General features: G+C 73.6%; 188 protein-coding genes, 3 tRNA genes, 2 pseudogenes and 1 riboswitch (1 of these 194 cut by a window edge). Of the genes and pseudogenes, 109 read left to right on the forward strand and 84 right to left on the reverse strand.

The annotated features are described in order from the left end of the window. Nucleotides 1-165: 165 nt before the first annotated feature. Entirely contained in the window at nt 166-1,047 is an 882-nt protein-coding gene (locus tag ABZ249_RS09355; RefSeq protein WP_355259623.1) for a TIGR03621 family F420-dependent LLM class oxidoreductase, read from the forward strand. 53 nt (nt 1,048-1,100) lie between these two features. On the opposite strand, the gene ABZ249_RS09360 is transcribed toward ABZ249_RS09355, so the two are convergent. The 5 genes from ABZ249_RS09360 to ABZ249_RS09380 all read right to left on the reverse strand — a co-directional run bounded on the left by ABZ249_RS09360 (nt 1,101) and on the right by ABZ249_RS09380 (nt 7,359). Beyond that, nucleotides 1,101-1,514, reverse strand: coding sequence for a hypothetical protein (locus tag ABZ249_RS09360; RefSeq protein ID WP_355259626.1), 414 nt, complete (start codon nt 1,512-1,514; stop codon nt 1,101-1,103). 48 nt (nt 1,515-1,562) lie between these two features. Then, nucleotides 1,563-4,535, reverse strand: a complete 2,973-nt coding sequence (locus tag ABZ249_RS09365; RefSeq protein WP_355259628.1) for an SMC family ATPase — start codon at nt 4,533-4,535, stop codon at nt 1,563-1,565. Further along, a complete protein-coding gene (locus ABZ249_RS09370) occupies nt 4,535-5,680 on the reverse strand; it encodes an exonuclease SbcCD subunit D (protein ID WP_355259631.1) in 1,146 nt (381 codons plus the stop codon). Before ABZ249_RS09370 ends, ABZ249_RS09365 begins: the two co-directional genes overlap by 1 nt. Nucleotides 5,681-5,894: 214 nt before the next feature. Then, a complete protein-coding gene (locus tag ABZ249_RS09375) occupies nt 5,895-6,554 on the reverse strand; it encodes a class I SAM-dependent methyltransferase (RefSeq protein ID WP_355259634.1) in 660 nt (219 codons plus the stop codon). Between the two features lie 88 nt (nt 6,555-6,642). Continuing rightward, nucleotides 6,643-7,359 (reverse strand): metal-dependent hydrolase, encoded by a 717-nt coding sequence (locus ABZ249_RS09380; RefSeq protein WP_355259637.1) that lies wholly within the window; start codon nt 7,357-7,359, stop codon nt 6,643-6,645. A 232-nt stretch (nt 7,360-7,591) separates the two neighbouring features. On the opposite strand from ABZ249_RS09380, the gene ABZ249_RS09385 reads away from it, so the two are divergent. The 9 genes from ABZ249_RS09385 to egtD all read left to right on the forward strand — a co-directional run bounded on the left by ABZ249_RS09385 (nt 7,592) and on the right by egtD (nt 18,265). After that, nucleotides 7,592-9,445, forward strand: coding sequence for an ABC transporter substrate-binding protein (locus tag ABZ249_RS09385; RefSeq protein ID WP_355259640.1), 1,854 nt, complete (start codon nt 7,592-7,594; stop codon nt 9,443-9,445). Continuing rightward, entirely contained in the window at nt 9,442-10,509 is a 1,068-nt protein-coding gene (locus ABZ249_RS09390) for an ABC transporter permease (protein ID WP_355259642.1), read from the forward strand. The genes ABZ249_RS09385 and ABZ249_RS09390 overlap by 4 nt, the downstream gene beginning before the upstream one ends. Further along, entirely contained in the window at nt 10,506-11,453 is a 948-nt protein-coding gene (locus tag ABZ249_RS09395) for an ABC transporter permease (RefSeq protein ID WP_355259644.1), read from the forward strand. The genes ABZ249_RS09390 and ABZ249_RS09395 overlap by 4 nt, the downstream gene beginning before the upstream one ends. Next, a complete protein-coding gene (locus tag ABZ249_RS09400; RefSeq protein WP_355259647.1) occupies nt 11,450-12,448 on the forward strand; it encodes an ABC transporter ATP-binding protein in 999 nt (332 codons plus the stop codon). Before ABZ249_RS09395 ends, ABZ249_RS09400 begins: the two co-directional genes overlap by 4 nt. After that, nucleotides 12,445-13,509 carry an ABC transporter ATP-binding protein gene (locus ABZ249_RS09405; protein ID WP_355259650.1) on the forward strand — a complete coding sequence of 355 codons (1,065 nt, stop codon included), beginning with the start codon at nt 12,445-12,447 and terminating at the stop codon, nt 13,507-13,509. Before ABZ249_RS09400 ends, ABZ249_RS09405 begins: the two co-directional genes overlap by 4 nt. 410 nt (nt 13,510-13,919) lie before the next feature. Further along, nucleotides 13,920-15,203, forward strand: a complete 1,284-nt coding sequence (gene egtA, locus ABZ249_RS09410; RefSeq protein WP_355259653.1) for an ergothioneine biosynthesis glutamate--cysteine ligase EgtA — start codon at nt 13,920-13,922, stop codon at nt 15,201-15,203. Further along, nucleotides 15,200-16,543, forward strand: a complete 1,344-nt coding sequence (gene egtB, locus ABZ249_RS09415) for an ergothioneine biosynthesis protein EgtB (protein WP_355259655.1) — start codon at nt 15,200-15,202, stop codon at nt 16,541-16,543. Before egtA ends, egtB begins: the two co-directional genes overlap by 4 nt. Beyond that, nucleotides 16,543-17,274: an ergothioneine biosynthesis protein EgtC gene (gene egtC, locus ABZ249_RS09420; RefSeq protein WP_355259658.1), complete on the forward strand. Its 732-nt coding sequence runs from the start codon at nt 16,543-16,545 to the stop codon at nt 17,272-17,274. The genes egtB and egtC overlap by 1 nt, the downstream gene beginning before the upstream one ends. Before the next feature lie 13 nt (nt 17,275-17,287). Further along, the gene (egtD, locus tag ABZ249_RS09425) at nt 17,288-18,265 is read left to right on the forward strand and encodes an L-histidine N(alpha)-methyltransferase (protein WP_355259661.1); all 978 of its coding nucleotides are present in this window, start codon (nt 17,288-17,290) and stop codon (nt 18,263-18,265) included. A gap of 33 nt (nt 18,266-18,298) precedes the next feature. On the opposite strand, the gene ABZ249_RS09430 is transcribed toward egtD, so the two are convergent. Then, a complete protein-coding gene (locus ABZ249_RS09430) occupies nt 18,299-19,018 on the reverse strand; it encodes a VIT family protein (protein ID WP_355259664.1) in 720 nt (239 codons plus the stop codon). A gap of 77 nt (nt 19,019-19,095) precedes the next feature. Here ABZ249_RS09430 and dapB point away from each other — a divergent pair, with 77 nt between their 5' ends. Continuing rightward, a complete protein-coding gene (gene dapB, locus ABZ249_RS09435; protein WP_355259667.1) occupies nt 19,096-19,839 on the forward strand; it encodes a 4-hydroxy-tetrahydrodipicolinate reductase in 744 nt (247 codons plus the stop codon). A 57-nt stretch (nt 19,840-19,896) separates the two neighbouring features. On the opposite strand, the gene ABZ249_RS09440 is transcribed toward dapB, so the two are convergent. The 4 genes from ABZ249_RS09440 to ABZ249_RS09455 all read right to left on the reverse strand — a co-directional run bounded on the left by ABZ249_RS09440 (nt 19,897) and on the right by ABZ249_RS09455 (nt 22,358). Next, the gene (locus ABZ249_RS09440; RefSeq protein WP_355259669.1) at nt 19,897-20,178 is read right to left on the reverse strand and encodes a hypothetical protein; all 282 of its coding nucleotides are present in this window, start codon (nt 20,176-20,178) and stop codon (nt 19,897-19,899) included. Further along, the gene (locus tag ABZ249_RS09445) at nt 20,171-20,749 is read right to left on the reverse strand and encodes a hypothetical protein (protein ID WP_355259672.1); all 579 of its coding nucleotides are present in this window, start codon (nt 20,747-20,749) and stop codon (nt 20,171-20,173) included. The genes ABZ249_RS09440 and ABZ249_RS09445 overlap by 8 nt, the downstream gene beginning before the upstream one ends. Before the next feature lie 91 nt (nt 20,750-20,840). Next, nucleotides 20,841-21,713 carry a 1,4-dihydroxy-2-naphthoate polyprenyltransferase gene (locus ABZ249_RS09450; RefSeq protein WP_355259675.1) on the reverse strand — a complete coding sequence of 291 codons (873 nt, stop codon included), beginning with the start codon at nt 21,711-21,713 and terminating at the stop codon, nt 20,841-20,843. Nucleotides 21,714-21,806: 93 nt separating this feature from the next. Beyond that, nucleotides 21,807-22,358 (reverse strand): GNAT family N-acetyltransferase, encoded by a 552-nt coding sequence (locus ABZ249_RS09455; RefSeq protein ID WP_355260242.1) that lies wholly within the window; start codon nt 22,356-22,358, stop codon nt 21,807-21,809. 86 nt (nt 22,359-22,444) lie between these two features. Here ABZ249_RS09455 and ABZ249_RS09460 point away from each other — a divergent pair, with 86 nt between their 5' ends. The 4 genes from ABZ249_RS09460 (at nt 22,445) to ABZ249_RS09475 (ending at nt 28,539) form a co-directional block, all read left to right on the forward strand. Continuing rightward, nucleotides 22,445-22,825, forward strand: coding sequence for a phage holin family protein (locus tag ABZ249_RS09460; protein ID WP_220562693.1), 381 nt, complete (start codon nt 22,445-22,447; stop codon nt 22,823-22,825). Nucleotides 22,826-23,217: 392 nt separating this feature from the next. Then, nucleotides 23,218-24,189 carry a 4-hydroxy-tetrahydrodipicolinate synthase gene (gene dapA, locus ABZ249_RS09465; protein WP_220562692.1) on the forward strand — a complete coding sequence of 324 codons (972 nt, stop codon included), beginning with the start codon at nt 23,218-23,220 and terminating at the stop codon, nt 24,187-24,189. Continuing rightward, nucleotides 24,186-25,871: a ribonuclease J gene (locus tag ABZ249_RS09470; RefSeq protein WP_355259680.1), complete on the forward strand. Its 1,686-nt coding sequence runs from the start codon at nt 24,186-24,188 to the stop codon at nt 25,869-25,871. Before dapA ends, ABZ249_RS09470 begins: the two co-directional genes overlap by 4 nt. Nucleotides 25,872-26,043: 172 nt before the next feature. After that, a complete protein-coding gene (locus ABZ249_RS09475) occupies nt 26,044-28,539 on the forward strand; it encodes a DNA translocase FtsK (RefSeq protein ID WP_355259683.1) in 2,496 nt (831 codons plus the stop codon). Nucleotides 28,540-28,552: 13 nt separating this feature from the next. Here the strand turns inward: ABZ249_RS09475 and ABZ249_RS09480 are convergent, their stop codons facing one another. Beyond that, complete coding sequence (locus tag ABZ249_RS09480) at nt 28,553-30,700, reverse strand: hypothetical protein (RefSeq protein WP_355259686.1); 2,148 nt, start codon at nt 30,698-30,700, stop codon at nt 28,553-28,555. Between the two features lie 222 nt (nt 30,701-30,922). On the opposite strand from ABZ249_RS09480, the gene ABZ249_RS09485 reads away from it, so the two are divergent. From ABZ249_RS09485 to ABZ249_RS09505, 5 genes are all read left to right on the forward strand, one after another. After that, nucleotides 30,923-32,083, forward strand: a complete 1,161-nt coding sequence (locus ABZ249_RS09485; protein ID WP_355259689.1) for a helix-turn-helix domain-containing protein — start codon at nt 30,923-30,925, stop codon at nt 32,081-32,083. 184 nt (nt 32,084-32,267) lie between these two features. Then, on the forward strand, nt 32,268-33,710 hold the full coding sequence (gene rimO / locus ABZ249_RS09490) for a 30S ribosomal protein S12 methylthiotransferase RimO (protein ID WP_355260245.1): 1,443 nt from the start codon (nt 32,268-32,270) through the stop codon (nt 33,708-33,710). Continuing rightward, nucleotides 33,707-34,312, forward strand: coding sequence for a CDP-diacylglycerol--glycerol-3-phosphate 3-phosphatidyltransferase (gene pgsA / locus ABZ249_RS09495; RefSeq protein WP_355259692.1), 606 nt, complete (start codon nt 33,707-33,709; stop codon nt 34,310-34,312). The genes rimO and pgsA (ABZ249_RS09495) overlap by 4 nt, the downstream gene beginning before the upstream one ends. Continuing rightward, nucleotides 34,309-34,821, forward strand: coding sequence for a nicotinamide-nucleotide amidohydrolase family protein (locus ABZ249_RS09500; RefSeq protein WP_220562686.1), 513 nt, complete (start codon nt 34,309-34,311; stop codon nt 34,819-34,821). The genes pgsA (ABZ249_RS09495) and ABZ249_RS09500 overlap by 4 nt, the downstream gene beginning before the upstream one ends. Before the next feature lie 157 nt (nt 34,822-34,978). Further along, nucleotides 34,979-35,335: a helix-turn-helix transcriptional regulator gene (locus ABZ249_RS09505; protein ID WP_073375890.1), complete on the forward strand. Its 357-nt coding sequence runs from the start codon at nt 34,979-34,981 to the stop codon at nt 35,333-35,335. Nucleotides 35,336-35,476: 141 nt separating this feature from the next. On the opposite strand, the gene ABZ249_RS09510 is transcribed toward ABZ249_RS09505, so the two are convergent. From ABZ249_RS09510 to ABZ249_RS09530, 5 genes are all read right to left on the reverse strand, one after another. Further along, nucleotides 35,477-35,941, reverse strand: coding sequence for an Rrf2 family transcriptional regulator (locus tag ABZ249_RS09510; protein WP_220562685.1), 465 nt, complete (start codon nt 35,939-35,941; stop codon nt 35,477-35,479). Nucleotides 35,942-36,415: 474 nt separating this feature from the next. Then, nucleotides 36,416-37,882 (reverse strand): glycoside hydrolase family 3 N-terminal domain-containing protein, encoded by a 1,467-nt coding sequence (locus tag ABZ249_RS09515; RefSeq protein ID WP_355259697.1) that lies wholly within the window; start codon nt 37,880-37,882, stop codon nt 36,416-36,418. Nucleotides 37,883-38,019: 137 nt separating this feature from the next. After that, complete coding sequence (locus ABZ249_RS09520; RefSeq protein WP_355259700.1) at nt 38,020-38,934, reverse strand: carbohydrate ABC transporter permease; 915 nt, start codon at nt 38,932-38,934, stop codon at nt 38,020-38,022. Then, nucleotides 38,931-39,923 carry a sugar ABC transporter permease gene (locus ABZ249_RS09525; protein ID WP_355259703.1) on the reverse strand — a complete coding sequence of 331 codons (993 nt, stop codon included), beginning with the start codon at nt 39,921-39,923 and terminating at the stop codon, nt 38,931-38,933. The genes ABZ249_RS09520 and ABZ249_RS09525 overlap by 4 nt, the downstream gene beginning before the upstream one ends. 93 nt (nt 39,924-40,016) lie before the next feature. Continuing rightward, complete coding sequence (locus ABZ249_RS09530) at nt 40,017-41,300, reverse strand: extracellular solute-binding protein (RefSeq protein ID WP_355259706.1); 1,284 nt, start codon at nt 41,298-41,300, stop codon at nt 40,017-40,019. Nucleotides 41,301-41,554: 254 nt separating this feature from the next. On the opposite strand from ABZ249_RS09530, the gene ABZ249_RS09535 reads away from it, so the two are divergent. Next, nucleotides 41,555-42,769 (forward strand): ROK family transcriptional regulator, encoded by a 1,215-nt coding sequence (locus ABZ249_RS09535; protein WP_355259709.1) that lies wholly within the window; start codon nt 41,555-41,557, stop codon nt 42,767-42,769. 88 nt (nt 42,770-42,857) lie between these two features. Here the strand turns inward: ABZ249_RS09535 and ABZ249_RS09540 are convergent, their stop codons facing one another. Together ABZ249_RS09540 and ABZ249_RS09545 are read right to left on the reverse strand one after the other, a co-directional pair. Beyond that, entirely contained in the window at nt 42,858-43,325 is a 468-nt protein-coding gene (locus tag ABZ249_RS09540) for a GNAT family N-acetyltransferase (protein WP_355260248.1), read from the reverse strand. Between the two features lie 79 nt (nt 43,326-43,404). Beyond that, nucleotides 43,405-48,069 carry a DEAD/DEAH box helicase gene (locus tag ABZ249_RS09545; RefSeq protein ID WP_355259712.1) on the reverse strand — a complete coding sequence of 1,555 codons (4,665 nt, stop codon included), beginning with the start codon at nt 48,067-48,069 and terminating at the stop codon, nt 43,405-43,407. A gap of 94 nt (nt 48,070-48,163) precedes the next feature. On the opposite strand from ABZ249_RS09545, the gene ABZ249_RS09550 reads away from it, so the two are divergent. From ABZ249_RS09550 to ABZ249_RS09565, 4 genes are all read left to right on the forward strand, one after another. Then, nucleotides 48,164-48,358, forward strand: coding sequence for a DUF3046 domain-containing protein (locus ABZ249_RS09550; protein ID WP_220562678.1), 195 nt, complete (start codon nt 48,164-48,166; stop codon nt 48,356-48,358). A gap of 171 nt (nt 48,359-48,529) precedes the next feature. Next, nucleotides 48,530-49,690, forward strand: a complete 1,161-nt coding sequence (gene recA, locus ABZ249_RS09555; RefSeq protein WP_355259715.1) for a recombinase RecA — start codon at nt 48,530-48,532, stop codon at nt 49,688-49,690. After that, nucleotides 49,683-50,240 carry a regulatory protein RecX gene (locus ABZ249_RS09560; RefSeq protein WP_355259718.1) on the forward strand — a complete coding sequence of 186 codons (558 nt, stop codon included), beginning with the start codon at nt 49,683-49,685 and terminating at the stop codon, nt 50,238-50,240. Before recA ends, ABZ249_RS09560 begins: the two co-directional genes overlap by 8 nt. 70 nt (nt 50,241-50,310) lie before the next feature. After that, nucleotides 50,311-50,643 (forward strand): glyoxalase superfamily protein, encoded by a 333-nt coding sequence (locus ABZ249_RS09565; protein ID WP_355259721.1) that lies wholly within the window; start codon nt 50,311-50,313, stop codon nt 50,641-50,643. Between the two features lie 4 nt (nt 50,644-50,647). Here ABZ249_RS09565 and ABZ249_RS09570 read toward each other — a convergent pair whose 3' ends face one another. The 5 genes from ABZ249_RS09570 to ABZ249_RS09590 all read right to left on the reverse strand — a co-directional run bounded on the left by ABZ249_RS09570 (nt 50,648) and on the right by ABZ249_RS09590 (nt 56,390). Beyond that, nucleotides 50,648-52,759 carry a prolyl oligopeptidase family serine peptidase gene (locus ABZ249_RS09570; RefSeq protein WP_355259723.1) on the reverse strand — a complete coding sequence of 704 codons (2,112 nt, stop codon included), beginning with the start codon at nt 52,757-52,759 and terminating at the stop codon, nt 50,648-50,650. A gap of 184 nt (nt 52,760-52,943) precedes the next feature. Continuing rightward, nucleotides 52,944-53,969: an amino acid ABC transporter permease gene (locus tag ABZ249_RS09575; protein ID WP_355259726.1), complete on the reverse strand. Its 1,026-nt coding sequence runs from the start codon at nt 53,967-53,969 to the stop codon at nt 52,944-52,946. After that, on the reverse strand, nt 53,966-54,640 hold the full coding sequence (locus ABZ249_RS09580; RefSeq protein WP_220562672.1) for an amino acid ABC transporter permease: 675 nt from the start codon (nt 54,638-54,640) through the stop codon (nt 53,966-53,968). The genes ABZ249_RS09575 and ABZ249_RS09580 overlap by 4 nt, the downstream gene beginning before the upstream one ends. 79 nt (nt 54,641-54,719) lie before the next feature. Further along, nucleotides 54,720-55,586, reverse strand: a complete 867-nt coding sequence (locus ABZ249_RS09585) for a glutamate ABC transporter substrate-binding protein (RefSeq protein WP_355259729.1) — start codon at nt 55,584-55,586, stop codon at nt 54,720-54,722. Nucleotides 55,587-55,646: 60 nt separating this feature from the next. After that, the gene (locus tag ABZ249_RS09590) at nt 55,647-56,390 is read right to left on the reverse strand and encodes an amino acid ABC transporter ATP-binding protein (protein WP_220562670.1); all 744 of its coding nucleotides are present in this window, start codon (nt 56,388-56,390) and stop codon (nt 55,647-55,649) included. Nucleotides 56,391-56,741: 351 nt separating this feature from the next. Here ABZ249_RS09590 and miaB point away from each other — a divergent pair, with 351 nt between their 5' ends. Then, complete coding sequence (gene miaB / locus ABZ249_RS09595; protein WP_355260251.1) at nt 56,742-58,208, forward strand: tRNA (N6-isopentenyl adenosine(37)-C2)-methylthiotransferase MiaB; 1,467 nt, start codon at nt 56,742-56,744, stop codon at nt 58,206-58,208. 175 nt (nt 58,209-58,383) lie between these two features. Here miaB and ABZ249_RS09600 read toward each other — a convergent pair whose 3' ends face one another. From ABZ249_RS09600 to miaA, 3 genes are all read right to left on the reverse strand, one after another. Then, the gene (locus ABZ249_RS09600; protein WP_355259733.1) at nt 58,384-59,631 is read right to left on the reverse strand and encodes a cytochrome P450; all 1,248 of its coding nucleotides are present in this window, start codon (nt 59,629-59,631) and stop codon (nt 58,384-58,386) included. A gap of 16 nt (nt 59,632-59,647) precedes the next feature. Next, nucleotides 59,648-60,385 (reverse strand): helix-turn-helix domain-containing protein, encoded by a 738-nt coding sequence (locus ABZ249_RS09605; protein WP_277615490.1) that lies wholly within the window; start codon nt 60,383-60,385, stop codon nt 59,648-59,650. 264 nt (nt 60,386-60,649) lie between these two features. Next, nucleotides 60,650-61,639, reverse strand: a complete 990-nt coding sequence (gene miaA, locus ABZ249_RS09610) for a tRNA (adenosine(37)-N6)-dimethylallyltransferase MiaA (protein ID WP_355259736.1) — start codon at nt 61,637-61,639, stop codon at nt 60,650-60,652. 60 nt (nt 61,640-61,699) lie between these two features. On the opposite strand from miaA, the gene dapF reads away from it, so the two are divergent. Continuing rightward, nucleotides 61,700-62,515, forward strand: coding sequence for a diaminopimelate epimerase (gene dapF / locus ABZ249_RS09615; protein ID WP_355259739.1), 816 nt, complete (start codon nt 61,700-61,702; stop codon nt 62,513-62,515). 6 nt (nt 62,516-62,521) lie between these two features. Here dapF and ABZ249_RS09620 read toward each other — a convergent pair whose 3' ends face one another. The 4 genes from ABZ249_RS09620 to aceB form a co-directional block, all read right to left on the reverse strand. Then, on the reverse strand, nt 62,522-63,838 hold the full coding sequence (locus ABZ249_RS09620; protein WP_355259742.1) for a (Fe-S)-binding protein: 1,317 nt from the start codon (nt 63,836-63,838) through the stop codon (nt 62,522-62,524). Further along, a complete protein-coding gene (locus ABZ249_RS09625) occupies nt 63,835-65,085 on the reverse strand; it encodes an FAD-binding oxidoreductase (protein ID WP_355259745.1) in 1,251 nt (416 codons plus the stop codon). Before ABZ249_RS09625 ends, ABZ249_RS09620 begins: the two co-directional genes overlap by 4 nt. A 14-nt stretch (nt 65,086-65,099) precedes the next feature. After that, complete coding sequence (locus ABZ249_RS09630) at nt 65,100-66,584, reverse strand: FAD-linked oxidase C-terminal domain-containing protein (protein WP_355259748.1); 1,485 nt, start codon at nt 66,582-66,584, stop codon at nt 65,100-65,102. A gap of 262 nt (nt 66,585-66,846) precedes the next feature. Further along, nucleotides 66,847-68,451 carry a malate synthase A gene (aceB, locus tag ABZ249_RS09635; RefSeq protein ID WP_355259751.1) on the reverse strand — a complete coding sequence of 535 codons (1,605 nt, stop codon included), beginning with the start codon at nt 68,449-68,451 and terminating at the stop codon, nt 66,847-66,849. 335 nt (nt 68,452-68,786) lie between these two features. Between aceB and hflX the strand changes: the two genes are divergently transcribed. Together hflX and ABZ249_RS09645 are read left to right on the forward strand one after the other, a co-directional pair. After that, on the forward strand, nt 68,787-70,322 hold the full coding sequence (hflX, locus tag ABZ249_RS09640; RefSeq protein WP_355259754.1) for a GTPase HflX: 1,536 nt from the start codon (nt 68,787-68,789) through the stop codon (nt 70,320-70,322). A gap of 447 nt (nt 70,323-70,769) precedes the next feature. Next, nucleotides 70,770-71,978, forward strand: coding sequence for an amidohydrolase family protein (locus ABZ249_RS09645; protein WP_220562660.1), 1,209 nt, complete (start codon nt 70,770-70,772; stop codon nt 71,976-71,978). Nucleotides 71,979-72,260: 282 nt separating this feature from the next. Here the strand turns inward: ABZ249_RS09645 and holA are convergent, their stop codons facing one another. From holA to ABZ249_RS09670, 5 genes and pseudogenes are all read right to left on the reverse strand, one after another. Then, nucleotides 72,261-73,223, reverse strand: a complete 963-nt coding sequence (gene holA, locus ABZ249_RS09650) for a DNA polymerase III subunit delta (protein ID WP_220562659.1) — start codon at nt 73,221-73,223, stop codon at nt 72,261-72,263. Between the two features lie 49 nt (nt 73,224-73,272). Further along, a pseudogene (locus ABZ249_RS09655) lies at nt 73,273-75,576 on the reverse strand (ComEC/Rec2 family competence protein); the annotation flags it as partial. Between the two features lie 39 nt (nt 75,577-75,615). Further along, entirely contained in the window at nt 75,616-77,241 is a 1,626-nt protein-coding gene (locus tag ABZ249_RS09660) for a helix-hairpin-helix domain-containing protein (RefSeq protein ID WP_355259759.1), read from the reverse strand. Nucleotides 77,242-77,349: 108 nt separating this feature from the next. Next, complete coding sequence (gene rpsT / locus ABZ249_RS09665; protein WP_220562658.1) at nt 77,350-77,619, reverse strand: 30S ribosomal protein S20; 270 nt, start codon at nt 77,617-77,619, stop codon at nt 77,350-77,352. Between the two features lie 182 nt (nt 77,620-77,801). Beyond that, a complete protein-coding gene (locus tag ABZ249_RS09670; protein ID WP_355259763.1) occupies nt 77,802-78,710 on the reverse strand; it encodes a hypothetical protein in 909 nt (302 codons plus the stop codon). 197 nt (nt 78,711-78,907) lie between these two features. On the opposite strand from ABZ249_RS09670, the gene lepA reads away from it, so the two are divergent. After that, complete coding sequence (lepA, locus tag ABZ249_RS09675) at nt 78,908-80,746, forward strand: translation elongation factor 4 (RefSeq protein ID WP_220562656.1); 1,839 nt, start codon at nt 78,908-78,910, stop codon at nt 80,744-80,746. A gap of 149 nt (nt 80,747-80,895) precedes the next feature. Here the strand turns inward: lepA and ABZ249_RS09680 are convergent, their stop codons facing one another. The 4 genes from ABZ249_RS09680 to ABZ249_RS09695 all read right to left on the reverse strand — a co-directional run bounded on the left by ABZ249_RS09680 (nt 80,896) and on the right by ABZ249_RS09695 (nt 86,673). Beyond that, on the reverse strand, nt 80,896-81,786 hold the full coding sequence (locus ABZ249_RS09680) for a sugar ABC transporter permease (RefSeq protein WP_355259767.1): 891 nt from the start codon (nt 81,784-81,786) through the stop codon (nt 80,896-80,898). Then, on the reverse strand, nt 81,783-83,396 hold the full coding sequence (locus tag ABZ249_RS09685) for an ABC transporter permease subunit (RefSeq protein WP_355259770.1): 1,614 nt from the start codon (nt 83,394-83,396) through the stop codon (nt 81,783-81,785). The genes ABZ249_RS09680 and ABZ249_RS09685 overlap by 4 nt, the downstream gene beginning before the upstream one ends. Before the next feature lie 2 nt (nt 83,397-83,398). Further along, entirely contained in the window at nt 83,399-84,640 is a 1,242-nt protein-coding gene (locus tag ABZ249_RS09690; protein WP_220562653.1) for an extracellular solute-binding protein, read from the reverse strand. 431 nt (nt 84,641-85,071) lie between these two features. Next, complete coding sequence (locus ABZ249_RS09695; RefSeq protein WP_355259774.1) at nt 85,072-86,673, reverse strand: glycoside hydrolase family 13 protein; 1,602 nt, start codon at nt 86,671-86,673, stop codon at nt 85,072-85,074. 96 nt (nt 86,674-86,769) lie between these two features. Here ABZ249_RS09695 and ABZ249_RS09700 point away from each other — a divergent pair, with 96 nt between their 5' ends. Both ABZ249_RS09700 and hemW read left to right on the forward strand, forming a co-directional pair. After that, a complete protein-coding gene (locus ABZ249_RS09700; RefSeq protein ID WP_220562651.1) occupies nt 86,770-87,831 on the forward strand; it encodes a LacI family DNA-binding transcriptional regulator in 1,062 nt (353 codons plus the stop codon). Nucleotides 87,832-87,898: 67 nt separating this feature from the next. After that, nucleotides 87,899-89,131: a radical SAM family heme chaperone HemW gene (gene hemW, locus ABZ249_RS09705; protein ID WP_355259777.1), complete on the forward strand. Its 1,233-nt coding sequence runs from the start codon at nt 87,899-87,901 to the stop codon at nt 89,129-89,131. A 91-nt stretch (nt 89,132-89,222) separates the two neighbouring features. Here hemW and ABZ249_RS09710 read toward each other — a convergent pair whose 3' ends face one another. The 3 genes from ABZ249_RS09710 to ABZ249_RS09720 form a co-directional block, all read right to left on the reverse strand. Beyond that, nucleotides 89,223-89,936, reverse strand: coding sequence for a DUF4870 domain-containing protein (locus ABZ249_RS09710; RefSeq protein ID WP_355259780.1), 714 nt, complete (start codon nt 89,934-89,936; stop codon nt 89,223-89,225). A gap of 42 nt (nt 89,937-89,978) precedes the next feature. Then, the gene (locus ABZ249_RS09715) at nt 89,979-90,308 is read right to left on the reverse strand and encodes a DUF4870 domain-containing protein (protein ID WP_220565284.1); all 330 of its coding nucleotides are present in this window, start codon (nt 90,306-90,308) and stop codon (nt 89,979-89,981) included. Between the two features lie 666 nt (nt 90,309-90,974). Then, nucleotides 90,975-91,805 carry a DUF3097 domain-containing protein gene (locus ABZ249_RS09720; protein ID WP_355259783.1) on the reverse strand — a complete coding sequence of 277 codons (831 nt, stop codon included), beginning with the start codon at nt 91,803-91,805 and terminating at the stop codon, nt 90,975-90,977. 140 nt (nt 91,806-91,945) lie between these two features. Between ABZ249_RS09720 and hrcA the strand changes: the two genes are divergently transcribed. The 3 genes from hrcA to ABZ249_RS09735 are packed head-to-tail and all read left to right on the forward strand — an operon-like array spanning nt 91,946 to nt 94,840. Then, nucleotides 91,946-92,959 carry a heat-inducible transcriptional repressor HrcA gene (gene hrcA / locus ABZ249_RS09725; RefSeq protein ID WP_220562647.1) on the forward strand — a complete coding sequence of 338 codons (1,014 nt, stop codon included), beginning with the start codon at nt 91,946-91,948 and terminating at the stop codon, nt 92,957-92,959. 4 nt (nt 92,960-92,963) lie between these two features. Then, nucleotides 92,964-94,103 (forward strand): molecular chaperone DnaJ, encoded by a 1,140-nt coding sequence (dnaJ, locus tag ABZ249_RS09730; RefSeq protein WP_220562646.1) that lies wholly within the window; start codon nt 92,964-92,966, stop codon nt 94,101-94,103. Further along, nucleotides 94,100-94,840: a 16S rRNA (uracil(1498)-N(3))-methyltransferase gene (locus ABZ249_RS09735; RefSeq protein ID WP_355259786.1), complete on the forward strand. Its 741-nt coding sequence runs from the start codon at nt 94,100-94,102 to the stop codon at nt 94,838-94,840. The genes dnaJ and ABZ249_RS09735 overlap by 4 nt, the downstream gene beginning before the upstream one ends. A 103-nt stretch (nt 94,841-94,943) precedes the next feature. Here ABZ249_RS09735 and ABZ249_RS09740 read toward each other — a convergent pair whose 3' ends face one another. Further along, a complete protein-coding gene (locus ABZ249_RS09740) occupies nt 94,944-95,666 on the reverse strand; it encodes a hypothetical protein (protein ID WP_355259789.1) in 723 nt (240 codons plus the stop codon). Further along, nucleotides 95,663-96,193, reverse strand: coding sequence for a SigE family RNA polymerase sigma factor (locus tag ABZ249_RS09745; RefSeq protein WP_220565283.1), 531 nt, complete (start codon nt 96,191-96,193; stop codon nt 95,663-95,665). Before ABZ249_RS09745 ends, ABZ249_RS09740 begins: the two co-directional genes overlap by 4 nt. Nucleotides 96,194-96,473: 280 nt before the next feature. Here ABZ249_RS09745 and ABZ249_RS09750 point away from each other — a divergent pair, with 280 nt between their 5' ends. From ABZ249_RS09750 to era, 6 genes are all read left to right on the forward strand, one after another. After that, nucleotides 96,474-96,827: a histidine triad nucleotide-binding protein gene (locus tag ABZ249_RS09750; protein ID WP_355259792.1), complete on the forward strand. Its 354-nt coding sequence runs from the start codon at nt 96,474-96,476 to the stop codon at nt 96,825-96,827. 207 nt (nt 96,828-97,034) lie between these two features. Beyond that, the gene (locus ABZ249_RS09755; RefSeq protein ID WP_355259795.1) at nt 97,035-98,153 is read left to right on the forward strand and encodes a PhoH family protein; all 1,119 of its coding nucleotides are present in this window, start codon (nt 97,035-97,037) and stop codon (nt 98,151-98,153) included. 115 nt (nt 98,154-98,268) lie between these two features. Continuing rightward, nucleotides 98,269-98,757, forward strand: a complete 489-nt coding sequence (gene ybeY, locus ABZ249_RS09760; protein ID WP_355259798.1) for an rRNA maturation RNase YbeY — start codon at nt 98,269-98,271, stop codon at nt 98,755-98,757. Then, nucleotides 98,757-100,133 carry a hemolysin family protein gene (locus tag ABZ249_RS09765; RefSeq protein ID WP_355259801.1) on the forward strand — a complete coding sequence of 459 codons (1,377 nt, stop codon included), beginning with the start codon at nt 98,757-98,759 and terminating at the stop codon, nt 100,131-100,133. The genes ybeY and ABZ249_RS09765 overlap by 1 nt, the downstream gene beginning before the upstream one ends. Continuing rightward, nucleotides 100,130-100,471, forward strand: a complete 342-nt coding sequence (locus ABZ249_RS09770; RefSeq protein ID WP_220562639.1) for a cytidine deaminase — start codon at nt 100,130-100,132, stop codon at nt 100,469-100,471. The genes ABZ249_RS09765 and ABZ249_RS09770 overlap by 4 nt, the downstream gene beginning before the upstream one ends. 10 nt (nt 100,472-100,481) lie before the next feature. Further along, the gene (gene era / locus ABZ249_RS09775) at nt 100,482-101,450 is read left to right on the forward strand and encodes a GTPase Era (protein ID WP_355259804.1); all 969 of its coding nucleotides are present in this window, start codon (nt 100,482-100,484) and stop codon (nt 101,448-101,450) included. 87 nt (nt 101,451-101,537) lie between these two features. On the opposite strand, the gene ABZ249_RS09780 is transcribed toward era, so the two are convergent. Further along, a complete protein-coding gene (locus ABZ249_RS09780) occupies nt 101,538-102,320 on the reverse strand; it encodes an IclR family transcriptional regulator (RefSeq protein WP_260697241.1) in 783 nt (260 codons plus the stop codon). A gap of 246 nt (nt 102,321-102,566) precedes the next feature. On the opposite strand from ABZ249_RS09780, the gene ABZ249_RS09785 reads away from it, so the two are divergent. Both ABZ249_RS09785 and allB read left to right on the forward strand, forming a co-directional pair. Next, on the forward strand, nt 102,567-103,841 hold the full coding sequence (locus ABZ249_RS09785; RefSeq protein WP_220562637.1) for an aldolase: 1,275 nt from the start codon (nt 102,567-102,569) through the stop codon (nt 103,839-103,841). Between the two features lie 117 nt (nt 103,842-103,958). Further along, on the forward strand, nt 103,959-105,308 hold the full coding sequence (gene allB / locus ABZ249_RS09790; RefSeq protein ID WP_355259807.1) for an allantoinase AllB: 1,350 nt from the start codon (nt 103,959-103,961) through the stop codon (nt 105,306-105,308). Between the two features lie 116 nt (nt 105,309-105,424). On the opposite strand, the gene alc is transcribed toward allB, so the two are convergent. The 6 genes from alc to uraD form a co-directional block, all read right to left on the reverse strand. Continuing rightward, nucleotides 105,425-106,552 carry an allantoicase gene (gene alc / locus ABZ249_RS09795; RefSeq protein WP_355259810.1) on the reverse strand — a complete coding sequence of 376 codons (1,128 nt, stop codon included), beginning with the start codon at nt 106,550-106,552 and terminating at the stop codon, nt 105,425-105,427. Nucleotides 106,553-106,642: 90 nt separating this feature from the next. Beyond that, nucleotides 106,643-107,569, reverse strand: coding sequence for a LysR substrate-binding domain-containing protein (locus tag ABZ249_RS09800; protein WP_355259813.1), 927 nt, complete (start codon nt 107,567-107,569; stop codon nt 106,643-106,645). 97 nt (nt 107,570-107,666) lie between these two features. Next, entirely contained in the window at nt 107,667-109,157 is a 1,491-nt protein-coding gene (locus ABZ249_RS09805; RefSeq protein WP_355259816.1) for a nucleobase:cation symporter-2 family protein, read from the reverse strand. 208 nt (nt 109,158-109,365) lie between these two features. Next, entirely contained in the window at nt 109,366-110,262 is an 897-nt protein-coding gene (gene pucL, locus ABZ249_RS09810; protein ID WP_355259819.1) for a factor-independent urate hydroxylase, read from the reverse strand. 246 nt (nt 110,263-110,508) lie between these two features. Continuing rightward, on the reverse strand, nt 110,509-110,853 hold the full coding sequence (gene uraH, locus ABZ249_RS09815; RefSeq protein ID WP_220562631.1) for a hydroxyisourate hydrolase: 345 nt from the start codon (nt 110,851-110,853) through the stop codon (nt 110,509-110,511). Continuing rightward, a complete protein-coding gene (uraD, locus tag ABZ249_RS09820; protein WP_355259823.1) occupies nt 110,850-111,407 on the reverse strand; it encodes a 2-oxo-4-hydroxy-4-carboxy-5-ureidoimidazoline decarboxylase in 558 nt (185 codons plus the stop codon). The genes uraH and uraD overlap by 4 nt, the downstream gene beginning before the upstream one ends. Before the next feature lie 339 nt (nt 111,408-111,746). Here uraD and ABZ249_RS09825 point away from each other — a divergent pair, with 339 nt between their 5' ends. The 3 genes from ABZ249_RS09825 (at nt 111,747) to gcl (ending at nt 115,322) form a co-directional block, all read left to right on the forward strand. Further along, entirely contained in the window at nt 111,747-112,544 is a 798-nt protein-coding gene (locus ABZ249_RS09825; RefSeq protein WP_355259826.1) for a TIM barrel protein, read from the forward strand. 44 nt (nt 112,545-112,588) lie between these two features. Beyond that, entirely contained in the window at nt 112,589-113,476 is an 888-nt protein-coding gene (locus tag ABZ249_RS09830) for a 2-hydroxy-3-oxopropionate reductase (RefSeq protein ID WP_355259829.1), read from the forward strand. 130 nt (nt 113,477-113,606) lie between these two features. After that, nucleotides 113,607-115,322: a glyoxylate carboligase gene (gene gcl / locus ABZ249_RS09835; protein WP_355259832.1), complete on the forward strand. Its 1,716-nt coding sequence runs from the start codon at nt 113,607-113,609 to the stop codon at nt 115,320-115,322. Nucleotides 115,323-115,622: 300 nt separating this feature from the next. Here gcl and ABZ249_RS09840 read toward each other — a convergent pair whose 3' ends face one another. Together ABZ249_RS09840 and ABZ249_RS09845 are read right to left on the reverse strand one after the other, a co-directional pair. Further along, the gene (locus tag ABZ249_RS09840) at nt 115,623-116,831 is read right to left on the reverse strand and encodes a M14 family metallopeptidase (protein ID WP_355260256.1); all 1,209 of its coding nucleotides are present in this window, start codon (nt 116,829-116,831) and stop codon (nt 115,623-115,625) included. Between the two features lie 296 nt (nt 116,832-117,127). Further along, nucleotides 117,128-120,427: a BTAD domain-containing putative transcriptional regulator gene (locus ABZ249_RS09845; protein WP_355259835.1), complete on the reverse strand. Its 3,300-nt coding sequence runs from the start codon at nt 120,425-120,427 to the stop codon at nt 117,128-117,130. 164 nt (nt 120,428-120,591) lie between these two features. On the opposite strand from ABZ249_RS09845, the gene ABZ249_RS09850 reads away from it, so the two are divergent. Both ABZ249_RS09850 and leuA read left to right on the forward strand, forming a co-directional pair. Beyond that, a complete protein-coding gene (locus ABZ249_RS09850) occupies nt 120,592-121,659 on the forward strand; it encodes an alkene reductase (protein WP_355259838.1) in 1,068 nt (355 codons plus the stop codon). Between the two features lie 501 nt (nt 121,660-122,160). Then, nucleotides 122,161-123,861, forward strand: a complete 1,701-nt coding sequence (leuA, locus tag ABZ249_RS09855) for a 2-isopropylmalate synthase (RefSeq protein WP_355259841.1) — start codon at nt 122,161-122,163, stop codon at nt 123,859-123,861. A 48-nt stretch (nt 123,862-123,909) separates the two neighbouring features. Here the strand turns inward: leuA and ABZ249_RS09860 are convergent, their stop codons facing one another. Next, entirely contained in the window at nt 123,910-124,623 is a 714-nt protein-coding gene (locus tag ABZ249_RS09860) for a DUF2625 family protein (protein ID WP_355259844.1), read from the reverse strand. Between the two features lie 119 nt (nt 124,624-124,742). Between ABZ249_RS09860 and ABZ249_RS09865 the strand changes: the two genes are divergently transcribed. Further along, nucleotides 124,743-126,956 carry a hypothetical protein gene (locus ABZ249_RS09865; RefSeq protein ID WP_355259847.1) on the forward strand — a complete coding sequence of 738 codons (2,214 nt, stop codon included), beginning with the start codon at nt 124,743-124,745 and terminating at the stop codon, nt 126,954-126,956. A gap of 508 nt (nt 126,957-127,464) precedes the next feature. Here the strand turns inward: ABZ249_RS09865 and ABZ249_RS09870 are convergent. Further along, nucleotides 127,465-128,322 (reverse strand): CAP domain-containing protein, encoded by an 858-nt coding sequence (locus ABZ249_RS09870; protein WP_355259850.1) that lies wholly within the window; start codon nt 128,320-128,322, stop codon nt 127,465-127,467. 328 nt (nt 128,323-128,650) lie between these two features. On the opposite strand from ABZ249_RS09870, the gene recO reads away from it, so the two are divergent. The 4 genes from recO to ABZ249_RS09890 all read left to right on the forward strand — a co-directional run bounded on the left by recO (nt 128,651) and on the right by ABZ249_RS09890 (nt 131,941). After that, a complete protein-coding gene (recO, locus tag ABZ249_RS09875) occupies nt 128,651-129,382 on the forward strand; it encodes a DNA repair protein RecO (RefSeq protein WP_220562621.1) in 732 nt (243 codons plus the stop codon). Further along, nucleotides 129,379-130,209: an isoprenyl transferase gene (locus tag ABZ249_RS09880; protein WP_220562620.1), complete on the forward strand. Its 831-nt coding sequence runs from the start codon at nt 129,379-129,381 to the stop codon at nt 130,207-130,209. The genes recO and ABZ249_RS09880 overlap by 4 nt, the downstream gene beginning before the upstream one ends. Nucleotides 130,210-130,212: 3 nt before the next feature. Then, on the forward strand, nt 130,213-131,007 hold the full coding sequence (locus ABZ249_RS09885) for an SGNH/GDSL hydrolase family protein (protein ID WP_355259854.1): 795 nt from the start codon (nt 130,213-130,215) through the stop codon (nt 131,005-131,007). A 115-nt stretch (nt 131,008-131,122) separates the two neighbouring features. Next, nucleotides 131,123-131,941 carry an SGNH/GDSL hydrolase family protein gene (locus ABZ249_RS09890; protein ID WP_355259857.1) on the forward strand — a complete coding sequence of 273 codons (819 nt, stop codon included), beginning with the start codon at nt 131,123-131,125 and terminating at the stop codon, nt 131,939-131,941. Nucleotides 131,942-131,985: 44 nt separating this feature from the next. Here ABZ249_RS09890 and ABZ249_RS09895 read toward each other — a convergent pair whose 3' ends face one another. The 5 genes from ABZ249_RS09895 to ABZ249_RS09915 all read right to left on the reverse strand — a co-directional run bounded on the left by ABZ249_RS09895 (nt 131,986) and on the right by ABZ249_RS09915 (nt 135,404). Continuing rightward, the gene (locus tag ABZ249_RS09895; RefSeq protein WP_355259860.1) at nt 131,986-132,822 is read right to left on the reverse strand and encodes a maleylpyruvate isomerase family mycothiol-dependent enzyme; all 837 of its coding nucleotides are present in this window, start codon (nt 132,820-132,822) and stop codon (nt 131,986-131,988) included. A gap of 32 nt (nt 132,823-132,854) precedes the next feature. Further along, nucleotides 132,855-133,241 carry a transcriptional repressor gene (locus ABZ249_RS09900; RefSeq protein ID WP_220562617.1) on the reverse strand — a complete coding sequence of 129 codons (387 nt, stop codon included), beginning with the start codon at nt 133,239-133,241 and terminating at the stop codon, nt 132,855-132,857. After that, complete coding sequence (locus tag ABZ249_RS09905; RefSeq protein ID WP_355259863.1) at nt 133,238-134,140, reverse strand: metal ABC transporter permease; 903 nt, start codon at nt 134,138-134,140, stop codon at nt 133,238-133,240. The genes ABZ249_RS09900 and ABZ249_RS09905 overlap by 4 nt, the downstream gene beginning before the upstream one ends. Further along, nucleotides 134,133-134,969, reverse strand: coding sequence for an ABC transporter ATP-binding protein (locus tag ABZ249_RS09910; protein ID WP_355259866.1), 837 nt, complete (start codon nt 134,967-134,969; stop codon nt 134,133-134,135). The genes ABZ249_RS09905 and ABZ249_RS09910 overlap by 8 nt, the downstream gene beginning before the upstream one ends. A gap of 63 nt (nt 134,970-135,032) precedes the next feature. After that, nucleotides 135,033-135,404: a DUF6703 family protein gene (locus tag ABZ249_RS09915; RefSeq protein WP_355259869.1), complete on the reverse strand. Its 372-nt coding sequence runs from the start codon at nt 135,402-135,404 to the stop codon at nt 135,033-135,035. Between the two features lie 311 nt (nt 135,405-135,715). On the opposite strand from ABZ249_RS09915, the gene ABZ249_RS09920 reads away from it, so the two are divergent. From ABZ249_RS09920 to ABZ249_RS09940, 5 genes are all read left to right on the forward strand, one after another. After that, nucleotides 135,716-139,423 (forward strand): CDP-glycerol glycerophosphotransferase family protein, encoded by a 3,708-nt coding sequence (locus tag ABZ249_RS09920; protein ID WP_355259872.1) that lies wholly within the window; start codon nt 135,716-135,718, stop codon nt 139,421-139,423. Nucleotides 139,424-139,526: 103 nt separating this feature from the next. Continuing rightward, nucleotides 139,527-139,832, forward strand: a complete 306-nt coding sequence (locus ABZ249_RS09925; RefSeq protein ID WP_355259874.1) for an antibiotic biosynthesis monooxygenase family protein — start codon at nt 139,527-139,529, stop codon at nt 139,830-139,832. Between the two features lie 161 nt (nt 139,833-139,993). Continuing rightward, nucleotides 139,994-141,382: a glycine--tRNA ligase gene (locus ABZ249_RS09930; protein ID WP_220562612.1), complete on the forward strand. Its 1,389-nt coding sequence runs from the start codon at nt 139,994-139,996 to the stop codon at nt 141,380-141,382. Between the two features lie 412 nt (nt 141,383-141,794). Beyond that, nucleotides 141,795-142,172 carry a helix-turn-helix transcriptional regulator gene (locus tag ABZ249_RS09935; RefSeq protein WP_220562611.1) on the forward strand — a complete coding sequence of 126 codons (378 nt, stop codon included), beginning with the start codon at nt 141,795-141,797 and terminating at the stop codon, nt 142,170-142,172. Then, nucleotides 142,169-143,536 (forward strand): permease prefix domain 1-containing protein, encoded by a 1,368-nt coding sequence (locus tag ABZ249_RS09940; protein WP_355259878.1) that lies wholly within the window; start codon nt 142,169-142,171, stop codon nt 143,534-143,536. The genes ABZ249_RS09935 and ABZ249_RS09940 overlap by 4 nt, the downstream gene beginning before the upstream one ends. Nucleotides 143,537-143,570: 34 nt before the next feature. Here the strand turns inward: ABZ249_RS09940 and ABZ249_RS09945 are convergent, their stop codons facing one another. Next, nucleotides 143,571-144,308 carry a hemolysin III family protein gene (locus ABZ249_RS09945; RefSeq protein ID WP_355259881.1) on the reverse strand — a complete coding sequence of 246 codons (738 nt, stop codon included), beginning with the start codon at nt 144,306-144,308 and terminating at the stop codon, nt 143,571-143,573. A 443-nt stretch (nt 144,309-144,751) separates the two neighbouring features. Between ABZ249_RS09945 and ppdK the strand changes: the two genes are divergently transcribed. The 4 genes from ppdK (at nt 144,752) to ABZ249_RS09965 (ending at nt 151,428) form a co-directional block, all read left to right on the forward strand. Beyond that, a complete protein-coding gene (gene ppdK, locus ABZ249_RS09950; RefSeq protein WP_355259884.1) occupies nt 144,752-147,448 on the forward strand; it encodes a pyruvate, phosphate dikinase in 2,697 nt (898 codons plus the stop codon). A gap of 282 nt (nt 147,449-147,730) precedes the next feature. Continuing rightward, nucleotides 147,731-148,939 carry a YdcF family protein gene (locus tag ABZ249_RS09955; RefSeq protein ID WP_355259887.1) on the forward strand — a complete coding sequence of 403 codons (1,209 nt, stop codon included), beginning with the start codon at nt 147,731-147,733 and terminating at the stop codon, nt 148,937-148,939. A gap of 51 nt (nt 148,940-148,990) precedes the next feature. After that, on the forward strand, nt 148,991-150,247 hold the full coding sequence (locus tag ABZ249_RS09960; protein ID WP_355259890.1) for a deoxyguanosinetriphosphate triphosphohydrolase: 1,257 nt from the start codon (nt 148,991-148,993) through the stop codon (nt 150,245-150,247). A gap of 194 nt (nt 150,248-150,441) precedes the next feature. Then, entirely contained in the window at nt 150,442-151,428 is a 987-nt protein-coding gene (locus tag ABZ249_RS09965; protein WP_355259893.1) for a LacI family DNA-binding transcriptional regulator, read from the forward strand. On the opposite strand, the gene ABZ249_RS09970 is transcribed toward ABZ249_RS09965, so the two are convergent. Then, the gene (locus tag ABZ249_RS09970) at nt 151,419-152,993 is read right to left on the reverse strand and encodes a VWA domain-containing protein (RefSeq protein WP_355259896.1); all 1,575 of its coding nucleotides are present in this window, start codon (nt 152,991-152,993) and stop codon (nt 151,419-151,421) included. The genes ABZ249_RS09965 and ABZ249_RS09970 overlap by 10 nt on opposite strands. Then, nucleotides 152,990-154,168 carry a hypothetical protein gene (locus ABZ249_RS09975; protein ID WP_355259899.1) on the reverse strand — a complete coding sequence of 393 codons (1,179 nt, stop codon included), beginning with the start codon at nt 154,166-154,168 and terminating at the stop codon, nt 152,990-152,992. Before ABZ249_RS09975 ends, ABZ249_RS09970 begins: the two co-directional genes overlap by 4 nt. A gap of 162 nt (nt 154,169-154,330) precedes the next feature. Between ABZ249_RS09975 and dnaG the strand changes: the two genes are divergently transcribed. The 4 genes from dnaG (at nt 154,331) to ABZ249_RS09995 (ending at nt 161,864) form a co-directional block, all read left to right on the forward strand. Further along, on the forward strand, nt 154,331-156,220 hold the full coding sequence (gene dnaG, locus ABZ249_RS09980) for a DNA primase (RefSeq protein ID WP_355259902.1): 1,890 nt from the start codon (nt 154,331-154,333) through the stop codon (nt 156,218-156,220). Nucleotides 156,221-156,324: 104 nt separating this feature from the next. Continuing rightward, the gene (gene rpoD / locus ABZ249_RS09985) at nt 156,325-157,401 is read left to right on the forward strand and encodes an RNA polymerase sigma factor RpoD (protein WP_220565278.1); all 1,077 of its coding nucleotides are present in this window, start codon (nt 156,325-156,327) and stop codon (nt 157,399-157,401) included. A 166-nt stretch (nt 157,402-157,567) separates the two neighbouring features. Continuing rightward, the gene (locus ABZ249_RS09990; RefSeq protein WP_355259905.1) at nt 157,568-158,893 is read left to right on the forward strand and encodes a glycoside hydrolase family 18 protein; all 1,326 of its coding nucleotides are present in this window, start codon (nt 157,568-157,570) and stop codon (nt 158,891-158,893) included. Between the two features lie 49 nt (nt 158,894-158,942). Next, nucleotides 158,943-161,864, forward strand: coding sequence for an FAD-binding and (Fe-S)-binding domain-containing protein (locus ABZ249_RS09995; RefSeq protein WP_355259908.1), 2,922 nt, complete (start codon nt 158,943-158,945; stop codon nt 161,862-161,864). 126 nt (nt 161,865-161,990) lie between these two features. Here the strand turns inward: ABZ249_RS09995 and ABZ249_RS10000 are convergent, their stop codons facing one another. Both ABZ249_RS10000 and ABZ249_RS10005 read right to left on the reverse strand, forming a co-directional pair. After that, nucleotides 161,991-162,488, reverse strand: coding sequence for a hypothetical protein (locus ABZ249_RS10000; RefSeq protein ID WP_355259911.1), 498 nt, complete (start codon nt 162,486-162,488; stop codon nt 161,991-161,993). After that, a complete protein-coding gene (locus ABZ249_RS10005) occupies nt 162,489-162,827 on the reverse strand; it encodes a hypothetical protein (protein ID WP_220562597.1) in 339 nt (112 codons plus the stop codon). It lies immediately after the preceding gene. 161 nt (nt 162,828-162,988) lie between these two features. Between ABZ249_RS10005 and ABZ249_RS10010 the strand changes: the two genes are divergently transcribed. Together ABZ249_RS10010 and ABZ249_RS10015 are read left to right on the forward strand one after the other, a co-directional pair. Further along, a tRNA-Asn gene (locus tag ABZ249_RS10010) sits at nt 162,989-163,061 on the forward strand. Nucleotides 163,062-163,120: 59 nt separating this feature from the next. Continuing rightward, a tRNA-Asn gene (locus tag ABZ249_RS10015) sits at nt 163,121-163,196 on the forward strand. Between the two features lie 121 nt (nt 163,197-163,317). Here ABZ249_RS10015 and ABZ249_RS10020 read toward each other — a convergent pair. Continuing rightward, nucleotides 163,318-164,190 (reverse strand): SAM-dependent methyltransferase, encoded by an 873-nt coding sequence (locus ABZ249_RS10020; RefSeq protein WP_355259914.1) that lies wholly within the window; start codon nt 164,188-164,190, stop codon nt 163,318-163,320. Nucleotides 164,191-164,702: 512 nt separating this feature from the next. Here ABZ249_RS10020 and ABZ249_RS10025 point away from each other — a divergent pair. Both ABZ249_RS10025 and ABZ249_RS10030 read left to right on the forward strand, forming a co-directional pair. Next, nucleotides 164,703-165,407 carry a dihydrofolate reductase family protein gene (locus tag ABZ249_RS10025; protein ID WP_355259917.1) on the forward strand — a complete coding sequence of 235 codons (705 nt, stop codon included), beginning with the start codon at nt 164,703-164,705 and terminating at the stop codon, nt 165,405-165,407. Next, complete coding sequence (locus ABZ249_RS10030; RefSeq protein ID WP_355259920.1) at nt 165,404-165,874, forward strand: deaminase; 471 nt, start codon at nt 165,404-165,406, stop codon at nt 165,872-165,874. Before ABZ249_RS10025 ends, ABZ249_RS10030 begins: the two co-directional genes overlap by 4 nt. Before the next feature lie 42 nt (nt 165,875-165,916). On the opposite strand, the gene ABZ249_RS10035 is transcribed toward ABZ249_RS10030, so the two are convergent. Both ABZ249_RS10035 and ABZ249_RS10040 read right to left on the reverse strand, forming a co-directional pair. After that, nucleotides 165,917-168,421 carry a DUF3516 domain-containing protein gene (locus tag ABZ249_RS10035; protein ID WP_355259923.1) on the reverse strand — a complete coding sequence of 835 codons (2,505 nt, stop codon included), beginning with the start codon at nt 168,419-168,421 and terminating at the stop codon, nt 165,917-165,919. 148 nt (nt 168,422-168,569) lie between these two features. After that, a complete protein-coding gene (locus tag ABZ249_RS10040; RefSeq protein WP_355259926.1) occupies nt 168,570-169,559 on the reverse strand; it encodes a malate dehydrogenase in 990 nt (329 codons plus the stop codon). Nucleotides 169,560-169,818: 259 nt separating this feature from the next. On the opposite strand from ABZ249_RS10040, the gene ABZ249_RS10045 reads away from it, so the two are divergent. Both ABZ249_RS10045 and ABZ249_RS10050 read left to right on the forward strand, forming a co-directional pair. Beyond that, a tRNA-Ile gene (locus ABZ249_RS10045) sits at nt 169,819-169,892 on the forward strand. A gap of 243 nt (nt 169,893-170,135) precedes the next feature. Next, a complete protein-coding gene (locus ABZ249_RS10050) occupies nt 170,136-172,067 on the forward strand; it encodes an SGNH/GDSL hydrolase family protein (RefSeq protein WP_355260260.1) in 1,932 nt (643 codons plus the stop codon). On the opposite strand, the gene ABZ249_RS10055 is transcribed toward ABZ249_RS10050, so the two are convergent. Beyond that, on the reverse strand, nt 172,036-172,656 hold the full coding sequence (locus ABZ249_RS10055; RefSeq protein WP_355259929.1) for a TetR/AcrR family transcriptional regulator: 621 nt from the start codon (nt 172,654-172,656) through the stop codon (nt 172,036-172,038). The two genes, ABZ249_RS10050 and ABZ249_RS10055, sit on opposite strands and share 32 nt — an antisense overlap. 247 nt (nt 172,657-172,903) lie before the next feature. Further along, nucleotides 172,904-173,623 carry a glycerophosphodiester phosphodiesterase gene (locus tag ABZ249_RS10060; RefSeq protein ID WP_355259932.1) on the reverse strand — a complete coding sequence of 240 codons (720 nt, stop codon included), beginning with the start codon at nt 173,621-173,623 and terminating at the stop codon, nt 172,904-172,906. 239 nt (nt 173,624-173,862) lie between these two features. On the opposite strand from ABZ249_RS10060, the gene ABZ249_RS10065 reads away from it, so the two are divergent. After that, the gene (locus ABZ249_RS10065) at nt 173,863-174,636 is read left to right on the forward strand and encodes a DeoR/GlpR family DNA-binding transcription regulator (RefSeq protein ID WP_220562589.1); all 774 of its coding nucleotides are present in this window, start codon (nt 173,863-173,865) and stop codon (nt 174,634-174,636) included. A 13-nt stretch (nt 174,637-174,649) separates the two neighbouring features. Here ABZ249_RS10065 and ABZ249_RS10070 read toward each other — a convergent pair whose 3' ends face one another. Together ABZ249_RS10070 and ABZ249_RS10075 are read right to left on the reverse strand one after the other, a co-directional pair. After that, entirely contained in the window at nt 174,650-175,102 is a 453-nt protein-coding gene (locus ABZ249_RS10070; protein ID WP_220562588.1) for a VOC family protein, read from the reverse strand. A gap of 65 nt (nt 175,103-175,167) precedes the next feature. After that, nucleotides 175,168-176,457: an MFS transporter gene (locus ABZ249_RS10075; RefSeq protein WP_355259936.1), complete on the reverse strand. Its 1,290-nt coding sequence runs from the start codon at nt 176,455-176,457 to the stop codon at nt 175,168-175,170. A gap of 187 nt (nt 176,458-176,644) precedes the next feature. Between ABZ249_RS10075 and ABZ249_RS10080 the strand changes: the two genes are divergently transcribed. The 3 genes from ABZ249_RS10080 (at nt 176,645) to ABZ249_RS10090 (ending at nt 179,765) form a co-directional block, all read left to right on the forward strand. Beyond that, nucleotides 176,645-178,279, forward strand: a complete 1,635-nt coding sequence (locus ABZ249_RS10080) for a histidine kinase (RefSeq protein ID WP_355259938.1) — start codon at nt 176,645-176,647, stop codon at nt 178,277-178,279. A 44-nt stretch (nt 178,280-178,323) separates the two neighbouring features. After that, nucleotides 178,324-178,980: a response regulator transcription factor gene (locus ABZ249_RS10085; RefSeq protein ID WP_355259941.1), complete on the forward strand. Its 657-nt coding sequence runs from the start codon at nt 178,324-178,326 to the stop codon at nt 178,978-178,980. A gap of 116 nt (nt 178,981-179,096) precedes the next feature. Then, nucleotides 179,097-179,765, forward strand: a complete 669-nt coding sequence (locus ABZ249_RS10090) for a metal-dependent phosphohydrolase (RefSeq protein WP_355259944.1) — start codon at nt 179,097-179,099, stop codon at nt 179,763-179,765. A gap of 151 nt (nt 179,766-179,916) precedes the next feature. On the opposite strand, the gene ABZ249_RS10095 is transcribed toward ABZ249_RS10090, so the two are convergent. Together ABZ249_RS10095 and ABZ249_RS10100 are read right to left on the reverse strand one after the other, a co-directional pair. Continuing rightward, complete coding sequence (locus tag ABZ249_RS10095; protein WP_355259947.1) at nt 179,917-180,183, reverse strand: DUF4031 domain-containing protein; 267 nt, start codon at nt 180,181-180,183, stop codon at nt 179,917-179,919. After that, entirely contained in the window at nt 180,180-180,647 is a 468-nt protein-coding gene (locus ABZ249_RS10100) for an Lrp/AsnC family transcriptional regulator (protein ID WP_220562582.1), read from the reverse strand. The genes ABZ249_RS10095 and ABZ249_RS10100 overlap by 4 nt, the downstream gene beginning before the upstream one ends. A gap of 200 nt (nt 180,648-180,847) precedes the next feature. Here ABZ249_RS10100 and ABZ249_RS10105 point away from each other — a divergent pair, with 200 nt between their 5' ends. The 10 genes from ABZ249_RS10105 to ABZ249_RS10150 all read left to right on the forward strand — a co-directional run bounded on the left by ABZ249_RS10105 (nt 180,848) and on the right by ABZ249_RS10150 (nt 191,578). Next, the gene (locus ABZ249_RS10105; RefSeq protein WP_355259950.1) at nt 180,848-181,756 is read left to right on the forward strand and encodes a tryptophan 2,3-dioxygenase family protein; all 909 of its coding nucleotides are present in this window, start codon (nt 180,848-180,850) and stop codon (nt 181,754-181,756) included. A gap of 49 nt (nt 181,757-181,805) precedes the next feature. Next, the gene (kynU, locus tag ABZ249_RS10110) at nt 181,806-183,044 is read left to right on the forward strand and encodes a kynureninase (RefSeq protein WP_355259953.1); all 1,239 of its coding nucleotides are present in this window, start codon (nt 181,806-181,808) and stop codon (nt 183,042-183,044) included. Between the two features lie 698 nt (nt 183,045-183,742). Continuing rightward, on the forward strand, nt 183,743-184,621 hold the full coding sequence (locus tag ABZ249_RS10115) for a hypothetical protein (RefSeq protein WP_355259956.1): 879 nt from the start codon (nt 183,743-183,745) through the stop codon (nt 184,619-184,621). 408 nt (nt 184,622-185,029) lie between these two features. Beyond that, nucleotides 185,030-185,467 (forward strand): Lrp/AsnC family transcriptional regulator, encoded by a 438-nt coding sequence (locus ABZ249_RS10120; protein ID WP_220562578.1) that lies wholly within the window; start codon nt 185,030-185,032, stop codon nt 185,465-185,467. A 66-nt stretch (nt 185,468-185,533) separates the two neighbouring features. After that, a complete protein-coding gene (locus tag ABZ249_RS10125) occupies nt 185,534-186,322 on the forward strand; it encodes a PhzF family phenazine biosynthesis protein (RefSeq protein ID WP_355259959.1) in 789 nt (262 codons plus the stop codon). 83 nt (nt 186,323-186,405) lie between these two features. Beyond that, nucleotides 186,406-186,849 (forward strand): hypothetical protein, encoded by a 444-nt coding sequence (locus ABZ249_RS10130; protein WP_355259962.1) that lies wholly within the window; start codon nt 186,406-186,408, stop codon nt 186,847-186,849. A 19-nt stretch (nt 186,850-186,868) separates the two neighbouring features. After that, on the forward strand, nt 186,869-187,387 hold the full coding sequence (locus ABZ249_RS10135) for an isochorismatase family protein (protein ID WP_355259965.1): 519 nt from the start codon (nt 186,869-186,871) through the stop codon (nt 187,385-187,387). 253 nt (nt 187,388-187,640) lie between these two features. Continuing rightward, nucleotides 187,641-189,380 (forward strand): ABC-ATPase domain-containing protein, encoded by a 1,740-nt coding sequence (locus tag ABZ249_RS10140; protein WP_355259967.1) that lies wholly within the window; start codon nt 187,641-187,643, stop codon nt 189,378-189,380. A gap of 128 nt (nt 189,381-189,508) precedes the next feature. Beyond that, nucleotides 189,509-190,435, forward strand: a complete 927-nt coding sequence (locus tag ABZ249_RS10145) for a PAC2 family protein (RefSeq protein WP_220562573.1) — start codon at nt 189,509-189,511, stop codon at nt 190,433-190,435. A 9-nt stretch (nt 190,436-190,444) separates the two neighbouring features. Then, complete coding sequence (locus ABZ249_RS10150) at nt 190,445-191,578, forward strand: quinone-dependent dihydroorotate dehydrogenase (RefSeq protein WP_355259971.1); 1,134 nt, start codon at nt 190,445-190,447, stop codon at nt 191,576-191,578. A gap of 70 nt (nt 191,579-191,648) precedes the next feature. On the opposite strand, the gene ABZ249_RS10155 is transcribed toward ABZ249_RS10150, so the two are convergent. After that, the gene (locus ABZ249_RS10155; RefSeq protein ID WP_355259974.1) at nt 191,649-193,100 is read right to left on the reverse strand and encodes a polysaccharide deacetylase family protein; all 1,452 of its coding nucleotides are present in this window, start codon (nt 193,098-193,100) and stop codon (nt 191,649-191,651) included. Between the two features lie 266 nt (nt 193,101-193,366). Beyond that, nucleotides 193,367-194,911, reverse strand: coding sequence for a polysaccharide deacetylase family protein (locus ABZ249_RS10160; protein WP_355260263.1), 1,545 nt, complete (start codon nt 194,909-194,911; stop codon nt 193,367-193,369). A gap of 254 nt (nt 194,912-195,165) precedes the next feature. After that, a riboswitch (cobalamin riboswitch) is annotated at nt 195,166-195,345 on the forward strand. A 157-nt stretch (nt 195,346-195,502) separates the two neighbouring features. On the opposite strand from ABZ249_RS10160, the gene metE reads away from it, so the two are divergent. Continuing rightward, entirely contained in the window at nt 195,503-197,770 is a 2,268-nt protein-coding gene (gene metE, locus ABZ249_RS10165; RefSeq protein WP_355259977.1) for a 5-methyltetrahydropteroyltriglutamate--homocysteine S-methyltransferase, read from the forward strand. Nucleotides 197,771-197,875: 105 nt separating this feature from the next. Here the strand turns inward: metE and ABZ249_RS10170 are convergent, their stop codons facing one another. Both ABZ249_RS10170 and ABZ249_RS10175 read right to left on the reverse strand, forming a co-directional pair. Then, the gene (locus ABZ249_RS10170; RefSeq protein ID WP_355259980.1) at nt 197,876-198,859 is read right to left on the reverse strand and encodes a DUF3558 domain-containing protein; all 984 of its coding nucleotides are present in this window, start codon (nt 198,857-198,859) and stop codon (nt 197,876-197,878) included. 413 nt (nt 198,860-199,272) lie between these two features. Further along, nucleotides 199,273-200,322: a hypothetical protein gene (locus ABZ249_RS10175; RefSeq protein WP_355259982.1), complete on the reverse strand. Its 1,050-nt coding sequence runs from the start codon at nt 200,320-200,322 to the stop codon at nt 199,273-199,275. A 664-nt stretch (nt 200,323-200,986) separates the two neighbouring features. Here ABZ249_RS10175 and ABZ249_RS10180 point away from each other — a divergent pair. The 7 genes from ABZ249_RS10180 (at nt 200,987) to ABZ249_RS10210 (ending at nt 207,423) form a co-directional block, all read left to right on the forward strand. Continuing rightward, nucleotides 200,987-201,943, forward strand: coding sequence for an ATP-binding cassette domain-containing protein (locus ABZ249_RS10180; protein WP_220565275.1), 957 nt, complete (start codon nt 200,987-200,989; stop codon nt 201,941-201,943). Further along, a complete protein-coding gene (locus tag ABZ249_RS10185) occupies nt 201,940-202,680 on the forward strand; it encodes a methionine ABC transporter permease (RefSeq protein WP_220562567.1) in 741 nt (246 codons plus the stop codon). Before ABZ249_RS10180 ends, ABZ249_RS10185 begins: the two co-directional genes overlap by 4 nt. 76 nt (nt 202,681-202,756) lie before the next feature. Next, complete coding sequence (locus ABZ249_RS10190) at nt 202,757-203,656, forward strand: MetQ/NlpA family ABC transporter substrate-binding protein (RefSeq protein WP_355259985.1); 900 nt, start codon at nt 202,757-202,759, stop codon at nt 203,654-203,656. A 167-nt stretch (nt 203,657-203,823) separates the two neighbouring features. Then, nucleotides 203,824-205,221 carry a GH1 family beta-glucosidase gene (locus ABZ249_RS10195; RefSeq protein WP_355259988.1) on the forward strand — a complete coding sequence of 466 codons (1,398 nt, stop codon included), beginning with the start codon at nt 203,824-203,826 and terminating at the stop codon, nt 205,219-205,221. Nucleotides 205,222-205,321: 100 nt separating this feature from the next. Continuing rightward, nucleotides 205,322-206,359: a LacI family DNA-binding transcriptional regulator gene (locus ABZ249_RS10200; RefSeq protein WP_355259991.1), complete on the forward strand. Its 1,038-nt coding sequence runs from the start codon at nt 205,322-205,324 to the stop codon at nt 206,357-206,359. Between the two features lie 127 nt (nt 206,360-206,486). Next, nucleotides 206,487-206,711: a hypothetical protein gene (locus tag ABZ249_RS10205; RefSeq protein ID WP_255646766.1), complete on the forward strand. Its 225-nt coding sequence runs from the start codon at nt 206,487-206,489 to the stop codon at nt 206,709-206,711. A gap of 49 nt (nt 206,712-206,760) precedes the next feature. Next, nucleotides 206,761-207,423 (forward strand): hypothetical protein, encoded by a 663-nt coding sequence (locus ABZ249_RS10210; protein ID WP_355259994.1) that lies wholly within the window; start codon nt 206,761-206,763, stop codon nt 207,421-207,423. Nucleotides 207,424-207,449: 26 nt separating this feature from the next. Here ABZ249_RS10210 and ABZ249_RS10215 read toward each other — a convergent pair whose 3' ends face one another. Continuing rightward, the gene (locus tag ABZ249_RS10215) at nt 207,450-208,532 is read right to left on the reverse strand and encodes a M15 family metallopeptidase (RefSeq protein ID WP_355259997.1); all 1,083 of its coding nucleotides are present in this window, start codon (nt 208,530-208,532) and stop codon (nt 207,450-207,452) included. A 719-nt stretch (nt 208,533-209,251) separates the two neighbouring features. Between ABZ249_RS10215 and ABZ249_RS10220 the strand changes: the two genes are divergently transcribed. The 14 genes from ABZ249_RS10220 to ABZ249_RS10285 all read left to right on the forward strand — a co-directional run bounded on the left by ABZ249_RS10220 (nt 209,252) and on the right by ABZ249_RS10285 (nt 224,830). Further along, entirely contained in the window at nt 209,252-212,563 is a 3,312-nt protein-coding gene (locus ABZ249_RS10220; protein ID WP_355260000.1) for a nitrate- and nitrite sensing domain-containing protein, read from the forward strand. 232 nt (nt 212,564-212,795) lie between these two features. Continuing rightward, nucleotides 212,796-213,197 (forward strand): roadblock/LC7 domain-containing protein, encoded by a 402-nt coding sequence (locus ABZ249_RS10225; RefSeq protein ID WP_073376201.1) that lies wholly within the window; start codon nt 212,796-212,798, stop codon nt 213,195-213,197. A gap of 20 nt (nt 213,198-213,217) precedes the next feature. After that, on the forward strand, nt 213,218-213,712 hold the full coding sequence (locus tag ABZ249_RS10230; protein ID WP_255646764.1) for a DUF742 domain-containing protein: 495 nt from the start codon (nt 213,218-213,220) through the stop codon (nt 213,710-213,712). Between the two features lie 34 nt (nt 213,713-213,746). Beyond that, on the forward strand, nt 213,747-214,340 hold the full coding sequence (locus tag ABZ249_RS10235) for an ATP/GTP-binding protein (protein WP_017572034.1): 594 nt from the start codon (nt 213,747-213,749) through the stop codon (nt 214,338-214,340). A 94-nt stretch (nt 214,341-214,434) separates the two neighbouring features. Beyond that, a complete protein-coding gene (locus ABZ249_RS10240; RefSeq protein ID WP_355260006.1) occupies nt 214,435-216,123 on the forward strand; it encodes a DUF885 domain-containing protein in 1,689 nt (562 codons plus the stop codon). Nucleotides 216,124-216,212: 89 nt separating this feature from the next. Further along, the gene (locus tag ABZ249_RS10245) at nt 216,213-217,928 is read left to right on the forward strand and encodes a DUF885 family protein (protein WP_355260009.1); all 1,716 of its coding nucleotides are present in this window, start codon (nt 216,213-216,215) and stop codon (nt 217,926-217,928) included. 100 nt (nt 217,929-218,028) lie between these two features. Continuing rightward, nucleotides 218,029-218,598 carry an HIT domain-containing protein gene (locus ABZ249_RS10250; protein ID WP_355260012.1) on the forward strand — a complete coding sequence of 190 codons (570 nt, stop codon included), beginning with the start codon at nt 218,029-218,031 and terminating at the stop codon, nt 218,596-218,598. A gap of 305 nt (nt 218,599-218,903) precedes the next feature. Beyond that, a complete protein-coding gene (gene pgsA, locus ABZ249_RS10255) occupies nt 218,904-219,608 on the forward strand; it encodes a phosphatidylinositol phosphate synthase (protein WP_355260266.1) in 705 nt (234 codons plus the stop codon). A 19-nt stretch (nt 219,609-219,627) separates the two neighbouring features. Beyond that, nucleotides 219,628-220,593, forward strand: a complete 966-nt coding sequence (locus ABZ249_RS10260) for a phosphatidylinositol mannoside acyltransferase (protein ID WP_355260015.1) — start codon at nt 219,628-219,630, stop codon at nt 220,591-220,593. 3 nt (nt 220,594-220,596) lie between these two features. Beyond that, nucleotides 220,597-221,727, forward strand: coding sequence for a glycosyltransferase family 4 protein (locus tag ABZ249_RS10265; RefSeq protein WP_355260018.1), 1,131 nt, complete (start codon nt 220,597-220,599; stop codon nt 221,725-221,727). Nucleotides 221,728-221,796: 69 nt separating this feature from the next. Next, nucleotides 221,797-222,309, forward strand: coding sequence for a hypothetical protein (locus ABZ249_RS10270; protein WP_220565268.1), 513 nt, complete (start codon nt 221,797-221,799; stop codon nt 222,307-222,309). Between the two features lie 187 nt (nt 222,310-222,496). Next, nucleotides 222,497-223,408 carry a pyridoxal 5'-phosphate synthase lyase subunit PdxS gene (gene pdxS, locus ABZ249_RS10275; RefSeq protein WP_355260021.1) on the forward strand — a complete coding sequence of 304 codons (912 nt, stop codon included), beginning with the start codon at nt 222,497-222,499 and terminating at the stop codon, nt 223,406-223,408. A 67-nt stretch (nt 223,409-223,475) separates the two neighbouring features. Beyond that, complete coding sequence (pdxT, locus tag ABZ249_RS10280) at nt 223,476-224,084, forward strand: pyridoxal 5'-phosphate synthase glutaminase subunit PdxT (protein WP_355260024.1); 609 nt, start codon at nt 223,476-223,478, stop codon at nt 224,082-224,084. Further along, the gene (locus ABZ249_RS10285; protein WP_220562556.1) at nt 224,081-224,830 is read left to right on the forward strand and encodes a YebC/PmpR family DNA-binding transcriptional regulator; all 750 of its coding nucleotides are present in this window, start codon (nt 224,081-224,083) and stop codon (nt 224,828-224,830) included. The genes pdxT and ABZ249_RS10285 overlap by 4 nt, the downstream gene beginning before the upstream one ends. A 68-nt stretch (nt 224,831-224,898) precedes the next feature. Here the strand turns inward: ABZ249_RS10285 and ABZ249_RS10290 are convergent, their stop codons facing one another. Next, the gene (locus ABZ249_RS10290; protein ID WP_355260027.1) at nt 224,899-225,327 is read right to left on the reverse strand and encodes a PPOX class F420-dependent oxidoreductase; all 429 of its coding nucleotides are present in this window, start codon (nt 225,325-225,327) and stop codon (nt 224,899-224,901) included. Between the two features lie 178 nt (nt 225,328-225,505). Here ABZ249_RS10290 and ABZ249_RS10295 point away from each other — a divergent pair, with 178 nt between their 5' ends. After that, nucleotides 225,506-226,012 carry a hypothetical protein gene (locus ABZ249_RS10295; RefSeq protein ID WP_355260030.1) on the forward strand — a complete coding sequence of 169 codons (507 nt, stop codon included), beginning with the start codon at nt 225,506-225,508 and terminating at the stop codon, nt 226,010-226,012. A 13-nt stretch (nt 226,013-226,025) separates the two neighbouring features. On the opposite strand, the pseudogene ABZ249_RS10300 reads toward ABZ249_RS10295, so the two are convergent. From ABZ249_RS10300 to ABZ249_RS10315, 4 genes and pseudogenes are all read right to left on the reverse strand, one after another. After that, a pseudogene (locus ABZ249_RS10300) lies at nt 226,026-227,251 on the reverse strand (FAD-dependent oxidoreductase). A 114-nt stretch (nt 227,252-227,365) separates the two neighbouring features. Beyond that, nucleotides 227,366-228,721 (reverse strand): adenylosuccinate synthetase, encoded by a 1,356-nt coding sequence (locus tag ABZ249_RS10305; RefSeq protein WP_355260033.1) that lies wholly within the window; start codon nt 228,719-228,721, stop codon nt 227,366-227,368. Next, entirely contained in the window at nt 228,718-229,707 is a 990-nt protein-coding gene (locus ABZ249_RS10310) for a hypothetical protein (RefSeq protein WP_355260036.1), read from the reverse strand. Before ABZ249_RS10310 ends, ABZ249_RS10305 begins: the two co-directional genes overlap by 4 nt. Before the next feature lie 75 nt (nt 229,708-229,782). Continuing rightward, nucleotides 229,783-230,686 carry the 3' portion of a molecular chaperone DnaJ gene (locus tag ABZ249_RS10315; RefSeq protein WP_355260038.1) on the reverse strand. The gene runs 170 nt beyond the window's last position, so 904 of the gene's 1,074 nt are visible here — the last part of the coding sequence; the start codon falls outside the window, past its right edge — the gene reads right to left on this strand; its stop codon occupies nt 229,783-229,785.

Genomic DNA, 230,686 nt, shown 5'->3' on the forward strand with positions numbered 1-230,686 from the left:
ACCTCGGTGGCGCCGCGCAGGCGGGTGCCGGGCTCGACGAGGGTGTCGCGGCCGATGCGCACGTCGACGTCGACCCAGGTCGTGGCGGGCGCGGACCGTCCGGTCCGCGGGCCCCTCGCGTGCGGACCCCTGGCGCCGGGGGCGGTGATGATGTCTGATCGGGGCATGAGAAGGATGCGCTTCGGCGTCAACATCATCGACGCGGACACCGCCCGGACCTGGACCGACACCTGCCGCACCGTCGAGGAGCGCGGCTACGACCTGCTGCTGGCCCCCGACCACCTGGACACCGGCGGGCCGTTCACCCTGCTGGGCGCCGCCGCCGCGGCCACCGAACGGCTGCGCCTGGGGACCTACGTGCTCAACAACGAGTTCTGGAACACCGCCCTGCTGGCCCGGGAGGCCGTCACCCTGGACCGGCTCTCCGGCGGCCGCTTCGAGCTCGGCCTGGGCGCCGGCCACATGAAGTGGGAGTTCGAGGACGCCGGGATCCCCTGGCGCGCGCACGCGGAGCGGCTGGCGGACCTGGCCGCCGCCGTGGACGGGCTCGACGCCGGGCTGGGGGAGGACCGCCCGCCGCTGCTCATCGGCGGACACGGCACGGCCACCCTGGCCCTGGCCGCCGAACGCGCCGACATCGTCGGCGTCGCCGGCCTCACCCAGCGCAAGGGGGCCCGCATGGGCGTCTTCCGGGTCGGGGGCGCCGAGGAGACCGACGAGCGGGTCGCGCTGGTGCGCGAGCGCGCCGCGGGGCGCGACATCGAGCTCAGCGTCCTCCTCCAGCACGTCGAGGTCACCGACGACGTCGAGAAGAGCGCCGCCGCACTGGTGAAGCTGGTGGGGCCGGGCGTCGTCCCCGACCACGAACCGCTCTGGGAGAACCCCTACCTGCTCATGGGCACCCCGCAGGAGATGGCCGACGCCCTGGTGCGGCGCCGGGACCGCTACGGCTTCACGCACGTGGTGGCGCTGGGCGGGCGGGGCGACGACGCCCTCGCCGAGGTCATCCCGCTGGTCCGCGCCCGCGAGGCCGCCGAGGGCCGCTGAAACGGACGGGGCCCGCGGACCGGACGGTCCGCGGGCCCCGGGGTCTCAGGGGTTCAGACGAACAGGGCGGCCAGGCCGGCGGTGACCAGGCCCAGGGCCAGGCACAGCACCAGGCCGACGGCGAACACCGGCAGCGAGGGCCGCAGCACCGTCCCGGCGCCGCCCTGGCGCCTGGCGACCAGCGGCGACAGGCCGATGTTGACCGCGGCGGCGATCGCCGCCACACAGGCGGCCACCGCGAACGCCCGCCAGAAGCCCGCCCCCGACGCCAGCACGTTGATCGCGGCCAGCGTCGGCACCGCCACCAGCAGCGCCAGGGCGGCGGCCGCGAAGCCCCGTTGGACCCCGGGCGAGATCCCGCCCGCGCGGCCCGAGGCCACCAGGAGCAGACCGACCAGGGCCGCCATCATGATGGCGCCCACGATTCCGAACACAGCGATGTCCACCAGCGAATTCACGCTGGTCATTCTCCCACCGGTCCGCCGGACCCCGTCCCCGGGATGCTCCTACCGGCGTCAGCCGGCGTGCCGGATGTGGGACCCGGCGGCGGTCTTGACCACCTGGAGCCGCCCGGTGATGCGGTGGCGCAGGTCGGCGACGTGGCTGACCACGCCGACGGCGCGGCCGCCGTCGCGCAGCCGGTCCAGCACGTCCATGACCTCCTCCAGGGTGTCCTCGTCCAGGGTGCCGAACCCCTCGTCCACGAACAGGGTGTCGATGTCGGCCCCGCCGGCCTCCGCGCTCGCCACGTCGCCCAGCCCCAGGGCCAGCGCCAGCGAGCTGAAGAACGTCTCGCCGCCCGACAGGGTGGCCGGGTCGCGTTCGGCGCCGGTCCAGGCGTCCACCACCCGGATGCCCAGCCCACCGGCCTTCTGGGCCCGGCCGTCGCTGACCGTCTTGTCCACGGTGTAGCGCAGCTCGTAGCGCCCGTCGGACATGGTGTACAGCCGGTCGTTGGCGGCCGCCACCACCTGCTCCAGCCGGGCCGCCAGCACGTACGCGGACAGGCGCACCCCGTCGGTGTTGTCCTTGGCCGTCCCGGCGGTCAGCGCCCGCATCCCCTCGGCGATCCGGTACCGGCGCAGTACCGGGCCGCAGTCGTCCAGCCGCGAACGCAGCTCCGCGCGCAGGGCCGCCAGCCGGTCCGCGCGCTGGCGCCACAGCCCGCGCAGGGTCACCGCCCGCTCGGCGGCCAGGGCGGCCTCGTCGGCGGCGGCCTTGAGCGCGGACAGGTCCGGGGGCGGCAGGTCGGCGACGGCGGCCAGCTCGGGGTCCTCCAGAGTCGCCCGGACCGCCGCCAGGGCGTCGTCGTGCAGGCGGGCCTGGGACCGCAGCTCCCGGCGCTCGCGCTCGTCCAGGGCGGCCGAGCGGGCCGCGGCCCCGTCGGCGAACCCGGCCCCGGCCAGCGCCTCGGCCAGGGCCGCCTCGGCCGTGTCCAGCTCGCCCGCGGCCCGCCCGTGCTCCTCCACGGCCGCGGCGGCCTCCGCCAGCAGCTCGGCCTCGGCGTGCAGGTCCTGCACCCGGGCGTCGAGGTCGACGTCCTCCCCGCCCAGCGCCTCGTGCAGGGCGGCCGCCAGTCGGTCGCACTCCTCGACCGCGCCGTCGCGGTGGGCGGCGGTCTCCGACCGCTGCCGGGCCTGCTCGGCCTCGTGGGCCCGGGTCCGCTCCAGGCGGTCGGCGAGCCCCTCCAGCTCCTCCTCCGTGCGCCGCGCCTCGTCGACGGCGGCGCGGGCCTCGTCGCGCTGCCGGGTCAGCTCGGCCACCTCGGCGGCGGCCGTGCCGGGGTCGCGCCCCTCGGCGCGCTCCAGCGCGGCGGCGGCCCGCTCGCGCAGCGCGGCCACCCTCTCCTGGGCGGCGGACCGGCGCTGGGCGGCCTCGTCCGCCGCGGCCTGGGCGGCGCGCTCCTCCCCGGCGGTGACCAGGGAGCCGGTGGCGGCCAGGGCCGGGGCCGGGTGCTCGGCGGAACCGCACACGGCGCACGGCTCCCCCTCCGCCAGCCCCAGGGCCAGTTCGGCGGCCATGTGGGTGATCCGCCGTTCGCGCAGGGACAGCACGTGCTCGCGGGCGGCCTGGGCGGCGTCCACGGCCTCGCGGTGCGCGGCCTCGGCCCGCTCCAGCTCGGCGGACAGCCGGCCGTGCTCGGCGGCGGCGTCGCGGCGCTGCACGGCGGCGGCCAGCGCCGCCTCGGCCGCCTCCACCCGCCCCGCCCGGCCCTGCGCCTCGCCCAGGCGCCCGCCCAGGTCCGCGATGGCGGCGGGCAGGTCGGCCAGGTGCGTGCGCACCCGCTCCAGGGTCTCGTCGATCCTGGCCAGGTGCCGGTCGAACCGGGCGATCGCCTCGCGCCGCTCCCGCAGCCGCCGCGCGTCCGCGCGCAGGCGCTCGGCCCGGGCCAGGGAGTCCCGGCACCCGCGTTCGGCGGCGCGCAGCTCCGGCGCGCCCGCCGCGGACGCGATCGCCGCGGGCAGCAGGGACCGGGCCTGGTCCCGGACCAGCGCGGCCTTGGCCAGGGCGGTGCGCCGGGCGTCGCGTTCGTCGAGCAGCGGGAGCACGGCGGCGGCCCGCTCGGCGGCGGCCAGCCCGGCGTCGACCCGGGCGCGCCACTCCGCCTGCTCCAGCAGCTCGTCCAGCCCGGCCCGGGCACGGGCCAGCCGGGTGCGCCGCCGGTCCAGGGCCTGCGCCTCGGCCAGGGCGCGGGCGGCCTCCTCCCGGGCCTCGGCCACGGAGTCCACCACCGGGGCGACCTCGTCGGCCACGGCCGCGGTCAGCGCCGACAGCTCGCTCGCCCAGGCCCACAGCTCCTCGGTGTCCTCCGGGGCGGTGGAGCGGCCGGTCTCGGCGATGCGCCCTGCGCTCTCGCGGACTTTCAGGTCGGCGGCCTCCACCTCCCGGCGCAGCCGGGTCGCGTGCTCGGCGAACCAGTCCTCCAGCTCCCGGAACACGCCGGTGTTGAAGATCCGCTCCAGCGAGGCGCGCCGGTCCTTGGCGGAGGCGCGCAGGAAGCGGGAGAACTCCCCCTGGGGGAGCAGGACGATCTGGCAGAACTGGTCCAGGGTGAGCCCCACCAGGTCGCCGATGAACTGCCCGGCCTCGTCCGGGCGGGTGGTCACGCCCTCCCAGCGCTCGCCGACGAGCTCCTCGACGACGACCTTCTGGTTCTCCACCAGGGTGCCCGAGCCCCGCTTCTTGGGCCGCTCCCAGCGCGGGAACCGGGTGACGCGGACGCGGCGGCCGCGCACCGTGCACTCCAGGCGCACCTCGGGGCGGCGGTCCAGGGGCGCGTGGTGGCTCTTGTAGGAGTCGTCCTTGCCGCGGGCCCCGGGCAGGGAGCCGTACAGGGCGAAGCAGACGGCGTCCAGCACCGAGGTCTTGCCCGCCCCGGTGGGCCCGTGGATCAGGAACAGCCCGTTGGCGCCGAGCCGGTCGAAGTCCACGGTCTCGGTGCCCGCGAACGGCCCGAAGGCCCGGACGGTCAGGGTGTGCAGGCGCATCAGCGCAGTCCTTCCCGGAGTCGGACCTCTTCGACGGCGGCCTCGACCAGGGCCGTCTCCTCGGGGGTGGCGGGGACGCCGCGCGCCCACTCCACGAAGTCGCCGATCACCGCGCGCTCGGCCCGTCCCGCCACCGGCGCGGCCACCGGCCGGGTGGCGGGGGCGCCGCCCTCGGGGGCGAACTCCAGCACCAGCGTGTGCGGGAACCGCTCGCGCAGCCGGTCCATCGGCTGGGCGGGGCGGCGGGGGTCGGTGAGGGTGATCTGGAGCCAGTGGCCGGTGTACCGCTCCCATCGGGGGTCGCCGAGCAGGTCGTCGATGCGGCCGCGGATCCGCGCCAGCGGCCGGGGCACGGGGGCGTCGACGAACTCGACCCCGCCCAGGCCGTCGGCGTCCAGGTCCACCAGCCAGTACCCCTTGCGGTGGTGCTCCTCGGAGAAGGAGTAGGCCAGCGGGGTTCCGGAGTAGCGGACCGCGGGGGTGAGGGTCTGGCGCCCGTGCAGGTGGCCCAGGGCGGTGTAGTCGACGCCGGCGTACACGGAGGCGGGCACGTGCGAGGCGCCGCCCACGGAGATGTCGCGTTCGCTGTCGGAGGGCTCGCCGCCCGCGACGAAGGCGTGCGAGAGCACCACGGAGCGGGTGCCGGGCCGCCGGGCCAGGTCGGCGCGGACCAGGTCCATGGCGTGCCCCAGGACCGCCGGGTGCCCGCGCTCGTCCAGCCCCCAGTGGTGGCGGGCGATCTCCGGCTCCAGGTAGGGGATGCCGTAGAACGCGACGGGTCCGTGCCGGTCCTCGATGAGCACCGGTTCGCCGATGCCGTCCAGCGTGCCGCGCAGGTGGATCCCGGAGGCGTCGATGAGCCCGGAGGCGAACGACAGCCGGGCCGTGGAGTCGTGGTTGCCCGCGATGAGGACGGCCCGCGCGCCGGTGTCCCGGATGCGCCCCAGCGCCCGGTCGAAGAGGCGCACGGCGTCCACCGGCGGCAGGGCCCGGTCGTAGAGGTCGCCCGCCACGAGCACGACGTCGACCGCCCGCTCCCGGACGGTGTCGACGAGGTGGTCGAGGAAGGCGGCCTGGGCGTCGAGGAGGTTCTCCCGGTGGAAGGAGCGGCCCAGGTGCCAGTCGGAGGTGTGCAGCAACCGCATGGAACCGGACACTATCGAAGGGGCGACGGTTCCGGGTGGGGAAACCGTCGCCCGGGGAGGCGATACCGCGCACAGCCGTACGGGCCGTACGGACGGCGCCGCGCCGCCCGGTGCCCGCTGTTGAACGCTCTCCTGTGCCGCCGGGGGTCCGTGAGGTCCCCGCCCTCGAGGGGCGCAGGGCACGAACCGGAGCGGAGGTTCAGGAGAGCACAGCTCAGTTCTTGCGGGCCAGGGTCAGGCCGTCGCCGATGGGGAGCAGGACCTGGGTGACCCGGTCGTCGGCGACCAGGCGGGCGTTGAAGTCGCGGATGCCCTGGACGCGCGCCGTCGTGTCGGTGCCGTCGACCACACGGCCGTGGGAGAGCGTGTTGTCGGCCAGCAGGATCCCGCCGGCGCGCATGCGCGGGACGAGCTCCTCCCAGTAGTCGACGTAGCCCTCCTTGTCCGCGTCGATGAAGGCCAGGTCGAACCGGGGCTCGGCGGGCAGGGCGCGCAGGGACTCCAGCGCCGGGCCCAGCCGGAGGGTGATCCTGTCGGCGACCCCGGCCCGCTCCCAGTAGCGGCGGGCGACGGAGGTCCACTCGTCGCTGACGTCCAGGGCCAGCAGCGTGCCGTCCTCGGGCAGGCCACGGGCCAGGCAGATCGACGAGTAGCCGGTGAAGGTGCCGATCTCCACGGCGTCGCGGGCACCGGAGATCCGGGTGAGCAGGGTGGTGAACGTGCCCTGCTCGGGCCCGATCTGCATCCCCTTGCTCTCGGGGAACAGGCGGGCGGTCTCCTCGACCAGGTCGGCCAGCACGCCGTCGACCGGAGTGCCCTGTGCGACGAGGTATTCGTACAGTTCCGGGGTGAGGCTCTCTGTGGTTCGTGTCACGGCGCCCACCCTAGCCCGGGCCCGGGTCCGGACGGCGAAAGGCCCCGCCGACACGGGCGGGGCCGGGGAACGGGGGAGCCGGGCGGGGTCAGCGCCCTTCGGGGAGCAGGGCCGGCCAGTCGAAGAGGTAGATGGAGCCGACGATCACGCCGACCGTGAGCAGGGGGGTGACCACCTTCTGCTCTACCGGGCCGTCGGTCTTGAAGCCCAGGTTCTGGCCGATGCGCTTCTTCCAGAACGGCCAGAAGATCGGCACGCCCATCTTGGTGATCATGTCGCCGAGGAAGTGCAGGACCACACCGAAGGCGACCGCCAGCCCCAGCCAGGTGTAGTTGGTCCCGGCGGAGAACAGGGCCAGGGTGATCGCCGCCGTCGCCAGCGCGTTGATGACCCCCGACGCGGTCCGGTTCTTGTCCAGTCCGAAACCCAGGCCCTGGAGCGCGATGCCGATCAGCAGGAACACGAAGATCTGCACCGCCAGCTCCGACCACAGGGCCAGGAGCTGCACGATCACGCCCATGAGGACCGCGAAGAAGAAGGAGTGGGTGCCCATCCGGTGGCCGCCGAAGAGGAACGACAGCATGTCGCTCAGCACCTCGGTGACCTTGCCGTAGGTCTTGGTGACCGTCGCGCTCTTGTGGTCCACGTCCGGGAGCAGGGCCGCTCCCGCGCACACCAGGGAGCCGGCGATGATCTCGCTCGGGCCGAGGTTGAAGTCCAGACCCAGGAATTGCGTCCCCTGGACGAGCGGTACGACCGCCATCCAGCCGACCACGCCGCTCAGTGCGTGAGAGTGCCCCATCATGGCGGGAACCGTAGCGGAGTACGAACAACAGTGCCAAGGCGGGGTCATTACGGTCTGCCCATTTGGCACTTAACGCCCGGGAAACCCCTCTGTGACCGCGCTCGGCCGCGAATGTATTGCGATGTCACGGCGCACCTTGTAGGTCATTGACGCTTCTCTCGGTCCGTTGGTAGACAACCAACTACCCCCTGGTGGCCCAGGCCACCACCCCACGATCCTGACAGGGGCCCAGATGCACTCCCATCACCCTCCGACCGTGTCGCCGCTCTGTAGGGCGGCGGCCACGGGAACCGCTCTGCTGCTGGTCGTCGGGACCGCGGCCGCCCCCGCCTCCGCCGCCCCCGCCGACGGGAGCACGCTCACGGTGGCGATCGCCCAGCAGGTGGACTCCTTCAACCCGTTCACCGCGCAGCTCGCCGTCACCACCAACATCCTGTCCCACGTCTACGATTCGCTGGTCACCAACGACCAGGAGACGAGCAACCCCGCCCCGGCCCTGGCGGAGAGCTGGGAGACCAGCGAGGACGGCCTGACCTGGACCTTCCACCTGCGCGACGACGTCACCTTCTCCGACGGCGAACCGCTCACCTCCGACGACGTGGTGTGGACGCTCACCACGATCATGGAGAACGAGTCCGCGGCCATCGCCAACGGCAACTACGTCGCCGGGTTCGAGGAGGTCACCGCGCCCGACGAGCACACCGTGGTCGTGGAGCTCTCCGAGCCCCAGGCCACCATGGAGTCGCTGACGGTGCCCATCGTGCCCCGCCACGTGTGGGAGCCCATCGTCGAGAGCGAGGGCGACGCCTTCGCCGAGTACCCGGCCGACGGCGACGCCCTGCCCAGCGTGGGCAGCGGCCCCTTCATCCTCACCTCGCACGAGCGCGGCCAGAGCATCACGCTGGAGGCCAATCCCGACCACTGGAACGGCGCCCCCGGCTTCGACAACCTCGTCTTCCGGTACTACCCCGAGAAGGACGCCGCCGTCGAGGCCCTGCGCAGCGGTGAGGTCTCCTTCGTCTACGAGCTGACCGCCGCCCAGGCCGACGCCCTGGAGGAGACCTCCGACATCGCCGTCAACTTCGCCGACGGCAAGCGGTTCCAGGCGTTCACCATCAACCCCGGCGCCGTCACCCAGGACGGCGAGGAGTTCGGCGACGGCCACCCGGCGCTCGCGGACCGCACCCTGCGCCAGGCCATCGTGATGGCGATCGACAACCAGGAGATCGTGGACAAGGCCCACGGCGGCCGCGCCACGGCGGCCGGGGGCTACATCCCGGCCCGCTACACCGACTTCCACTGGTCGCCGGAGGGCGAGGAGGCGATCCTGGCCTTCGACCCGGACGCCGCCAACGCCATGCTCGACGAGGCGGGCTACGAGATGGGCGACGACGGCGTGCGCGTCTCGCCCGACGGCGACCGCCTCGAACTGCGCATGCACGTGCACCAGGACCGCCCCGACAACGTCAGCGCGGGCAGGGTCATCGTGGAGCGCCTGGCCGACATCGGCATCGAGGTCGAGAACCTCACCGTCGACCCCGGTGTGCTCAGCGACGCCCTGTACGCCGCCGAGTACGACCTCATCTTCACCGGGTGGACGGTCAACCCCGACCCCGACTACGTGTTCAGCATCCACACCTGCGACGCGCTGCCCACCGAACCGGGCACCATGCAGGGCGACGCGTACTTCTGCGACGAGGAGTACGACGAGCTGTACGCGGACCAGCTGCAGGAGTACGACCGGGCCGCGCGCGCCGAGATCATCCACGACCTCCAGCGCATCCTCTACGAGGAGGCCGTCGTCAACGTCCTGACCTACCCGGACATCCGGGAGGCCTACCGGACCGACCAGATCCAGGAGGGGACCCTGCTGCCCCAGCCCGCCGAGGGCGGCAACATCTGGGGCCAGGACGGCTACTGGGCGTTCTGGGCGGCCCAGCCGGCGGAGGGCGGCGCCGAGCAGGCGGGCGCGGGCGGCGTTTCCACCGGGGTGTGGATCGGCGTCGGCGCCGTCGCCCTGGTGCTCGTGGCCGGCGGCGCGTTCCTCCTGTTCCGCCGCCGGGCCACCGCGGAGGACCGCGAGTGACCGGCGCCCCTCTCACCGCCGGGGCGGAGGAGGTCCCCTCCGCCGCCCCGGCCGGGCCCGCGCGGCCCGTCGGCCGCGGCCGCGCCGGGCGCGTGCTCCGCTACGTCGGCGGCCGGCTGCTCACCGCCGTGCTCTCCCTGGCCGGGGTGGTCGTCGCAGGGTTCTTCCTGTTCCGCATCCTGCCCGGCGACCCGGTCCGCGCCATGACCGAGGGCCGCGAGGTCTCCGCCGAACAGCGCGCCGAGCTGCGCCGCCAGTTCGGCCTGGACCAGCCGCTGTGGCAGCAGTTCCTCGACTACGCCCTGGGCCTGTTCCGGCTGGACCTGGGCACCTCGTTCCAGTACCGCAGGCCGGTCGCCGAGCTCATCCTGGACGCGCTGGGGCCCACGGTCCTGCTCGCCGGGACCGGAACCGTCATCGCCGCCCTGCTGGGCCTGCTCCTGGGCGTGCGCTCGGGCTGGCGGCCCGGGAGCGCGGGCGACCGGGTCAACACCACGGTGGCCCTGTTCTTCTGGTCGGTGCCCACGTTCTGGCTGGGCCTGCTGCTCATCGTCCTGTTCGCGTCCGGCCGCGACCCGCTGCCCGGGCTGTTCCCGACCGGCGGCATGACCGCGCCCGGTGTCACCGGGTTCTGGAACGTCGCCCTGGACACGGCCTGGCACATGGTCCTGCCGGTCGCCACCATGGTCGCGGTCATCTACGCGCAGTACCTGATGATCATGCGCTCGTCCCTCATGGACGAGAAGGACGCCGACTACCTCACCACCGCGCGGGCCAAGGGCCTGACCGACGCGCTGGTGCGCCGCAGGCACGCCGTGCCCAACGCCCTGCTGCCCACCGTCACCCTCATCTTCCTCAACCTGGGCCAGGTGGTCTCCGGGGTCATCCTCGTCGAGACCGTGTTCTCCTGGCCGGGGCTGGGGCGCCTCTTCTACTCCGGCCTGAGCGTGCCCGACCTGGGCCTGGTCCAGGGCCTGTTCGTGGTGTTCGCGGCCTCGGTGATCGTCATGAACCTCGTCGCCGACCTGGTCTACCCGCTGCTCGACCCCAGGGTGCGCCCATGAACACAGCCGCGGCCCCGCCGTCCGCCGCGCCCCCGTCCCCGCGGGCCCTGGCCCGCCGCAGGCGCCGCGAGGCGCTGCGCTCGTTCGCCCGCGAGTACTCCCGCCGCCGCGCGGGGATGGTCGGCCTGGCCGGCCTGCTCCTCCTGGTCGTCCTCGCCCTGTGCGCGCCGCTGCTGGTGGACCCGGCCGACCTCACCGTCACCCGGGCGCCCGGCACCGCCTTCGAGCCGCCCAGCGCCCGCTTCCCGCTGGGCACCGACGACTACGGCCGGTCCATCCTCGACCTGATCATCTGGGGGTCCCGGGTCTCGCTGACGGTCGGATTCCTGGCCACCGCGGTCTCGGTGGCCCTGGGGACCCTGGTCGGCATGACCGCCGGGCACTTCGGGGCGTCCGGCGGCACCGCGGGACGGCTCCTGTCGTCGGTCCTGATGCGCCTCACCGACTGGTTCCTGGTGCTGCCCACCCTGGTGCTGGCCGTGGCGCTGGCCGCCGTCCTGCCCCGCGGCACCGGCACGATCATCCTCGCCATCGGCCTGACGGTCTGGCCCGCCACCGCGCGCCTGGTGCGCGCCCAGACCCTGGCGGTGGAGGCCCGGCCCTACGTGGAGCGGGCCCGCGCCCTGGGCGGCGGCCACCTGCACGTCATGGCCTGGCACGTGCTGCCCAACGTGATGCCGGTGGTGCTGGCCCAGACCACCCTGCTGGTGGCGACCTCCATCATCGCCGAGTCCACCCTGGCCTTCCTGGGCGTGGGCGACCCCACCACCATCTCCTGGGGCGGGATCCTGGAGAGCGCCCGCAACGCGGGCGCGATCAGCTCCGGGATCTGGTGGTACATGGTGCCTCCGGGACTGGCGATCGCCCTGGTCGCCCTGGCGTTCACCCTGTGCGGCCGCGCCCTGGAGGCCGTCCTCGACCCCCGACTCCGGGAGCAGCGATGACCTCCCTTCTCGACGTGCGGGACCTGCACGTGACCTACGGCTCCGGCGGCGGCGAGGTCCCCGCCGTGCGCGGCGTGGACATCTCCCTGGAGCCGGGCGGCACGCTGGGCCTGGCCGGGGAGTCCGGCAGCGGCAAGTCCACCGTGGCCATGGCCCTGCTGCGGCTGCTGCCCGGCACGGCCCGCGTCACCGGGGCCGTGGAGCTGGCCGGCGAGGACGTGCTCACCATGCGGTGGGGGCGGCTGCGCGCGGTCCGCTGGTCGGAGGCCGCCATCGTGTTCCAGGGCGCCATGCATTCGCTCAACCCGGTGCGGCGCGTCGGCGAGCAGATCGCCGAGCCCCTGCTGATCCACGGGACGGTGCCGAGGGAGAAGGTCGCCGACCGGGTGGCCGAGCTCCTGGGCCAGGTGGGGCTGCCCGCCTCCCGGGCCGCGGACCACCCCCACCAGCTGTCCGGCGGCCAGCGCCAGCGGGTCATGATCGCGATGGCCCTGGCCTGCGAGCCGCGGCTGATCGTGGCCGACGAGGCCACCACCGCCCTGGACGTGATGATCCAGGCGCAGATCCTGGCCCTGCTCAAGCGCCTGGTCGCCGACCACGGCATCGGGATGCTGATGATCAGCCACGACCTGTCGGTGCTCGCCGACACCTGCGACCGGGTCGCGGTGATGTACGCGGGGCGGATCGTGGAGCAGGGGCCGGCGCGCGAGGTGATGGGCGCCCCCGCCCACCCCTACGCCGCGGCGCTGGGGGCGGCCTTCCCCAGGATCGGGGACCCGGCCTCCCGGCGGGCCCCGCGCGGCCTGCCGGGCGACCCGCCCGATCCCGCCGACCCGCCCGCGGGGTGCGTGTTCCGGCCGCGGTGCCCGGTGTCGGAGGAGGTGTGCGCGACGGTCGACCCGCCGCTGTGGCCGGTCGCGCCCGACGCCCGTGGGGAGTCCGAGAGGCAGGCCGCCTGCGTGCACGTGGGACCGGTCGGGGAGGGGGTCCGTTGAGCACCACGGAGACCGACGCGTCGGCGTCCGCGTCCGAGGGCGGGGAGGGGGCCGGTACGCCGGTCCTGAGCGCCCGCGGCGTGCGGGTCGTCTTCACGTCCGGGTTCGGTGGCGGCCGTGCCGCCGCCCGGGCCGTGGACGGCGTCGACCTGGACGTGGCGGCAGGGGAGATCGTCGCCCTGGTGGGGGAGTCCGGCTGCGGCAAGACCACCCTGGGCCGGGTGCTGCTGGGACTGGAGCGCCCCACGGCGGGCACGGTGTCCTTCGAGGGGAGCCCGCTGCGGTACTCCTCCCGCGACCTGCGCGCCTACCGGCACCGGGTGCAGCTGGTCCAGCAGGACCCGACGGGTTCGCTCAACCCCCGGCGCACGGTCTACGAGTCGGTCGCCGAGGGCCTGCGCATCCACGGGGGGACCACGGCCGACGAGGCCGAGCGGGTGACCCGCGCGCTGTCCCGGGCGGGCCTGCGGCCGCCGGAGAGGTTCCTGTCCCGGTACCCGTACGAGCTGTCGGGCGGCCAGCGGCAGCGCGTGGTGATCGCCGGGGCGCTGGTGCTGGAGCCGGAGGTGCTGGTGGCCGACGAGCCGGTGGCGTCCCTGGACGCGTCGGTGCGCGGCGAGATCCTGCGCCTGCTGCTGGACCTGCGCGACGAGCTGGGGCTGTCCGCCCTCATCGCCACCCACGACCTGGGGCTGGCGTGGAACATCGCCGACCGGGTCGCCGTGATGTACCTGGGCCGGGTGGTGGAGCTGGGGACGGTGGAGGAGGTCCTCTCCGGGCCCCGGCACCCGTACACCCGGGCGCTGCTGTCGGTGCTGCCCGAGGCCGGCGGCGAGCCGGTGGTGCTGGCGGGGGAGCCGCCGGACCCCAAGAAGGTGCCGGGGGGCTGCCGGTTCCACCCGCGCTGCCCGGTGCTGGCCTCGGGGGAGGCGGAGCGGGCGGGGGTCGCCGACCGGTGCCGCACCGAGGACCCGGGGGTCCTGCCCGGTGACGGGGGTACGCACGCCACGGCCTGCCACTGGGCGCGCGCCCTGGAGGGGTCGCCTCCCGGCGCGCGGTGACGGGAGGCGGCGGCCTCCCGGGCCGCCCGCACACGGCGGGGCGCCACGGCACGCGCTGTGGCGCCCCGCCGTATGCGGAGCGGGGGCACGGCCGAATCGGACCGGGGCCGTTCGTGCGCGGAAGGTACCGGTCCGCATCCGCACGGTGAGAGCCGGCCGCCTTCCGGAGCGATCGGATTCTCTAAAATGTGATGTGAGTCACTTCGGTGGCGAGGGGGAGGGGCCCGGTCGCCCGGGAAGGGCGAAGTCACCGGGGATGTCGCGAACCGGAGACAGGTCGCACATGCGGCACCTGTCCGCATCCGCTCACGTTTCCGGACGGTCGGCACGTTCGCCGCGCGGGAGACCGGGGGAAGACAGGGGAGGCGCCGCCCCGCACGGGGCGGCGACGTCCTGAGGGAGAGCACCCCATGGCGCACATGACCACGGACGACGTTCACGAGTACATCAACGGGGTCTGCTTCAAGACAGGCCCTCCCGGCAAGGTCGGAGCCGAGACCGAGTGGCTCGTCACCGACACCGCGTCACCCGGCGCCACCGTCGCCATCGAACGCCTCGCGGCGCTGCTGGAGGGCTCCGGCCCCCCGCCCGCGGGAAGCCGCGTCACCTTCGAACCCGGCGGACAGATCGAGCTCAGCTCGCCCGCCCTGCCCGGCCCGGCCCGAGCGCACGAAGCGCTCGCCGAGGACCTGGAGCACCTCGGAAAGACCCTCGCCCAGGACGGCCTGGGCCTGGTCGAGTCCGCACTGGATCCCGTGCGCACCCCCCACCGGCAGCTCCGGCTGCCCCGGTACGAGGCCATGGACCGGTTCTTCGCCGGGCGCCGCACCTACGGCGGACACACCATGATGTGCGCGACCGCCTCGCTCCAGGTGTGCCTGGACTCCGGGGCCGACCCCGCCGACCTGGTCGAACGCTGGGGTTTCGCGCACCGGCTCGGCCCCGTCCTGGTCGCCGCCTTCGCCAACTCCGCGCTCTGGCGCGGCCGCCCCACCGGCTGGAAGTCCACCCGCTGGGCCATCTGGGCGGGCATGGACGCCGACCGCACCGCCCCCGTCCTGGAACCCGGGAGCCCCGCCGACCCGGCCGACGCCTGGACCGCCTACGCCCTGCGGGCCTCCGTCATGGCTGTCCCCGAGACCCCCGGGGGCGGCGGCGCCTGGCTGGCCGACCCCGGCATCACCCTCGCCGAGTGGATCGCCGGGCACGGCCCGCGCCCCGCCACCCCGGCCGACCTCGAACTGCACCTGAGCACCCTCTTCCCGCCCGTGCGCCCCCGCGGCTGGTGGGAGCTGCGCATGATCGACGCCCTCCCGCTGCGCTGGTGGCCGGTCCCCGTCGCGGTCGCCGCCGCCCTCTTCGACGACCCGGGCGCCCGCGCCGCCGCGGAGGAGGCCGTGGAACGGCTCTGCGGCGGGCCCGCCCCCGACAGGAGGCTGTGGCTGCGCGCGGCCCGAGACGGCATGGCCGACCCCGCCCTGGCCGCCTGCGCCCGCCGCTGCCTCGACGCCGCCGTCGACGCCCTGCCCCGCATGGGCGCCACGCGCCTGGCCCGCCTCGTCGACGACTACGCCGACCGCCACACCCGGCGCGGGCTCAGCCCCGCCGACACGCGGCCGAGCGTGCCCGAGCCGCGCCCCGCCCACGCGGGGCCGGCGGAACGCCACTCCCGACACGGTGGAGGAGTTCGGTGAACAACGGACAGGACATCTCCAAGGAGCGCATCGCCGCCGAGCTCGACCGCGGCAGGCGGCGCAGCCTCGGCCTCACCCTGGACGCCCTCGACGACGAGGAGCTGCTCACCCAGCACTCGCCGCTGATGTCGCCGCTGGTCTGGGACCTGGCGCACATCGGCAACTACGAGGAGCAGTGGCTGCTGCGGGCCGCCGCCGGGCGCGAGGCCCTGCGCCCCGACATCGACCACCTCTACGACGCCTTCGAGAACCCCCGCGCCGAGCGCGTCGACCTGCCCCTGCTGCGCCCGCAGGAGGCCCGCGACTACAACGAGCGGGTCCGCCGGGAGGTCCTGGACGCCCTGGACGGCGTCGACCTCACCGTGCCCGCCCCGCGCGGGCCCGACGACCCGCCCGGCCTGCTGGACGCCGGGTTCGTCTACCACATGGTCATCCAGCACGAGCACCAGCACGACGAGACCATGCTCGCCACCCACCAGCTGCGCCGGGGCGCCCCCGTGCTGCTGGAGGAGGCGCCCGCCGTCGCGCCCCTGCGCCCGCCCGCGGAGGCCGAGGCACTGGTCCCCGCCGGGCCCTTCACGATGGGCACCGACGACGACCCCTGGGCCTACGACAACGAGAAGCCCGCCTTCACCGTCGACCTGCCCGCCTACTTCATCGACACCGCGCCCGTCACCAACGCCGCCTACCGGGAGTTCATGGAGGACGGCGGCTACCAGACCCGCCGCTGGTGGAGCCGGGAGGGCTGGGAGTGGAAGGAGAAGCGCGGGGCCGCGGCCCCCGCCTTCTGGGAGCGCGAGGGCGAGGAGTGGGCCAGGCGCCGCTTCGGCCGCCGCGAGCTGGTGCCGCCCGACGAGCCGGTCCAGCACGTCAACTACCACGAGGCCCGGGCCTACGCGGAGTGGGCGGGCAAACGGCTGCCCACCGAGGCCGAGTGGGAGAAGGCCGCCCGCTTCGACCCGGCGACCGGGGAGTCCCGCCGCCACCCCTGGGGCGACGGGGAGCCCACCGCCCGCCACGCCAACCTGGGCCAGCGCAGGCTCGGTCCCGCGACCGTGGGCCGCCACCCCGACGGGGCGTCCCCGCTGGGCGTGCACCAGCTCATCGGCGACGTGTGGGAGTGGACCTCCACCACCTTCCACGGCTACCCGGGGTTCCGCGCCTTCCCGTACCGCGAGTACTCGGAGGTGTTCTTCGACTCCGGGTACAAGGTGCTGCGCGGCGGCTCGTGGGCCACCCACCCCACGGCGGTCCGCTCCACGTTCCGCAACTGGGACCTGCCGATCCGGCGGCAGATCTTCAGCGGGTTCCGCTGCGCCCGCGACGCGGAGCCCGCCTGATGTGCCGCCACCTGGCCTACCTGGGGCCGCCGCGTACGCTGTACGACCTGCTGTACGCGGCGCCCCACTCGCTCCACGTCCAGTCCTGGGCGCCCAGGCTCCAGAAGTACGGCACGGTCAACGCCGACGGGTTCGGCGTGGGCTGGTACCCCGACGACACCCCCGAACCGCTGCGCTACCGGCGCGCCCTGCCGATGTGGGGCGACACCTCCTTCGCCGAGGCGGCCCGCGGCCTGGCCTCCGGCTGCGTGCTGGCGGCGGTGCGCGACGCCACCGTCGGGTTCGGCACCGACGAGGCGAGCGCCCAGCCCTTCCGCGCCGGGCGGCTGCTGTTCAGCCACAACGGCGCGGTCAAGGACGACGACGCCCTGGTGGCGGCGCTGCCGCCCCCGGCCGGGGTGCTCGACGCCCGCGCCCCGGTGGACTCCGCGCCCCTGTTCGGGCACGCGGTGCGCCTGTGGCGGGCCTCCGGCGACCTGCCCGGAGCGCTGGCCGCCGTGGTCCGCCACGCCCGCGAGCACTCCGAGGGGCGCTACAACCTGCTGGCGACCGACGGCGAGACCCTCGTGGGCACCGCCGCCGGGGACACCCTGTTCACCCTGCGGGAACCGGGGGGAGGCGTCGTCCTGGCCTCGGAACCCTACGACGACGCCCCGGGCTGGCGGGAGGTGCCCGAAGGCTCCGTGGCCGTGGCCGCGGCGGAGCGGACCGAGATCCACCCCATCGTCTGACCGAGGAGTCGCCGTGTTCCGCATCGACCGCAACCTGACCGCCGACGACCTGGACAAGGCCCTGCGCAGGGACGTCGCCGAAGGGCTCTCGTCCGACCCCAAGCAGCTGCCGCCCAAATGGTTCTACGACGAACGCGGCAGCGCCCTGTTCGAGGACATCACCGAACTCCCCGAGTACTACCCCACCCGGGCCGAGCGGGCCATCCTGGAGGAGCGCTCCGACGAGATCGCCGGCGCCGCCGGCGCCGAGGCGCTCATCGAGCTCGGCTCGGGGTCGGGCGTCAAGACCCGGCTGCTGCTGGACGCCATGGGCCGCCACGGCGCACTGGCCCGGTTCGTCCCCGTCGACGTCAGCGGCGACTTCCTGGCCGCCTCCGCGCGCCGGGTCGCCGACGACTACCCGGACCTGGACGTGCACGCCGTGGTCGGCGACTTCGAGCACCACCTGGGCCTGCTGCCGGTGCGCGAGGACGGCGGGCGGCAGACCATCGCCGTGCTGGGCTCGACCATCGGCAACCAGGAGCCCGGGCCCCGGGCCGGGTTCCTCCGCGACATCCGGGCGGTGCTGCGCCCGGGGGACACCTTCCTGCTCGGCGCCGACCTGGTCAAGGACGCCGACCGCCTGGTCGCGGCCTACGACGACGCGCAGGGGGTGACCGCCGAGTTCGACCGCAACGTCCTCAACGTGATCAACCGCGAGCTGGGGGCCGACTTCGACCCGTCGGAGTTCGAGCACGTCGCCCGCTGGAACGAGAAGGAGGAGTGGATCGAGATGCGGCTGCGCTCGCGGGTGGACCAGCACGTGCGCGTCGCCGCCCTGGACCTGGACGTCGACTTCGCGGCGGGCGAGGAGATGCGCACCGAGATCTCCGCCAAGTTCCGCCGGGAGGGCCTGGAGGAGGAGCTGGAGGAGGCCGGGTTCGAGCCGACGCACTGGTGGACCGACCCGGCCGGGGACTTCGCGCTGAGCCTGTCCACCGCCCGCGCGTAGCCGCCCGCCGTCCTCGGGGCCCGGCCCCGCCCCTCAGAGGGAGGTGAACGCCCCCACCAGCGTGCCCACCAGGTAGGTGACCAGCATCGCGAAGGACCCGCCCACCACGCACCGCAGCGCCGCCCGCAGTGGCAGGGCCCCGCCCAGGCGGGCGCTCACCGCGCCCAGCGCGCCGGTGGCCGCCAGGACCGCCGCCACCGTCACCGGCAGCCGCCAGGCATCGGAGCTGAGCAGCATCGCGGTCAGCGGCACCAGGGCGCCCAGCACGAAGGAGAACAGGCTGGCGAACGCCGCCTGCCACGGGTCCACCCGGTAGCGGTCGAGCCCCAGCTCCACCTCGGCGTGGGCGCGCAGCGCGTCGTGCTCGGTCAGCTCCCGGGCCACCCGGTGCGAAAGCTCCTCGCTCAGCCCCCGGTCGCGGTACATCCCGGCGAGCTCCTCCAGCTCGCCGGCCGGGTCGGCGGCCAGCTCGCGCCGCTCCCGGGCCAGCGCGGCCCGCTCGGTGTCGCGCTGGGTGCTCACCGACACGTACTCGCCCGCCGCCATCGACAGCGCCCCGGCCAGGGTGCCCGCGATCCCCGCCACCAGCAGGGCGCCGCGGTGCGGGGTGGCGCCCGCCACGCCCACCACCAGGCCGGCGGTGGAGACGATGCCGTCGTTGGCGCCCAGCACCGTCGCGCGCAGCCCGTTCAGCAGGGAGCCCAGGCGGTGCCGGGCGTCCGGCGGGCCGTCCGCGCGGTCCTCGTCCGTCATGGGCCGATCGTCGCACGCGACCGGTCCCGCCCCAGGTCGCACCACGCGGGGCCGCGGCGATCCGATACGCTCGTGCCGTGTTCAAGGTAGGAGTTTTCGGCGCCGAAGGGCGCATGGGGTCAGAGGTCGTCAACGCGGTCCGGGCGGCCGACGACATGGAGTTCGTCGGCGGCGCCGACGCCGGCCAGGACCGGGAGCGGGTGCTGGGGGCCGACTACGTCGTCGACTTCACCCACCCCGACGTCGTCATGGACAACCTGGAGTGGCTGATCGGCCGCGGCGTCCACGCCGTCGTCGGCACCAGCGGCTTCGACGAGGAGAAGCTGAACCGGGTGCGCGGGATGCTGGCGGCCCGGCCCGGCGCCAAGGTGCTCATCGCGCCCAACTTCGGCATCGCCGCGGTGCTGATGATGCACTTCGCGGCCAAGGCCGCCCCCTACTTCGAGTCGACCGAGATCATCGAGCTGCACCACCCCAACAAGGCGGACGCCCCCAGCGGGACCGCGTACCACACCGCCGAGCTGGTCGCCGGGGCCCGCCGGGCGGCCGGGGTGGGCCCGATGCCCGACGCCACCACCGCCGAGATCCCCGGCGCCCGCGGCGCCGACGTGGACGGGGTGCGGGTGCACGCGCTGCGCATCCAGGGCCTGATCGCCCACCAGGAGGTCGTGTTCGGCACCGACGGGGAGACCCTGAAGATCCGCCACGACTCCATGAACCGGGCCTCGTTCATGCCCGGCGTGCTGCTGGGCGTGCGCAGGGTCGCCGACCTGCCCGACCCGCTGACCGTGGGCCTGGAGCCGCTGCTCGACCTGAACTGAGCCGCCGACCTCCCGCCCCGGGCCGCGCCGCGGCCCGGGGCGGCCGCGCGTCCGGGGTCAGGGGGCCTCCACGACGGGCGCCTCGATGCCGTCCACCGGCGCCTCGACCTCCTCGACCGGCGCCGTGACGTCCTCCACCGGCGCGGTGGCCACCGGGCTCCGGTTCACCTCGGGCACATAGGCCCGCGGCTCCCTGGCGGACTCTCCCCAGTCGAGCAGTACCAGGACGGCCAGGGTGAGAACGAGCGTCACAACGATGACGGGGCCGATCAGCAGCACCATGCAGCAGTTGAGGCGGACCGTGGAGTAGGTCCTCTCCCCGTCGGTTCCCTCAGGCAACGGGGACCCCGGTGAACGTCGGCATGCCGGGGACGCGCACGTCCATCTCGTGCACGTCCTTCGGCGGAGCGGCGAAGGTCGCGCTGAGGGTCAGGGAGTCCTCGGGCCACAGTTCCAGCGACGGTTCGAGCCGGGAGCACACGCACCGCCCCTCGGAATCGGTGGCGACCCGGTGCACCCGGCCGTTCTCCGCGTCGACGAGCTCGAACGCCGCCATGTCGGTGACCTCCTGCTCCGAGGTCTCCGGGGACGCGAGGTCGCGGGCGAGGAGGCCGCCTCCGATGACATGGATCGTCAGGGTCAGTTCGACGAGGTCCTCGCCGACCCGCTCCAGCGTGTGGACGTCCACCTCCACGTCCGCCTGCCGGATCCGTCCGGCGGCACGTGTGTGGACCTGCCCACCGGTGGTCGCGGGCGTGGAGGAGGACTCCAGGGGCGCACCGCCACGGTCGAGGGAGGTGTCGCCGGAGCCGGGGCCCTCGGCGGGGTTGTCGGCGGCCGAGCACGCGGCCAGGGTCAGCGTCAGCGCCGCGGCGGCCAGGGCCGCGGCGGTCCTGCGGGGGATCGCCATGCCCCCGAACCTAGGCAGGGAAGGGTCTCCGCCCGGTCACGGGCCGCCTACAAGTCGCCGGTGGCCGCACCCGGCCACCGGCGCGGGCCGGTCAGCCCAGCAGCAGCGCCACCGAGAGCAGCGCGCCGAAAGCCATCTGGAGCCGCCCGGTCTCGCCCAGGCCCGCCACCAGGTCGCGGCCGACCTGCCCGCCCAGCACGCGGCGCAGCGGCGGCACCGCCAGCGGGGCCGCCAGCAGCACCAGCGGCACCCACCAGGACACCGCCACCAGCGGCAGGGCCACCGCGAACGCCGCCACGACCATCCCCGCGTACAGCCGCCGCGTCCCGGCATCGCCCAGCCGCACCGCCAGGGTGATCTTGCCGGTCTCCCGGTCGGTGGGGATGTCCCGCAGGTTGTTGATCACCAGCACCGCGCAGGACAGCAGCCCCACCGGCACCGACGCCGTCCACGCCTCCCAGGGCGCGGCCTCCAGCTGCACGAACACGGTGCCCACCACGGCCACCACGCCGAAGAACACGAACACCGACACCTCGCCCAGGCCCCGGTACCCGTACGGGGTGCGCCCGCCGGTGTAGTACCAGGCGGCGGCGATCGCCACCGCGCCCACCAGCAGCAGCCACCACGACGTGGTGGCCACCAGCACCAGGCCCACCAGCCCGGCGAACGCGAAACTGCCCAGCGCCGCGGCCAGCACCTGCTTCGGCGCGGCCAGGCCGGTCGCCGTCAGCCGGGTCGGCCCCGTCCGCTCCGCGGTGTCGGTGCCCTTGACGCCGTCGCTGTAGTCGTTGGCGAAGTTCACCCCCACCTGGAGGGCCATCGACACCACCAGCGCCAGCAGTGCCTTCCACCACACGAACCCGCCTAGGGCGAACGCCAGCGCGGTACCGACCGCCACCGGGACGACCGAGTTCGGAAGCGTCCGGGGACGCATCCCCGAGATCCATTCGCTGACCGTGGCCACTGCCGGGTCCCTCCACCGCTCGACGGCCGGCGCGCGCGGCGCCGCTACGACCTCCCCACGGTAGTGCCTGCTCCCGGGCCCCGGGGCCGCGCCCTATCCGATGCCCGCGTGCAGGCGCACCATCGGCAGCTCCGAGCCCAGGTCGATCACCCGGCGGGCGCCGTCGGGCGCCCAGCCGGAGGACTCGAAGAACGCCCGCAGCGCGTTGTCGGCCTCGGGCACCCACACGTACGCGATGACGAACCCGTCCTCCACCAGGTGGTCCACGGTCGCGTTGAGCAGGCGGCCGCCGTGCCCCCGCCGGGTCAGGGCCGGGTCCACGTGCAGGGCGAAGATCTCCGCGGCGGTGGCGGGCCACAGGTCGGGGTCTCCCGCCGGGCCGAACGCGGCGAAGCCCACCACCGTGCGCACCCCGTCGTTCTCGTCGGTGGCGACCACCAGCCGGTGCCTGGAGGTGGGCGGCGACTCCAGGGCGGCCGACCACTGCGCGTGGAAGCCCCTGCGCGCCTCCTCGCCGCCGATCTCGGCGATCACCTCCCCGGGCAGCAGCCCTCCGTACACCTCCCGCCAGGAGGCCACCTGGACGTCCACGACGGTGTCGACGTCGGAGGGACGGGCGGGACGGACGAACTGGGCACCGGACACGATCAGGCCTCCTGGGGGAGTCATCGACACGAGTGCACCCACGCCGGAGTTTCGGGACCTTGCCACGGCGTGGGAACATCTACGTTGTGAGCTTCATTATCAGAGTCATCGTGAACGCGCTCGCCCTGTGGCTGGCGGCCTACCTGGTCAGCGGTATCGAGGTCACGACCTCGGACACGACGGAGACCATCCTCGTCTTCCTGGGACTCGGCCTGATCTTCGGCGTCGTCAACGCCGTCATCAAACCGATCGTCAAGACGGTCGGCTGCCTGTTCTACGCGCTGACCCTCGGGCTCATCGGCCTCGTCGTGAACGCGCTGCTGTTCCTGCTCACCGAGTGGATCGCGGGGCTCTTCGGCCTGCCCATCGACATCGACGGCTTCTGGCCCGCCTTCTGGGGCGCGATCGTCGTCGGCATCGTCAGCTGGCTGGCCAGCCTCTTCCTGCCGGACGGCAAGGACGACTGACCGCCGCGGCCCTTCCGCTCCGACCCGCCCGCCCCGAATCCGCGGGTTCCCGCCCGTGTCCCGGTCCGACGGCCGGGACGCGGTGCGGGTAGGTTCACATGCGGGCCCCTCCCTCGACCCACGAGGACGGGGCCGACCCCGGTCCCGGCACCGGCGTCCGAACGGACGCGGTCCGGACAGGACCGGCACAGGCTTCTCCGCGACCGCCCCCGTCGGACCCCGCAGCGGTCCGACCCGGCCCCGGTCGCGGAAGCGGACACACGGTTCCGCACCATCCGTACGCCACACCACCGGTCCCGCCCCGCGCGGCGGGGCCGCACACACCGAGAGGAGGAGGGGCGACACAGGATCCCGCCGCCACGCGGCGGCGGTCCGCGCGCCTTTCACACACCATGGTGAACACCAAGTACCGCCCGTTCGGCAAGATGCTGACCGCGATGGTCACACCCATGCTCGACGACGGCGAGCTCGACTACGACGGTGCCGCCCGGCTCGCCACCTACCTGGTGGACGAGCAGCACAACGACGGCCTCGTCATCAGCGGGACCACGGGCGAGTCGCCCACGACCAGCGACGAGGAGAAGGACCGGCTGCTGCGCGCCGTCATCGAGGCGGTCGGCGACCGGGCCCAGATCATCGCGGGCGTCGGCACCAACGACACCCGGCACAGCGTCAAGCTGGCCAAGGCCGCCGAGAAGGCGGGCGCCCACGGCCTCCTGGCGGTGACCCCGTACTACAACAAGCCGCCGCAGGAGGGGCTGATCCGGCACTTCACCGAGATCGCCGACACCACCGGCCTGCCGGTCATGCTGTACGACATCCCGCACCGCACGGGGACGCCCATCGCCTCCGAGACCCTGGTCCGGCTCGCCGAGCACCCCCGGATCGTGGCCAACAAGGACGCCAAGGACAACGTCGGCGCCAGCTCCTGGGTCATGGAGCGCACCGACCTGGCCTACTACTGCGGCACCGACATCCTGAACCTGCCCCTGCTGTCGGTGGGCGCCGCCGGCTTCGTGAGCGTCGTCGGCCACATCGTCGGCGGCGACCTCAAGGACATGATCGACGCCTACGAGGCGGGCGAGGTCGGCCAGGCGCTGGCCATCCACCGCCGGCTCACCCCGGTCTACACCGGGATGTTCCGCACCCAGGGCGTGATCACGACCAAGGCGGTCCTCAACCTGTTCGGCCTGCCCGCCGGCCCGGTGCGCACGCCGCTCGCCGACGCCTCCGCCGAGCTCCAGGCCCTGCTGCGCGAGGACCTGGCCGCCGCCGGTGTGAAGGGCCCCATCGGCCTGGCCCCGCACCAGGCCGTCCCGGCCAGCGCCGTCCGCGTCGAGCGCCTCACGGAGGGTTCCGTATGAGCCACCCGCACCCCGAGCTGAGCTCGCCCCCGCCCCAGGGCGACGGTGTCCTGCGCGTCGTCGCGCTGGGCGGCCTGGGCGAGATCGGCCGCAACATGACGGTCTTCGAGTTCGGCGGCCGGATCCTCATCGTCGACTGCGGCGTGCTGTTCCCCGAGGAGGAGCAGCCCGGCGTCGACCTGATCCTGCCGGACTTCGACTACATCCGGGACCGCCTGGACGACATCGAGGCGGTCGTCCTCACCCACGGCCACGAGGACCACATCGGCGGCGTCCCGTTCCTGCTGCGCGAGCGCCCCGACATCCCGATCGTCGGCTCCCGGCTCACGCTCGCGCTCATCTCCGCCAAGCTCGGCGAGCACCGCATCAAGCCGGCCGTGGTCCAGGTGGAGGAGGGCGAGCGGCGCGACTTCGGCCCGTTCGACCTGGAGTTCTTCGCGGTCAACCACTCCATCCCCGACGCGCTGGCCGTCGGCATCCGCACCCCCGGCGGGTCGGTGCTGCACACCGGCGACTTCAAGATGGACCAGCTGCCGCTGGACGGCCGCCTCACCGACCTGGCCGGGTTCGCCCGGTTCGGCGACGAGGGCGTGGACCTGCTGCTGTCGGACTCCACCAACGCCGAGCAGCCCGGGTTCATCATCAACGAGCGCAACCTGACCGAGGCCATCGACAAGGTGTTCCGGCAGGCCGACAAGCGCATCGTGGTGGCCTGCTTCGCCTCCCACGTGCACCGGGTCCAGCAGGTCATCGACTCCGCCACCAAGCACGGCCGCAAGGTCGCGTTCGTGGGCCGGTCGATGGTCCGCAACATGAACATCGCCCGCGACCTGGGCTACCTGAGCATCCCCGGCGACACCATCATCGACGTGCGCCAGCTCGACGACCTGCCGCCGGACAAGGCCGTGCTGATCTGCACCGGCTCCCAGGGCGAGCCGATGTCGGCGCTGAGCCGGATGGCCAACCGGGACCACCAGATCCGCATCGAGGAGGGCGACACCGTCCTGCTGGCGTCCTCGCTCATCCCGGGCAACGAGAACTCGGTCAACCGGGTCATCAACGGCCTGACCCGCTGGGGCGCCAAGGTCGTGCACAAGGGCAACGCCCTGGTGCACGTGTCCGGGCACGCCCCCGCCGGCGAGCTGCTGTACGTGCTCAACATGGTGCGCCCGCGCAACTTCATGCCGGTGCACGGCGAGTGGCGGCACATGCGCGCCCACGCCGACCTGGCCAAGATGACCGGGGTCCCCGCGGACCGGATCGTCATCGCCGAGGACGGCGTGGTCGTCGACCTGTACAAGAACCGCGCCAAGATCGTCGGCGCCGTGCAGGCCGGGTACGTGTACGTGGACGGCTCCTCCGTGGGCGACGTCACCGACGCCGCGCTGAAGGACCGCCGCATCCTCGGCGAGGAGGGCTTCATCTCCGTCGTCGTGGCCGTGGACTCCGGCACGGGCAAGATCCTCGGCGAGCCGGAGATCCACACCCGGGGCGCGGGCATCGGCGCCGACGCCTACGACGACGTCATCGACAAGATCCAGCACGCCCTGGACAAGGCGGCCGAGGACGGGGTCAACGACCCCCACCAGCTGCGCCAGCTCATCCGGCGCAGCACGGGCCGGTGGGTCAACGACACCTACCGCCGCCGCCCGATGATCATCCCGGTCCTGGTCGAGGTCTGACCCGGAGCGGTACCCGCACGAAGCGCCGAACGGTCCCGGACCGTTCGGCGCTTCGTGCGACACGCCGTGTCCGAGACGGGATCCGGGGGTGGACGACTCGATAGGCTGCCCGCCGTGGCGGGGAATGCGCCCGCCGGTCGTGAACCGCTCCCCCTGTACGGAGGTGACCCCGATGGCCCCGCGCGCCTCCTCAGGCGGTTCCGGGCGCAAGAAGCCCGCGGCCCGCAGACCCGCGGCCAACCGGATGCCCGACGGGCCCATCGCTTTCGCGGTCACCATGTTCGGCCAGTTCCTGCTGGTGCTGTGGAAGCTCGTCGCGCACACCGTCGGCGGGGCCGCCCGCGCCGTGGGCCGCAGCGCCCGCGACCTGGACCCGGACCTGCGCCGGGACGGGGCGGGCCTGCTGCTGCTGGCGGCCGGGGTGCTGGTCGCCGCGGCCGTGTGGTGGGAGAGCGCCGGCCCGCTGCCGGAGTACACCCGCCTGGTGGTGGTCGGCGCGTTCGGGACGTTCTCGCCGATCCTGCCGCTGCTGTTCCTGCCGCTGGCGATCCGCCTGATGCGCACCCCGGGCGCGTCCCGGGAGGGCGACGCCGGACGGCTGTTCATCGGCACCAGCGCCATCCTGCTGGGCCTGCTGGGCCTCATCCACATCGCGAACGGCATCCCGCAGCCCTCCGAGGGGCTGGAGGCGCTCCAGGACGCCGGCGGCCTCATCGGGTTCGTCGCCTCCGGGCCGCTCAGCGCCGTCATCACCCCCTGGCTGACCGGGGTGCTGCTGGCCCTGGTGCTGGTGTTCGGGATCCTCGTGGTCACCTCCACCCCCATCCGGCGCATCCCCGAGCGGCTGCACACGCTGTTCGGCGCCCTCATGGAGCGCGACGCCGGACCGGACTCCGGCATCGGCATCCTGGGCGCCGAGCCGGAGCGCAAGCCCGCCCGCAAGCGCCGCCCCCGCAAGAAGAAGGAAGCGGAGGCCGCGGCCGAGACCGTGGCGGGCGACCACGAGCGCCCCTACGACAGCCCGGTGCTGCCCGAGGAGCCCATCGCCCCGGCGCTCACCGACGAGGAAGAGGAGGCGGCGCGGGCCGAGGCCGGCGGATCCGGCAAGGGCGGGAAGAAGGGCCGCGCGAAGCTCCCCGTCCCCGACCCCACCCCGGCGCCGGCCGTCACCGAGCAGCTCACCCTCCCCTCCCGGGTGGTGGAGGGGGACTACGAGCTGCCCCCGCCCGTCATGCTCAAGCCCGGCAGCCCGGTGAAGCCGCGCACCAAGGCCAACGACGACGTGGTGGACGCCCTCACCGGCGTGCTCACCCAGTTCGGCATCGACGCCGAGGTCACCGGGTTCACCCGGGGGCCGACGGTCACCCGCTACGAGATCGAGCTGGGGCCGGCCGTCAAGGTCGAGAAGGTCACCGCGCTCACCAAGAACATCTCCCTGGCGGTCAAGAGCGCCGACGTGCGCATCCAGTCGCCGATCCCCGGCAAGTCCGCGATCGGCGTGGAGATCCCCAACACCGACAAGGACATCGTCAGCCTGGGCGACGTGCTCGGCTCCCCGGTGGCCACCTCCGACGACCACCCCATGCTGGTGGGGCTGGGCAAGGACGTGGAGGGCACCAACGTCGTCGCCAACCTGGCGAAGATGCCCCACGTGCTGGTCGCGGGCGCCACCGGAGCGGGCAAGTCCACCTGCATCAACGGGCTCATCACCTCGCTGATGATGCGCGCGACCCCCGACGAGGTGCGGATGATCCTGGTCGACCCCAAGCGGGTCGAGCTGACCATGTACGAGGGCATCCCGCACCTGATCACGCCCATCATCACCAACCCCAAGCGGGCCGCCGAGGCGCTCCAGTGGGTGGTGGGGGAGATGGACCGCCGCTACGACGACCTGGCCGCCTCCGGGTACCGGCACATCGACGACTTCAACGCCGCCGTGCGCACCGGGGAGCTCACCGCCCCCCCGGGCAGTGAGCGGGTGTACGAGCCCTACCCGTACCTGCTGGTGATCGTGGACGAGCTGGCCGACCTGATGATGGTCGCCCCGCGCGACGTCGAGGACTCCGTCGTGCGCATCACCCAGCTGGCCCGGGCCGCCGGGATCCACCTGGTGCTGGCCACCCAGCGGCCCAGCGTCGACGTCGTCACCGGCCTGATCAAGGCGAACGTGCCCTCCCGGCTGGCGTTCGCCACCTCCAGCCTCGCCGACAGCCGCGTCATCCTGGACCAGCCCGGGGCGGAGAAGCTGGTGGGCAAGGGCGACGCCCTGTTCCTGCCGATGGGGGCGGGCAAGCCGATCCGCCTGCAGAACGCCTGGGTGTCGGAGAAGGAGATCCGGGGGATCGTCGAGCACTGCAAGAAGCAGGCCGAGCCCAGCTACCGCGAGGACGTCGCGGCCGCCGACACCAAGAAGAAGGAGATCGACGAGGAGATCGGCGACGACCTGGACCTGCTGCTGCAGGCCGTCGAACTGGTGGTCACCACCCAGTTCGGGTCGACCTCGATGCTCCAGCGCAAGCTGCGCGTCGGCTTCGCCAAGGCGGGCCGCCTGATGGACCTCATGGAGAGCCGCGACGTCGTCGGCCCCAGCGAGGGCTCCAAGGCCCGCGACGTGCTCGTCACCCCCGACGACCTCCCCGCCGTCCTCACCGACATCCGCGGGGGCTGAGGGCCCGGAGCCCTCACACCCTGCGGGTGGCGAAGTGGTCCAGGGCGGCGCGCAGGAGGGCGGTGTCCAGGGCCAGGCCGTCCAGCGCGGCCTCGGCCCGGTCGCGGTGCCAGGCGAGCAGGCGCGCGGCGATGGCGCGGCCGTGCGCGGAGGCCAGGGTGGGCCGGTCGGCGCCGGACCCGGCGAGCAGGTCCCGGCGGATCCGCAGCACGATCCCGGCGTGGTGGGCGTAGGCGGTCAGCAGGTCCACCTCGTGCCCGGGCAGGCCGAGCAGGATCGCGGTCGGGGCCAGGGCGATCTCGATCTCCGTCGAGGCGGTCAGCGCGTACACCTCCAGGAACCCCGCGACGCCGGCGGGCTCCTCGCCGCGGGCCAGGGCCCGGTCCAGGTAGCGGCCCCGGCACAGGCGCTCGGGTCCCAGCAGTGCGCCCATCCGGGCCATCGCCCCCACCACCCGCTCGGGCGGGTGGGTCGCGGCCAGCCGCGCCATGAGCCCGTACCCGCCGGAGACCAGCGCGATCCCGGCCAGGTGGGAGGCGCGTTCGTCCAGGGCCAGGCTCCCGGTGTGGAACAGTTCCACCGCGGCCACCAGCGGCGCCAGCGGCTCGGGGTCGGCCGCGGCGCCCTCGACCAGCATCAGCGCCAGTGCCGGGCGCAGCGGCCCGCCGGGGCCCTCGGGGGAGTGCGACAGCACCCCGCGCGGGCCGCGGGCGCCGTTGCCCGAGGCGTGCCGGGTCAGGGCGGCGTCGACGAACACGGACCGGTCGGCGGCGAAGGCGCGCGGGTCCGTCGCCGCGGTCGGCCTGGCCCGCCCGCGCGCCGCCCGGACGGCTCCGGAGGGCGCGCCGCGCCGGGACGGCCGGGCGGCCGAGCGCAGCAGCGCCTCGATCTCCGGCGTCACCCGGTGCGCCTCCAGCAGCTCCTCCACCAGTCCGGCCCGCCGGGCCAGGTGGTCGGCCAGCCGGCCGGCGCCGTGCCGGGCCAGGGCGTCGGCCACGCCGGTGTCCCCGTCGAACACCGTCGCGACCAGGTGGGCCTCGGCGGCGAAGAGGTCGTGCAGCGGGTCGCCGTCCAGGTCCCGCGGGGCCAGCGTGAACGTGGTGAGGCGGCCGGTCACCGCGTCGCGCTCCCGGTCGAGCAGGTCGTGCCGGAACCGGGTGGCCAGCGCCGCGGCCAGGTGCGGCCGGAGCAGGCCCGCCGGGGGGTTGCGGCGGCCCAGCAGGGTGGCGGCGATCGCGCCCGCCCCGGTCTCCAGCACCGCGTCGGCGAGCAGGGCGTCCCCGCCGTCGCGGACCGCGTCCTCGCGGGTGCGCCGCTCGGCCCGGGAACGGGCCAGGTACATCACCTCGGTGGCCCGGTACAGGGCCCGGTGGCCGGCGAAGGGGAAGCCGTCCAGCAGCAGCACGTGGGCGGCGTGCAGCTCCTCGGCCAGCGGGTCGTCGGGCACCCCCTCGGCCGGCTCGGCCTCGGTCAGCAGGTGCGGCAGCAGCCGGTGGTGGGCGTCGTGCCGGGCGTGCGCGGGCAGGTCCACGACGGCCTGGGCGACGGCGAGGGCGTACGCGCCGGGCACGACCCGCCGCAGGTGCGCCGCCGCGGTGTCGTCGTCCTCGCCGAGGGTGTCGTGGGAGGCGACGGCCAGCACCCCGCCGATGGTCCGGGCGGCCCGGTCCATGGCCCCGGAGGCGACCGCCTCCCCGGGCAGTGCGGCGTACAGCCGGGACATCCGCTCGCGCAGCGTTCCCAGGCCGGGGACCCGGTGCAGGGAGGCGCTGAACCGGACCCGCTCCAGGGCGGTGCCGACGCCGTCGACCGGGACGGGGACGGCGGGCCGGGGCAGCCGCCGCGGGTCGGCGGTGAGCAGGTCCAGGACCTCGGGGGAGGGGACCTCGCCCAGGGCGAGCGCGTGGCGGCGCAGGGCGCGCCGGCGCAGCCGCGCCTGCTCCGCGGCCCGCGCGGCACCGGGGTCCAGGCTCCGGCGCAGCCGGTTCAGCAGCCGGTGCCGTTCGAGGACCTCGGGCAGGTGGGAGGACCACCGGTACACGTGCGCGGCGATGTCGTCGGAGTGGGCGCCGCTCCAGGAGCGGAAGGCGTCGAGGGCGTCGCGGGCCGCGGCGACCGGTGCGTCGCCCGCGAGCTCGGCGGCGGAGAAGTGCTGGGTCATCGTCCGGTCTCGGGGGAGGTGGCGGGGAGGGCGATCCAAGATCATCGCAGTCACGGGCCCGGGGACAAGGGGATGACCGTATCCGGACGAAAATTCTGGCCGTAATTCTGTCCGATTTGGCGGGATCTTGGGGGCTTCATGGGGCGTGGTGGCCTGCGTGTCGCGCGCCGGGAGCGGCAGAGTGGTTCCCGTCAGATACATACAGTCGCGAGGGGAGTGCGTATGGCGACGATCGGACACACCTTGTCCGCCGCCCGCGTCGCGGCGGGACTCACGGTCGCCGACCTCAGCGTCCGTACACGCATCAGGGAACCGGTACTCCGGGCGATCGAGGAGGAGGACTTCGTCCCGTGCGGCGGGGACTTCTACGCGCGCGGCCACATCCGGGGCCTGTGCCGGGCCCTGCGCCTGGACCCGGCGCCGCTGCTGGAGGAGTTCGACCGCGAGCACGCCGGCCGCCGCGGCTCGGTGTTCGTGCCCCCGCCCCGCCACCCGGCCGCCGTGCCCGCGGCGGCCCGCGCCGCCGCGGCGGCACGGACCGGGGGCGCGACGGGGGAGGGGGCCGCGGAGGCCGAGGACCCGCCGATGGCCGGTCCGCGCGTCATCGGGGAGGACACCGAGCCCGGCGCCGGGCCCGAACGCTGGAACCACTTCGAACGGGGCGACCGGCTGCGCCGCGGGGTACGGGGCGCCGGGCCTCGGCGCAGGCGGCCCGCTCCCGAGGCGGCCGCGCCGGCCGCGGCGGGCGGCGGGCGCCGGGGGAGGGCCGCCGCGGTGCCCGCGCCCCGCGCGCCCCGGGACGGGCGGGACCGGCCCGCGGGCAGGCGGCGCAGGCCCGCACCCGCGGACCGCCCCGCGCCCCGGCCGCCGGTCACCCGCACCGCGAGCGGCCGGGCCGAGGCCGTCCGCAGGCACTGGCCCTGGGCCCTGGTCGCCCTCCTGGTCGTCCTGAGCATCGTCATCGGTGTGCGGACCTGGCAGGACTGGGACGGCGAGCCGCTGCGTACCGCCTTCGAGGGGACCGGGACCGACACCGTCGACTCCGCGGTCCTGCCCGAGGCCCCGGGCACAGGGGAGGGCGCCGGCAAGCAGCAGGGCGGGGACGACCCCGCCCGGGCCGGGAAGGCCGACGAGGTCACCGTCGGACTCACCGCGTCCTCCCGTACCTGGGTCAAGGTGACCGACGCCGGGGGCGAGAACCTGTTCACCGGGTTCCTCGCCGCCGGAGAGGCCCGGGACTATGTGACGGACGACACCCTGACCCTCTGGCTGGGCAACGCCGGGGGCGTCGAGGTCACCGTCGACGGCGAGGACCTCGGCACCGCCGGAAGCAGCGGAGAGGTCAAGGAGGTGGTCGTCGGGGCCGACGGCTTCGACGGCTGATCGCGTGCCCGGAACCCGCACCCGCCCCGGCCAGGGATGATCCCGGCCGGGGTTCGGGCGGGTGGGCCGGAACGGGTAATGTGGAGGGTCGCGGGCGACGTCCGTCGCGCCGCGCCGCGGGGCCCGGGACCACCCGGCACGCCTCCGCGATCACTCGAAACGCTCTCCCACACGCTTGGAAGCCATGTCACCGCGCCGTACTGTCTCGCTGGTCACCCTGGGGTGTGCGCGTAACGAGGTCGACTCCGAAGAGCTGGCCGGCCGCCTGTCCGCGGGCGGCTGGGAGCTGGTCGACGAAGGCACCGAGGCCGACGTCACCCTCGTCAACACCTGCGGGTTCATCGACGCCGCCAAACAGGACTCCATCGACACCCTGCTGGAGGCCGCCGAGAACGGCGGCCGGGTCGTCGCCGCCGGCTGCATGGCCGAGCGCTACGGCTCCGAGCTGGCCGAAGCGCTCCCCGAGGCGCAGGTCATCGGGTTCGACGACTACGCGGCCATCACCGACCGCCTCGACGACGTGCTCGAGGGCCGCACCCTGGTCCCGCACGACCCGCGCGACCGGCGCACCCTGCTGCCGATCAGCCCGGCCGAGCGCGGCTCCGCGCAGCTCCACATCCCCGGCCACGGCGGGTTCGCCGACGCAGCCGGGGCCGACGGGACGGAGCTGCCCTACCGCGCCGCGATCCCGCGCCGCCGCCTGACCGGCGGCCCGGTGGCCAACCTCAAGATCGCCTCCGGCTGCGACCGCCGCTGCACCTTCTGCGCCATCCCGACCTTCCGCGGCGCCTACATCTCCCGGCACCCGGACGAGATCGTGCGCGAGGCCGAGTGGCTGGCCTCCGAGGGCGTGCGCGAGGTGTTCCTGGTCAGCGAGAACTCCACCTCCTACGGCAAGGACCTGGGCGACGTGCGCGCGCTGGAGAAGCTGCTGCCGCGCCTGGCCGGGGTCGAGGGGCTGGACCGGGTCCGGGTCAGCTACCTCCAGCCCGCCGAGGTCCGCCCCGGGCTGGTGGACGTGCTCACCGGGACCCCCGGCGTGGTGCCCTACTTCGACCTGTCGTTCCAGCACGCCAGCGGGACCCTGCTGCGCCGCATGCGCCGCTTCGGCGACCGCGAGCGCTTCCTGGAGCTGCTGGACACCGTGCGCTCCCGGGTGCCCGAGGCGGGCGCCCGCTCCAACTTCATCGTCGGGTTCCCCGGCGAGACCGAGGCCGAGTTCGAGGACCTGGTCGCCTTCCTGGAGGCGGCCCGCCTGGACGCCATCGGCGTCTTCGGCTACTCCGACGAGGACGGCACCGAGGCCAGGGAGCACCCGAACAAGGTGCCCGAGGAGGTCGTCGCCGAGCGCGTGGACCGCCTCAACCGCCTCTCGGAGGAACTGATGGCCCAGCGCGCCGAGGAGCGCGTGGGCGAGGAGGTCACCGTCCTGGTCGAGACCGTCCTGGAGGACGGGGCCTACGAGGGGCGCTCCGAACACCAGGCCCCCGAGGTGGACGGGAGCACCATCCTCTACGGTGAGGGACTGGCCGCGGGCGATCTGGTCCGGGCCACCGTGGTCCAGGCCGTCGGCGCGGACCTGGTCGCCGAGCAGGACGAGGAAGCCGGGGAAGCCGGAGACAGATGAGCAGCCACGACGCGGCGACGCCCGCCCCCCACGTTCCGCTGTGGAACATCGCGAACATCCTGACCATGAGCAGGCTGGTCATGGTCCCGGTCTTCGTGTGGTTCATGTTCCTGGACGGCACCTGGTGGCGTCTGGCCGCCTTCGCCGTCTTCGTGCTCGCCGCCGTCACCGACCGCATCGACGGCGAACTGGCCCGCCGCCGCGGGCTGGTCACCGACTTCGGCAAGATCGTCGACCCCATCGCGGACAAGGCCCTCACCGGGGCCGCGCTGGTGGTGCTGTCCATCCAGGGCGACCTGTGGTGGTGGGTGACCATCGCGATCCTGGCCCGCGAGTGGGGCGTCACCCTGCTGCGCTTCGCCGTGCTGCGCTACGTGGTCATGCCGGCGAGCAAGGGCGGCAAGCTCAAGACGGTCCTGCAGATCGTCGCCATCAGCATCTACCTGTTCCCGCTGTCGGTCCTGCCCTTCAGCGACGTGTTCACCTGGATCGCCCACGCGGTCATGGCCGCCGCCCTGGCGGTCACCCTGTGGACCGGCGTCACCTACGTCCTGGACGCCGTCCGCGCGGTCCGCGCCGGCAAGCGCGAGACCGCGGGATGACGGAGCCCGCCGCGGCGGCCCTGGCGGCCCGGGTCCACCGCTCCCTGCTGGAGCGCGGGATGACCTGCGCCACGGCCGAGTCGCTCACCGGCGGGCTCATCGGCGCCCACCTGACCTCCGTCCCCGGGGCCTCGGCCACCTACCGGGGCGGGGTGGTCGTCTACGCCACCGACACCAAGGCGTCCCTGCTGGGCGTCCCCGAGGACCTGCTGGCCGCCGAGGGCGCCGTCCACCCCGGTGTGGCCGAGGCCATGGCGGCGGGGGTCCGGCGCCTGCTGGGAGCGGACTTCGGGCTCGCGGTGACCGGTGTGGCCGGGCCCGAACCCCAGGACGGCAGGCCCGTGGGGACCGTGTACGCGGGCCTGGCCGGGCCCGACGGGAATGCACGGGCCCTGCTTTTCCGTTTCACCGGTGACCGTTCGGGTATCCGATACCGAACGGTCGAAGGTGCACTGGAGCTCCTGGACTCCGCCGTCCACGGCGACGTGGCGGGGAACACCCGGCCCTGACCCTCCGGTCCGGTTCCTTCTCCTCGTACGGGGGAACGAAACCCTGTCAAGAGGCGGTTCCCCCTCCAGCGAACAGGCCGACAAGAGGTGCCCGAATCGGGCGTGGGGCAGGTACGGTGTTGTATATGAAGGTCGCTACCGGTGGGAGGGAGCGCGAATGATGGTCCTGCTTCGTCACCTACTTGGTGACGTGCTCAGGCGGCTGCGACAGCGCCAGGGCCGCACCCTCCGCGAGGTGTCGGCCGATGCACGCGTGTCCCTCGGCTACCTGTCGGAGGTCGAGCGGGGGCAGAAGGAAGCGTCTTCCGAACTGCTCTCGTCGATCTGCGGGGCCCTGGGGGTCCCGCTCTCGCAGGTGCTGAGAGAGGTGTCCGACCAGCTCGCGCTGGTCGAGCTGCAGGAGGCGGCGCTGCTGGAGGACGCGGTCACGACCGACCCCGTCCCCGCGCAGGACCTCGGCATCGGACCGGTTCCGGATCGCGTTCCCCAGGTTCCCGACATGGTGGGGGTCTGAGCGGCCCGCCACCCCACGTCCGGTCCACGGACAACCACACCGTCCTCCTCCGCGGGGGACAACGGATTCACGAGAGGAGCCGACCGACGGTCGGCTCCTCTCGCGTATGCACGGTTCTCACTATAAGTGATCGTACGGTGGCTACCGGTGGGTATGGTTCACCCAGGCCTCCGGGTCCTCCGCGAGGGTGCGGACCTGCTCCGGCAGCTCGTTGGTGGCCAGGTGCTGGAGGTTGACCCCCTCCAGGATGGCGCGCTCGCTGGCGCGCAGGGCGATCCACACCTGCTGGAGGCTGCGGGCCGCACCGTCGTAGTCGACGTGCTCGGGGCGTTCCCCGCGCACGTTGGCCAGCGGCCCGTCGACCGCGCGGATGATGTCGGCGAGCGAGATCTCGGCCGCCGGACGGGCCAGCCAGTAGCCGCCCACCGGGCCGCGTTGGCTGCGCACCAGCCCGGCCCGGCGTAGCTGGGTGAGGATGTTCTCGAGGAATTTTCCGGGGATGGCCTGCGCTCGCGCGAGCTGCTCGGCCGTCACCGGTCCTTCGCTGGCGACGGCGAGTTCCGCTGCGGCGCGCAGCGCGTAGTCGACCCGGGCTGAAAGGCGCATGCTGTGATTATGCCGTGGTTAGAAGGGCGAATGGGGCACCGGGCGTCCGCGAGTGTGCCGACGGGCCGGGATGCTGCGTGATCAAGGGTACTTCTCCTACCGGGTCGCGGGGACATCGGTGACGATCCGCCCGGAGGGAGTGTTCCGGGCCGCACGTGCGGCAGGACCGGACACACGGCGACCCGGGCCGGTCCCGGAGGTCCCCGGCTCGGGCCGCCGTACCGCTTCGCTCCCGCCCGCCGGAGCCCCCAGGGGACGCCTGCCGCGCGGACCGCCCGTCATCCATAGGCCACCCTTGACGGGCGCCTGTGGTGCGGTCCTGCCCGCCTGTCGTCCGCCGCCCTCGAGGGACACCTGCGGCGGTTCCACCGGCCTGTCGCCCGCCTGCGCCCCCAGGGGACGCCTGCGGTGCGGCACGGCCTGTCCGCGGCCGCCCTCGGCGGGCGGGCGCGGACACGGGGAGGCGGCGCCCGGTCAGGCGTGGTGGACGGCCGGGGCGACGCCGCCGAGCAGCTCGGCGGCGCTGCGGCCGTTGACGTGGGCGGCGCCGTAGGTGCTCACGTGGGCGCCGCAGGAGGGCCGCCAGACGGGCAGGCCCATCTCGACCACCACGGCCCCTGGGAAGGCTCCCAAGAGGCGCTCGACGAGCTCGCGGGCCTCGGGGTAGCGGTGCGCGTCGCGGACCACCACGACCAGGTCCCGCCCCTGCGCGGCGGCGATGAGCCGGTCGGCGTGGGACACGTCGGGGGAGACCCGCTCGGTGTCGGGGAACCACGAGGACAGGCCCCAGTGCACGTCGCCCACGGCCATGCCGGCGGGCGCGTCGACCTCGACCACGTACGGGGACTCCAGCGCGGGCAGCTCGCCCGTCACCCGGAGCGCCCGGCGGGCGCCGGACAGGCCCACCTCCGCGGACTCGGCGGCCGCGGTGCGGCGCGCGGCGGCGTCGCGGATCCAGGAGCGCAGGCGCAGGTTGCGGTCGGCGGCCTCCTCCAGGCGCTCGCCCGGCAGCCGCCCGTCGCGCACCGCCTCCACGAGCGCGGTGCGGATCGCCGCCACCTGGTCGGCGTAGACGAACCGGCCCAGGCACAGCAGGTCGCAGCCGGCGGCCACCGCCAGCACACTCGCCTCGGGGATGCCGATCCGGCCGCTGACGCCGTGCATGTCCATGGCGTCGCTGACGATGACGCCGTCGAAGCCCAGCTCGCCGCGGAGCAGGTCGTTGAGCACCTTCGGGGCCAGCGTGGCCGGACCCGTCACGCCCAGCCCGGCCATCTCGATGTGCGCGGTCAGGACGGACTGCACCCCGGCCTCGACGGCGGCCCGGAACGGCGCCAGCTCGCGCCGGTGCAGCACCTCCGGGTCCGCCTCCACCTGCGGCAGTGTGTGGTGGGAGTCCTGGGAGGTGGCGCCGTGCCCGGGGAAGTGCTTGGCGCAGGCGGCGACCCCGGCCTCCTGGAGCCCCAGCACGGCCGCGGCCCCGTGCCGGGCCACCAGCGCGGCGTCCGAGCCGAAGGAGCGGGTGCCGATGACCGGGTTGTCGTCGGCGACGTTGACGTCCACCGACGGCGCGAGGTTCATGTTGAAGCCCAGCTGGGCGAGCCTGCCGCCCAGCGACCGCAGGGTGGCGCGGGTCAGCTCCGGGTCGTCCACGGCGCCCAGGGCGGCGTTGCCCGGGTAGTCGCTGCCGTGCTCCTGCCCGATGCGGGTGACGTCCCCGCCCTCCTCGTCGAGGCTGATCAGGGGGTTGTCCGCGGCCTGCGCCAGCTCCGCGTTCAGCGCCGTGATCTGTTCGGGGGTGTCGAGGTTGTTGTGGAAGAGGCAGACGCCGGAGATGCCGTCCGCCAGGCCTTCCAGAATCCAGCGCGGGGCGCGGTGGGACTCGAAGGGCACCAGAAGAGTGGCGTTGGCCAAGCGCGTCAGGGTCGGATCGAGCGACATGACGGACTCCGTTCGGTGAACACGGGTGCCCATGGATGAGGGCAGACGAAGGACGTGAAGGGGTGGTGGTGGGGCGCGGGCGCGCCCGAGGCGGGTCCACTGCGCCCTCGTGGACCCGCCTCGTGGGGATCGGGCCGTCAGCCCTTGACCGCGCCCATGGTGAGGCCGGAGACCATCCGCCGCTGGACGAACAGGAAGAAGATCATCACCGGGATGGTCAGCAGGGTGGAGGCCGCCATGATGGGGCCCCACTCGGTGCCGAAGCGGCCGAAGTAGTAGGACAGGGTGAGCGGCAGCGTGTAGTTGTCCGTGCTGCGGCCCAGGAACGTGAGCGCGACGATGAACTCGTTCCACGCGGTGATGAACGCGAAGATGCTCGCCGCGACCAGGCCGGGCGCCACCAGCGGCATGAGGATGCGCCAGAAGATCGTCCACCCGCTCGCGCCGTCGATCGCCGCGGCCTCCTCCAGCTCCTTGGGCACCGCGACGACGAAGCCGCGCAGCATCAGGATCGTGATCGGCAGCGACACCGCCGTGTACACGATGAGCAGGCCGGACAGGTTGCCGAGCAGCTGGGCGCCGGTGGCGTCCGACAGCTGGCGGAAGTTGATGAAGATCGAGATGATCATCGCTTCCATCGGCACCATCTGGATGACGAGCAGCAGGATGATGAACGCGGTCCGCAGCTTGAAGCGGAACCGGGCCACCGCCAGCGCGGCCAGCAGCGACAGGAACGCGCCCATCCCCACGGCCCCGAGGGTGACGACGAGGCTGTTGCCCAGGAACTGCCAGAAGTTGACGCCCGGGATCAGCTGCCCGTTGAGGACCCGGTCGAAGTGCTCCAGGGTCGGCGCCTGCGGGAAGAACGTCTGGTTCCGCGTGAAGATCTCCCCGACCGGCTTGAAGGCCGTGGCGACCATCCAGTAGACGGGGAAGACGGAGAACAGGAAGACGGCGGCGCCGGCCAGGTACAGCGGGAGGGAGCGCAGCCGGCGCAGCGGGCTGCGGCGGTAGCCCCCGCGGTTCGGGGCGGCGGTGCTGGTCGCGCTCATCGGGTCTCCCCCTGGCGGATCATGATGCGCAGGTAGTACGCGGTGACGGCGAGGATCATGACGGTCATCACGACCGCGATCGCCGAGCCCATGCCGTAGTTGGCCGGGCTCGCGCTGAAGCCCTGCTGGTAGATGTAGTACGAGAGCAGGTAGACGTCCTTGTTCTGGAAGCTGTTCGCCAGGATGTACAGCTGGGTGAACACCCGCAGGTCCCAGATGATCTGGAGGACCAGCAGCAGGGCGAACAGCGGGCGCAGCATCGGGAACGTCACGTTCCAGAACGACTTCCACGCGGAGGCGCCGTCCATCTTCGCGGCCTCGTACAGCTCGTGCGGGATGCTCTTGAGCCCGGCGAGGACGGAGACGGCCACGAACGGGAACGACTGCCAGACGATGACGGTGATGAGGATCGTGAACAGCGATCCCGGCTGGAGGAACCAGTTGTACTCCAGCCACCCGCTGCCGACCAGCCAGTCGGGGAGCCGGTCCAACGTGACGTTGACCAGGCCCCGCTCGGGCAGGAACAGCCAGCGGAAGACCAGGGAGGCGCTCAGCGCCGGGGTGGCCCAGGCCAGCATCATGCCGACGGACACGATCGTGGAGAACCACTTGGGCAGCTTGTGCAGCAGGATGCCGATCAGGGTTCCCAGCACCATCGTGATGCCGACCATCAGCACGCAGACGACCACGGTGTTGCGCAGGATCGTCCAGAACTCGGGGTCGGTCAGCAGCCGCTGGTAGTGCGCGAAGTTGTTCCACTCCGGCCCGGGCTGGTTGGGCAGGAGGTTGCGCGTGGTGAAGCTGGTGAGCGAGTACCACACCATCTGCACGATCGGCCAGAGCAGCACGACCGCGAGCAGGATCAGTGCCGGGGCGATGAGCAGGTACGGGGTGGGCGGCTTGCGGCGGCGCTTGGGCGCGGAATCGGCGGTCACCCGGACGGTGCCCTCTTTCCCTCGGTCGGCCGCTCGTTCGACGGTGTGTGCCATGGTCTTCTCAATCGAGGCGTGGTTGCTCCGGGTGGCGGGCGGGGCCCCGGGGGCCCCGCCCGCGTCCGGCTCTGCGCTGTGAGGAGGAGCTGGCTACTCGACCGGCTCGTTGAGGATGGTGGTCAGCTGCTCGTTCGCGGCGGCGAGGACCTCTTCGGGGTCACCGCCGTTGACGATCTCCAGGACGGCGCCCGGCAGGATCTTGCTGTCCTGGTCGGCCGCGGTCCAGCGCGGGGTGCTCGGGAAGAACTGCGTGTGCTGCATCTGGGTGGCGGAGGCGACGCGGGCCGGGTCCTTCTGGTACTCGTCGCCGGCCAGCAGCTCCGGGTAGGCCGGGAAGAAGCCCGCGGCGTCGGCGTAGCCCTGGCCGCCCTCCTGGTCGCCCAGGACGGTCAGCAGCTCGAAGGCGAGCTCCGGGTACTGGGTGGTGGAGAAGACGGAGAGCGCGGAGCCGCCGGCGAAGGCCGGCGCGATGCCGTCGGCGCCCGGGATCGGGGCGGCGACGATGTTCTCCAGGACGGCCGGGTCCTCGGCCTGCTCCTCCATGGAGGTCAGCGCCCAGCTGCCGTCGATGTACATACCGACCTGGCTGTTGGCCATGTCGGCGAGCGGCACGAGCTCGTTCTCGCCCACGTAGCTCTGCGGGGAGACGCCGTCGTTGGTCAGGTCGGCGTAGAACTCGATGGCCTCGACGGTGGCGGGGTCGGTGAGGTGGCCCTCCCACTCGCCCTCGGCGTTCTGGGTGGCGATCTCGCCGCCGTTGCTCCAGATGAAGGAGGCGATGCCGTTGGTGAAGTCGGTCGGCGCGGCGAAGCCGGGCACGTCGTACTCCGCCTCGATGTCCTCGGCGACGGTCAGCAGCTCGTCCCAGGTGGTGGGGGGCTCGTGGCCGAGCTCCTGCAGCCAGTCGGCGCGGTAGTACAGGGTGCGGACGCCGGAGAACCACGGAACGCCGTACTGGACGCCGTCGTAGGTGCCGTACTCCAGGGCGTTCTGGTCCATCTCCGCGGCGGCGTCCCAGCCGCCGACCTGCTCGGTGATGTCGAGCAGGGCGCCCTGCGAGGCCCAGCCGGACACCTGGTCGTTGCCGATCTCGATGACGTCGGGAGCGTCGCCGCCGGCGAGGGCGTTGGTGATCGACTCCTGGGCGTCCGGCCAGGGGATGAACTCGACGTTGACCTCGACGTCCGGGTTGTTCTCCTGGAACCGGGCCTCGGCGCCCTCGAAGTACTCGACGAGGGGCGGCTGCGAGGTGCCCATGACCCACACGGTCAGGCTGTCGGCGGAACCACCGCCATCGGAGTCGGAACCGCCACCGCCGCAGGCGGCGGCGAGCAGGACCACGGACGTAGCCGCGGCGATCTTGGGGAACCTCATGTTGAACCTATCTCCCTTCGCACGACGCGCCGGGGTTCGACGCCTGTGCTCGAACCGGCCTGGGATGATGGAACGTCATCCCACGGTTCGACGTCTCTGTGGGGGTGTGCTGGGATAGCACGTTGCCGCCCCGCCGGCGCGGGTACCGGAGGGTCCGGATGAACTCGGACCTGCCAGGACGTGACCTCCTGTGAGGTTGTGAGCTAAATTAACAGGAAACTTTCCTAATAAAAACAGGGTGAGGTGTCACGGTTATGTCTCAACGTCCGGGGACTCCCCGGCTGCTACGCCAGCTCAACGACCGTGCGGCGCTGGAACTGCTGCTGTCCGCCGGTCCGCTGACGCGCACGCAGCTGGGTACGAGGACCGGTCTTTCCAAGGTAACCGCGTCCCAGCTCCTCGCCCGGCTGGAGGAGCGTGACCTGGTACGCGTCGTGGGGAGCCAGGCCGGCGGGCGGGGACCCAACGCCGCGCTCTACGCGGTGGTCCCCGAGAGCGCCTACGTCGCGGCCCTGGACGTCAGCGCCCGCCGGGTGACCGCCACGATCGCCGACATCACCGGCCGGATCGTCGGCGACGTCACCGTGGACCCCAGCAGCTCCGACGACCCCGTCGCCCTGGTCCACACGGCCGTGATGCGCCTGGTCGAAACGGCGGAGGTGCCGCTGGACAGGCTCCGCGCCTGCGTCATCGGCACCCCCGGCGTGGTCGACCCGCGGACCGGCGACATCCGCTTCTCCTTCGACCTCATCTCCTGGCACGAGGGCATCCTGGAGGCGCTGCGCACCGACCTGAAGCGGTCGGTGATGATCGAGAACGACGTGAACCTGGCCGCCCTGGCCGAGCACGCCGAGGGCGCCGCCGCCGGGGTCCCGGAGTTCGTGCTCATCTGGCTCAGCGCCGCGGGCGGCGTCGGCATGTCCACCATGATCGACGGCCGCATCCACCGGGGCCGCTCCGGCGGCGCGGGCGAGATCGGCTACCTGCCCGTGCCCGGCGCCCCCATGCCCGGCGACCTGGGCCTGTCCGGGGGCTACGAGTCCCTGCGCGACGACGTGAACCGGGAGCTGCCGCACGGCTTCCAGGCGCTGGTCAAGGCGGGCCGGGTCGTCGGCCTGGCCGCCGAGCACGGCGTGCCGGGCGACAACGTCGTCGACGTGGTGCGCAGCGCCGCCGCCTCGGGCACCCCCGAGGGCGACGCGTTCCTGGACGCCTTCGCCGAGCGGCTCGCCCGCGGGGTGGCCGCCGTCAGCGTCATCATCGACCCCGGCCTGGTCGTGCTGGGCGGCGACGTCGCCCAGGCGGGCGGCGTCAAGCTCGCCGAGCGGGTGCAGGCGGCCACGGCCCGCATCGCCCCCAACGCCACCGAGATCGCGCTGGGCGCGGTCGAGGGCGGCCCCGTCGTGCGCGGCGCCCTGCTGCACGCGCTGGAGCACGCCCGCGACGAGGTGTTCTCCTCCACGGTCTGAGCGGTCCGGCCCCCGGCCGGCCGCGACCGCGCCCTCCCCCGCACGGTGGGGGAGGACGCGGCCGGGCCGCGACCGCGCCCCCGGCGGGTCACCCCGCGGGGCGGGCCATGGCCACCCGCGGCCGCACCCGGATCGGCTCCTCCTGTTCCCACAGGTCGCGCAGCCCCGGTCCCCACTCCCGCGGCGGCAGCACCGCGAAGCCGCGGGCCGCGTACCAGGGGCCGTTCCAGGGCAGGTCGCGGAAGGTCGTCAGGGTCACCCGGGGTGACCCGGCGGCGGACGCCCCGGAGCACACCGCCTCCAGCAGGGCCGACCCGACCCCGCGCCGCCCGTGGTCGGGGTGCACCGCGAGCTGTTCCAGGTGCACGCCCCCGTCCAGCGGCAGGGTGACGGCCAGCCCCAGCACCGCGCCGTCCGCCACCGCCACCAGGACCCGCTCGGCGTGCTCGAACACCTCGTGCGGATCGTCCGGCGGCAGCACCACCCCGGCCTGGGCGAACAGCGTGTCCGCGGCCAGCGACGCCGCCACCGCGCCCGCCTCGTCCCCGGGCCCCATCGGCCTGATCTCCATCGTGCTCCCCCCTGTGCGAACGCCCGCCATCATGCCCGGGACCGAACGCCGCCACCAGGGGTTTTCACGGGCGCAGCCGCAGCCCCCTGGGGGTGGCGTGGAACCCGGCGGACACCAGCGCGGCGTCCAGCGGCGTCCCGAACACCTCGGTCCCGTCGGCCCGCTCCACCGTCACCGTGCCCAGCGCGCCGGTGCGCACCACCTCGGCCAGGGCGGCCGCGGCCCTGGCCAGTTCCTGCGGGGAGGCCCCCAGGGTGAGCGCGGAGCGCCCGCCCCGGCCCGTGTAGAGGGTGGGCCGCCCGTCGTCGACCACCACCACCGCACCCGCCGTCCGCGCCGGGCGGCCGCCCTCGCCCGCCTCCGGCCAGGGCAGCTCGCGGCCGAACGGGTTGGCCGGGTCGTCGGCGGCCAGCACCACCGGCGCCACCGCCCCGCCCCGGTTCTCCCCGGCCAGCGCCCGCAGGCGGTCCACCGCGCCGGGCAGGGCGAACTGGGCGCCGCCCAGCCCCGCCACGAAGTAGCCGCGGCGCACCCGCCCGGCCTCCTCCATCGACCGCAGCACCCGGTACTCGTCCGGGGAGATGCCGCCGCCCTGCCAGCCCTTGACCAGCAGGCCCTGCCGCTCCAGCCGGGCCTGCACCGACGCCAGGACCCGCCGGGTGGGGTCGGCCTCCCGCTCGGGCAGCACCGACCAGCGGCCCGCCGCCGTCGGCGGCCCCGACCGGGTCGGCAGCACCGCCCGCGGGGCCCGGCCCGGCCGCGGCCTCCGCGGGGGCCGCACCGGGTCGCCGGCGCCCAGGAGGGCGCGCACCGGGGCCAGGGTGTCGTTGGCGACCACGCCGTTCCAGACCAGCGACCACAGCGCCGCCACCAGGTCGGCGTCCGAGGGGGCGCCGATCCCGCCGTCGCGGGTCACCCGGTCGGCGAGGTCGCGGAAGAACAGCGCGCCGCCCTCGCGCAGTGCGGACAGCACCGCGTGCTCCGGCGAACCCGGCTCGGGGAGCACCGGGGCGGGCGCCAGCTCCGCCGCCTCGTCCGCGGGGAGCAGGACGATCCGGCCGTCCCCGCCGGGCAGCGGGCCGGCGCCCGCCCACACCACCTCCCCGGCCTGGGTGAGCTCGTCCAGCATCCGCGGCTCGTAGCCCTCCACCCGGGAGGGCAGCACCAGCGACTCCAGCGCCGAGGCGGGGACGGGCGCTCCGCGCAGCGACTCCACCGCCTCGAACACCGCGTCCGGCCCGCGCCACCGCTCGCCGGGCACCGCCCGCTGCCAGGCCGGGGCGAACCGGGCCAGCGCCGCCGGGTCGACCGGCTCCACCTCCGCCCGCAGCCGGGCGATCGACCCCCGCCGCAGGCGGCGCAGCACGTCGGCGTCGCACCACTCCGTCCCGGTGCCCCCGGGACGGAACCCGCCCCGCGAGACCCGCCCCTCCCGGGCCAGCACCCGCAGCATCCCGGCGACGGCCTCCTCGCCCAGGCCCAGCCGGGCGGCGGCCGCGGCGGTGGTGAACGGCCCGTGCGTGCGCGCGTACCTGGAGACCAGGTCGCGCACCGGGTCGGCCGCGGGCTCCAGCAGAGCCCGCGCAACCCCCGGGGGCGCCGGCACCCCCAGCGCGTCCCGCAGCCGCGCGACGTCCTCCACCGCGCACCACCGCTCCACCGGCCCGCCCCCGCCCGGAACGGCCGCCGCCGGGTCGGGCCCGGCCGCGTCGCCGTCGGCGGGCTCGGGCGGCTCCACGGCGCCGGGCAGCGGCATCCGCACCGCGCGGCCCTCCTCCTCCAGGGCGGCCAGCCACTCCGCGCGCACGCCCCGGGCGGCGGCCTCCGCCGTCGTCAGCGGCCCCAGCTCCCGCAGCAGGTCGGCCGCGGCCTCCCCGTCGCGAACCGGGGCGGCGGTGCGCTGGAGCAGGCCGTCCACCTCCGCCACCACCCCCGGGTCCAGTAGGTCCCGCAGGTCGGTCCGGCCCAGCAGGTCCGACAGCAGCGACGGGTCCAGGGCCAGCGCCCCGGCGCGCGCCTCGGCGGCCGGGGCGTCCCCCTCGTACAGGAACGCCGCCGTGTACTCCATCAGCAGCGACCGGGCGAACGGCGAGGCCCGGTCGGTCTCCACCTCCACCACGCGCACGTCGCGCGAGCGCACCCCGCGCAGCACCTCCACCAGCGCGGGCACGTCGAACAGGTCCCGCAGGCACTCGCGCGCCGTCTCCAGCACGATCGGGAACGACCCGTAGCGGCCCGCCACCGACAGCAGGTGCGAGGCGCGCAGCCGCTGCTGCCACAGCGGCATCCGCCGGTCCGGCCGCTGCCGCGGCAGCAGCAGCGCCCGGGCCGCGCACTCGCGGAACCGGGACGCGAACAGCGCCGACCCGGTCAGCTCGTCGGTGACCACCGCCTCCACGGTCTCGGGGTCCACCGCCACCAGCTCGGCCAGCACCCCCGGTTCGTCCAGGCCGCCCACGGTGTCGGGCAGGTTCAGCACGATCCCGTCGTCCCCGTGCAGCACCCGGCTCTCCACCCCGTACCGCTCCCGGATCCGCGCGGCGACGGCCAGCGCCCAGGGGGCGTGCACGCGGTCGCCCAGCGGCGAGTGGACCACCACCCGCCGGTCGCCCACCTGGTCGCGGAACCGCTCGATGACCACCGTGCGGTCGTCGGGGACGTGACCGGTCGCGTCCCGCTGCTCGGCGACGTAGGCCGCCAGGTTGCGGGCCGCCCACGGGTCCAGCCCCGAGAACTCCGCCGCCGCCTCCCGCGGCGCCTCGCCCAGCCTGCGCACCGCCGCGCCGATGGCCCGGCCCAGCTCCACCGGGCGGCCCTGGGCGTCGGCCTTCCAGAACGGCATCCGGCCCGGCCGACCCGGGGCCGGGGAGACCAGCACCCGGTCGGCGGTGATCCCCTCGATCCTCCAGGTGGTGGAGCCCAGGACGAACACGTCGCCCACCCGGGACTCGTACACCATCTCCTCGTCCAGCTCCCCGACCCGGGTCGGCGCTTTCTCCGCGCCGGCCAGGTGCACCGTGTACATGCCCCGGTCGGGGATGGTGCCCCCGGCGACCACCGCCAGCCGCTGGGCGTCGGGCCGGGCCCGCAGGACGCCCTCACGGCGGTCCCACACCAGGCGGGGCCGCAGCTCGGCGAACTCGTCGGAGGGGTAGCGGCCCGACAGCATGTCCAGGACCGACTCCAGCACGCTGTCGGCCAGGTCGGAGAACGGGGCGGCCCGCCGCACCACCGCGGCCAGCTCCGCCACCGGCCACTCGTCCATCGCGACCATCGCGACGATCTGCTGGGCCAGCACGTCCAGCGGCGACCGGGGCATGCGCAGCGGCTCGATGTCGCCCGCGCGCATCCGCTCCACCGCCACCGCCGTCGTGAGCAGGTCGCCCCGGAACGCCGGGAGGAACACCCCGCGCGAGGTGCCGCCCACCTGGTGCCCGGCCCGCCCCACCCGCTGGAGCCCGGACGCCACCGACGGGGGCGCGGCCACCTGCACCACCAGGTCCACCGCGCCCATGTCCACACCCAGCTCCAGGCTGGAGGTGGCCACCACGCAGCGCAGCCGCCCCGCCTTGAGGTCGTCCTCGACCACCGCCCGTTCGGCCTTGGACATCGACCCGTGGTGGGTGCGGGCGATGACCGGCGCGGCGCCCCGGCTGCTCCCGGACTGGGCGATGACGAGCGCGGGCACCTCCGCGGGCGGCAGGTCGGCGCCGTGGCGCTCGGCGTACAGGTCGTTGAGGCGGGCGCACAGCCGCTCCGCGGTCCGCCGGCCGTTGGTGAACACGATGGTGGACCGGTGCTCCTCCACCAGGTCCAGCACCCGGCGCTCCAGGTGCGGCCACAGCGAGCCGGCGCCGGCCGGGGGGCCCGCGGCCGGAGGGGCGCCCGCGGGGGAGGCGTCCGCCGGGACCGGGGGGCCGGGGGCCTCCAGCGGCTCCACCTCCGCGCCGGTCTCCTCCGGGTCCCCGGGGCCCAGGGCCCGGGGCGGCGGGGGCAGGTGGGGCTCCTCCATGTCGAACACCGGCACCGCCACGCTCAGGTCCAGGTGCGGTGCGTCCGGCGGCGCCACGATCGCGGCGCCGCCCAGGAACTCCGCGACCGTCTCCGCCGGGCGCACCGTCGCCGACAGGCCGATCCGCAGGGTGCGCCGGTCCACCAGCTCCTCCAGCCGCTCCAGGCTCAGGGCCAGGTGGGCGCCGCGCTTGGTGCCCGCCAGGGCGTGCACCTCGTCCACGATCACCGTCTCCACCCCGGCCAGCCCCTCGCGGGCCCGCGAGGTCAGCACCAGGAACAGCGACTCGGGGGTGGTGATGAGGATGTCCGGCGGCCGGGTGGCCATTCGCCGCCGCTCGTCCGCCGGGGTGTCGCCGGTGCGCACGCCCACCGACACGGGGGACACCGGGGCGCCCGACTCCGCGGCGGCCGCGGAGATACCCGCCAGCGGGACGCGCAGGTTGCGCTCCACGTCCACGGCCAGCGCCTTGAGGGGCGAGACGTACAGCACCCGGCACCGGCGGGCCGGGTCCTCGGGGACGGGGGAGGAGAGCAGGCGGTCCAGCGACCACAGGAACGCCGCCAGCGTCTTGCCCGACCCGGTCGGGGCCACCACGAGGGTGTCCTTCCCGCCCGCGACCGACGCCCAGGCGCCCTCCTGGGCCGGGGTCGGTCCGCCGGGGAAGGCGCGTTCGAACCAGGCCCGGGTGGCGGGCCCGAAGAAGGACGGTGTCATCCGTTAAGTCTGCACCCCGGGGGCGACGATTCCGGGGAGGCGGCCTGTGGACGACGGCCGACACCGGAGCGGGGGATCGACGATACTGGGGCCGATGAGACTGACTGTTTTCTGGCACAACATGTACGAGCAGTTCGGCGAGGCGTACGCGCAGAGCCTGGCCAAGGACTACGTGATCGAGGGGCTGGGCTCGCGCACCGTCGAGGGGGCGCTCGCCGACGGGGTCGCGGCCAAGGAGGTCTGGCGGGCCGTCTGCGACGCGTTCGACCTCCCGGCCGCGGCGCGCTGACCACAGGGGAGAAGAGGGGGGACGCGTTCGCGCGTTCGAACGGAAATCGAACAGGGGTTCGGGTAGGCTGGGTTTTCCACAGGCCGACGCCGGACATCGCGATTGTCGGACCGACCGCGTAGCGTCGTGCGCATCATGAAGAAGAAGGCATCGACCCAACAGGGGTATCCCGTGGCATCTGGAGACCGAGAGAAGGCTCTCGAAACCGCCCTCGCGCAGATCGAGCGGCAGTTCGGCAAGGGCTCCGTCATGCGCCTGGGCGACGACGACCGTCCGCCCATCGAGGCCATCCCCACCGGGGCGATCGCCCTCGACGTGGCGCTGGGCATCGGCGGCATCCCGCGCGGCCGGATCATCGAGGTGTACGGCCCCGAGTCCAGCGGTAAGACCACCGTCGCGCTGCACGCGGTGGCCAACGCGCAGCGGATGGGCGGCATCGCCGCGTTCGTCGACGCCGAGCACGCGCTGGACCCCGAGTACGCCAAGAAGATCGGCGTCGACACCGACAACCTGCTGCTGTCCCAGCCGGACACCGGCGAGCAGGCGCTGGAGATCGTCGACATGCTGATCCGCTCCGGCGCCGTCTCCATCATCGTCATCGACTCCGTGGCGGCCCTGGTGCCCCGCGCCGAGATCGAGGGCGAGATGGGCGACAGCCACGTCGGCCTGCAGGCCCGGCTCATGTCGCAGGCGCTGCGCAAGATCGCCGGCGCGCTCAACCAGACCGGCACCACCGCGATCTTCATCAACCAGCTCCGCGAGAAGGTCGGCGTGATGTTCGGCTCCCCGGAGACCACCAGCGGTGGCCGGGCGCTGAAGTTCTACTCGTCGGTGCGCCTGGACGTGCGCCGCATCGAGACCCTCAAGGACGGCACCGACGCGGTCGGCAACCGCACCCGCGTCAAGGTCGTCAAGAACAAGGTCGCGCCGCCCTTCAAGCAGGCCGAGTTCGACATCCTGTACGGGGTGGGCGTCTCCCGCGAGGGCAGCCTCATCGACCTGGGCGTGGAGCACGGCATCGTGCGCAAGTCGGGCGCCTGGTACACCTACGACGGCACCCAGCTCGGCCAGGGCAAGGAGAACGCGCGCAACTTCCTGCGCGACAACTCCGACATCGCCAACGAGGTCGAGAAGAAGATCAAGGAGAAGCTGGGCGTCTCCACCGGCGACGACAGCGCCTCGGGTCCGGAGGACCCCAAGGCCGCGGCCGCCGACAAGGCCCCTGCGGACAAGGCGGCCCCCGCCGCGGCTCCGGCGGCGGCCGACAAGGCCCCCGCCAAGAAGGCCCCGGCCAAGACCACCACCGTCAAGGCGCCCGCGACGGATGCGTGAGGCCGACACCCCGCCGGACGGCGACGGCCCCGACGCCGCGCCGTCGTCCGGCGGGGAGAAGGCACTGAACAGGGCCCGCACCCTGGCCCTGCGGATGCTCGCGCACAAGCCGCGCACCGCCGCGCAGCTGGAGGCCGGCCTGCTCCGCCGCGGCCACGAGGAAGAGGTCGTGGCCGCGGTCATGGAGGAGTGCACGCGGGCCGGACTGGTCGATGACGCCGTCTTCTCCCGCGCCTGGGTGAGCTCGCGCCACCACGGCCGGGGGCTGTCCCGTGCCGCGCTCACCCGTGAGCTGCGCACCCGCGGCGTGGCCGAGGAGACCGTGCGCGACGCGGTCGCCGAACTCGGCGACGAGGAGGAGGCGGCCGCCGCCCGGGCCCTGGCCCGGCGCAGCCTCTCCGGCAGCCGCGGCCGCGAGCGTGAGACCCGCGTCCGCCGCGCCCTGGGCGTCCTGGCCCGCAAGGGCTACGGCGGCGGCCTGTCCTACCGGATCGTCCGCGAGGAACTGGAGGCCGAGGGCCTCGACCTCGACCCGGACTTCCCGGAGTGAGCCTCACCCCGGTGGACGTGCCGCGGCGGTGGCGGCCGGAGTGGGAGTACACCGTGACGGAGGATGCGACATGACCGAGGAGGCCGTCCCGATCCTGCGGGTGGCCGACGCGGAGGCGGCGGTGCGGTGGTACGCGCGGCTGGGGTTCGCGTTCGGCTGGGAGCACCGGTTCGAGCCGGGGTTCCCGGCGTTCGTCGAGGTGCACCGGGGGCGGGTCCGGCTGTTCCTGTCGGAGCACGAGGGGGACGCGCGGCCGGACACCCTGGTCTACCTGCGGCTGAACGACATCGACGCCGTGGCCGCCGAGTTCGGCGTCCCGGTGGAGGAGGCGCCGTGGGGCCGCGAGCTGGAACTGCGCGACCCCGACGGCAACCGGCTGCGCATCGGCGTCCCGACCGACTGAGCGGTCAGGCCTCGGGGGTCCGGGCGGCCGGCTCGGCGACCGGTGCCGCGGCGTCCGGCTCCGGGGCGGGCTCCCCGCCGGGGGCCTCCGCGGCGGCCGCGCCGTCCGGCGGGGCCTGGACCGGTTCGGGTTCGGGCTCCGGTTCGGGGCGCGGGGCGGGCGGCTCGGTGGCGAGCTCCAGCGGCGGCGCGTCCGACGCGAACCCGAACACCCGCGCGTACAGCGCCAGCTCGGCCTCCAGCGACTCCCTGCGCGCCTTCTCCCCGGTGAACCCGTGCGCCTCGCCCTCGAACTCCACCAGCGCGTACGGCACCTTCCGCCCGCCCAGCGCCGTCGCCATGGCGAACGCCTGGTCCGGGGTCACCACCGGGTCGTCCAGGCCCTGGAGCAGCAGCACCGGCACGTCGATCTCCGAGGCCAGGTTGATCGGCGACCGCTCCCGGTAGCGCTCCACGAACCCCGGCAGCAGGCCCACCAGCGTGTCCAGGAACCGCGACTCGAAGTCGTGGGTGGTGCGCACCAGCCCCAGCAGGTCGGTCACCCCGAAGTAGGACACCCCGCAGGCGAACACGTCCCCGGTGACCGCCACCAGCGCCGTGTACCCGCCCGCGCTCGGCCCGCGCACCGCCAGCCGCTCGGGGTCGGCCTCGCCCCGCTCCACCAGGGCCCGGGCCACGGCGGTGACGTCCTCGACGTCCACCACGCCCCACTCCTTGTGCAGGCGCTTGCGGTAGGAGCGCCCGTACCCGGTGGACCCGCCGTAGTTGACGTCCACCACGCCGATGCCCCGGCTGGTGAAGTACGCCTTGAAGGGGTCGAACGCGGTCGTGGCGTGCGACACCGGGCCGCCGTGCACCCACACCGCGTACGGCGCGGGCCCCGCCGCCGTGTGCTCCGGGTGGGTGGGCGGGTAGACGTTGGCGTGCACCGGGGCCCCGTAGCGGCCCGGGAACGTGGCCTTGCGGGGCACCGGCAGGTAGGCGGTGTCGGGGACCGACTCCATCGACCCGCGCAGCACCTCCACCCGCCCGGTGGCCGGGTCCAGCCGGACCAGCGACTGCGGGACGGTCGGCGAGGCCGCCACGCCCACGACGGTGCGCCCGTCGGTGTCGAGCATCGACCACGACGTCAGGTCGGTGTCCACCGGGGCCAGGTCCAGGGTGTCGGGGTCGTACACGCCCGGCACCATGTCGGCGTCGCCGTGCAGCGCCACCACCTTCCCCGAGTCCAGCACGCAGAACGACCGGTCGCCCAGTCGCCCCGGCGGGGAGTGGAACTCCTCCTCGGCCGGGTACAGCGCGATCGCCGGGCCGGTGAGCCCCACCTGGTACAGGTTCCAGAAGCCCGGCCAGTCCGAGGCCGCGTACAGGGAGGTGTCGTCGATCCACACCGGGGAGACCACCGACTCCTCCGAGGAGCCCTTGAGCGTGTACTCGCCGGTCAGCCCGTCCCCGTCGAACAGGCCCATCCGCAGCTCGGTGCCGTCCCAGGGCATCTTGGGGTGGTTCCACCGCACGTACGCCAGCCTGGTCCCGTCGGGGGAGGGGGTGGGGGAGGCGTAGAAGTCGGCGCCCGAGACGATCTCGCGCACGGCGGACGGGTCGGAGGCGCCCCGGCCCGACAGCGGCACCGACACGATCGACCGCCGCACCGTGCCCTGGGAGTGCTGCTCGCGCACGCACAGGACGCTGCGGCCGTCGGGCCCCAGCGTCGGCTCCGCGTAGCGCAGCGCCGCGGGCCCGTCCGGTTCGGGGGTGAGCGGGACCGGCGCGGCGGCGCCGTGCTCCAGCAGGTACAGGCGCTGGTCGGGGGAGTTGACGAAGACGACGCCCATGCGCACCAGCGCCTTGTCGTCGCGCCGGGGCACGGGGCGGAAGGCCCGGCCCCCGTACTCGTGCACGCGGCTGCCCACGCTCCACGGGGCGGCCAGCAGCTCGGTCAGGGTGCCGTCGGCGCCGCGCCGCATGATGGTCCGGCGGCCCTCCTCGGGCCGGCTCTCCTCCCACCACACCTCGTCGCCCACCACGGAGGGGAAGGCGAGGGCGCGCACCCCACGGGCGACGTCGGCGGCGCTGATGGGCGATGGCCAGGAGCCGTGGCTCGACAGTTCAGACATATCCCGCTCAGGATGGGTCGTGGGGTGTATCCGATGACATGTCGACCTTAGTCCTCGCGGGGCCGCGTGTGCAGTCCCGCCGGATCCCGTATCCGTCTTGTGAGGGTCCGCCCGCCCCGCCGGGGCGGGAACGCCGACGGCCCCGTCCACGGGGTGGACGGGGCCGTCGAACGGGTGCCGGGGACTAGGGCTTCTTGGGCCCCGCCGTGCCGTCGGGCCCCTCGGAGGGGCCCTCCGAGGCGGCCGCACCGGCGGCCGTCCCGGTGGCGTCGACCGCGGCCGGGGCGCCGCCGGCCGCGGTGGGCCGGGCCGAGACGCGGCCGCGCCGTGCGTTGCGGCGCTCCAGCCAGATCGCCAGCCGGCTCAGGGCGATGTTGATGATGATGTAGATGATCGCGCAGATGATCGCCGCCGGGATCACGTTGCTCTCCCGGGTCGCCAGCAGCGTGAAGCTGCGCAGCAGCTCCGGGAAGGCGACGATGTAGCCGAGCGCGGAGTCCTTGAGCAGGACCACCAGCTGGGCGACGATCGCCGGCATCATCGACGTGATCGCCTGCGGGATCAGGATCTGCCACATCGTCTGCGTCCGGGTCATGCCGATGGCCTGGGCGGCCTCGGACTGGCCCTTGGGCACCGCCAGGATGCCCGCCCGGAACACCTCCGCCAGCACCGACCCGTTGTACAGGGTCAGGCCGGTGACGACCGCGGCCAGCGCGGTCACCTGGAAGGTGCCGGTCGGGATGTCGAACACCTGCCAGGCGACGATCGGCAGCGCCATGGTGAAGAAGATCAGCATCAGCAGCGGGATGCCGCGGAAGAACTCCACGACGGCCCCGGCGGGGATGCGGATCCAGGCGTGCTCGGACAGCCGGCCGATACCGAAGACCAGGCCGAACACGACGGCCAGCACCGACGCGGTCAGCGCCGCGGTCAGGGTGTTCTGCAGACCGGGGATGACGTAGCCGGTCCACGTGTCGGGCCGCAGGAACGGCTCCCACATGTCGGCCGCCCACTGGCCGTCCGGGTTGACCGCCCAGGTGGCCGCCGAGAACAGCGGGCCCTCCCGGTCGGTCAGGGTCCGGTTGAACCCCAGGTACAGGACGGCCAGGCCGACCAGGGCCAGGAGCACGGTCAGGACCGTGTAGATGACGTTGCGCCGCCGTGCGCGGGGGCCGGGGGCGTCGAAGAGGACCGAGGTCTGGGCGCTCATCGGACCACCGCCACGCGCTTGGACAGCCAGCCGAAGAAGTAACCCGTCGGCAGGGTCAGGATCAGGAAGCCGATCGCGAACCCGACGAAGGTCGGCAGGACCGGCGCGATGCCCTGGTCGAACATGAGCTTCATCTGCCGGGACGCCTCCTGGACGCCCAGCCCCGCAACGGAGGCGACGGTCGTGTTCTTGGTGAGCGCGATGAGCACACTGCCCAGCGGGCCCACGACGGTGCGCAGTGCCTGGGGGATGACGATCAGGCGGAGGTTCTGGGTGAAGGTCAGACCCAGGGAACGGGCTGCTTCGACCTGTCCGAGCGGGATGGTGTTGATACCCGACCGCAGCGATTCGGAGACGAAGCAGGAGGTGTAGGCGGACAGTCCGATGACCGCCCACCAGAACACGTCAAGGGCGACGGTGTCGCTGAAGCTCAGCCCCAGGGCGCTGTTGAGGCCCAGGCCGCAGAAGAGCAGCACCAGGGTCAACGGGGTGTTCCGGACACCTTCCACGTAGGCGGTGGACAGGCCGCGCAGCAGCGGGACGGGGGAGACCCGCATCGCGGTGAGCAGGATGCCCAGGATGAACGAGAACAGGGCGCTGAGGAGGGTGAGCCGGACGGTCCATGAGAAACCGTCGACAACCCTGTCGATATTGCTGAGAAAGGCTTCCATGGGTCCCAGCCGGTCAAGGGCCGGGAGGTGGCGCCGGGACGTCCCGGCCCCACCTCCCGGACGGGGTCAGATGGCGGACTTACTCGCAGGTGTCGAGCGCGGGCTGGGTCTCCTCGAAGGCGAAGTCGGTCTCACCGAAGGCCGACTCCAGGTACTCGGTGGCCGCGCCCTCCTCCCACATCTTGGTGATGGCCGCGTTGACCTGCTCGCAGAGCTCGGTGGAGCCCTCGGGCATGCCGACGCCGTACTTCTCCTCGCCGAACGGGTTGTTGACCATCCGGTACTCGCCCGGGTTCTGGGCGGCGAAGCCCGCGAGGATGGTGTTGTCGGTGGTCACCGCGTCGACGGTGCCGTTGCCGAGCAGCTCCAGGCACTCGGAGTAGTTGCCGGCCTCGCGCAGCTGGGCGTCGACGCCCAGGCCGCCGTCCTCCTCGGAGTCGACGATGTTGTTGGCCGAGCGGGAGCCGGAGGCCGAGCACAGGGTCTTGCCCTCGAGGTCCTCGGGGCCGTTGATGTCGGTGTTGTCGGCCTGGGTCAGGATGTCCTGCTGGGCGATGTAGTACGGGCCGCCGAAGTCCACGACCTGGCGGCGCTCGTCGGTGATCGAGTAGGTGGCGAAGATCAGGTCGACGGTGCCCTGCTGGAGGAAGGACTCGCGGTTGGCGGAGGCGGCCTCGGTCCACTCGATCTGGTCCGGGGTGTAGCCGAGCTCGCCGGCGACGTAGGTGGCGACGTCCACGTCGAAGCCGACGGGGGTGCCGCCCTCGTCCAGGCCCAGGCCCGGCTGGTCGTACTTGACACCGATGGTGATGGTGTCGCCACCGCCGTTGCCCTCGCCGCCGCCTTCGCCGCCCTCGCCGCCGACCTCGGCGGTGCCACAGGCGGTGAGGGCGAGCGCCAGGGCCGCGGCGCTGCCCAGAGCGGTGCTGATGCGACGGACTCGCATTGGGGATACCTCTTCCTTGAGATGCGTGCGAAGCTCATGGCCCGGTGGGCCGGGGGACTGCTAGTGGGTCAGGATCTTCGAGAGGAAGTCCTGGGCCCGCTCCGACTGCGGGTTGGTGAAGAACTCGTCGGGCGTGTTCTCCTCGACGATCTCGCCGTCGGCCATGAACACGACCCGGTTGGCGGCGCGGCGGGCGAATCCCATCTCGTGGGTGACCACGACCATGGTCATGCCCTCGCTCGCGAGGTCGGTCATGACGTCGAGGACCTCCTGGACCATCTCCGGGTCCAGGGCGGAGGTCGGCTCGTCGAAGAGGATGACCTTCGGATTCATCGCCAGGGCACGGGCGATGGCCACGCGCTGCTGCTGTCCGCCGGACAGCTGCGCCGGGTACTTGTGGGCCTGGTTGCCGATACGGACCCGCTCCAGCAGTTCCATGCCGCGGGCCTCGGCCTCGCCCTTGGGCTTGCGCAGCACCTTCATGGGTCCCAGCGTCACGTTCTGCAACACGGTCTTGTGCGCGAACAGGTTGAAGGACTGGAACACCATGCCCACGTCGCTGCGCAGGCGCGCGAGCGCGCGGCCCTCGGCCGGGAGCGGCTGTTCGTCGAGGGTGATCACGCCGGAGTCGATCGTCTCCAGGCGGTTGATCGTGCGGCACAGTGTCGACTTGCCGGAACCGGACGGCCCGATGACGACTACCACCTCGCCGGAGTTAACCGTCAGATTGATGTCGCGGAGCACGTGCAGGTCGCCGAAGTGCTTGTTGACGTTCTCCAGCACGACGAGAGGAGTTGAGGTCATGGTCGGAACCTAGTGGGTCGATGTTGCGGTGTCATCACTAAAAACGTGGGCCGCAAACGGAGTGGCTGACTTGTTACGGCGTGATCGATGAAACCGTTATGCGGACGGAGCGTAGGTACGCGTTTCGTCACTCACTGTACTGGAATCGTTTCCAGCCGTTCTGGAGGCCGCATTGTTCGGTCATCAGAAGACAGCACCTTTCTCGCAGTTCATGTGTCCGATATCCGTTCGGCCGGTCACTAAACCGGTTCCGGGGGGCGGGGTGCGGAGAGTGACCCCCGTCCGCGGCGGCCTTGGGCGGTCCGCGACACCGGATAGCCTGAGGACGTGAGCCAGAGTCGTACCTACCAAGTGCGGACCTACGGCTGCCAGATGAACGTCCACGACTCCGAGCGCCTCTCCGGTCTGCTGGAGGACGCTGGGTACGCGCGCGCAGCCGAGGACACCACCGCGGACATCGTCGTCTTCAACACCTGTGCGGTCCGGGAGAACGCGGACAACCGCCTGTACGGCAACCTCGGGCACCTGCGCCCGGTCAAGGACGCCAACCCCGGCATGCAGATCGCCGTGGGCGGCTGCCTGGCGCAGAAGGACCGCGGTGAGATCGTCCGGCGCGCCCCCTGGGTCGACGTCGTGTTCGGCACCCACAACATCGGTTCCCTGCCGGCCCTGCTGGAGCGCGCCCGCGTCCAGAAGGAGGCGCAGGTCGAGATCGCGGAGTCGCTGGAGCACTTCCCCTCCACGCTGCCCAGCCGCCGCGAGTCGGCGTACGCGGCGTGGGTGTCGATCTCGGTCGGGTGCAACAACACCTGCACCTTCTGCATCGTCCCGGCGCTGCGCGGCAAGGAGCAGGACCGCCGCCCCGGCGACATCCTCGCCGAGGTGCGGGCCCTGGTCGCCGAGGGCGTCAGCGAGATCACCCTGCTCGGCCAGAACGTCAACGCCTACGGCAGCGGCTTCGGCGACCGGCAGGCGTTCTCCAAGCTGCTGCGCGCCTGCGGTGAGATCGAGGGGCTGGAGCGGGTCCGCTTCACCTCCCCGCACCCGCGCGACTTCACCGACGACGTCATCGAGGCGATGGCGCAGACCCCCAACGTGATGCCGCAGCTGCACATGCCGCTGCAGTCGGGGTCCAGCCGCGTCCTCAAGGCGATGCGCCGCTCCTACCGCCAGGAGCGCTTCCTGGGCATCGTGGAGAAGGTGCGCGAGGCCATGCCGCAGGCCGCCATCACCACCGACATCATCGTGGGCTTCCCCGGCGAGACCGAGGAGGACTTCGAGGAGACGCTGCACGTGGTCCGCGAGGCCCGCTTCGCGGCCGCGTTCACGTTCCAGTACTCCAAGCGCCCCGGCACCCCCGCCGCCACGATGGACGGCCAGGTGCCGCCGGAGGTCGTCAAGGAGCGCTACCAGCGGCTGGTCGACCTCCAGGAGCAGATCTCCTGGGAGGAGAACAAGAAGCTGGTCGGCACCGAGGTCGAGCTGCTGGTGGCCGAGGGCGAGGGCCGCAAGGACGGCGAGCGCCGCCGCCTGTCCGGCCGCGCCCCCGACAACCGTCTCGTGCACTTCGCCGTGGGCGACGCCGAGGAGCCCCGGCCCGGCGACGTGGTGACCGTCGAGGTCACCTACGCCGCGCCGCACCACCTGGTGTCCGACTCCGGGGTGCGCGACCTGCGCCGCACCCGCGCCGGGGACGCCTGGGCCGCCCGCAACGGCGAGCCCGCCGCGGACCGCAGGCCCGAGGTCCTGCTGGGCATGCCGCGCGTCGGCAGGCCCGCCGAGCAGCCCGCCCCCGTCGGCGGCTGCGACCTCGTCTGACCCGAGGCGTGGAACGGCCCCGGTGCGCGAGCACCGGGGCCGTCGCCGTCCCCGGACCGGTCGGCCCCGGGGCCCGGCCTCCGGCTCACCGAAGCGGACCGGCAGGCCGGGCGCCCCGTAGGCCGTTGGGCCGGGGGTGCGGGCCGGGGCGTGGCGCCGCCCCGGCCCACACGTCCTAGAGCAGCACGTACAGGTCCTCGAACCGTACGAACGCCAGGTTGGGCTGGCGCACCGGCGGGCGCGCGGGGTCCAGCGCCAGCCCGGGGAAGGCGGCCAGCAGCGCGGCGAGCGCCTCCTGCCCCTCCGCCCGGGCCAGCGCCGCGCCCAGGCAGTAGTGGAGCCCGTGCCCGAAGGCCAGGTGCGCCTCGCCGGGCTCGCCCCGGTGCCGGGTGATGTCGAACCGCTCCGGCTCGGGGTGCACCCGGGGGTCGCGGTTGGCCCCCGCGGCCATGGCGATCACGGCGGTGCCCGCCGGGATGGTCGTGGTGGACAGCTCGACGTCCTCGGTCGCGAACCGCGGCCGGGTCTGGAACACCGGGCCGCACCAGCGCAGCATCTCGTGGACCGCCGACGGCATCAGGCCGGGGTCCTCCCGCAGCGCGGCCAGCTGGTCGGGGTGGGTGAGCAGGGCGTGGGTCCCGTTGGCGATGAGGTTGGCGGTGGTCTCGTGACCGGCGACGACCAGGGTGATGATCATCGTGATCAGCTCCTCCTCCGAGAGCCGGTCGCCGTCCTCGTCGCGGACCCGGACCAGGTCGCCGAGCAGGTCGTCGTACTCGTGCTCGCGGTGCAGCGCGATGAGGCGCCGGGAGGCGTCCACCAGGGAGCCGACCGTCCGGTTCATCGCCTCCAGGTCGGAGAACTTGAACGAGGTGAGGGTGTGCCCCCACTCCCGCCAGGGCGTCCGCTCCTCCTCGGGCACCCCGAGCAGGTCGCAGATGACGGCGATCGGCAGCGGGTAGGTGAAGTGGTCGACCAGGTCCACGGACGCGCCCTCGACGCGGTCGGGCAGGCCGGCGATGAGCTTCTCGGCGATGGAGCGGATGCGCGGGCGCATCGCCTCGATCCGGCGCACGGTGAAGGTGCGCGAGACCAGCTTGCGCAGCCGGACGTGGTCGACCCCGTCCTTGTCCAGCAGGCCCTCGCTGATGTGGGTGATCAGTTCGGGCCGCATGCCCATGGCCAGCAGCAGTTCCGGCCGGGACGGCACCGTCCGCTCGCCGGGCAGGTTCTCGGCGTTGATGACGAACCGGCGGTCGCTCAGGATGGTGCGGGCGTCGGCGTCGTCCACGACCAGCCGCATCTCCATGCCGCCCATGGTGGCGCGGGCCCGCGCTCCGGCGGCGCGGACGCGCTCCAGCAGTTCGACGTGGTCGAGGTCGGCCGGCGGGGCCGTCAGTTCGAACAGGGTCTGAGTGCTCATGTGCCCTCCCGGGCGTTCACTCGGTGGATGGGAGGTACTCCTCCAGCGCCTTGCGCGCCCACCCCATGAGCCCCTCGAACAGGGCGAGGACCTCGGGTCGGGCGGCGAGCAGCGCGTCGGGGTCGGCGTCCTCCTCCAGGCTCCGCCGCACGGACTCGCCGAGGATGTCGGCGCGCACCCGCGCTTCGGGGACCGGGTAGGACTGCCGGGACAGCAGGGGCGGTGCGACCAGTCCGCCCAGGACGGACGAGACGAACAGGTAGTTCTGCTCCTCGACCGGCCGGTCGGTGCGCAGCAGGCCGTGCCCGCGCAGGACCGTGAAGTACTCCTGCATCACGCGGGCCCGCAGGCCGATCAGCCCGCTCTGGGTGGTGCCGACCGTTTCGACGATGCCGCCCAGGGTCTGCGGGTCGCGGGCGAGGATGGCCTTGACCAGCGGTGTCTCGTGCTGTGTCAGGTAGATCCAGCGGGCGGTGGCCCCCGGCATGATCGCCGCGGGGTCGGTTCTCATGGCCTCGATGAGCCGGGTGCCGACCTCCAGCTGGACCCGGACCACGACCAGCCCGAACAGCACCTCCTTGGTGGGGAAGTGCAGGTAGACCGTGCCCTTGCCGACACCCGCCCGGCGGGCCACGTCCTCCATGGTGATCTTGCCGTAGCCCAGCGAGAGGAGTAGTTCGCCCGCGGCGTCGAGGATGCGCACCGCTCGGCGGGCGCGTTCGGCGTCGCGGGGGGTTCCTGCGGTCGTGACCACTGTCGCTCCTGTGGCTCGGGGAATGTCGGGAGACCTGTCGGCCCATGCCCTCATGTTCCCGCACCCCCGATCCGTGGTCGCGCGATCCGTGACCGCGTGACCAGATTTCAAATCCGGTCACGCAGTCAAAACTAGGCCGTCGCGGTGCCCCTGGCAAGCCCCCGGCCCGGCGGGAGGGACACGGGAGGCGAAGGGGGAGGAAGGGGCGGAAAAGAAAGCGGGGGGCGTGCCTTCGGGCACGCCCCCCGGGTGTTCCGGTCGCGGTTACAGGTTCCGCGGGACCATCGTCGCGATGTCCACCAGCGCCTCGCCGGGCTCGTCGCCGGTCGCCGACAGCGCCGTGTCCACCTGGTGCAGCGCCCGCTCCACCAGGTCGGGCGCGTCGTAGGGCAGCCAGCGCACCCGCGGGTCGCGGCGGAACCACGACTCCTGCCGCCGGGCGAACCGGCGGGTGGCCTGGGCGGTCGCCGCCCGCGCCTCCTCCTCCGACAGCTCCCCGTCCAGCTGCGCCAGCGCCTGGGCGTACCCCAGCGCCTTGGACGCGGTGCGGCCCTCGCGCAGCCCCAGACGGTCCAGCTCGCGGACCTCGTCGACCAGGCCCTGCTCCCACATGCGGTCCACCCGCAGGTCGATGCGGGGGTCCAGGTCCGGGCGCGGGGCGGTCAGACCGATCTGCGTGCACGGGTAGAACGACGCGTGGTCGGGCATGGTCGCGGTGAACGGCCGCCCGGTCAGCTCGATGACCTCCAGCGCCCGCACGATCCGGCGCCCGTTGCCGGGCAGGATCGCCCGCGCCGCCGCCGGGTCGGCCTCGGCCAGCCGGGCGTGCAGCACCCCCGGGCCCACCTCGGCCAGCTCCGCCTCCAGCCGGGCGCGCACCTGCGGGTCGGTGCCGGGGAACTCCAGGTGGTCCAGGACCGCCCGCACGTACAGCCCGGAGCCGCCCACCAGGATCGGCAGGACGTCCCGGTCGGCGCAGTCCTCCACCAGCTCGCGCGCCAGCGTCTGGTAGCTGGCGACGTCCGCGGGCTCGGTGACGTCCCAGATGTCGAGCAGGTGGTGGGGCACGCCCCGCCGCTCCTCCCGGCGGAGCTTGGCGGTGCCGATGTCCATCCCCCGGTACAGCTGCATGGAGTCGGCGTTGATCACCTCGCCGCGGCGCCCCGTGCGCTCTTCCAGGCGCAGGGCCAGCTCCACTGCCAGGTCGGACTTGCCCACGGCGGTCGGACCCACGACCGCGATCACCTTGATCATCCCCCCAGCCTAAGCGGCCCGCGGGCGTCGCCGGGCACGTGCGGGCACTACGCTGGGCGCATGCGATTCGCCAAGGGCCACGGAACCGAGAACGACTTCGTGATCCTCCCCGACCCCGACGGGGAGCTCCGCCTCACGGAGGCGGACGTCCGCCTGCTGTGCGACCGGCGCGCCGGGATCGGCGGCGACGGCATCCTGCGCGTGGTGCGCACCCGGCTCCTGGGCGAGGCGCTCGCCCCGTCCGCCCGGACCGCCGAGCGCACCGAGTGGTTCATGGACTACCGCAACGCCGACGGCAGCATCGCCGAGATGTGCGGCAACGGGGTGCGGGTGTTCGCCCGCTACCTGCGCCACGCCGGGCTCGTGGACGCGGACCGGTTCGAGGTCGGCACCCGCGACGGGGCCAAGGAGGTCACCGTCGAGGCCGACGGCGACATCACCATAGACATGGGCCGCGTGGAGCGGCTGGGCACCTCCGCGGCCCGGCTGGCCGACCGCACGGTGGAGGGCGTCCGCATCTCCGTGGGCAACCCCCACCTGGCCTGCGAGGTCTCCGCGCCGGTCGCCGAGGTGGACCTGCGCGCCCTGCCGGCGCTGGACCCCGAGGCGTTCCCCGCCGGGGCCAACGTCGAGGTGTACAACGAGGAGGCCCCGGGCGTGCTGCGGATGCGCGTGTACGAGCGCGGCGCCGGGGAGACCCGCTCCTGCGGCACCGGCATCGTCGCCGCCGCCGCGGCCGCCACCCCGCCCGGGGAGGGCGCCACCTGGCGGGTGCGCGTCCCGGGCGGCGAGTGCACCGTGTTCCTCGACGCCGACGGGGCCCGCCTGCGCGGGCCGGCCGTCATCGTGGCCGAGGGCGAGACCTCCCTGCTCTGACCCGCCTCAGCCGCCGCCCAGCAGGCTCCGCACGGACAGGCCGCGCAGGGAGGCGTCCAGGACCCGGGCGGTGTGCGCCACCGCCATCGGGGTGCCCGCCCTCTCCAGGGCCGAGGCGATCTGCAGGGAGCAGCCGGGGTTGCCCGACACCAGCAGCCGGGCGCCGGTCGAGGCGGCGTCGGCGGCCTTGCGGTCGCCCAGCTCCCGGGCCGGTTCGGGGTTGAAGAGGTTGTAGACGCCCGCCGAGCCGCAGCAGATCTCCCTGTTCGGCAGGTCGGACAGCGTGAGCCCGGGGACGCCCGCCAGCAGCGCGCGCGGCTGGCGGGTCACGCCCTGGCCGTGGGACAGGTGGCAGGCGTCGTGGTAGGCCGCGTGCAGCGGCAGCGGGTGGCGTTCGGCCACCGGCCCCAGGTCCACCAGGAACTCGGTGAGGTCCACGACCTTGGCGGCGAACGCCCGGCCCCGCCGCACCAGGGAGTCGTCGGCCCCGGCCTGGGAGAGCACCCGCTCGGCATGGCGCATCCCCGAGCCGCAGCCCGCCGAGTTCACCACGATCCGCTCCACGCCGGCGCGCTCGAACGCCCCGATCAGCGCTTCCAGGAACCCCGCCGCCTCGGCGCCCCGCCCGGCGTGGCCCGAGAGCGCGCCGCAGCAGCCCTGGTCGCGGGGGACGACCACGTCGCAGCCCTCCAGCGCCAGGATCCGCGCCGTCGCCGTGTTCACGTCGGGGAAGAACGCGTCCTGCACGCAGCCCAGCAGCATCCCCACCCGGGCCCGCGCCCGGCCGACCGCCGGGACCAGCTCGGGGAGGGCGGGCGGCGGGGCCGACAGCGGCGGGGCGACGCGCTCCATGGTGGCCAGCGCGGGGGAGATCCGGTCCAGCAGCCCGGACCGGCGCACCAGCGCGGACGCCCCCGACGCCTGGTAGGCGCGCAGGGGGCCGCGCAGCATGCGCAGCCGCCGCCGGTGGGGGAAGAGCGCGAACACCGCGCCGCGCAGCGCCCGCTCGGGCAGCGGCCTCCGGTGCTCCTCCTCCACCCGGACCCGGGTGCGGTCGATGAGGGCGTCGTAGGCCACCCCCGAGGGGCAGGCGGTCACACAGGCCAGGCAGCCCAGGCAGTTGTCGAAGTGGCCGACGGCGGCCTCGGTGAGCACGTCGTCGTGGGTCTGCGCCATGAGGTGGATGCGCCCGCGCGGGGAGTCCATCTCCTGTCCCCACAGCACGTGGGTGGGGCAGGTGGGCAGGCAGAAGCCGCAGTGCACACAGTCGCCCAGCAGCTCCTCGAAGGGGCGGTCGGCGGCGGGGTCGGGCAGGTCGGTCACGGTCGTTCCTCCCGGGGGGTGTGCGGGGCGCCGGTCACGAAGCGCCCGGGTGCCATGCGGTGGTCGGGGTCCATGGCGTCCTTGACCGCGCGCATCACCGCGAGTCCGGGCACCTCGCCCCACAGGTCGATGCCCGCCGCGTGCAGGTGCTCCTCCGCCCGGACGACGGTCGCGGTCCAGCCGGAGTGGGAGCGGAGCCCCTCCAGGAGCACGGTGACGGCGGCCGCGGAGGCGCCCGGCGGGACGGCGGTGACCAGTGCCCCGGCCCGCGCCGACCCGGTGGTGCGCACGTCGGTGTCCACGGCCCCGCCCAGCTCGGCGGCGCGGGCCGCGGCCGCGGCGGCCTCCGCCGGGGGCACGGACAGGCGGATCAGGGTGCCCTCGGCGGGCAGCAGGCCCCAGTCGTCGGGGAGCCGGTCGGCCACCCGCACCTCCCCGGCGGGCAGCCCGGAGGCCAGGGACTCCAGCAGCCCGGCGGCCCGGGAGTCGACGCCCTCGGGGGTGCCCTCCAGCACGACGCGCAGGCGCGACCGCCCCTCCACGGGCCAGTCGAGTTCCACCGCGGCGGGCACGGCGTGGCTCGCCCGCAGCACGGTGAGGCGGCGTTCGGCGTGGGCGAGGGAGGGCAGCGGCAGCTCCAGCAGCCGCAGCGCCGGGGGCAGGGGGTGCAGGCGGAAGGCGGCGGAGGCGATGACGCCCAGGGTGCCGTACCCGCCGACGTGCAGCTTGGCGAGGTCGTAGCCGGCGACGTTCTTGACCACCCGGCCGCCGCTGCGGGCCACCACCCCGTCCGGGCGCACCACCGTCATGCCGATGACCAGGTCCCGCAGCGCCCCGGTGAGCAGCCGCCGCGGCCCCGCCAGGCCGGTGGCCAGCAGCCCGCCCACGGTCCCCCCGGCGCGGACCGGGTCGACCGACAGGCGCTGGCCCGCCTTCGCGAGCACCGCCGAGAGCTCGGCCACCGGCGTGCCCGCGCCGACCTCCACCACCAGGTCGCCCGCGTCGTGGTCGATCCGGACCAGCCCGCCGGTGTCCACCAGCAGGTCGGCGGAGGCCGGCCGGCCTCCCCAGTCCAGGGCGGTGCCGCCGCCGCGGACGGCCACCGACCACCCGTTCCGGGCCGCCTCCGCCAGCAGCCCCGCCAGTCCGTCCACGTCCCGCGGGCGCGCCGCGCGCGCCGGGACGACGCCGCACACGGCGTCCTCCGGCCCGCCCGCGCGGACGCCCTCGATCCCCTGCCGCGTCACACCGGTCCCTTCGCTCAGAACTGCTCGGCCCGACCCGACTCCACCAGCGGGTGCACACCCGTGCGCACGCCCGGCCTCTCCCCGCACAGGCGCGGGGTGGGCAGCAGCTTGTACGGGTTGGCGATGCCCTCCGGGTCCAGGGCCCTCCGGAACAGGTCGAAGGTCGCCAGGTCGTCGGGGGAGTACATGCGCGGCATCTTGCACGCCTTGTCCACGCCCACCCCGTGTTCGCCGGTGATGGACCCGCCGTGCTCCACGCACAGGTCGAGGATGGCCCCCGAGACCTCCTCGGCGCGTTCGCCCGCCCCGGGTTCGGCGTCGTCGAACAGCACCAGCGGATGCAGGTTGCCGTCCCCGGCGTGGAACACGTTCGCGACCCGGATGCCGCTCTCCTCCGACAGCTCGGTGATGCGGCGCAGCACCTCGGACAGGGCGGTGCGGGGCACCACCCCGTCCTGGACGATGTAGGCGGGGCTGATCCGGCCCACGGCGGCGAACGCCGACTTGCGGCCCTTCCAGATCCGGGCCCGCTCGTCGGCGTCGGCGGCGGTGCGGGTCTCGAACGACCCCGCGGCCGCGCACAGCCGGGTCACCTCGGCGAGCTCGGCCTCCACCTCGGCGGCCGGGCCGTCCAGCTCCACGATGAGCACCGCCGCGGCGCCCGCCGGGTAGTCGCAGGCCACGGCGGCCTCGGCGGCCTCGATCGCCAGGGCGTCCATCATCTCGATCGCCGAGGGCAGCACCCCGGCGGCGATGATGTCGCCGACCGCGCGCCCGCCCGCGTCCATGGAGGTGAAAGCGGCCAGCAGGGTGACAGTCCGCTCCGGCAGCCGGGTCAGGCCCACGGTGATCCGGGTGGCGACGCCCAGGGTGCCCTCGGAGCCGATGAACGCGCCGATGAGGTCGTGGCCGGGCGCGTCGGGGGCCTTGCCGCCCAGGCGGACCAGGGCGCCGTCGGGGGTGACCACGTCCAGTCCGCGCACGTGGTTGACGGTGAACCCGTACTTGAGGCAGTGCGCGCCCCCGGAGTTCTCGGCGACGTTGCCGCCCACCGAGCACACCTGCTGGCTGGAGGGGTCGGGCGCGTAGTAGTAGCCGTACGGCGCGGCGGCCCGGCTGACGTCGAGGTTGGTCACCCCGGGCTCGACCACGGCGCACTCGTTGTCGGGGTCGACCTCGACGATGCGGCGCATGCGGGAGGTGGTCAGCAGCACGCCCTCGGGGTGGGGGAGCGCGCCCCCGGACAGTCCGGTGCCCGCCCCGCGGGGGACGAACGGCACCCCGGCCCCGGCGCACAGCCCCACCACGGCGGCGACCTGCTCGGCGGTGGCGGGCAGCACCACCACGCCGGGGACCTCGCGGTGGTGGGTGATGCCGTCGCTGTCGTAGACGCGGCGCTGCGAGGTGTCGGTCAGCACGCCGTCCTCGCCGCAGATCTCCCGCAGGCGGGGGACGAGCGCGGCCACGGCGGCCGGGATCGGGTCGGCGGTATCGGGCATGGCGCCTCCCGGGCTGTCGGCGCGGGTGCGGTCAGACCTCTGTGTGGACGGCCCCGCGAGGGAAAACTACGGCCGTGTGGCCCGAGACACAAGAGGGGCGTACGGAATTTCTCTTTCGTTGGGCGGAATGTGCCGTTGGTGAGGTACACGAAGGGGCGGCGGTCCGGAGGGACCGCCGCCCCGTGGGCCGGGGGCCCGGGCCGCCGCGGGGCGGCCTCCCGGTGGGAGGCGGCCGGACGCGGGGCGCGGGGCCCGGTGCGCCCTACGGCATGCGCTCGTAGGCGGGCAGGGTGAGGAAGTCGATGTACTCGTCGGCCAGCGCGACCTCGGAGAACAGCTCCTTGGCCTGCTTGTACAGGCCCTCGTCGAAGGCGGCGCCCTGGGACTCGCGGATGGCCGCCAGCTCCTCGTCGATGATCCGGGTGACCAGCTCGGCGGTGACCTCGGGGCCGTCGTCGAGGGTGACGCCGTTGTGCAGCCACTGCCAGATCTGGGAGCGGGAGATCTCGGCGGTGGCGGCGTCCTCCATGAGGTTGTGGATCGCCACCGCGCCGTTGCCGCCCATCCAGGCCGCCAGGTACTGCAGCGCGACGTTGATGTTGCCCCGCAGGCCCGCCTGCGTGACGCCGCCCGGGGTGCGGTCCACGGCCAGCAGGTCGGCCGCGGTCACCTCGACCTCGGGGCGCTGCTTGTCGATCTGGTTGGGCTTCTCGCCCAGGACGCCGTCGAAGACCTCCATGGCGATCGGCACCAGGTCGGGGTGGGCGACCCAGGAGCCGTCGAAGCCGTCGCCGGACTCGCGGGACTTGTCGTCGCGGACCTTGGCGAAGGCGACCTTGTTGACCTCCTCGTCCCTGCGGGAGGGGATGAACGCGGCCATGCCGCCGATGGCGTGGGCGCCGCGCTTGTGGCAGGTCTTGACCAGCAGCTCGGTGTAGGCGCGCATCATCGGCGCGGTCATGGTGACGGCGTTGCGCTCGGGCAGCACGAAGTCGCGGCCGCGGGTGCGGTGCGTCTTGATGATGCTGAACAGGTAGTCCCAGCGGCCGGCGTTCAGGCCCGCGGAGTGCTCGCGCAGCTCGTAGAGGATCTCCTCCATCTCGAACGCGGCCGGGATGGTCTCGATGAGGCAGGTGGCGCGGATGGTGCCGCGGGGGATGCCGAGGCGCTCCTGGGCCAGGACGAAGATGTCGTTCCAGAGCCGGGCCTCCAGGTGGCTCTGCATCTTGGGCAGGTAGAAGTACGGGCCCTTGCCCTTGTCCAGCTGGCGCTGCGCGCAGTGGAAGAAGTAGAGGGCGAAGTCGACGATGCCGCCGGCGGCGCGCTGGCCGTCGACGAGGATGTGCTTCTCGTCCAGGTGCCAGCCGCGCGGGCGGACCACGATGGTGGCCAGCTCCTCGTCGGCCTTCAGGGCGTAGGTCTTGCCCTGCGGGGAGGTGAAGTCGATGGTGCGGTCCAGGGCGTCGCGCAGGTTGAGCTGCCCCTGGACCATGTTCTCCCACAGCGGGGTGTTGGCGTCCTCGAAGTCGGCGAGCCACACCTTGGCGCCGGAGTTGAGCGCGTTGATGGTCATCTTGCGCTCGGTGGGGCCGGTGATCTCGACGCGGCGGTCGGTGATGCCGGGGGCGGGCGGGGCGACCTGCCAGGAGTCGTCCTCGCGGATGTGCTTCGTCTCGGGGAGGAAGTCGAGGTCGGTACCGGAGGCGACCTGCTCCTCACGGACCTTGCGCGCGGCCAGGAGCTCCTGGCGGCGCTCCTCGAAGGCGCGGTGCAGCTCGGCGACGAGGGCGAGCGCCTCGTCGGTGAGGATCTCGTCGAACCGGTCGTTGAGGGGGCCGGTGATCTCGACCCCGTGGGTGGCGCCCATGGCAAACCTTCCGCAATACGAAACAAGCTTCTGGGATGTGGAAAACGCTACCGTTGTCGATGAGGCGGGGTCAACGCAGCCCCCACCCTGCATGACTACGAAGTTTCGCACAGCGTGAAGCTTGTTGAAAATTCTCTGATAACTTCCGCGGTTCTTGTGTCCAGGCCGATAGAAGGCATTTGAGGACCCCGCGACGGCAGAGTGTCTTCCGCCACGTGGCCTGCGATAATTCAGGTGCCCCGCCGGGAAGCGCGTGTCACCATCGACGGGGTGGTCCGCGCGGCGCGGACCGGGAAGAATCACCCCGGTGATCGCGTTGACCCACCTGGAGGGATATGAGTACTGCTGAAACCCGTGGAAGCACCCGCGCGGCCTTCGAGGCCGCCGACGAGGAGAGGCTCCACGACACGTTCGCCGACGGGAACGGGACCGACACCGGTGAGGGGTCCCGTCGCGACACCGGCGGCGACCGTCACCCGTACGGGGACGTCCCCGACCAGGGCGAGATGGAACTCGCCGACCGGCACGCGCTGCGCCGCGTCCAGGGGCTGTCCACCGAACTCACCGACATCACCGAGGTCGAGTACCGGTCGCTGCGGCTGGAGCGCGTCGTCCTGATCGGCGTGTGGACCAGCGGCACCCAGGCCGACGCCGACAACTCGCTGGTCGAGCTGGCCGCGCTGTCCGAGACCGCCGGGGCCATGGTCCTGGAGGGCCTCACCCAGCGCCGCTCCAAGCCCGACCCCGCCACCTACGTCGGCAAGGGCAAGGCCGCCGAGCTGCGCGACATCGTCGAGTCCACCGGGGCCGACACCGTCATCTGCGACGGTGAGCTCACCCCCGGCCAGCTGCGCCAGCTGGAGGACGTCGTCAAGGTCAAGGTCGTCGACCGCACCGCGCTCATCCTGGACATCTTCGCCCAGCACGCGCGCAGCAGCGAGGGCAAGGCCCAGGTCGAACTGGCCCAGCTCAACTACCTGCTCCCGCGCCTGCGCGGCTGGGGCGACAGCCTGTCCCGCCAGGCCGGCGGGTCCGGTGGCGGCGGCGCCGGCGGCGGCGTGGGCCTGCGCGGTCCCGGTGAGACCAAGATCGAGACCGACCGGCGGCGCATCAACGACAAGATGGCCAAGCTGCGCAGGCAGCTCGCCCACATGCGCATCGCCCGCGACGTCAAGCGCGACGTCCGCCGCACCCGCCAGGTGCCCTCGGTGGCCATCGCCGGGTACACCAACGCCGGCAAGTCCAGCCTGCTCAACCGGCTGACCGGCGCCGGAGTCCTGGTGGAGAACGCCCTGTTCGCCACCCTGGACCCCACGGTCCGCCAGGCGCGCACGCCCGACGGCCGGGCGTTCACGCTCAGCGACACCGTCGGGTTCGTCCGGCACCTGCCGCACCAGCTGGTGGAGGCGTTCCGGTCCACCCTGGAGGAGGTCGCCGACGCCGACCTCATCCTGCACGTGGTCGACGGGTCGCACCCCGACCCCGAGAGCCAGATCGCCGCGGTGCGCGAGGTGTTCGCCGACATCGACGCCACCGACGTGCCCGAGCTGATCGTGGTCAACAAGGTCGACGCGGCCGACCCGGACGTGCTCAAGGCGCTGCGCACCCGCTACCCCGACATGGTCGAGGTCTCCGCCCGGACCGGGGAGGGCGTGGCCGCGCTGGTCACCGCCCTGGCCGAGTCGCTGCCCGAGCTCGCGCACGAGGTGCGCGTCCGGGTGCCCTACTCGCGCGGCGACCTGGTCGCCAAGGTGCACGAGGAGGGGCGCGTCCTCGCGGAGGAGCACACCGAGGAGGGCACCGAGCTGCACGCCTTCGTCTCGCAGGTCCTGGCGGGCAGGCTGGAGGAGTTCGCCCTCAGCACCGCCTGACCGGCCCTCGAACGGGCCCGGCCGCACGGCCGGGCCCGTTCCGTGCGTCCGGAGCCGGATGCGCCGCGGCCGGAGGGGTCTCACGTTCGCGAACGGGGGCCCGCGTGCCCGCCGGACATCGGATGTCCGCAGGTCGCCGCGGGCGGACATGGGGTTCGTCACGTCGGCCTCTCGCGAGGTATACGGCTGAACGCTCGCATTCGTCCCTGTGGAGAGGTGTACACGGAGTCCGGGAATGGACTACGGTTTTGGAGCACCTGCCGCAGCCCCAGAGCCCGGCGGACACGGCGCGCCCGGCGCGCCGCGATCCCCGACCCGCGCGGCGGTGCCCCCGGCCGCCCCCGTCGGCCCTGTCGGATCGTTCCAGATACGAGGTCGCCATGTCCGCCCGTTCCCTGCACGACCCCTCCCTTTTCTCCACGCGGCGGAACTGACCGGCGGCTGACCATGGCGGTCGTACTCCTCAGCAACATCGGTCGGTTGTGGACCGGCGACGAGATGCTGACCAAGGCGGCGCTCCTGATCGACGACGAGCGGGTGGCCTGGGTCGGCCCCGCCGCCGAACTGCCCCAGCACCTGCCCGGGGTCTACGACGACCTCACCGACGTCGACGACATCATCAACATCGGCGGCGGGCTCATCACGCCCGGACTCATCGACGCCCATTGCCACCCCGTCTACGCGGGCGACCGCTACGCCGAGGTCAGCATGTGGGCCAAGGGCGCCTCCCAGGGGGACATCTTCGCGGCCGGGGGCGGGGTGTCCACCACCGTCACCATCACGCGCGGCACCGACCCCTGGACGCTGTGCAATGCCGTGCGGGAGCGGCTGCGGCACTGGGTCATCACCGGGACCACCACCGTCGAGGCCAAGACCGGCTACCACCTGACCCGCGACGGCGAACTGGCCGACGTGCGCCTGCTGCGCTCCCTGGAGGAGGAGCCCGGCATGCCGCGCCTGCACATCACGTTCTTCCCCGCCCACGGGGTGCCGCCGGAGTTCTTCGGCCGCCCCGCCGAGTACGTCGCCACCGCCGCCTCCTGGCTGGCCGACGCCGCCCAGGTGGGCGCCGACGGGGTGGACGTCTACTGCGACAACCGGCAGTTCACCACCGACGACGCGCGGATGCTGCTGTCCGTGGGCCAGTCCGTCGGGCTGCGCACCACGCTGCACGCCTGCTCGCGCCCCCGCCACGGGGCGGTGCGCATGGCCGCCGAGCTCGGCTGCACCTCGGTGGACCTGCTGCACGAGACCGACGACGAGGACATCCTGGCGCTGGCCGCCACCCGCACCCCCGTGGTGGCCTGCCCCACCACCTCGCTGCACGAGCGCCGCCGCCCGCCGGTGCGGTCCCTGCTCGACCACGGGGTGCCCGTCGGCCTGGGCACCGACCACAACCCCGGACAGAGCGGCGCCACGTCCATGCCGCTCATCATCTCCCTGGCCGTGGCCATGTTCCAGATGACCGTCCAGGAGGCGCTGCACGCCGCCACCGTCGGCGGCGCCCGCGCCCTGGGGATCGCCGACCGCGGCATGCTCACCCCCGGCAGCCTCGCCGACCTGGTCCAGTGGGACGCCGACCACGAGGGCGCGTTCGCGTGGTCGATGGGCCTCAAGGCCCTGCACGTGTGGCAGGGCGGCCGCACCATCCACTAGCCGCGGTACGGCAGCGGGCGGCCCCGGCCGGGCGGTCTACCGCGAGCGCGGCGCCGTGGATCGGGCGACCGGCCTGTCCGGGCGGAACCCGGGGCCGAGGCCGACAGGGACGAGGGCACGGCCGGGTTGCCTGCCGTGAGCGCGGCGCCGTGGAGCGGGTGACCGGCCTGTCCGGGCGGAACCCGGGGCCGCGACCGGTCGGGACGAGCGGCCGCGGCCCCCGACGCGACCGCGCCGGGCCTCGGACCGGCTCCGCGCCCCGACCCGCTCGGAGAGCAGGGCCTAGCGGCGGCCGCGGGCCCGGGCGATCTCGATGACGGCGCGCTCCAGGGCGTACTCCGGGTCGCGGCCCGCGCCCTTGATCAGCGCGTCGGTCTCGGCCACCACCGCCATCGCCCGGCCGATGCCCGCCGGGGACCAGCCGCGCGCCTGCTGGCGCAGGGTGCGCAGCTTCCACGGCGGCACCTTGGCGCTCTTGGCCAGGTCCGCGTCCGAGCCCCCGCGCGAGGGGCCCGCCACCACGGCGATGCCGCGCACCGCGCCCGCCAGCGCGCTGTTGATCAGCACCGGGGCGGTGCCCACCGCCAGCGACCAGCGCAGCTGCTCCAGCGCCTCGGGCAGGCGGCCCTCGACCGCGCGGTCCGCGACGGTGAACCCCGACGCCTCCGCCCGGCCCGAGTGGTAGCGGGCCACCGCGGCGGCGTCCACCCGCCCCTCGGTGTCGGCGATCAGCTGGGTGCAGGCCGCCGCGATCTCGCGCAGTTCGCTGCCGACCGCGTCCAGCAGCGCCTGGGCGGCGTCCGGGGTGATCTGCCGGCCCGCCGCCGAGAACTCGGCCTTGACGAACGCCACGCGCTCGGGCCCCTTGGTCGGGCCCTTGCAGTCGATCCGGGCCGCACCCGCCTTCTGCGCCGCCTGCAGCAGGGCCTTGCCCTTGTTGCCGCCCGCGTGCGTCAGGACCAGGGTGACGTCGTCGGCCGGGTCCTTGAGATAGGCCGTCACCGTCTCGGCCAGGTCCTTGACCAGGTCCTGGGAGGAGCGCAGCACGACCACCCGGCGGTCGCCGAACAGCGACGGCGAGGTGACCTCCACCAGGGTGTGCGGGCCCACCTGGGCGGGGACCAGGTCGTGGACGTCCACCTCCGGGTCCTCGGCGCGGACGGCGGCCACGATGGCGGCGACGGCCCGGTCGACGAGGAGTTCCTCGTCGCCGACGATGAGCGTGATCGGGGCGGGTGCAGGCATACCACGAGCATGCCACGCCCCACCGACCTCCCGCGCGCCGAAGCGACCGGTCGGGACCCCGGACCAGCGCCAGGGGTCCCTCGCCGGTGCCGACCACCGCGATGTCCCCCGACAGGTCGGTGCGCAGGTCCAGCGCGCCCATCCGGCGCAGCACGCTCTGCGTGAAGGGCGCCGGGTGGCCGTAGGGGTTGTCGGCGCCCACCGAGGTCAGCGCGATCCGCGCCCCCGTGGCCTCCAGGAACTCCGGGACCTGCGCGGCCGACCCGTGGTGGGGGACCGCCAGCACCGCCACGGCCAGCGGCTCCCCGAGCAGCCGGCGCTGTGCCTCCTCCTCGACGTCGCCGGGCAGCAGCACCGACAGGTGCGGGGCGTCGGCGCGCACCACCACCGAGCCGTCGTTGACGGAACCGCGGAAGCCGGGCGGCGGCCACAGGACGCGCAGCGTCCAGGCGCCCACGCGCAGCCGGTCCCCGCGTTCGGCGGCCGCCTGCTCCACCCCGGCCCCGGCGAGCAGCCCGCCCACCGGGGTGGCGCCGAACCCCGGCGGGACCAGGGCCCGGTCCACCCGGCGGTGCCGCAGCACCCCGGAGGTGCCGTCCACGTGGTCGGCGTGGTCGTGGCTCAGTACCAGCAGGGGGACCTCGCGCACGCCCAGGCGCTCCAGGCAGGCGTCGACCGCCTCGGGGTCGCGGCCCGTGTCCGCCACCACCGCGGCACCGGGGGCCACCGACAGCACGAAGGCGCTGCCCTGGCCCACGTCGCAGGCCGCCACCGCCCAGTCCCGCGGCGGCCACCCGCCGGGCAGGCAGCGCGCCGCCGCGGCCAGCAGCAGCACCGCCGCCGTCCCGGCGGCGAGCACCCGCCGCACCCGGCCCCGGTACGCCACCAGCGCCACCACCAGGACGGCCAGCAGCAGCGCCCCCGCGAGGTCGGTCCGCCAGGGCAGCGCCCCGTACGGGACGCGGGCGCCCGCCTGCGCCACCGCCGCGATCCAGGCCACGCCCCAGCCGGGCACCACCGCCACCGCGGCCGCCACCGTCGGCGCGACCACAGCCAGGGCGGCGACCAGGGAGCCCAGCACCGTCACCACCGCCACCACCGGGGCGGCCAGCACGTTGGCGGGGACCGCCACCCACGACACCTCGCCGGACAGGGTCACCACCACCGGGGCGACCGCCAGGTGCGCGGCCATTGCCACGGCCAGGGCCTCGGCCACCACCCGGGGGATCGACGCCGACCACTCCCGGGTCCAGCGCGGCACCAGCAGCACGATGCCCGCGGTGGCCAGCACCGACAGCGCGAAGCCGTAGGAGGACGCCAGGGCGGGGGCGGCGAACAGCACCCCCACCACGGTCACTCCCAGCGCGCCCAGCGCCATGTGGGTGCGGCCGGTCGCCAGCGCCAGCAGGGCGAGGGAGCCCATGAAGGCGGCCCGCACCACGCTGGGTTCGGGGCGGCAGACCAGGACGAACAGCCAGATCATCACGGCCCCGCCCGCCACCGTCCACCACGGCGGCGCGCGCACCAGGCGGCCCAGCGCCACGACCACCCCGGTCAGGATGGCGAGGTTGGCGCCGCTGACGGTGAGGAGGTGCGTCATCCCGGTCGCCCGGAAGTCCTCCGCCACCTGTTCGTCCACCCCGGAGGTGTCGCCGACGATCAGGGCGGGCAACAGCCCGCGCTCGGGCTCGGACAGGCCGGCGGCGGCGCCGCGCAGCCCGGCCCGCACGTCGCCGGCGAACCGCTGCCACCGGTCGGGCGGGGCCACCTCGAGGGGCGGGCCGCGCACCAGGACCAGGGCACCGAGGAAGGGGTCGTCCTCGGCGGGGACGAACACGCCGCGGGCGGTGAGGGACTGGCCGGGCAGCAGCCGCGGCCACTCCCGGCCGGAGGCGAGCAGGACCACGGGTTCGGCGTTCCCCGGACGCCCGTCCGCGGCGCTCACCCGCGCGTGGACGACCCACTCCGGCCGGCCCGGCCGCGGTGTCCCGGCGCGCGCCCGTGGGTCGCCGGTGACCCGGGCGGTGAACTCCACCTCGCCGCCCGCCTCCACGGCGGCCCGGGCCGCGCCGACCGCCACCCGGTGCACCTGGACCCCGGCGACCACCGCGACGGTCCCGGCGCAGGCCAGCGCGGCGGCGGTGGTCAGCGCCAGCGCCTCGGCCGGCGCCCGCGCCAGCAGGAACACCAGCACCGCCGCGCACCAGGCGGTACCGCCCAGCGCCCACGCCGCCCAGGGCGGCGCCGCGGGGGCGGCCAGCGCGGCCGCCCACGCGGCCGCGGCGGGCACCACCGACCGCAGGTCCACCGGCCGCCCAACCCCGTACCCGTCCGTCCCCAGCCACACCACCACCTCCACCACCTCCTTCCGGGGCGCTCCGGGCCCCGGTCCTCAGCCGACGGTCACGTGCGGGCGGATCTCCTCCAGGGTCTTGGCGCCGATGCGGTCGACGTTGAGGAGGTCGTCCACGCTGGTGAACGGCCCGTTGGCCTCGCGGTAGGAGACGATGTTGACCGCGGTGACCTCGCCCACGCGGGGCAGCGTCTCCAGCTCCGCCTCGTCGGCTTGGTTGATGTTCACCAGCGGGCCCCCGGCGGTGTCCGCGGACGGGGCCGCCGCCTCCGGCTGTGGCAGGCCCACCAGGATCTGCTCGCCGTCCACCAGGGAGCGGGCCAGGTTGAGCAGGTCCATGTCGGCGTCGGGGAGGGCGCCCCCGGCGGCCTCCACCGCGTCCGCCACCCGCGAACCGGGTGGCAGCGTGTACAGTCCGGGGTCCTCGACCTCGCCGCCCACGTGCACGACCACGTCCGCCTCGGGGGAGGCCGCCGCGGCGCTGGGCGTGGCCGCCTCGGCGGGGAGCGTGTGCGCGACGGTCTCGGGCGCGACGACCTCGGCGGGGCGCTCGCGCAGGAGCAGCACGGCGGCGACCGCGGCCAGCGCCACCACGAGCAGGGCCGCCACGGCCCGCCGGGACATGGTCGCCTCGGGCGGCCACCGCCGCGCCAACCGCTCCACGAGCCCGCCCCGCTGGGGGAGGAACTCGGTGTACCCGCTCGGCACCCGCGGGACCCGCTCCTCCCCGTCCCGCCGGGCGGGGGCAGCGCCGTCCGCGCCCCCGCGCACCCCGGAGCCGGGGCCCCCGTCGGCCCGCCGCCGCGCCCCGGCGCCCGCGCGCCGCCACGCCGACGCCGTGCCGAGCCCCTCGGGCCCCGGTCCGCCCCCGTCACCCGCCGGCATCCCGCTCGTGTGCGTGGAGCCGCCATCCGGGGTGGGTCCGTCCCCGTCACGCGCCAGCGCCCGGCCCGGGTGCGCAGGTCCGTTGTGCGGGTCGGGGCCGTGCCCGCCCCGGGTGCGCCCCGCCGTGGAGCGTGCGTCGTGGTCCGGGGCGGCGGTGTAGGAGGGCCTGTAGGCCGCAGCGGATTCGTTCTCGCTCCGGGTGTGCTCTGGGGTGGGTCGTGTGTCCCAGGGCGGGGCGGTGGCCGGAGGTGCCCAGGTCGTGTGCGGAGATCCGCCGTCCGGGCCGGGGTGGTGCCCGTTCCGGGGGTGCCCTGCCGTGGACCGTGCGTCGTGGTCCGGAAGCGTCCCACCCGCACGCGGGGGGCCGTCGGCCGGGGTGGGGGCGCTTCCGTGCCGGGTGTGCTCCGGGGTGGGGCGGGTGTCCCAGGACGGGGCGGCCGGGGGCGCTCCGTCCGGGCGGGGGCGGGCCGGGTGGAGGCGCTCGGTGGTGCCGTCGGTGAGCGGCGGGTGGGGGAGCCGGGCGCCGGTCCACGGGGGCGGGTCGCGCGGGGGCGGGGTGCGCACGGTGCGGGCGGCGTCCGGCTCCGGGTCCGGGGGCGCCGGGGCACGGTCGTGCGGGTCGCGCTCGGGCCAGGCGTCCACCGAGTACGGGGCGCTCGGGATGCCCTCGGCGGGTTCGGGGGCGGGGCGCGGGATGCGGGCGCGCAGCCGGCGCGCGGCCGGTGAGGCGTCCAGGCCCAGGGCCCGGAGTCGTTCCTGCTGGTCGTTTCGAGGGGTCATGAGCCCAAGGTAGGGAGCCCGGTCACCGTGTGCCAGCGGGTGTGCGCGGCCTGTGGATAACCCGAAGGCCCGGTCCCCCTGCGGGGACCGGGCCTTCGGAGAAGGGCTCTAGGCGCTCTGCAGGTCGTGCAGGCGCTTGGCGATCGCGCTCTTGCGGTTCGCGGCCTGGTTCTTGTGGATGACGCCCTTGCTCACGGCCTTGTCCAGGGCGCGGGCGGCGGAGCGCTGGGCCACGGTGGCCTGCTCGACGTTCCCGGTCTCGGCAGCCTCACGGAACCGGCGGACGGCCGTCTTCAGCGAAGAGCGCACCGCCTGGTTGCGGACACGGGCCTTCTCGTTCTGCCGAATGCGCTTCTTCTGCGACTTGATGTTCGCCATGCGAAAACGTGCTCCAGTTGATCTGTGCTTGTGCGCCGGTCGATCCGCGGGCTCTGCTCACGGGCAGCCGTTCCGTGAGCGGCCGACACGGGCGCCGACGCCGGGTGTGTGGTTCCACAGGGCTTGAAAGAACGTGGAAGTCCGAGACACGGACTTCCAGTATGCCGCATGGCGCCCACTGCTCAGCCCAGCCACCCTGCCGTGTAGAGCCGCAGGTCCGCCGGATCGGACAGGCTCACCCCCAGGCGCACCTGCTCGGGCGCCTGCGCCCGCGTCGTGCCGATGCGGATCGCCGCCAGCGCCGTCTCCGCCTGCTCGCCGGAGGGCACCCCGAAGCGGATCGTCACCTCCTCGCGGGTGCTCAGCGCCGACACCGCCTCGGTCACCTGCCGCACCGTGAACCCGCCGTCCAGGGCGTCCGCGGGCATCCCCGGGTCCGTCCCCGGCAGCACCACCTCGTCGGCGTGCTCGGTCACCCGCGCCAGGTACCCCTTGGACCAGTACTTCTCCTCGCCGTTCATGAGGAAGGACGGGATGCGCCCGCCCGGGGCCAGCTCCACGTGGTGCGCCAGCACCGACAGCACCGCGTCCCCGCCCAGCTCCCCGCGCACCATCTCCATGAGCGCCGGCATCGACGGGTCGTTGACGGTCACCGGCCGGATCTCCAGGTGCACCCCCGCGTACCCCTCGGCGGCCTGCGCCGCGGCCGGGGCGAGCCTCTCCCGGGCCTGCCGGTCGAACCGGTCGCTCAGCAGCGACGACCCCTCGGTGGCGTGCCGCAGCCAGGCCAGCGCCCGCACGTCCGGGTACCCCTCCACCAGGGGGCGCAGGTCGTCGGTGGCGGTCACGTCCCCGTCGGCGCCGATCTCCCCGGCGAGCAGGTACACGGTGTCCACCGCGCCGGTGTCCAGCAGCGCCCGCAGGTCCCCGGCGTCGTCGGCGGAGTCCACCCACACGGCGTCGGTCCCCTGGGAGACCGCCCACGCCGCCGGGGTCCCCGAATACTGGGCGGCCAGCAGCACCCCCACCCCGGCCAGGACGACGGCGACCGCCGCCGCACCCGCCAGCAGCCGGGTCAGAAACCACTTCACCGCCGCCACCCCCACGGTTCGCGCGCCCCGAGTGGCTCGGAGGTCGCATAATCTGGACACCGGACAGTCCCGCGTGCGCGACCATACTGTCGCACCGTCCGCCGCCCGCCCAAGGGGAGGGCGCGCACTCCTCCGTGGGAGGATGGACGACGGCCCCGCGGGCCGCACACCCCGAACCCTTAGTCGAACGGAGCACGGTGGCACAGCCGAACCGGACCGATCCCGCGCTGATCCGCAACTTCTGCATCATCGCGCACATCGACCATGGCAAGTCGACGCTGGCCGACCGGATGCTCCAGATCACCGGCGTCGTCGAGGACCGTCAGATGCGGGCCCAGTACCTGGACCGCATGGACATCGAGCGCGAGCGCGGCATCACCATCAAGTCGCAGGCCGTGCGCATCCCGTTCACGGCGCTGGACGACAAGACCTACACCCTGGACCTCATCGACACGCCCGGGCACGTCGACTTCACCTACGAGGTCTCCCGCTCGCTGGCCGCCTGCGAGGGCGCGGTCCTGCTGGTGGACGCCGCCCAGGGCATCGAGGCCCAGACCCTGGCCAACCTGTACATGGCGCTGGAGAACGATCTGACGATCATCCCGGTGCTCAACAAGATCGACCTGCCGGCCGCCCAGCCGGAGAAGTACGCCGAGGAGCTGGCCGGCATCATCGGCTGCGAGCCCTCCGACGTGCTCAAGGTCAGCGCCAAGACCGGCGAGGGCGTCGAGGAGCTGCTCAACGAGATCGTCCGGCAGATCCCGCCGCCGATCGGCGACGCCGACGCCCCGGCCCGCGCGATGATCTTCGACTCGGTCTACGACACCTACCGCGGCGTGGTCACCTACGTCCGCGTGGTGGACGGCCGCCTCAGCCCGCGCGAGCGCATCCAGATGATGTCGACCCGGGCCTCCCACGAGATCCTGGAGATCGGCGTCAGCTCGCCCGAGCCCACCAAGTGCGACGGCCTGGGCGTGGGCGAGGTCGGCTACATCATCACCGGTGTGAAGGACGTGCGCCAGTCCAAGGTCGGTGACACCATCACCGCCCTGAACCGGCCCGCCACCGAGATGCTGTCGGGCTACCAGGACCCCAAGCCCATGGTGTTCTCGGGCCTGTACCCGATCGAGGGCACCGACTACCCGGTGCTGCGCGACGCCCTGGAGAAGCTCCAGCTCAACGACGCCGCCCTGGTGTTCGAGCCGGAGACCTCGGCGGCGCTGGGCTTCGGCTTCCGCTGCGGCTTCCTGGGCCTGCTGCACCTGGAGATCACCCGCGCCCGGCTGGAGCGCGAGTTCAACCTCGACCTCATCTCCACCGCGCCCAACGTGGTCTACCGGGTGGAGATGGAGGACGGCACCGAGCACGTGGTGACCAACCCGAGCGAGTTCCCGGCGGGCAAGATCGCCGCGATCTACGAGCCGATGGTCAAGGCCACGGTGCTCAGCCCCTCGGACTACATCGGCCAGATCATGGAGCTGTGCCAGGAGCGGCGCGGCGACATGCAGGGCATGGACTACCTGTCCGAGGACCGCGTCGAGATGCGCTACACCCTGCCGATGGCGGAGATCGTCTTCGACTTCTTCGACCACCTCAAGTCCCGCACCAAGGGCTACGCCTCCCTGGACTACGAGCCCACCGGCGAGCAGCGCGCCGACCTGGTCAAGGTCGACATCCTGCTCCAGGGCGAGGCCGTGGACGCCTTCTCGGCGATCGTCCACAAGGACAAGGCGTACACCTACGGCGTCGAGATGACCAAGAAGCTGCGCGAGCTCATCCCCCGGCAGCAGTTCGAGGTGCCGATCCAGGCCGCCGTCGGCGCCCGGGTGATCGCCCGCGAGAACATCCGCGCCATCCGCAAGGACGTGCTCGCCAAGTGCTACGGCGGCGACATCAGCCGTAAGCGCAAGCTGCTGGAGAAGCAGAAGGAGGGCAAGAAGCGCATGAAGATGGTGGGCCGGGTCGAGGTCCCCCAGGAGGCCTTCATCTCCGCGCTGTCCACGGACACCAGCGGCGAGGACAAGAAGAAGAAGTAGTCCTCCCGCCGAGAACGCCGCGCAGGGGCGCCCCGCCACGGGGCGCCCCTGCGTCGTCGTGCCGGTCAGGCAGTGGCGGGCACGGAAAGAGGGGCGCCCCCGTCGGGAGGCGCCCCTCGTGGCGCGTACGGCGGGCCGAGGCCCCCGGGTCAGCCCTTGACCGCTCCGGCGGTCAGCCCCTCGGTGATGTACCTCTGGAGGAACCAGAACACGACCAGCGTCGGCAGGGACAGCATGACCGCCCCCACCGAGAACATCCCGAAGTTCGCGTTGCGCTGCGACTCCACCAGCTGGTACAGGCCCAGCCCCAGGGTCTTGGCGTCGGTGTCGCGCAGGAACACGCTCGCCATCAGGAACTCGTTGATGGTGGAGATGAACACCAGCAGGCCCACGATCGCCAGCACCGGCGTGACCAGCGGCAGCATGATCCGGAAGAACACCTGCGCGTGGGTGGCCCCGTCGATCTGGGCGGACTCGTCCAGCTCCGTGGGCACCGTGTCGAAGAAGCCCTTCATCAGCCACGTGTTGATGCTCAGCGCCCCGCCCAGGTACACCAGCAGCAGCCCCCACCGGGTGTCGAACCCGATCTCGGGCCGGTACTCGCCGACGGTGCTGAACATCAGGTAGATCGCGACGATCGCCAGGAACTGCGGGAACATCTGGATGATCAGCAGGCCGATCATCCCCACCCGGCGGCCCCGGAACCGCATCCGGCTGAACGCGTACGCGGCCAGCGCCGACAGGAACACCGTCGCCGCGGCGTTGGCCACCGCGAAGAACAGCGAGTTGGCGTACCAGGTCGTGAACGGCGTGTTCCGGAACAGGTCCACGGCGTTGTCGAGCCCGGCCCCGGTCGGCCAGAGCCGGGCGCTGCTGAGCGTGCCGACGGGGTTGACCGCCGCCGACACCACGAACAGCACGGGGAACAGCGCGAACGCCGCGACGGCGATCATCACGACGTGCCGCCAGCCGAACCGCGCCGCCCACAGCGCGAACGCGGAGCCGGTGCTGCGCCGGTACCCCGGGGTCGTCGCGGTCATCGGTCCACCTCCTGCAGGGCCTTGCTGCGGCTGAGGCTGATCACCGACATCACCGAGACGATCACGAAGATCATCACCGACAGCGCCGCCGCGTACCCGTACTCGGCGGTGGCCTGGCTGAACGCCATCCGGTACGTGTAGGTGATGAGCAGGTCGGTGGCCCCCGCGGACGGGTCGTCCGGCGGGAACGGCCCGCCCTTGGTGATCAGCCACACCGCGTTGAAGTTGTTGAAGTTGAACGCGAACGTCGCGATGAGGATCGGCGTCATCGCGACCATGAGCATCGGCAGGGTCACGTGCCGGAACGCCTGCCAGGCCCCGGCCCCGTCGATCCGCGCCGCCTGGGTCAGCTCCCGCGGGATGGCCTGGAGGGCGCCGGTGGCGACCAGGAACATGTACGGGTAGCCGAGCCACACGTTGGCGAGGATCACCGCGAACCGGGCCGTCCAGGCGTCGCCCAGCCAGTCGACGTTCGTGCCGAGCAGCTGGTTGAACAGGCCGAAGTCGGTGTTGAACATGTCCCGCCACAGCAGGTACATGGCCAGCGAGCTCATCGCGTACGGCAGGACCACCAGGATCCGGTACGCCTGCTTCCCCCGCAGTTTCGGTACGTGCAGGGTGAGGGCGACGGCCAGGCCCACCACGAACACCAGGCCGGTGACGGCCACGGCGAAGCCGATGTTCCACACCAGGATGGAGAAGAACGAGGAGGCGAAGGTGGGGTTGAACAGGAACCGGGCGAAGTTGTCGAAGCCGACGTTCACGCGCCAGCCCTGGGCGAGCCGCTCGCCGTCCTCGCTGTAGAACGCGCCGCGCTCGTCGTCCGCGGTGTAGACGACCCCGGTCGAGGCGTCGGTGATGCAGTCGCACCCGGCGTCGTAGACCCGGGTGGCCCGCCCCTCGTAGGCGGTGGAGAGGCCGCTGGCCCGGATGCCGGTGCCGTCGCCGACGGGGACGGCGAACTCCTCCAGCTCCTGGCTGCGCGCGTTGACCTGCGCGGGGGACAGGACGGTGTAGCCGAACGCCTCGGTGACCCGGCCGGAGGCGGGGTCGACGGTGGCGTCGTCCAGGGGCCGCAGCCCCTCGATGTCGCCGGCGTAGGCGGCGCCCTCGGGGTCGGTGAGGAGGAAGACCAGCTCGCCGCTCTCGGGGTCGCCGGTGGTCGCGACGGTGAGGCCGAACTCGCGGCCCTGCTCGGCGCGGGTCACCGAGTACGCCTCGATGGCGGCGATCGCCTGTTCCTTGTCGCCGCGGTGGCCGTCGCTGAAGTTCGTGACCGAGGTGCTCATGGTGTAGAGCACCGGCAGGATCTGGAACGTGATCAGGAGGAGGACGCCGGGGAGCAGGTACTTGAGCGGCACCGTCCTCTTGGACAGGTACACCCAGTAGACGAGGACGAGCACGGCCGCGACGACGGCGATGCCCGCCCAGTTGCCGCCGACGTACAGCGGCAGGGCGGCCCAGACCCCCAGGGCCGTGAACAGGCCGAGCAGGGCGATCTTGACGACCTGGCCCCAGAGGGAGCCGGAGCCGGCGAAGGCGCCGCCGGGCAGTGACGTGCGGGCGGGCGCCCCCGGAGCGGGGGCGCCCGCGCTGCTGCGGGAGGACACTCCTAGCCGCCGATCTTCTCGGCGATCGTTTCGTGGGTGCTCTCCATGGTCTCGCGCACGTCCGCACCGCCGATGATCGCGGCCTCGGCCTTGCCCAGGGGCTCCCAGGTCTCGCCCATCTCGGGGATGGACGGCATGGGCATGCCCTCGGCGCCGGCCTCGGCGATGGCGGCGATGTTGGCGTCGTCGGCGGAGACCTCCTCCAGCGCTTCGAGCTGGACCGGCGTGCGCGGGTCGGACTCGTAGAGGCTGAGGATGAACGCCGGGTCGGTCACGTGGTTGGCCAGGAACTCCTGGGCCAGGGCGCTGTTGGCGCTGCCCTCGGTGACGAAGAAGGCCTGGTAGCCGATGTAGGGGCGGGCCGGGCCCTCACCCTCGAAGCCCGGGATGGGGCTGATGGCGTACTCCAGGTCGGCGGCGTCGGCGTCGCCGATGTTCCACGGGCCCGCGATGAAGAACGGGGCCTCGCCGTCGAAGAAGAGGGCGGCGTCGTTCTGGGTGTCGATGGAGCGGCGCAGCACACCCTGGCCGGCCTCGCCGTACTCGGCGATCTTCTCCATGGCGGCGATGGACTCGTCGCTGTTCAGGCCCAGGTCGGTCGGGTCCCAGTTGCCCTCGTCGTCCTGGCCGAAGAGGTAGCCGCCGGCGGAGGTGAACAGGGCGTTCATCCGGTAGGGGTCGCCCTCCTGGCCCACGGCCATGGACAGGACCTCGCTGGTCTCACCGCTCTCCTTGAGGGAGGTGCCGACCTCGACGAGCTCCTCGAAGGTCTCCGGGGCGTCCGGGGCCAGCGCGGTGTTGCGCATGAGGAAGATGTTCTCCTGCGAGTACGGCACGCCGAAGAGCTGGCCGTCGTAGGTGAGCGCCTGCACCGAGGTCTCGTCCAGCGTCTCGGCGCGGTGCTCGGGCAGCTCGACGGGCTGCACGGCGCCGTTGCGGACCAGGTTGCCGGTCCAGTCGTGGGCGCCGATGAAGATGTCGGGGGCGTTGCCCGCCTGGTGGGCGTTGAGCAGGTCGCCCTGGATGTCGCCGAAGGCCAGCTGCTGCACGTCGACCTTGATGCCGTTGGTGTCGGCGAAGCTCTGCGCGGCGGCCTCGATGGCGGCGGCCCGCTCGGGGTCGGACCAGATGACGAGGGTGGTGTCGGTGCCCTCCTGGGCGTCCTCGCCGCCGCCTCCGCAGGCGGTCGCCATCAGGGCGGTCGCGGCGAGGGCCGCGAACGCCGGTGCGCTGCGCAATCTCATGGTGTCTTCCTTCCGGGAGGACGGACTGAGGAGGTCGTGCGTGCGGTCCGCCGGGGGTTCCGGTGCCTGCCTCCGCCGTGCGTGGTGATGTGACGTTAGCAATAACTTGCAATCATTGAAAGACTTTGCAGGCGCCAGGGATAAAGATGTGGAAACACCATGGAAACGACGGTGTGATCCGATCCGGTGCGTCGTTGCGGAGTTACTCTGGGCTGATCATATCTGTGACTTCGCACCATTTGGTCACACCATTCCCGCGGCGCCTGTAAGAACCCGACGCAACCCGGCCGTTCTTTCGGCAACCGGTCCGTACCGGCCGCCCGCCGTCGGTCCCGCCTGTCCCGTCGATCCCGCCCGCCCCGGCGACGGGGCCGGACGCGGCGGCCGGGCGCCGCGAGGACGCCCGGCCGCCGGCCCGCTGCTCGAACGGGTCAGACGCGCAGCCAGACGGCGGTCTCGCCCGGCAGGGACAGCACGCCCCCGGCCGGCGCGGGGACCGGGCCGCTGGCCAGCAGCACCTCGCCGTCCGCGGCCACCTCCGCCGGCTCGGCGCCGAGGTTGACCGCCACCCGCACACCCGGCTCGCGCTCGAAGAAGAGCACGCCCTCGGGGGCGTCCAGCCAGCTCATCGCCCCGTCGCCGAGCGCTTCCAGCTCCCGGCGCAGCCCCAGCGCCCGGGTGTACAGCTCCAGGGTGGAGCCCTCCACCCCGCGCTGGGCGTCGCGCGCCAGTCCGCCCCAGCCCTCCGGCATCGGCAGCCACGGCGTAGAGCCTGCGGGGCCGAACCCGAACGGCGCCTCGCCGGACTCCCACGGCAGCGGCACCCGGCAGCCGTCGCGGCCGCGCTCGGTACGGCCCGAGCGCTCCCAGGTCGGGTCCTGGAGCGCGTCCTCCGGCAGGTCGGTGACCTCCGGCAGGCCCAGCTCCTCGCCCTGGTACAGGTACACCGAGCCGGGCAGCGCCAGCATCAGCAGCGTGGCCGCGCGCGCCCGGCGCAGCCCCTGCTCCCCGCCGCCGAACCGGGTGACGTGGCGGGTCACGTCGTGGTTGGACAGCACCCACGTGGTGGTCGCGCCCACGGCGCCGTTGGCCGCCAGGGATCCGTCGATCACCTCGCGCAGCCGCGCCGCGTCCCACGGGGCGGTCAGGTACTCGAAGTTGAACGCCTGGTGCAGCTCGTCGGGGCGCAGGTAGCGGGCCACCCGTGCGGCGTCCTCCACCCACGCCTCGGCGACCATCGTGCGCTCGCCCGGGTAGGAGGCGGCGATCGCCGCCCAGCGCCGGTAGATGTCGTGCACGCCGTCCTGGTCGAAGTACGGCAGCGAGGTGCTGCCGTCGAGCAGGTCCGCCTTGGCGTCCTCGGCGATGTCGGGCAGCGCCGGGTCCTTGACCATGCCGTGCGCGACGTCGATGCGGAAGCCGTCCACGCCCCGGTCCAGCCAGAAGCGCAGCACGTCGTCGAACTCGTCGTGCACCTCCTGGCAGGTCCAGTCCAGGTCGGGCTGCTCGGCGTCGAACAGGTGCAGGTACCACTGCTCGGGGGTGCCGTCCGGGCGCTTGAGCCGGGTCCAGGCCGCCCCGCCGAAGATCGACTTCCAGTTGTTGGGCGGCTGCTCGCCGTCGGGGCCCTTGCCGTCCCGGAAGATGTACCGGGAGCGGGCGGGGTCGCCGGGCTCGGCCGCCACGGCCTCGCGGAACCACCGGTGCGCGGAGGAGGTGTGGTTGGGGACCACGTCGATGATCACGCGGATTCCCAGGCCGTGCGCGGCCTCCAGCAGCGCGTCGAAGTCCCCGAGGGTGCCGAAGCGGGGGTCGACGTCGCGGTAGTCCGCCACGTCGTAGCCGCCGTCGGCCAGCGGGGACACGTAGAAGGGGGTCAACCAGATCGCGTCCACGCCGAGCTCGGCGAGGTGCGGCAGGCGCTCGCGGATGCCCGCGAGGTCGCCCTCGCCGTCCCCGTTCGCGTCGGCGAAGCTGCGCACGTAGATCTGGTAGATGGCCGCGTCGCGCCACCAGTGCGACTCGTGGGTCATCGTGGGGGTCCTTCCCGATCGGTGGCTGCAAGTTCTTGCGCAAGGTTACCGCCAACTTTCAACCATGTGACGACCATCTCGACTACAGTTGCGCCCATGGGTCCACGACTTGCCGACATCGCGCGGCACGCAGGTGTCAGCGAGGCGACGGTCTCGCGGGTGCTCAACGACAAACCGGGCGTTGGCAGCGAAACCCGCAAGGCCGTCCTGACCGCGCTGGACGTCCTCGGATACGAACGCCCCGCCCGGCTGCGCCAGCGTTCCGCGGGCCTCGTGGGTATGGTCATCCCCGAACTGGACAACCCCGTCTTCCCCATGTTCGCCCAGGCGGCCGAGGGGGCGCTGGCCCAGCGCGGCTACACCCCCGTCCTGTGCACGCAGACCCCCGGCGGGATAACGGAGGACGAGTACGTCGAGCTGCTCCTGGAGCGCAACGTCTCGGGCATCCTCTTCGTCTCCGGCAAGCACGCCGACACCACCGCCTCCCACGAGCGCTACCGCTCCCTGGTCTCCCGGCGGCTGCCCATCGTCCTGGTCAACGGGTTCGCCCAGGAGATCCCCGCGGCGTTCATCTCCTGCGACGACCGCGAGGCCGGGCGGCTGGCCGTCGACCACCTGGTCGCCCTGGGGCACACCCGCATCGGGTTCACCAGCGGCCCCGAGCGCTACGTCCCGGTGCGCCGCAAGCTGGAGGGCTACCACGCGGCGCTGCGCGACCACGGCCTGGACGGGGCCGACCTGGTGGAGCTGTCGCTGTTCGGCGTGGAGGGCGGCCACGCCGCCGCCACCCGGCTCATCGACCGCGGCGTCACCGCGATGGTGTGCGGCTCCGACATGATGGCGCTGGGCGCCATCCGCGCGGCCCGCCAGCGCGGCCTGCGCGTCCCCCGCGACTTCTCCGTGGTGGGCTACGACGACTCCCAGCTCATCGCGTTCACCGACCCGCCGCTGACCACCGTGCGCCAGCCGGTCCACGCCATGGCGCTGGCCGCCGCCCGGGCGCTGTGCGACGAGATCGCCGGGCACCCCGTCTCCCACACCGAGTTCGTGTTCGGCCCCGAGCTGGTCGTGCGCGGCTCCACCGGCATCGCCCCCGGCGCCGGGCCGGGCGCCCCCCGCACCCCCGACGGCGCCGCCGTCCAGGGCTCCGCGCTCTGACCCCCGGCCGGGCCGGGGCGCGACCCGCCGGGACCGGGCACACACGCGGGTCGGTGACACTGGGTACATGCCTTCCGTTGCCCTCGACGGCGAACCCGTACCGCGCACCGGCGACCTGCCGGAGGCCTCCCTCGCCGAACTCGGCGACCGGCCGCTCGGGTTCTACGTCCACGTGCCCTTCTGCGTCACCCGCTGCGGCTACTGCGACTTCAACACCTACACCGCCGAGGAGCTGGTCTCCCGCGACGGAACGGCGGTCGCCTCCCGCGACACCTACGCCGACCAGGCCATCGCCGAGATCGCCCTGGCCGACCGGGTCCTGGCGGGCCCCCGGCCCCGGGTGAGCACCGTGTTCGTGGGCGGGGGGACCCCCACCCTGCTGGCCGCCGAAGACCTGGGCCGCATCCTCGCCGCCATCGCCGACCGGTTCGGCCTGGAACCGGGCGCGGAGGTCACCACCGAGGCCAACCCCGAGACCGTCACCCCCGAGTACCTGTCCCGTCTGCGCGAGGCCGGGTTCACCCGGGTGTCGTTCGGCATGCAGAGCGCCCGGGCGCACGTCCTGCGCGTCCTGGAGCGCGGCCACACCCCCGGCCGCCCCGAGCAGTGCGTCGCCTGGGCCCGCGAGGCCGGGTTCGAGCACGTCAACCTCGACCTCATCTACGGCACCCCCGGGGAGGAGGACGACGACTGGCGGGCCTCCCTGGACGCCGCCGTGGCCGCCGGCCCCGACCACGTCTCCGCCTACTCCCTCATCGTGGAGGAGGGCACCCGCCTGGCCGCCCGGGTGCGCCGCGGCGAGCTCGCCGAACCCGACGACGACACCATGGCCGACCGCTACCTCATGGCCGACACGGTGCTCGCCGAGGCCGGGTTCACCCCCTACGAGGTGTCCAACTGGGCGCGCACGCCCGAGGGCCGCAGCAGGCACAACATGCTCTACTGGACCGGAGCCCACTGGTGGGGCGTGGGCCCCGGAGCGCACGGCCACGTGGGCGGCACGCGCTGGTGGAACGTCAAGCACCCGGCCGCCTACGCCGCCCGCCTGGCCCAGGGCTCCAGCCCGGCCCAGGCCCGCGAGGTGCTCACCGCGCAGGAGCGCCGCTTCGAGCGGGTGCTGCTGGAGCTGCGGATCGAGCAGGGGTGCCCGCTGGACCTGCTCGAACCCCCGGGCCGGGAGGCCGCCGCCCGCGCCGTCGCCGAGGGGCTGCTGGACGCCGACGCGCACCGCGCCGGCCGCGCCGTGCTCACCCGCCGGGGGCGGCTGCTCGCCGACGCCGTGGTCCGCGACCTCACCTGAGCGGCGCCCGCCGCGAGCGCGGCGGGGGGACGCACGACGAGGGGCCCGGTCCGAGGACCGGGCCCCTCGCGGCGTCCGCGGAGCGGTCGGCCTACTTGATCCAGGAGACGTTGAACGGGTAGCGGTACCACTCGCCCTTGTTGGCGGCGACGCCGCCCAGGATGCCGAAGACGACGGCGGCGACCCAGCACAGGAACCAGGTGATCATCCCGATGAAGACGAACATCAGGATGCTGGACACCACGTAGCCGATGAGGACCAGCAGCTGGAAGTTGAGGGCCTGGGCCGCCTGGTCGCGGACGAACGGCGACTCCTCGCGCTTGATCAGGTAGATGATCAGCGGGACGATGAAGCCGAGCAGGCCGCCGCCCAGGTGGGCGAACAGGCCGAACTGCCGCTCGTCCTGGCTGGGCGGGGCGCCCGTGGCCGAGCCCGGCTGGGCGCCGTAGCCGCCGTACGGGTAGCCGGCCGCCTGGTAGCCGCCGGTCTGGTCCTGGTACCCGCCCGGGGGCGGGTAGCCCCCGGGGGCTCCGGGCGGCGGCGGGTAGCCGCCGGGCTGCTGGGCGCCGGGGGGCGGGTAGCCGCCGGACGGGTCGTGGTGGCCGGGTGCCGCGTGGCCGCCGGAGGGGTTCTGCTGACCGGGCGCGGGGTAGCCGCCGGACTGGTCCTGGTAGCCGGGCGCCGGGTAGCCGCCGGAGGGGTTCTGCTGACCGGGCGCGGGGTAGCCGCCGGACTGGTCCTGGCCGCCCTGCTGCGGGTGCTGGCCGTAGGGGTCTTCCGGCGGTGGCGTGTTGGGGTAGGACATCTCGGGTTCCTTAGGGACGGGTGCGTTCGCGGGTGCGGTCGGTCACTTGAGCAGACGGATGCTGAACGGGTAGCGGTACCACGCCCCCTTGTTGGCTCCGTTGGCTCCTAGGACGCCGAACACGATCGAAACGATCCAGATCAGGGCGATCAGCAGGGAACCGATCCACGACAGGTTCGGGAAGAAGATACCCAGACCGATGAAGACCACCCCGGCGAAGATGTACGGGATGAGCAGCGTGATCTGGAAGTTCGCCGCCTCGGAGGCGTGGTGGCGCACGTACGGCGAGGTGTTCCGCCTGGCGAAGTAGATCGCCAGCGGGGGGATCCAGCCCAGGCAGGCGATGATGAAGCCGGACAGGTGGGCGAGCATCGCCATCAGGACGTCGTTGTCGCCGCTCTGGGCCGGGGCGCCGGAGGCACCGGCCCCGGGTTGCGGCTGCCCGTACTGCGGCTGCCCCTGCGGTACACCGTACTGCGGCTGTCCCTGGGGCTGCGGCTGCTGCGGGGCCCCGCCGTACGGGCCCTGGTCCCCGTAGGGCGGCTGGGCCTGGGGCTGCGGCGGGCCGTAGTGCGGGGCGCCGGGCGCCGGGGCGAAGCCGGGCTGGCCCTGTCCGTACTGCGGCTGCTGTGCCTGCGGGGGCTGCGCCTGGGGCTGTTCGTACTGCGGCTGCGGCTGTCCGCCGTACTGCCCGTGGCCGGGCTGTCCGCCCGAGGGCTGCCCGTACTGCCCGTACCCCGGCTGCGCGCCCGAGGGGCCGTGGGCGGGGTACCCGCCGGACGGCTGCTGTGCGCCGTACTGCTCGTGCCCCCGCTGCTCACCGTACTCCGGGGAGTAGGGGGACGGCGCCTGCGGCTGCTCGCCGGAGGGCGGGCCCTGGTTCGGGTCCTCCGGGGACGGGGGATTCGTCGGGGTCTCGCTCATGCTCTTCCTCGGCTCCGCTGGTGAGGGGCGCTATCTCGTGTCTACCGGGCCGTACCGACGACCGGAGGCAGAAACCGGCCTCGTGTCCGGTCTGAATCCTAGGCGCAAGGGGGGTCACGGTCCGTGCGGGCCGGTGACGAAATCGATGAGTTCCTCCACCCGACCCGACAGGGCCGGTTCCAGGTCAGCATAGGTTCGCACCGAACCCAGGATCCGGCGCCACGCCTCACCCGTGCTCATCCGCCAGCCCAGCGCCTCCAGGACCCCCTCCTTCCAGGGGACCCCCCTGGGCACCTCGGGCCAGGCGCGGATGCCCAGCGCGGCCGGCCGCACGGCCTGCCACACGTCGACGTAGGGGTGGCCCGCCACCAGGACGTCCCCGCCCCGCACCCGCTCGGCGATCCGCGACTCCTTCGACCCCGGCACCAGGTGGTCCACCAGGACCCCCAGGCGCCGCCCCGGGCCGGGGGTGAACTCCGCCACGATCGCGGGCAGGTCGTCGACCCCCTCCAGGAACTCGACGGCCACCCCCTCCACGCGCAGGTCGTGCCCCCACACCTTCTCGACCAGCTCCGCGTCGTGGGCGCCCTCGACGTAGATCCGGCCCTCCCGGGCCGTGCGCGCCCTCAGGCCCTGGACGGCGACCGAACCGGAGGCGCTGCGCAGCGGCCCCCGCGGAGCAGCGGACGGCCGCACCAGGGTCACCGGCTCGCCGTCCACCAGGAAGGCGGCCGGTTCCAGTGCGAACACCCGGCGCCGCCCGTGCCGGTCCTCCAGGGTCACGGTCGCCTTGTCCCAGCCGACCACCGCGCCGCAGAACGCCTCCCCGGCGTCCTCCACCACGAGGTCGCGGTCGAGCGGGACCTCGCGGACCCTCCGCTCAGGGCGGTTGCGCGCCGAGGCCAGCACATCGCGGCCGTACCGGCCGGTTCCCTTGGTAGCCACGGTGGTGCAGTCTACAGACGGCGCCCCCCGCCGGCGGGGAAGGCGCCGCGCCGGCGCCGCCCCCGCCCGCGGAGCGGCCGGGGTTTGCGTCCGGGCATAGAATTAGCACTGAGGACCATCGAGTGCCAGGAGGTGGCGAGTTGCTGGATGAGCGCAAGCTCGCGGTCCTGCGTGCCGTCGTCGAGGACTTCGTCAGCACCAACGAACCGGTGGGGTCCAAGGCCCTCGCCGACCGCCATCGGCTCGGGGTCTCCCCGGCCACCATCCGCAACGACATGGTCGCGCTGGAGGAGGACGGGTACATCACCCAGCCCCACACCAGTGCCGGGCGCGTGCCCACGGACAAGGGGTACCGGCTCTTCGTCGACCGCCTGTCCTCGGTCAAGCCCCTCTCGGCCGCGGAGCGCCGCGCCATCGAGTCGTTCCTCAACGGCGCCGTCGACCTCGACGAGATCGTCGCCCGCACGGTCCGGCTGCTCGCGCAGCTCACCCGCCAGGTGGCGATCGTCCAGTACCCGTCGCTGACCCGCTCCTCCGTCCAGCACGTCGAGCTGGTGCCCCTCGCGGGCCAGCGGCTCATGCTGGTGGTCATCACCGACACCGGCCGGGTCGAGCAGCGCGTCATCGACGGCCTGGGGGAGGTCGACGCCGACGCGGTCGCCGACCTGCGCGGCATGCTCATCCGGGCCACCGCCGGCCTGCACCTCGCGGAGGTCCCCGGCGCGGTCGAGGACCTGCCACAGCAGGTACCCGAGGAGAACCGCGCCATGGCGGCGTCCGTCCTGTCCGTACTGCTGGAGAGCCTGGTCGAACGCCACGAGGAGAAGCTGGTCCTCGCGGGCACGGCCAACCTCGCGGCCGTCGATTTCGCCGCCAGCCTGAGGGACGTCCTGGAGGCGTTGGAAGAGAACATGGTCCTCATCCGTTTGCTGGGTGAGGCGAAGGACCCGTCGATGCTCACGGTGCGCATCGGCGCGGAGAACTTCCACGAGGGGCTGCGGTCCACCTCGGTCGTGTCGGCCGACTACGGTGTGGGAAACCAGTCGCTCGCCAAGATCGGTGTCGTGGGACCCACCCGGATGGACTACCCCGGGACGATGGGGGCGGTACGCGCCGTTGCTCGGTATGTCGGACAGATTTTGGCAGGACAGTAACTCAGTGGCCAGAGACTATTACCAGGTCCTCGGTGTGCGTCGCGACGCTTCCAAGGACGAGATCAAGAAGGCGTACCGCAGGCTCGCGCGCGAGCTGCACCCGGACATCAACCCGGACCCCGCCACCCAGGAGCGCTTCAAGGAGGTGACCCAGGCCTACGAGGTCCTCTCCGACGAGAACAAGCGCCGGATGTTCGACATGGGCCAGGACCCCTTCGCCCCGGGCGGGGGCGGCGCGGGCGGCTTCGGCGGCGCCGCCGGGTTCCCGTTCGACGACATCATGAACGCCTTCTTCGGCGGCGGCCAGGCGGGCGGACGCGGCCCCCGCGAGCGCGTCCGGCGCGGGCGCAGCATCAAGATCCGCGTCGAGCTGGACCTGGCCGAGACCGCGTTCGGCGTCACCAAGGAGATCACCTTCCCCACCGCCATCCTGTGCGCCACCTGCCAGGGCGAGGGGACGGCCGCCGGCACCCACCGCACCACCTGTGACATGTGCCACGGCCAGGGCGAGGTCTCCCAGGTCACCCGCTCCTTCCTCGGGCAGGTCATGACCTCCCGCCCCTGCCCCCAGTGCGGCGGCCAGGGCTCGGTCATCCCCGACCCCTGCCCCGACTGCGCGGGCGAGGGCCGGGTGCGCGAGAAGGTCACCCGCACCGTCAAGATCCCCGCGGGCGTCGACGACGGCACCCGCATCCAGCTCGCCGGCGAGGGAGAGGTCGGCCCCAACGGCGGCCCGCGCGGCGACATCATCCTGGAGATCGTCCAGCGGCCGCACCCCACCTTCGAGCGGCGCGGCGACGACCTGCACTGCACGGTCACCGTCCCCATGACGGCGGCCGCGCTGGGCGCCTCCTTCGCCTTCGAGACCCTCGACGGCACCGAGAACATCGACCTGCGCCCGGGCACCAACTCCGGCCACGTCATCACCCTGCCCAACAAGGGCGTCACCCACCTCGACGGCGGCGGCCGGGGCGACCTGCGCATCCGCGTCGACGTGGAGACCCCGGGCAAGCTCGACGAGGAGCAGGAGGGGCTGCTGCGCAAGCTCGCCGAGCTGCGCGGCGAGGACCGCGCCCCGGGCCGGTTCAGCCCCGGCCACGGCGGCCTGTTCGCCAAGCTCCGCGACGCCTTCGGCGCCAAGTGACGCCGCCGGTCTTCCTCGCCGACACGGCCGAGCTGGCGGCCGACACCGTCACCCTCACCGGCCCGGAAGGGCACCACGCCGCCGCGGTGCGGCGCCTGCGGGCCGGTGAGGCCGTCGACCTGTCCGACGGGCTGGGACTGCGGCTGCGCTGCACGGTCGTCGACACCGGCAGGGACCACATCGTCTGCCGGGTCCTGGAGCGGATCCGGGAACCCGCTCCGCGCCCGCGGCTGACCGTGGTGCAGGCCCTGGCCAAGGGCGACCGCGGCGAGACCGCCGTGGAGACGATGACCGAGGCCGGGGTCGACGCGATCGTCCCCTGGTCGGCCGAGCGCAGCATCACCCGCTGGAAGGGCGACCGGGCCGCCAAGTCACTGGCCAAGTGGCGGGCCACCGCCCGCGAGGCCGCCAAACAGGCCCGCCGGGCCCGGCTGCCCGAGGTGGCCGAGCCCGCCGACCGGACCGCCGTCGCCGAGCTGCTGGCCGCCGCCGACCTGGGCGTGGTCCTGCACGAGGACGCCGGCCTGCGGCTGTCGCAGGTGCCGGTCCCCGCCGACGGCGACGGGGCGGGCGTGGTCCTGGTGGTGGGCCCCGAGGGCGGCTTCTCCGACGCCGAACTGGACGCCTTCGACGCCGCGGGCGCCGTGCGCGCCCTGCTGGGCCCCACCGTCCTGCGCACCTCCACGGCGGGGGTGGCCGCGCTCTCCGTGCTCCAGGCCCGCACCGGGCGCTGGTAGCCCGCGGGACCCGGCCGCCGCCGAGCCGGCCGCACACAGAAGAACAGAAGAAGGGGGCCTCCCGGGATCAGACCCGGGAGGCCCCCTTCTCCACGTCCACGCGCTACTCCGTGGCGGAGGCACCCGACGAGGACTGCTGCTCGGTCCCCTCGGTGCCGGTGGAGCCGCCGCCGGTACCGCCGGTGCCGCCACCGGTGTCGCCGCCGGAACCACCGCCGGTGCCGCCGGGCTCCTCACCGCCGGTGCCGCCACCCGGCTCACCGGTGCCGCTGCCGGGGGAGGGCTCCTCGGAGGGGGCGCACTCCTCGTCCTTCTGCCCGTCCGCGTCCTCCTCCTTGTCGTCGGCCGACGCGGTCGGGGGGACCGACGGGCAGGTCGAGGTCGCGGTGGGGCCGTCGCCGTCCTCCCCGCCCTCGGCGGGCGCGCTCGGCTCGGTCGAGGGCTCGGGGGAGGGCTCCGGCGCGGAGGTCTGCGGCTCCGGCGCGGGGGCCTCCTCCTCCAGGGTGGGCGCGGCCACCCCGCCGCCGTCCTGCTCCGGCGGGGTGCCGAACCTGTCGGCGCCCGCGGGCACCATCTCCAGCACCTGCTCGCGCACCTGGGGCGTGGACATGGCCACCGAGGCTGCGATGAGCACGGCACCGGCCACGGCCAGCGCCGGGCGCAGCCACGGGAGCCCGAACCAGGCGCCGCCGCGGCGGGCGGCGGTCCGCTCGCGGATGAGGTTCAGGGCCTCGGGCGAGTGCGCGACGGTGTCGGCCTCCGCCTTCAGCGCCTGCCGCAGTAGGGCCTCGAAGTCGTCGTTCGCGGGATCTGTAGGGCTGCTCATGTCGTCTGCTCCAGAACAGAGCGGAGCGCGGAGATGCCACGGGATGTGTGGCTCTTCACCGCACCCCGGCTGATCCCCATGGCGTCCGCGATCTGAGCCTCGGACAGGTCGCCGTAGTACCGGAGCACGATGGCCTCTCGCTGACGGGTGGGAAGTTTGCGCAGGGCACGGATCACGGCCTCGCGCTCCAGCAGGTTCAGTGCGCCGTGTTCGGCGCTGGGGGCGTCGGGCAGGGCCTTGGGAGCGTGCTTCTCCACGACCGCACGGTGACGCAGCACGGACCGGGCCTTGTTCACCACCGCCTGGCGGAGATAGGACAGGGCCTTGTTGGGGTCGCGCAGGCGCCGCCACGCGCCGTGCATGGCCACGAACGAGTCCTGCACGACCTCTTCGGCCGTCGCGTGGTCCCGGACCAGCAGGGCGGCGAGACGGACGAGCGGACGGTAGTGCTCCCGGTAGAGCTCCGTCACGGCATGGTCCGCGTCCCACTCCACGGCCAGGGGCGCCGTGGTGGCTCCGGCCACCATGGTTTCTGTCGTCACATCAGTTCGACGCACACCCTTGTCGCGGGGTTTACGAAAGGGCATACCTCTTCTTTTCCAGGTAGGAGCGCGATTCAACCCGAACACGCCCGAGCGTGGCCGAGATGGACGGTGCTCGAGCCGCCGACGCGCACGGGAGGGAAGCCTATCGCGCTTCCGGCGGACCGCGGTGGGAACCGTCCCTTTCCGGGTGGAACGGACGCGTGCGGCCCCCGGGCCCGGCCTGCGGCATCATGGTGCCGACCCGATGCGACGGAGGTTGCCGATGACCACACAGGCCGACTGCCTGTTCTGCAAGATCGTGCGGGGGGAGGTGCCCGCCGAGATCGTCCGGGAGGGGGAGCGGACCATCGCGTTCCGCGACATCAACCCCCAGGCGCCCACCCACGTCCTGGTCATTCCGCGCGAGCACTACGCCGACGCCGGGGCCGCGGCCGAGGCCGACACCGGGCTGCTGGACGCGATCGTGAGGGAGGCCCGCGCGGTCGCCGAGGACGAGGGCGTCGCCGAGAGCGGCTACCGGCTGGTGTTCAACACCGGCAGCGGCGCGGGGCAGACCGTCTTCCACCTCCACGGGCACCTCCTGGGCGGGCGCGGCCTCAACTGGCCCCCGGGGTGACCCGCGAATAACCGATCGAGCGGGTGCGGGGTGCCTTGCTAGACTCGTGGCCGTGGGCCTGAGGAGGCTGAGGGGGTTCGCCGACCCCCGGCCCGGGGCCCCGCCGGCGCCGCAGCGCAAGCGGCCCGGACCGTCACATGAGGCGCCCCACCCGCCGTCGGGACGCCCGACCCCGAAGGGCAGGGACAGCGGCCGCAAGGCCACACCATGGCCGAGACAACGCACACGCATCCGCGACGGGACGCCCAGGTCAAGGTCGTGGTGCCCGACGAGCACACGATGATCAACCTGCTCGGCTCGGGGGACGAGCTCCTCAGAGCCTTGGAGCGGGCCTTCGAGAGCGACATCCACGTCCGCGGCAACGAGTTCACCATCAGCGGCTCCCCGGAGGAGACCGCCGTCGTCGTCCGCCTGATCGAAGAGCTCATCGAGCTGGCCAAGAGCGGCACCCACGTCACCCCGGACACCATCGAGCGCATGGTCCACATGCTGCGCTCGCCGGGGACCGAGCGCCCGGCGGACGTCCTCACCACCAACATCCTGTCCAACCGCGGCAAGACCATCCGCCCCAAGACGGTCAACCAGAAGCGCTACGTCGACACCATCGACCGGCACACGGTCGTCTTCGGGATCGGCCCGGCGGGTACCGGCAAGACGTACCTGGCCATGGCCAAGGCGGTCAAGGCGCTACAGGACAAAGAGGTCAACCGGATCATCCTCACCCGCCCCGCGGTCGAGGCCGGCGAGCGCCTGGGCTTCCTGCCCGGCACCCTCTACGACAAGATCGACCCCTACCTGCGGCCGCTCTACGACGCCCTGCACGACATGCTCGACCCGGACTCCATCCCCAAGCTGATGGCCGCCGGCACCATCGAGGTCGCCCCCCTGGCGTATATGAGGGGTAGAACCCTTAATGACTCCTTCATCATCCTGGACGAGGCGCAGAACACCTCGCCCGAGCAGATGAAGATGTTCCTGACGCGGCTGGGGTTCGGGTCCAAGATCGTGGTGACCGGCGACGTCACCCAGGTGGACCTGCCCAGCGGGCAGGCCAGCGGGCTGCGCACCATCGAGACGATCCTGCGTGATATCGACGACATCGCGTTCTGCAAGCTGAGCAGCGAGGACGTGGTCCGGCACAAGCTGGTGGGACAGATCGTCGACGCCTACGGGCGCTACGACGCCGACCGGCAGAACGGCGCCGGGGGCGGTCAGGGCGACCGCCGCGGCGGCCGGGGGCGGGGCCTGTCGCCCCGCCGTGAGGCCCCCGACACCCCGGGCGAGGCCGGGACCGGGAGCGCCCACCCACGACAGCGGGCAGACTAAGGGGTGGCAAGGGAGCCGGTGGGCGCGCCGCGTGCGCGCTCACCGCTTCCGCTGCCCTAGGGGTGCCCGCCCTGCGGCGCCCGACCGCAACGATCAAGTGAGGCATCCGCAACCGATGAGTATCGACGTCGCCAACGAGTCCGGCGTCACCACCGTGGACGAGGAGCGGCTCTCCCGGCTCGCCCGGTACGTGCTGGACGCCATGCGGGTGCACCCGCTGGCCGAGCTGTCCGTGGTCCTGGTCGACGAGGGCCCGATGGCCGACCTGCACGTGCGCTGGATGGACGAGCCCGGACCGACGGACGTGCTGTCGTTCCCCATGGACGAACTGCGCCCCGGCGGCCCCGGCCGCACCAGCGAGCCCGGCGTCCTCGGTGACGTGATCATCTGCCCGCAGGTGGCCGAGCGCCAGGCCGAGAAGGCCGGGCACAGCACCGAGGCGGAGATCGACCTGCTGTGCACGCACGGCATCCTGCACCTGCTGGGCTACGACCACGCCGAGCCGGACGAGCACAAGGAGATGTTCGGCCTCCAGGGTGAGATCCTCGCCTCCTGGCGGGAGAGCGAGGCCCAGCGGGCCGCGGAGGGGGACGAGACCGCCTGATGAGACCGTCGGTGTGGCCCGATGTCGCCGCCCTGACCACCGGCGACCCCGTCGAATGGATCACGTCGTTCGCCGTCGCCCTGGCGCTCACCGCCGTGGCCGGGTTCCTGGTGGCCGCCGAGGTCGCCGTCACCCGGGTGGCGTCCGTGGGCCTGCCCGAGGGCACCGGCCGGGGCTGGGAGAAGGTGGCCGCCGACCCCACCCGCCACCTGAACGTGCTGCTGTTCCTGCGCGTGGTCTGCGAGGTGTGCGCGGTCATCGCCGCCGCGGTCGGCATGGTCTTCCTGCTGGGACTGGGCTGGCCCGCGCTGGTCCTGACGGCGGTGGCGATGGTCGTGGTGGAGTCGGTGCTGATCGCCGTCACCCCGCGCATCCTGGGCCGCCAGTTCTCCGGGCAGCTGGCCCGCGCCTCCGTGGCGATCGTGTACCCGGTCCAGGTCGTGGTGGGCCCGCTGGCGCAGCTGCTGGTGGGCGCCGGGCGGGCGCTCACCCCGCGCGGCAAGGGCGACCGGGAGGGGCCGTTCAGCACCGAGGTGGAGCTGCGCCAGCTGGTGGACCTGGCCGAGCAGGGGGAGGTCATCGACCCCGAGGAGCGCCAGATGATCCATTCGGTGTTCAAGCTCGACGACACGTCGGTGCGCGAGGTCATGGTGCCCCGCCCCGACATCGTGTTCACCTCGCGGGAGGCCGACGCCGACGCCGTGCTCACCCTGGCGCTGGCCAGCGGGTACTCGCGCATCCCCGTCACCGGGGAGGACGAGGACGACGTGGTCGGCATCGTCTACCTCAAGGACCTGGTGGACCGGCTGCGCGACCGCTGGGCCGCGGCGGCGGGCAACCCCGGCGGGGAGGTGCCGCTGACCGCGGGCGACGTCATGCGCCCGGCCACCTACGTGCCCGACACCAAGCCCATCGACGAGCTGCTGCGCGAGATGCAGAAGCAGCGCAACCACGTCGCGGTGGCCATCGACGAGTACGGCGGCACCGCCGGGCTGGTCACGCTGGAGGACATCGTGGAGGAGATCGTCGGCGAGATCACCGACGAGTACGACCACGAGATCCCCCCGGTGCAGTGGCTGGACGAGGACCGGGTCCGGGTGACGGCGCGGCTGCCGCTGGGCGAGCTGGCCGAGCTGTTCCCCGACGAGGACCTGGACGTCGACGACGTCGAGACGGTCGGCGGCCTGGTGGCGTTCGTGCTGGGGCGGGTCCCGTCGGGCGGGGCCCAGGCGCAATACGCTGGGCTCAGGCTCACCCTGGAGGGGAAGAGCAGCCGCCGCAACCGGATGACGACCGTCCTCGTGGAACGCCTTCCCGGAGAACAGGGTGAGGACGAGCGGGACGGGAACAAGAACACAAGGAGCACGGAACAGTGAGCGACACGACCCTGGGCGCCGAGGACACCAAGCTCGTCACCCTCGCGCGCGCCTCGCGGGCCCGCAACGCCGCGCCCGAGGGCGCCGCGGTGCGCGACGAGACCGGCCGTACCTACGTGGCGACCACGGTGTCGCTGCCCTCGCTGAAGCTCAGCGCGCTCCAGGCGGCCGTGGCCGCGGCGGTCTCCGGTGAGGCGACCGCGCTGGAGGCCGCGGTGGTGGTCACCGCGGAGCCGGAGCTCGACGGGGCCGATCGCGCCGTGCTGGACGACCTCAAGACCGCGACGGTGGTGATCGCCGCCCCCGACGGGGTGCCGGCGGGCATCATCCGCCGCTGAAGAAGGACATATGAACGACCTCGACCTGGAGAAGCTGCGGGTGCCGCTGACGATGCCCTCCTACCCGGAGGGCTTCCGCAGCGGTTTCGCGTGCTTCGTCGGCCGCCCGAACGTGGGCAAGTCCACCCTGATGAACGCCCTGGTCGGCCAGAAGGTGGCGATCACGAGCAACCGGCCGCAGACCACGCGGCGCACGGTGCGCGGGATCGTGCACCGGCCCGACGCGCAGCTGATCATCGTGGACACGCCCGGACTGCACAAGCCGCGCACCCTGTTGGGGGAGCGGTTGGACTCGCTGGTGCGGTCCACGCTGGTCGAGGTGGACGTCATCGCGTTCTGCCTGCCCGCGAACGAGCCGATCGGGCGCGGTGACACCTACATCGCCAGGGAGCTGGCCGAGCAGACGAACACCCCGGTGGTCGCGCTGGTGACCAAGACCGACCTGGCCGACAGGGCGCAGGTGGGCGAGCAGCTGATGGCGGTGGACCGGCTGGGGGAGTGGGCGGACATCGTCCCGGTGTCGGCGCAGGCCTCCTACCAGCTGGAGACCGTCACCGACGTGCTGTGCTCGCACCTGCCGGAGGGGCCGCCGCTGTACCCGGACGGCGACCTCACCGACGAGCCGGACGAGATGCTGGTCGCGGAGCTGATCCGCGAGGCCGCCCTGGAGGGCGTGCGCGACGAGCTGCCGCACTCGATCGCGGTGGTCGTCGACGAGATGGGGGAGCGGGAGAACACCAGGCCCGGCAAGGAGCTGGTGGACATCTACGCCTCGCTGTACGTGGAGCGCCCCAGCCAGAAGGCGATCGTGATCGGCACCAAGGGCTCCCGCCTGCGCGACGTGGGTTCGCGGGCCCGCAAGCAGATCGAGGGCCTGCTCGGGCAGCGGGTGTTCCTGGACCTGCGGGTGCGGGTGGCCAAGGACTGGCAGCGCGACCCCAAGCAGCTGCGCAAGCTGGGCTTCGACCAGCCGACGTAGCAGGGCGTGCGCGAACGGGCCCCGGAGCGACGGCTCCGGGGCCCGTTCGCGTCCCGGCCCCGCGCCCGGGCGCGGGGCCGGGAGGGCTCAGTCCCGGGGGTTCTGGTTGTTGAGGTCCCCGGCCAGGGTGGCCGCGCACTGCTGGACGATGGGGGCGGCGCGGTTGACGAAGTCCCAGCTCACCCGGGCCTCGGGGCCGGAGATGGACACGGCCATCCCGGAGGGGGCCCCGGTGACGGGGACGGCGACGCAGCGTACGCCGATCTCCTGCTCCCCGTCGTCGATGGCGTAGCCGTTGTGGCGGATGGTGTGGAGTTCGGCGATGAACCGTTCGGGGTCGGTGATGGTGCGGTTGGTGGCGGCGGGCATCCCGGTGCGGCGGACGGTGGCCAGCGCCTCCTCGTCGCCGAGCTGGGAGAGCAGTGCCTTGCCGACCCCGGAGGAGTGGGGCAGGACGCGGCGGCCGACCTCGGTGAACATGCGCATGGCGTGCGGCGAGGGCACCTGGGCGACGTAGATGGCCTTGTCGCCGTCGAGCATGGCGAGGTTGGCGGTCTCGCCGAGCTCCTCCACGAGCTGGGCCAGGTGGGGGCGGGCCCAGGTGCCGAGCATCTTGGCGGCCTTGTCGCCCAGGCCGATGAGGCGGGGGCCCAGGGCGTAGCGGCGGGAGGGGAGCTGGCGCACGTACCCGTTGCCGACCAGGGTGCGGATGATCCGGTGGATGGTGGGCAGGGGGAGGCCGGAGGCGTCGGCGAGCTGGCTGAGGGAGGTCTCCCCGCCGGCGTCCGCCATGATCTCCAGCAGCGCGAACGCGCGGTCGAGGGACTGGACCCCGCCGGTGCGCCGGACCGGGTCGTCGGGGCGGGCCAGGTCCGCGCCGGATGTCTGTGAGGCTGCCAAGGCTGGTGCTCCCCTGCTGTGGGCCGCTGCGGTCACCCTCCTTATTTTGCAATACGAAAGAGGGTTTTCGCTCTTGCTTTCCGAGGGAACTCCCGGGACCCGTGGTCTGGGCCGCCCTGAACCCTTGTTCTTCCGGATAGTAGAAGTTAGTATCCGCATATAGGAATTTGCGCGTGCCTCGCAAAGACGCGCCGACCACGGAGGAGGACATCGGACGTGGCCAAGGACACCCCCCGGGACCTTGCTGATCTGGTCGCCGGACTCGACTCCCGGCTCGCCGACGCGGACGCCCGCCTGGGCCGGGAGTACCCGGGTGCGCGCGGCGCCCGGCAGCCGGTGCACAGCGTTTACGTGCCCGCCGACCGCGTCGGCCCGGGCCTGGCCGCCGACTGGGGTGCGCAGGCGCTGGCCTCGCTCGACGAGTACGCCCCCGAACCCGCCGACCTGGCCCGGATCACCGGCCTGGACGAGGCGGCCGTCGCCGACGCCCTGCCCCGCGTGCGCGCCAAGCTCGCCTCCGAGCCCGTCGAGGACCTGCGCGCCGACTTCGAGGACGGCTACGGCGCCCCCGGCGACGAGGCGGAGGACGCCCACACCCGCGCCGTGGCCGAGGCGTTCGCCGCGGACCTGGCCAAGGGGGAGGCCACCCCCTACTTCGGCATCCGGATGAAGGGCATGGAGGCCGCCGGCCGCCACCGCGGTGTGCGCACCCTCGACCTCTTCCTGCGCACCCTCCTGGAGGCGCACGGCTCCCTGCCCGAGGGCCTGGTCCTCACCCTGCCCAAGATCACCTCCGTCGAGCAGGTGGAGGCGATGGCCTGGCTGGCCGGTCGGCTGGAGCGGCGCTACGGCCTGGAGGAGGGGCGGCTGGGCTTCGAGCTGCAGATCGAGACCCCCCAGTCGATCCTGCTCGCCGACGGCACCGTCGCCGTTCCCCGGATGATCGCCGCCGGGGCGGGCCGGGTCACCGCCCTGCACTACGGCACCTACGACTACAGCGCCGCCTGCGGGATCACCGCCGCCCACCAGAGCCTGGCCCACCCGGTGGCCGACCACGCCAAGTCCGTCATGCAGGTGGCCGCCGCCGGGACCGGCGTGTGGCTCTCCGACGGCGGCAGCAACATCCTGCCGGTCGGCACCGCCGAGGAGGTGCACGCCGCCTGGCGGCTGCACGCCGGCCTGGTGTCCCGCTCCCTGGAGCGCGGCTTCTACCAGGGCTGGGACCTGCACCCCCGCCAGCTGCCGATCCGCCACCTGGCCGGATTCGTGTTCTACCGTGAGGCGTTCGCGCCGGCCGCGGCGCGGCTGCGCGCCTACCTGGGGTCGGTGGAGGGCGGCAACGTTGCCGACGAGCCCGCCACCGCCCAGGCGCTGGCCTCGGTGCTGGCCCAGGGGCTGCGCTGCGGAGCCCTGGACGGCGGGGAGGTCGCCGAGGCGACCGGCACCGACGCCGACACCCTCCTGGCCCTGGCCACCCGCCGGGTGGGCTGACCGGGTCCGGCGCCCCGGCACGGAACGGGCGCCGGACCGGGCCGCCCCGTGCGGCCGTTGTCGGGACGCCCGGACCCCCTCGGGGGTCCGGGCGTCCCCGTGAAGGAAAGGTAGGAGATGGACCGTCTCGATCTGGTCGTCCGCGCCGAGCGGGCCCTCACCCCGCGGGGGGAGCGCCCGGTGACCCTCGGGGTGCGCGACGGAACGGTGGTCGAGGTGCTGGACGGCGCGGACGCGCCGCTGACCGGGGCGCGCGAGCTGCGCGCCGCCGCCGACGAGGTGCTGCTGCCCGGGCTGGTGGACAGCCACGTGCACGTCAACGAACCCGGCCGCACCGAGTGGGAGGGCTTCGCCTCCGCCACCCGGGCCGCCGCCCTGGGCGGGGTGACCACCCTGGTGGACATGCCCCTCAACAGCGTCCCGCCCACGACCACCGTCGCCGGGCTGGACGCCAAGCGGGCGGCCGCCGACGGCGTCCTGGCGGTGGACGTCGGCTTCTGGGGCGGCGCGGTGCCGGAGAACAGCCGTCCCGGCGGGACAGGGGAGCTGACCGCGCTGTGGGAGCGCGGGGTCTTCGGGTTCAAGTCGTTCCTGTCGCCCTCGGGGGTCGACGAGTTCGGGCACCTGTCCGCCGCCGAGCTGGCCACCGCCGCCGAGGCGATCGCCGCGTTCGACGGGCTGCTCATCGTGCACGCCGAGGACCCCGACGTGCTGGCCGCGGCCCCGGTGGCCGCCGGGCGCGACTACGCCGCCTTCCTGGCCTCGCGGCCCGACGACGCCGAGACCCGGGCGATCTCCCTGGTGATCGAGACGGCCCGGCGCACCGGCGTGCGGGCGCACATCCTGCACCTGTCCAGCGCCGCGGCGCTGCCGCTCATCGCGCGGGCCCGGGAGGAGGGCGTCCGCCTCACGGTGGAGACCTGCCCGCACTACCTGACCCTGGCCGCGGAGGCCGTCCCGGCCGGTGCCACCGGGTACAAGTGCTGCCCCCCGATCCGCGGGGAGGGCAACCGCGACCTGCTGTGGCGGGCGCTGCGCGAGGGCCTGATCGACTGCGTGGTCAGCGACCACTCGCCGAGCACCCCCGACCTCAAGGACCTGGACACCGGTGACTTCGGCACCGCCTGGGGCGGGATCTCCGGTCTCCAGGTGGGGCTGCCCGCGATGTGGACCGAGGCGAGGCGGCGCGGTGTTCCGCTGGCCGAGGTGGTGGCCTGGATGTCGGCCGCCCCCGCCCGGGTGGCCGGGGTGTCCGGCAAGGGCGCGATCGCCGCCGGGACCGACGCCGACCTGGTGTTCTTCGCCCCGGAGGAGGAGGTGCGGGTGGACGCCCGGGAGCTGGCCCACCGCAACCCGGTCAGCGCCTACGACGGCGCGGTGCTCACCGGCCGGGTCCGGCGCACCCTGCTGCGCGGGGCCGAGGTCACCGGGGACTCCACGGCGGGGCGGATGATCGAGCGCTCCTGAGACGACGGGGGAGGGCGGCGCACCCGTGCGGGTGCGCCGCCCTCCGTCCTCTCCCCGTGCCGGCGGAGGGGAGGGGGCCGGCGGCCGACCGCCGAACACCGGCCCCCGGCTCTCGGTCAGGCGCGGGTCCGTGCCCACCGGCGCTCCAGGCCGGCGGTCCCGGCCTCGGTCAGGGATCCGTACACGTGCAGGCGGGCGAGGCCGCCGTCGGGGAAGACGTCGGTCCGCACGTGCGTGGCGGTCACCGGCGCCGGGAGCACGAACCGGTGGATGCCGTCCGGCTCCAGCCGGGTGCGGCCCAGGATCTCGAACCACGCCTCGGGGTCGTCCCCCTCCGCGTCGCGGCCCAGCACCGTCACCCACCCGGCGGAGTTGCCCTTGAGGTAGGAGGTGTCCAGGACCAGGGCGCGGATCTCGCCCTGGGCGGCGAGCCGGAAGCGCACCCAGTCGTGGCCGTCGTCGCGGCGCCGCCGGTTCTCCCAGCCGTCGTCCATCTTCTGGGAGCGGCCCGGCGCGATGATGTTCTCGGGGGAGGAGTAGAACCGGTCCGAGGCGTCCTCCACCGCGCCGCCGTTGAGCAGCGCGACCAGGTCGAAGGAGCCCAGGGCGGCCAGCCAGACAGGATCGGCGACCGGCTCGCCGTACACGCGCAGGCGGGCGATGCCGCCGTCGGGGAACTGCTTGACCCGCAGGTGGGTCCAGCGGTGCCCGTCGGCCACCTCGAACCCGTTGGCGGCGTGTCCGTACACGGGGGTGCGCGCCACCAGCTCGGTCCACTCGGCCTTGAGCAGCTCGTCGGTGGTGGGGGTGCCCTCCACGTGGGCGGCCTCCACGCTCACCTCGGTGGGGTGGTTGCCGCGGAAGTGCGCGGTGTCCACGACCACGCCGCGGACCACGCCGGGCAGGGCCAGGCGGACCAGCGCCCAGTCGTGGTCGTCGGCCGAGGGGTGGGGGCTGTCGGCGGCCGGGCCGCGGCGGCGCCGGGTCTCCCAGCCGTCCATGACCTTGCCCTTGTGCCCGAAGGCGTGGGGGTCGAACTCGGCGGGTTCGGGCCGCAGCATGTTCTCGCGGTGGGCGAAGAACTCGTCGTTGGCGGCGACCACGGCGCCCCCGAGCCTGCGGTCCGCGAGGTCCACCAGGCCGCCGAGGTCGAGGTCGGTGGGCCGGTAGTCGGCGTAGGGGTCGCCGCCGGAGTAGGGGCGGGCGTTGTAGGCGCGCGGATCGAAGCCGGGGGTGGTGCTCATGGTCCTCCTGCCGAGCGAGGGATCTTTCGGACATCCTCAGATTGGCAGGAGGAAACGGTCATTTCCAGCGAAAGTTTCCGATCACCGTGTTCATTCGAACTGAACATTCGCGGTGGCGAGGGCGGCCGCGCGGTCCACCAGGGCCCGCAGCGCCACCGCGATCTGCGGCCGCTCCCGCGACCCGGCGCGCACCGCCCACACCACGTGCCGCCGCGGCCGGTCCTCGTGCAGCACCCGCAGGGCCACCCCGGGGCTGTCCCCGGCCGCTGCCAGCCGCGGCACCAGCGCCACCCCCAGCCCGGCGGCGACCATGTCGAGGATGGCCCGCCAGTCCGAGGCCACGTGCGCCTGTTCCGGGGCGAACCCGGCCTGGGCGCAGGCCGCCACCGTGATGTCCCGCCACGGGCCGTCGGCGCCGTAGATCCAGGGCTCCCCGGCCAGTTCGCGCAGGCGCAGCGCGGGGGCCCCGGCCAGCCGGTGCCGGGCGGGCAGGGCCGCGTCCATGGGGTCGGTGAGCAGGCCGGCGCGCTCGAAGCGGTCGTCGCGCCCGGTCGGGGCCTGCGCGGCCAGCGACAGGCCGATGTCGATCTCCCCCGCGGCCAGCAGGTCGTACACCTCCGACGCCTCGGCCTGGTGCACCCGCACCGCCAGGCCCGGGTGGGCGTCGCGCACCGCGCTCAGCGCGGGCACCACCAGCCCGGGCACGGCCGTGGCGAACGCGCCCACCCGCACCGTCCCGGCCCCGCCGCGGGCGAACCCGTCCAGCTCCGCCTCGGCCCGCTCCAGCTGGGCCAGCACGATGTCGGTGTGCCGCAGCAGCACCCGGGCGGCGTCGGTGAGCCGCACCCGGCGCCCGTGCGGCTCCAGCAGCTCCACCCCCACCTGGCGGGACAGGGCGGACAGCTGCTGGGAGACGGCGGAGGGGGTGGTGGACAGGGCCTCGGCGGTGGCGCGCACCGTCCCGACCCGGTCGAGGGTGCGCAGCACGCGCAGCTTGCGCAGGTCCCAGTCGGTCATGGTCACAGGCATACCATTCGGCTCCGGTGAACGGGAAAGGGAACGGGGGCGGGTGCGCCCCGATGGCACGCACCCGCCCCCGCCGCGGGGGACCGGCTCAGATCCGGTCGGGGTCCTCCTCGCGGTAGGCGGCCCCCGCCTGGTCGGTGTACTTGGCCTCGCCCGGGCCGGCCGAGCCGATCTCCCGGGTGTCGATCGCGGCCGGCTCCGCCCGGTCGCCGCCGCCGATCACGTTGAAGCAGATGTTCAGCAGGATCGCCGACACCGCGGCGCCGATGATCCCGGAGTGGGCGATCATCTCCACGGACGAGGGCAGGAAGGAGTAGAACGTCGGGTAGGCGAGCGGGATGACCGCCACCCCGACCGACGCGGCCACCAGCACCAGGTTGAGGTTGCGGGTGAAGTCCACCTTGGCCAGCGTCTTGACGCCGCTGGCGGCCACGCTGCCGAACAGCACCAGGCCGGCCCCGCCCAGGACCGGGGCGGGCAGGGCGGCCATCACGCCGCCCAGGATCGGGAACATGCCCAGCAGGATGAGGATGCCCGCGCCCACCGCCACCACGTAGCGGCTGCGGATCCCGGTGAGCGCCAGCAGCCCGATGTTCTGGGCGAACGAGCTGGTCGGGGTGGAGTTGAAGATCGGGCCGATGATCGACCCGCTCACGTCGGCGCGCAGGCCCGCCGAGATGCGCCGGGCGTCCACCTTCGTCCCGGTGATCTCGCCGACGGCGATGATGTGCGAGGCGCCCTCGGTGAGGACCACCAGCATGATCACGCACATCGTGGCGATCGCGGCGGGCTGGAACTGCGGGGCGCCGAAGTAGAACACCGAGGTCGGGTTGAACACGATGTCGGCCTCGCCGACCCGGCTGAAGTCGGCCATGCCCAGGGGCAGCGCCACCAGGGTGCCCACCACCATGCCGAGCAGGATGGACAGCCGCCCCCAGATCCCGGGCAGCACCCGGGAGCCCAGGAGGATGACGGCGAGCGTGACCCCGGCCAGGGCCAGGTTGGCCAGGGGCGCGGCCGGGACCGACGCGCCGTCCGCGCCGGTGTGGACGCCGCCGTCCATGATCCACCGGGCGGCCACCGGCATCAGGCTGACCCCGATGACGGTGATGATCGTGCCGGTGACGATCGGCGGGAAGAAGCGGATGAGCTGCCCGAAGAACGGGGTCAGGCACAGGGCGAAGACGCCGGCGGCCAGGGAGGCGCCGAACGCCACCGGCAGGTTCTCGCCGTTCTCGCCCGCGGCCAGGGTGGTGACGGCGCTGACGGGGACGAAGGAGGCGGCGACCACGATCGGCATCTGGGCGCCGATCCGGCGGTGGCCGACGGTCTGGATGAGGGTGGCGATCCCGGCCACCAGCAGCGCGCCGCTGACGAGTATCCCCATGGAGGCGGGGTCGTTCGCGAGTCCGGCGGCGGCGCCGATGACCAGGGCCGGCGCGACCGCGCCGGCGTACATGGTGAGGATGTGCTGGATCCCGTAGACGAGCAGCAGCCGGGGCGGCAGCTTCTCGTCCTCGGGGCGCGGGGCGGGGGCGTTCGTTGTGGCCGAGTCCTTCGCGGACGGACTGTTCGACATGGCCAGTTTCCAGCCTTTGTTCAGGTGACCACGGGGGGTGGTCGGTCTCTCGGGCGCGTGCGCCCGACGAATCGCACCGCCTGCGGCCCGTGCCGGGGCACGGCGGAGGCGGGCAGCCCGCTGCGCTGCGGGCAGGCGAGGGGTCACCTCGGATCGGGGGGCGGGTCCGGGGCCCGGCCGCACGTCGGGCCCCGGGGGAGGGCGGGGATCAGACGAAGCCCGGCACGGACTTCCACGCGTCGCCCGGCTCGGGGGCGTCGTCGCGCTCGACGACGGCCTCGATCTTTCCGTAGGGGCGGTCGGCGGCGAAGAACACCTCGTTGGGGTTGTCCAGGCCGAACGGCGACAGGTCCACCAGGAAGTGGTGCTTGTTGGGCATCGAGAAGCGGATCTCGGCGACCTCGGGGTGCGCCTCCAGGACGGCGGTGCCCATCTGGAAGAGGGTCTGCTGGAGGGCGAGGCTGTGCGTGTTCGCGAAGGCCTCCAGGCACAGCGCGCGGATGGACGCGTAGGCCTTGTCGAAGTCGTGGTCGGTGCCGATGTAGCGCCAGCGGGCGGTGACGTCCGTGGCCAGGATGCGGTCCGTGGTCTCCTGGAGCGTGGTGTAGCGGGTCTTGGGGTACCCGTGGAACTCCGAGCCGGTGGACTTCAGGACGGTCAGGCCGGTGAAGCCGGAGACGACCCACTCGCGGCCGCCGTCCTTGGTGACGACGGTGGTGCGGGTCTCGGCGCCGTTGCGCACGAAGGAATGGTCGTGGGGGCCGTCGGAGGTGACGATGCGCTCCCAGGAGTACTCCTCGATCTCCTGCCGGGCGCCGTGCACGTACTCGTGCTCGTCGACGAAGTGGCGGGCCAGGCGCAGCGCGAAGTCCTCGACGGCGCCGACGCCGCCCCACTCGCGGGCCTTGGCGTAGACCGTGTTCTTCTGGGTGTCGGTCGGCAGGCACGTGGCGTTGTCGCCGACGGTGTGGACGTCCTCCAGGTCGCCGCGCAGCTGGGAGGTGACGTTGACGTCCTTGATCCGGTGGACGTCGGTCTGGCGGTCGACGTGGACGAGGCGCACCTCGGCCTTGCCGTACTGGTTGTCTCCGAGTCTGATGCCCATCAGGGTGAACTCCATCCGTGTGGATAAGTCTTCGTCGTTCGCGTGTGAACGCTGTGCGTACGAGGGAGGACCGCTGGTCATGCGGAAGGACCTATCACGCACCCTGAGTCTGTGATCCTGCGTGTCGCCGTGTCCTGAGGCGTGTCCTTTCGGTTGCGTTCGGGTGTCCGTCGCCGTGTTCCCCTGAACCTCCGCTGCGCTGCGGGTCCGTGCCCGGCGGTACAGGAGGGCGTTCGGGAACAGGGCCTAGGAGCCCCGGTAGGTGGAGTAGGCGAACGGGCTGAGCAGGAGCGGCACGTGGTAGTGCGCGTCCTCGTCGGCGAGGTCGAACACGATGGAGACCTCGGGGTAGAACCCCCGCTGCCCCGTCGCCCCGAAGTAGGCGGCGGTGTCGAAGGTGATCCGGTGGTATCCGGCGGCGAGCCGCTCGGGGCCCAGGTCGCCGACCCGGCCGTCGCCGTCGGTCACGCCCTCGGCGACGGTCTTCCAGGAGGAGCGGCCGGGGTCGGCCGCGGCCTCCAGCCGGACGGGGACGCCGGCCGCGGGGCGGCCGAGCGCGGCGTCCAGGACATGCGTGGTGACGTGGCTCATCCTTCGGCCTCCAGGAGTTTGACCAGGCGCAGGGCGGCGATCCGGCGCAGTTCGCCGCCGACGACGGCCAGTTCGGTGTCGCGGTCGTTGCCGAGCCGTCCGACCAGGTCGGACAGCAGGTCGCGGGGGCCGCGGCCGCTGGCGCAGACCAGGTAGATCTGCCCGAACCTCTCCTCGTACTCCTGCTGGGCGTACTGGAAGATGCGCTGGACGCGGACGGCGGCGTCGTCGGTCTCGGAGGCGAACGCGGACTGCTCTCCGCGCGACCAGGCGGCCTCGGTGCCCCGGCCCCGGGCCTTCTCCCCGATGCGGGGGTGGCGGGCCAGTGCGGAGGCGACCTCGTCGGCCGTGATCTCGCGGGCGTGGGCGTCGGCCGTGTCGAGGAGGGCGGCGCGGTCGGCGTAGGGGGCGGCGGCCGCGACGGCCCGCACCCAGCGTTCCACGTCCAGGCACTGCGCGAGCTCGGCGCGCAGTCCCTCCTCGGAGAGGGCGTTGAGCCGGTCCAGACCCTGGTCGGGCCGGGTGTCCGGCTCCGCCGAGGTGCTTTCGGGCATGGGGTTCTCCCGTGACCCGGCCGAAGCCGGGCTTTCATAGTGCAGACATGCGATTCCGTATTACGGATTGCAGGGACTCTAGTTGATGGCAGTGTGACCTTGTCAACACTCGCAAGGGGCTTTCGGTGAAAAACAAGCGGATTCATGACATGGGCAAAAGATCCGCCGAACGTGCGGAGGCGGTCGTGGTCCGGAGGGTGCCGGGGGTGGTCGGCGCGGCCGGCGGCGGCCGGTCGGCCCTGGGGGTGTTGACAACCGGGGCGACCCGACGCACACTCAAATCATTCCTTAAAGCGAAAAGCAAGTTCCACATTGCGGAAGTAACCACGGAGGCCGTGCATGAGCCACACCCTCGGGTACACGGTGAACTGCTCCATGCTCTTCACCGAGCTGCCCCTCAACGAGCGCCCCCGGGCCGTCCGCGAGGCCGGGTTCGACGCCGTCGAGTTCTGGTGGCCCTTCGAGAGCGCCACCCCGCCCCGGGAGGACGTCGACGCGTTCATCGCCGCCATCGAGGCCGCGGGCGTACGGCTGACCGGCCTCAACTTCTTCGCCGGCGCCCTGCCCGGGCCCGACCGGGGCGTGCTCTCCCAGCCCGCGCGCTCCGCCGAGTTCCGCGCCAACCTCGACGTCGTCACCGCGATCGCCGAGCGCACCGGCACCACCGGCTTCAACGCCCTGTACGGCCTGCGCCAGGCCGGGGTGGACCCCGCCGAGCAGGACCGCCTGGCACTGGAGAACACCGTCGCCGCCGCCGAGGCGGTCGCCCGGGTCGGCGGCACCGTCCTCATCGAGCCCCTCAGCGGCGCCGAGGACTACCCGCTCAAGACCGCCCGCGACGGCCTCGACTTCGTCGCCGGGGCCCGGGCCGCCGGGGCCGGCAACGTCGCCCTGCTGGCCGACCTGTACCACCTGGCCGCCAACGGCGACGACGTCGCCGCCGTCGTCCGCGACCACGCCGCCGAGTTCGGACACGTCCAGATCGCCGACGTCCCCGGCCGCGGCGAGCCCGGCACCGGAGAGCTGCCCATCGACGACCTCCTCACCGCCGCCCAGAAGGGCGGATACCAGGGCCTGGTGGGCCTGGAGTACAAGCCCACCGTCCCCACCGCGCAGAGCTTCGGCCGCCTGCGCTGAACCGCGCGCCCGCACCCACAGCCACGAACAGGAAGGGGCACACCGTGTCCATCCGCAAGGTCGCCTTCATCGGACTCGGCATCATGGGCCTGCCCATGGCCGTCAACCTCGTCCGCGCCGGGTACACCGTCACCGGCCACAACCTCACCCCCGACCGCGTGGACGCCCTCGTCGCCGAGGGCGGGCTGCGCGGCGGCGGCGTCGCCGGGGCGGTCGCCGACGCCGACGCCGTCATCACGATGGTCCCCGACTCCCCGGACGTCGAGGCGCTGCTGCTCGGCGAGGGCGGCGTGTTCGAGAACGCCAAGCCCGGCACGCTCATCATCGACATGAGCACCATCCGCCCCGACGTGTCGCGCTCCGTGGCCGAGGCCGGCGCCGAGCGCGGGTTCCGGGTCCTGGACGCGCCGGTCAGCGGCGGCGAGGCCGGGGCCATCGAGGCCAAGCTGTCCATCATGGTCGGCGGCTCCCAGGAGGACTTCGAGGCGGCCCGCCCGCTCTTCGACGTCCTGGGCACCACCCCGGTCCTGGTCGGCCCCAACGGCGCCGGGCAGACCGTCAAGGCCGCCAACCAGCTCATCGTCGCGGGCAACATCCAGCTGCTGGCCGAGGCCCTGGTCTTCCTGGAGGCCCACGGCGTCGACACCGAGGCCGGCCTGGAGGTCCTGGGCGGCGGGCTCGCGGGCAGCACCGTGCTCCAGCGCAAGGGCAGGGCCATGCGCGAGCGCGACTTCGCCCCCGGCTTCCGGATCGCCCTGCACGACAAGGACATGCGCATCGTCACCGACTCCGCGCACGCCGCCGGGGTGGTGATCCCGCTGGGCTCCCAGGTCGCCCAGTACGTGGCGGCACTCAAGCAGCAGGGCCACGGCGGCCTCGACCACTCCGCGCTGCTGAAGATCGTCGAGCAGCTCTCGGGCCGCGAGCAGTAGGCGGCCGCGCGGCGGAGCAGAGCACTCCGCCGTCCCGGGCCGCCCGGCGGCCGCGTGTGTTGGCCGCACCGCGTGACCGTCCGGAGCCGGCCCGCCCCCGGAACTCCCCCCTAGCACTGAAGGAACAGCCATGACACGGATGCCCGTGATGAACGCGGTCGTCGAGGTTCTGAAGGACGAGGGCGTCGACACCGCCTTCGGTTGCCCCGGCGCCGCCATCCTGCCCCTCTACAAGGCGCTGGAGGACGTCGGCGGGATCGAGCACCTGACCGTCCGCCACGAGGAGGGCGCCACCCACATGGCCGACGGCTGGTCGCGCACCACCGGCAAGGTCGGCGTGGCGATCGGCACCTCCGGCCCCGCCGGGACCAACATGATCACCGGCCTGTACACCGCGATCGCCGACTCCATCCCGATCGTCTGCATCACCGGCCAGCAGCGCACCGACCTGCTGGACAAGGAGGGCTTCCAGGCCGTCGACATCGTCGAGATCGCCAAGCCCGTCACCAAGTGGGCGGTGCAGATCAAGGAGGCGGCGACCGCCCCGTGGATCTTCCGCGAGGCGTTCCGGATCGCCCGCGAGGGCCGCCCGGGGCCGGTCCTCGTCGACATCCCCGTCGACATCGCCCAGCAGGTCATCGACTACGACCCCGAGCTGGACGCCCCGCTCAAGGTCAACACCGTCGAGCCCCACCTGCCCCGGGTCGAGCGCGCCCTGGACCTGCTGCTGGAGGCGGAGCGCCCGCTCATCCTGGCGGGCGGCGGCGTCATCCTGGCCGAGGCCTCCGGGGAGCTGCGCGAACTCGCCGAGTACCTGCGCGTCCCGGTCCAGGTCACCCTCATGGGCAAGGGCTCCTTCGACGAGGACTCGCCGCTGTACGCGGGCATGACCGGCGTGCAGACCTCCCAGCGGTACGGCAACGCCTCGTTCCTGGAGTCCGACCTGGTCCTGGCGGTGGGCGCGCGCTTCGCCGACCGGCACACCGGCCAGATCGACGTCTACCGGGGCGAGCGCAAGTTCATCCACGTCGACATCGAGGCCACCCAGATCGGCCGGGTCTTCGAGCCCGACCTGGGCGTGGTCTCCGACGCCCGCCTCTTCCTGCGCGAGCTGCTGGCCGCGGCGAAGCGGCGGGAGGCCCGGGCCGAGGTCGGGGCCTGGGTCGACCGGGTCGGCGAGCTCAAGGCCACCCTGACCCGGCGCGAGGACTTCGACAGCGTGCCGGTCAAGGCGCCGCGCGTCTACAAGGAGATCAACGAGGTCTTCGACGAGGACACCTACTTCGTCACCGCGATCGGCCTGTACCAGATCTGGGGCGGCCAGCACCAGAAGGCGTACAAGCCGCGCCGCTACCAGATCTGCGGCCAGGCGGGCCCGCTGGGCTGGGAGATCCCCGCGGCCATCGGCGTCAAGAAGGCGCTGAAGGACACCGACCCGGACGCCGAGGTCGTCGGCATCGTCGGCGACTACGGGTTCCAGTACATGGTCGAGGAACTGGCCGTCGCCGCCCAGTACAACGTCCCCTACGTCATCATCATGCTCAACAACGAGTACCTGGGCCTGATCCGCCAGGCGTCCATCCCCTACGGGATGAACTACCAGGTGGACATCCACTACGACGAGTACGGCACCGACAACGTCAAGATCATGGAGGCGTACGGCTGCGCGGGCCGCCGCGTCTGGGAGCCGGGGGAGATCCGCGACGCCCTGGAGTGGGCCCGCAAGGAGGCCAGGTCGACCTCCCGCCCAGTGCTCGTCGAGATCATGATCGAGCGCGAGGCCAACACCCCGCACGGGCCCGCGATCGACGCGGTCAAGGAGTTCGAGCCGGTCCCCGGCGCGTAGTCGACCCTGCTCGCTTCGGGCCTCCGCTCCGCTTCGCCCCGTGCGATGGCGCCCGGAGAACGGGAACCTTCGGCCGTGCGCTCACGCCCTCGCCCACCCGTCGCCCGCCACCACCCTCAACGGACGGCCTGGCGGCCGGCTGCCTTCGTCCTCGAAGACGTTCGCTCCGGGCCTCCGGAAACCCGTGGGCGCCATCGCTCTCACAGGCCGCCGCGGACGGGTTCCTCCTGCGCCTGCGTCCGCGGTGCACAGCGGCCCCTCCCCCTACTGGCTCGGGGGGAGGGGCCGTCCACGCGGGGGTCAGCCGCAGTAGGCCTCCTCCTCGCCGATGATGCGGTACGGGCAGTCGGCGTAGTCGAGCAGCCGCAGCACGGCCTCCCGGTTGCGCTCGGTCTCCCGGTCGATCACCGAGGACGGCGGGTAGAAGCCGCCCTCCCAGGCCGAGCGGGGGTACATCTCGTACGTGAAGTTGACGATGCGCTGGTCGCCCCAGAGCCAGTCGTTGATCGAGCCGTCGGTGACGTACAGGTCGCTGGACTGCTGGGGCGTGTACCCGTTGGCGTCGGCCATGTGGGCGCCCAGGGCCGCGTGCGTGTCGTACTCCTCGCGGGTCATCCCGTCGGTGACGTCGGAGTAGGTGTGGCCGAACGGCCACAGGATGAGCTCGCTGTAGGTGTGGAAGTCGATGGCGGCGGTGATCTGCTGCTCGCCGCCCACCACCCGGCTCCGCACGAAGTCGGCGACGACCCGCACCTCGGGGGCGGACTCGGGGGCCGGGCCGCGGTAGGTGATGCTGCTCGGGTTGCCGGAGGAGCCGCCGCAGCAGCCCCACTCGTAGTCCCAGTTGCGGTTGAGGTCGGTGCCGACCGCCGAGGTCCCGGCGTTGGGCTGGCGGTTCTTGCGCCAGTCCCGCCAGGCGCTGCCGGCCATGTCGTACTCGGAGCCGTCGGGGTTGACGTTGGGGACGATCCATATCTCGCGGCCGTCGACCAGCCCGGTGATGCGCTCGTCGGTGCCGTACCCGTCGGTGAGCAGGTCCATCAGGTAGACGGCCATCTCGACGGTCAGGTGCTCGCGGGCGTGCTGGGCGTGGGTGAACAGCACCTCGGGCTCGTCCTCGTCGGCCGCCGCGTTGTCGCTGATCTTGACCGCGACGATGTCGCGGCCCTCGTGCGAGGTGCCGATGACGCTCGGGACGGCGAGGTCGGGGTGGTCGGCGACCACCTTGTCGACGAGGTCGAGGAGTTCGGCGTGGTCGGTGTAACCGGGGTCGGGGGCGGCGAACGCCCCGGGGACCTCCAGCACCTCCACCCCGAAGCCGAGCGCGGCGATCTCCGCGGCGTCGTCGGGGGTGGCGGTGACCAGGACCTCCTCGGCGGCCACCTGGTCGATGGCGGCGCCGGTCGAGGCGATGGCGGTGCGGTCCCGCGGGGTGCTCGCGCCGTCCACGATGTACAGGTCGTACTCGGGCTCGGCGGTCGCGCTCCCGGCGGCCAGGGTGCCGAGCATCAGCGCGGCGGCGGTCAGGGGGACGAGGGTGCGGCGCACGCCCGAGGGGATGCGGGCGCGCCTGGGGGACGGGAAACGGGTGGTCTCCACGGGATGCCTCCGTGAGCGGGGGTGAGGCGATCGGACACGGTGGCGACATTGCAGAAGAGATCACCACGTTCTGTCAACATCCATGATCTCTGAGTCATATAGGAATGTTTGCCGCTGAAAGCGGCGAACCCCCACGTCACCCCCGCCGGGTCCGCCCCGCCCGCCGCGGGTACCCCGTCCCCTCCTGGCCGCATCCGGCCACCCGCCTACCGCGGCTGAGGCTCCCGGGCGGGGGAGAGGGCCTCGGCGGCCGCGGCCTCCGGGGGGAGGGCGCGGCCCGCGGCCCGGGCGGCCCCGACGGCCTCGGGACCGGCCAGGGCGCGGGCGGCGGCCAGGACGCGGTCCACGTCGAACCGCTCGGCGGCGGGCATCGGCGCCCCGGCGGCCTCGCGCAGCCGCTCGGCGGCGCCGACCAGCCGGGCCGCGGCGACGCCGTCGCCCTCCAGGGCGGCGACCCCCGCCAGCCCCTCCAGGGCCAGGGCCACCGCGCGCGGGTCCCCGGTGAGCCGGGCCTGCTCCAGGCCCTGGCGGTGCAGGTCGCGGGCGGCTCCGGCGTCCCCGCGCTGCTCGGCGGTGAAGCCCAGTTCGGCCAGCGCGAACGCCAGCCCCGGCCGGTACCCGTCCTGCCGGTGCACCGCCAGGACCTCCTCCAAGTGCTCCCGCGCGGTGTCGAGGTCGCCGCGGCGCCGGGCGGTCATCCCCAGCCCGGCGACGGTGAACCTCCGCCCCGCCCGGAACGCCTGCTCGCCGGCGATCCGCAGGGCCCTCAGGTTGTGCGCGTCGGCGGCCTCCAGGTCGCCGTTGAGCAGGTGGACCCGGGCCAGGCGGCCCAGTTCGTCGACCACCGTCGGCCACAGCCCCAGGCCCTCGGCGATCTCCAGGGCGCTGCGGTGCCGGCGGGCGGCCTCGGCGTAGGAGCCCTCGATGCCCGCGACCACGCCCAGCAGGCTGTGCGCCCGGGCCTCGCCCCACGGCTCCCCGGCGCGGGAGAACAGGGCCAGGCTCCGGTCGGCGTCGCGGCGGGCGGGACCCAGTTCGCTGCGGCGCAGCGCCCGCCACCCGCGCAGGTGCAGCGCGAACGCGGTCCACCACGGGTCGCCGGCCGCCTCGAACACCTCCAGTGCCTCCGACAGCCGTTCGTCGGGCCAGTCGTCGCCGGGGCCGACGGCGTCGGAGAAGGCCGTCACGAACACCAGCAGGGTCTGCGCGCGGGCGCGGGTCCGGGGGTCGGGCAGGCCCCGGGCGATCCGCTCGGCCTCGCGCGCCGGCGCGTGCTCCGCGTGGTCGGTGCACTCGGCCACCCCCAGGACGGTGTGCCAGAGCAGGGCCTCGGCCCGGTCCGCGGGGGAGCCCGTGCCCTGGGCGGCCAGCGCCCGGGACAGCAGGCGGCACCCCTCCCGGTACCGCCCGCGCAGGTACCAGAACCAGCCGTGGTAGGCGGCCACGCGCAGCGCGAGGTCGGCGTGCCCGTGGTCGGCCGACCACTCGATGACCGCGCGCACGTCGGCCGCCTGCCGGTCCGCGTCCGCCTGGTGCGGGTCCAGGGTGAAGTCCGCCGCCTCGCCCCGTCCGGAGCGGTCGGCGATGTGCCGTGCGTACCGGTGCCAGACGGCGTCCTCCTCGCCGGCGGCGGCCAGGCGCCGCGCGGCGTAGGCGCGGATCGTCTCCAGCAGCCGGTACCGGGTGCCCTCCTGGCCGACCGCCACCAGCGACCGGTCCACCAGGCCCGCCAGGATCCCCGCGACGTCGGCCGGCTCCACGCCGGGCGCCCCCTGCGGGTCGGCGGCGATCGCCTCCGCGGTCTCCAGCGTGAACACGCAGGTCGGCACGGACAGGCGGCGCAGCACCGCCTGTTCGGGCCCGGTCAGCAGCCGCCAGCTCCAGTCCACGGTCTCCCACAGGGTGCGTCTGCGGTCGTGCCCGCCCGCCCCCAGGACCCGGAAGCGGTCGTCCAGCCGTTCCGCGAGCCGGTGCACCCCCAGGGAGCGCACCCGGGCCGCGGCCAGTTCGAGGGCCAGCGGCAGTCCGTCGAGGTGGCGGCAGATCCCGGCCACCGCCTCGGCGTTCGCCGCGTCCACGGTGAAGCCGGGCACCGACGCGGCCGCCCGCCGGACGAACAGCGCCACGGCGTCGGAGGCGGCCACCTCCGCCGGCGAGGTGCCCTCCGGCAGCCCCAGCGGCCTCACCTGGTGCAGGTGCTCGCCGGGGATGCCCAGCGGCTCCCGGCTGGTGGCCAGGACCCGCAGACCCGGCACGGTCCCGAGCAGGCGGGCCGCCAGGTCCGCCGCCGGCGCGATCAGGTGCTCGCAGTTGTCCAGCACGAGCAGGGCCGGTCCGCCGCCCAGCGACTCGGCGATGCGCGCGGCCACCGGCCGCGCCCGGGCCGACCGCGACCCCTCGTCCTGGAGGCCCAGCACGGCCGCGACCTCCTCGGCGACCCCCTCGCCGTCCTCGCGCCCGGACAGCTCCACGAACCACACCGGGCCGAAGCGGCCGTCGCCGACGGCGACCGCGGCCAGGGCCATGGAGGTCTTGCCGACACCGCCGGGCCCCAGCAGGGTGGTCAGGCGCGACCGCGCCAGGGTGCGCCGCACCTCGGCGACGCAGTCGTCCCGCCCCACCAGGTCGGTCAGGGGGGCGGGCACCGAGCCCCGGGCAGGGGCGGCGGGGGCCGGATCGGCCGGGGGCGCCATGACGTGCGGGTGGTGGACGGCCGCAGCCGGAGCCGGGGCCGCCGGGACCTCCGCGACCGCGGGGGCCGGGTCCAGTACGGGGGACTGGGCGAGGATGTCCGAGTGCAGCCGGGTGATCTCCGGGCCCGGGTCCACGCCGAGTTCCTCGGCCAGCAGCTCCCGCAGCCCGCGGTGGCTCTCCAGGGCCTCGCCCTGGCGGCCCGCCCGGTACAGGGCGAGCATGTGCGCCGCTCGCAGCCGCTCCCGGGCCGGGTGCGCGCGCACCAGTCCGCCGAGCTCGGCGACGAGCTCGGGGCCCTCGCCCAGGTCGAGCCGGGCCCGGGCGCGGTCCTCCAGGGCCGCCAGGCGCATCTCCTCCCAGCGGGCCAGGGGCGCCGCGGCGAAGGCGGCGTCCGCGTGGTCGGCCAGCGCCGGGCCGCGCCACTGCTCCAGCGCCTCGTCCAGCAGCCGGACCCGCTCCCGGGGGCCGCCGCCGCGGGCCCGGGCCACCAGGGCCTCGAACCGGCCCGCGTCCACGGCGTCGGCGTCCACCCGCAGCCGGTAGCCCGAGGGGCCCGACTCCAGCCGGGACCGGAACCCGGCCTCGCCGCGCTCCAGGGCGCCGCGCAGCCGGGAGACCGCCGTCTGCACGGCGCCGGCCGGATCGGGCGGCGGGGCGTCCCAGAGCTCGTCGACCAGGCGGTCGGCCGAGACCGACTCGCCGCGGTGGACGAGCAGCAGCGCCAACAGGGCGCGCACCTTGGCCCCCGGAACGCGTACGGACGAACCCCCGTCGGTCCACACGGCCAGCGGCCCCAGCACCCCGAATCGCATACCGGAGAGCCTATACGCGCGGTTCCGCGGCGCTCCTCACGGTGAGACCGGGGTCACGACAGCGGACGGACAGCGCGCGGCAAGCGGCCGGACGGCGCCCCGGCCTAGCTTCGGAACGTTCCCGGGGGCGGTCGCCCCCGACACGTGAGACCCGGAGGAGAACCGTGGACGACTCCCTGTTCCAGCCGATCAAGGTCGGCCGCCACGAGGCCGCCAACCGCCTGTTCATGGCCCCGATGACCCGGTCGCGCTGCTACGACGCAGGCCGTCCCGACGCGCTCGTCGCCGAGTACTACGGCCAGCGCGCCTCCTCCGGCCTCATCATCACCGAGGGCATCCAGCCCAGCGTGCGCGGCCAGGGCTACATCAACACCCCGGGCCTGCACGACGCAGGCCAGGTGGAGGCGTGGAAGCCCGTCACCGACGCCGTCCACGCGCGCGGCTCGCTCGTCTTCGCGCAGCTCATGCACACCGGCCGGATCGGCCACCCGGTGCTGTACCCGGACGGCGGGCTGCCGGTGGCCCCGTCCCCGATCGCCTCGGGCCAGGAGCTGTTCGACGGCTCGGGCATGCTCCCGCACCCGGAGCCCCGGGAGCTGACCGTCGCGGAGATCCAGGAGGTCGTCGACGACTTCGCCAACGCCGCCCGCAACGCGGTCGAGGCCGGGTTCGACGGCGTCGAGGTCCACGGCGCCAACGGCTACCTGGTCCACCAGTTCCTCGCGGACGGCTCCAACCACCGCACCGACGAGTACGGCGGCGACGCCGAGCGCCGCTCCCGGTTCGCGATCGAGGTGGTGGACGCCATCGCCGACACCATCGGCGCGGACCGCACCGCCCTGCGCATCTCGCCGGAGAACAACTACAACGGCATGTCGGACGGCGACCCGGCCGCGCAGTACACGGCCCTCCTGGAGGGGCTGCGCCACCGCTCCGACCTGGCCTTCCTGCACACCACGCAGATCGGCGGCGCCGAGCTGACCCCGCTGGTCCGCCGCCTGTGGGAGGGCACCCTCGTGGTGAACCCGGCGACGGGGCTGGACCTGTCCGGCGTCGACGCGGCCCTGGCGAACGGGGCCGACGCCGTCGCCCTGGGCTCGGCCTGGCTCGCGAACCCGGACCTGGACGAGCGCCTGCGCTCGGGGGCGGACCTCAACGCGCCCGACGCCGCCACCTTCTACGGCGGCGACCGCACCGGCTACACCGACTACCCGCACCTCGCCGGCGCCTGACCCCGTCCGGGGCGGCACCGGGGTGCCGGAAAGGAGAAATCCCGCCGGGGGGCCGGCCCGGCCGTCGGTCGCGGCTTACGTGTGAACGGCGCGCAACGACGGCGGCCTCGGGTGTTGGCCGCACCCTGGGTCCCCCGGCGGGACTCGAACGACCCCCCTAGCACTGAAGGGTTCCCCCCAATGGTACAGACCTCTGCCCTGTATCTCGAGATCAAGGTATCGGTTGTCTCGAAATCGAGATGACCCGGACAGAGGGGGACCGATCGCCGACACGCGCCCGCCGGGAAAGGCGCAGGTCACGTGATGCTCGTCCCAAAGTGTGGACAGGAAGTACCAGGATTTCCGGACGCTCTGCTAGCGTGAGCCCATCATGCTGTGCGAGCTGCTCCTTCTTAGCGGCCGCGGCGGGGGTCGTTAGTACGGGTCGGCTCCCTCGCCGCGGGGCTTCGGCTTGTCCACGGTCGACCATTGACCACGCCGCGAATCCGAGGAGCCACCGAGATGGTGCCCCAGCAGCAGACCTCCCCCATGCCGTTCCAGCGCTACACCCCCTTCACCCCGGTCGACCTGCCCGACCGCACCTGGCCGTCCAAGACCATCACCGAGGCGCCGCGCTGGCTGTCCACCGACCTGCGTGACGGCAACCAGGCCCTGATCGAGCCGATGGACCCCGACCGCAAGCGCGAGATGTTCGAGCTGCTGGTCAGGATGGGCTACAAGGAGATCGAGGTGGGCTTCCCGGCCGCCTCCCAGACCGACTTCGACTTCGTGCGCTCCCTGATCGAGGGCGACCTGATCCCCGACGACGTCCAGATCTCGGTCCTGACCCAGGCCCGCGAGGACCTGATCGAGCGCACCGTGCAGAGCCTGGTCGGCGCCAAGCGGTCCACCGTCCACCTGTACAACGCCACCGCGCCGACCTTCCGCCGCGTCGTCTTCAAGGTGGACCGCGAGGCCTGCAAGGCCATCGCCGTCGAGGGCACCCGCCACGTCATGCGCTTCGCCGAGCAGTACCTGGGCGACACCGAGTACTTCGGCTACGAGTACTCGCCCGAGATCTTCATCGACACCGAGATCGACTTCGCCCTGGAGGTCTGCGAGGCGGTCATGGACGTCTGGCGGCCCGGCCCCGGCCGCGAGATCATCCTGAACCTGCCGGCCACCGTCGAGCGCGCCACCCCCAACGTCTACGCCGACCAGATCGAGTGGATGAGCCGCAACCTGTCGCGGCGCGAGCACGTGGTCCTGTCCGTGCACCCGCACAACGACCGCGGCACCGGGGTGGCCTCCGCCGAACTGGCCGTCATGGCCGGCGCCGACCGCGTCGAGGGCTGCCTGTTCGGCCACGGCGAGCGCACCGGCAACGTCTGCCTGGTCACCCTGGGCCTGAACCTGTTCAGCCAGGGCGTCGACCCCCGGATCGACTTCTCCGACATCGACGAGATCCGCCGCACCGTCGAGCACTGCACCCAGCTGCCCGTCGCCCCTCGCCACCCCTACGGCGGCGACCTGGTCTACACCGCCTTCTCCGGCTCCCACCAGGACGCCATCAAGAAGGGCTTCGCCGCGCTGGAGGCCGACGCCGAGGCGGCCGGGGTCCCCGTCGGGGAGTACGGCTGGGACGTGCCCTACCTGCCCATCGACCCCAAGGACGTCGGCCGCAACTACGAGGCCGTCATCCGGGTCAACAGCCAGTCCGGCAAGGGCGGCGTCTCCTACATCATGCAGCGCGACCACTCGCTGGACCTGCCGCGCCGCCTGCAGATCGAGTTCTCCCAGGTCATCCAGAAGTTCACCGACGCCGAGGGCGGCGAGTTCTCCGGCGAGCGCATCTGGGAGATCTTCTCCGACACCTACCTGCGCGAGAACGGCCCGGTCGCCGTCCTGGCGCACCGCTCCAGCACCGACGCCGAGGGCACCTACCGGATCGAGGCCGACGCCCGCGTCAACGGCGAGATCCGCGAGCTGGTCGGCACCGGCAACGGCCCGATCTCCGCGTTCTGCGACGCCCTGGCCGACGTCGACGTCAAGGTACGGGTCATGGACTACGTCGAGCACTCCATGGGCGCCGACGGGGACGCCCGCGCCGCCGCCTACGTGGAGGCCGAGATCGACGGCCGCGTGGTGTGGGGCGTGGGCATCCACAGCAGCATCACCACCGCCTCGCTGCGCGCCCTGTGCAGCGCCATCGGCCGCGCCTGACGCACGCGCGCGAGGGGCCCGCGGCACCGGCCGCGGGCCCCTCGCCCGTCACAGCGTCCCGAACGGCCCCGGGTCGGGCTCGCCCGCGAGCGCGGCGAACTCCCGGTTGAGCCCCGTCAGCTCGGCCAGCGGCACCGGCCGCCGCCGCACCGCCGCCGGATCCGCCGCGGCCTCCTCCGTCCACAGGAACGGCACCGAGGACAGCCCCCGGTCCGGGGCCAGCCCCGCGACCGCCTCGCGCCACCCCGGCCAGCGCAGGTCGGCGTAGAAGTTCTCCAGGTTGTGCTCCTGGAGCATCCACAGCAGCCACGACGAGTAGGCGGCCTCCAACGGCTCCCACCGCAGGGAGTCGGGGGCGAAGTACACCATCTCCCCGGGCCGCCCCGGGTACCGGTCGTCCTCGCAGGCCGGGCCGTTGAGCGCGAACACCCCGCCCAGCACGTCGTGCCCCACGACCAGGTGCGGCGGGGGGCCGTGCACCACCGCCGCGCTCAGGTCGTTGACCTCGCCGAGCCCGGGCAGCCCGGGGCCGCCGCCCCCGTACACGCGCAGCCAGCCGTCGTCCACGAGCAGGCCGCCGCTCTCCAGCGCCATCGCGCCCAGGAACGACCGCGCCGTCACCTGCAGCCGGTGCAGGCAGGTCCGGCCCCGCTCGGGGTCGCCGGGCAGCATCCGCACCGGCACCCTGGCGTCCGCCAGGTGTGCGGCCACCACCGGCCATCCGGGCCGGTCCACCTCGACCAGCTCACTGAGCTCGCGCACCCGTGCCCTCCCACCTGTTCGCTGCGGTGCCGCTCACCCTATTACCGCGTCCGGACACCTCGATCGGGGGCGGGAAAACCCCTGGCGGCGGGGGTTCGCGCGATGGGAGCATTCCGGGCATGGTGCACACCGAGATCATCCAGCGGACCCTGCGGGTCCCCCTTCCCGCGGCCGAGCCCGGAGACGGCACCGCCGCGGTGCGGCGGCTGGACGCCGCGCTGCTGTCCCTCGGGTTCGCGCTCACCGCAGACCTGCGCGCCCACCTGGAGGGGCTGGCCCCCGACGCGGTGCTGCGCACCGCCGTCCCCCTGCTCGCCGCCGTCCGCGGCCTCGTCGGCGCCGACGCCGAGCACAACGTGTACTTCGCGGACTTCCCCCGGAACGTCCCCGACACCGTGGAGTTCTGGCTGGAGTGCCTGGTCGCCGCGGTCACCGACCCGGCCCACCGCGACGCGGTGGTCCTGGGCCCCGACGGCCTCGACCTGCTCTCCCTGCCCTCCTACGGGCGCCTGCGGCACACCTACGCCGAGCTGGCGGCCGTCCGCGACGCCTTCGTCGCCGGCGCGAAGGACCGGTGGACCCTGCTGCACCGCGGCGGCACCCCCGAGGAGGAGGCCCGCCTGCTCTACACGGACCTGGCCGGGTCGACGGTGCCGCTCTCCGACGCCGACCGCGACCTGCTGGGCCGCCTGGCCGCGCAGTGCCCCGACCACGAGCCCTCCGCGATCCCCGTCCGGGAGAACCGGGCCGTGGTCAACGCCGCCCGGGTCCTGGCCGGCCACCCCCCGGTGCTCGACACCGTCACCGACGTGCTGCGCCTGGCCCAGGCCCTGTCCGACGGCGACCCCACCCTGGTGGCGCCCGCGCGCCTGCGCTCCTTCACCCGCCGCGAGCGCCGGCTGCTGCTGACGGCGCTGGACGGCATCGTCGCCGCCGACCCCGGCAAGCTGGCCGACGTGGGCCGCCGGGTGCAGGGCTGGAAGCGCCTGGGGGAGGGGCTGCACCCGCACGAGTACCCGGCGCTGGGCCACGCCCGCGACGTGTTCGCGGTGGCCCGGGGCGACAAGCGCGTGCGCACCCTCGCCGCCCGGGTGGAGGCCGCGTTCGGGTCCGGGGACGTGGCGGCCGCCGTCCACCTCCTGGCAGGGGCGCCCGGAACCCTCGTCCGGTCCCTGGACCGGATCATGGTCGCGGGCGGACCCGCGGTCACCGACCTGCTGGTGGAGCGCCTGAACGCGGTCGGCCACCGGGTGTCGGGCCGCGTGCTGGCCTCGGCCCGCGAGCAGCTCGCCAACCGGAGCCTGCCCGGCTCGGTGCGGCTGTTCGCCAACGAGACCGCCCGCGGGTGGACGGTCCCCGACACCCGGCCGCCGCTGCCCGAGGCCGACACGGCCGCGGTGACCGCCGCCCTGGACGCGCTGATCGCCGACCGCCTGCCCGACGTGGACCTGCTCCTCGTCGATCCGGCGGTGCGGGACGTGGCGGTACCGCGTTCGGGCCGCGGCGCCGGCAAGGGGACGGGCGTGCTGCCGCGGGGCAGCGTGACCGCGGTGGAGGGGGAGCGCCTGCGCTTCTTCGTGCACTGGGTCGAGGGCCCGGACACCACGACCGACCTGGACCTGTCGGTGATGCTGCTCGGCGAGGACTTCGGCCCCCTCGGCCAGGTCTCCTGGACCAACCTCAAGGACACCGGGGCCGTGCACTCCGGCGACCTGGTCGAGGCCCCGGCTCCCGGCGGCGCGACCGAGATGATCGACCTGGAGCTCGCCGCGCTGGACCCGGGGGTGCGGTACGTGGTGCCGCAGGTGCTGGTGTACAGCGGCGACCGGTTCACCTTCCTGCCCGAGGCGTTCTTCGGCTACATGTCGCTGGACACCGCGCAGGAGGGGATGCCGTTCGAGCCGCGGACCGTCCGGGTCCGCTCCGACCTGGAGGGGGAGTCGCGGGTGCTGGTGCCGCTGGCCTTCGCCAAGGGGGAGGACGGCACCTGGTCGGCCCGCTGGATGCACCTGTTCCTGGCGGCGGACGAGCAGTTCAACCGGGTCGAGGAGACCGGGGTCCCGGGCAACCTGCTGGCCCGCGGCGTGCTCTCGCGCCGGTACCTGACCGTCGGCGACCTCGTCGGCATGATGGCCGAACGCGGTGTCCGGGTGCGCGAGGCGGGCCCGCTCACCGAGGAGGAGGCGGAGGGGCTGGCGACGGGGGGACTGCGGGTCGGCTACCTGGGGACGGAGCTCCCGGAGGGGCTGCCGGACGGCGTGCGGGCGATCACCCTGCCGACGCTGGCCTCGCTGCTCCCCGACACCGGCCCCGAGCCCGGTCCCGCGTCCTGAAAACCCGGTGGCGCCGGGCCGCCCCGCTCGCTAACGTGGTGGGCGGAGCGGCCCCGAACCGGCTTCCTTCTCCTTTTTTCTCTCTTTAAGAAAACCGCAGCCGGTTCACTCTCCGCTTTCCCGGTCGGGCCCATGGCGGGCCCGGCCAGGGCGGCACCGCGAAAAGGTCCGTCGCCGAAGGCGTCCGTTGAGGGCGGTGGTGGGCGACGGGCGGGCTTCCTTCTCATTCTCGGACACAGCCCTCGCACCCTCCGCCCCCACACCGGGTGAGGCTCCGGCCCGCAGGGCCCACGGGCGGGCTTCCTTCTCTTATCCCTCTCTGGAAAGACACAGCCCGGCCACTCTCCTCACCCGGTGCTTCCCGGCACCGGGAGCGCTTCCTTCTCGACCCTCTTCGAGGGCTCCGCTGCTAACGGTTCAGCGCTCCCACTCTCCGGGCCCCGAAAGGGGACGGGGCGGTCCGCGCGGAGAAACGCGGACCGCCCCGTACAGGAGCGGTGGGCCGGATTCACTCCCAGCCGAACAGCTGGGTCCAGGCGTTGCCGGACTCGCCCACGCCGATGGCGACCAGGCCGCAGTTCAGGATGTTGTCGCGGTGGCCCTGGCTGTTCATCCAGGCGTCCATCACCTGGGCGGCGCTGGTCTGCCCCTTGGCGACGTTCTCGGCGCCCCAGGCGTCGTACCCGTGGCGGCGGGCCCGGTCGCCGGGACCCTCGCCCTCGGGGCTCTGGTGGCTCATGTAGTCGCGCCGGTCCATGTCCTCGCTGTGCTCCTGGGCCGCGGCGGTGAGCCGCGAGTCCACGCGCAGCGCGTCGCACCCGGCGTCGGCCCGCTCGGCGTTGACCAAGCGCACGACCTCGTCGGTGACCGCGGAGGAGGGCCCCGCGCCACCGCCGCCGCCCCCACCGGAACCGCCCGAGCCCCCGGACCCGCCGCCTCCGCCGGAGCCGCCCGCCCCGCCGGCGTTCTCACCGCGGTTCCCGTCGGCGTCCGCGTCCTCGGCCCCGGTGTCCTCGGGGGAGGACGAGGCGGTGACGTCGGCGCTCTGCGGCTCGCTGTCCCCCGACGGGGTGCGCTCCTGGGCGGGCGCGTCGGGGGACACGAAGAAGTCCGGGTCCTCGGACGCGTCCGGGACCGTCGGCGCCTCGGTGCCGACCGACGAGGCCGCGCCGCCCTCGGGCAGGGCCGACCCGTCCGCGGTGGTCCGGAACGGGTTCAGCTCCTCGCCGAACCCTGTGACCAGGAGCGTTCCGGCCAGGGTCAGCCCCACCGGTACCGCCGCCAGGGTGACGCCCAGGGGGACCGGCCTTCTGCGCTGGGAGCGCCGGGGGCCTGCCCGCCGTTTTCCTCGACGACCGCGCGCCATAATCGCTCTCCTCCGGTGTGTGCGGGATACGGGCGGGTTCGCCGCCCGAAGCCGGGTTCGTACCCTGGGGCGGCTCTGGGTTCGCCCATCGCCACGTGAGATCTCGGTGGTCCGGCCGCGAGGGGGCCGCGCCTCCGCGTGGCGGCGCCGGGGGCGCCGCGGGGGAAGGGCGGCCGACCCGGCGGGTCACGTCTAGCGCGTGAGAGTAGACCAAATATCTTGAAAAGGGAATCCAAAACGTGATCAACCTGGTCAAGGCAGTGCGCGTCCGGCATATGTGCTCCGGCCCGGCGCGTGGACGGTCACCGGCATCCGCGACAATGGGGGAGTGAGCCTCTACCGTGACGAGGGCGTCGTCCTGCGCAACCAGAAGCTGGGCGAGGCCGACCGCATCATCACCCTGCTGACCAGGCGCCACGGCCTGGTGCGGGCGGTGGGCAAGGGCGTGCGGCGCACCCGGTCGCGGTTCGGCGCCCGGCTGGAGCCCTGCACCCACGTCGACCTGCAACTGCACACCGGACGGACCCTGGACGTCGTCACCCAGGCCGAGACCGTCCGCGCCTACGGTGAGGCGATCGTCGCCGACTACTCCCGGTACACCGCCGCCACCGCGATGCTGGAGACGGCGGAGAAGGTCGTCGCCGTCGAGAAGGACCCGGCCCTGCGCCAGTTCCTCCTGCTCCTGGGCGCACTGCGTACCCTGGGCGAGGGCACGCACGACGCCCGGCTGGTCCTGGACGCCTACCTGCTGCGCTCCCTGGCCGTGGCCGGGTACGCCCCGGCCCTGTCCGAGTGCGCCCGCTGCGGCGACCGCGGCGAGCACCGGTCCTTCGCGATCCACGCGGGCGGAACGGTGTGCTCGGTGTGCCGCCCCCACGGCAGCGTGCACCCCTCGGCCGAGACCGTCCGCCTCATGTCGTCCCTGCTGGGCGGCGACTGGGCGGCGGCGGACGCCAGCGACCCACGGCACCGCACCGAGTGCAGCGGCCTGGTCGCGGCGTACCTACAGTGGCACCTGGAAAACGGAATCCGATCACTGCGCCATGTGGAGCGTTCTTGAGTCTGTTCAGCTTCGACACCGGTAACCGGCGGGGGTACACCGCACCCGTCCCGCACGAGAGCGGGGCGCGTCCTCCCGGCCTGCCCGCCGACCTGGTGCCCCGGCACGTGGCCGTGGTCATGGACGGCAACGGCCGCTGGGCCAAGCAGCGGGGCCTGCCGCGCACCGAGGGCCACAAGGCCGGTGAGGCGTCCCTCTTCGACGTCATCGAGGGCGCCCTGGAGCTGGGCATCCCCAACCTGTCGGCGTACGCCTTCTCGACGGAGAACTGGAAGCGCTCCCCGGAGGAGGTCCGCTTCCTCATGGGCTTCAACCGCGACGTCATCCGCCGCCGCCGCGACGAGCTGCACGCCCGCGGGGTGCGCGTCACCTGGGCTGGCCGCCCGGGCATGCTCTGGAAGAGCGTCATCAAGGAGCTGCGCGACGCCGAGGAGCTGACCCGCGACAACACCGCGCTCACCCTCCAGTTCTGCGTCAACTACGGCGGCCAGGCCGAGATCGTCGACGCCGTGCGCGCGCTGGCCCGCAAGGCCGCGGCCGGGGAGATCTCCCCGGACAAGATCACCGAGGACACCCTCTCCCGGCACCTGTACTCGCCGGAGGTCCCGCCGGTGGACCTGTTCGTCCGCTCCTCGGGTGAGCAGCGGCTGTCCAACTTCCTGCTGTGGCAGTCCGCCTACGCCGAGTTCGTCTTCCTGGACACGCTCTGGCCCGACTTCGACCGCCGCGACCTGTGGCGGGCCTGTGAGATCTACGCGCGCCGGGACCGCCGCTACGGCGGGGCCGAACCGAACCCGGTGGCCGTACCCGAAGAAGAGGGGGAATGAGGGATGGCGGGGCAGGACGCGCCTTTGCTGCGCCCGGGGATGTCGCTGGTCTCGATCGGTGACAGCTTCACCGAGGGGGTCGGCGACCCCTACCCGGACGGCTCGGGCTTCCGCGGCTGGGCGGACCGGACGGCCGAGCACCTGGCCGACCACCTGGGGGAGGTCCGGTACGCCAACCTCGCCGTGCGCGGCAAGCTGATGCGCCAGATCGTCACCGATCAGCTGCCCCCGGTCCTGGAGATGGCCCCCGACCTGGTCACCCTGTGCGCGGGCGGCAACGACCTGCTGCGCCCGGCGGGCGACCCGGAGCGGATGGCCAGGATCCTGGACAACACCGTGGCCCGGCTGCGCGCCAACGGCTCGCAGGTGGTGCTGTTCACCGGCGTGAACATCGCCACCGGCTACATGCGCGGCACCATCGGCCTGTTCGCCCGCTACTACATGAACGTGCGCGCGATCGCCGACCGCCACGGCTGCCTCCTGGTCGACCAGTGGTCCATGGGCGTGCTGACCGACTCCCGCGCCTGGGACGCCGACCGGCTGCACATGTCCCCGGAGGGGCACCGCCGCCTGGCGCTGCGGGTGGCCGAGGTGCTGGGCGTCCCGGTCGCCGAGCGCTGGGACGAGCCCTGGCCCGAGGCGGAGCCGGTGGGCCGTGCGGAGGCGCTCAGGGAGGACCTGACCTGGGTCAGGGAGTCGCTGGGCCCGTGGATCGGCCGCCGCCTGACCGGCCGCTCCTCCGGCGACACCGTCACCGCCAAGCGCCCGGAGCTGACGCTCGTCACCAAGGAGCGCTGACCGGGTCCCGAAGCCGCTCATGGGGGATCCGCGGGTGTGACGTCACGCTCAAAACCCGAAAAACCGGAAACCTACTGTCGCGTAACCATGGCGCGTGGTTGCATCATCGTCTACCATGAGCGGCTTTGGGACGAACGACCTCACCAAGAAGGACATCCTGTCCTACGTCGCCCTCGGGGACAGCTTCACCGAGGGCATGAGCGACCCCTACCCGGACAGCGACAGCGTGCCCAACGGGCGGTACCGCGGCTGGGCGGACCGGGTGGCCGAGCACCTCGCCGACCACGTCGGCGAGGTCCGCTACGCCAACCTCGCGGTCCGCGGCCGGCTGATCCGGCAGATCGTCGACGAGCAGCTGCCCCGCGCCGTCGAACTCTCCCCCGACCTCATCACCCTCTGCGCCGGCGGCAACGACATCATCCGCCCCGGCTCGGACCCCGACGCGGTGGCCGTGGTCTTCGCCGAGGCCGTCGCCGAGCTCTCCCGCACCGGCGCGCGCATCGTGGTCTTCACCGGCTTCGACACCAACTGGCAGCCGGTCATGCGCCACATGCGCGGCAAGATCGCCACCTACAACATGCACATGCGCGCCATCGCCGACCGCTACGGCTGCGACGTGGTCGACGTGTGGAGCATGCGGATCCTCGACGACCCCCGGGCCTGGAACTGGGACCGCCTCCACCTCTCCTCGGAGGGCCACCGCCGCCTGGCCCTGCGCGTGTGCGAGGTCCTGGGCGTGCCCGTCGAGGGCGACTGGAAGGAGCCCTGGCCGCCCGCCGAGCCCCGCGACTGGCGGGCCGCCCGCCAGGAGGACCTGCACTGGGCGCGCGAGTTCCTGATGCCGTGGATCCACCGCCGCCTGACCGGCCGCTCCTCCGGGGACAACGTCACCGCCAAGCGCCCGGGCCTGGAGCCGCTGCGCCGGGAGCACTGACCGGGGAGGGACCGGGAGGGGACCCCGCGCCGGCCCGCCGGCCCTCAGCGCAGGATCGACACGATCCGGCAGCAGGCGGCCGCCAGTTCCCGGTCCCCGGTGAGGACGCCCCGCGCGGCGGCCTCACCGGGGTCGATCATCCTCGTGCACATCCGCCAGGCCGTGTCGGCGTCCAGCCGCACGGTCGCGGCGGCCGGCGCCCCTGGCGACGGGTCGTGCGCCCAGCCCCCGCCGGTGCGCACCACCGTCCACGTCCCGCCCGCGGGGCCCTCCACCACGACCCGGGCCCGGGTGCCGGGTTCGGCCCCGAACCCGCGCAGTGTGTGGGGCAGGGCGCGCAGGAAGGTGTCCAGCACCGGCCCGGCCGCCTCCGGCGCCAGGTCGGCGGCCAGTCCCGCGGCCAGCCGGATCTGCTGGCGGTGGGTCCAGTACTCGGTGAAATCGCGGGCGCAGTCGAACCAGGTCGGCGCCGGGACCACTCCGGCCCAGTCCACGCCCAGCGAGGGGGCGTGCGGGTCGGCGTCGCGCCACAGGTCGGCGACCCACCGGCCGGTCAGCTCCAGGGTGTCCACCAGGGCGGCGGGGCTGATCCGGCGGGTCCCGTCGACCCACCGGGCGTTCTCCCGGTGGATGAACTCCGCGACCGTCTCCCCCGGGGCCGGGGCCATGCCCTCCCGGTACCCGTCCCGGCGCCCGGCCAGCCGTCCGTAGTCGTCGCCCAGCAGGTGGGCGGCCAGATCCCGCACGCTCCAGGCGGGCACGGCCTCGGCCCTCCACTGACCGGGCTCCAGGGAGCGCAGCAGGGACAGCAGGGCGGCCCGCTCCGCGGGGAACAGGGAGCGGACGTCGATCTCCGGCCCCAGCAGGGGGTGGTCGTCCATGGGGTCGCCTCTCGGACGGGCGCGGGGCGCCCTCAGCTCCGGCGGGAGCAGGACGCGCAGGTCCCGAAGATCTCCACGCTGTGCGTGACGCCGGTGAACCCGTGCGCCTCGCCCATCTCGGCGGCCCAGCGCTCCACGGCCGGCCCCTCCACCTCCACGGCGGTCGAGCACACCCGGCACACCAGGTGGTGATGGTGGCTCTCGCTGCCGCAGGCGCGGTAGACGGCCTCGCCGTCGTCGGTGCGCAGCACGTCGATCTCGCCGGAGTCGCTCAGCGCCTGGAGCGCCCGGTAGACGGTGGTCAGGCCGATCTTGGAACCCTCGGCGCGCAGGTCCGCGTACAGGTCCTGGGCGCTGCGGAAACCGCTGGACGCGTTCAACGCCCGACGGACCGCCTCACGTCGTGTCGTCGTACTCAACGGCTCACCCTCCCCGGATCGCTCTCGGGCATCGTACCGGCCTCCGCGGTGACGGCGGGTGGCCGGGTGCTCGCGGCCCTGTGCCCCGAGGCCCGGCGCAGGACCCCGCCCACGCCCACCGCCACGACGAAGGCGGCCAGGGCCAGCAGCACGATCGTGGCGCCGGGGGCCAGGTCGGCGTAGAACGCGGTGCTCAGCCCGCCCAGCGAGGACAGCAGGCCGATCACCACGGCCAGCGACATCGTCACCCGGAAACTGCGGGTGAGCTGCTGGGCGGCGACCACCGGGACGATCATCAGGGCGCTCACCATGAGCAGGCCCACCACGCGCATCGCGATCACCACCGTCAACGCGGCGGTGACGGCCAGCAGCACGCTCAGGAAGCGCACCGGGAGCCCGTGGGCCCGGGCCACCTCCTCGTCCTGGCACAGCACGAACAGCTCGCGGCCGAAGACCGCGACCACGGCGGCCACGCCCAGCGCCAGCACCGCGACGACCCACAGGTCCTCCTCGCTCACGGTGCTCACCGAGCCGAACAGGAACCCGGTCAGGGTGGCGTTGCTCGCCCCCGGGGTGAGCCCGATGAGGAGCACGCCGCCCGCGATGCCGCCGTAGAACAGCAGCGCCAAGGCCACGTCCCCGCTGGTGCGGGTGCGCGTCCGCACCACCTCGATGAGGACCGCGCCGATCATCGACACGATGGCGGCGGTGAGCAGCGGCGAGGTGCCGGTGAGCAGGCCCAGGGCCACGCCGGTCAGGGCGACGTGCCCGATGCCGTCGCCCAGCAGCGCCAGCCGCCGCTGCACCAGGTAGGTGCCGATGACCGGGGTGATCAGGCCGACCAGCACCGCGGCGATCAGCGCGCGCCGCATGAACTCGTACTGGAGGAGGTCAATCACGGCCGGGCACCTCGAGTCGCATCAGGTCCGCGGGGGAGGACGGCTCGGCCGCCCGCGGGTCGGGGTCGTTGGGGTCGGGGTGGGGGTGCTGGTGCTCGTGGCCGGGACGGGCGCACTCGCCGGTCGGCGCGGGCGGGGCGCCGTCGTGCACGATCCGGCCCGACTCCAGCACCACGGAGCGTCCGATGACGTCCTCCAGCGGCCCCAGCTCGTGCAGGACCAGGACGACCGTGGAGCCCTGGTCGCGCAGGCGGGTGATGGTGCGGGCGAGCGCGCGCTGGTTCTCGTGGTCCACCCCGGCCATCGGCTCGTCCATGACGAAGGTGTCGGGGCGCCCGGCCAGGGCGCGGGCGATGAGCACGCGCTGCTGCTGGCCCCCCGACAGCTCGCGCACCGAGGCGCGGGCCAGGTCGGTCAGGCCGACGGCGGCCAGGGCCTCGTCGACCGCGGCCCGGTCGGCGCGCGTGGGCAGCGACAGCCGGCGGCGCGCGGCGACCTGCCCGGAGGCGACGATCTCGCGCACCGTGGCGGGCACGGCGCCGCCCGCGGTGAGCCGCTGGGGCACGTACCCGATCCGGCGCCAGTCCCGGAACCGGGACAGCGGTGCGCCGTGGACGCGGATCTCGCCGGAGGAGAGCGGCACGATGCCGAGCATCGCGCGCATGAGGGTGGACTTGCCCGACCCGTTGGGGCCCAGGACGGCCACGGTCTCGCCCGCCCGTATCGCCGTGCTCACCCCGTCCAGGACGGGGACCCCGTCGTAGGAGACGCGGGCGTCGATGGCCTGGAAGGCGGGCGGGACCGACTCGTCCCTGATCTGGGCGTACACGAACCCCATTATCACGAAAACGAAAATGATTGTCAAAATACCCGGACTCAGGGCGATAACACTTCAGAACCCCAGGAACCGGGCCACCGCCAGCACCGCGATCACCACCACGATCAGCACCCGCGGGGCCCGCTGCCGGGAGTCCAGGGAGGGCCAGGTCAGGTACGCGAGCCAGGCCAGGAACAGCGCCACCGGCAGCAGGCACAGCCCGCCCGCCAGCCCCGGGGCCAGCAGCCCCGCCACGAACAGCGCCCCCAGCAGCACCGGCGACAGCCACCGCGGCGCCCGGTGCAGCCACACCAGGGGCACCGCGCTGCGCCGCTCCACCGCCCGGCGCACCGGCCCCGCGCCCGGGGTGTACAGGGAGTCCCCGGAGGGCAGGGGGGCGCCCCCGTCGTCCGTTCGCTTGTCGTCGCCGTGTTCGGGAGGTGCCATGGGGGTCCGTTCGGTCTCGGGAGGCATCGGGCCGGGTCGTCACACGACCGATACCCGTCCGGAGCGCCCGATTCCCACTCCTGTGATACTTGTACCGAAACCCTAGTGCAGGGCTCCGGCCCGCCGCCGACGTCGAACCCGACCGGCCCCGCGCGGCCTCCCCATCCCCCGGAGAGGACACCTCCGTCGAGGGACCTCTCACTCAGGGTGAAAAGAGAACCACGAAAAGCTCCCAGCACCGTTACCGTCCACGCGCGAGCCGCATCTGCCGGGTCCCGCATGCGCGAACCCTTCGGAGGGTGTCAACTTCCGTGCCCGAACCGACAGTCATCGTGACGTTCGACGTCACCGAGCCCCATCTCCAGCACTGCCTCGACTCCCTGGGCCGCCAGACCGGCCTCCCGGGAGGGGGAGAGCCCGCGTCCGGTGCGGACGCGGGGATCGAGGTCGTCCTCGTCCCCGTCCGCCCGGCGACCGCCGCGCCCCGCACCGGAGCGCCCGACGCCTCCGCGCCCGGCACGGCCGTGTCCGACGCCGCCGCGGACGAGGAGGACGACGAGAACGAACAGGACGGCACCGCCCCCGGCAACGGGGCCCCCGGCGAGGAGGGCGAGCAGGGGGACGAGGCCGTCGACCGGGCCCAGGACGCCCTGGCCGTCGCCGCGGCGTTCGCCGCCGCGCCCCCCGCCGGGGTCACCGCCGTCCTGTCGGCAGACGACCCCGCGCCGGACGCCCCCGCGGCCCGCGCCCGCGGGGCCGCGGCCGCCCGCGGCGGGCACCTGCTCTTCCTGGAGGGCTCCGACGCCCTCACCGGCTACGCGCTCTCCTACCTGCTGGGCAGCGCCCGGGACAGCGGATCCGACCTGGTCGTCGGCAACGTGTACATGTTCGACGAGCTGGGCGCCGCGCCCTCCAAGCGCCACCGCCGCCACTACGCCCGCCCGCGCCTGGCCGAGGACCCCCGGAACATCCCCGGACTGGCCTCCGACGGCGTCCTGGGCAACAAGCTGTGGCGGCGCGACTTCTGGAACTCCCTCACCGACCACGGCCTGCACCCCGACGACGCCGACCTCGGCCTGCGCCGCGCCGCCCTGTCCGCCCGCACGGTGGACGTCCTGCCCGGGCCCGCCCTGCTCAGGCGCCGCAGCGAGCGGGAGGCGCTCCCCCTGGACGAGGAGACCCTCACCCGCAGACTGGGCGCCATGACCCGGCTCGCCGAGGGACTGGCCACCCACGACCGCGACCTGTGGGACCGCACGCTCCTGCACGGCGAGCTGCACCGCCTGCTGATGCGGCTCGACGACGCCGACGAGGAGACCCGCGCCACCGCCGTCGCGCTGGTCAACACCTACCTCGACCACGTGCCCGCCCGCCTGCTCGACGGCCTCGGCGTCCTGGACCGCCTGCTGTACCACCTGGTCCGCAAGCACCGGGTCGAGGACGTGCTGGAGGTCGCCACCTTCGCCAAGAGCGTCGAGATCAAGAAGGCCACGCTGGTCCGGCGCGGGTTCGGCTACTACATCCGCTACCCCTTCTTCGAGTCCGAGGACCCGGCCAAGGCCGTCCCCCGCGAGATCTACCGCGTCGACGACGACATCAAGGTCCGCCAGAAGACCGAGGAGATCGCCTGGGAGGACGGGCGGCTGCACATCCGCGGCCGGCTGGGCATCCGCCACCTGCGCGCCCACCGCCGCTGGCACCAGCACGTCACCGCCTACGCGGTGCGCTCCGACGACCGCCGCCGGGTCCGCCTGCCGGTCCGCATCCGCCGCGCCGCCGAGTACCGGCTGCCCGACGTGCTCGACGCCGCCCGGCACGACTACGGCGGCTTCACCGTCATCGTCGACCCGCGCCGACTGCGCGACTCCGGCCGCTGGGACGCCTCCGACTGGAAGATCGAACTGGTCGTCCTCAACCGGGGCATCACCCGGCGCCGGACCGTCTCCAACCCGGTGCCCGGCCCCGCCAGGCGGCCCGCCTACCAGCGGGTCGACGAGGAGGTGTGGGTCCGCCCGCACTGGAGCCGCGACCAGCAGCTGGTCATCAGTGTGGAGCCCTGCCTGGCCAGGATCACCGGGCACCGGTTCGACGAGCGCGCCGGGGTGCTGGAGCTGCGCGGCGAACCCGTCGCCGCACCCGCGGCCGAGGCCGTCGAGCTGAGACTGACCCGGCGGCCCGGCACCGCCACGGTCAGCGTGCCGCTGGAGTCCGAGGGCGGCCGGTTCGAAGCCAGGATCGCCGCCGGCGACCTGTACGACCGGGCCGTCGACGAGTGCGGCGGCGTCATCCGCCAGGAGACCTGGGACGCCCACCTGGTCACCCGTGAGAAGCAGGTGGTGTCCCTGGTCGTGCCGGAGGAGGTCGCGCCGGCCGCCTACGCCGACGGCGACGGCCGCCGCGAACTGTCCGTGCTGCGCTCGGCCGTCGGCCACCTGCGGCTGCGCGCGGGCCACGCCCGGCCCTCGGTGGAGGAGGCCCGCTGGGAGGGGCGGACCCTGGTGCTGTCCGGGGTCTTCCGGGCCGCCGCCGAGCTGAGCCTGGTCGCCAAGGCGCGCGGGCGCGACGAGGAGCACGCGCTGGAGGTGGAGCGCTCCGGGGAACGGTTCACCGCCCGGTTCTCCCCGGCCGACGTCCCCACGCTGTCCGGGACCCTGTCGCTGCCCGCGGGCGGTTACCAGCTGTGGGGACGGGTGGACACGCCGGAGTCGGGGGAGCGCCACGCGGACGTGGGCGTGGAGTTCGCCGAGGACCTGCTCGCCTCGCTGCCGCTGGAGATGCAGACCGCGGAGCGCGGCTACACCCTCTCCTACCAGGGCCGGGGCATCCCGGTCCTCCAGGTCGGCGGCGACCTGCGCCCCGCCGAGCAGGGCACCTTCGCCCAGCGCGAGCTGCGCGAGACCTTCTACCCGGCGCAGCGGCTGGAACCGGTCGTGGACGGCGTCCTCTTCGACACCTACACCGGCCGCCAGTACTCCGACAGCCCGCAGAGCGTCTACGCCGAGCTGCGCCGCCGCGAGCGCTGGGCCGACTACCCCATGTCGTGGCTGGTCGCCGACGGGCAGGTGAACCTGCCCGAGGACCTCACCCGGGTCCGCCACCGCGGCCGCGAGTACTACGAGGGGCTGGCGCGCAGCCGGTACCTGGTCACCAACTCCCGGCAGCCGGCGTGGTTCCACCGCCACCCGGACCAGACGGTCGTGCAGACCTGGCACGGGTCGATGCTCAAGCGCATCGGCTTCGACGTGGAGAACATCCGCGGCAAGTCCCGGGACTACTTCGACAAGCTGGCCTGGGAGACGCGGCAGTGGGACTACCTGGTGTCCCCGAGCCCGTGGGCGACGCCCATCCTGCGCAGCGCCTTCCGGTTCGAGGGCGAGATCCTGGAGACCGGGTACCCGCGCAACGACGTCTTCTTCTCGCCCGAACGGGACGCGATCGCGGAGCGCACCCGCGCCCGGCTCGGGCTGCCCGAGGACAAGAAGGTGGTGCTGTACGCGCCGACCTGGCGCGACGACAAGTACTACACCCGCGGCAAGCACAAGCTGGACCTGCACCTGGACCTCCAGCGGCTGTACGACGAGCTGGGCAAGGACCACGTGCTGCTGGTGCGCCGCCACCCGCGCGTGGTGGACAGCGTGCCGATCGTCGGGCGCGACTTCGTCCACGACGTGTCGCTGTACCCCGAGATCATGGAGCTGTTCCTGGTGACGGACGTGCTCATCACCGACTACTCGTCGATGATGTTCGACTTCGCCAACACGGGGCGCCCGATGCTCTTCTTCACCTATGACCTGGAGGGGTACCGGGACAACCTGCGCGGGTTCTACTTCGACTTCGAGGAGACCGCGCCGGGGCCGCTGCTGATGGAATCCGACCAGGTCATCGAGGCCCTGCGCGGGATCGACGACGTGGCGCGCGACAGCGCCCGGGCCTACCGGGCGTTCGTGGAGCGGTTCTGCCCGCTCGACGACGGCGGCGCGGCCCGCCGCGTGGTCGACCGGGTCTTCGGCGCCGACTGACGCCGGCCGGGGCGGCGGGCACCGGCCCGCCGCCCCGGGCCGCCCTCCGCTCCCGGGCCCGCCCCCGTACGGGGACGGGCCCGCGGTGCGCCAGAATGGGGGCGTGATCGTCATCACCCGCTACTCCGTGTCCGAGGCCGATGTCGAGGCCTTCCGCGCCGACGCCGCCCGGGCGGTCGAAGTGCTCTCCCGCCGCCCCGGGTACCGGGGGCACCGGCTGGGACGGGCCGCCGACGAGCCCACGCTGTGGACGGTGGTCACGGAGTGGGACGGGGCGGGTTTCTACCGGCGGGCGCTCTCGGACTTCGACGTCAAGGTCCACGCCGTGCCGCTGCTGTCGCGGGCTCTGGACGAGCCGACCGCCTTCGAGATCATGGACGCGGAAAGCCTGACTCCTCCCGCTTCCTGACCGAACAATCCGTGCGCGCGGGCCCGGCCGGTGCTCTAGCCTGGGTGGACGGGCACTCACCGTGGCCACTCCCGGTACCGGTGGGCGACCCCTTTCCCAGTACACACCGATGTATCGCGCACTGCGATCCACCGACCGCCAGCCGGATGGAGAGTCACCCCATGGCCGCAAAGTCAGAGGCAATGGACGCACTGGTCAACCTCGCCAAGCGACGGGGTCTGGTGTACCCCTCCAGCGAGATCTACGGTGGCCTGCGCGCCGCCTGGGACTACGGCCCGCTGGGTGTGGAGCTGAAGAACAACGTCAAGCGCCAGTGGTGGCGCACGATGGTCCAGGAGCGCGACGACATCGTCGGCCTGGACTCCAGCGTCATCCTCGCCCGCGAGGTCTGGGAGGCCTCCGGCCACGTGCGCGAGTTCGTCGACCCGCTCACCGAGTGCCAGTCCTGCCACAAGCGCTTCCGCGCCGACCACCTCATCGAGGCCTACGAGGAGAAGCACGGCCACGAGCCGGAGGGCGGCCTGTCCGCGCTGTCCTGCCCCAACTGCGGCGCCAAGAACTCCTTCACCGAGCCGCGCATGTTCAACGGCCTGCTGCGCACCTACCTGGGCCCGGTCCAGGACGAGAAGGGCCTGGCCTACCTGCGCCCGGAGACCGCCCAGGGCATCTTCATCAACTACAAGAACGTCGAGCAGAGCGCCCGCCGCAAGGTCCCCTTCGGCATCGGCCAGATCGGCAAGTCGTTCCGCAACGAGATCACCCCCGGCAACTTCATCTTCCGCACCCGCGAGTTCGAGCAGATGGAGATGGAGTTCTTCTGCAAGCCGGGCTCGGACGAGGAATGGCACCAGTACTGGATCGACACCCGCCTGCAGTGGTACGTCGACCTGGGCATCGCCAAGGACAACCTGCGCCTGTACGAGCACCCGCAGGAGAAGCTGTCCCACTACTCCAAGCGCACCGTGGACATCGAGTACCGGTTCAACTTCATCGGCAGCGAGTGGGGTGAGCTGGAGGGCATCGCCAACCGCACCGACTACGACCTCAAGACGCACTCCGAGGCCTCCGGTGTGGACCTGTCGTACTTCGACCAGGAGAACAACGAGCGCTACACCCCGTTCGTCATCGAGCCCGCGGCCGGTGTCGACCGCGCGGTCCTGACGTTCATGCTCGACGCCTACAACGTCGACGAGGCGCCCAACGCCAAGGGCAAGCTGGAGAAGCGCGCCGTCATGCGCCTGGACCCGCGCCTGGCCCCGGTCAAGGCCGCGGTGCTGCCGCTGTCGCGCAACGCCGACCTGTCGCCCAAGGCCCGCGACCTGGCCGCGCGGCTGCGCCGCCGCTGGAACGTGGAGTTCGACGACGCCGGCGCGATCGGCCGCCGCTACCGCCGCCAGGACGAGATCGGCACGCCGTTCTGCGTCACGGTCGACTTCGACACCCTGGAGGACGAGGCGGTGACCGTGCGCGAGCGCGACACCATGTCCCAGGAGCGGGTGTCGCTGGACCGGGTGGAGACCTACCTGTTCGAGCGCCTGCCCGGCTGCTGACCGGCGCCCTGCCGGACCACGGCCCCGTCGCCCGCCACCGCCCGCCGAGGGCGGGGGCGGGCGACCGCCGTTCCCGGCGGTGCCGCGCCGGAACGGCCGGCGCCCCGCGTGCACGCCACAACGCCGCCCGCGCCCCGAGGGGGCACGGGCGGCGCCGTCGTTGTGGGCGAGACGGCCGGACCCGGGGGGATGGTCTCCGGCCGCCTCTGTGGGCCCCGGCCGCACACGGCCGAGGGGACCCTGTGCCCAACCTAGCGGTCGGGCCCGGGAGACAAAGGGTTGTTTGTCGTGGTTTGCCCTACCGCGTAAGCGAATCGTGACGACGGACCGGTGCGCACCGGATACCTAGTTCTTCTATGCCTAGGTCTGCTAGGGTTACCATCCCTAGCAGAACTAGGTATGAGGAAGGCGCATGCACATCGACAAGGACCTCGTCGCGGCCTCGGCCACGCCGCTCGTCCTGGGCATCCTGGCCGAGGGCGAGTCCTACGGCTACGCGATCGTCAAACGCGTCAACGAGCTCTCCGGCGGGCGCATGCAGTGGACGGACGGGATGCTCTACCCCCTGCTCCACCGGCTGGAGCGCAACGGCCACGTCCGGGCGTCCTGGGGCACGTCCGAGGCGGGGCGCCGCCGCAAGCACTACGCCATCACGGAGGAGGGGCTGGCGGCGCTGGCCGAGCGGCGCGCGCAGTGGAGCGTCGTCGCGGACACGCTCAAGCAGGTCTGGGAGGCCGCCGCACACCACCCGCTCCCGGGCGGCGCGGCACCGGCGGGAGGGATCGCATGACGGGCGGCGTGGAGGAGCAGATCGACCAGTGGCGCGGTTTCGTCCGCCGCCGCAAGGCCATCTCCGCCGCGGACGTGGAGGAGATGGAGGACCACCTGCGCGAGCGGATCGCCGACCTGGAGGCGAACGGCCTGGACGCCGAGGAGGCCTTCCTCGTGGCGGTCAAGCGCATGGGCAACCTGGACGAGGTGTCGCGGGAGTTCGCGCGGGAGCACTCCGAACGCCTCTGGAAGCAGCTCGTCCTGGTCCCCGAGGCCGACGACGGCGCGGGCGGGCTGGCGCGCTGGCGCGAGCTCGCGGTGATGATCGCGTTCGCGCTCGGCGCCGGGCTGGCGGTCAAGCTGCTGGCCACCCTGGTCGACGACGAGTTCGTCCTGGTCCGCAACCTGGCCTTCGTGGTCCTGCCGTTCCTGGCCGGGTGGTTCGCGTGGAAGCGGCGCGTCCCCTGGCGCGTGTGCGCGGTGACGGCGGCCGTCGCGGCGGTGCCGCTGCTGGCGGTCGACCTGTACCCCTTCGAGACCACGGGCGGGCCGTACCCCGCGCCCGGGATGACCGGTGTGCTCGCGTTCACGCACGCCCCGGTCCTGCTGTGGCTGCTCGCGGGCGTCCTGCACACCGGCGGGGAGTGGCGCTCCCACGACCGGCGGATGGACTTCGTGCGGTTCACCGGCGAGCTGGCGATGTACCTGGCGCTGATCATGCTGGGGTCCATGGTCCTGCTCGGGCTGACCGCCGGCGTGCTCTCCCTGGCCGGCGTGGACCTCGAACCGTTCATGGAGGACTGGCTGCTGCCGTTCGGCGGGCCCGGCGCGCTGCTGGTGGCCGCCTGGCTGGTGGAGGCCAAGAAGGGCGTGGTGGAGAACATCGCGCCGGTCCTGACCCGGGTCTTCACCCCGCTGGCGCTCGTGATGCTGCTGGCCGACCTGGTGGTGCTGCTGGTGAACGGGCCGCTGACCACGGTGGACCGCGAGCTGCTCATCCTGATGGACGCGATCCTGGTGCTGGTCCTGTTCCTGCTGCTGTACTCGGTCTCGGCCCGCGACCCGCTGGCCCCGCCCGGGGTCTTCGACTGGCTCCAGCTGGCGCTGGTCGGGGCGGCGCTCGCCGTCAACGCGGTGGCGCTGACGGCGATGCTGACCCGGATCGCCGAGTTCGGGTTCACCGCCAACAAGACCGCGGCCCTGGGGCTCAACCTGGTGCTGCTGGTCCACCTGGTGTGGTCGGCGTGGCTGCTCGCGGGCTTCGTCCGCGGCCGCCGGCCGTTCGCGGCGGTGGAGCGGTGGCAGACGGCCTACCTGCCGGTCTACGCGGCGTGGGCCGCGGTGGTCGTGCTGGTGTTCCCGCCGGTGTTCGGCTTCGCCTGACCGGGGCGGCCGGGCCTTCGGGCCCGGTTGCCGCTCAGCCGGCGGTGTAGACCACGAACGAGACCGCGATGTAGTGGCAGACGAACGCGGCGATGGTCAGCGAGTGGAAGATCTCGTGGAAGCCGAACCACCGGGGCGCCGGGTCGGGCCACTTCATGCCGTAGACCACCGCGCCGACGCTGTAGAGCACCCCGCCGACCAGAATGAGGATCCACGTCGCCGGGTGGGTCCCCGCGACCAGCTCGGGGATGAACAGCACCGCCACCCAGCCGATGGCCAGGTACAGCGCGGTGGACAGCCAGCGCGGGGAGTTCAGCCACAGCAGTTTGAACCCGACCCCCGCGATCGCCCCGCCCCAGACCAGGGCGAGCATCGCCGTGCGCAGGGCCCCCTCCAGCACCAGCACGATGAACGGCGTGTAGGTGCCCGCGATGATGAGGTAGATGTTCGAGTGGTCCATGCGGCGCAGGACCTTCTGCGCCCGCGGCGACCAGCGCCCCACGTGGTAGATCGCGGAGGTGCCGAAGAGCAGGACCGAGCTGAGCGCGTAGACCGCGCTGGCCGCGATGGCGGGCGCGGTGGGGGAGAGGGCCACCAGGACGATGCCCGCGGCCAGGGCCAGCGGGGCGGTGCCCAGGTGCAGCCAGCCGCGCAGGCGGGGTTTGACCGCCTCCACGAACCCCTCGGCCGCGGCGGCGGCCCGTTCGGGGAGGCTGCCCTCCTGCTGCCGCGACCGCGCGTATCCGGTTCCCCGCGCCTTGTCCCTGGACACGTTCCACTCCCCGTAATCCCCGGGCCCGGCACGGTGTCGGGCCCTGTTCGAAGCCTAACTTACGGAACCGTAGGTTACTTGAAGGTAGGGGTGTGTCGAGCGGCACAGTGCCGCCTCCGCGGGGGTCGCGGGCGCGGAGTGGTCGATTCGGGCCGGCCGCCGCTGTTCCGATCCCCCCGGACCCGCTAGGGTGCGTTCCGGGCGCCGTGACCAGCGGCGTCCCCGACCCTTGCCCTCTCCCGTGTGTCTTTCGAGGTCAAGGGGTACGTGCACCCTTCCTGGACCATTGGTCTAGACCTTTTTAAAGCCCATGAGCTGGGAAAATGCAATAAAAAGGTGGTTCATGAAGGGGTGGCCGTGCAGGGAGTGGATAGAGTCGCGCCCATCCGGGCACCAGGGTCGACCCCGCAGGGGTGTCGCCGAGCGAACGAGGGAGAACCCCCGTGGCCAAGTACGTCTACAAGTTCACCGAGGGCAACAAGGACCTCAAGGACCTCCTCGGCGGCAAGGGCGCCAACCTCGCCGAGATGACCAACCTCGGCCTTCCCGTCCCTCCGGGCTTCACCATCACCACCGAGGCCTGCCGCCACTACCTCTCCAACGGCGGCTTCCCCGCGGGCCTGGAGGCCGAGGTGGAGGAGAACCTCCAGGAGCTGGAGAAGGCCATGGGCCGCCGCCTCGGCCAGGCCGACGACCCGCTCCTGGTCAGCGTGCGGTCGGGCGCCAGATTCTCCATGCCCGGCATGATGGAGACCGTCCTCAACATCGGCCTCAACGACGAGTCCGTCGCCGGCCTGGCCCGCCAGGGCGGCGACGAGCGCTTCGCCTGGGACTCCTACCGCCGCCTCGTCCAGATGTTCGGCAAGACCGTCCAGGGCATCGACGGCGAGCTGTTCGAGGACGCCATCGACGAGGCCAAGGCCGCCAAGGGCGTCACCGACGACCTCGACCTGGACGCCGCCGACTTCCGCGCCCTCGTGGACCGCTTCAAGGCCATCGTCCACGAGCAGACCGGCAGCCCCTTCCCCACCGACCCCCGCGAGCAGATGATCCTCGCCGTCCGGGCGGTCTTCGACTCCTGGAACGCCCCCCGCGCCGTCCTCTACCGCCGCCAGGAGCGCATCCCCGCCGACCTGGGCACCGCGGTCAACGTCTGCTCCATGGTCTTCGGCAACCTCGGCATGGACTCCGGCACCGGCGTGGCCTTCACCCGCGACCCCGCCTCCGGCCAGCAGGGCGTCTACGGCGACTACCTCCAGAACGCCCAGGGCGAGGACGTCGTCGCCGGCATCCGCAACACCGTGCCCCTCGCCGACCTGGAGGGCATCGACCCCCGCAGCTACGAGCAGCTCCTGGGGATCATGGAGACCCTGGAGAACCACTACCGCGACCTGTGCGACATCGAGTTCACGATCGAGCGCGGGAGGCTGTGGATGCTCCAGACCCGCGTGGGCAAGCGCACCGCCGCCGCCGCGTTCCGCATCGCCGACCAGCTCGTGGACCAGGGCATGATCACCCTGGACGAGGCCGTCCAGCGGGTCACCGGCGACCAGCTCGCCCAGCTGATGTTCCCCCGCTTCGACGAGGCCGCCGTCGCCGCGGGCGGCGCCCACCTGCTGGGCCGCGGCATGAACGCCTCCCCGGGCGCGGCCGTCGGCAAGGCCGTGTTCGACTCCTACACCGCGGTCAAGTGGTCCCGCAGCGGCGAGAAGGTCATCCTGTGCCGGCGCGAGACCAACCCCGACGACCTCGAGGGCATGATCGCCGCCGAGGGCATCCTCACCAGCCGGGGCGGCAAGACCTCGCACGCCGCCGTGGTCGCCCGCGGCATGGGCAAGACCTGCGTCTGCGGCGCCGAGGAACTCGACATCGACACCAAGAACCGGCGGCTGACCGCGCCGGGCGGCGAGGTGATCGAGGAGGGCGACGTCATCTCCATCGACGGCACCAGCGGCAAGGTGTTCCTGGGGGAGGTGCCCGTCGTGGACTCCCCGGTGGTCCGCTACTTCGAGGGCGAGATCGACCCCGCCTCCGACGAGGCCGACGACCTGGTGCGCGCCGTGGACCGGCTCATGCACTACGTGGACGCCGCCCGCCGCATGCGGGTGCGCGCCAACGCCGACACCGCCGAGGACGCCGCCCGCGCCCGGCGCATGGGCGCCCAGGGCATCGGCCTGTGCCGCACCGAGCACATGTTCCTGGGCGACCGCCGCCAGCTGGTGGAGCGGCTCATCCTGGCCGACACCGAGGACGAGCAGACCGAGGCCCTGGCGGCCCTGCTGCCGCTCCAGCGCGCCGACTTCAACGGCATCCTGGAGGCCATGGACGGCCTGCCCGTCACCGTGCGCCTGCTCGACCCGCCGCTGCACGAGTTCCTGCCCGACATCACCGAGCTGTCGGTGCGCGTGGCCGTGGCCGAGGCCCGCGGCGAGAGCCACGAGAACGACCTGCGGGTGCTCCAGGCCGTGCACAGGCTGCACGAGCAGAACCCGATGCTGGGCCTGCGCGGCGTGCGCCTGGGCCTGGTCGTCCCCGGCCTGTTCACCATGCAGGTGCGGGCCATCGCCCAGGCCGCCGTCGACCGCGTCCGCGCGGGCGGGCGCCCCCGGCCGGAGATCATGATCCCGCTGGTGGGCACGGTCCAGGAGCTGGAGATCATCCGCGACGACGCGCTGCGGGTGCTGCGCGAGGTCGGCGAGGAGAACGGCCTGGAGCTGGACTTCCCGGTCGGCACCATGATCGAGCTGCCCCGCGCCGCCCTGACCGCCGGGCAGATCGCCGAGCACGCCGAGTTCTTCTCCTTCGGCACCAACGACCTCACCCAGACGGTGTGGGGTTTCTCGCGCGACGACGTGGAGGCGTCGTTCTTCTCCGCCTACCTGGAGAAGGGCGTGTTCGGCGTTTCGCCCTTCGAGTCCCTGGACGTGGACGGGGTGGGCCGCCTGGTCCGCATCGCTGTAGAGGAGGGGCGGGCCGCCCGCCCCGGCATCAAGCTGGGCGTGTGCGGCGAGCACGGCGGCGACCCCGCGTCGGTGCACTTCTTCCACAGGGTCGGCCTGGACTACGTGTCCTGCTCGCCGTTCCGCGTCCCGGTCGCGCGCCTGGAGGCCGGGCGCGCCGCCGGACACCAGGCGGGCTGATCTCCCGTGTCGCCGCCGCCCGCGGGGGCGGGCGGCGGCACCCCCGGCACGCCGCCGGGCTCCGTGCCCCTAAACTCGTGTCCCCGGGGCGGATACAGCCACGAAGAGCTTCCGTGACCCTTTCGTGATACATTCTTGATCGCCGGTGTGATCTCCTCACCCTTCCCTCCACGCCCCCGTCCGGGCTGCCCGGGACCCCTCCGCCGAGAACCGGCGGTGCCCGCGAGCCGTCCCAGAAGGGTGATCGACCCCGGCCAGAAGAACGAGTGCGGAGGTACGCCGGTGCGAACGGCGAACGACGGACGCGGTGACGAGACGTGGGAGGAACCCGCCCCGTCCTCCGCCGCGCCCGATGACGATGCGACCCGGGTCATGTCCCGGGCCGACCTGCCCGCCTCCGTGACGGGACCCTCCGCCCCGGCGGCCGGACCGGCCGCCCCCCTGGACGAGCCCGTCGCCGTGTCCGGCCCCAACAACCCGGACGTGCCGGGCGACGCCGACGCCACCGCCGTGTTCTCCCGCGGGACCGGCCCCGACCCCTTCGCCGCCCGCGGGTCCGCCCCCGCGGCGGACGTCTCGGACACCCGGGAGTTCTCCCGGGCCCCGCAGTCCTCCACCACCCGCGAGTTCACCCGCGGCGTCCCGGCCGCGGACGACGCGCCTGACCCCGCGGACCCCGCCGGGGCCGACGCGCCCGACGGACCCCGGGGCTTCACCCGGCGCTTCGTCCGCGACCGGCCCGGGGGCCGCGGCGCCCTCCGCCCGGACACCCCGCCGCCCGCCCGCGACGCCGGGCCGCCCGAACCGCCCGCCACGGCACGGCCCCCGCGCCGGGGGCGCCGCCCGGGCACCGCCCCGCGCCCCCGGAGGAGGCGCCGCCTGCGCCTGCGCTGGATCGTCACCGCGCTCCTGCTCACCGCCCTGGCCCTGCCCCCCGCCACCTGGGGCTGGGTCTGGTACACCGCCCGCCAGGACGACCGCGCCGCCACCGACGCCATCGTCGTCCTCGGCGCCAGCCAGTACAACGGCGTCCCCTCACCCGTCTTCGAGGCCCGCCTGCGCCACGCCCAGGTCCTCTACCTCGAGGGCGTGGCCCCCATGATCGTCACCGTCGGCGGCAAACAGCCCGGCGACAACTACACCGAGGCCGCCGCGGGCCGCAACTGGCTCGTCGAGGTCGGCATCCCCGCCGACCGGATCATCGCCGTGGAGGAGGGCAGCGACACCCTCCAGAGCGTCCGGGCCGTCTCCGCCGTCTTCGCAGACAACGGCTGGGACGAGGCCACCCTGGTCTCCGACCCCTGGCACAGCCTGCGCTCCAAGGTGATGGCCTCCGACCACGGCATCGAGTCGGGGACCTCGCCCTCGCGCTCGGGACCCGCCGTCATCGAACGGCGCACCCAGCTCTGGTACATCACCAGGGAGACCGCCTCCCTCTGGTACTACTGGATCTTCAACGACAGCAGCGACATCCGCGTCAATGCGGCCTGAGCAGGGTCGATGACGCGTTCCGTCCCTGTCGGGAAGTAGGCTCGCAGACCTATGCACACCACCTCGGGCGCCGAGGGCGCCGTCGCCGGCTACACCGGCCGCGACATCCAGAGACGTACCCCGGAGAACCGCAAGAACCGGGCCCGGGGCCCCTTCGAGCGCGACCGGGCACGGGTCCTGCACAGCTCCGCGCTGCGCCGCCTGGCCGCCAAGACCCAGGTGGTCCGGCCCGGGGTGAGCGACTTCCCGCGCACCCGCCTCACCCACTCCCTGGAGTGCGCCCAGATCGGCCGCGAACTCGGCAACTCCCTGGGCTGCGACCCCGACCTCGTCGAGGCCGCCTGCCTCTCCCACGACCTGGGCCACCCGCCCTTCGGCCACAACGGGGAGCGCGCCCTGGACGAGGCCGCCGCCGACTGCGGCGGGTTCGAGGGCAACGCCCAGAGCCTGCGCCTGCTCGTGCGCCTGGAGGGCAAGGTCATCGACCCCGACGGCACCAGCGCCGGGCTCAACCTCACCCGCGCCACCCTCGACGCCACCGTCAAGTACCCCTGGCACCGCGGCGAGGGCGGCGACACCCACAAGTTCAACTGCTACCCCGACGACGCCGACGCCTTCGCCTGGCTGCGCGAGGGCGCCCCCGCCGGGCGCACCTGCTTCGAGGCCCAGGTGATGGACTGGTCCGACGACGTCGCCTACTCCGTCCACGACGTCGAGGACGCCCTGCACGCCGGACTGGTCTCCATGGCCGCCCTGCGCAGCCCCGCCGAACGGGCCGAGGTCGTCCGCATCGCCGCCGACCGCTACTGCGACACCGCCGACCCCGCCGAACTCGACGAGGTCTACGCCGACCTGCTCGCCGCCCCCGTCTGGCCCACCGAGTTCACCGGCGACCTCGCCTCCCTGGCCGGGCTCAAGAACCTCACCAGCGAACTCATCGGCCGGTTCTGCCGGGCCGCCGAGCAGGCCACCCGCGAGGCGCACGGCCCCGGCCGCCTCACCCGCTACGGCGCCACCCTCATCGTGCCCCGCCGGGCCCTCCTGGAATGCGCCCTGCTCAAGGCCGTGGCCGCCCACTTCGTCATGGCCCGCGAGGAGGCCCTGGCCTACCAGGCCCGCGAACGCCTGCTCATCACCGAGCTCGTCGACGCCCTGTGGAAGAACGCGCCCCAGGCCCTGGACCCGCAGTTCCGCGACGCCTTCACCAACGCCCCCGACGACGCCGCCGCCCTGCGCGCCGTCATCGACCAGGTCGCCTCGCTCACCGACACCTCCGCCATCGCCCTGCACGAACGCCTGACCTCCTGACCGGGCCCCCGGGGCCCGGCCGCAGGCCCCCTTGACGCGCCCGCCGGGAGCCGCGCACACTGCTCTGCACGAACAGGTCGCGGCCGCCCGCGCCCCGCGCGCCCCCGCGGGCGCACCCGGCGCCGGACGCCCCGACGAAGCGGCGACCGGAGAGGGCGCACCCCCCATTGCCCGCACGGAGCGGCACCCCCGGCATGATCGACGTCGCGCGCCTGGCCGGCGTCTCGCACCAGACCGTCTCACGCGTGGTCAACGGGCACCCCGGCGTGCGCCCCGAGACCGCCGAACGGGTCCGCGCCGCCATCGCCCGCCTGGGCTACCGGCCCAACGCCACCGCCCGCGCCCTGGTCACCCGGCGCAGCGGCCTCATCGGCGCCCTCCTCGCCCCCGGCCCCGACACCGACCTGCTGCTCGCCGGGATCGAGGCGGCCGTGCGCGCCGCCGGACGCACCCTCCTCGTCACCGCGGTGCCCCCCGACGACCCCGCCTCCGCGGAACGGCTCCTGGACCGGGTCGTCGACGGGTGCCTGGCCGTCGCCCCGCCCCCGGCCCTGCTCGACCTCCTGGGCGCCCTCGCCGACCCGCCGCCCACCGTCGTCGTCGACGGCCCCGCCACCCCCCTGGGACCCGCCGTGGCCCCCGACCACCGCGGCGCCGCCCGCGCCCTCACCCGCCACCTGCTCGGCCTGGGCCACCGCACCGTGCACCACGTCGCCGGGATCCCCGGCTCCCACAGCGCCGCCGAACGCGAGGCGGGCTGGCGCGCCGCCCTGGCCGAGGCCGGTGCCGCCGTCCCCGTACCGGTCCCCGGCGGCACCGGGCCCGCCGCGGGCCGCGCCGCCGGACGCCTCATCACCGCCCGCCGGGCCTCGGGAGAAGACGTCACCGCCGTGCTGGCCGCCGACGACACCCTCGCCCTCGGAGTGCTGCGGGCCTTCGCCGACACCGGACCGGCGGTCCCCGGCCGCGTCCACGTCGCCGGGATCGGCGACCGCCCCGAGGCGGCCCACCTCGTCCCCTCCCTCACCACCGCCGACATCGCGGCCCGGACGGTCGGGGAGCGGGCCGCCCGCCTGCTGCTGGAACGGCTGGAGGGCCGCGGCGGCACCGCCGCCGGCGCTCCCGCCGCGCAGGTCCCCGCCGCGACCCTGCGCCCGCGGGCCAGCACCGGTCACTGGTAGCCGCGGATCTCCCGGAACACCTCTTCCAGGCTCTGCTCGCGCGCGTCGAACACCCGGCCCCCGGTCTGCTCGGCCAGGTCCGCCATCTCGTCCTCGCCCGCCTCGCCGAACAGCACCGTGAACACCGGCACCCGCGCCGCCTCCGGCGACAGCTCCTCCAGCCCCCGGGCGAACGGCGTCGGCCCCATGCCCCAGTTGACCTCGCCGTCGGTCATCAGCACGATCGACGTCAGGTGGTCGTCCTCGGGGGCCTGCTCGACGAGCCCGTAGGCCGCCAGCACCGCGTCGTAGGTCGCGGTGTCGCCCAGCGCCTCCAGCCCCCCGATCGCGTCCGCCACCTCGCCCAGCGATTCATCCAGCCTGCCGGGCTCCACCACGAACGTCCGCGGCTCGTGCGGCTCGGTGGAGTAGGGCAGCAGCGTGATCTCCTCGCGCTCCTGGAACGCCTGCACCCGCTGCTCCAGGGACCCCCCGCCGGTCCCGGTCAGCGAGCCCAGCGCCTCCTTCAGCTCCTCCAGCCGGTCGCCCTTCATCGACCCCGACACGTCCAGCACGTACACCGTGCGCGCCGGCCGGCGCAGATCGCTGAAGTAGTCCGCGACCAGCCCGTCCACCACCTCGCGGTGGGCGGGGAACGGCAGCTCCACCAGGGACGGCAGGTCCGCCCCGGACACACCGGACACCACCGGGCGGCGCAGCGTCCGCTCCGCGATGTCGGCCTGCACCCCCTCCGACAGCAGGTCCTCCACCAGCCGCCCGTACCCCTGCTCGGCCTCCTCGTCGGGACCGGCCAGCAGGGTCAGCGGGTAGTCGGCGGTGATGACCCCGTCGGCCGGGTAGACCAGGCGCAGGTCCGCGCCGTCCCGGTTCAGCGACAGCAGCACCGACTCGTAGTTGATGAGCGCGTCCACCGGCCGCTCGTCGTCGGCCCGCTCGGTGAACGCCTGCGCCAGCCAGCCCGACGAGCCCGCCGTCAGCTCCTGGCCCTTGAAGAACCCGGCCAGGTCCGGGCCCACGCGCTCCACGTCCTCGGCGGTCAGCGCGCTGCCGCTGTCGGCCAGCGCCGACGCCACCCCGATCAGCGCCGAGAAGCCCGAGTTCGAGGCGCCCGGGTTGGTCATCCCGTACGTGAACTCCGCGTCGCGCACCGCCCCGTTCACGTCGGACCAGGTCACCTCGGCCCCCTCGGACCACCCCAGGTCGTCGGCGCGCGGCTCCCGCACCCCCAGCACGACGGGGGAGAGCATGACCGGCGTCTCCTCGCGCACCCGGTCGCGGCCGCCGTCGTACAGGTGCAGGTACCGGTTGGAGGCGAACCACACCGCGTCGAACTCCTCGGCCTCGCCCGCGGCGACCCGGGCGAGCCCGTCCAGGGTCCCGGTGTACTCCATCGCCACCGTCACCCCCGTCCGCTCGGCGGCCTCCTCCAGCAGCGGCTCCATGTCGGCCAGCTCGCTGCCCGCCAGGATGCGCAGGGTCGCGTCCTCGCCGCCGGAACCGGACGCGGTGCAGCCGGAGGCCACTACCACCACCGCCAGGGCCGCGGCGGACACAGCGCGCCTCATTCGCCCTCCTCCCGGGCCGGACCCGCGGCCGGGCGCCGCTCCTCGGGAGCGGGCGGACCCATGCCGCTGTCCTCGTACGCGTCCTCGATCCCGCTCAGCAGAGCCTCCAGGGCCTCGTAGGTGGGGGTGTTGACCACGTCGTCGACCCGGGTGCGCACCGGCAGGCCGTGCTCGGCCACCAGGTCCGCGAACGCGTCGCCGCCCTCGGCGCGGAACCCGTGCCGGGTCGCCAGCGCCCGCAGCTCGGGGTCCTCGGCCAGCAGCGCGCCCACCTCGTCGCCCGCGTCGGTCAGCGGGACCAGGGCGTGCACCGAGAACACGGTGGGCTCGGGGTACATCAGCACCGCGTCCTCGGGTAGGGCGGGGCCGCTCACCATGGCGTGCACGTACTGCGCCTCGTAGGCCCACAGCAGCGGGGTGTGCCCCGGGCCCAGGTCCCGGAACTGCTCGAAGGGCTGCTGGGACGACTCCGGCGGCTGGCCCTGGGCCAGGAACAGGTCGGACAGGCGGGAGGTGATCTCCGGGTCCGGGCCGCCGGGCGGGACCACCTCCTCGCCGTTGAGCAGGTAGGAGATCACCGCGGCGTACATGCCCGCCGAGTTCGAGGTGCGCGGGTCGGTGGTGCGAACCAGCACCTCGTTGCGGTTCTCCGAGCCCACCGAGTCCCCGGGCAGGTCCCGCCAGCGGGTGTGCTCGCCGGTCAGCTCCAGGTAGGCGGCCACGTCGAAGGACCAGGTGCCGTCCTCCTCGGACCTGCGGGCGACCCCCGCCTCGCGCAGCGCCTCCGCGAGCGGCTCGTAGGAGAGCAGCACCATCGGCGTGCTGAACAGCCGGTGCTCGGTGGAGACGCCGTGCAGCCGGCGGATGTGGTCGGCGGCGGTGTCCGAGCCGGGGGAGACGAAGTCGGAGCCCTCGGTGTCCTGGGCCATCAAGCGCGAGCCGCGCGGGCGCACCCGCACCTCGTAGCCCAGCTCGGCCAGCCGGGCCACGACCTCCTCGTCGCGGAAGAAGTCGACCTTCTCGGACCCGACGACTCCCTCGACCACGGTGGCGCCGCCGGCGAACCGGTCGACCAGCACCGCCCCGATGGCGACGACCAGGGCCACCACGACCGCGCTCGCCGCCCCGAGCAGCAGCCGTGCGCGCCGGCCGGAGGGGAGGGGGATGGGGCTCACCGTGCGGTTCCTCCTGGTACGTGGAGAAAAGGGAGTGGCCCATCATGCCCGCCGCAGTCGTCCCCCGCCCCACGGCGAGGTGGACGCGGGGTGGCCTCCACGGGAAGCCCCGCCCGCGGACCGCCGACCGGACCGTCCCGGGTGAGAACTACCCTGGGAGGCGTGGCAGGCCGGATCAAAGACGAAGACATCGCCCTGGTGCGCGAGCGCACCCCCATCGCGGACGTGATCGGCGAGTACCTCCAGCTCCGCAACGCGGGCGGCGGCTCGCTGAAGGGCCTGTGCCCCTTCCACGACGAGAAGTCCCCCTCCTTCAACGTCACCCCCTCGAAAAATTTGTACTACTGCTTCGGTTGTGGGGAGGGCGGGGACGCGATCTCGTTCGTGCAGAAGATCGAGGGGCTGGCCTTCGCGGAGGCGGTCGAGTCGCTGGCCCGGCAGATCGGCGTGACGCTGCGGTACGAGGAGAGCGGGGGGCGCTCGACGCGGCGGGACGAGGGCAAGCGGCAGCGGCTGCTGGACGCGCACCGGGCCGCGGCGGAGTTCTACGCCGAGCAGCTGCTCTCGCCCGGGGCGGTGGAGGCCCGCCGCTTCCTGAGCGAGCGCGGGTTCAACCGGGCGCACGCCGAGCACTTCGGGCTCGGGTACGCGCCCGCCGGGTGGGAGAACCTCACCTCGCACCTGCGCCGCAAGGGGTTCACCGACGCCGAGCTGATCTCCGGGGGGCTGGCCGCCCAGGGGCGGCGCGGCGCCTACGACCGGTTCCGCAACCGGCTGCTGTGGCCGGTGCGGGAGGTGACCGGCGAGGTGGTCGGGTTCGGCGCCCGCAAGCTCGACCCCGCCGAGGACGGGCCCAAGTACCTCAACTCCCCCGAGAGCCCCGTCTTCCACAAGAGCCGCCTGCTGTACGGCCTGGACCTGGCCAAGCGGGACATCTCCGCGCGCAACCAGGCCGTCATCGTCGAGGGCTACACCGACGTCATGGCCTGCCACCTGGCCGGGGTGACCACCGCCGTGGCCACCTGCGGCACCGCGTTCGGCGAGGACCACCTGAAGATCCTGCGCCGGATGCTGCTGGGCCGCAGCAACCAGGGCGGGAAGGTCGTGTTCACCTTCGACGGCGACGCCGCCGGGCAGAAGGCCGCGGTGCGCGCCTTCGCCGAGGAGCACGGGTTCGCCTCCGAGACGTTCGTGGCCGTCCAGCCCGACGGCCTGGACCCCTGCGACCTGCGCCTGCACCACGGCGACCAGGCCGTGGTCGACCTGGTCGACCACCCGCTGCCGCTGTACGAGTTCATGATCCGCAAGGTCATCGAGGAGTACGACCTCTCCGCCCCCGAGGGGCGCATCGCCGCCCTGGACGCCGCCGCCCCCGTGGTGGCGAGCATCCGCGACCACGGGGTGCGCCGGTTCTACGGCAAGAACCTGGACCGCTGGCTGGGCACCCTGGACGAGGCCTTCGTGCTCAACCGGGTCAACCAGCACATCCGCCGGGCCACGGCCCGGGGCGCCCGGTCCGCGCCCGCCCCCGCCGCGGGCCCGGTGCCCACCCCCGACGCCCGGGAGGCGCCCTACGACCTGGGCGACCCGTCCCTGCAGCGGGAGCGCCTGGCGCTGAAGGTGGCCGTGCAGTTCCCCGGCCTGGCCGCCGGGTTCGACTCCTTCACCGCCGAGGACTTCACCGTCCCCCAGCACCGGGCGGTGCTGGCGCTCATCGCCGGGCAGGGCGGGGTGGCCGCGGCGGGGGATCCCGCGTCCTGGGCGGCGCGGCTGCGCGAGGCGGCCCCCACCGAGGCGCAGCGCGATTTCGTGACCCGTTTGGCGGTGGAACAACTCGAGTTGTACGGAGAACTCGACGAGCATTCCGCCCGGCAAATTCTGGGCACAGTCAGGACTCATTCCATCAATCGCCGCGAGTCAAACCTCCAGTCGGAGTTGTCGCGTCTGGGCGGCTCCGGGGACGCCGAGGAACAGCAGCGGCTGCTGACCGAGCTCATGGCCCTCCAACAGCACAAACGCGCCCTTCAGGAGAAGCTCGCCGGGGGCATGTAGCACGAAGGTGACAATAATGCTCCTCCCGTCGGCGGCGGGCGGACGTGCACAATGGTGTGGTGGCTCCCACGGTTGTGACCAATGAAATTCCGCCCATTCGTCAGGTGGTGCGGCTGCTCCCCGACGCGGGCCGGGGAACGGTCAGCCGCGGCGAGGTCGCGTCGGTCCTGGAACGCCTGGACGCGCCCCCCGACTCCCTGGACGAAGCGGTCGCCCTGCTGGCCCGGGCCGGGGTGGAGGTGTCCGACGGCGAGGAGACGCCCCTCGTCCCCGACCCGGGAAGGCGCTCGGGGTCGGATCTGGTACGGCTCTACCTGCGCGAGATCGGCCGGGTCCCGCTGCTGTCCGCCGAGGAGGAGGTGGAGCTGGCCAAGGCGGTCGAGGCCGGCCTGTACGCGCAACGGTGCGAACCGGTCGAAGGAGTGCGCACGGGGGACGAACTCGACGCGATCATAGAAGCGGGCAAAAAGGCCAAGCGAGCACTCATAGAGGCAAATCTCCGGCTGGTGGTGTCGATCGCCAAACGTTATATGGGGCGGGGCCTGCTTTTCCTCGACCTCATCCAGGAGGGCAACCTCGGGCTGATTCGCGCGGTGGAGAAGTTCGATTACACCAAAGGCTTCAAATTCTCCACCTACGCCACCTGGTGGATTCGCCAGGCGATCACCCGCGCGATCGCCGACCAGGCGCGCACGATCCGTATTCCGGTGCACATGGTCGAGACCATCAACAAACTCGTCCGGGTGCAGCACCAGCTGCACCAGCAGCTGGGCCGCGAGCCCAATATCCAGGAGATCTCCCACGCCGCCGGGTTCGGCGGCGAGAGGGTCCTGGAGATCCAGCGGATCGCCCGCGAGCCCGTCTCCCTCCAGGCGCCGATCGGCGACGAGGAGGCCGACTTCGGCGACTTCATCGAGGACTCCGACGCCGTCGTCCCGGTGGAGGCCGCCGCCTTCACGCTGCTCCAGCAGCACCTGACCGAGATCCTGGCCGGGCTGTCCGACCGCGAACAGCGCATCCTGCGCCTGCGCTTCGGCATGGCCGACGGCCACCCGCACACGCTGGAGGAGGTCGGCCGCGAGTTCGGGGTGACCCGCGAGCGGATCCGCCAGATCGAGGCCAAGACCCTGGCCAAGCTCCGCCACCCCTCCCGGGCCGGCACCCTGCGGGACTTCCTGTAGCGCGCCCTCCGGGCCCCGCCGTGTCCCCTCCGGCGCCCCGCCGGGCGCCTGGGCCTACAACGGCCGGGGGCGGGGAGGGGTTCCCGCGGGCGGCCGCGCGGCCTGATGTGGCCGATGCGGGCCGAACCGGCGGGTTTCGTGACCCGGTGCCCCTACGGTCGGAAGGGTGAAAGCCACACCGCCACGGAGCCACCGGCGCCGGAACGCCCGCCCGGGCCGGCGGCGCCTGCTCGCCCTGGGCGCGGCCCTCGCGGCCGCGCTCCTGATCACGGGGGTCTTCGTCATCGCCAACGGCAACCGGCCCCTGCGCATCGGCTACTTCGCGGACTGGAACGTGGCCAACCGCGACTTCACCATCGGGAACCTGGCCGACAGCGGGGCCCCCGCCCGCCTGGACCGCCTCATGTGGGCCTTCGGCGACATCTCCGAGGACGGCCTGTGCCACATCCCCGGCGGCCACGAGCAGTCCTGGGAGCTGTACCAGCGCCGCTACTCCGCGCGCGAGAGCGTGAGCGGCGAGGCCGACGAGTACGAGCAGGAACTGGCCGGGAGCCTGTACCAGCTGCGCCTGCTCCAGGGTGAGTACCCCGACCTGCGGGCCAGCCTGTCCCTGGGCGGCTGGAACTGGTCGCGGCACTTCTCCACCGCCGCCCGCACCGAGGAGTCCCGCCGGGCGTTCGTGTCCTCCTGCGTGGACCTGTGGCTGCGCGGGAACCTGCCGGTGCGCGGGGGCGAGCCCCAGGGCGGGGAGGGGGCGGCCGCGGGGATCTTCGACGGCATCGACCTGGACTGGGAGTGGCCGGGCGGCGCCGGCAACCCGCACAACGTCGAGGACCCCGGCGACGCCGCCAACTTCACGCTGCTGGTCGCCGAGTTCCGCCGCCAGCTCGACGCCCTGTCGGAGGAGACCGGCCGCGAGTACACCCTGTCGGCGTCGCTGTCGGGCGCCCCGGACCAGGCCGGGGCCTACGACCCGGCGATCTTCGACCACCTGGACTTCGCCACCGTGCAGGGCTACGACTTCTCCGGCCCCTGGAGCGAGGTCACCGCCTACCACTCCAACCTCTACCCGCCCGCGGCGGACCCCGACGCCAACAGCGCCGACGCCGCGGTGACCCGGTTCGTCGACCTGGGGGCGCCGCCGGAGAAGCTGGTGCTGGGCATCCCCGCCTTCGGCCGCGGCTGGCAGGGCGTGGAGGGCTCCGGCGACGGGCTGGGCCTCCCGGCCCGGCCGGCCGACGACGCCTACGACGGCCCGACCATGGCGTTCTCCGAGCTGGAGGAGCTGGAGGGGGAGCGGTACCTGGACGAGGAGGCGGGCGCCTTCACGGTGCGGGCGGGCGACCAGTGGTGGGCCTACGACGACCCGGCCGTCATCGCGATCAAGGGGGACTACGTGCTGGGCCGCGGTCTGGGCGGCCTCATGGTGTGGAACCTGGACATGGACCCGACCGGCGACCTCGTGCGCGCCATGGACGAGGCCCTGCGCTGAGCGCGCGGCGCGGTTGCGCCCCGTGCGGTCGGGGGGCCACCCTGGCGCCATGGCCGACCCGCAGCAGACCCCGCAGCCCGCCCCGTCCGCCGACACCGAGTCCCTGCGCCGGGACCTGGAGGAGGCCGTCCGGGGGACCGTCGCCTTCGACCCCGGCACCCGCGCCCTGTACACCTCCGACGCCTCCAACTACCGGGTGGTCCCGCTGGGGGTGGTGCTGCCCGCCACGGTCGAGGACTGCGCGGCGGCCGTCCGGGTCTGCGCCGCCCACGGCGTGCCCGTCACGCCGCGCGGCGGCGGCACCTCCATCGCGGGCAACGCCATCGGCCCGGGCGTGGTCGTCGACACCTCACGCCACCTCACCGCCATCGAGGACATCGACCCGGTCGCCCGCACGGCCACCGTCCAGCCGGGGGTGGTCCTGGACGAGCTGCGGGCGGCCACCGCCGGGTACGGCCTGACCTTCGCCCCCGACCCCGCCACGCACAGCCGCTGCACCATCGGAGGGATGGTCGGCAACAACTCCTGCGGCTCCCACTCCGTGGCCTGGGGCACCACGGCCGACAACATCGTCTCCCTGGAGGTGCTGCTCCCCGACGGCACCCGGATGACCGTCGGCTCCCGGCACGGCGCCGGGGAGTTCGCGGAGCTGGCCCGCCGCCCCGGCCGGGAGGGCGAGGTGTACCGGGGGCTGGCCCGCCTCGCTGAGGAGCACCGGGCCGAACTGCGCACCGCCATGCCCGCGTTCCGGCGCCGGGTCTCGGGCTACTCGCTGGACCGGCTGCTGCCGGAGAAGGGGCGCAACGTCGCCGCCGCCCTGGTCGGCACCGAGGGCACCTGCGTCTTCGTGCTGCGCGCCACCGTCCGGCTGGTGGAGGCGCCCCGGGCCCGGGCGCTGGCCGTGCTGGGCTACCCCGACGCCCCGGCCGCCGCCGACGCCGTCCCCGACCTGCTCGGGCACGCCCCGCTCACCGTCGAGGGCATCAACCGCCGGATGGTCGACGTCCTGGACGGGCGGCCCGGCACGACCCGGGTGGCCCTGCCCGAGGGCGGCGCCTGGCTGCTGGTGGAGATCGCGGGGGCCGACCCCGAGGACGCCGGGCGGGCCGCCCGGGACATGCTCGCCGCGCTGCCCGCCGCCGCCCGCCCGGCCGACTCCCTCGTGGTGTCCGACCCGGCCCACCGGCGCGCCCTGTGGCGGATCCGGGAGGAGGGGGTCGGGCTCACCCAGCGCACGCCCGCCGGGGAGGACGCCTGGTCGGGCTGGGAGGACGCGGCCGTGCCCCCGGAGAACCTGGCCGGGTACCTGCGCGACTTCGACGCCCTCATGGAGCGGCACGGCCGGTACGGGGTGGTCTACGGGCACTTCGGCGACGGCTGCCTGCACGTGCGCATCGACTTCGAGCTCACCACGGAGGCGGGCCGCACCGCCTATCGGGGGTTCCTGGAGGAGGCCGCCGACCTGGTCGTGGCGCACGGCGGCTCGCTGTCGGGGGAGCACGGCGACGGCCGGGCCCGCTCGGGCCTGCTCGCCCGCATGTACCCGCCGGGGCTGCTGCGGGCCTTCGCCGACTTCAAGCGGCTCTTCGACCCCGCCGGGGTGATGAACCCCGGGGTGATCGTCGACCCGGCCCCGGTGGACGCCGACGTCCGGCTGGCGGCGCGCCCGCTGCCCCTGCTCGACGAGGCGACGCTGGCCTACCGGGACGACCGCGGCGACCCGGCGCGGGCGCTGCGGCGCTGCTCGGGGGTGGGCAAGTGCCGCAGGCACGACGGCCCGGGGGTCATGTGCCCCAGCTACCAGGTCACCCGGGAGGAACGGCACTCCACCCGTGGCCGGGCCCACCTGCTGTTCGAGATGGCGGTGGGGGAGGTGGTCACCGACGGCTGGGCCTCCCAGGAGGTGCGCGAGAGCCTGGACCTGTGCCTGTCCTGCAAGGGCTGCCTGAGCGACTGCCCGGTCAACGTGGACATGGCCGCCTACAAGGCGGAGTTCCTGGACCGCCACTACCGGGGGCGGGTGCGCCCGGCGGCGCACTACTCGATGGGGTGGCTGCCGGTCTGGGCCCGGCTGGCGGCGCTGGCCCCGGCCGAGCTGGACCGGGCGCTGCGGCTGCCGGGGGTCTCCCGGCTGGCCAAGCGGCTGGCGGGGGTGGCGGCCGAACGCGACCTGCCGGGGTTCGCGCGCACCACGTTCACCCGCGCGTTCCGGCGCCGCGCCGCCCGCGGGCAAGCGCGCACCGGCGGGCCGCGCGTGGTGCTGTGGCCCGACACCTTCGGCGAGCACATGGACCCGCGGATCCCGGCGGCGGCGGTCCGGGTGCTGGAGGACGCCGGGTTCACCGTGGTCCTGCCGCGGGGGCCGGTGTGCTGCGGGCTGACCTGGGTGTCCACCGGCCAGCTCGGCACGGCCCGCGCCGTGATGCGCCGCGCCCTGCGCGCGCTGGGGCCGCTGGTGGAGGAGGGGCTGCCGGTGGTGGGGCTCGAACCCAGCTGCACCGCGGCGCTGCGCCACGACCTGGTGGAGCTGGTGCCCGGCCCGGAGAGCGAACGGGTGGCCGCGGCGGTGCACACCCTGGCCGGCTTCCTCGCCGAGCACGCCCCGGACTGGCGCCCGCCGCGGATCCCGGCGGCCGCCCTGGCGCAGGTGCACTGCCACCAGCACGCGGTGCTGGGCTTCGACGCCGACCGCGAGCTGATCGCCCGGGCGGGCGTGGACGGGGAGGTGCTGGACGCGGGCTGCTGCGGGCTGGCGGGGGACTTCGGGTTCACCGAGGGCCACTACGAGGTCTCGGCCGCCATCGGCGAGCGCGAACTGCTGCCCCGCGTGCGCGCGGCCGGCGCCGACACCCTCGTCCTCGCCGACGGCTACAGCTGCCGCACCCAGATCCTCCAGGGCGCCGGGCGCCGCCCGCTGCACCTGGCCGAACTCCTCGCCCGCGGCCTGGACGCGCGCGGGGACCGGTCCTAGACGGTGTTCTGGGGACCTCCGCTGCGCTTCGGCCCGTCCGTCGCCCGCCACCGCCCCCGACGGACGGCCTGCGGCCGCAGCCCGGCCACCTCGCCCGGCGGGACAGGGGCGTCCGATGAGCGGGTCCTAGACGCCCATCTGGTCGTGCAGGAGGTCCAGGGCGCGGGAGACCGCGTCCGGCAGGCGGGGGTCCTTCTCGTCCAGGCCCTCGCCCAGGTGGATGCGCCAGGAGGCGTCGCTGCCGCCGGGGCTGCGCCGGGCCACCAGGCGGAAGCCCGTGGTGGAGTCGGGGCGGGGGAAGGGGACGAACCGGTTCACCAGGATGGTGGCGGTGACCCGCTCGGAGACCGCCTCGGCCAGCGACCGGTAGTCCACCGCGTCGCGCAGGGCGACGGTGTGCTCGCCGCTGCCCTCCTCGACGAAGGAGAACTCCTCGCGCGACCAGCGGGCCCGGTCGATGTCCTCCCACGGCACGGTGCGGCCGTCGGGCAGGTGCAGGGCGCGGGTGGTGGCCGCCAGCACCGCGTCGCCCCCGGCGGAGACGGGAGCGTGCGCGAGCACGCGCTCGCCCCGCTCCAGCCGGGAGCGCACGGCGGCCGGGACGCCCCGGCCCAGCAGGCCCATCTAGTGCTCCGCGGAGCCGTTGTGCCCGTTGGCGCCGTTGCGCCTCGGGGGCTCCCCGTTGACGGTCTCCCACTCGATGAGGTCGATCTCCTCCTCGGTGGGCCGGGCGAGGAAGTCGCGTACCGAGGTGATCGGCATCTTGGCGACGGTCTTGTCGTACACGGTGCGGCCCGCACTGCTCACCTGGGCGCCGACCAGTCCGGCGACCTCCTGGACGACGGGGCTGTCGGCCGCCTTGCGGGCGGTGCGGACGATCTGTTCGTAACGGGCCCTGCCGGCCTTGGCGCCCAGGACGTAGCCGATGGCGAGTCCGGCGACGAAAGTGATCCGGTAGCGCATGGGTACCCTCTTCAGGCCTCGGAGACGGTCGTGGTGTTCCGTGTCTCGCACGTTACCCTGTCGTGGTGGCGCCCACACGGGCCGACACCGGTCACGAGCACTCCGGAAGGGCGCTAGTCTATTGGTGTCGCCACGGCCCGCAGGGCCCCTGGTGAACGCGATCCCGCGTAGCTCAATTGGCAGAGCAGCCGGCTGTTAACCGGCAGGTTATTGGTTCGAGTCCAATCGCGGGAGCAGGGGAAAACCGTTGGCGCCTCCCTCGGCGGGGGCGCTAGGCTGTTCCCGACACGCAATCCCGCGTAGCTCAATTGGCAGAGCAGCCGGCTGTTAACCGGCAGGTTATTGGTTCGAGTCCAATCGCGGGAGCCATGGCGAAGGGCCCCTCTCGGGTGAGAGGGGCCCTTTCGCGTGTGTCGGACGGCGTGACGGCGCTGTCGTGGTGGCGGCCGTCGGAGAGGTGCCGGCCGAGCCGCGGGTGCGGCCCGGCGGCTCAGACGCGGGCGGCGGCGCCGTAGAGCAGGCGGCGGTTGCGCTGGGGCATCTGGTAGCTGCCCGGGACGGGCGGGGCCACCGGCAGGGTCCGCCAGCGCTGCACCTCCAGCAGGCCGGGGCTGAGGATCTCCCAGCCGTCGAGCAGGCCGAGGATCTCCTCGCGCGTGCGCCAGTAGCCGGAGTTGAGGTGGCGGCGGAAGACGTTCTGGAGCTGCTCGGCCCGGTTGGCGTCCTTGGGGAAGACCGCCGCGTCCGGCCGGTGGTAGTGGCTGAACACCAGGTGGCTGCCGGCGGGCAGCAGCCCGCGCAGGGCGGCCATGTGCACGGCCGGGGTGTCGACGTCGGCCACGTGCGAGAGGGCGCCCGCCATGAGCACGCCCACCGGGCGGTCCAGGTCGATGAGGTCGCGCAGGACGGGGTCGGCGAACAGGTCGGCCGGGCGGGTGGGGCCCCCCTCCACGGCGGCGGCGCGGTCCTCGCGGACCAGTGCCCGGTGGTGGGCCAGCACCATGAGGTCGTCGGTGGCGTACACGACCCGGGCCCGCGGGAGGATCTCGTGCGGGTCCCCGGGGGCGGGCAGTCCGGCGCCGAACTGCACGAACTGGTCGATCCCCGCCTCTTCGTGGAGGTGGCGCGCCGCGCGCTGGAGGAACGCCCGCTCGCCCAGGACCAGGTCCTGGAAGCCCGGGGCGACCTGCTCGGCGGCGACCGCGAGGTCGCGGTCCACCTCGAAGTGGTCCTTGCCCTTGAGGTGGAAGGAGTGCAACCGGGCCAGGCTCGGCCGGGTCAGGTCGACGGCGGGTGGGGGATTGGCGTGCTCCTGACGGGTCCCCGCCTGCCTCAGGAAATCGGGGGAGGTGAATCGCGACATCGCCGTCCTCTTGTCTGAGGTGGGGAAGTGTGGCCGACAGGAGGATTCTATTCATCGTTGGCTCGGTTGTTAACCGAGTCGGGGACACCGGTCGTAAAAAACAGCGGGACGTACGCCCTTGTCGTGGCCTCCGGGGCAGGTTGCGGCCACCTTGGGGTTAGTGGCACTTATATGACCGATGTCCAATTATGCGAGGAATCGGGTTCCGTGCTCGCGGAGCGCGAGAAGCCTTGCCACGAAGCATCTTCCGGTTCCGAGTGGAGTCCGGTGGGGCTGAAGTGACGCATGTGGCGCCCCCGGGGCGGGTGCCCCCGTGGACCACCGCGGCTCCTCCGAACACGAATATCGGTCGTTGTCCCATATCCCGGCCGACGCGGAGAGAAATTCGAGAGCGCGCCCACGGCCTGCGACAATCGGTTTCGGCCGCCGAAATGGCACAAGGTCCCGAGCGCCGGTGAATACCGCGCGACGGCCGGGCGCACCCGCCGCGCGGACGCCGCTAGCCTGGGCCCATGGACCGTCCCCACACCATCCTCAGCTGCGCCGTGTCCGTCGACGGGCGCATCGACGACACCGGTCCCGAGCGGCTGCGCCTGTCCAACGAGGCCGACTTCGCCGAGGTCGACGAACTGCGCGCGCAGTGCGACGCGATCCTCGTCGGCGCCGGCACCCTGCGCAACGACGACCCCCGGCTGCTGGTCCGCTCCGAGCGGCTGCGCGCCCGCCGCCGGGAGCAGGGGCTGACCGAGAACCTGCTCAAGGCCGTCGTCACCCGCACCGGGGACCTCGACCCCGGCGCGCGGCTCTTCACCACGGGGGACGCCGGAGCGGTCGTCTACACCGGCGGCGACGGGGTCGGGCGCGCCCGGGACCGGTTCGCGGACCGCCCCGGCGGCCTGCCCCCGGTCGACGTGGTGGACGCCGGGGACCCGCCCACCGTGGAGGCGATCCAGGCCGACCTGGCGGCCCGCGGCGTGCGGCGGCTGCTGGTGGAGGGCGGCGGCCGCATCCACACCCTGTTCCTCACCTCCGGGCTGGTCGACGAGCTGAGGCTGGCCGTCGCCCCGTTCTTCGTGGGTGAGGCCGACGCCCCGTCCTTCGTCCACCCGGGGGCCTTCACGGCCACCCCGGCCGCGCCGATGCGCCTGGTGGAGGCCCGTGCGGTCGGCGACATCGCGGTCCTGCGCTACCGCCTCGACGCGGAGGGCGCCGCGTGAGCGCCGGGCCCGCGCCCGCCGCGGGCGACGCGGACGCCCACTGGCTGCGCCGCACCGTCGACCTGTCCCGGCTGTGCCCGCCCTCGGACACCGCGTTCTCCGTCGGCTGCGTGGTCGTGGCCGCCGACGGCACGGTGCTCGGCGAGGGCTACTCGCGCCGCGACGACCCCCACGACCACGCCGAGGAGGCGGCCCTGCGCGACGTCGGGCCGGACGACCCCCGTCTGGCCGGGGCCACCCTGTACTCGTCGCTGGAGCCGTGCAGCTCCCGCTCCTCGCGCCCGCTGCCGTGCGCGTCGCTCATCCTCACCACACCGGTCCCCCGGGTGGTCTTCGCCTGGCGCGAGCCGGCGGTGTTCGTCGACTGCGTGGGCGCCGAGCGCCTGCGCGCCGCCGGCCGCACGGTGCTGGAGCGCTCCGACCTCGCGGACGGGGTCCGCGAGGTCAACGCCCACCTGCTCGGCTGAGCCGGCCCGCGCGGCTCGTCCGGCGCGCGCGGGCCCTGCGGATCAGAGCCGGTTCACGTCCGCGATGTGGACGACGGCGCGCCCCTCGGCGTCGGAGGACGCCAGGTCCACCTCGGCGGAGATGCCCCAGTCGTGGTCCCCGGCGGGGTCGGCGAGGATCTGCCGCACCCGCCACAGCCCGTCCTCCTCCTCGATGAGGAGCATCTTGGGGCCGCGGGCGTCGGGGCCGGTGCCGATGGAGTCGTGCTCGTCGTAGTACTCCTCCAGGGCCTCCTGCCAGGCCTGGGCGTCCCACTCGCCCGCGTCCTCCAGGGCGCCCAGCTCCTGGTAGCGGCGGCGGGCGGCCAGCTCCACCCGGCGGAACAGCTCGTTGCGGACCAGCACCCGGAAGGCGCGCGGGTTGGCGGTGACCGGGCGCACCCGCTCCTCGGGCACCTGCTCCTGCGGCACCTCCTGCTGCGGGTTGGTCAGCTGCTCCCACTCGTCCAGGAGGCTGGAGTCCACCTGCCGCACCAGCTCGCCCAGCCACGCGATGATGTCGTGCAGCTCCTCGGTCTTGGCGTCGTCGGGCACCGTCTGGTCCAGGGCCTTGTAGGCGCCCGCCAGGTACCGCAGCACCAGGCCCTCCGAGCGCGCCAGCTCGTAGTGGCCCACGTACTCGGTGAAGGTCATCGCCCGCTCGTACATGTCGCGGGCCACGCTCTTGGGCCGCAGCGGGTGGTCGCCCACCCACGGGTGGCCGCGCCGGTAGGTGTCGTAGGCGTGGGAGAGCAGCTCCTCCAGCGGCTTGGGGTAGTCGACGTCCTCCAGGAGCTCCATGCGCTCCTCGTACTCGACGCCGTCCTCCTTCATCCGCTGCACGGCCTCGCCGCGCGCCTTGTTGAGCTGGGCGCCCAGGATCTGCCGGGGGTCGTCCAGGGTGGACTCCACCACGCTCAGCACGTCCAGGGCGTAGGACGGCGACTCGCGGTCCAGCAGCTCCAGCGCCGCCAGCGCGAACGTGGACAGCGGCTGGTTGAGCGCGAAGTCGGACTGGAGGTCCACGGTGAGCCGGGCGGTGCGGCCCTGCCCGTCCGGCTCGGGCAGGGTCTCCACGATCCCGCCGTCCAGCAGCGACCGGTAGATGGCGATCGCCTCGTGGATGTGCCTGCGCTGGGCCTTGCGGTCGTCGTGGTTCTCGGTCAGCAGGTGCTTCATGGCGGTGAAGCAGTTGCCGGGGCGGGCGATGACGCTCAGCAGCATCGCGTTGCTCACCCGGAACCGGGAGGTCAGCGGCTCGGGCTCGGCCTCGATGAGCTTCTCGAACGTGGCCTTGTCCCACGACACGAAGCCCTCGGGCGCCTTCTTGCGCACCACCTTGCGCCGCTTCTTGGGGTCCTCCCCGGCCTTGGCCAGGGCCTTCTCGTTCTCGATGACGTGCTCGGGCGCCAGCGCCACCACGTTGCCGACGGTGTCGAACCCGGCGCGGCCCGCCCGCCCGGCGATCTGGTGGAACTCCCGGGCCCGCAGCCGCCGCACCCGCACCCCGTCGTACTTGCTCAGGGCGGTGAACATCACGGTGCGGATGGGCACGTTGACGCCCACCCCCAGGGTGTCGGTGCCGCAGATGACCTTGAGCAGCCCGCGCTGGGCCAGCCGCTCGACCAGCCGCCGGTACTTGGGCAGCATCCCGGCGTGGTGGACGCCGATGCCGTGGCGCACGTACCGGGACAGGTTGCGGCCGAACCGGGTGGTGAAGCGGAAGTCGCCGATCTCCGCGGCGATCTGCGCCTTCTCCTCCTTGGTGCACATGTTGATGCTGGTGAGCGACTGCGCCCGCTCGATCGCCTGCGCCTGGGTGAAGTGGACGATGTAGACGGGGGCGTCGCCGCCCTGGAGCAGCTCCTCCAGGGTCTCGTGCAGCGGGGTGACCCGGTAGTCGTAGTAGAGGGGGACGGGGCGCTCGGCGGACGTGACCACCGCGGTGGACCGCCCGGTGCGCTTCTCCAGGTCCTCCTCGAACCGGGTGACATCGCCCAGGGTCGCCGACATCAGCAGGAACTGCGCCTGCGGCATCTCCAGCAGCGGCACCTGCCAGGCCCAGCCGCGGTCGGGCTCGGCGTAGAAGTGGAACTCGTCCATGACGACCGTGTTGATGTCGGCGTCCGCGCCCTCGGCCAGGGCGATCTGGGCGAGCACCTCGGCGGTGCAGCACACGATGGGGGCGTCGGCGTTGACACTGGCGTCGCCGGTCATCATCCCGACGTTCTCGGTGCCGAAGATCTTGCACAGGTCGAAGAACTTCTCCGACACCAGGGCCTTGATGGGCGCGGTGTAGAACGCGCACTCGTCCCGGGCCAGCGCGGCGAACAGGGCGCCGGTCGCGACCATGCTCTTGCCGGAGCCGGTCGGGGTGTTGAGGATGACGTTCGAGCCGGAGACGACCTCGATGAGCGCCTCCTCCTGGTGCGGGTAGAGGGTGAGGCCCCGCTCCTCGGCCCAGGCGGCGAACGCCTCGTAGAGGGAGTCGGGTTCGGGTTCGGCCGGAAGCGCATCAATGAGACTCACGGTCTCTATACTGCCCGGTCCCGTCCACTGCCCGCTCCAGCGCTGGTAGGGGGCCGGACACGGCGACGGCGGGCGCGCCCCGGGGCGCGCCCGCCGTGCGGCGGTCGGGGTCTCACGGGGCCGGCCGGCCCCCGGGACCCGCCGGTCCTCAGACCAGGCCGAGCTTCTTGACGGTGTCGCGCTCCTCGACGAGCTCCTGGACGGAGGCGTCGATGCGGCCGCGGGAGAACTCGTCGATCTCCAGGCCCTGCACGATCTCCCACCGGCCACCGCGCGAGACGACGGGGAAGGAGGAGATGAGGCCCTCGGGCACGCCGTAGGAGCCGTCGGACGGGATGGCGGCGGAGGTCCAGTCGCCCTCGGGGGTGCCGTTGACCCAGTCGTAGACGTGGTCGATGGCGGCGTTGGCGGCCGAGGCGGCCGAGGAGGCGCCCCGGGCGTCGATGATCGCTGCGCCGCGCTTGGCGACGGTCGGGATGAAGTCGTCCTCGAGCCACTTCTGGTCGTTGACGGCCTCGGCGGCGTTGGTGCCGTTCACCTCGGCGCGGAACAGGTCCGGGTACTGGGTCGCGGAGTGGTTGCCCCAGATCGTCAGCTTCTTGATGTCGTTGATCGACACGTCGAGCTTCTTGGCGAGCTGGGTGAGCGCGCGGTTGTGGTCCAGGCGGGTCATCGCGGTGAAGCGCTCGGCCGGGACGTCCGGGGCGTGGCTCTGGGCGATGAGGGCGTTGGTGTTGGCGGGGTTGCCGACCACCAGGACGCGGATGTCGTCGGCGGCGCCGGCGTTGATGGCCTCGCCCTGGGGCTTGAAGATGCCGCCGTTGGCCTCCAGGAGGTCGCCGCGCTCCATGCCCGGGCCGCGGGGGCGGGCGCCCACGAGCAGGGCGATGTTGGCGCCCGCGAAGGCCTGGCGCGGGTCGTCGAAGATGTCGATCCCCTGCAGCAGCGGGAAGGCGCAGTCGTCGAGCTCCATCGCGGTGCCCTCGGCGGCCTTGACGGCCTGGGGGATCTCCAGCAGACGCAGCTTCACCGGGGTGTCGGCGCCGAGCAGCTGGCCGGAGGCGATCCGGAACAGCAGGGCGTAGCCGATCTGACCGGCGGCGCCGGTGACGGTGACGTTGACGGGTGCTTTGGACATGGCGTGAACTCTCCTGACGACGATGTGCGACCCGCGATGTTACCAACGGGTACGAAGCGGCGCCGGTACCGGGCGCCGGGGTCGCCGGGCGCGCGCCGCACCACACCACACTAGACCGCACCGCGCCGCCCACCGCGACCCAGGTGCGCCCAACGCGCCCCGGCGGCGGCCCGGGGCCCGCCATCCCTTGCGCGGCAGTGCATTCACGACTCGGAAACGTCGGACACACCCTGTTAGGATGACGTGCGTCGACGACGGCGGGCCGGTAGCTCAGCTGGTTAGAGCAGGGGACTCATAATCCCTGGGTCGCGGGTTCGAGTCCTGCCCGGCCTACCCCGTTCCGCCCGCGGGAGCGCGTGCGGGCCCTTCCCGCCCCTGAACCCGGCGGCGGCCCCCCTCTCCGTCCCGGTGGTGGCCCACGTCTCACCAACCATCCCGAACCCGGCGCCGTCGGACGGATCGTTAGCAGGGGTGTGTCCGGCGGACCGTGAGGGGTGTGGTGTGGACGAGCGGCGACGAGGGCGCGGAGCGCACCGCGGGTCCCGGCGGAGCGGGCCCGGCACCTGGAACAGGGGCCTGCTGCGCGCGTCCGCCGCCGTCCTGGTGGGCGCCGCCCTGGTGACCGTCCTGCACGCCACCGTCTCCCGGGACGTGGACGCCCGGCCCACCGAACCCGCCCCGCAGGCGCCGGCCGCGCCCCCGGGCCGCCCGTTCAGCAGCCTCCTCGACCGCGTCGGCGTCTCCCGGGACGGCTCGACGGCCGACGTCGACCTCGACGGCGCGGGCAACAGCCTCTCCGCCCAGGCCCTGGCCCTGGCCGGATGGACGCCCGGGCGGGAGATCACCCTGCTGGGCACCACCCTGGAGGTCCCCGACTACGCGCCCGGGCGCCCGGACCACCTGGTCGCCGACGGGCAGGAGGTACGCCTGTACGGCCGCCACGAGTCGCTGACGTTCCTGGTCACGGCCACCGGCGCGGGCGGCGCCCCGGTCGGCGGCAGCGGCCGGATCGTCTACACCGACGGCACCGAGCAGCCCTTCGCCCTCACCTCCCCGGACTGGGTCAGCGGCCCGGCCGGCGACGCCGCCCTGGTCCTGCCCTACGCCAACACCGACGACGCCGGCGCGGACGCCGACGACACCGGTGTCACGGACGGCGCGGACACGGTGCTGGGCTCGGTGCGCCTGTACGCGCGCTCGGTGCCCGCCGACCCCGGGAGGGAGGTCTCCCACCTGGTGCTGCCCGAGACCGACCCGGGGGACCTGCACGTCTTCTCCATCGGGACCCGCGCGGCCGACCACGGGTGGACCGGGACCTGGGCCCGGGCCACCTCGGCCTACATGGAGGTGGGCCCCTGGCAGGACCAGACGGTCCGCCTGGCCGTGCGCAGCACCACGGGCGGCCACCGGGTCCGGATCCGCCTGGACAACACGTTCGCCGCCGAGCCGGTCACCATCGGCGCCGCCTCGGTGGCCCTGCGCGGGACCGGCGCCGCCACGCGCGGCGCGGCAGTCCCGCTCACCTTCGGCGGCCGCTCCGACGTCTCCATCCCGGCCGGGGGACAGGTCTACAGCGACCCCGTCGACCTGCTGCTGCCGCCGCAGACCGACGCCCTGGTCAGCCTCTACCTGCCCGACCCCGTGTACGCCGCGCCGCTGCACTACGCGGCGGGGGACACGAGCTACCTCGGGGAGCCGGGCGGCGGCGACCTCACCCTGGACACCACCGGCGCCCCGTTCACCGGCCGCCTCTACCAGTGGCCCTTCCTCACCGGCATCGAGGTCATGGACGCGCCCGGGGCGATCGTCGCGTTCGGCGACTCCATCACCGACGGCGCCCGCTCCACCCGGGACGCGCACAGGCGCTGGCCGGACGTGCTCAGCGCACGCCTGCACGCCCGCGCCGACCTGCCCCACCCGGGCGTCCTCAACCTGGGCATCACGGGCAACCACGTGGTGAGCGACGCCTACCCGGGCGAGGGGGTGTCGGTGAACGCCTCCGGGGTCTCCGGGCTCCACCGCGCGCCCCGCGACGTGTTCGGCCAGCACGGAGCGCAGGCGCTCGTCCTTTTCGCCGGGATCAACGACCTGCGCTGGGGCACCCCGCCCGAGCAGGTCATCGCGGGGCTGGAGGACCTGGCGGCCTCGGCCCGCGAGCGCGGGATGCGGGTGTTCGTGGCGACCCTGGGCCCGTGCGCGGGCGAGGCGCGCTGCACCGCGCAGGTGGAGGCCGCCCGCCAGACGGTCAACGCGCACCTGCGGTCGCGGGCCCAGGACCCCTCGTCGCCGTTCGACGGGGTGTGGGACTTCGACGCGGTGCTGCGCGACCCGCAGGACCCGACCCGGCTGCTGCCCGCCTACGACTCGGGCGACCACATCCACCCCGGGGACGCGGGCCTGCGCGCCCTGGCGGAGTCGATCGACCTCGACGCGCTGATGGGCCGCCCCCGCGCCGACGGCGGCTCCCCCGACGAGGTCAGCGCGGACAGCCCAGGTGGTGGTGGATGACCAGGTCCACGTAGACGGCCCCCAGGTCGGCCAGGCTGAGCCCGCCCTCGGGGCGGTACCAGTGCAGCAGGGAGTCGAAGGTGTCCAGCACCTCGTCGGCGGCCCGGCCCGGGTCGTCCACGTGGAAGGCGCCGGCCAGGACGCCGTCGACGATGATCCGGCGGATGTGCTCGCGGTAGGTGCGGTGGAGGGCGCCGATCTCCCGGTGGCGCTCCTGGTGGATGGCCCGCAGGGTCGGCAGGATCTCGTGGGCCAGCGCGGTGGCGGTCCGGTGCCGCCAGCCCGTCTCCACGTGCCGGACCACCAGCGCGGACATGCGCTCGACGGCGCCCGCGGCGGGGTCGTCGGCGGCCAGCTGGCGCTCCACCCGGTCCCGGGCCGCGCGCAGGACCACCGCGTAGGCCAGGTCGAAGCGGGTGGGGAAGAGACGACGCAGCGAGGCGGGGTCCGTCCCGGTCTCCGCCGAGATGCGGCGGGTCAGGTCGGACATGGGCAGGCCTCGGGAGCCGTGCTCGGCGAACAGCCTGGCGGCACAGTCCAGGACGGGGGCCGTCGCGCGGAGCGCGTGAGGGGAGATGTCGGCCGTCATGTGTCGGTGTCTCATCGCTCGGGGGCGCGCCGTCGAGGGGACGGCGGCGCGCGTCAGGGTTCCTTGCGTGAATCGCTTTCGAGGATATCCGCGATCGCACGGCGAAACGGGCGGAACCGCAGAACTCGGTGATTAATGGCGAAGTTCGGTGACACATGTGAACCATGCGAGAAATGTCGCGTGAAATGCCCTCCGTGGCGCCTCCTCCCCAGGGGCGCCACGGTGCGCACGAGGCCGCGGAAGCGGCTCAGACCTGCCCCGTCGTCTGCACTCCCCCCTGGACGCGGCCGGTCGTGAGGGGGACGAGGTCGTCCACCCGTTCGGTGGCGATGGCGTCCACTCCCATTCCGACCAACCGCGCCATCTCCGTGAAATCGTTCACCGTCCACGCGGCGACCGAATATCCGAATCGGTGCATTTCCCCGATCGAGTCCCGCGTGATCAGGGTGTGGTGCGTCCCCAGGTACGTCGGCCGCAGGCCGCGCAGGGCCGACTCCGACGGCGGGGTCGGCTGGTCCCAGGCGATCATGAGGCGGGCGTCGGGGTTCTGGGCGCGCAGGGCGGCCAGGGTCTCGGTGGAGCCGGTGTGCAGGACCCGGGCGGTGACCCGGTCGCGCAGCAGGGAGTCCGCGGCCAGCGCGGCCTCCGGGGTGGCGGAGTCCACCAGCAGGGGCGGCCCCTCGTCACCCGTGAACTCCGCGGTGACCTCCATCAGTGTCGGGATGCGCCGGTCCACGTCGTCGCGGGCTCCGGCGAGTTCGGCGAGGGTCAGTTCGGCCACCGGCCGCGGCGGGGACCCCGGGGTCGCCACGGTGCGTTCGTCGACCAGGACGGGGTACCCGTCGGAGGTCAGGTGGACGTCGATCTTGACCAGGTCGGCCCCGGCACGCCAGGCTGAGCGCAGGGCCGGGAGCGTGTTCCCGGGGAAACGTGCGGTGTCTCCGCGCAGTGCGATGGACAACGTCATGCTGTCAAGGGTGGCAAAAACCACCGGCGCACGTGGGGCAAACAGGAAAAACGCCGAAACCGGTTGCGGCGGGCGGCCGCCGGGGCGCGAACGGCGGTGTGTCCGGGGGGTTCCCGCGCGATTGCGAGCGGACTCACGTCGTGGGACAGCCGTCCCCGGTGCCGCGAACTGGGAAACTTTGTTACACGGCGTCGTGACCGCACGGCGCAGCGGCCAGGCCCCCGAGTGTGAGGCGAACGATGATTCCGGACCAGCGACGAGAGCACATCCTCAAGCTCCTCCAGGAGCGGCATGTGCTGAGTATCAACGAGCTCACCTCGATGCTGTCCGTGTCCCACATGACCGTCCGTCGCGACATCCAGGCACTGGAGAACGACGGCAAGGTCCTGTCGGTCACCGGAGGGGTGCGGCTCGCCGCGCGGCTCAAGAGCGAGCCGTCCTACCTGGCCAAGGCCCAGCTGGAGGTGCCCGCCAAGCGGGCCATCGCGCGGGCCGCGGCCGACCTGGTGCGCGAGAACTTCACCATCTACCTCGACGCGGGCACGACCACGCTCCAGATGGTCCCGATGCTCACCGACAAGGTCGGGCTCACCGTCATCACCAGCGACTTCAACGTCGTGGGCCACCTGATGGAGTACCCGGGCATCGAGCTCATCCACACCGGCGGCGTGGTGTCCCACTCCGACCACTCGTCGGTGGGCCGCTTCACCGCCGAGTTCCTCAAGCAGGTCAACGTGGACCTGGCGTTCATCGCCAGCAGCTCCTGGGACGCCGAGCGCGGGTCGACCACCCCGTCCGAGGCCAAGGTGGTGGCCAAGCAGCAGCTGCTGCGCATCGCCTCCAAGAGCGTGCTCACCGTGGACAGCACCAAGTACGGGAAGTTCGGCACCTTCCGGGTGGCGAGCCTGGAGCAGTTCGACCTCATCATCACCGACGACCGGCTCCCGCGCTCGGCCGTCGACGAACTCGCCGAGCGCGACGTGCGCCTGAAGCTGGTGGAGTGCGAGCGCTGAGGGACGGGCCCTGTCAGCCCGCGTCCTCCTCCAGGTCGGCGCGGGTGAACAGGGCCAGCTCCGTGCCGTCGGGGTCGTAGAAGAGCAGCGTGGAGCCCTCCTCGCCGTGCACGATCGGCAGGTGGTCCACGTCCTTGTCGGCGAACCGCTCCTCCCACGCCTCCAGCTCGCCGAGGTTGGCGACGCCGAGGGTGAGCCGGTCCAGGCCGCAGTGCCTGCGGTCGAACCGGTTCTTGAAGTTGTTCCGGTGCTGGATCAGTGCCAGGAGCAGCCCCGAGGCGGGGTGCAGGCACTCGGTCCGCAGGGTGCCGTCGTGGTCGCGGCGGCACTTGACCTTGAAGCCGAGCACGTCGCGGTAGAAGTCCACGCTTTCGTCGCGGTCGCGCACCGAGAGGGTGATGCGGGCCAGTCCGGTGAGCTGTGGCACGTCGTCCTCTTTCGAACGGCGGGAGTCGAGGATGGTCATGAGTCCGAGCACAAGGTCCGAGCCTAAGGGTCGTCGGGATCTGCAGGTCGTCTTTTAACGCTCGTTTAACGCCTGATGTTCCCGGTATCACTCCCGTGGGGCGGTACGTCCGCGGTGCCCCCGGTTCCGGGGGCCTCCCCGGCCTCGGGGGAGCGCCCGTACCACCGGGTCCGCATGACCGCCACGGTCACCAGCAGGGAGACCAGCCCGCCCAGCGTGGCCAGGGCGAACGCCCCCTGGTAGCCGTGCGCGTCGGCCAGCGACCCGGCCACCGCCGAGCCCAGTGCCTGGCCCAGGATGAGGCTGCTCAGCACGATCGCCATCGACTGCGACAGGCGGCTGGCCGGGGCGGCCCTCTCCACCAGCGCGAACAGGGTCACCAGGTGCGGGCCGATCGCGGCGCCCAGGACGAACACGGCCAGGGCGAGGGTGGCCGCCCCGTGCGGCAGGTACAGCGGCAGGGAGAGCAGGAACAGCGCCCCGGCCGCGACCCGCGCGCGGGAGGTGAGGGTGAAGCCCGCCGGCAGGGAGGCCATCAGCAGGCCCGCCACGGCGCTGCTGGCACCCATCACCGCGTACATCAGCCCTGACAGGTCGCCGTACCCCGACTCGGCGGCGAACGCGGTGACCCCGGTGGACATGCCGCCGAAGAACAGGCCCTGGCAGAACATGGGCACGGTCAGCACCAGCAGGGCGGGCACGGCGATCCGGCCGCCCCGGCCGCGGACCGGCGCGGACCCGGGCGGCGCCGTGGGGTGCAGCGCGAACACCGTTCCGAACACGCCGATGAGCACGGCGGCGCCCAGCACGCTGGCGGTGGGCGAGACCAGCACGGTCAGGACCCCGACCAGGGCCGGGCCCAGGACGAAGGCGGCCTCGTCGAGCACGCCCTCCACCGACATGGCGGCGGCCAGCGAGCGCTCCCGCTCCACGCCCCGGTCGCCGCGCCGGCGGATGAGAACCACCCACCGGGTCCGCGCCATGGGGGCGACCTGGGGCAGGCACAGGCCGGCCAGGGCGGCGAGCCCGGCCAGGACGGGCAGGCCGTACCCGGCCAGGACGGCGGCCACGAGCAGCGCGATGAGGACGGCGTCGACCAGCGACATCACCAGCAGGGGGCGGCGCTGGCCGTGGCGGTCGGCGAACCGGGCGATGACGGGCCCGCCGACGGTCTCGCCCAGGGCGAAGGCCCCGGTCACCGCCCCGCCCGCGGCCACGCTGCCGGTCGCCCCGGTGACGAGGGTGAGCAGGCCGATGAGGGACATCGAGATCGGAAGGCGGGCCATGAAGCTCACCGTGAGGAGTGGCCATCCGGCCAGGTGGTGCATCCGGCGCAGTGTCTCCATCGGCGACATGCGTCCGCCCCTTTCGTGGTTCCCGTCCCGCGCGCTCGTCCTGGGCGCTTTCCGGGTACCAGCACGACGCGACGAGGGGGACCACGGAAGGGGACCGCAATTCATCCCATGATAGGCAACACCGGTCGTACCGGAACTGACTTTCGTGGGTACCGGGGGCGGCGCGCCGGTCGGTAGCTTCGGTGGCATGGAAGAACCCGCCCCGACCCGAGCGACCCGTGCCCGCCGCGCCCTGCGGCGCGCGGTGCGGCCGCTGCCGGGGCCGCCCACCCGGGCCGCCGCGCTGGGCGACGCGGCCCTGGGGGCGGTCGCGGCCCTGCTGTTCGCGGGCGAGGCGGTGGTGGTCTTCACAGTGGGCGCGACCGGCGCGGGCGAGGCCGCCGCCCGGGGCGCGACCGGGGTGGCGGTGGCGGCGGCGGCCGCCCTGCTCGCCCGCCGCCACCCCCCGGCCGCCCTGGTCGTGGCCGCGGCCGCCTCGTTCTGGTTCTTCTGCGGCGGGCTGCTGCTGGCCTGCGTCTCCTACCTCGCGGGCCGCCGCTCGCCCGACACGCGCCCCGCCCTGGCCCTGGCCGCCGCGGCCCTGGTGCTGGGGACCCTGCCGCTGCTATGGGGCGCCTACCCGCTGAGCACGTGGGCGGTGGCGGTCGTCACCCTGCTGGTCAACACCGGACCCGCCTGGCTGCTCGGGGCCCACCGCCGCCAGCACACCGCGCTGGCCGCCGCGGGGTGGGAGCACGCCCGCCAGCTCCGCCGCGAGCACCGGCTCGTCGCCGAGCAGGCCCGCAGCCGGGAGCGCTCGCGGATCGCCCAGGACATGCACGACTCCCTGGGGCACGAGCTCAGCCTCATCGCCCTGCGCGCCGGGGCCCTGGAGGTCGACCCCGGGCTGGGGGAGCGCCACCGCGAGGCCGTCGCCGAGCTGCGCGCCACCGCGGTCACCGCCACCGAGCACCTGCGGGAGATCATCGGGGTGCTGCGCACCGAGGCCGAGCCCGACCCCGTCACCCCGACCGGCGAGGGGGTCGCCGACCTCGTCGAGCGGGCCCGCGACTCCGGCATGCGGATCACCCTGGTCCGCGACCTCGACACCGCGGCCCTGGCGCCGATGGTGGGCCGGGCGGTGCACCGGGTCGTCCAGGAGGCCCTGACCAACGCCACCCGGCACGCCCCGGGAGCGGAGGTGGCGGTCTCCATCGCCGGCGACGGGGAGCGCCTGGAGGTGCGGGTGGTCAACCCCGTTCCCGAGGAGGCGGCGGCGGGGCGGCACGGGGTCGGCGGCGGGCGCGGCCTCATCGGTCTGCGCGAACGCGTCCGGCTGGCCGGCGGGGCCTTCGCCGCGGGCCCCACCGGGGACGGGGCCTGGGAGGTGTGCGCGGTCATCCCCCGCCGGGGCGGGGCCGCACCGCCCGGCGAGGCGGCCGAGGAGGACGAGGACACCGCCATCGACCGGCTCCAGCGGGCCGCGCGGCGCCGCATCCGCGGCTGGTCGATGGCCCTGGTGGCGGTGCCCCTGGCGGCCGTCGCGGGGCTGGCGGCACTGGTCTTCTGGGTGATGGCCGCGAGCATGGAGGAGACCACCCTCACCCCGGAGGAGTTCGGGGCACTGCGCCCGGGGACACCGCAGAGCGAGGTCGAGGAGTCGCTGCCGCCCTTCTCGGTGCCGTTCGACGCCCGGGAGCTGGCCGAGGGCGCGGTGCCCGAGGGGGCGGTGTGCAGCTACTACCGCAGCAGCGCCGACCTGTTCGACGAGGACCGGGTGTTCTACCAGCTGTGCTTCACCGACGGCCGGCTGTCCGCCAAGGGCGAGGCACCGATACGGTGAGCGCGCCCGCCGGGCCCGCGACGACGACCATGAGGAGAGCACACGTGATCAGGGTGCTGATCGCCGACGACGAGGCGATGATCCGCGCGGGGGTGCGGGCCATCGTGGAGAGCGACCCGGACATCGAGGTGGTGGCCGAGGCCGCCGACGGCCGGGAGGCGGTGGACCTGGCGGTCTCCCACCGCCCGGACGTGGCACTGGTCGACATCCGCATGCCCCGCCTGGACGGGCTCGCCGCGGCGGCCGAGATGCGCCGACTGGCCCCGTCCACCGCGGTGGTCGTCCTCACCACCTTCGGAGAGGACGCCTACATCTCCCGCGCCCTGGGCGACGGGGCCTCGGGGTTCCTGCTCAAGGCGGGCGACCCGCGCGAGCTGATCACCGGCGTGCACGCGGTCGCCGACGGCGGCGCCTACCTGTCCCCGCAGGTGGCCCGGCAGGTGATCGACCGCTTCGGCGGCGGGCGCCCGGCCCGCGAGGCCGCGGCCAGGACCCGCGTCGAGCAGCTGACCCAGCGGGAGCGGGAGGTCCTGGCCCTGGTCGGCGCGGGCCTGTCCAACGCCGACATCGCCGACCGCCTGTTCCTGGTGGAGGGCACCGTCAAGAGCTACGTCAGCGCGATCCTCAACCGGCTGGGGCTGCGCAACCGCGTGCAGGCGGCGATCCTCGCCTACGAGGCGGGGCTCACCGCCGACGGCTGAGGCCCGGCGGCCGGGAACGGGGTACGGGACTCGAACCGCGGTACCCGGGTAGGGGAGACTGTGGCGGACGCGACGGGAGACGGCGGCCGCGGCGGCGGCCGAGGAGGAGGGCACGGATGCTCAACGAGGAGGAGGGGATCCTGCTCGAAGCCTCCTGGGAGCGGCTGGCCGGGGACTCCCCGCAGGCCCGGGCCGTGGGGCGCGAGCTCCTGACGCGCTGGAGCGAACCCCACCGGCGCTACCACACCCTCACCCACCTGTGGGCGACGCTGCGGGCCGTGGACATCCTGGCCGAAGAGGCGGTCTCGCCCGACCTGGTCCGCTACGCGGTCTGGTTCCACGACGCCGTGTACGAGACCGAGCCCGGCCTGGACGAGGACCGCAGCGCCGGACTGGCCCGCGAACTGCTCCCCATGCTGGGCCTGGCCCCCGAGCGGGTCGGGGAGGTGGCCCGGCTGGTCCTGATGACCAGGGAGCACGCCCCCGGGCCGGACGACTCCGACGGGCAGGTGCTCTCCGACGCCGACCTGTCCGTCCTGGCCGGGGCCCCGGACGAGTACCTGGCCTACACGGCGGCGGTCCGCGCCGAGTACCGCCGGGTGCCCGACGAGGCGTTCCGGGAGGGCCGCTCCCGGGTGCTGCGCGGCATGCTGGACGCCCCGCAGATATTCCACACCGAGTTCGGCCGCATCCACTGGGAGGCCAGGGCCCGGTCCAACATGCTCGCCGAACTGGACCGGCTGGCCGCCGAGGCGGCGTCCCCGGACGACCCCCGGAGCGCGTGAGGCGCCCGGCGGGGTCCCGGAGGTCCCGGAGGAGCGGTCCTCGAGGGAGGTCTGCGGCCGCAGGCCGTCCGTCGAGGACCTTCCGCCACCCGACGGGCGGGCCGAAGCGGAGCGGAGGTCCGAGTGGGGCGGAGGTTCACAAGGGCGCGGCCTAGGCCCGGAGCCTGGGGCGGCGCAGGCCGGCGGCCCGCAGCCGGGTCACGAGCTCCTTGCCGGTCACGTGCTCGGCGCCCAGGGCCAGGGCCCGGGCGTGCAGGTGCTCGGGGACGTCGTAGTGGTCGCGGTCGAAGGCCCGCTCGGGCACGCCCAGCTCACGGGCGAAGTCGTGCAGTTCCGCGTAGGAGCTGTCGCTCACCAGGTGCGCGAACAGCCAGCCGCGGGGGCCGGGCCAGACGGGGGTGTCGATGAGCACGCTCATGGGGTCCTCGGGGCTGAGACCGGGCGCCAGGGCACCGGGCTGGACAGGATCATCGTGCTGGAGGGGCGGCCGTGCGCGGCGAGGCCGTCGATGACCTCCTCGAAGTGCTCCATGGTGCGCACCGCGATGAGCAGGACGCAGCAGTCGTCGCCGGTGACCCGGTGGGCCTGGAGGATCTCGGGCCGTTCCAGCGACCCCGGCTCGCGCAGCAGGCAGTGCGCGCCGAAGCACTGCATGCGCACCAGGGCGGTCACCGGCAGTCCGGCGGCGGCCGGGTCCACGTGCGCATGGTAGCCGGTGATCACCCCGCGGTCGGTGAGCCGCCGCACCCGGTCGGCCACGGCGGGGGCCGAGAGGTTGACGCGGCGGGACAGCTCGTTGAAGGACAGGCGGCCGTCCCGCTGGAGCTCGGCGAGGATCCGCTGGTCGACGCCGTCCAGCGCCGTGGGCGCTCGTGAGGCCATGCTTTGCAATCCAAAAGTAGATTTTCCGGACATGTTATGGATACCAGGTTGATGTCCTGCTTTGGAGTGCAACGTCCATTCCTTTCCCCCCTCTTCTGCTCGATCATGTGTGCTGACGTACACAGCGCCGTGACGGGGGTTCCACGGGCGGCGCCGTGTGCACCCAGCACGTTCCGCGCAGTACACGAGGGGTCCTCCCGATGCTCACCACGACGTCCGCACAGCAGTGCCCGTACATCCCCGCCGATGTCGAGGGCACCGATGCCGAGGCCCGGGCCCGGCGGGCGCAGGAGAACGCGGGGCAGCCCACCCTGTCCTTCGACCGCAACACCCCCTACGTCGACTACGCCGGGATCGACACGCTGCTGCGCCTGCAGAACCCGCGCACCGACGAGCCCGCCGAGACGGCGTTCATCATCGGCACCCAGATCATGGAACTGCTGTTCGTCCTGATCCAGGAGCGCTGGGAGCGGGCCCGCGACGCCCTGGAGAACGACGACGTCCCCGGCGCGCTGGCCTGGCTGCGCCGCGCCACCGCCGCCCAGGACGTCCTCAACGACTCCTGGAAGCTGCTCGGGGACATGAGCCCCACCGAGTTCAACCGGTTCCGCGACTCCTTCGGCGAGGCGTCGGGCTTCCAGTCCTTCGGCTACCGCAAGCTGGAGTTCGTGCTCGGCAACAAGTCCGCCCCCATGATCCGCCCGCACAAGGGCATGGCCGGCGTCGCCGCCGACCTGCGCGACCTGCTGGAGCGGCCGAGCCTGTACGACGCCGCGCTGCGCCTCCTGCGCCGGCGCGGCCTGCCGGTGCCCGCCGGGGCCGCCGAGCGCGACTGGACGCAGGAGTACGCGCCCGACGCGCGCGTGGAGGAGGCGTGGGCGCGCGTCTACGCCGACGACCGCCCCGGCAACGACCTCTACCTGCTGGCCGAGGCCCTGATGGACGTCGCCGAGCGGGTGACGCGATGGCGCCACCTGCACCTCATGGCGGTCAAGCGCACCATGGGCGGCAAGCCCGGCAGCGGCGGCTCCAACGGCCTCACCTGGCTGGCCCGCAACGTCGAGAAGGACGTCTTCCCCGAGCTGTGGTCCCTGCGCAGCACCATCTGAGCCCGGCCCCGTGACACCGAACCACCATGAGCAGGAAGCAGGACGCCCGATGACGCCCACCACCCGGCAGGAGTGCGCCGCGCTCGACGCCGCCGACCCCCTGGCCCCGCTGCGCGACGAGTTCGTGCTCCCCGCCGGGGTGATCTACCTGGACGGCAACTCGCTGGGCGCGCTGCCGCGCAGCACCCCGGGCCGGGTCGCCGACATGATCGAGCGGGAGTGGGGGCAGGACCTCATCCGCAGCTGGAACGACGCCGGCTGGTGGGACAAGCCCCGCACCCTGGGCGCCAAGGTCGCCCCGCTGGTCGGCGCGGACCCCGACGAGGTGATCGTCGGCGACGGCACCTCGGCCAACCTGTTCAAGTGCGTCATCGCCGCGCTGCGCATGTCGGACCGCTCCGTCGTCCTGGGCGAGGCGGGCAACTTCCCCACGGACCTGTACGTCGCCGAGGGCGCCGTCTCCCTGGCCGGGGCGGTCCAGCGCCGGGTGGACCCCGACGGCCCGGACCTGGAGCGCGAACTCGCCGCCGGGGACGTGGCGGTGCTGCTGCTGAGCCACGTGGACTACCGCACCGGCACCCTGCGCGACATGCCCGGCATCACCCGGCTGGCCCACGAGCACGGCGCCCTGGTGATCTGGGACCTGTGCCACAGCGTCGGGGCGGTGCCGGTGGAGCTGTCCGCCTCCGGGGCCGACTTCGCGGTCGGCTGCACCTACAAGTACCTCAACGCCGGCCCGGGCGCCCCCGCGTTCCTGTACGCCGCCCGCCGCCACCACGCCGCGGCCGACCAGCCGCTCAGCGGCTGGCACGGGCACGCCCGCCCCTTCGACTTCACCGGCGACTACGAGCCCGCCCCGGGGGTGTCGCGCTTCCTCAGCGGCTCGCAGCCCCTGGTGGCCGACGCCGCCCTGGAGGCGAGCCTGGACGTGTGGGCCCGGGCCGACCTCGCCCTGGTGCGCGCCAAGAGCCTGGCGATGACGGACCTGTTCCTGGCCCGGGCGGCGGAGGCGGGCATCTCCTCGGTCACCCCGGCCGAGCACGCCCGGCGCGGCAGCCAGGTCGCCCTGGTGGAGCCGGAGGGGGGCGCCGGGTACCCGATCGTGCAGGCGCTGATCGCCCGCGGTGTGATCGGCGACTTCCGGGCGCCGGACGTGATGCGGTTCGGCTTCACCCCGCTGTACCTGCGGTACACGGACGTGTGGGACGCGACCGAGGCCCTGCACGAGGTGGTCCGCACGGGGGAGTGGCGTGAGGAGCGCTTTGCCCGGCGCGGACAGGTGACCTGAGCCGAGAGGCGGCCCCGGGGGTTGCGGCCCCCGGGGTTCTTTGCGTCGGGAGGGGAACATCCGCCCTCCCGGTGACCCTGCCGGAGAGGGCGGATTGCCCTGGCTTGACGATGCGCGCCCGTCCGCGCGCCCGCGCCGCCCGGGCCGGGACCGCCGTGACCTACCGGCGCGTACACCGGTCCCCGTAAGGGGTCCGGCGGCCTTCGCGGCGTGTCGGAGGGAACCCGTGACGAGGGCCACGGACAGGGCCCGCCCGCCGTCCCCGGGCGGGCCCGAACCCCTGCCACGGCGGGGGTTCCGCTGTTCTCGGAGGCCTCGGGGAAACGACCCGGACCGTGCCCGGGTGAACACGGATCGTCATTTTACCCGGAATCCTTGCGCACTTTGCTTAAACCTGGGTTAGTGTCCTCGTGATCGCTTCGTTATGAGTCTTCTACGAAGTGGTGCCGAGCCCTTGACCGGCCTGTGAGCCGCAGGGGAATCGAGACCCTTTCCGGGAATCCGGGCCGCCCGCTCCATGAGCCGGCCCCGCGGACCGCCGAAGTCCATCGGCGCTTTCCGATTCCCACCCGCTGATTTCCACGGCGGGAGAGCCCTGTCATGTCGCCCTTTCCGAGGCGTGCCCGAGCATGCCCGGTGAACTGCTGCGACGTGCCCGAAGGTCTTCTCGGCCCTGTTGTCTACCTGGCAGATACTCAATGAGCAACGAAACTCCCATCCAGTACGGCAAAGTCACCGCGACCTACTTCTGGGACGACGGTTCCGGCATCAACGGTGACACGGGCGCGCCCGCAGGCGGCGAGCCCATGCAGAAGGGCCTTTTCTCCAGCCCGAGCTGGCCGCTGGGTACCGAGGGCTACGTCGTTTACGAGGGCAAGAAGGCCGAATTCTTCATCGGTGACCGCGGCCCCGGCGTCCCCTCCCACGACTGCGACGTCCTGCTGGACATGGACGGCAAGACCTTCGCCGAACTGACCGGCGAGACCTGGGACGACACGAACTACACCGTCAGCGGCGGCAACGGCCACCTCTACGGCGTCGAGTACTACATCACCGAGTGGGGCGACGGCAACGGCACCGAGGGTGCCCCGCACCCCTTCCAGCAGCCTGAGAACAAGTGCGAGGACGCCGTCTCGCCGATCCCCGAGGAAGTCCTCAACGAGGAGTCCGAGGCGGAGAAGAAGGAAGAGGCGGAGAAGAAGGAGCAGGAGAAGGCCGAGAAGGCCGAGGCCGAGAAGAAGGAGGAGGCGGAGAAGAAGGAGGCCGAGGAGCAGGCCGCGGCCGAGGGCTCCGACGACTCCGAGGGCTCCGACGACTCCGGCGTGAGCGCCCAGACGGCCGCCAACGACCTCTCCGGCGTCCAGCTCACCGGTGCCGGCGACGGCGTCCTGGGCGGGACCGGCCTGCTGGCCCTGGCCATCATCCCGGCCATCCTCATCGCCCTGTTCTTCGCCTGGAACCGGCGTCCCGCCGGCGCCCACGCCGGCGCCGAGGACGAGGGCCGCGGCCTGACCGCCCAGAGCAGCGGCCGCCACAGCCTGGGCTCCCTGTTCGACCGCCTGCGAGGCCGCGGGTAGGGGGATCCCCGCCCGGCCTGCCGGGTCCCCGTGATCGCGGGGAGCCCGAGACGCCAGGTGTCCTCACGGACAAAGGACTCTCCGGGGCACGCGACCCGGCGGGCCGACGAAGGGCCGTGGTCTCGACGACCACGGCCCTTCGGCATGTCCGGGGGCGCGCCGGTCGCCGTCGACCGGCCCGCCCGCCGACCCCGTCGCGCCCGGGACCGCGGGTTCCGGCGGCGCCATTGCCGTCGGCGGTCTCCGGAGGCGTTCCCGGATCGGTGTACTCCGTGTCTTGAATATGAGGCGAATCACCCCATATTGTCGATGCCCCCACGCCGATACTGGACGAACTGCTCAGTAGCGCCGCCGCGCGATCCCCCGGGTCTCATGGGAGCGCGGCCTGAGCGGTATGAGGTAAGACACATGGCCGTGCCGTTGGACGACACCGACCGCCGCATCATCTCCCTGCTCCGCGACGACGGTCGCATGTCCATCCGGGCCGTGGCCGAACAGGCCCACATCTCCCGGGCCAACGCCTACTCCCGCCTGGAGCGCCTGCGCGACGAAGGGGTCATCCGCGGGTTCACCGCCGTCATCGACCCCGAGAAGTACGGCATCGGCCTGTCGGCCTACGTCTCGGTGCGCATCGAGCAGCACTCCTGGGAGAGGTTCCGCGAGTACCTGCGCGACATCCCCGAGGTCGACCACGCCGCCCTCGTCTCCGGCGACGTCGACCTGCTGCTGCTGGTCCGGGTCGCCGACGCCGGCGCCCTGCGCACCTTCGTCCTGGAGCGCCTGCAGCGCATCCCCGAGGTCAAGAGCACCCAGACCATGTTCATCCTGGACGAGCCGCCCCTGTGAGGGGAGGGGCCATTGGCCCCGCGAGTGGCCCTTTCCCGGCGGGTCCGGCGTCGGCAGGATGGGCCCATGCCCGACTACCGCGTGATCGACGCCTTCACCGACCGGCCGCTGGCCGGCAACCCCGCCGCCGTCCTCGTCCTGGAGGACGCCTACGACGACGCCTGGGCCCAGGGGGTCGCCGCCGAGTTCAACCTCTCGGAGACCGCCTTCGCCCGCCCGGTCGACGACCCCGGAGCCGACTACGAGCTCCGCTGGTTCACCCCCACCGTCGAGATCGACCTGTGCGGACACGCCACCCTGGCCACCGCCCACGCCCTGGTCGAACTCGGAGTCCCGGGGCCGTACCGGTTCAGCACCCGCAGCGGCCTGCTCACCGTCGCCGAGCGCGACGGGCGCCTGTGGATGGACTTCCCGGCCAAGCCCCCGGTGCCCGTCGCGGCCCCCGACGGGCTGGCCGAGGCGCTGGGGACCGAGCCCCTGTGGGTCGGCCTGGGCGGCGCGGACGACCTCCTCGTCGAGGTCGCCGACGAGGCGACGGTACGCGGCCTGGAACCCGACATCGCGGCCCTCGGCCGGCTGCCCTACCACCTGGTCATCCCCACCGCCCGCGCGGAGGAGGGCGTCGACTTCGTGTCCCGCGTGTTCGCCCCCCGGGTCGGCATCGCCGAGGACCCGGTCACCGGCCGCGCCCACACCGTGCTCGCCCCGTTCTGGGCCGAGCGGTTGGGCCGCAAGGAATTGTCCGCCCACCAGGCGTCGGCGCGCGGTGGTGACCTGCTGCTGGAGTGGCGGGGTGACCGCGTGCTCATCGGCGGTCACGCGGTCTCGGTGGCCCGGGGGGAGCTGAACCTCTAACGTGGACGCAGCGGGAGGGGTGCGCGGTGGGCGCGCACCCCTCCCGCTCCCGTACCCCCGCCCCCCCGACGCGAGGAGCACCCATGGAGCAGTGGGTCACCGAAGACGACATCCACGCCGCACGGACCCGCCTGGAGGAGGGGCACCCGGGCTGGGAGCGGCCGTCCGCCTTCGCCGTCGGGCGCGAGCGCGACGGCGAGCCGGCCTTCCCCGTGGTCAACGTCCCCGGCGCGATGCACGGCCTGCCCGCCGTCGTCCTGGGCCGGGTCCTGGGGCACACCCGCGGCACCGCCGTGTACGACCTGACCGCCGAGGACCTGCGCGCGGCCGAGCGGGGGCTCGCCCCGGCCCAGGCGTGCACCGTGTTCGACCACCCCAACCTGTTCGCCTGGCGGGACCTGCTGGACGACCTGCGGGACACCGACCGGCTCTTCGCGGTGTTCGTGCAGGACCCGGCCGACCCGCCGGTGGACGGGCGCGACCTCGCCTTCCGCCGCGCCGCCGAAAAGGCGACCGGCGGCCGGTGACCTGTGTCACCATAGGGGCATGTCGTTCGTACTGGTGTTCGTAGACGTGCAGGACAACTTCCTCGAGGGGGCCGAGGCGGTCCCGGACGCCGGGCCCCTGCGCGCCGAGCTCGCCTCCCTCCTCGACCGCGCCCGCTCCTCGGGCGCCCCGGTCGTGCACGTCCTCAACGACGGGGACGAGGGGGATCCCGACGAGCCGTTCGGCGAGGGCTGGCAGCCGACCTTCCCGGCCCGGGAGGACGAGCCGGTGTTCCGCAAGACCGGCCCGGACGCCTTCACCTCGCCGGGGCTGGCCGAGGCGCTCGCCGTCACCGGTGCCCGCGGGCTGGTCCTGGCGGGCTTCCAGAGCGAGTACTGCATCTCCGCGACGGGCCGCCGCGCCCGCGGCGAGGGCTACCGTGTGGTCCTCGCCGCGGGCGCCCACGGCACCTTCCCGGCGGACGGGGCGAGCGCGGCCGAGCGCGCCGCCGCCGTCGAGCGGGAACTGCGGGCCGACGGAATCGAGGTTTCCCCCGCGCGGGAGATCGAGTTCCGGTAAAAATGAAGGCGTGGCACCTCCCCACCCCTCCCGGGGAGGTGTCCGCACGGCCCCGGTGCACCCCCTTGGCGCCCGGGCCGTGTCCCACCCCGAAGGGCCGGACCCGGAAGTCGCACCGGGCCCGGCCCTTTCACGTGCGCTCCGCCACCGCTCCGGCCGGCATGCGGGGCGTCGTCCACAGGGGGCGGGCGGGGGCGGGCGGGACGGCCTAACCTGGCGGGGAGCACGGAACCTGAGTTCGGGGGAGCGGGAGATGGCGGAGCGGTACGGGGGCGGCCGGGGCGGGCGCGGGGGCCACGGGGGCCGGGGCGGCGGACGCCGGCCCGAGCCGGAGCCCATCCAGGGGGTGCGCGACGACGAGCGGCTCTCGCGGGAGCTGCTGCGGATGGACGGCGACTCCTACGGCCGCTACAAGTCCCTCAAGGGGGACTGGGACTTCGGGGACTTCACGCTGACCGTCCAGCGGGTGCAGGCCGACCCGTTCGCGCCGCCCTCGCGGATCCTGGTCGCGCTGCCCGACGCCGGCATTCCCAAGGACGCCTGGGCCGACCCCGTGCGCCGCCGGGCCACCGCCGACTTCCTGGGCCGCCGGGCCGGGCGGCTGCTGCGGCGCTCGCTGCTGCGCATCGACACCGGCGGGCAGGAGGTCCTGGAGCGCTCCTCCTGCCGGGTCACCGAGGGCGGCGGCCTGGAGCTGCGCATCGGTATCGACCTGCCCGGCCGCGGCCGCCGCATCGACGGCCGGGCCGCCGAGCGCGAGTTCTGCGACACCCTGCCCGGGGTGGTCGACGACCTGTACTGGGAGGCGGTCGACCGGGACGCCGCGCGGGCCTTCGCCGACAGCGTGGCCGACACGGTCGCCCTGCGCTCGGCGCTGGCGGAGCGGGGCCTGGTCGCGTTCGTCGCCGACGGGGCGGTCCTGCCGCGCCGCAGCGGGATCAGCGACGAGCCCATGGCCGAGGGCGCGGTCCCGTTCTCCTCGCCCGACAGCCTGCGCGTGTCGGTGGACCTGCCGCACCGGGGCGCGGTCACCGGCATGGGCGTGCCCGAGGGCGTCGTCCTCATCGTGGGCGGCGGCTTCCACGGCAAGTCGACCCTGCTGCACGCCCTGGAGCGGGGCGTCTACGACCACGTGCCGGGCGACGGGCGCGAACTGGTGGTCACCCGCGCCGACGCGGTCAAGATCCGCGCCGAGGAGGGCCGCCGGGTGGAGCGGGTCGACGTGGGCTCCTTCGTGCGCAACCTGCCCACCGGCGCCGACACCGCGGACTTCCGCACCGACAACGCCTCGGGCTCCACCTCGCAGGCCGCCAACATCTGCGAGGCCCTGGAGGCCGGGTCGCGCACCCTGCTGGTGGACGAGGACTCCACCGCCACCAACCTGATGATCCGCGACGAGCGCATGCAGGCCCTGGTGCACGGCGACCGCGAGCCCCTCGTCCCGTTCGTCGACCTGGTGCGGCCGCTGTACCGCGACCACGGCGTCTCCACGGTGCTGGTCATGGGCGGCAGCGGCGACTACTTCGACGTCGCCGACCACGTGGTCATGATGGACGCCTACCACCCGCACGACGTCGGCGAGCGCGCGCGGGGGCTGGCCCGGGAGCGGACGGACGCGGTGTTCACCGCACCGCGCGCCCGCCTCGTCGACCCGCGCTCGGTCGACCCCTCCGACGCGCGCGGCCGGTCCCGGATCAAGCGCCGCGACATGGACGTGCTGGTCTTCGGCGACGACGACGTCGACGTGCGCTCCATCGAGCAGTTCGTCGACCCGGGGCAGATCATCGGCGCCGGACTGGCCCTGCGCGCCCTCGACCTGCGGGACCGCACGCTCGCCGAGGCCCTGGACGCCCTGGAGGCCGAGCTGGCCGAACACGGGGTCACCCGGCTGGGCGCGGACTTCGGCGGCGACTACGCGCTGCCGCGCCGGCAGGAGGTCGCGGCGGTCCTCAACCGGCTGCGCTCCCTGCGGGTCCTCGGGCAGCGGTGGTGAATACGGGTCGGTAATCTGGGATACCGGGGTGAACGGCCCGAGGACGACCGGGAACACGGTGACGCCGGTCGGTGTTGGACTGCCACGCGGCCCCCTGAAACCCCGAGCTTTCTGGAGACGAGACCCCGGTGCGCAACCCAGCAGATCTGTACGAACTCCGACCCGGTTTCGACGACGTCGCCGGCCTGGCGATGCTGGTCGCCCTGGACGGCTTCGTCGACGCAGGCAACGCGGGCAGGCAGATGGTCGAGGAGCTGTTCGAACGCTTCGAGGCCGAGGAGATCGCGGTCTTCGACGTGGACCGCCTCGTCGACTACCGGGCCCGGCGCCCGCCCATGACCTTCGTCGAGAACACCTGGACGGAGTACCGGGCCCCCAAGCTGGCCCTGTACCGCATGCGCGACGCCGAGGGCAGCCCGTTCCTGGTCCTGCACGGCCCGGAGCCGGACCGCGAGTGGGAGGCCTTCACCGCCGCCGTCATCGGCCTGGTGGAGCGCTTCTCGGTGTCGCTGTCCCTGAGCGTCCACGGCATCCCCATGGCCGTGCCGCACACCCGGCCGGCCACGGTCACCCCGCACTCCACCCGCCCCGAGCTGGTCGAGGGCCACACGCCCTGGATCGGCCGGGTCGAGGTGCCCGGCAGCGCGGTGTCGCTGCTGGAGTTCCGGCTGGGCGAGGCCGGGCACGACTTCCTCGGCTACGCCGTCCACGTGCCCAGCTACCTGGCCCAGTCCACCTACCCGCGCGCGGCGCTGGCCGCCCTGCGGTACATCGCCGACGCCACCGGCCTGTCCCTGCCCGCCACGGGCCTGGAGGAGGTAGCCCAGGCCACGGACGTGGAGATCGCCGAACAGGTGAGCGCCTCCGAGGAGGTCCAGCGCATCGTCGTCAACCTGGAGCGCCAGTACGACGACATCATGTCCTCGCGGACCGACCCGGAGGACCGCCGGGTGCTCCCGCTGGCCGACGACGAGGCCGGCCTGCCCACCGCCGAGGAGCTCGGCGCTGAACTCGAACGCTTTCTCGCCGAGCGCGAGAGCGACGGAAACGGTTAAATTACAGTCGTGTTCTACCAGATCCTCTTCAGCTCGGTCCTGCGCCACCTGGACGCCGAGACGATCCACAAGGTGAGCTTCGGCGCCCTGCGCTGCGCCGCCGCCGTGCCCGGCGCGGCCGCGGCGGCCGAGCGGGTGCTGGGCCCGCGCGAGCCCGAGCTGACCGTGCGGGCGTTCGGCCGCGAGTTCCCCGGCCCGCTGGGCCTGGCCGCCGGGTTCGACAAGAACGCCGAGGGCCCCCGGGCCCTGGGCGCGCTCGGCTTCGGGTTCGTCGAGATCGGCACGGTCACCGCCCAGCCGCAGCCGGGCAACCCGCGCCCGCGCCTGACGCGCCTGGTGAAGGACCGGGCGATCGTCAACCGGATGGGCTTCAACAACGAGGGGTCGGCGCTGGTCGCCGAGCGCCTGCACCACCGGCGGGGCGGGCCCGGCCCGATCCTGGGGATCAACATCGGCAAGACCAAGGTCACGCCGGAGGAGGAGGCCGAGGGCGACTACGCCCTCAGCGCCCGGCGGCTGGCCCCCTACGCCGACTACATGGTGGTCAACGTCAGCTCGCCCAACACCCCGGGCCTGCGCAACCTCCAGAGCGTGGAGCGGTTGCGGCCGATCCTGTCCGCCGTGCGCGGGGCGCTGGCCGAGGCCGGGCGCCCGGAGCTGCCGCTGCTGGTCAAGATCGCCCCGGACCTGGCCGACGAGGACGTCGACGCGGTCGCCGACCTGGCCCTGGAACTGGGGCTGGACGGCGTCATCGCGACCAACACCACCATTTCCCGTGAGGGCCTGGCCTCCTCCGCCGAGGAGGTCGAGGCGGCCGGGGGCGGCGGCCTGTCCGGCGCGCCCCTGAAGGACCGCTCCCTGGAGGTGCTGCGCCGCCTGCGCGCCAGGGCCGGCGACCGGCTCACCCTCGTCGCGGTGGGCGGCATCGACACCCCCGAGGACGCCTGGGCCCGCATCCGGGCCGGGGCGACCCTGGTCCAGGGCTACACCGGCATGATCTACGGCGGCCCGCTCTGGCCGCGCCGCGTCCACCGCGGCCTGGCCCGCCTGGTCCGCGCCGCCGGGTACACCTCGATCGCCGACGCCGTCGGCTCCGAGGCCCCGGACACCGCGCCGGCCGCGAGCCCCGCCGCCACCGCCTGACCCGCACCGCACGGACCACCGCCGACGGCCCGGTCCGGGGCACCCCGCCCCGGGCCGGGCCGTCGGCGTGTCACCAGCTGCCGTCCCAGTCGGGCGGGTAGGTGCCGCCGGCCTCGGGGGCGAAGGCCTGCGACGCGGTCACGAAGACGTAGCCCTTCTCGCGCAGCCGCTCGATGATCTCCGGCAGGGCCGCGACCGTCGTGGGCTGCGGGTCGTGCAGCAGGACCACCCCGTTGGGCTCCACCAGGTCCACCACCCGGTCCGCGACCGTGTCCCGGTCGGACCCGGTCCAGTCCTCGCTGTCGACCGTCCACAGCACCTCGGCGAGCCCCTGCCGGGCCAGCTCCGCCTTGACACCGTCGTCGGTGGCCCCGAACGGCGGACGGAACAGCTCCACGGTGTACCCCGTCTGGCGGCGGATCCCCGCACCGACCATCGCCACCTGCGCGGGCAGCTCCTCCGGCGTGAACTCCTCCGTCATGCTCTCGTGCAGGTCGTTGTGGTTGCCCAGCTCGTGCCCCTCGGCGTAGATCCGCCGCGCCAGCCACGGCCGGGTCAGCAGCGGGTCGCCGTTGAGGAAGAACGACGCCGTCACCTCCTGCTCGGCGAGGATGTCCAGCACGTGCGCGGTCGCCTCCACCGGGCCGTCGTCGAAGGTCAGCGCCACGCACTTGGCCCCGGGATCGGTGCAGTCCACGTCGGGGCCGCGCTCGGTCACCACGCCCGGGGGCACCGGGGCGGACTCCAGGGCGGTGTCGGGCTCGGACACCGACAGCACCGGCTCCTCGGTGAGCGACGCGCTCCGGGCCCGCTCGCCCAGGTCCGACAGCAGGGGTCCGGCCCGCTCGGCGTCGATGACCGCGGCGATCCGCCCCGGGGACGCGTCCGGCGGGTGCCCCTCGACCACGGGCGACAGGTGCCCGTCGTCGAACTCCACGACCAGGTCGCCGGCGGCGTTGAACCCGATCGAGTCGTAGGTGCGCATGACCGGCAGCAGCCCCCGCGGGTCCACGTCGGGGTGGTCCGCGAGCTCCTCGCCCACCAGGCCGTTCAGCTCCGCCAGCGCGGCGTCGTCGGCCAGCAGCTCGGTGGCGTACCCGGTGTGCCCGGTCGACTCGTCGTACCAGTACGTCGCGTACGCCTGGCGCCTCCCGTGCAGGTCCTCCTCGGTGCCGACCAGGCGCACGCCCAGGACGCCCTCGCCGGCGGCCACGACCTCCCAGGCGATCTCCAGGCCCACGGGCTCCCGGCTGACCCCGCGGAAGTCCATGACCTCCCGGTCGATGTGCCCGTGCAGGGCGGTGGAGAACGCCTCGGCGCCCGGGAACTCCGGGTGGGCGACGGAGATCTCCACGTCCTCGGGGATGTAGGGGTGGTCGGGGAAGTCGTCCCCCTCGCCGCTCCACTCGGTGACCACGTCCCCGGGGCCGTCGACCAGTACGGTGATGGCCTCGCCGTCGGCCTCCTCCGGGGCGGCGGCCGGCGGGTTCTGACAGGAGGCCAGGGGGAGCACCAGGGCCACGGCGGCCCCCACCGCCCACGGGTGCCGGCGTGCGGCTCCCGCCCCGCGGGGGAGGGGCTGCTGCGGACGCGTACGGCTCGACGAGAACACCGGACTCCCTCATCCAGAACATGTGCACCGGGGCTGTTGGGTGCAACATAGGGGAATCCGGCGGCCCGGCCGTGACGCTGACCACATGTGGTCAGCCCCTGCGCTCTCGGTGACGGCCGCCGCCGTGCGCGGTGCCCCGGGCGGCCCCGGAGGGGGCCGCCCGGGGAAGGCGCGGCCTACTCCCCGGGGTCCTCCCCGGCGCCGTCCGAGGGCGCGTCCGAGGGCTGCTCGTCGGGCACGCCGTCCACGTACCGCTCGCCGGGCTCGGCGTCGCCCAGCAGCTGCGACACGGTCACCATCGTGTACCCCTGCGCGTCCAGCTCGCGGATGATCTTGTGCGAGGCCGCGATGGTGGTGGGGTGGATGTCGTGCATGAGGATGATCGCCCCGTCCGAGGCGCCCGCGATCGCCCGGTCCGCGACCACGGAGGGGTCCCGGTCCTTCCAGTCGTTGGTGTCGATGCTCCACAGGACCTGGGCCAGGCCCATGTCCCGGGTCACCGAGGCGACGCCGTCGTTGGTCGACCCGTACGGCGGGCGCATGAGGTCCATCGTGTACCCGGTCTCCCGGTACACCAGGGCCTGCACGCTGTTCAGGTTGTCGTGCACGCCGTCGGCCCCCAGCCCCGCCAGGTCGGGGTGGTTCAGGGTGTGGTTGGCCATCTCGTGCCCCTCGGCGTAGGTGCGCCGCACCGTGTGCGGGTGCTCCATCACCGGCAGGCCGGTGACGAAGAAGGTCGCCTTGGCGTCGTACTCGGCGAGCGTGTCCAGCAGCTCGGGGGTGCCCCCGCCGGGGCCGTCGTCGTAGGTCAGGGCCACGCACTTGACCTCGGGGTCGGCGCAGTCGACGGACTCGTCCACGGGGGAGATGACGCCCGGGACCGGCTCGTCCGCGACGCCGGAGCCCTCCCCGGGCGCGGCGGAGATGGCGAACTCCTCGACCCCGGTGGTGGCGGCGCGCAGCACCCGGCGCCCGAAGTCCGACAGCAGCGGCTCGGACTCGGCGCGCTCGACGACCGCGGTCAGGGGCCCGGCGTCGGCCGGGGCGACCTGCCCGGTGTCGAACTCCACGACCAGGTCGCCGTCGGGGTTGAACCCGACCGAGTCGTACAGCGACGCCACCGGCAGCACCGTCCCCGTCTCGGCGGCGTCGCCGAGGCGGTCGCGCACCAGGGTGTTGAGGGCGGCCAGCTCGTCCTGTCCGGCCAGCAGCGACTGCGAGCCGCGGGTGACGCCGTCACCGGTGTCGTACCAGTAGGTGGAGTGGAACTCCCGGGTGCCCTCGGAGTCGGTCTCCTCGCCCGTCATGCGCACGCCGACCAGGCCGTCGGAGGCGGCGGTGATGTTCCACCCCGCCGTGTAGGACTCCGCGCCCGGGTTGGCGGCGTCGAACGCCTCCACGTCGGCGCCCAGCCTCCCGCGCAGGAACTCCGTGAGCGGCTCGGCGTTGGGCAGCACCGGGAAGGACACCTCGGTGGCGACCCCGTCGTACTCCAGCTCCTCCGTCTCCACCCCGGTCAGGGCGGCCTCGTCGACCACGGTCAGCGCGTCGGGCTCGCCGGTGGCGGGGATGCGCTGCTCGATGGCGTCGGCCAGGCCGTGCGCCACGCCCCCGGCCGGGCCCGCCCCCAACGACTCCGGTGGTCGCACCGACAACAGCACCATGCCGGCCAGGACCACGAGGGAGACGCCCACCGTGATGACCGGGTGGTCGGGGGTCATGGCGGTTCGGGGCAGCTTGTTCACCAGGGGTTCTCCGCGTCCATTTCGCAGACGAACGTGCACGGGGCCGGCGGGGGCGCCACCGTGCGACGTCTTCATCGGGTGTGACGCCGCCCACGGGCGGAGGGTTCGGACTCCGGGGCGGCGAGGGGCACAGGGGGCATGCCGGGGGGCAGGGGCGAGGGGATGTCTCCCTATACTCGCAGGCGTGGAAGGTTCGTGCGCCATCCTTCCGCCCGGGGCGATCCCGGGCCGGTGGCGCGCGTCGCAAGAGGGAACCCGGTGCGAATCCGGGACTGCCCCGCAGCGGTGTACGGGAACGACCCCCGCCATGGAGCACTGGTGGACCGACCGGAGAGGTCGGGGACCGGGAAGCGGCGGGCATTAGGAGACCGGTGGCCCACCGGTCGCGCCCGTGAGTCCGAAGACCTGCCTCCACCCGGCGGCGCACCCGTGCCGCCGGTGGTCCCGTGCCCCGAGGGAGGGCCGAGGTCGGCACCCGTGGGCGCCCGTCGAGCGGCGCCCCACCGGCGTGCCCCCTCGCCGACCCCGGGCACGGTACCCGGCTTTCGACGAGGGAGAAGAAGCTTCATGAACACCTCCGGACCCGCCGTGCGGTCCACGGTGCACGGCTACCCGCGCATCGGTCCCGACCGCGAGCTCAAGCGCGCCGAGGAGTCCTACTGGAAGGGCGCCTCCACCGCCGCCGCCCTGGAGGAGGCCGCCGCCGGCCTGCGCCTGGACACCTACGCCCGGCTGCGCGCCGCCGGGATCGACGACATCCCCTCCAACACGTTCTCCTACTACGACCAGGTGCTGGACACCGCCGTCCTGTTCGGCCTGGTCCCGGAGCGGTTCGAGGACCCGTCCGCGGCCGCCGACGCCGACGGGCGGCTGCGCCGCTACTTCGCGCTGGCCCGCGGGGTCCAGGGCGCCCCGCCCCTGGAGATGACCAAGTGGTTCGACACCAACTACCACTACCTGGTCCCGGAGCTCTCCCCGGCCGTGCGGCCGCGCGTCGCCGGCGACAAGCCCGTCGCCGAGTTCCGCGAGGCCCTGGAGGCCGGGTACCCCACCCGCCCGGTGCTGGTCGGCCCGCTGACCTTCCTGCTGCTGTCCAAGGCCGCCGACGACGCACCGCGGGGCTGGTCGCCCATCGCGCTGCTCGACGACCTGCTGGAGGCCTACGGCCGCGTGCTGGCGGACCTGCGCGCCGCCGGCGCCGAGCAGGTGCAGCTGGACGAGCCGGTGCTGGCCACCGACGAGGGCCGCGCCGCCCTGGCCCACCTGGAGCGCGCCTACGGCGTCCTGGGCGGGCTCGCCGACCGCCCGGAGATCCTGGTCTCCACCTACTTCGGCTCCATCGGCGCCGACGCCCTGCGCGTCCTCAAGGAGTCCCCGGTCGAGGCCGTGGGCCTGGACCTCGTCACCGACGCCGAGGGGATCGCCGACCTGACCGCGGTCTCCGGTCTGGGCTCCACCCGCCTGGTCGCGGGCGTGGTCGACGGCCGCAACGTCTGGCGCACCGACGTCCCGGCCGCCGTCGCCACCCTGGGCACCCTGCTGGGCCTGGCCGACGGGATCTCCGTGAGCACCTCCTGCTCGCTGCTGCACGTGCCCATCGACCTGGACGCCGAGACCTCGCTGCCCCCGGAGCTGCGCGCGGCGCTGGCCTTCGCGGAGCAGAAGACCCGTGAGGTCGCGCTGCTGGGCAGGGTGCTGTCCGAGGGAACCGGGGACGGCTACGCCGCCGCCCCGGCCCCGGCCGGCGCGGCGTTCGTGGACGCGCGCGTGCGCGCCCGCCTGGAGGCCCTGGGCGCGGACGCCCACGAGCGGCCGCGGGAGCGCGGCGCCCCCGGCGTCCCGGCGCTGACCACGACCACCATCGGGTCGTTCCCGCAGACCGGCGGGCTGCGCCGGGCCCGCGCCGCGCACCGCCGCGGCGAGCTGGGAGAGGAGGAGTACAAGGCGATCCTGCGCGCCGAGATCGACCGGGTCATCGCGCTCCAGGAGGACATCGGCCTGGACGTGCTCGTCCACGGCGAGCCCGAGCGCAACGACATGGTCCAGTACTTCGCCGAGCAGCTCCGGGGCTACGCCACCACCGAGAACGGCTGGGTGCAGTCCTACGGCTCCCGGTGCGTGCGCCCGCCGATCCTCTTCGGCGACGTCTCGCGCCCGGAGCCGATGACGGTGGAGTGGACCACCTACGCCCAGTCGCGTACCGGGAAGCCGGTCAAGGGCATGCTCACCGGACCGGTGACCATGCTCGCCTGGTCGTTCGTGCGCACCGACCAGCCGCTGGGCGACACCGCCCGCCAGGTGGCACTGGCCCTGCGCGACGAGGTCGCCGACCTGGAGCGGGCGGGGATCCGCCACATCCAGGTCGACGAGGCCGCGCTGCGCGAGCTGCTGCCGCTGCGGGCGGAGAAGCGGCGGGAGTACCTGGACTGGGCCGTGGGCTCCTTCCGGCTGGCCACCTCCGGCGTCTCGCCGTCGACGACCGTCCACACGCACATGTGCTACTCCGAGTTCGGCCTGATCGTCGACGGCATCGAGGAGCTGGACGCCGACGTGACCAGCGTCGAGGCGGCCCGCTCGCGCATGGAGCTGGTGGAGGACCTGGGCCGCCGAGGCTACCGGCGGGGCATCGGCCCGGGCGTGTACGACATCCACTCCCCGCGGGTGCCGTCGGTGGAGGAGATCGAGGCGTCCCTGCGCCTGGCGGTGGAGCACATCGACGCCGGGAAGCTGTGGGTCAACCCGGACTGCGGTCTGAAGACCCGCGGCTACGAGGAGGTCGAACAGGCCCTGCGCAACATGGTCGAGGCCGCCCGCCGGGTCCGCGCGAGCCTGTAGGCGCCGCACCGGGAGGGACCGGCCCCGGAACGAAAGGGGGAGGGGCCGCGGCGGTCGCCGCGGCCCCTCCCTTCACGCTCTTCCGTGCGCCCGGTGGCCTACGGGTCAGGCGGACTCGAGCAGGGCGAGGGCGTCCTCGCCGGCCATGGTCATGGTCGCCTCGATGTCGTCGGGGAGCGTGAACTTCTCGACGTCGGCGTCGGAGGCGCTGAACGAGGGGCTCATCGTGTACGTGACCTCGATGGTGATGTTGCCCGAACGGATCAGCACGGCGGCGCGGGGGACGAACTGGCCGAGGAAGTCGTACTTCGTGGTGATGAAGACGGCCTCGTCGCCCAGGGGGAGCTCCTTGTCCTGGTCCAGGTGCTCGGAGTCGTACAGGGAGTACGAGCCCTCACCGCGGATGTTGGAGACGGCGTCCTGGTAGTCGGTCTTGGCGCCCTCGATGGAGTCCGACCCGGCGTAGGGGGTCTGGTACGTCACGTCGTAGGTCCCGAACATGGTGTCCGGGTTGCCCTCCGGCGGGGTGCCGCTGATGTCGGAGCAGGTGGAGCGGTTGTCGCTGGTGCTCTTGGAGCCGTCCTGGCCCATGAGCAGGCCCTCGGCCACGCGGTCGGTCAGGGCCTCGCAGGGCTCGATGGGCAGCGAGTACGGGGGCTCGCCCGCCGGGCCGCCGCCGCCCGCGGGCTCCTCGACCGGCTCCTCGCCGGCCGGGTCGGTCGCGGGGTCGCTGGCCTCGGTGCTCCCCTCCGGCGGGGAGGCGACGGTGCCGCCCTCGTCACCGCGGTTGGTGGCGAGCATGACGATGAGCGCGACCACGAGGACCACGATCACCGCGCCGCCGCCGATGACCACCCACAGGGCGGCCTTGCCGCCGCTCTTGGGCTGCTGCGGCGGCGGGTAGCCCCCGGGGGGGCCGTAGGCGGGCTGGCCGCCCGTGTACGCGCCCTGCTGGGCGTAGCCCGGCTGACCGCCCGTGTGGGGGTCGCCGTAGGGGCCGCCCGGCGGGCCGTAGGGAGGCTGCCCTCCCGAGCCGTCACCGCCGTAGGGGTTCTGCGGTGGCTGGTTGTAAGGTCCGTTTTCGCTCATGGCTCCCCTCGCCCGGATGATGTGTTGACGTGTTGTCTGGGACGCGTGTCGGCGCCTGTGGGTTCGTGTGACTTTCCGAAGTCGGGTCGAAAGGGACGCCGGTGACGTTCACACGGGCAGGGCGCGCCTTCCGTGGCCACCGAACCGCGGGCGAGGACGGGGGAGCGGGGGAGGAGCGGGCCCTGTGTGTCTCCAGGTGGCCCCGGTGTGGTGCTCCGGGGCGGCCGACGGGCGCGCCGCCGGCCGGGGACGTGAGCATCCTATTCGGCGCACCCCGGGGTAGGGCAGGCCGGGGCCGGGGAGCGAGAGCGAATCGTCACTGTTTCGTGTCGATCACGTGCACCGCTCGTTTCCGCCCGTCCATTCCCCGGGACGGCCGGGCGCGGCGGAGCGGCCAGCCGTCCCGGAGCGGGTCAGAACATCGAGATGTGCACGTGGTCGAAGTGGTTCTCGGTGATGCTGCCGCGGTCGGCCATCGCGCGCCAGCCGGTGTCGCCGCGCCGGACGTCCCAGATCTGCTGGCGGTAGATCACGTACATGATCCCCAGGCGGTCGGCGTTCTCGCGGGCCCACTCGGCGATGGCCCAGCCGCGGTCGACCTGCTCCTGGGAGGGCATCGACCCGTTGCCGTCCACCATGAAGTCGCAGGCCCGGCCCTTGGGGTGCTCTCCGACGACCCAGCCGCCGACCGCCCGGTAGCAGCCGACCCCGCCGACCTCGGTGCCCTCTCCGAACTCCTCGATGACCAGTTCGCGCATCTGCTCGGTCCGGGGGGTGATGTTGTACGGGCCGCCCATGGGCTGGTTCGGGTGGTCCGCGATCATCGCCTGGACCTCCTCGCGCCGCTCCTCCAGCGCCTCCAGGTCGGCCTCGGCCTCCTCCAGGGTCTCCTGGGCCGCCTCCTGGGCCTCCTCGTCGCGCTCCAGCGCCTGCTCCAGCTCGGCGATCTTGTCCTGGTTGCTCGACGCCAGGAAGTCGATGACCACGGCGCGGTCGATGACCTGGTCGGGGTCGGCGTCGACGAAGAGCGACATGGACGGGTCGATGCCGTTGCCGGTGTAGGAGGCGTACGCCAGGGCGCGGACCTGCTCCTTGGAGGCCTGGGCCTCCTCGGCGGTCTCCTCGGCCCGCTCGGTGGCGCGCTCGGCCTCCTGGATGACGCCCTCCATGTCGCGCAGCTCGCCGTTGTACTCCTCGCCCAGGGTCTCCGCGCGCTCGCGCAGGGACTCCATGCTCTCCGGCTCCATGGGCAGGGCCAGCGCCGGAGTCTGGGGCAGGGCGACGAGCGCCGCCCCCAGGGAGAGGGAGACGGCGATGACACGCGCCCGGCCGGCGCGGCGGCGCCGGGAGGGGGACAGGGCGGAGGCGGCGTCGGCCAGGGTCTCGCGCCAGGTCGCGGCCGGCGGATCGGGAGCCCAGAAGTCGGCGAACTCGTCCACTCGGCTCTGGTCATCGGGGTGCACGGTGTGGTCGCTCCTCGGGCCCGCGCACCCCCGGGCTCGGGGCGGGGCGGGCGCTGCATCTCGTCGATTTCCCGGCCGGGACCGCTCCCCGAGCACGGGGAGGAGGGGCGACGGTGCGTCGCCGGGGACCGGGAGGCCCGTGCCATCGTGAGCGGCGATCGGCGCTGGGCGATGGTAACGGGACGGTCATGAGTGTAAGCACTCCCGGGGTCATACGGGAGGGAACGGATGGTTTCCGAACCGACAAAAGGTGCGATGTGGCACAGATAACCTGGTTCTCGGGTGTGATTTCGGTGAACCGACCCGCCGTCCCATGGTTGAGTGGTGAGCGTGAAGGTTTCTGGACGACTCCCGGTGAAACCCACCGCCACCTGGGCGAACACCCCCATGTGGTGTGATGGGCGCTGTTGTCGCGCGTCCGCCTGACCCCCGCCTCCTCGACGCCCGCGGCCGACCGGTATCGGCCGAGCGGTAATTTTCGAGGATTTCCGCGCCCCGACCGCCGCACCGCCCGCCCCGGCGCGTCGCCTCCACCCGGTCCGGGACCGCTCCGTACGCTCTGACGTGGGCGTCGTCCCACGTCGAGCAGCTCCGCGCCCGTACGGCCCGTACGCCGACCCCGGGCGCCCTGACCAACGTCGATGGGAAGACCGTGATTGACGCAGTGGGCCTGCACAAGGTCTACAGGTTGAAGAAACACCGGGTGACCGCCCTGAACGGGGTCGACCTGCACGTGGAGCCCGGCGAGATCTACGGTGTCGTGGGCCAGAGCGGCGCGGGCAAGAGCACCCTGCTCCGCTCCGTCAACCTCCTGGAGCGCCCCGACGCCGGGACCGTCACCGTCGACGGCGAGGAGCTGACCTCCCTGCGCGGGGCGCGGCTGCGCACCGCCCGCCGCGGCATCGGCATGGTCCACCAGCACTTCGCGCTGCTCTCCTCGCGCACCGTCGCGGGCAACGTCGGCTTCCCCCTGGAGGTCTCCGGGGTCGGCCGCGCCGAGCGCCGCGAACGCGTGGGCGAGCTCCTGGAGCTGGTCGGCCTGGGCGACAAGGCGCGCGCCTACCCGTCCCAGCTGTCCGGCGGCCAGAAGCAGCGCGTGGGCATCGCCCGCGCCCTGGCCTCCCGCCCCAAGGTGCTGCTGAGCGACGAGGCCACCTCGGCCCTGGACCCGGCCACCACCGACTCGATCCTGGCCCTGCTGCGCCGCCTGCGCGACGAACTGGGGCTGACGATCCTGCTGATCACCCACGAGATGGACGTGATCAAGAAGATCTGCGACTCCGCCGCGATCATGGAGAACGGCGAATTCCGCGAGGCGGGCCGCGTGCTCGACCTCATCGGCACCCCCGGGTCGCTGCTGGCCCGCTCCCTCTTCCCGCTGCCGGACCTGGCGGGCCCCGACACGGTCGTCGTGACCTACCCCCGCTCGTTCGACGAGCCCCTCATGTCCGAGCTCACCCGCCGCTTCGACGTGGACGTCAACATCCTCGGCGGCGGCGTGGAGCAGGTCGCGGGCCAGTCCGTGGGCCGCCTGGGCGTGGACGTCCGCGGCGCCCGCCGCTCCGAGGCCCTGACCTACCTGTCCGAACACGGCCTGCTGGTCGAGGAGGCCGGAAAGTGACCACCCACACCGCCGACATCCTCTTCCTGGCCGCGGACACCGGGGCCGCGGGCCCGTGGGAGGCCGTGGTGGCCTTCCTCCGGGACTGGCCGAACATGTGGCCCAGCCTGTGGCTGGCCACCCAGGACACCGTCTACATGGTGCTGTGGGCGACGATCTTCAGCGTCCTGGTCGGCCTGCCGCTGGGCGTGCTGCTGGTCACCACCGACCGCGGCGGCCTCACCCCCGCGCCCGCGGTGCGCGCGGTCCTCAGCGCCATCGTCAACATCGGCCGCTCGCTGCCGTTCATCGTCCTGATGGTGGCGGTGCTGTCCCTGACCCGCTTCCTGGTCGGCACCACCCTGGGCCCGACGGCGGCGATCGTCCCCCTGAGCATCGGCGCGATCCCGTTCTTCGCCCGGCTGGTGGAGACCTCCCTGCGCGAGGTCGACCGCGAGGTCGTCGAGGCCGCGCACGCCATGGGCACCCGCAGGCTCACGATCGTCGGCAAGGTGATGCTGCCCGAGGCGCTGCCCGGCCTCATCGCGGGCCTGGTGATGACCGTGGTCGCCCTCATCTCCTACTCGGCGATGGCCGGCGCGATCGGCGGCGGCGGCCTGGGCGACCTGGCCATCCGCGAGGGCTACCAGCGCTTCAACGACCACTACCTGTGGGCCACCGTCATCCTGCTCATCGTCATCGTGCAGGCGGCGCAGAGCCTGGGCGACCTGCTGGTGCGCAGGCTCACCCGGCGCTGACCCGCGCACCGCGCCCCCCGGCCCCCCGCCCCCCGACATTCGTCCGACCCGTCTGGATTCCTGGATAGGAGATGCGATGACCGGAGACAGGGCAGGGGCGCCGTGGGGGCGCGCGCTGCGCGGGGCCGGGGCGGCGGCGCTCGCCGCCGCCGTGCTGGCGGCCTGCGGCAGTCCCAGCGAGCGCGCGGAGGAGGGGACCGACGCGGAGGGGCTCACCGTCCTGCGCGTCGGCGCGACCCCCACCCCCCACGCGGAGATCCTGCAGTTCATCGACGAGAACCTGGCCGCGGACGCCGGGCTGCGCCTGGAGATCGTCGAGTACACCGACTACAACCAGCCCAACGCCGCCCTGGCCGAGGGCGAGCTGGACGCCAACTACTACCAGACGGTGCCGTTCCTCGAGGAGTACCTGGCGGGGAACCCCGACGCCGACCTGAGCTACGTCTCCGACGTGCACCTGGAGGCGTTCGGCATCTACTCCCAGGACGCCGCCGACCTGGAGGACCTGCCCGAGGGCGCCGAGATCGGGGTGCCCAACGACACCTCGAACATGGGCCGGGCCCTGCACCTGCTGGCCGACGCCGGCGTGATCACCCTGGCCGAGGACGCCGGGGACTCGCCCGGGGTGGACGACATCGAGGACGACCCGCTGAACGTCACCGTCACCCCGGTGGAGGCGGCCCAGCTGCCGCGTTCGCTCCAGGACCTGGACGCGGCCGTGGTCAACGGCAACTACGCCCTGGAGGCGGACCTGCCGGCGACGGCCAACGCGCTGGCCTGGGAGGGCACCGAGAACAACCCGTACGCCAACGGGCTGGTCGTGCGGTCGGAGGACGCGGGCGCCGAGGACATCGTGCGGCTGGACGAGCTGCTGCACGGCCCGGAGGTCCGCGACTTCATGGAGGAGCGCTGGCAGGGGATCGTCATCCCGGTCGGCGGGCAGGCCGAGCCGACCGCCTCGGAGTCCCCGGAGTAACGTGTGCGCGGGGCGCCGTCCGGACGCCGCGCCCCGCGCCGACCACTCGTAACGGTTGGGTTTCGGGGTTACTTTCGTCGATTGACACAAGGTGTCCGGTCTGCTTGTTTTATGGGAGCGCTCCCATACGCGATGTCCCCTCGTCATGGAAGGTGCGTACCGAACAAGTGAGCAACCGCAGCGATTTCCCTGAGGACTTCCTCTGGGGGGCGGCCACCGCCTCGTTCCAGATCGAAGGCGCCACCACGGCCGACGGCCGCGGCCGCAGCATCTGGGACACCTTCGCCGAGACCCCCGGCAAGGTCCTGGGCGGCGACACCGGCGACCCCGCCGACGACCACTACCACCGGTACCCGGAGGACGTCGCGCTCATGAGCCGGCTGAACCTGGGCGCCTACCGGTTCTCCATCGCCTGGCCGCGCATCCTCCCCGAGGGGAGCGGCAAGGTCAACCAGGCCGGGCTCGACTTCTACAACCGCCTGGTCGACACCCTGCTGGAGGCCGGGATCCAGCCCTGGGCCACCCTCTACCACTGGGACCTGCCCCAGACCCTGGAGGACGCCGGCGGCTGGCCCGCGCGCGACACCGCGTACCGGTTCCGCGACTACGTGCAGATCGTGGCCGACTCGCTCGGCGACCGCGTCTCCAACTGGATGACCATCAACGAGCCCTGGTGCTCGGCCTTCCTCGGCTACGAGAACGGCCACCACGCGCCCGGGCACCGCGACCCCGCGGCGGCCCTGGCCGCCTCCCACCACCTGCTGCTCGGGCACGGCCTGGCCGCCCAGGCCATCCGCTCCACCGGCCACCCCTCCCGGGTCGGCCTCGCCCACAACCAGGCGGTCATCCGGCCCCACGGCCCCAGCGCGGCCGACGCCCGCTCCGCCCGCAGGGCCGACGGGGTGCGCAACCGCATCTTCACCGACCCGCTGCTCAAGGGCACCTACCCCGCCGACGTGCTGGAGGACCTGGCGTCCGTCAGCGACTTCTCCTTCATCCACGACGGCGACCTGAAGACCACCTCGGCCCCGCTGGACTTCCTCGGGATCAACTACTACTCGCCCGAGTTCGTCGCCGCCTCCGCCAAGGGCCTGGACCCGGCGCTGGTCAGCGGCGAGGGCGGCGCCTGGCTCGGCGCCGAGCCCGAGGAGGTGCACGTCTCCCAGGGCCTGCCCGTCACCCACATGGGCTGGGAGATCGACCCGACCGGCCTGTACGACGTGCTGCTCCGCCTGGCCGGCGAGAGCGGCGGCATCGACCTGTACGTCACCGAGAACGGCTGCGCCTTCGAGGACACCGTCACCGAGGACGGCAGGGTCCACGACACCGACCGGCTCGACTACTACGAGGGCCACCTGAGGGCCGCGAAGGAGGCGATCCACGCCGGGGTGCCCTTGCGCGGATACTTCGCCTGGTCGCTTCTGGATAATTTCGAGTGGGCGTGGGGATACTCCCGCCGTTTCGGGATCGTGCACGTCGACTACGAAACGCAGGTGCGCACGGTCAAGGACAGCGGCGAGTGGTACTCCCGCCTGGCGGCCACGGGACGGTTCCCGGAACGCTAGAACAGGCATGCCGCCCCCGGAGGGGGCGGACGACCAAGGCCGCCGCGGCCGGTGACCCCGGCCGCGGCGGCGTACGATTTTCCCAGAGGGAGCACGCGAAGTGGCCAAGAGCGGTGACGGTGGCGGTCGGCGGCGTCCGACCCTGGAGATGGTGGCCGAGCGGGCCGGGGTCGGCCGCGGGACCGTCTCCCGGGTGATCAACGGGTCGGCGCAGGTGAGCCCGCGCACCCGGGAGGCGGTCCACAACGCGATCGCCGAACTGGGCTACAGCCCCAACCAGGCCGCGCGCACCCTGGTCACCCGGCGCACGGACACGATCGCCCTGGTGGTCTCCGAGCTGCGCGACCGGCTCTTCTCCGACCCGTTCTTCGCCGACATCGTCCGCGGCGTCAGCTCGGTCCTGCACGAGCGCGACCTCCAGCTGATGCTCACCACCGCCCGCAGCGAGGCCGAGCACAAGCGGGTCGGCGACTACCTCAGCGGCTTCCACGTGGACGGCGCCCTCCTGGTGTCCCTGCACCGCGACGACCCCCTGCCCCGGCGCCTGGCGGCGGCGGGCGTGCCGGTCGTGCACGGCGGCCGGCCGCTGGCCGAGGTGCCCTCCCCGTTCTGGGTCGACATCGACAACGTCGGCAGCGCCGAGAAGGCGGTCCGCTACCTCGTGGAGAAGGGCCACCGCCGGGTCGCCACCGTCACCGGCCCCCTGGACATGTACGCCGGCGTGGAGCGCCTGCGCGGGTACCAGCGGGTCATGGCCGAGGCGGGCATCGAGATCGAGGACCGCCTCGTGGTCCAGGGCGACTTCAGCGTCGAGGGCGGCGCCGAGGCCATGGAGCGGCTGCTCGACGGCGGGCCCGCGCCCGACGCGGTCTTCATCGCCTCCGACATGATGGCGATCGGCGGGCTGCGGGTCCTGCGCGCCCGCGGGCTGCGGGTGCCCGAGGACGTCGCGGTGGTCGGCCACGACGACACCCTCATGGCCCACTACAGCGACCCGGCGCTCACCACGGTCCACCAGCCCTCGGTCCAGATGGGCCAGGAGATGGCGCGCCTGCTGGTGGACGTCGCGATCCCGCGCGCGGCCGAGTCCGAGACCGTCATGCTCGACACCCGCCTGGTGGTCCGCGAGTCCGCCTGACCGGCCCGGACGCCCCTTCCGGGCGGTCCGGTACGGGCCGGGCGGGCACCGGGGCGCCCCGGCGGGTGGACGTGTGCAGATGCATGTGCAAGGCTGGTCGCGACTTCGCGGGAGACGGTGGGGGCGCATGAACCCGATGCGGGAACCGACGCACACGCGGTGTGCCATCTCCTCGTGCGAATGGTGCGACCGGGACGGCCTCGACTGCCGGTTCTGCTCGGGTACCGGATGGTGGCGGCCCGAGCGCCCGCACCGGGACACGAGTGGGATCATCGTGTGGCTCCGGGTCGACGAACCGTGCCGGGGATGCGCCGGCACCGGCAAGGAGCACAGCCCGACCGTGGCGATCTGAGGATCCCGCCGCCGCGGTCCGGACGAGGCGGGGGACCGAGGAGGATGCGGTGCGCTGGGTGACCTACCTGTCCCCGAGTGGCGGCGGCGAGCGAGTGGGGGCGCTGGACGACGGCGACGTGCTGGGCGTGCCCGACCCCCGGAGCCTGGACGAGCTGCTGGCCGACGGGGTGCCCGCCCTGGCCGGGGTGCTGGCCAGCACCCGCCGGGCGCCCATCGAGATCATCGTCGAGTGGGAGGCGCGCATGTGCGCCCCGCTCTCCCCGTCCTCCCCGGTGGCCGTCCTGTCCGGCGGCGACGTCTGGGAGGTCCCCCCGCGCCTGGTCGGCGCCGTGGACGACCCCGTCCCCGCCACCGCCCACAGCGCCCGTGTGGGCCTCGCGGCGGTCGCCGGCGCTCCGGGGCGGGTCGACGCCCGCACGCCCGCCTGCCTGTGGCTGGACGCCGCGGGGGAGCCCGTCCTGCTCGGCCTGGGCCCGGTCCTGGTCACCTCCGACGAGCCGATCGCGGACTGGGAGGCGGCCGTGGAGGTCGAGGGCACCGAGCGCGGGCGCGCCGTGCTGGACCCCGGGGACCCCTGGCTGTCCCGGGAGGCGGGCCGGGTGAACGCCCTGCTGCCGGTGGACGCCGGTCCGCTGGCCGAGGGCGACGAGGTGTTCGTGGACCTGGGCGAGCTGGGCTCCTACGAGGTCAGGGTCGGCTCCCGGGTCTGACCCGGCACGCACCGTCGGGGCCCGCCCTAGGGCGTGTACTCCCAGTGCCAGGGCTCGAAGCCGCCGCGCGCCCAGGGCGGGTTGTCCCAGCCGAACCCCGGGGCCCGGTCGAGCATCCATTCGTGCTCGGGGCTGCCCGGGACGTTCACGCCCCCGCACAGGTCGACGGCCAGCCCCATCCCGTGCGTGCTGGTCCCCGGCCGGGCCGCCATGCCGGGCAGCATCTGCTCGAACAGCGACACCTGCTCGTGGTAGGGGCGGTAGGAGTCGGTCACGCACATCGCGCGCCCGAACCTCTCGCGGTAGGCGGCGTCCAGGTCGATGAAGGCCGCGGCGGCGTCGGCGCGCAGCCGCTCCCCGGGCTGGGGGAGCGGGCACAGCAGCGAGTCGGGGATGCGCCCGTTGGAGTGCGCCGACACGTCGCCCCCGGCGCAGGCGGGGGCGTCCTCCACAGGACCGGTCCCGGCGCCCGGCTCGGGTCCGGGCAGGGCCCCGGACGCCGGGGCGTCCCTCGCCTCGCGCGGCGCGCCGCCCCCGGCCTCCCGGCGGGCCTCCAGCCGGGTCTGCTCGGCGATCAGCCCGGCGAGGGCCTCCTCCTGGACCCGGATCGCCTCCTCGGCCTCCTCGCGCGCCTCGTCGGCCCGCTCGGTCGCCTCCTCCTGTTCGCGCTCGGCCTCCCGCGCCGTCTCGGAGTGCGTGTCCGCGGCGACCCCGGCCGCGCGGGCCCGGCCCAGCTCCGCGGAGCGGTGGTCTCCGATCAGCGACAGGTCGGCGGCCAGGTCCAGCATCCCCGCCGGTCCCTGGGCCCCGAACAGGGCGCGGGCGGGCGACAGGTCGGCGCCCTTGTAGACGGCGGCGGCCTGGCGGGCGACGGCCAGCCGGGAGGCCTCCCCGCGCGCCCGGGTCTCGGCGACGCGCTCCCGGGCGGACTCCCCCTCCTCGGCGAGCTCCTCCAGGAGCTCGCGTTCGGCGATGTACTCCTCGATCCGCTCCCCGGCCTCGGCGCGCAATCCCTCCAGTTCGGCGCGCAGTGTCGCCAGCTCGACCACGGGGTCTTCGGCGGCGGCGGGGGAGGGGCAGGAGAACGCCGCGAGCACGGCGAGGCCCACGGGAAATGCGAACCTGACCGAAAATGCGGGCCCGGCGGAGCGGACCCGCGCTGGGCTGCCCGAACGTTCCGCTTTTCGGTCATTACCCAGTGTGTTCGACGATGGACGCAATACCGCGCACATGCCCGCTTCCTCCCCCGGACCTGCGTGTACGTATTGTCACGATGTCATGTCGAGGTGGTCTTGATGGGGAAGCCGATGGTGTGTCCAAAAAGTTACCCGAACGCCCGGTCGGGTTTCGGTCCCCATGGCTGACCAGGGAGATTGGTAATAATGCCGACAATGACGGCATTATGGGGCCCGGTGAGCGAAGTGATCTTGCTCTGTGGGCCCCGAACGCCCGCAGCGATCCCTTCGCCCCCATTGGTACGCTATCCACCGCACGCGCACCCGCTGGAACTCTTTGGTCGGGTGGGCGGCTCCTCTCCTCCCAGGCGAGTCCGGCGGACAGTCTTCACATCTCCCCACATTCCCCACCGCTTACCGGTTCGGTGGCCACCAGTGGTCCATGCCGATGTGCCCGAGTGCTGCTCGGGTCGGAGCGGTCGGCCCTGGGTACCGACAGCCGTTCACGGCGGTGACACGAAAGGTTGCGAGGGTCCGTGTCGACACGAGCGACGAAAAACGGGGCCGGCGCGCAGAGCGAGGCAGCGCAGGCCGAACAAGCCGATGCCGCGCCCCAGCGCAGTCCCGATTGGTGGAGGCCACGTAACTGGCGGGTGCGTTCCCGTCTGGTGGCCCTCATCGTCATCCCCACCGCCGTGGCTCTCGCCCTCGGTGGTCTGCGGGTCTACGAGGCCGCGGTCTCCACGGTCACCCACGCGCACATCGAGGACCGCGCCGAGGTCGGCGTCCTGATCGTGCAGCTGGCCAACCAGCTCGGCCGCGAACGCAGCGCCAGCGCGGTCTACATCTCCGACGACCCGGACCCGGCGCGCCGCTCCGAAGACAAGCGCCAGGCCCTGGAGGAGGAGCGCGCCGCCACCCTCGACCTCCAGCAGACGCTCAACGCGCGGCTGGAGGACATCGGCGAGGTCGACGGCAGCCTCGCCAACACGCGCCTCAACAACATGCGCACCCAGCTCACCACGCTGGACTCGCTGCGCGACGAGGTCGACGACACCCGCATCACGGTGCTGCCGGTCGTCACCAAGTACCGCACCATCACGCGCTCGCTCACCGAGTTCAACCAGACGATCGCCGACGAGACCGGCGACACCGAACTGCGTGAGAGCGTCCGCACGCTGACGGCCCTGTCGAACGCCCGCGACCAGCTGTCGTACGAGACCGCCCTGATGGGCCACTCGCTCTACCGCAACTCGATGACCGGCGGTATCGCCGAGGCGATCGACTCCAGCCGCGCGCGCTACGACAACGAGATCTCCAACTTCGTCCAGGCGGCCTCGCCCACCCAGCGCGACATCTTCGACGAGAACTTCACCGGCCTCCAGGTCAGCCAGGTCTCGACGATGCGCATGCGCGTCATGTACCGCGCCGAGCGCAACGCGCCGCTGAGCGGCGTCACCTCCAACGACGGCCCCGACGACTACATCGAGATCGCCGGCGTCGCCCTGGGCAAGCTCCAGGACGTCGAGGAGCAGGTCGCCGAGGGCATCCAGAACGACGCCGCCCAGCTGCGCGCCACCGCGCTCACCCGCGCCCTGATCGACCTCGTCGTCGTCGCGGGCGTGCTCCTGGCCGTGTTCATCCTCACCTCCCTGGTGGTCCGCTCCCTGGTGCGCCCGCTGCGCACCCTGGAGGACGGCGCCCGCCGGGTCGCCGAGCGCGACCTGCCGGACGCGATCAACCGGATGCAGGAGGCCGGGGCGGTCCCCGAGAACGTCAAGGTCACCCCGATCGAGGTCGACACGCACGACGAGATCGGCGAGGTGGCCCGGGCCTTCGACGACGTCCACCGCGTGGCCCTGACACTGGCCTCCGACGAGGCCGCCCTGCGCAGCAACGTCAACGCGATGTTCGTCAACCTGTCCCGCCGCAGCCAGACCCTGGTGGAACGGCAGCTGCGACTGATCGACGGCCTGGAGCAGTCCGAGCAGGACTCCGACCGCCTGTCCGACCTGTTCCAGCTCGACCACCTCGCGACGCGCATGCGCCGTAACAACGAGAACCTCCTGGTCCTCTCCGGGCAGGACAACACGCGCAAGTGGGCCCAGCCGGTCCCGCTGGTCGACGTGCTGCGCGGCGCGGTCTCCGAGGTCGAGCAGTACGAGCGCGTCAACGTCCGCGCCCCCTCCCACATCTCGGTGCTGGGCCGCCCGGTCAACGACGTCATCCACCTCGTCGCCGAGCTGGTGGAGAACGCGACCTCGTTCTCCCCGCACGACACCGAGGTCCTGGTCAGCGCCAAGACCCTCGACAACGGCGGCGTCCAGGTCGACGTCACCGACAGCGGTATCGGCATGGCCGCCGAGGACCTGGCGGCGATCAACGCCCGCCTGGCCTCCCCGCCGGTCATCGACGTCGCGGTCTCGCGCCGCATGGGCCTCTTCGTGGTCTCGCGCCTGGCCCACCGCCACGGCATCCGCATGAACCTCAAGGAGGCGCACGGCGGCGGCACCACCGCGGTCGTCGTCCTCCCGCCGGACCTGCTCATCACCCCGGTCGAGGGCCAGCACGCCCTGGGCGGCGCCGACAGCCGCCTGGAGCTCTCCGCGGCGGCCCCCGACACCTACGCCGACGCCGAGGCGGCCTTCGCCTCCGGCCCGGCCGCGCCCGAGCCGACCGACACCTGGCAGACCCAGGGCGCCGGCACCGACCTGGGCGCCGGACTGCCCAAGCGCCAGCCCGGCACGTCCTCGCGCGCCGACGAGCACCCGCCCAGCGGCCAGGACCTGTGGAACTCCGGCTCCTCCGCCGGGACCGAGAGCACCGGCTCCGACGTCTGGGGGACCAGCGGCTCCGGCGCGATCTCCGGCGAGACCGGTTCCCAGCGCCGTGTCGTGGACCCCTACGACACCCCGGAGGAGACCGCGCCGGCGCCCGAGAGCACCGGCCACAGCCTCTTCGACCCGGCGCCGCGCGAGGAGACCGGCGGATCGCTCTTCGAGCGCCCCGTGGACCGCTCCACCGACACCGGCTCGTTCAGCCGGCCCGCCGACACCGGGGCCTTCAACCGCCCCTCCGAGACCGGCGCGTTCGACCGCCCCGCGGACACCGGCGCCTTCCGCCGCCCGTCCGACACCGGTGCGTTCCGCCGCCCCGAGCCCGAGAGCTACGACGCCTTCGGCGGCGGACGCTCCGAGCGCCCCTCGTCCGACGCCCTCTCGGGCAACGGCTCCTCGGCCGACGCCGGCCGCCGCCGGGACGAGTCCGACACCGAGACCTTCCCGGCCGTCTCCGCCTCGTCCGCCCCGGCGGCCCCGTCCTCCACGGACTGGACCACCGGCGGGCAGCGGCCCCCGGCCGCGAACGAGACCGGTTCCTGGCGCTCGGGCAACGGCGCGGGGGAGAACCGCGAGGGCTACGGCTCCACGGCCTACCTGTCCCGCCGCTACGGCGCGGCCCAGGGCCCGGCCGGCAACACGGTCGTCCCGCCCACGCCGGGCGGCGAGGAGAACGACTCCCTGCCGATCTTCGACGCCATCGAGTCCAACTGGTTCCGCCGCCGCACCGGCGGCGGCCCCACGGTGGACGCGACGGAGACCGGCCCCATCCGCCAGGTCCCGGCGGCGCCCGCCGCCCCGGCGGCCCCCTCCGCGACCGCGGCGCCGCAGTCCGCCCGGACCGCCGAACCGGAGACCCGCTCCGAGCAGGAGTGGAACTCCGCGGCCGACCGCGGCTGGAAGGCCGCCCGGTCGGCGGCCGAGCCCATCGCGGGCGGCCTGACCACCTCGGGGTTGCCAAAACGGGTTCCCAAGGCAAACCTTGTCCCTGGGACCGCCCCCAAGCCGGAGAACTTCAAGCAGATGCCGACCCGCAGCGCCGATCGCGTCCGCAACCGGTTCTCGGGCTTCCAGAAGGGCGTCCGCGATGGCCGCAGCCGCCTGGGCGACGGGCAGTCGGAGGGGTGACCGGAGTGGACAACGGCGGGGCAGGGTCCCTCTTATTCAGGGAAGCCGGATGCAATAGCATCTACCGAGCTTCTCGGACGCGTCACACCCGTCGCTCGAAGAGAATCGAACACCAGGCTCCCGACCACCCCCACGGGAGGGTCCGGGCAGTTGCAGAGGCAGTGCTGTCACATGCCGTGCCGGCGGTAGCAGTGCCGAAGAGACCAGCCGGCGAACTTGGACAGGAGATCAGATGAGTCGACAGGTGAATGAACTCAACTGGTTGATCACTGACTTTGCCGACCGGGTGCCCGATGTCGCCCACGCGATCGTCGTCTCGTCCGACGGTCTGCCGCTGGCGTCGTCCGCGGGCTTCCCGGCCGACCGCGCGGACCAGCTGGCGGCGATCGCCTCCGGCCTGTCCAGCCTGACCCAGGGCGCGGCCAGGGTGTTCGAGGGTGGTGCGGTCGCCCAGACCGTCGTGGAGATGGAGCGGGGGCTGATGCTCATCATGGCCATCAGCGACGGCTCCTGCCTGGCGGTACTGGCCTCCGCGGAGAGCGACCTCGGTCTGGTCGCGTACGAGATGACCCTGCTCGTCGAGCGGGCGGGGCGGGCGCTGACACCAGCGGCGCGCACCTCGGGAATCCACTGATCCACCACCGACAGGAGGAAGTGGTGGCACCTCACAGTAGAGATGCCGGGAGCGCCTCGTGGTTCGGACAACAGCCGAGCGGTCCCCCCACAGGGGGGATCCCGGCGGTTCCGGGCGGCGGAGATGTTCCTCGACCTATCCAACAACCGTACGATCAACGATCCGCTGCGGGAAGCGCGCCCAGTTCTCTGGTCCGCCCCTACGCGGTGACCAAGGGCCGTACCAAGCCGAAGTCGCAGCTTCCCCTCGAAGCTCTGATCTCGACGACGACGACGGCCCTCAACGAGTCGGGCACGCTGACGCCCGAATGGCAGGCGATCAGCGACCTGTGCCGGGAGTGGCGCTCCGTGGCGGAGATCTCCGCGCTGTTGCGGATGCCGCTCGGCGTGGCGCGGGTGCTTGTGGCGGACATGTCCGAGCAGGGACTGGTCCAGATCAGGTCTTCGCTCAACAACGACGCCCGCCCGAACACCAACCTGCTTGAAAGGGTGCTCAGTGGACTTCGCAAGCTCTAGCCCGGCCGAGGAAGGCGGTGCTGGGGGGAACGCGATGACGTCGGTCAAGATCGTCGTCGCCGGGGGCTTCGGTGTCGGGAAGACGACATTCGTGGGCTCCGTCTCCGAAATCGTGCCGCTGACCACCGAAGCGGTCATGACCAGCGCCAGCGTCGGGGTCGACGACCTCGCCAAGACGCCGGACAAGCAGACCACGACCGTCGCCATGGACTTCGGCCGTGTGTCTCTCGATTCGGACCTGATCCTGTACCTGTTCGGCACGCCCGGACAGCACCGGTTCTGGTTCATGTGGGACGACCTGGTCAAGGGCGCCATCGGCGCCGTGGTCCTGGTGGACACCCGCCGCCTCGCGGACTGCTTCCCCGCGATCGACTACTTCGAAGAGGCGCGCCTGCCCTTCATCGTGGCGATCAACGGGTTCGACGGGTACTACCCCCACGCCGCGGACGAGGTCCGGGACGCGCTCACGCTCAGCCCGGAGATCCCGATCGTCCAGGTGGACGCCCGCGACCGGGCCTCCACCAAGTCGACGCTCATCACCCTCGTCGAGCACGCCATCACGGTGGGGGACCCCGAGGGCGCCGCAGGACAGCCCACCTCCACCGGCGGCCAGAACTCCTGGCGCTAGCGGAGGCCGATTCGGGCCGGGGTCCCGCACAGTGCACGGCCCGGTTCCCGCCAGACGGGAACCGGGCGTCCGTGCTGCCTGGCATCATGTCCGGATGAGCTCTTCCTCCCATCCCGAGCCGGGGATGACCGGCCGCTTCCGCGAGGTCGCCGAGCGCGTGCTCGACGCCCTCCTCGACGAGGACCCGGAGTGGGCCCTGGACCTGGGCGACCCGCGCGGCGCGGACCGCCTCACCGACCGCTCCGAGGAGGCCGACACACGGCGGGCGCGCCTTTTCACCGACGCCCTGGGCTCCCTCGACGACATCGACGACGACCTGCTCTCCCCGGGCGACCGGGTCGACCTGGAGGTCCTGCGCGCCCGGATCGGCTCCGAACTGTGGCACACCGCCGAGCTGCGCCCGCTCTCCCACGACCCCCTGGAGCACTCCCCGGGCGACGCCGTGTACGCGCTGGTGGAGCGCGAGCGGCTCCCCGTGGCCGACCGGCTGGCGGCCCTGGCCGCGCGCTGCTCCGCCCTGCCCGGCCACCTGGCCGTGGCCCGCGAGCGCCTGGGGTCCGGCCCCGGCATGTCCCGGGTGCACGTGGAGACCGCCCTGGCACAGCTGGAGGGCACCCGCACGCTCCTCTCCGACGGCGTGGCCGCCCTGGCGGCCCGGGAGCCCGACGCCGCCCCCGCCGACCTGGAGAACGCCCTGGAGGCCGCCCTCGGGGCGGTGGAGGAGTACGGGGAGTGGCTGAGCGGACGGCTGGAGTCCGCCACCGCCGACCCGCGCCTGGGCGAGCGGGTCTACGCCGCCCGGCTCTGGTACACCCTCGACTCCGAACTGTCCCCCGAGGCGCTGCTGGTCCGCGCCCAGAGCGATCTCATCGCCACCGAGGAGGCCCTGGCCGAGGCCTCGTCCGCCTACCTCGGACGCCCGCCCGCCCCCGGGCTGGCCGCCGAGGCGCTGGCCCGGGTGGCCGCGGAGAACGCCACCGGCCCGGACACCGTGCGGCCCCTGTGCGAGGACGCCCTGGCGCACCTGGACCGCCGGGTGCGCGAACTGGACCTGGTCACCGTGTACGACGACCCCGTCCGCGTCATCCCCATGCCGGAGTCGCGGCGCGGGATCGCCGTCGCCTACTGCGACCCGCCCGGCCCGCTGGACCCCCGGGCCGCGCAGAGCCCCACGCTCGTCGCAGTCTCCCCGCCCCCGAGGGACTGGCCCGCCGCCCGCCGGGAGTCGTTCTTCCGCGAGTACAACGCCGGGCTGCTGCGCAACCTCATGGTCCACGAGGCGGTGCCCGGCCACGCCCTCCAGCTCGCCCACGCCTCCCGCCACCGCGGCGGCACGCGGGTGGGCCGGGTGCTGTGGAGCGGCCCCTTCGTCGAGGGCTGGGCGGTCTACGCCGAGGAGCTGCTGGCCCGCCACGGCTGGTCCGACGACCCCGCGGACAACGCGGTGCTGCGGCTGGTGCAGCTCAAGATGCGGCTGCGGATGATCCTCAACGCCATCCTGGACGTGCGCCTGCACACCGGCGACCTCACCGAGGCCGAGGCGATGTCGCTGCTCGTCGGGCGGGGGCACCAGGAGGAGGGCGAGGCCGCCGGGAAGTGGCGCCGGGCCCTGCTCACCAGCGCCCAGCTGTCCACCTACTACGTGGGCCAGGCCGAGGTCGCGGACATCGCCCGCGACCTGGCCGCCGTCCACCCCGGCCGGTCCGACCGCGAGCGGCACGACATGATGCTGGCGCACGGCTCCCCGCCGCCCCGGCACCTGCGCACCCTGCTCGGCCTCTGAACGCCCCGCCCGGGGCCTGGCCGGAACCGGACCGTCCGGAGCCGGTCAGGCCCCGGGGGAGGCCGCCGCGTGCGTGGCAGGGTGACGGCATGAGCATCCCGCGGCGACCCACCGCACGCCTGCGCCCCCCGTCCCCCTTCCCCGCGGCCGCCGAACGCGCCCTGAAGGCCCTGCGGGCGGCCGACCCCTCCTGGGCCCGCTCCCTCGGCGACCCGGCGGCCCCCGGGTGGTTCTTCGACGACCGGAGCCCGGAAGGGGACGGGCGGCGCACCGCCCTGTACCGGCGCGCCCTGCACGAGGCGGAAGGGGCCGCCCCGGCCCGCGCGACGCCCGACGAGGCGGTCGACCGGGACGTCCTGCGCGCCCGCGCCGCCGCCCTGCTGTGGCGCACCGCGGACCTGCGCCCCCAGACCTGGAACCCGGTCGCCCACGACCCCGCCGCGGCCCTGGCCGGACTCCTGGACGACGTCCGGCTGCCGGAGGCGGAGTACCGCGACGCCGTCCTCGCCGCGGCCCTGGAGATCCCCGGGCACACCGGCGCACTCCTGGCCCGGCTGGAGAAGGGCCCCGGCGTCCCGCCCGCGCACCTCACCGCCGCGATGCGCGTCGGAGAGCACCTGGAGACCGAGCTCGAATCCCGGGTCCGCGTGGTGCTCTCACCCGCCTCGGCGGCCCCCGGCGAGCGGACCACGGCCCTGATGGCCTGCCACCGGGTCGCCTCCGCCGCACGCGGCCACATCCTGTTCGCCGCCCACGGCCTGGCGCAGCGCCGGGCCGCGGGCCCCCGCGTCCCCGAACACCGCCTGGGCGGCTCCTACACCGACCTGCTGCGGCACACCCTGGACACCGGCCCCGACGCGGTGGAGGCGCCGACCGATGCGGAGAAGGCCCTGGAACAGGCCGAGGAGGAGGTCGCGGACGCCGCCGCCCGCCTGTGCGACCGCGCCCCGCACGCCGGCCAGGTGGAGGAGGCCCTGGCCGGCCTGGCCGCCCACCCCGTGGAATGGGGGAGCGCCCACGGGGAGACCCGGCGCGCCCTCGACCACGCGCACGCCCGGCTCGCCGAGCTGGGCCTCGTCCCCGCCGGCCCGCCCCCGGACCTGGTCCCCCCCGCGCGGCGAGCACCCGTCGCCGCTCCGGCTGGACCCGCCCCGCCCCCTCGCGGAGGACGCCGGCGCCCGGCGCCCCCTCCTCGTGTCCGGCACCCCGCCCGCCCCCGACGCCGACCCGGTGGCCCGCCTGGACCACCGCGCCCGCCACCACCGCCACGACCTGCGGCTGCGCGTCACCCGGCTGGTGGCGCGGGCCCAGGCGCTGACCTGCGCTCCCTCCCCCGCCGACGGGGCGCCGCCGGTGCGCGCCCTGCTGCCCGCGCCGCTGTTCGTCCTGGGCTGGGAGGCGCACGCGGCCGACGAGCTGGCCCGCCGGGGCTGGTCCGGCGGCGGCCCGGGCGACGCCGAGGGGTCCGCGCCGACCGGGCCCTGCGCCTGCTGGCCGCCCTGGACCGGCTGCGCGACGCCCTGGCCGCCGTCGTCGAGGTCCGCCTGCACACCGGCGACCTCACCGAGCCCGAGGCGATCGGCATGCTCACCGTGCGCGGCCACCACGACGTCGAGGAGGCCGACCGGATCTGGCAGGGGGTGCGCACAGCCGTGTTCCCCGCGGCCGCCCGGTACATCGCCCGCCGGGAGACCGCCGCGCTGCTCGCGGACCTGTCCCGGGCCCGACCCGGGGCGGGGCCCCGGGCCCTGCTCGCCCACGGCCCGCTCGCCCCCCGGCACCTGCGCACCCTGCTCGGCCTCTGAACGCCCCGCCGGGGAGGTCCGCGGCCCGTGGCCGCCGCCACCTCCCCGGCGCTTCTATGCTGGGTCCGCGACAGGGCACGACGGCGCGGAGGGGTCGGCGATGACGGACGGCAGCGGCTACGAGGAGCGGGGCGGCGCCCCCGGCGCGGGCGCGGGGGAGCCCGACGGCTGGGAACGGCTGTGGACCCCGCACCGGATGGCCTACATCAAGGGCGAGAACAAGCCCTCCGGCCCGCGCCCCGAGGACGGCTGCCCCTTCTGCCGGGCCCCCGGCCTGAGCGACCCCGAGGGCCTGGTGGTGCACCGCGGCAAGAGCGCCTACGTCGTCCTCAACCTGTACCCCTACAACAGCGGCCACCTGCTGGTGTGCCCCTACCGCCACGTGTCGGAGTACACCGCCCTCAACGAGCAGGAGACCGCCGAGGTCGCCACCCTCACCCAGGAGGGGATCCGGGCCCTCACCGCCGCCTACCGCCCCCAGGCGTTCAACGTGGGCATGAACCTGGGGTCGGCGGCCGGGGCCGGCATCGCCGCCCACCTGCACCAGCACATCGTCCCCCGGTGGGGCGGCGACACCAACTTCATGCCGGTCATCGGCCACACCAAGGTGCTCCCCGAGCTCCTGGAGCAGACCCGGGAACGGCTCGCCGGACACTGGCCCTCGGACTGATCCCGGCGGACCGGGGTAGGGGCCGTGGAACCCGGCGGACACGAGATTCGTTCGTCCGGTGCGGGGACGCGCCGTTCGCGGCGTATCGCCGCGGCCGACTGTTAGGATCATCGCCGTGCGCGCCCCGTGCGCGCACGCGCGGTACCTCCCAGAACCCCAGACATCCGGGCCGGTGCCGTCCCGGCTGGCGTCGATCGCGCACGGACCGCAGGCCCGTCGGCCGGCGGGGCGTCGCGTGCGCCAGGAAATCCCCGGCACACGCCGGTGGAGGTGCACTAGACGACATGCTGAGAATCCTTCGCCCCTTGGTCTCCAGGGTCACCGCTCCGCTCGGCCGGAGCCTGGCCCGGATCGGCCTGACCCCCAACATCGTCACGATCATCGGTGCCGCCGGCGTCGTGGCCGGTGCCCTCTACTTCTATCCGCGCGGCCAGCTGTACGCGGGCTCGGTGGTCATCACCGTGTTCGTGCTCTTCGACATGCTCGACGGCGCCGTCGCCCGGGCCAAGGACTCCGAGAGCGCCTTCGGCGCGTTCCTCGACTCCAGCCTCGACCGCATCGCGGACGCGGCCATCCTGGCGGGCCTGCTGTGGTGGTTCATCGCCGGCGGGGACGACCCCCTGCTCGCCGGACTCACCCTGTTCTGCCTGATCAGCGGGTTCATGGTGTCCTACATCAAGGCCCGCGCCGAAGGCCTGGGCGTCAACTGCGACGTCGGCGTGGCCGAGCGCACCGAACGCCTCATCGTCATCCTGGTGTCGGTGGCCCTCAGCGAGTTCGGCGTCCCCTACGTCCTGGCGGGCGGCCTGTGGGTGCTGGCCGGCATGAGCCTGCTGACCATCCTCCAGCGCCTGCTGGAGACCCGGGCGCGGCTCAACGAGATCGACGCCCGGGACAGGGAGCGGGAGCAGGAGGACGCCGCCGGCGCGGAGCCCGCGGAGGGGACCGCCCCGGACCTCCTCGACGACACCGACGAGGGCGCCGAACCGGCACCCGGCAACCAGCGCTAGACACCGGAAGGGGCACGACGTGGACGAACGGGTGGCCGCAGCCGCCTACGCGGCGGCATGGGCGGCCGTGGGCCGCGCCCCCGAGGGCGCGGGGCGGGCGGTGTTCCGCCACCTGGCCGACCGCTCCTGGCGGACCCACGACGAGGGCACCCGCGGCCTGGAGCGCAACCTGCGCCGCCTGGTCGGCCCCGGCGCCACCGACGCCCAGCTGCGCGCCCTGTCCCGGGCCGGGATGCGCTCCTACATGCGCTACTTCTACGAGATGTTCCGGCTGTCGGCGATGACGCCCGAGCGCATCCTCGGCGACACGCGCGCCACCGGCGTCGAGACCCTGGAGAAGGCCATCGCCGACGGCCGCGGAGCCGTCGTCGCCCTGCCCCACATGGGCAACTGGGACCACGCCGGGGCGTGGATCACGCTGCGCGGCATCCCCCTCACCACCGTCGCCCAGCGGGTGCGGCCGGAGAGCCTGTACCGGCGCTTCACCGCCCACCGCGAGTCCCTGGGCATGGAGGTGCTGCCGCTGACCGGCGGGGCCGTCGGCACCGTGGGCACCCTCACCCGCCGGCTGCGCGACGGCGGCCTGGTGTGCCTGCTCGCCGACCGCGACATCAGCGGCACCGGCGTGGAGGTCGAGCTGTTCGGGGAGGCCGCCCGCGTCCCCACCGGCCCGGCCGCCCTGGCGATGAACACCGGGGCCGCCCTGCTGCCCGTCTCCCTGTGGTACGACGGTCCCCACTGGTGCATCCGCATCCACGACGAGGTCCCCGTCGCGGAGGGCGCCACCCGCTCCGAGCGGATCCGGCGCACCAGCCAGGACCTGGTCCGGGTGTTCGAGGGCGCCATCGCCGAGCACCCCGAGGACTGGCACATGCTCCAGCCGGTCTTCGTGAGCGACCTGGACGCGGACCGCGCCCTCCGGGCCCGCCGGGAGGCCGGGGCCGCGCCGGAGGCCCCGACGCGCGCGGGCGGGCGGGCCGGGTAGGCCATGGGCATGCGGATCGGCCTGGTCTGCCCCTACTCCTGGGACGTCCCAGGAGGGGTGCAGCAGCACGTCGGCGACCTCGCCGACGCCCTCATCGCCCGCGGCCACGAGGTCTCGATCCTGGCCCCGGTCGGCGACGGCGCCGCCGACCTGCCCGACCACCTCGTCCCGGCCGGGCGCCCCGTGCCCGTGCCCTACAACGGGTCCGTGGCCCGGCTGAGCTTCGGGCCGCGCACGGCGGCCCGGGTCCACCGGTGGATCGCCCGGGGCGGGTTCGACGTCCTGCACATCCACGAGCCCGCCGCCCCCAGCGTCTCCCTGCTGGCCTGCTGGGCCGCAGAGGGCCCCCTGGTGGGGACCTTCCACACCGCCAACCCGCGCTCGCGGGCGATGGCCGCCGGCTCCCACGCGCTGCGTTCGGCCCTGGAGAAGGTCCACGCCCGCATCGCGGTCTCCGAGGCCGCCCGCCGCACCCTGGTCGAACACCTCGGCGGCGACGCCGTGCTCATCCCCAACGGGGTGGCCGTCCGCCGGTTCGCCGACGCCCGGCCGCTGCCCGGGTTCCCGGGGGAGGGCGGGTCCATCGGCTTCCTGGGCCGCCTGGACGAACCCCGCAAGGGGCTGGCCGTGCTGCTGGAGGCGTTCACCCGGCTCGCCCCGCACCGGCCCGGGCTGCGCCTGCTGGTCGCCGGCCCCGGGGACCCCGGTCCGGCGCTGGCCGCCGTGCCCGACCGGCTGCGCGAGCGGATCGTCCTCACCGGCCGCCTCGACGACGGGGACAAGGTCCGCGCCTACCACTCCGCCGACCTGTTCTGCGCCCCCAACCTGGGAGGGGAGAGCTTCGGCATCGTCCTGACCGAGGCCATGGCCGCCGGGGCCGCGCTCCTGGCCAGCGACATCCCCGCCTTCTCCGCCGTCCTGGGCGGCGGCAGGGCCGGCGAGCTGTTCGCCGTCGGCGACGCCGCGGACCTGGCCCGCCGGGCCGACGCCCTGCTCGACGACCCCGACCGCCGGGCCGCCCTGTCCCGCGCCGCCCGGGAGGCCGTCCGGGCCTACGACTGGGACACCGTCGCCGCCGACATCGTGTCCGTCTACGAGACCGTTCTGGCGGGGGAGCGTGTCCGCACCCACTGACGCGGCCCCGGTCCGTAACCTGGGAACGAGGGGGTGCGCACCGTGAGCGAGCAGGCCCTGGCGGTTCTCGTGGTCGTCGGCGCCCTCGTCGCCGTGATCGCCTGCGCCCTCTACCTGTCCTGGCGCGCCACCCGGCTGCACCGGCTCCACCAGCGCGTGGACCTGTCCCGGGCCGGGCTGCGCACCGCCCTGGACCGGCGCAGGGAGACCGCCCTCCGCCTGGCCCGCGTGCTGGGCCCCGTCCACGCCGCCGCCCTGCTCCCGGCCGCCGACGCCGCCGACGGCGGCGAACCCGCCGAGAGCGCCCTGTCCCACTCCCTGCGCCGGACCCTGGCCGACCCCGCCGCGCTGCGCGCCGCCGACGCCGCCGGGCTGCTGCCCGCCACGGCCTCCGCCGCCAGGGGCGTCCACCTGGCCCGGGTGTTCTACAACGCCGCCGTCGCCGACACCCGCCGGGCGCGCCGCTCCCGGGTCGTCCGGCTGTTCCGCCTGGCCGGCGGGGCACCGCTGCCCGACTTCTTCGAGATCGACGACCGGCCGCCGGAGCTCCCGGCCCCGGTGGCCGCACCCGACACCCTGTAAGGCCGGGGCCCCGGAAAACGCCTATCTGGCCAAAGCCCCCCGGAAGGGGAGGAACTACCATGGTGGTCCGGGAGACCCGGGGTGCGCGGCGCCGAGGCGTCCGCGCGCCCCCAACGCGCGAACGCCGGCCGCCGTCCGGGCGCGCCCATTCCCCTGGAAACACCTGATGGGACGGGAGTCCACCACCGTGGCTGACAACGCAGCGACCACCCCCGACGGCGCAGTCGGTACCCAGCGCGTCAAGCGGGGCATGGCCGAGCAGCTCAAGAACGGCGTCATCATGGACGTCGTCACGCCGGACCAGGCCAAGATCGCCGAGGACGCCGGCGCCGTCGCGGTCATGGCCCTGGAGCGCGTCCCCGCCGACATCCGCAAGGACGGCGGGGTGGCCCGCATGTCCGACCCCGACATGATCGACGGGATCATCGAGGCCGTCTCGATCCCGGTCATGGCCAAGGTCCGCATCGGCCACTTCGTCGAGGCGCAGGTCCTCCAGAGCCTGGGCGTCGACTTCATCGACGAGTCCGAGGTCCTGACCCCCGCCGACGAGGCCCACCACATCGACAAGTGGGCGTTCACCGTGCCGTTCGTCTGCGGCGCCACCGAGCTGGGCGAGGCCCTGCGCCGCATCGCCGAGGGCGCGGCCATGATCCGCTCCAAGGGCGAGGCCGGCACCGGCAACGTCGTCGAGGCCACCCGCCACATGCGGTCCATCCGCGCGGCGATCAAGCGCCTGGGCACCCTGGACGAGGCCGAGCTGTTCGGCGCCGCCAAGGAGCTGCGCGCCCCCTACGACATCGTCAAGGAGGTGGCCGAGCTGGGCAGGCTCCCCGTTCCGCTGTTCTCCGCGGGCGGTGTGGCCACCCCCGCCGACGCCGCGCTCATGCGCCAGCTCGGCGCGGAGAGCGTGTTCGTCGGCTCGGGCATCTTCAAGTCCGGCGACCCGGCCAAGCGCGCCGACGCCATCGTGCAGGCCACCCTCCACTACGAGGACCCCGCCGTCATCGCGCGCGTCTCGCGCGGCCTGGGCGAGGCCATGGTCGGCATCAACCTGGACGAGCTGTCCGACTCCCAGCGGTACGCCGGGCGCGGCTGGTAGCGGCCCCGGGCCCGGGCGGACGCCCGGGCCCGTCCCCCCGTTCAGGCAGTACAGAGTGAGGACGTACGTGACCCACAGACCCACCATCGGCGTCCTGGCCCTCCAGGGGGACGTCGCCGAGCACCAGCGCGTTCTCGACACCCTCGACGTGCACACCGTCAAGGTCCTCTCGCCCGAGCACCTCGACACCGTGGACGGACTGGTGATCCCCGGCGGCGAGTCCACCACGATGTCCAAGCTGGCCGTGCGGTACGGGCTGCTCGAACCGCTGCGCAAGCGCGTCCGCGCCGGGATGCCCGCCTACGGGACGTGTGCCGGGATGATCATGCTCGCCGACCGTATCCTGGGGGGCACCGCGGACCAGGAGACGGTCGGCGGCATCGACATGACGGTGCGCCGCAACGCGTTCGGCCGCCAGACCGAGTCCTTCGAGACCGGTGTCCGTATCGACGCGCTGGACGGCGGACCGTTCGACGCGGTGTTCATCCGGGCGCCCTGGGTGGAGGAGGTCGGCCCGGACGTCACCGTGCTCGGCACCGTCCCCGGCCCCGACGAGGCCGGTAGGATCGTCGCCGTACGACAGGGCGGCCTGATGGCCACGTCCTTCCATCCCGAACTGACCGGCGACGCGCGTATCCACCGCCTCTTCGTCGACATCGTGAAAGGACTCGCATGAGCGGCCACTCCAAGTGGGCCACCACCAAGCACAAGAAAGCCGTCATCGATGCCAAGCGGGGCAAGCTCTTCGCCAAGCTGATCAAGAACATCGAGGTGGCCGCGCGCACCGGTGGCGGTGACCCCGACGGGAACCCGACGCTCTACGACGCGATCCAGAAGGCCCGCAAGAACTCGGTCCCCCTCGACAACATCGAGCGCGCCCGCAAGCGCGGCTCCGGTGAAGAGGCCGGCGGCGCCGAGTGGCAGACCATCATGTACGAGGGCTACGCCCCCGGCGGCGTCGCCCTGCTCGTGGAGTGCCTCACCGACAACCGCAACCGCGCCGCCTCCGAGGTGCGCGTGGCGGTCACCCGCAACGGCGGCAACATGGCCGACGCCGGATCGGTGTCGTACCTGTTCAACCGCAAGGGCGTCGTGATCGTGCCCAAGGAGGGCACCACCGAGGACGACGTCACCCTCGCGGTGCTGGACGCCGGCGCGGAGGAGGTCGAGGACATCGGCGAGGCCTTCGAGATCGTCTGCGAGGCCACCGACCTGGTCCAGGTGCGCACGGCGCTCCAGGAGGCGGGCATCGACTACGAGTCGGCGGAGTCCAGCTTCCTGCCGACCATGGAGGTCCCGGTGGACGCCGAGACCGCCAAGAAGGTCCTGCGCGTGGTGGACGTCCTGGAGGACTCCGACGACGTGCAGAACGTCTTCACCAACGCCGACATCCCCGACGAGGTCATGGCCGAGCTCGGCTGACCGACCCGTCACGACGCCGGTGGCCGCACCCCCGCCCGGGAGTGCGGCCACCGGCGTCCGGGGGCGGCTCAGTCCGCCATGTCGAACCCGGCGACGACCCTGGTCGGGCGGATGCGCACGACCAGCTCCCCCGGCACGCCGTTGCGGCGGCCGTACTCCTCCGCCCTGTCCTCGCCCATGTAGCGGGCGGCGATCGCGGTGGCGGTGCGCAGGAGTTCGCCGGGGTCCTGCGAGACGCTCGCCTCGCCCTGGACCTGCACGAACCCGTACGGGGGCTCCTCCAGGTCCACGCACAGCGCCACCCGCGGGTCGCGGCCGACCGCCCGGCCCTTGGCCGTGGACGCGCCGGTGTTGAACACGATCTCCCCGTCCTCGACGATGAACCACACCGGCACCACCAGCGGCCTGCCGTCGGAGGCGGTGTAGGCCAGCTTGCCGGTACGGGTGCCGGCGCTCAGGAATTCGCGGACCCGGGGATCGCCGAGTGAAGTCGTCATACCGCGAGCCTAGGCCGGGGGCCCGGGCCCCGCGGTGAACGGCACGGCCCTGTTCCCGCCCCTCGGACCGGGAAGGGGTGCTATCGGGTGACCCGGGGCAATCGGAACAAAAGGGTCATCGGTACCATCCTCGTGCCGTCCCACCCCCAGGGCGGCCGGACGCGAGGAACGAGGTGCCATGGGCGAGGTCGTGCCCGACGGGACGTGGCGGATCGGCGAGCGCGAGGGCGTCGCCCTCTCGGGCCGCTGGTGGAAGTGGGTGTGGTCGGCCCCCGAGGGGCGCGACCCCGTGCAGGACCCCACCGGCGCCCACGCCGCGGTCAACCAGCCCGACGGCCTGTGGTTCCTGGCCGGCACCTACGGCGGCCGGGTGGTGCGCCGCTGCGAGGTGCCCGCCGGGTGCCCGGTGTTCTTCCCGGTGCTGAACATGTACCACGACTCCACGTACTCCCGCAGGCCCCGGTCGATGCCGGTCGAGCGGGCGGCGGCACACCTCAACGGTGTGCCGCTGCCCCTCCAGGAGTTCGCCGGGACGTTCCGCGCCCCGCTGTGGACCCGGTGGTGCACGTGGGGCCTGTGGGGCGGGATCGCCGGGCTCAGCCCGGGCGGCTACGTCCTGGAGATCAAGGCCGACACCGGCGACGGCTTCTGGGTGGACACCACCTACCACCTCACCGCCGTCTGAGGGCGCCCCGGCGTCAGCGCAGGGGATCGAGCGCGGCCAGCGCCGACGGGGCGCGCCCGGTGGCGATCCGCTCGGCGAGGAGGCGGCCGGTGACCGGGCCGTGGGTGAGCCCCCACATGCCGTGGCCCGTGGCGGTGTACACGCCCGGCACCCGGGTGGCGCCGACCAGCGGCACGCCGTCCGGGGTGACCGGGCGCGGGCCGACCCACACGTCGCTCCGCTCCGACCAGCGGACCCCCTCAGGAAGGGGCGGGCCGAGCGCACGATGGCCTCGACCCGGCGGGGACGCAGGGCGTCGTCCGGCCCCCGGAACTCCATGGTCCCCGCCACCCGCAGCGCCCCGCGGTAGGGCGTGCACGCCACCCGCGCCTCGGGCAGGTAGACCGGGCCCGGGACCGGTTCCTCGACGGGCACTGTGAAGGAGTACCCGCGGCCCGCCCGCACCGGGAGCCGCACCCCCAGGGGCCGCAGCAGGCGGTCGGCCCAGGCCCCGGTGCACACCGCCGCGGCGTCGGCGCGCAGCGGTTCACCGGTCCCGGAGACCACCGTGATCGTCGAACCCGAGCGGTGCACGGCGGCCGCCTCGAAGCCGTCGCGGACGACGCCGCCGCGTTCGCGTACGGACGCGGCCAGGTTGCGGACCAGGGTCCCGGGGTCGACGTGGCGCTGGCCCGCCAGCCGGACGGCGGCGCGGATCGACCCCGCCGCCTGCGGCACGAGGGCGTGCGCGTCGTCCTCCGCCAGCGCGGCGCGCTCCACCTCCAGGCCCAGAGAGTCGAGCTCGTGCAGCAGGACGAGCGCCGCCTTGGGGGAGCGGAACAGCGCCGTGACCGGGGCGGAGACCGCGGTGGTCGCCACCCCCGCCTTCTCCAGTTCGTCGAACGCCTCCAGGCAGGCGGTGTTCAGCGGCAGGTTCGCGCGGACCGCGCGCTCCCAGGACGGCCACCGGCAGTTCGCCGCGAACCGGAGCAGGAACGCCCACAGGGCGGGGGAGGCCGTCGGCGGGATCGACAGCGGCGCGTCGGGGTCGACCAGGGAGCGCGGCCCCTGGAGCAGGACGCCCGGTTCGTTCAGCGGGATCGCCAGGTTCGGGGAGAGCCAGCCGGCGTTGCCCCAGGAGGCGCCCGCGCCGACCCCGTCCCGGTCCACGACCGTGACCCGCACGCCGTGCTCCTGGAGGAACCAGGCGGTGGACAGTCCGACCACTCCCGCACCCACCACCAGCACGTGGTCCGTCATTTCCGTTCGACCTCATTTCCCATGGTTGTCGGCCACCACCATGGGCCCTTCCCGGGTAGGGGGTCTTGTCGGGAACCGACAATCGGGAGGGTCCTTCTTGTCCTGCGGGGACGGTCAGGCCGGGGCGGTGATCCGGGCGTCGTCGCGGGTGGGGCCGGAGAAGACCGCCTCCAGCGGGGTTCCCAGGGCGTCGGCGATCTCCTCCGGCGGCGTGGGGCCGTCGGCCAGGACGGGCCGGGCCGCGGCCAGGGCGTCCGCCAGGGCCGCCTGGCGGCGCAGGTGGGCGTCGGCGCGGGCGTCCAGGGGGCCGGGCGCCGGGTGCAGCGGGTGGCTGGGGGCCGGAGCGTCGCCCGGGGTGGGCACGAGCGGCCGCCCCGCCCGGTCGGTGTAGCCGGTGCAGTGCCGCAGCCGGCCGCCGGCCGCGGCGGCGCTGTCGGCGTGCGTCACCACCAGGGAGTCCACCCCGCCGGTGGCGGCCAGGGCGTACCGGTGGGCCGCCAGGTCCAGGTGGCCCACCCGGAACGCCCCCTGCCAGGGGTGCGTCCCGTTGTGCGGCTCGGGCAGCAGGCCGGCCAGCGACGGGTCCTCGGTGGGGAAGGGCCCCGCCCCGTGCCGCGTGGTGTAGGCGCGCACCACCCCGATCCGGCGGGCGTCGCCGGGGCGGCCCGCCTCGGCCAGCAGCGCCAGCGGGTTCGCGGTGGTGGTCGTGGACCAGGTGGTGTGCGGGTGGAACCCGTGCCATTCGTCCAGCAGCACCCCCTGGGCGCCCTCGAACACGACCGGGGCGCGGGCCAGCAGGCCCGGCAGGTACGCCTCGTCCACGATGCGCACCCCTCGGGCGAACCCCCCGTACGCCGCGACGCAGTCCTCGACGTCCGGGGACGTCCGGGACCCGTCGCCGAGCTCGCGGCGGAGCGCGTCGAGGTGGTCGGCCAGCCGGTGCAGTTTGCGGCGCAGCACCGCGGGCGTGCGGCAGTCGCCGGCCGTGGGGGCGTCCCCGGGCCGGGCCAGGGCGTAGGCCATCGCCTCGCCCACGCCCATCCCGCACGACCCGTGGCGGCCGCCGCCCCGGGCCCGCTCGCGGATCCGGTTGGCCTCCTGGTGCCAGGGGGTGGCGATCAGCGCACGCTCGTCCACCGTGACCAGGCCGAACGGGTCCGGGACGCCGAGGGACGCCAGGTGGGCGCCCTCGGCGGCCAGGGCGAGGGGGTCCACCACCATCAGCCGGGACAGGTGCGTGGGCACCGGCCCGTCCGGGGCGAGGGTCCCCGCCCCGAACTGGGAGAACGTGTGGTGGCGTCCGTCCGGGGCCACCACGTTGTGGGCGGCCTGGGCGCCCCCGTTGGCGCGCACGACGGCGCCGTAGCGCCGCCGTGCGCACAGCAGATCGACCGTCACACCCTTGCCCGCGTCGCCGAATCCCAGGTCGACGACGACGGCCGAGGTGTCGGCCCACGCGGGGGCGCTCACAGCCGGTCCGTCCCCGGGGCCGAGGCGTCGCCGCCGGGCAGCCCGGACGAGCGCACGATCGAGCCGCGCGGACCGGCCAGCGGCGCCAGCGCCCTGCCCACGACGCCGCCGGCGTCGGACCCGGCGTCGGCGAGGTCGGACAGCCCCTCCTCCAGGTCGATGGCCTCCTCGGACAGGCCGATCGTCACCGCGATGGTCTCCGACACCGCGCCCAGGTCCTCCAGGTGGATGACGTTCTGGCCCAGCTGCTCGTCCCAGAAGGACCGGACGGCGTCGTTGGTGAAGTGGCTGCTGCCGCTCGGCATGATGAAGTACACCTCGAACCTGCGCCGCAGCTCGGCGAGGATCTGCGGGAACGGGATGTCCTCGGCCAGGTCGTCGCCGATCACCTCGCGCACCTCGCGGGCCTTGACCTTGCCGTAGGCCTTCTCGTCGCCGATGAGGAACAGGTAGCCCTTGCGGCCGCGCTTGTCCAGGCAGTCCATGGCGGTGTGCCGGGCCATGAAGTACATGGCCAGCTCGTAGGACTCGGTGACCTGTCCGCCGCCGCCCCCCTCCAGCAGGATGTTGTTCAGGTCCTCCTCCAGCTCGTTGCCGGACTCGAACTGCCCGATCTGGAGCGGGGCCCGGTCGCAGGTGGCGTCGCCGATCCCGCCGAACAGGATCTGCGGGTGCTCCACGTAGCCCTTGCGCAGCAGCAGGCCGAACAGCGCGGGCAGCTTGGTCTGGAGCACGCGGGGGACGCGGCCCATCGAGCCGGTGACGTCGAACAGCACCGAGATGGCCAGGGACTCGGGGTGCTCGTCGGAGTCGCGGCTCTCGCGGAAGGCGACGCCCTTGGGGTCGAGCTTCTCGTGGACCTTCCACTTGCTGCGGGGGACGGACGACAGCACGTCGTCGGTGTAGCCGAAGTCGCTGCGTCCGGCGGAGGCGTTGTAGGCCTTGCGGGCGTGGTAGGCGTCGGTGGACCAGTGGCTGCTTCCCATGGTGGTTCTCCTCTGGGGTGAAGGGGTCTCGGGGTCGGTGGGGCCGGGGGCCGCGGGGTTCGGTGGTCCGCGGGGTCAGTCCGGCATGGTGAAGGGGCGGAACCGGCGCGGCCCGTAGAGCCGCTCCAGGACCTCGTCGAGTTCGATCAGCAGGGCGAACCCGTCGGAGGGGCGCTGCCGCGCCGCCGGCAGGGCACAGCCCCTGGCGAACGAGCGCAGCTCCCGCGGCAGGCGCCCGGCGGTGACGTACTCGATGCACCGGGTCGCCATGTAGATGTCGGTCCGCACCGAGGCGGGGCCGCGTTCGGCCACCTCGGACGGGTAGAGGTCCTTGCGGTGGGGGACCATCGCGGGGATGTGCGGGGCGGTGCGCGCGGCGTGCGCGGTGACCGAGTAGCACCAGTCGACCAGGACCAGGCCGTGCTCCCCGGGGTGGATCAGCACGTGTTCGGGCACCACCGCCCCGTGCACCACCCCGGCCCGGGAGGCCGCGTCGACCGCCACCAGCAGGCGGCGCCACATCCACGCGGCGTCGCGCGGGTCGACGCCGTCGGGGTGGGCGCGGCGCACATCGGCCAGGCTGTGGAAGCCGTCCAGCCGGTCCAGCACGTTGGCCCTGCGCTCGACCCCGGTCGCGGCGTCGCGGTGGCGGATCGACTCCAGCAGCCGGGGGAAGAACGCCCGCGCCTCCTCCGGCCCGCGCTCGCGGATCCGCTCCAGGGCGGTGGCCTCGGCCTCCATGAGGTCGTTGTCGCGCGGGGACCGGGGCACCTTGATCACGGCGTCGCGCCAGTCGCCGTCCCGGTAGCGGACGGGGTACAGGTCGGCGACGTCGCCCGAGGCCAGGGGGGAGGACCCCACGTGGTAGCCGCGGGCGGCGGTCACCACCACGTGGTCGTCGAACCCGATCCGGCCCCGGACGGCCTCCTGGTAGCGCGTCCACATCCCGGTCAGCCGGGTGAACAGCGCGGCGTCGCCC

It is taken from the genome of Nocardiopsis sp. NPDC006139 (genome assembly GCF_040614155.1).
Classification (GTDB): domain Bacteria; phylum Actinomycetota; class Actinomycetes; order Streptosporangiales; family Streptosporangiaceae; genus Nocardiopsis; species Nocardiopsis changdeensis.

What these genes read in the sequence shown, in the direction of transcription:
- ABZ249_RS09355 (WP_355259623.1), top strand. Translation starts at nt 166, where the DNA reads ATGAGAAGGATGCGCTTCGGCGTCAACATCATCGACGCGGACACCGCC.
- ABZ249_RS09360 (WP_355259626.1), bottom strand. Translation starts at nt 1,514, where the DNA reads ATGACCAGCGTGAATTCGCTGGTGGACATCGCTGTGTTCGGAATCGTG.
- ABZ249_RS09365 (WP_355259628.1), bottom strand. Translation starts at nt 4,535, where the DNA reads ATGCGCCTGCACACCCTGACCGTCCGGGCCTTCGGGCCGTTCGCGGGC.
- ABZ249_RS09370 (WP_355259631.1), bottom strand. Translation starts at nt 5,680, where the DNA reads ATGCGGTTGCTGCACACCTCCGACTGGCACCTGGGCCGCTCCTTCCAC.
- ABZ249_RS09380 (WP_355259637.1), bottom strand. Translation starts at nt 7,359, where the DNA reads ATGATGGGGCACTCTCACGCACTGAGCGGCGTGGTCGGCTGGATGGCG.
- ABZ249_RS09385 (WP_355259640.1), top strand. Translation starts at nt 7,592, where the DNA reads ATGCACTCCCATCACCCTCCGACCGTGTCGCCGCTCTGTAGGGCGGCG.
- ABZ249_RS09395 (WP_355259644.1), top strand. Translation starts at nt 10,506, where the DNA reads ATGAACACAGCCGCGGCCCCGCCGTCCGCCGCGCCCCCGTCCCCGCGG.
- ABZ249_RS09400 (WP_355259647.1), top strand. Translation starts at nt 11,450, where the DNA reads ATGACCTCCCTTCTCGACGTGCGGGACCTGCACGTGACCTACGGCTCC.
- egtA (WP_355259653.1), top strand. Translation starts at nt 13,920, where the DNA reads ATGGCGCACATGACCACGGACGACGTTCACGAGTACATCAACGGGGTC.
- egtC (WP_355259658.1), top strand. Translation starts at nt 16,543, where the DNA reads ATGTGCCGCCACCTGGCCTACCTGGGGCCGCCGCGTACGCTGTACGAC.
- ABZ249_RS09430 (WP_355259664.1), bottom strand. Translation starts at nt 19,018, where the DNA reads ATGACGGACGAGGACCGCGCGGACGGCCCGCCGGACGCCCGGCACCGC.
- ABZ249_RS09445 (WP_355259672.1), bottom strand. Translation starts at nt 20,749, where the DNA reads ATGGCGATCCCCCGCAGGACCGCCGCGGCCCTGGCCGCCGCGGCGCTG.
- dapA (WP_220562692.1), top strand. Translation starts at nt 23,218, where the DNA reads ATGGTGAACACCAAGTACCGCCCGTTCGGCAAGATGCTGACCGCGATG.
- ABZ249_RS09470 (WP_355259680.1), top strand. Translation starts at nt 24,186, where the DNA reads ATGAGCCACCCGCACCCCGAGCTGAGCTCGCCCCCGCCCCAGGGCGAC.
- ABZ249_RS09475 (WP_355259683.1), top strand. Translation starts at nt 26,044, where the DNA reads ATGGCCCCGCGCGCCTCCTCAGGCGGTTCCGGGCGCAAGAAGCCCGCG.
- ABZ249_RS09480 (WP_355259686.1), bottom strand. Translation starts at nt 30,700, where the DNA reads ATGACCCAGCACTTCTCCGCCGCCGAGCTCGCGGGCGACGCACCGGTC.
- ABZ249_RS09485 (WP_355259689.1), top strand. Translation starts at nt 30,923, where the DNA reads ATGGCGACGATCGGACACACCTTGTCCGCCGCCCGCGTCGCGGCGGGA.
- rimO (WP_355260245.1), top strand. Translation starts at nt 32,268, where the DNA reads ATGTCACCGCGCCGTACTGTCTCGCTGGTCACCCTGGGGTGTGCGCGT.
- pgsA (WP_355259692.1), top strand. Translation starts at nt 33,707, where the DNA reads ATGAGCAGCCACGACGCGGCGACGCCCGCCCCCCACGTTCCGCTGTGG.
- ABZ249_RS09500 (WP_220562686.1), top strand. Translation starts at nt 34,309, where the DNA reads ATGACGGAGCCCGCCGCGGCGGCCCTGGCGGCCCGGGTCCACCGCTCC.
- ABZ249_RS09505 (WP_073375890.1), top strand. Translation starts at nt 34,979, where the DNA reads ATGATGGTCCTGCTTCGTCACCTACTTGGTGACGTGCTCAGGCGGCTG.
- ABZ249_RS09510 (WP_220562685.1), bottom strand. Translation starts at nt 35,941, where the DNA reads ATGCGCCTTTCAGCCCGGGTCGACTACGCGCTGCGCGCCGCAGCGGAA.
- ABZ249_RS09515 (WP_355259697.1), bottom strand. Translation starts at nt 37,882, where the DNA reads ATGTCGCTCGATCCGACCCTGACGCGCTTGGCCAACGCCACTCTTCTG.
- ABZ249_RS09520 (WP_355259700.1), bottom strand. Translation starts at nt 38,934, where the DNA reads ATGAGCGCGACCAGCACCGCCGCCCCGAACCGCGGGGGCTACCGCCGC.
- ABZ249_RS09525 (WP_355259703.1), bottom strand. Translation starts at nt 39,923, where the DNA reads ATGGCACACACCGTCGAACGAGCGGCCGACCGAGGGAAAGAGGGCACC.
- ABZ249_RS09530 (WP_355259706.1), bottom strand. Translation starts at nt 41,300, where the DNA reads ATGAGGTTCCCCAAGATCGCCGCGGCTACGTCCGTGGTCCTGCTCGCC.
- ABZ249_RS09535 (WP_355259709.1), top strand. Translation starts at nt 41,555, where the DNA reads ATGTCTCAACGTCCGGGGACTCCCCGGCTGCTACGCCAGCTCAACGAC.
- ABZ249_RS09540 (WP_355260248.1), bottom strand. Translation starts at nt 43,325, where the DNA reads ATGGGGCCCGGGGACGAGGCGGGCGCGGTGGCGGCGTCGCTGGCCGCG.
- ABZ249_RS09545 (WP_355259712.1), bottom strand. Translation starts at nt 48,069, where the DNA reads ATGACACCGTCCTTCTTCGGGCCCGCCACCCGGGCCTGGTTCGAACGC.
- ABZ249_RS09550 (WP_220562678.1), top strand. Translation starts at nt 48,164, where the DNA reads ATGAGACTGACTGTTTTCTGGCACAACATGTACGAGCAGTTCGGCGAG.
- ABZ249_RS09560 (WP_355259718.1), top strand. Translation starts at nt 49,683, where the DNA reads ATGCGTGAGGCCGACACCCCGCCGGACGGCGACGGCCCCGACGCCGCG.
- ABZ249_RS09565 (WP_355259721.1), top strand. Translation starts at nt 50,311, where the DNA reads ATGACCGAGGAGGCCGTCCCGATCCTGCGGGTGGCCGACGCGGAGGCG.
- ABZ249_RS09570 (WP_355259723.1), bottom strand. Translation starts at nt 52,759, where the DNA reads ATGTCTGAACTGTCGAGCCACGGCTCCTGGCCATCGCCCATCAGCGCC.
- ABZ249_RS09575 (WP_355259726.1), bottom strand. Translation starts at nt 53,969, where the DNA reads ATGAGCGCCCAGACCTCGGTCCTCTTCGACGCCCCCGGCCCCCGCGCA.
- ABZ249_RS09580 (WP_220562672.1), bottom strand. Translation starts at nt 54,640, where the DNA reads ATGGAAGCCTTTCTCAGCAATATCGACAGGGTTGTCGACGGTTTCTCA.
- ABZ249_RS09585 (WP_355259729.1), bottom strand. Translation starts at nt 55,586, where the DNA reads ATGCGAGTCCGTCGCATCAGCACCGCTCTGGGCAGCGCCGCGGCCCTG.
- ABZ249_RS09590 (WP_220562670.1), bottom strand. Translation starts at nt 56,390, where the DNA reads ATGACCTCAACTCCTCTCGTCGTGCTGGAGAACGTCAACAAGCACTTC.
- ABZ249_RS09600 (WP_355259733.1), bottom strand. Translation starts at nt 59,631, where the DNA reads ATGAGCACTCAGACCCTGTTCGAACTGACGGCCCCGCCGGCCGACCTC.
- miaA (WP_355259736.1), bottom strand. Translation starts at nt 61,639, where the DNA reads ATGATCAAGGTGATCGCGGTCGTGGGTCCGACCGCCGTGGGCAAGTCC.
- dapF (WP_355259739.1), top strand. Translation starts at nt 61,700, where the DNA reads ATGCGATTCGCCAAGGGCCACGGAACCGAGAACGACTTCGTGATCCTC.
- ABZ249_RS09630 (WP_355259748.1), bottom strand. Translation starts at nt 66,584, where the DNA reads ATGCCCGATACCGCCGACCCGATCCCGGCCGCCGTGGCCGCGCTCGTC.
- aceB (WP_355259751.1), bottom strand. Translation starts at nt 68,451, where the DNA reads ATGGGCGCCACCCACGGGGTCGAGATCACCGGCCCCCTCAACGACCGG.
- hflX (WP_355259754.1), top strand. Translation starts at nt 68,787, where the DNA reads ATGAGTACTGCTGAAACCCGTGGAAGCACCCGCGCGGCCTTCGAGGCC.
- ABZ249_RS09645 (WP_220562660.1), top strand. Translation starts at nt 70,770, where the DNA reads ATGGCGGTCGTACTCCTCAGCAACATCGGTCGGTTGTGGACCGGCGAC.
- holA (WP_220562659.1), bottom strand. Translation starts at nt 73,223, where the DNA reads ATGCCTGCACCCGCCCCGATCACGCTCATCGTCGGCGACGAGGAACTC.
- ABZ249_RS09660 (WP_355259759.1), bottom strand. Translation starts at nt 77,241, where the DNA reads ATGACCCCTCGAAACGACCAGCAGGAACGACTCCGGGCCCTGGGCCTG.
- rpsT (WP_220562658.1), bottom strand. Translation starts at nt 77,619, where the DNA reads ATGGCGAACATCAAGTCGCAGAAGAAGCGCATTCGGCAGAACGAGAAG.
- ABZ249_RS09680 (WP_355259767.1), bottom strand. Translation starts at nt 81,786, where the DNA reads ATGACCGCGACGACCCCGGGGTACCGGCGCAGCACCGGCTCCGCGTTC.
- ABZ249_RS09690 (WP_220562653.1), bottom strand. Translation starts at nt 84,640, where the DNA reads ATGAGATTGCGCAGCGCACCGGCGTTCGCGGCCCTCGCCGCGACCGCC.
- ABZ249_RS09695 (WP_355259774.1), bottom strand. Translation starts at nt 86,673, where the DNA reads ATGACCCACGAGTCGCACTGGTGGCGCGACGCGGCCATCTACCAGATC.
- ABZ249_RS09700 (WP_220562651.1), top strand. Translation starts at nt 86,770, where the DNA reads ATGGGTCCACGACTTGCCGACATCGCGCGGCACGCAGGTGTCAGCGAG.
- hemW (WP_355259777.1), top strand. Translation starts at nt 87,899, where the DNA reads ATGCCTTCCGTTGCCCTCGACGGCGAACCCGTACCGCGCACCGGCGAC.
- ABZ249_RS09710 (WP_355259780.1), bottom strand. Translation starts at nt 89,936, where the DNA reads ATGTCCTACCCCAACACGCCACCGCCGGAAGACCCCTACGGCCAGCAC.
- ABZ249_RS09715 (WP_220565284.1), bottom strand. Translation starts at nt 90,308, where the DNA reads ATGCTCGCCCACCTGTCCGGCTTCATCATCGCCTGCCTGGGCTGGATC.
- ABZ249_RS09740 (WP_355259789.1), bottom strand. Translation starts at nt 95,666, where the DNA reads ATGAGCAGCCCTACAGATCCCGCGAACGACGACTTCGAGGCCCTACTG.
- ABZ249_RS09745 (WP_220565283.1), bottom strand. Translation starts at nt 96,193, where the DNA reads ATGGTGGCCGGAGCCACCACGGCGCCCCTGGCCGTGGAGTGGGACGCG.
- ABZ249_RS09750 (WP_355259792.1), top strand. Translation starts at nt 96,474, where the DNA reads ATGACCACACAGGCCGACTGCCTGTTCTGCAAGATCGTGCGGGGGGAG.
- ABZ249_RS09755 (WP_355259795.1), top strand. Translation starts at nt 97,035, where the DNA reads ATGGCCGAGACAACGCACACGCATCCGCGACGGGACGCCCAGGTCAAG.
- ybeY (WP_355259798.1), top strand. Translation starts at nt 98,269, where the DNA reads ATGAGTATCGACGTCGCCAACGAGTCCGGCGTCACCACCGTGGACGAG.
- ABZ249_RS09765 (WP_355259801.1), top strand. Translation starts at nt 98,757, where the DNA reads ATGAGACCGTCGGTGTGGCCCGATGTCGCCGCCCTGACCACCGGCGAC.
- era (WP_355259804.1), top strand. Translation starts at nt 100,482, where the DNA reads ATGAACGACCTCGACCTGGAGAAGCTGCGGGTGCCGCTGACGATGCCC.
- allB (WP_355259807.1), top strand. Translation starts at nt 103,959, where the DNA reads ATGGACCGTCTCGATCTGGTCGTCCGCGCCGAGCGGGCCCTCACCCCG.
- alc (WP_355259810.1), bottom strand. Translation starts at nt 106,552, where the DNA reads ATGAGCACCACCCCCGGCTTCGATCCGCGCGCCTACAACGCCCGCCCC.
- ABZ249_RS09800 (WP_355259813.1), bottom strand. Translation starts at nt 107,569, where the DNA reads ATGACCGACTGGGACCTGCGCAAGCTGCGCGTGCTGCGCACCCTCGAC.
- ABZ249_RS09805 (WP_355259816.1), bottom strand. Translation starts at nt 109,157, where the DNA reads ATGTCGAACAGTCCGTCCGCGAAGGACTCGGCCACAACGAACGCCCCC.
- pucL (WP_355259819.1), bottom strand. Translation starts at nt 110,262, where the DNA reads ATGGGCATCAGACTCGGAGACAACCAGTACGGCAAGGCCGAGGTGCGC.
- uraH (WP_220562631.1), bottom strand. Translation starts at nt 110,853, where the DNA reads ATGAGCCACGTCACCACGCATGTCCTGGACGCCGCGCTCGGCCGCCCC.
- uraD (WP_355259823.1), bottom strand. Translation starts at nt 111,407, where the DNA reads ATGCCCGAAAGCACCTCGGCGGAGCCGGACACCCGGCCCGACCAGGGT.
- ABZ249_RS09825 (WP_355259826.1), top strand. Translation starts at nt 111,747, where the DNA reads ATGAGCCACACCCTCGGGTACACGGTGAACTGCTCCATGCTCTTCACC.
- gcl (WP_355259832.1), top strand. Translation starts at nt 113,607, where the DNA reads ATGACACGGATGCCCGTGATGAACGCGGTCGTCGAGGTTCTGAAGGAC.
- ABZ249_RS09840 (WP_355260256.1), bottom strand. Translation starts at nt 116,831, where the DNA reads ATGCTCGGCACCCTGGCCGCCGGGAGCGCGACCGCCGAGCCCGAGTAC.
- ABZ249_RS09845 (WP_355259835.1), bottom strand. Translation starts at nt 120,427, where the DNA reads ATGCGATTCGGGGTGCTGGGGCCGCTGGCCGTGTGGACCGACGGGGGT.
- leuA (WP_355259841.1), top strand. Translation starts at nt 122,161, where the DNA reads ATGGTGCCCCAGCAGCAGACCTCCCCCATGCCGTTCCAGCGCTACACC.
- ABZ249_RS09865 (WP_355259847.1), top strand. Translation starts at nt 124,743, where the DNA reads ATGGTGCACACCGAGATCATCCAGCGGACCCTGCGGGTCCCCCTTCCC.
- ABZ249_RS09870 (WP_355259850.1), bottom strand. Translation starts at nt 128,322, where the DNA reads ATGGCGCGCGGTCGTCGAGGAAAACGGCGGGCAGGCCCCCGGCGCTCC.
- ABZ249_RS09885 (WP_355259854.1), top strand. Translation starts at nt 130,213, where the DNA reads ATGGCGGGGCAGGACGCGCCTTTGCTGCGCCCGGGGATGTCGCTGGTC.
- ABZ249_RS09890 (WP_355259857.1), top strand. Translation starts at nt 131,123, where the DNA reads ATGAGCGGCTTTGGGACGAACGACCTCACCAAGAAGGACATCCTGTCC.
- ABZ249_RS09895 (WP_355259860.1), bottom strand. Translation starts at nt 132,822, where the DNA reads ATGGACGACCACCCCCTGCTGGGGCCGGAGATCGACGTCCGCTCCCTG.
- ABZ249_RS09915 (WP_355259869.1), bottom strand. Translation starts at nt 135,404, where the DNA reads ATGGCACCTCCCGAACACGGCGACGACAAGCGAACGGACGACGGGGGC.
- ABZ249_RS09930 (WP_220562612.1), top strand. Translation starts at nt 139,994, where the DNA reads ATGGCCGCAAAGTCAGAGGCAATGGACGCACTGGTCAACCTCGCCAAG.
- ABZ249_RS09935 (WP_220562611.1), top strand. Translation starts at nt 141,795, where the DNA reads ATGCACATCGACAAGGACCTCGTCGCGGCCTCGGCCACGCCGCTCGTC.
- ABZ249_RS09940 (WP_355259878.1), top strand. Translation starts at nt 142,169, where the DNA reads ATGACGGGCGGCGTGGAGGAGCAGATCGACCAGTGGCGCGGTTTCGTC.
- ABZ249_RS09960 (WP_355259890.1), top strand. Translation starts at nt 148,991, where the DNA reads ATGCACACCACCTCGGGCGCCGAGGGCGCCGTCGCCGGCTACACCGGC.
- ABZ249_RS09965 (WP_355259893.1), top strand. Translation starts at nt 150,442, where the DNA reads ATGATCGACGTCGCGCGCCTGGCCGGCGTCTCGCACCAGACCGTCTCA.
- ABZ249_RS09970 (WP_355259896.1), bottom strand. Translation starts at nt 152,993, where the DNA reads ATGAGGCGCGCTGTGTCCGCCGCGGCCCTGGCGGTGGTGGTAGTGGCC.
- ABZ249_RS09995 (WP_355259908.1), top strand. Translation starts at nt 158,943, where the DNA reads ATGGCCGACCCGCAGCAGACCCCGCAGCCCGCCCCGTCCGCCGACACC.
- ABZ249_RS10000 (WP_355259911.1), bottom strand. Translation starts at nt 162,488, where the DNA reads ATGGGCCTGCTGGGCCGGGGCGTCCCGGCCGCCGTGCGCTCCCGGCTG.
- ABZ249_RS10005 (WP_220562597.1), bottom strand. Translation starts at nt 162,827, where the DNA reads ATGCGCTACCGGATCACTTTCGTCGCCGGACTCGCCATCGGCTACGTC.
- ABZ249_RS10020 (WP_355259914.1), bottom strand. Translation starts at nt 164,190, where the DNA reads ATGTCGCGATTCACCTCCCCCGATTTCCTGAGGCAGGCGGGGACCCGT.
- ABZ249_RS10025 (WP_355259917.1), top strand. Translation starts at nt 164,703, where the DNA reads ATGGACCGTCCCCACACCATCCTCAGCTGCGCCGTGTCCGTCGACGGG.
- ABZ249_RS10040 (WP_355259926.1), bottom strand. Translation starts at nt 169,559, where the DNA reads ATGTCCAAAGCACCCGTCAACGTCACCGTCACCGGCGCCGCCGGTCAG.
- ABZ249_RS10055 (WP_355259929.1), bottom strand. Translation starts at nt 172,656, where the DNA reads ATGACGGCCGACATCTCCCCTCACGCGCTCCGCGCGACGGCCCCCGTC.
- ABZ249_RS10060 (WP_355259932.1), bottom strand. Translation starts at nt 173,623, where the DNA reads ATGACGTTGTCCATCGCACTGCGCGGAGACACCGCACGTTTCCCCGGG.
- ABZ249_RS10065 (WP_220562589.1), top strand. Translation starts at nt 173,863, where the DNA reads ATGATTCCGGACCAGCGACGAGAGCACATCCTCAAGCTCCTCCAGGAG.
- ABZ249_RS10070 (WP_220562588.1), bottom strand. Translation starts at nt 175,102, where the DNA reads ATGACCATCCTCGACTCCCGCCGTTCGAAAGAGGACGACGTGCCACAG.
- ABZ249_RS10075 (WP_355259936.1), bottom strand. Translation starts at nt 176,457, where the DNA reads ATGTCGCCGATGGAGACACTGCGCCGGATGCACCACCTGGCCGGATGG.
- ABZ249_RS10080 (WP_355259938.1), top strand. Translation starts at nt 176,645, where the DNA reads ATGGAAGAACCCGCCCCGACCCGAGCGACCCGTGCCCGCCGCGCCCTG.
- ABZ249_RS10090 (WP_355259944.1), top strand. Translation starts at nt 179,097, where the DNA reads ATGCTCAACGAGGAGGAGGGGATCCTGCTCGAAGCCTCCTGGGAGCGG.
- ABZ249_RS10095 (WP_355259947.1), bottom strand. Translation starts at nt 180,183, where the DNA reads ATGAGCGTGCTCATCGACACCCCCGTCTGGCCCGGCCCCCGCGGCTGG.
- ABZ249_RS10100 (WP_220562582.1), bottom strand. Translation starts at nt 180,647, where the DNA reads ATGGCCTCACGAGCGCCCACGGCGCTGGACGGCGTCGACCAGCGGATC.
- ABZ249_RS10105 (WP_355259950.1), top strand. Translation starts at nt 180,848, where the DNA reads ATGCTCACCACGACGTCCGCACAGCAGTGCCCGTACATCCCCGCCGAT.
- kynU (WP_355259953.1), top strand. Translation starts at nt 181,806, where the DNA reads ATGACGCCCACCACCCGGCAGGAGTGCGCCGCGCTCGACGCCGCCGAC.
- ABZ249_RS10115 (WP_355259956.1), top strand. Translation starts at nt 183,743, where the DNA reads ATGAGCAACGAAACTCCCATCCAGTACGGCAAAGTCACCGCGACCTAC.
- ABZ249_RS10120 (WP_220562578.1), top strand. Translation starts at nt 185,030, where the DNA reads ATGGCCGTGCCGTTGGACGACACCGACCGCCGCATCATCTCCCTGCTC.
- ABZ249_RS10125 (WP_355259959.1), top strand. Translation starts at nt 185,534, where the DNA reads ATGCCCGACTACCGCGTGATCGACGCCTTCACCGACCGGCCGCTGGCC.
- ABZ249_RS10130 (WP_355259962.1), top strand. Translation starts at nt 186,406, where the DNA reads ATGGAGCAGTGGGTCACCGAAGACGACATCCACGCCGCACGGACCCGC.
- ABZ249_RS10135 (WP_355259965.1), top strand. Translation starts at nt 186,869, where the DNA reads ATGTCGTTCGTACTGGTGTTCGTAGACGTGCAGGACAACTTCCTCGAG.
- ABZ249_RS10140 (WP_355259967.1), top strand. Translation starts at nt 187,641, where the DNA reads ATGGCGGAGCGGTACGGGGGCGGCCGGGGCGGGCGCGGGGGCCACGGG.
- ABZ249_RS10160 (WP_355260263.1), bottom strand. Translation starts at nt 194,911, where the DNA reads ATGACCCCCGACCACCCGGTCATCACGGTGGGCGTCTCCCTCGTGGTC.
- metE (WP_355259977.1), top strand. Translation starts at nt 195,503, where the DNA reads ATGAACACCTCCGGACCCGCCGTGCGGTCCACGGTGCACGGCTACCCG.
- ABZ249_RS10170 (WP_355259980.1), bottom strand. Translation starts at nt 198,859, where the DNA reads ATGAGCGAAAACGGACCTTACAACCAGCCACCGCAGAACCCCTACGGC.
- ABZ249_RS10190 (WP_355259985.1), top strand. Translation starts at nt 202,757, where the DNA reads ATGACCGGAGACAGGGCAGGGGCGCCGTGGGGGCGCGCGCTGCGCGGG.
- ABZ249_RS10205 (WP_255646766.1), top strand. Translation starts at nt 206,487, where the DNA reads ATGAACCCGATGCGGGAACCGACGCACACGCGGTGTGCCATCTCCTCG.
- ABZ249_RS10225 (WP_073376201.1), top strand. Translation starts at nt 212,796, where the DNA reads ATGAGTCGACAGGTGAATGAACTCAACTGGTTGATCACTGACTTTGCC.
- ABZ249_RS10235 (WP_017572034.1), top strand. Translation starts at nt 213,747, where the DNA reads ATGACGTCGGTCAAGATCGTCGTCGCCGGGGGCTTCGGTGTCGGGAAG.
- ABZ249_RS10240 (WP_355260006.1), top strand. Translation starts at nt 214,435, where the DNA reads ATGAGCTCTTCCTCCCATCCCGAGCCGGGGATGACCGGCCGCTTCCGC.
- ABZ249_RS10245 (WP_355260009.1), top strand. Translation starts at nt 216,213, where the DNA reads ATGAGCATCCCGCGGCGACCCACCGCACGCCTGCGCCCCCCGTCCCCC.
- ABZ249_RS10250 (WP_355260012.1), top strand. Translation starts at nt 218,029, where the DNA reads ATGACGGACGGCAGCGGCTACGAGGAGCGGGGCGGCGCCCCCGGCGCG.
- ABZ249_RS10265 (WP_355260018.1), top strand. Translation starts at nt 220,597, where the DNA reads ATGGGCATGCGGATCGGCCTGGTCTGCCCCTACTCCTGGGACGTCCCA.
- ABZ249_RS10285 (WP_220562556.1), top strand. Translation starts at nt 224,081, where the DNA reads ATGAGCGGCCACTCCAAGTGGGCCACCACCAAGCACAAGAAAGCCGTC.
- ABZ249_RS10290 (WP_355260027.1), bottom strand. Translation starts at nt 225,327, where the DNA reads ATGACGACTTCACTCGGCGATCCCCGGGTCCGCGAATTCCTGAGCGCC.
- ABZ249_RS10295 (WP_355260030.1), top strand. Translation starts at nt 225,506, where the DNA reads ATGGGCGAGGTCGTGCCCGACGGGACGTGGCGGATCGGCGAGCGCGAG.
- ABZ249_RS10310 (WP_355260036.1), bottom strand. Translation starts at nt 229,707, where the DNA reads ATGGGAAGCAGCCACTGGTCCACCGACGCCTACCACGCCCGCAAGGCC.